Origin of the sequence: Sphingomonas sp. PP-F2F-A104-K0414, assembly GCF_004340945.1 — a bacterium.
Lineage (GTDB): Bacteria > Pseudomonadota > Alphaproteobacteria > Sphingomonadales > Sphingomonadaceae > Sphingomonas.
In genome coordinates, this window is sequence record NZ_SLYD01000004.1 from 55,224 (window position 1) to 285,909 (window position 230,686).

At 66.1% G+C, this 230,686-nt stretch carries 204 protein-coding genes, 5 tRNA genes and 2 pseudogenes (1 of these 211 running past the window's edge); 111 read left to right on the plus strand and 100 right to left on the minus strand.

What is annotated here, in order from left to right:
• Window positions 1–304: 304 nt before the first annotated feature.
• The 5 genes from C8J46_RS10235 to C8J46_RS10255 all read right to left on the minus strand — a co-directional run bounded on the left by C8J46_RS10235 (window position 305) and on the right by C8J46_RS10255 (window position 3,569).
• Window positions 305–1,105, minus strand: coding sequence for a pyrroline-5-carboxylate reductase dimerization domain-containing protein (locus C8J46_RS10235; protein ID WP_243643314.1), 801 nt, complete (start codon window positions 1,103–1,105; stop codon window positions 305–307).
• Entirely contained in the window at window positions 1,102–1,605 is a 504-nt protein-coding gene (locus tag C8J46_RS10240; protein ID WP_132738469.1) for a YbjN domain-containing protein, read from the minus strand. The genes C8J46_RS10235 and C8J46_RS10240 overlap by 4 nt, the downstream gene beginning before the upstream one ends.
• A gap of 100 nt (window positions 1,606–1,705) precedes the next feature.
• Window positions 1,706–2,005, minus strand: a complete 300-nt coding sequence (locus C8J46_RS10245; RefSeq protein WP_132738472.1) for an accessory factor UbiK family protein — start codon at window positions 2,003–2,005, stop codon at window positions 1,706–1,708.
• 28 nt (window positions 2,006–2,033) lie between these two features.
• The gene (locus tag C8J46_RS10250; RefSeq protein ID WP_243643315.1) at window positions 2,034–2,585 is read right to left on the minus strand and encodes a TspO/MBR family protein; all 552 of its coding nucleotides are present in this window, start codon (window positions 2,583–2,585) and stop codon (window positions 2,034–2,036) included.
• Window positions 2,586–2,795: 210 nt separating this feature from the next.
• The gene (locus C8J46_RS10255; protein WP_132738475.1) at window positions 2,796–3,569 is read right to left on the minus strand and encodes a TlyA family RNA methyltransferase; all 774 of its coding nucleotides are present in this window, start codon (window positions 3,567–3,569) and stop codon (window positions 2,796–2,798) included.
• 199 nt (window positions 3,570–3,768) lie between these two features.
• Here C8J46_RS10255 and C8J46_RS10260 point away from each other — a divergent pair, with 199 nt between their 5' ends.
• A complete protein-coding gene (locus C8J46_RS10260) occupies window positions 3,769–4,440 on the plus strand; it encodes an alpha/beta hydrolase (RefSeq protein ID WP_132738478.1) in 672 nt (223 codons plus the stop codon).
• Between the two features lie 145 nt (window positions 4,441–4,585).
• On the opposite strand, the gene C8J46_RS20820 is transcribed toward C8J46_RS10260, so the two are convergent.
• A complete protein-coding gene (locus C8J46_RS20820; protein ID WP_165886516.1) occupies window positions 4,586–4,753 on the minus strand; it encodes a hypothetical protein in 168 nt (55 codons plus the stop codon).
• On the minus strand, window positions 4,750–6,672 hold the full coding sequence (gene dxs, locus C8J46_RS10265; protein WP_132738481.1) for a 1-deoxy-D-xylulose-5-phosphate synthase: 1,923 nt from the start codon (window positions 6,670–6,672) through the stop codon (window positions 4,750–4,752). The genes C8J46_RS20820 and dxs overlap by 4 nt, the downstream gene beginning before the upstream one ends.
• Window positions 6,673–6,764: 92 nt before the next feature.
• On the opposite strand from dxs, the gene C8J46_RS10270 reads away from it, so the two are divergent.
• Window positions 6,765–7,301, plus strand: coding sequence for a GNAT family N-acetyltransferase (locus tag C8J46_RS10270; protein WP_132738484.1), 537 nt, complete (start codon window positions 6,765–6,767; stop codon window positions 7,299–7,301).
• A 36-nt stretch (window positions 7,302–7,337) separates the two neighbouring features.
• Here C8J46_RS10270 and C8J46_RS10275 read toward each other — a convergent pair whose 3' ends face one another.
• Together C8J46_RS10275 and C8J46_RS10280 are read right to left on the minus strand one after the other, a co-directional pair.
• Complete coding sequence (locus tag C8J46_RS10275; RefSeq protein WP_132738487.1) at window positions 7,338–7,805, minus strand: transcriptional repressor; 468 nt, start codon at window positions 7,803–7,805, stop codon at window positions 7,338–7,340.
• A 42-nt stretch (window positions 7,806–7,847) separates the two neighbouring features.
• Window positions 7,848–8,231, minus strand: a complete 384-nt coding sequence (locus C8J46_RS10280) for a MerC domain-containing protein (RefSeq protein WP_056047781.1) — start codon at window positions 8,229–8,231, stop codon at window positions 7,848–7,850.
• 314 nt (window positions 8,232–8,545) lie between these two features.
• On the opposite strand from C8J46_RS10280, the gene C8J46_RS10285 reads away from it, so the two are divergent.
• The 3 genes from C8J46_RS10285 to rpsI all read left to right on the plus strand — a co-directional run bounded on the left by C8J46_RS10285 (window position 8,546) and on the right by rpsI (window position 10,759).
• Complete coding sequence (locus C8J46_RS10285) at window positions 8,546–9,598, plus strand: COX15/CtaA family protein (RefSeq protein WP_132738490.1); 1,053 nt, start codon at window positions 8,546–8,548, stop codon at window positions 9,596–9,598.
• A 124-nt stretch (window positions 9,599–9,722) separates the two neighbouring features.
• A complete protein-coding gene (gene rplM, locus C8J46_RS10290; RefSeq protein ID WP_060524218.1) occupies window positions 9,723–10,202 on the plus strand; it encodes a 50S ribosomal protein L13 in 480 nt (159 codons plus the stop codon).
• Entirely contained in the window at window positions 10,202–10,759 is a 558-nt protein-coding gene (rpsI, locus tag C8J46_RS10295; protein ID WP_082441435.1) for a 30S ribosomal protein S9, read from the plus strand. The genes rplM and rpsI overlap by 1 nt, the downstream gene beginning before the upstream one ends.
• Window positions 10,760–11,034: 275 nt before the next feature.
• Here the strand turns inward: rpsI and C8J46_RS10300 are convergent, their stop codons facing one another.
• On the minus strand, window positions 11,035–12,018 hold the full coding sequence (locus C8J46_RS10300; RefSeq protein ID WP_132738493.1) for a polysaccharide deacetylase family protein: 984 nt from the start codon (window positions 12,016–12,018) through the stop codon (window positions 11,035–11,037).
• A complete protein-coding gene (locus C8J46_RS10305; protein WP_207894154.1) occupies window positions 12,015–13,997 on the minus strand; it encodes a HAMP domain-containing sensor histidine kinase in 1,983 nt (660 codons plus the stop codon). The genes C8J46_RS10300 and C8J46_RS10305 overlap by 4 nt, the downstream gene beginning before the upstream one ends.
• Window positions 13,998–14,164: 167 nt before the next feature.
• On the opposite strand from C8J46_RS10305, the gene C8J46_RS10310 reads away from it, so the two are divergent.
• Window positions 14,165–14,632, plus strand: a complete 468-nt coding sequence (locus C8J46_RS10310) for an Lrp/AsnC family transcriptional regulator (protein ID WP_055880606.1) — start codon at window positions 14,165–14,167, stop codon at window positions 14,630–14,632.
• A gap of 224 nt (window positions 14,633–14,856) precedes the next feature.
• On the opposite strand, the gene C8J46_RS10315 is transcribed toward C8J46_RS10310, so the two are convergent.
• Entirely contained in the window at window positions 14,857–16,149 is a 1,293-nt protein-coding gene (locus tag C8J46_RS10315; RefSeq protein WP_132738496.1) for a hypothetical protein, read from the minus strand.
• A gap of 163 nt (window positions 16,150–16,312) precedes the next feature.
• On the opposite strand from C8J46_RS10315, the gene yaaA reads away from it, so the two are divergent.
• The 5 genes from yaaA (at window position 16,313) to C8J46_RS10340 (ending at window position 21,530) form a co-directional block, all read left to right on the plus strand.
• Window positions 16,313–17,062 carry a peroxide stress protein YaaA gene (yaaA, locus tag C8J46_RS10320; RefSeq protein WP_132738499.1) on the plus strand — a complete coding sequence of 250 codons (750 nt, stop codon included), beginning with the start codon at window positions 16,313–16,315 and terminating at the stop codon, window positions 17,060–17,062.
• Window positions 17,059–17,745 carry an SDR family NAD(P)-dependent oxidoreductase gene (locus tag C8J46_RS10325; protein ID WP_132738502.1) on the plus strand — a complete coding sequence of 229 codons (687 nt, stop codon included), beginning with the start codon at window positions 17,059–17,061 and terminating at the stop codon, window positions 17,743–17,745. The genes yaaA and C8J46_RS10325 overlap by 4 nt, the downstream gene beginning before the upstream one ends.
• A 273-nt stretch (window positions 17,746–18,018) precedes the next feature.
• Window positions 18,019–18,297 (plus strand): hypothetical protein, encoded by a 279-nt coding sequence (locus C8J46_RS10330; RefSeq protein WP_132738505.1) that lies wholly within the window; start codon window positions 18,019–18,021, stop codon window positions 18,295–18,297.
• A gap of 120 nt (window positions 18,298–18,417) precedes the next feature.
• The gene (gene gyrA, locus C8J46_RS10335; RefSeq protein WP_132738508.1) at window positions 18,418–21,183 is read left to right on the plus strand and encodes a DNA gyrase subunit A; all 2,766 of its coding nucleotides are present in this window, start codon (window positions 18,418–18,420) and stop codon (window positions 21,181–21,183) included.
• Entirely contained in the window at window positions 21,180–21,530 is a 351-nt protein-coding gene (locus C8J46_RS10340; protein WP_132738511.1) for a DUF952 domain-containing protein, read from the plus strand. The genes gyrA and C8J46_RS10340 overlap by 4 nt, the downstream gene beginning before the upstream one ends.
• 237 nt (window positions 21,531–21,767) lie before the next feature.
• Here C8J46_RS10340 and C8J46_RS10345 read toward each other — a convergent pair whose 3' ends face one another.
• The 3 genes from C8J46_RS10345 to C8J46_RS10355 form a co-directional block, all read right to left on the minus strand.
• Window positions 21,768–22,718, minus strand: coding sequence for an alpha/beta hydrolase (locus tag C8J46_RS10345; RefSeq protein WP_243643316.1), 951 nt, complete (start codon window positions 22,716–22,718; stop codon window positions 21,768–21,770).
• A gap of 291 nt (window positions 22,719–23,009) precedes the next feature.
• Window positions 23,010–23,086: transfer RNA gene (locus C8J46_RS10350), tRNA-Arg, on the minus strand.
• A gap of 50 nt (window positions 23,087–23,136) precedes the next feature.
• Window positions 23,137–23,213, minus strand: a tRNA-Arg gene (locus C8J46_RS10355).
• A gap of 94 nt (window positions 23,214–23,307) precedes the next feature.
• Between C8J46_RS10355 and C8J46_RS10360 the strand changes: the two genes are divergently transcribed.
• Window positions 23,308–23,817, plus strand: a complete 510-nt coding sequence (locus tag C8J46_RS10360) for a hypothetical protein (RefSeq protein ID WP_132738517.1) — start codon at window positions 23,308–23,310, stop codon at window positions 23,815–23,817.
• Between the two features lie 144 nt (window positions 23,818–23,961).
• Here C8J46_RS10360 and C8J46_RS10365 read toward each other — a convergent pair whose 3' ends face one another.
• The 3 genes from C8J46_RS10365 to hemB are packed head-to-tail and all read right to left on the minus strand — an operon-like array spanning window position 23,962 to window position 27,705.
• Window positions 23,962–26,184, minus strand: coding sequence for a fused MFS/spermidine synthase (locus C8J46_RS10365; RefSeq protein WP_132738520.1), 2,223 nt, complete (start codon window positions 26,182–26,184; stop codon window positions 23,962–23,964).
• Window positions 26,177–26,716: a GNAT family N-acetyltransferase gene (locus C8J46_RS10370; RefSeq protein WP_132738523.1), complete on the minus strand. Its 540-nt coding sequence runs from the start codon at window positions 26,714–26,716 to the stop codon at window positions 26,177–26,179. Before C8J46_RS10370 ends, C8J46_RS10365 begins: the two co-directional genes overlap by 8 nt.
• A complete protein-coding gene (gene hemB, locus C8J46_RS10375; RefSeq protein WP_132738526.1) occupies window positions 26,713–27,705 on the minus strand; it encodes a porphobilinogen synthase in 993 nt (330 codons plus the stop codon). The genes C8J46_RS10370 and hemB overlap by 4 nt, the downstream gene beginning before the upstream one ends.
• Before the next feature lie 91 nt (window positions 27,706–27,796).
• Between hemB and C8J46_RS10380 the strand changes: the two genes are divergently transcribed.
• On the plus strand, window positions 27,797–28,681 hold the full coding sequence (locus tag C8J46_RS10380; protein ID WP_132738530.1) for a diacylglycerol kinase family protein: 885 nt from the start codon (window positions 27,797–27,799) through the stop codon (window positions 28,679–28,681).
• A gap of 195 nt (window positions 28,682–28,876) precedes the next feature.
• Here C8J46_RS10380 and C8J46_RS10385 read toward each other — a convergent pair whose 3' ends face one another.
• Window positions 28,877–30,070 carry a histidine kinase dimerization/phosphoacceptor domain -containing protein gene (locus C8J46_RS10385; protein WP_243643317.1) on the minus strand — a complete coding sequence of 398 codons (1,194 nt, stop codon included), beginning with the start codon at window positions 30,068–30,070 and terminating at the stop codon, window positions 28,877–28,879.
• Window positions 30,071–30,153: 83 nt separating this feature from the next.
• Between C8J46_RS10385 and C8J46_RS10390 the strand changes: the two genes are divergently transcribed.
• Window positions 30,154–30,726 carry a Uma2 family endonuclease gene (locus C8J46_RS10390; protein WP_132738536.1) on the plus strand — a complete coding sequence of 191 codons (573 nt, stop codon included), beginning with the start codon at window positions 30,154–30,156 and terminating at the stop codon, window positions 30,724–30,726.
• Here C8J46_RS10390 and C8J46_RS10395 read toward each other — a convergent pair whose 3' ends face one another.
• Complete coding sequence (locus C8J46_RS10395; RefSeq protein ID WP_207894155.1) at window positions 30,727–31,083, minus strand: hypothetical protein; 357 nt, start codon at window positions 31,081–31,083, stop codon at window positions 30,727–30,729.
• Window positions 31,084–31,196: 113 nt separating this feature from the next.
• Window positions 31,197–32,876, minus strand: coding sequence for an energy-dependent translational throttle protein EttA (gene ettA, locus C8J46_RS10400; protein WP_121884658.1), 1,680 nt, complete (start codon window positions 32,874–32,876; stop codon window positions 31,197–31,199).
• 122 nt (window positions 32,877–32,998) lie between these two features.
• Between ettA and C8J46_RS10405 the strand changes: the two genes are divergently transcribed.
• From C8J46_RS10405 to C8J46_RS10420, 4 genes are all read left to right on the plus strand, one after another.
• Entirely contained in the window at window positions 32,999–34,402 is a 1,404-nt protein-coding gene (locus C8J46_RS10405; protein WP_132738539.1) for a M20/M25/M40 family metallo-hydrolase, read from the plus strand.
• A 154-nt stretch (window positions 34,403–34,556) separates the two neighbouring features.
• Window positions 34,557–34,823 carry a hypothetical protein gene (locus tag C8J46_RS10410; protein WP_031393308.1) on the plus strand — a complete coding sequence of 89 codons (267 nt, stop codon included), beginning with the start codon at window positions 34,557–34,559 and terminating at the stop codon, window positions 34,821–34,823.
• A 135-nt stretch (window positions 34,824–34,958) separates the two neighbouring features.
• A tRNA-Ile gene (locus C8J46_RS10415) sits at window positions 34,959–35,034 on the plus strand.
• Between the two features lie 488 nt (window positions 35,035–35,522).
• On the plus strand, window positions 35,523–35,771 hold the full coding sequence (locus C8J46_RS10420; protein ID WP_132738542.1) for a hypothetical protein: 249 nt from the start codon (window positions 35,523–35,525) through the stop codon (window positions 35,769–35,771).
• A gap of 102 nt (window positions 35,772–35,873) precedes the next feature.
• On the opposite strand, the gene C8J46_RS10425 is transcribed toward C8J46_RS10420, so the two are convergent.
• From C8J46_RS10425 to C8J46_RS10435, 3 genes are all read right to left on the minus strand, one after another.
• Window positions 35,874–37,019, minus strand: coding sequence for a CaiB/BaiF CoA-transferase family protein (locus tag C8J46_RS10425; RefSeq protein WP_132739526.1), 1,146 nt, complete (start codon window positions 37,017–37,019; stop codon window positions 35,874–35,876).
• A gap of 111 nt (window positions 37,020–37,130) precedes the next feature.
• The gene (locus C8J46_RS10430; RefSeq protein WP_132738545.1) at window positions 37,131–38,909 is read right to left on the minus strand and encodes a DUF885 domain-containing protein; all 1,779 of its coding nucleotides are present in this window, start codon (window positions 38,907–38,909) and stop codon (window positions 37,131–37,133) included.
• 16 nt (window positions 38,910–38,925) lie between these two features.
• Complete coding sequence (locus tag C8J46_RS10435; protein ID WP_132738548.1) at window positions 38,926–41,031, minus strand: prolyl oligopeptidase family serine peptidase; 2,106 nt, start codon at window positions 41,029–41,031, stop codon at window positions 38,926–38,928.
• 98 nt (window positions 41,032–41,129) lie between these two features.
• Between C8J46_RS10435 and C8J46_RS10440 the strand changes: the two genes are divergently transcribed.
• The gene (locus C8J46_RS10440) at window positions 41,130–42,314 is read left to right on the plus strand and encodes an alpha-hydroxy-acid oxidizing protein (RefSeq protein WP_132738551.1); all 1,185 of its coding nucleotides are present in this window, start codon (window positions 41,130–41,132) and stop codon (window positions 42,312–42,314) included.
• 26 nt (window positions 42,315–42,340) lie between these two features.
• On the opposite strand, the gene C8J46_RS10445 is transcribed toward C8J46_RS10440, so the two are convergent.
• Entirely contained in the window at window positions 42,341–42,760 is a 420-nt protein-coding gene (locus C8J46_RS10445) for an SgcJ/EcaC family oxidoreductase (RefSeq protein WP_243643318.1), read from the minus strand.
• A gap of 8 nt (window positions 42,761–42,768) precedes the next feature.
• On the minus strand, window positions 42,769–44,442 hold the full coding sequence (locus C8J46_RS10450) for an EAL domain-containing protein (protein ID WP_347812379.1): 1,674 nt from the start codon (window positions 44,440–44,442) through the stop codon (window positions 42,769–42,771).
• 124 nt (window positions 44,443–44,566) lie between these two features.
• Here C8J46_RS10450 and moaA point away from each other — a divergent pair, with 124 nt between their 5' ends.
• The 3 genes from moaA (at window position 44,567) to C8J46_RS10465 (ending at window position 46,534) form a co-directional block, all read left to right on the plus strand.
• Window positions 44,567–45,595: a GTP 3',8-cyclase MoaA gene (gene moaA / locus C8J46_RS10455; RefSeq protein ID WP_132738560.1), complete on the plus strand. Its 1,029-nt coding sequence runs from the start codon at window positions 44,567–44,569 to the stop codon at window positions 45,593–45,595.
• Window positions 45,592–46,371 (plus strand): NAD kinase, encoded by a 780-nt coding sequence (locus C8J46_RS10460; RefSeq protein ID WP_132738563.1) that lies wholly within the window; start codon window positions 45,592–45,594, stop codon window positions 46,369–46,371. Before moaA ends, C8J46_RS10460 begins: the two co-directional genes overlap by 4 nt.
• A gap of 88 nt (window positions 46,372–46,459) precedes the next feature.
• Window positions 46,460–46,534: transfer RNA gene (locus C8J46_RS10465), tRNA-Asn, on the plus strand.
• A gap of 389 nt (window positions 46,535–46,923) precedes the next feature.
• On the opposite strand, the gene C8J46_RS10470 is transcribed toward C8J46_RS10465, so the two are convergent.
• A complete protein-coding gene (locus C8J46_RS10470) occupies window positions 46,924–47,355 on the minus strand; it encodes a hypothetical protein (protein ID WP_132738566.1) in 432 nt (143 codons plus the stop codon).
• Between C8J46_RS10470 and C8J46_RS10475 the strand changes: the two genes are divergently transcribed.
• Window positions 47,345–48,505: a hypothetical protein gene (locus C8J46_RS10475; protein WP_132738569.1), complete on the plus strand. Its 1,161-nt coding sequence runs from the start codon at window positions 47,345–47,347 to the stop codon at window positions 48,503–48,505. The two genes, C8J46_RS10470 and C8J46_RS10475, sit on opposite strands and share 11 nt — an antisense overlap.
• Window positions 48,506–48,947: 442 nt before the next feature.
• Here the strand turns inward: C8J46_RS10475 and C8J46_RS10480 are convergent, their stop codons facing one another.
• From C8J46_RS10480 to C8J46_RS10490, 3 genes are all read right to left on the minus strand, one after another.
• Entirely contained in the window at window positions 48,948–49,262 is a 315-nt protein-coding gene (locus C8J46_RS10480; protein WP_165886521.1) for a hypothetical protein, read from the minus strand.
• Window positions 49,263–49,764: 502 nt separating this feature from the next.
• Complete coding sequence (locus C8J46_RS10485) at window positions 49,765–51,306, minus strand: hypothetical protein (RefSeq protein ID WP_132738575.1); 1,542 nt, start codon at window positions 51,304–51,306, stop codon at window positions 49,765–49,767.
• A 338-nt stretch (window positions 51,307–51,644) separates the two neighbouring features.
• Window positions 51,645–52,964, minus strand: a complete 1,320-nt coding sequence (locus tag C8J46_RS10490) for a sugar MFS transporter (protein ID WP_132739529.1) — start codon at window positions 52,962–52,964, stop codon at window positions 51,645–51,647.
• Window positions 52,965–53,104: 140 nt separating this feature from the next.
• On the opposite strand from C8J46_RS10490, the gene C8J46_RS10495 reads away from it, so the two are divergent.
• From C8J46_RS10495 to C8J46_RS10520, 6 genes are all read left to right on the plus strand, one after another.
• Window positions 53,105–54,250 (plus strand): aldose epimerase family protein, encoded by a 1,146-nt coding sequence (locus C8J46_RS10495; RefSeq protein WP_132738577.1) that lies wholly within the window; start codon window positions 53,105–53,107, stop codon window positions 54,248–54,250.
• Between the two features lie 34 nt (window positions 54,251–54,284).
• Window positions 54,285–56,078 (plus strand): IlvD/Edd family dehydratase, encoded by a 1,794-nt coding sequence (locus C8J46_RS10500; protein WP_132739532.1) that lies wholly within the window; start codon window positions 54,285–54,287, stop codon window positions 56,076–56,078.
• Between the two features lie 42 nt (window positions 56,079–56,120).
• A complete protein-coding gene (locus C8J46_RS10505) occupies window positions 56,121–57,788 on the plus strand; it encodes a glycoside hydrolase family 43 protein (protein ID WP_132738580.1) in 1,668 nt (555 codons plus the stop codon).
• A gap of 11 nt (window positions 57,789–57,799) precedes the next feature.
• Window positions 57,800–59,359: a glycoside hydrolase 43 family protein gene (locus tag C8J46_RS10510; protein WP_132738583.1), complete on the plus strand. Its 1,560-nt coding sequence runs from the start codon at window positions 57,800–57,802 to the stop codon at window positions 59,357–59,359.
• A 448-nt stretch (window positions 59,360–59,807) separates the two neighbouring features.
• Window positions 59,808–60,386 carry an outer membrane beta-barrel protein gene (locus C8J46_RS10515; RefSeq protein WP_132738586.1) on the plus strand — a complete coding sequence of 193 codons (579 nt, stop codon included), beginning with the start codon at window positions 59,808–59,810 and terminating at the stop codon, window positions 60,384–60,386.
• 168 nt (window positions 60,387–60,554) lie between these two features.
• A complete protein-coding gene (locus C8J46_RS10520) occupies window positions 60,555–60,926 on the plus strand; it encodes a hypothetical protein (protein ID WP_132738590.1) in 372 nt (123 codons plus the stop codon).
• 160 nt (window positions 60,927–61,086) lie between these two features.
• Here the strand turns inward: C8J46_RS10520 and C8J46_RS10525 are convergent, their stop codons facing one another.
• Entirely contained in the window at window positions 61,087–63,036 is a 1,950-nt protein-coding gene (locus C8J46_RS10525; protein WP_132738593.1) for an NPCBM/NEW2 domain-containing protein, read from the minus strand.
• Between the two features lie 709 nt (window positions 63,037–63,745).
• Here C8J46_RS10525 and C8J46_RS10530 point away from each other — a divergent pair.
• From C8J46_RS10530 to C8J46_RS10555, 6 genes are all read left to right on the plus strand, one after another.
• Window positions 63,746–63,970, plus strand: coding sequence for a hypothetical protein (locus C8J46_RS10530; protein ID WP_132738596.1), 225 nt, complete (start codon window positions 63,746–63,748; stop codon window positions 63,968–63,970).
• The gene (locus C8J46_RS10535) at window positions 63,967–65,946 is read left to right on the plus strand and encodes a sialate O-acetylesterase (RefSeq protein ID WP_132738599.1); all 1,980 of its coding nucleotides are present in this window, start codon (window positions 63,967–63,969) and stop codon (window positions 65,944–65,946) included. The genes C8J46_RS10530 and C8J46_RS10535 overlap by 4 nt, the downstream gene beginning before the upstream one ends.
• Window positions 65,947–65,968: 22 nt before the next feature.
• Window positions 65,969–68,638 carry a glycoside hydrolase family 3 C-terminal domain-containing protein gene (locus C8J46_RS10540; RefSeq protein WP_132738602.1) on the plus strand — a complete coding sequence of 890 codons (2,670 nt, stop codon included), beginning with the start codon at window positions 65,969–65,971 and terminating at the stop codon, window positions 68,636–68,638.
• Window positions 68,639–68,883: 245 nt separating this feature from the next.
• Window positions 68,884–70,026: a fumarylacetoacetate hydrolase family protein gene (locus tag C8J46_RS10545; protein ID WP_132738604.1), complete on the plus strand. Its 1,143-nt coding sequence runs from the start codon at window positions 68,884–68,886 to the stop codon at window positions 70,024–70,026.
• Window positions 70,023–70,829, plus strand: coding sequence for an SDR family oxidoreductase (locus tag C8J46_RS10550; protein WP_132738607.1), 807 nt, complete (start codon window positions 70,023–70,025; stop codon window positions 70,827–70,829). Before C8J46_RS10545 ends, C8J46_RS10550 begins: the two co-directional genes overlap by 4 nt.
• Window positions 70,820–71,740 (plus strand): SMP-30/gluconolactonase/LRE family protein, encoded by a 921-nt coding sequence (locus C8J46_RS10555; RefSeq protein ID WP_132738610.1) that lies wholly within the window; start codon window positions 70,820–70,822, stop codon window positions 71,738–71,740. The genes C8J46_RS10550 and C8J46_RS10555 overlap by 10 nt, the downstream gene beginning before the upstream one ends.
• Here the strand turns inward: C8J46_RS10555 and C8J46_RS10560 are convergent.
• The 4 genes from C8J46_RS10560 to C8J46_RS10575 form a co-directional block, all read right to left on the minus strand.
• Window positions 71,737–72,033, minus strand: coding sequence for a hypothetical protein (locus C8J46_RS10560; protein ID WP_165886522.1), 297 nt, complete (start codon window positions 72,031–72,033; stop codon window positions 71,737–71,739). The genes C8J46_RS10555 and C8J46_RS10560 overlap by 4 nt on opposite strands.
• A gap of 47 nt (window positions 72,034–72,080) precedes the next feature.
• Window positions 72,081–73,514: a sugar porter family MFS transporter gene (locus C8J46_RS10565; RefSeq protein ID WP_132739535.1), complete on the minus strand. Its 1,434-nt coding sequence runs from the start codon at window positions 73,512–73,514 to the stop codon at window positions 72,081–72,083.
• Between the two features lie 76 nt (window positions 73,515–73,590).
• The gene (locus C8J46_RS10570; RefSeq protein ID WP_132738615.1) at window positions 73,591–75,369 is read right to left on the minus strand and encodes an IlvD/Edd family dehydratase; all 1,779 of its coding nucleotides are present in this window, start codon (window positions 75,367–75,369) and stop codon (window positions 73,591–73,593) included.
• A gap of 134 nt (window positions 75,370–75,503) precedes the next feature.
• Complete coding sequence (locus C8J46_RS10575; protein ID WP_132738618.1) at window positions 75,504–76,586, minus strand: LacI family DNA-binding transcriptional regulator; 1,083 nt, start codon at window positions 76,584–76,586, stop codon at window positions 75,504–75,506.
• 236 nt (window positions 76,587–76,822) lie between these two features.
• Here C8J46_RS10575 and C8J46_RS10580 point away from each other — a divergent pair, with 236 nt between their 5' ends.
• From C8J46_RS10580 to xylA, 3 genes are read left to right on the plus strand one after another with little or no spacing between them, the layout of a single operon-like run.
• Entirely contained in the window at window positions 76,823–77,950 is a 1,128-nt protein-coding gene (locus C8J46_RS10580) for a glycoside hydrolase family 43 protein (protein WP_132738621.1), read from the plus strand.
• The gene (gene xylB, locus C8J46_RS10585) at window positions 77,950–79,395 is read left to right on the plus strand and encodes a xylulokinase (RefSeq protein WP_132738624.1); all 1,446 of its coding nucleotides are present in this window, start codon (window positions 77,950–77,952) and stop codon (window positions 79,393–79,395) included. Before C8J46_RS10580 ends, xylB begins: the two co-directional genes overlap by 1 nt.
• Before the next feature lie 6 nt (window positions 79,396–79,401).
• Window positions 79,402–80,712: a xylose isomerase gene (xylA, locus tag C8J46_RS10590; protein WP_132738627.1), complete on the plus strand. Its 1,311-nt coding sequence runs from the start codon at window positions 79,402–79,404 to the stop codon at window positions 80,710–80,712.
• A gap of 30 nt (window positions 80,713–80,742) precedes the next feature.
• On the opposite strand, the gene C8J46_RS10595 is transcribed toward xylA, so the two are convergent.
• Together C8J46_RS10595 and C8J46_RS10600 are read right to left on the minus strand one after the other, a co-directional pair.
• Complete coding sequence (locus C8J46_RS10595; protein WP_132738630.1) at window positions 80,743–82,176, minus strand: sensor histidine kinase; 1,434 nt, start codon at window positions 82,174–82,176, stop codon at window positions 80,743–80,745.
• A complete protein-coding gene (locus C8J46_RS10600; RefSeq protein ID WP_207894156.1) occupies window positions 82,166–82,831 on the minus strand; it encodes a response regulator transcription factor in 666 nt (221 codons plus the stop codon). The genes C8J46_RS10595 and C8J46_RS10600 overlap by 11 nt, the downstream gene beginning before the upstream one ends.
• Window positions 82,832–82,922: 91 nt before the next feature.
• Between C8J46_RS10600 and C8J46_RS10605 the strand changes: the two genes are divergently transcribed.
• From C8J46_RS10605 to C8J46_RS10620, 4 genes are all read left to right on the plus strand, one after another.
• Entirely contained in the window at window positions 82,923–84,005 is a 1,083-nt protein-coding gene (locus tag C8J46_RS10605) for an ABC transporter substrate-binding protein (protein WP_243643323.1), read from the plus strand.
• Window positions 84,002–85,483 carry a porin gene (locus C8J46_RS10610; RefSeq protein WP_132738635.1) on the plus strand — a complete coding sequence of 494 codons (1,482 nt, stop codon included), beginning with the start codon at window positions 84,002–84,004 and terminating at the stop codon, window positions 85,481–85,483. Before C8J46_RS10605 ends, C8J46_RS10610 begins: the two co-directional genes overlap by 4 nt.
• A gap of 220 nt (window positions 85,484–85,703) precedes the next feature.
• A complete protein-coding gene (locus tag C8J46_RS10615) occupies window positions 85,704–87,005 on the plus strand; it encodes a CitMHS family transporter (RefSeq protein WP_056064457.1) in 1,302 nt (433 codons plus the stop codon).
• A gap of 40 nt (window positions 87,006–87,045) precedes the next feature.
• On the plus strand, window positions 87,046–87,705 hold the full coding sequence (locus C8J46_RS10620) for an alpha/beta fold hydrolase (RefSeq protein WP_132738638.1): 660 nt from the start codon (window positions 87,046–87,048) through the stop codon (window positions 87,703–87,705).
• A 9-nt stretch (window positions 87,706–87,714) separates the two neighbouring features.
• Here C8J46_RS10620 and C8J46_RS10625 read toward each other — a convergent pair whose 3' ends face one another.
• Genes C8J46_RS10625 through C8J46_RS21210 form a run of 3 tightly spaced genes read right to left on the minus strand, consistent with a single transcriptional unit; the run spans window position 87,715 to window position 90,201 of the window.
• On the minus strand, window positions 87,715–88,728 hold the full coding sequence (locus C8J46_RS10625) for an endonuclease/exonuclease/phosphatase family protein (RefSeq protein WP_132738641.1): 1,014 nt from the start codon (window positions 88,726–88,728) through the stop codon (window positions 87,715–87,717).
• 40 nt (window positions 88,729–88,768) lie between these two features.
• Window positions 88,769–89,275: a DUF2141 domain-containing protein gene (locus C8J46_RS21205; protein WP_243643324.1), complete on the minus strand. Its 507-nt coding sequence runs from the start codon at window positions 89,273–89,275 to the stop codon at window positions 88,769–88,771.
• Entirely contained in the window at window positions 89,272–90,201 is a 930-nt protein-coding gene (locus C8J46_RS21210; protein ID WP_243643325.1) for a hypothetical protein, read from the minus strand. The genes C8J46_RS21205 and C8J46_RS21210 overlap by 4 nt, the downstream gene beginning before the upstream one ends.
• Before the next feature lie 240 nt (window positions 90,202–90,441).
• Here C8J46_RS21210 and C8J46_RS10635 point away from each other — a divergent pair, with 240 nt between their 5' ends.
• Genes C8J46_RS10635 through C8J46_RS10645 form a run of 3 tightly spaced genes read left to right on the plus strand, consistent with a single transcriptional unit; the run spans window position 90,442 to window position 92,683 of the window.
• On the plus strand, window positions 90,442–91,254 hold the full coding sequence (locus C8J46_RS10635) for a polysaccharide deacetylase family protein (RefSeq protein WP_132739544.1): 813 nt from the start codon (window positions 90,442–90,444) through the stop codon (window positions 91,252–91,254).
• Complete coding sequence (locus C8J46_RS10640; RefSeq protein ID WP_132738644.1) at window positions 91,251–92,450, plus strand: glycosyltransferase; 1,200 nt, start codon at window positions 91,251–91,253, stop codon at window positions 92,448–92,450. Before C8J46_RS10635 ends, C8J46_RS10640 begins: the two co-directional genes overlap by 4 nt.
• The gene (locus C8J46_RS10645; protein ID WP_132738647.1) at window positions 92,447–92,683 is read left to right on the plus strand and encodes a hypothetical protein; all 237 of its coding nucleotides are present in this window, start codon (window positions 92,447–92,449) and stop codon (window positions 92,681–92,683) included. Before C8J46_RS10640 ends, C8J46_RS10645 begins: the two co-directional genes overlap by 4 nt.
• Here C8J46_RS10645 and C8J46_RS10650 read toward each other — a convergent pair.
• Window positions 92,661–93,425, minus strand: a complete 765-nt coding sequence (locus C8J46_RS10650; RefSeq protein ID WP_132738650.1) for a hypothetical protein — start codon at window positions 93,423–93,425, stop codon at window positions 92,661–92,663. The two genes, C8J46_RS10645 and C8J46_RS10650, sit on opposite strands and share 23 nt — an antisense overlap.
• A 242-nt stretch (window positions 93,426–93,667) precedes the next feature.
• Here C8J46_RS10650 and C8J46_RS10655 point away from each other — a divergent pair, with 242 nt between their 5' ends.
• The 5 genes from C8J46_RS10655 (at window position 93,668) to C8J46_RS10675 (ending at window position 99,506) form a co-directional block, all read left to right on the plus strand.
• Window positions 93,668–94,180 carry a sigma-70 family RNA polymerase sigma factor gene (locus C8J46_RS10655; RefSeq protein ID WP_243643356.1) on the plus strand — a complete coding sequence of 171 codons (513 nt, stop codon included), beginning with the start codon at window positions 93,668–93,670 and terminating at the stop codon, window positions 94,178–94,180.
• An 84-nt stretch (window positions 94,181–94,264) separates the two neighbouring features.
• A complete protein-coding gene (locus tag C8J46_RS10660) occupies window positions 94,265–95,245 on the plus strand; it encodes a FecR domain-containing protein (protein ID WP_132738656.1) in 981 nt (326 codons plus the stop codon).
• Complete coding sequence (locus tag C8J46_RS10665) at window positions 95,142–97,493, plus strand: TonB-dependent receptor (protein ID WP_132738660.1); 2,352 nt, start codon at window positions 95,142–95,144, stop codon at window positions 97,491–97,493. Before C8J46_RS10660 ends, C8J46_RS10665 begins: the two co-directional genes overlap by 104 nt.
• Window positions 97,494–97,581: 88 nt before the next feature.
• Window positions 97,582–98,409 carry a hypothetical protein gene (locus tag C8J46_RS10670; protein ID WP_132738663.1) on the plus strand — a complete coding sequence of 276 codons (828 nt, stop codon included), beginning with the start codon at window positions 97,582–97,584 and terminating at the stop codon, window positions 98,407–98,409.
• Window positions 98,406–99,506, plus strand: coding sequence for a glycosyltransferase (locus C8J46_RS10675; protein WP_132738666.1), 1,101 nt, complete (start codon window positions 98,406–98,408; stop codon window positions 99,504–99,506). The genes C8J46_RS10670 and C8J46_RS10675 overlap by 4 nt, the downstream gene beginning before the upstream one ends.
• A 279-nt stretch (window positions 99,507–99,785) precedes the next feature.
• Here C8J46_RS10675 and C8J46_RS10680 read toward each other — a convergent pair whose 3' ends face one another.
• Window positions 99,786–100,643 carry a galactosyltransferase-related protein gene (locus tag C8J46_RS10680; protein ID WP_132738669.1) on the minus strand — a complete coding sequence of 286 codons (858 nt, stop codon included), beginning with the start codon at window positions 100,641–100,643 and terminating at the stop codon, window positions 99,786–99,788.
• Window positions 100,640–102,742 carry an HAD-IIB family hydrolase gene (locus C8J46_RS10685; protein ID WP_132738672.1) on the minus strand — a complete coding sequence of 701 codons (2,103 nt, stop codon included), beginning with the start codon at window positions 102,740–102,742 and terminating at the stop codon, window positions 100,640–100,642. The genes C8J46_RS10680 and C8J46_RS10685 overlap by 4 nt, the downstream gene beginning before the upstream one ends.
• Window positions 102,743–102,883: 141 nt before the next feature.
• On the opposite strand from C8J46_RS10685, the gene C8J46_RS10690 reads away from it, so the two are divergent.
• Window positions 102,884–104,116, plus strand: a complete 1,233-nt coding sequence (locus C8J46_RS10690; protein ID WP_132738675.1) for a glycosyltransferase family 4 protein — start codon at window positions 102,884–102,886, stop codon at window positions 104,114–104,116.
• On the opposite strand, the gene C8J46_RS10695 is transcribed toward C8J46_RS10690, so the two are convergent.
• Complete coding sequence (locus C8J46_RS10695) at window positions 104,032–104,979, minus strand: hypothetical protein (RefSeq protein WP_132738678.1); 948 nt, start codon at window positions 104,977–104,979, stop codon at window positions 104,032–104,034. The two genes, C8J46_RS10690 and C8J46_RS10695, sit on opposite strands and share 85 nt — an antisense overlap.
• Window positions 104,980–105,121: 142 nt before the next feature.
• Window positions 105,122–106,753 (minus strand): inorganic phosphate transporter, encoded by a 1,632-nt coding sequence (locus tag C8J46_RS10700; RefSeq protein WP_132738681.1) that lies wholly within the window; start codon window positions 106,751–106,753, stop codon window positions 105,122–105,124.
• A 440-nt stretch (window positions 106,754–107,193) separates the two neighbouring features.
• Between C8J46_RS10700 and C8J46_RS10705 the strand changes: the two genes are divergently transcribed.
• Entirely contained in the window at window positions 107,194–107,730 is a 537-nt protein-coding gene (locus tag C8J46_RS10705) for a superoxide dismutase family protein (protein ID WP_132738683.1), read from the plus strand.
• Window positions 107,731–108,060: 330 nt separating this feature from the next.
• Here the strand turns inward: C8J46_RS10705 and C8J46_RS10710 are convergent, their stop codons facing one another.
• The 3 genes from C8J46_RS10710 to C8J46_RS10720 form a co-directional block, all read right to left on the minus strand.
• Window positions 108,061–109,629, minus strand: a complete 1,569-nt coding sequence (locus tag C8J46_RS10710; protein ID WP_132738686.1) for an MFS transporter — start codon at window positions 109,627–109,629, stop codon at window positions 108,061–108,063.
• 232 nt (window positions 109,630–109,861) lie between these two features.
• Complete coding sequence (locus tag C8J46_RS10715; RefSeq protein WP_132738688.1) at window positions 109,862–110,680, minus strand: hypothetical protein; 819 nt, start codon at window positions 110,678–110,680, stop codon at window positions 109,862–109,864.
• Window positions 110,677–111,888, minus strand: a complete 1,212-nt coding sequence (locus tag C8J46_RS10720; RefSeq protein ID WP_132738691.1) for a TIGR04063 family PEP-CTERM/XrtA system glycosyltransferase — start codon at window positions 111,886–111,888, stop codon at window positions 110,677–110,679. The genes C8J46_RS10715 and C8J46_RS10720 overlap by 4 nt, the downstream gene beginning before the upstream one ends.
• A gap of 98 nt (window positions 111,889–111,986) precedes the next feature.
• On the opposite strand from C8J46_RS10720, the gene C8J46_RS20825 reads away from it, so the two are divergent.
• From C8J46_RS20825 to C8J46_RS10730, 3 genes are read left to right on the plus strand one after another with little or no spacing between them, the layout of a single operon-like run.
• Entirely contained in the window at window positions 111,987–112,142 is a 156-nt protein-coding gene (locus C8J46_RS20825; RefSeq protein WP_165886523.1) for a hypothetical protein, read from the plus strand.
• Window positions 112,135–113,499 (plus strand): putative O-glycosylation ligase, exosortase A system-associated, encoded by a 1,365-nt coding sequence (locus C8J46_RS10725; RefSeq protein ID WP_132738695.1) that lies wholly within the window; start codon window positions 112,135–112,137, stop codon window positions 113,497–113,499. The genes C8J46_RS20825 and C8J46_RS10725 overlap by 8 nt, the downstream gene beginning before the upstream one ends.
• Window positions 113,496–114,587 carry an acyltransferase gene (locus tag C8J46_RS10730; protein ID WP_243643326.1) on the plus strand — a complete coding sequence of 364 codons (1,092 nt, stop codon included), beginning with the start codon at window positions 113,496–113,498 and terminating at the stop codon, window positions 114,585–114,587. The genes C8J46_RS10725 and C8J46_RS10730 overlap by 4 nt, the downstream gene beginning before the upstream one ends.
• Before the next feature lie 55 nt (window positions 114,588–114,642).
• Here the strand turns inward: C8J46_RS10730 and C8J46_RS10735 are convergent, their stop codons facing one another.
• On the minus strand, window positions 114,643–115,206 hold the full coding sequence (locus C8J46_RS10735) for a type 1 glutamine amidotransferase domain-containing protein (protein ID WP_132738698.1): 564 nt from the start codon (window positions 115,204–115,206) through the stop codon (window positions 114,643–114,645).
• A gap of 163 nt (window positions 115,207–115,369) precedes the next feature.
• Here C8J46_RS10735 and C8J46_RS10740 point away from each other — a divergent pair, with 163 nt between their 5' ends.
• From C8J46_RS10740 to C8J46_RS10760, 5 genes are all read left to right on the plus strand, one after another.
• On the plus strand, window positions 115,370–116,338 hold the full coding sequence (locus C8J46_RS10740; protein ID WP_132739549.1) for a DNA topoisomerase IB: 969 nt from the start codon (window positions 115,370–115,372) through the stop codon (window positions 116,336–116,338).
• Window positions 116,339–116,349: 11 nt separating this feature from the next.
• Entirely contained in the window at window positions 116,350–117,516 is a 1,167-nt protein-coding gene (locus tag C8J46_RS10745; RefSeq protein WP_132738701.1) for a mechanosensitive ion channel domain-containing protein, read from the plus strand.
• 130 nt (window positions 117,517–117,646) lie between these two features.
• The gene (locus C8J46_RS10750; RefSeq protein WP_132738704.1) at window positions 117,647–118,105 is read left to right on the plus strand and encodes a MaoC family dehydratase; all 459 of its coding nucleotides are present in this window, start codon (window positions 117,647–117,649) and stop codon (window positions 118,103–118,105) included.
• Window positions 118,106–118,244: 139 nt separating this feature from the next.
• Window positions 118,245–119,423, plus strand: a complete 1,179-nt coding sequence (locus C8J46_RS10755) for an acetyl-CoA C-acyltransferase (RefSeq protein WP_132738707.1) — start codon at window positions 118,245–118,247, stop codon at window positions 119,421–119,423.
• Between the two features lie 410 nt (window positions 119,424–119,833).
• Entirely contained in the window at window positions 119,834–120,331 is a 498-nt protein-coding gene (locus tag C8J46_RS10760; RefSeq protein ID WP_132738710.1) for a pyridoxamine 5'-phosphate oxidase family protein, read from the plus strand.
• Between the two features lie 152 nt (window positions 120,332–120,483).
• Here the strand turns inward: C8J46_RS10760 and phaZ are convergent, their stop codons facing one another.
• Entirely contained in the window at window positions 120,484–121,716 is a 1,233-nt protein-coding gene (gene phaZ / locus C8J46_RS10765; protein WP_132738713.1) for a polyhydroxyalkanoate depolymerase, read from the minus strand.
• A gap of 151 nt (window positions 121,717–121,867) precedes the next feature.
• On the opposite strand from phaZ, the gene C8J46_RS10770 reads away from it, so the two are divergent.
• Window positions 121,868–123,643 (plus strand): ABC transporter transmembrane domain-containing protein, encoded by a 1,776-nt coding sequence (locus C8J46_RS10770; RefSeq protein WP_132738716.1) that lies wholly within the window; start codon window positions 121,868–121,870, stop codon window positions 123,641–123,643.
• Window positions 123,644–123,866: 223 nt separating this feature from the next.
• Here the strand turns inward: C8J46_RS10770 and C8J46_RS10775 are convergent, their stop codons facing one another.
• Window positions 123,867–124,205 carry a TfoX/Sxy family protein gene (locus C8J46_RS10775; protein ID WP_132738719.1) on the minus strand — a complete coding sequence of 113 codons (339 nt, stop codon included), beginning with the start codon at window positions 124,203–124,205 and terminating at the stop codon, window positions 123,867–123,869.
• Window positions 124,206–124,313: 108 nt separating this feature from the next.
• Here C8J46_RS10775 and C8J46_RS10780 point away from each other — a divergent pair, with 108 nt between their 5' ends.
• Window positions 124,314–125,471, plus strand: coding sequence for a saccharopine dehydrogenase NADP-binding domain-containing protein (locus C8J46_RS10780; protein ID WP_132738722.1), 1,158 nt, complete (start codon window positions 124,314–124,316; stop codon window positions 125,469–125,471).
• Window positions 125,472–125,633: 162 nt separating this feature from the next.
• Here C8J46_RS10780 and C8J46_RS10785 read toward each other — a convergent pair whose 3' ends face one another.
• Both C8J46_RS10785 and C8J46_RS10790 read right to left on the minus strand, forming a co-directional pair.
• Window positions 125,634–125,930, minus strand: a complete 297-nt coding sequence (locus C8J46_RS10785; RefSeq protein WP_132738725.1) for a hypothetical protein — start codon at window positions 125,928–125,930, stop codon at window positions 125,634–125,636.
• 52 nt (window positions 125,931–125,982) lie between these two features.
• Complete coding sequence (locus C8J46_RS10790) at window positions 125,983–128,295, minus strand: RNB domain-containing ribonuclease (RefSeq protein WP_132738728.1); 2,313 nt, start codon at window positions 128,293–128,295, stop codon at window positions 125,983–125,985.
• A 53-nt stretch (window positions 128,296–128,348) separates the two neighbouring features.
• On the opposite strand from C8J46_RS10790, the gene glpD reads away from it, so the two are divergent.
• On the plus strand, window positions 128,349–129,824 hold the full coding sequence (gene glpD, locus C8J46_RS10795; RefSeq protein ID WP_132738731.1) for a glycerol-3-phosphate dehydrogenase: 1,476 nt from the start codon (window positions 128,349–128,351) through the stop codon (window positions 129,822–129,824).
• 65 nt (window positions 129,825–129,889) lie between these two features.
• The gene (locus C8J46_RS10800) at window positions 129,890–130,159 is read left to right on the plus strand and encodes a hypothetical protein (protein WP_132738734.1); all 270 of its coding nucleotides are present in this window, start codon (window positions 129,890–129,892) and stop codon (window positions 130,157–130,159) included.
• A 565-nt stretch (window positions 130,160–130,724) separates the two neighbouring features.
• Here C8J46_RS10800 and C8J46_RS10805 read toward each other — a convergent pair.
• From C8J46_RS10805 to C8J46_RS10820, 4 genes are all read right to left on the minus strand, one after another.
• Window positions 130,725–131,444: an SPOR domain-containing protein gene (locus C8J46_RS10805; RefSeq protein WP_132738737.1), complete on the minus strand. Its 720-nt coding sequence runs from the start codon at window positions 131,442–131,444 to the stop codon at window positions 130,725–130,727.
• Window positions 131,444–133,168, minus strand: a complete 1,725-nt coding sequence (gene argS, locus C8J46_RS10810; protein WP_132738740.1) for an arginine--tRNA ligase — start codon at window positions 133,166–133,168, stop codon at window positions 131,444–131,446. Before argS ends, C8J46_RS10805 begins: the two co-directional genes overlap by 1 nt.
• A gap of 249 nt (window positions 133,169–133,417) precedes the next feature.
• Window positions 133,418–134,572, minus strand: a complete 1,155-nt coding sequence (locus tag C8J46_RS10815; protein WP_132738743.1) for a DUF1501 domain-containing protein — start codon at window positions 134,570–134,572, stop codon at window positions 133,418–133,420.
• Between the two features lie 2 nt (window positions 134,573–134,574).
• Window positions 134,575–136,116 carry a DUF1800 domain-containing protein gene (locus tag C8J46_RS10820; protein WP_207894157.1) on the minus strand — a complete coding sequence of 514 codons (1,542 nt, stop codon included), beginning with the start codon at window positions 136,114–136,116 and terminating at the stop codon, window positions 134,575–134,577.
• 215 nt (window positions 136,117–136,331) lie between these two features.
• On the opposite strand from C8J46_RS10820, the gene C8J46_RS10825 reads away from it, so the two are divergent.
• Window positions 136,332–136,625, plus strand: coding sequence for a hypothetical protein (locus C8J46_RS10825; protein ID WP_132738749.1), 294 nt, complete (start codon window positions 136,332–136,334; stop codon window positions 136,623–136,625).
• 194 nt (window positions 136,626–136,819) lie between these two features.
• Here the strand turns inward: C8J46_RS10825 and C8J46_RS10830 are convergent, their stop codons facing one another.
• From C8J46_RS10830 to C8J46_RS10930, 20 genes are all read right to left on the minus strand, one after another.
• The gene (locus C8J46_RS10830; RefSeq protein WP_132738752.1) at window positions 136,820–137,986 is read right to left on the minus strand and encodes a deoxyguanosinetriphosphate triphosphohydrolase; all 1,167 of its coding nucleotides are present in this window, start codon (window positions 137,984–137,986) and stop codon (window positions 136,820–136,822) included.
• Window positions 137,983–140,145, minus strand: coding sequence for a tetratricopeptide repeat protein (locus C8J46_RS10835; protein ID WP_132738755.1), 2,163 nt, complete (start codon window positions 140,143–140,145; stop codon window positions 137,983–137,985). The genes C8J46_RS10830 and C8J46_RS10835 overlap by 4 nt, the downstream gene beginning before the upstream one ends.
• Before the next feature lie 351 nt (window positions 140,146–140,496).
• Window positions 140,497–142,086: a cell division protein FtsZ gene (ftsZ, locus tag C8J46_RS10840; RefSeq protein WP_132738758.1), complete on the minus strand. Its 1,590-nt coding sequence runs from the start codon at window positions 142,084–142,086 to the stop codon at window positions 140,497–140,499.
• A 113-nt stretch (window positions 142,087–142,199) separates the two neighbouring features.
• Window positions 142,200–143,462 carry a cell division protein FtsA gene (gene ftsA / locus C8J46_RS10845; RefSeq protein ID WP_132738761.1) on the minus strand — a complete coding sequence of 421 codons (1,263 nt, stop codon included), beginning with the start codon at window positions 143,460–143,462 and terminating at the stop codon, window positions 142,200–142,202.
• Window position 143,463: 1 nt separating this feature from the next.
• On the minus strand, window positions 143,464–144,429 hold the full coding sequence (locus tag C8J46_RS10850; protein ID WP_132738764.1) for a cell division protein FtsQ/DivIB: 966 nt from the start codon (window positions 144,427–144,429) through the stop codon (window positions 143,464–143,466).
• Window positions 144,426–145,379 carry a D-alanine--D-alanine ligase gene (locus C8J46_RS10855; protein ID WP_132738767.1) on the minus strand — a complete coding sequence of 318 codons (954 nt, stop codon included), beginning with the start codon at window positions 145,377–145,379 and terminating at the stop codon, window positions 144,426–144,428. The genes C8J46_RS10850 and C8J46_RS10855 overlap by 4 nt, the downstream gene beginning before the upstream one ends.
• Window positions 145,376–146,380 (minus strand): UDP-N-acetylmuramate dehydrogenase, encoded by a 1,005-nt coding sequence (murB, locus tag C8J46_RS10860; protein WP_132738770.1) that lies wholly within the window; start codon window positions 146,378–146,380, stop codon window positions 145,376–145,378. The genes C8J46_RS10855 and murB overlap by 4 nt, the downstream gene beginning before the upstream one ends.
• Window positions 146,381–146,463: 83 nt before the next feature.
• Complete coding sequence (gene murC, locus C8J46_RS10865) at window positions 146,464–147,882, minus strand: UDP-N-acetylmuramate--L-alanine ligase (protein ID WP_132738773.1); 1,419 nt, start codon at window positions 147,880–147,882, stop codon at window positions 146,464–146,466.
• On the minus strand, window positions 147,879–149,021 hold the full coding sequence (gene murG / locus C8J46_RS10870) for an undecaprenyldiphospho-muramoylpentapeptide beta-N-acetylglucosaminyltransferase (RefSeq protein WP_132738776.1): 1,143 nt from the start codon (window positions 149,019–149,021) through the stop codon (window positions 147,879–147,881). Before murG ends, murC begins: the two co-directional genes overlap by 4 nt.
• Window positions 149,018–150,259: a putative peptidoglycan glycosyltransferase FtsW gene (locus C8J46_RS10875; RefSeq protein WP_243643357.1), complete on the minus strand. Its 1,242-nt coding sequence runs from the start codon at window positions 150,257–150,259 to the stop codon at window positions 149,018–149,020. Before C8J46_RS10875 ends, murG begins: the two co-directional genes overlap by 4 nt.
• 5 nt (window positions 150,260–150,264) lie before the next feature.
• The gene (murD, locus tag C8J46_RS10880; protein WP_243643327.1) at window positions 150,265–151,665 is read right to left on the minus strand and encodes a UDP-N-acetylmuramoyl-L-alanine--D-glutamate ligase; all 1,401 of its coding nucleotides are present in this window, start codon (window positions 151,663–151,665) and stop codon (window positions 150,265–150,267) included.
• Window positions 151,662–152,732, minus strand: a complete 1,071-nt coding sequence (gene mraY / locus C8J46_RS10890; RefSeq protein WP_056486650.1) for a phospho-N-acetylmuramoyl-pentapeptide-transferase — start codon at window positions 152,730–152,732, stop codon at window positions 151,662–151,664. Before mraY ends, murD begins: the two co-directional genes overlap by 4 nt.
• Entirely contained in the window at window positions 152,733–154,124 is a 1,392-nt protein-coding gene (gene murF, locus C8J46_RS10895) for a UDP-N-acetylmuramoyl-tripeptide--D-alanyl-D-alanine ligase (protein WP_132738779.1), read from the minus strand.
• Window positions 154,125–154,257: 133 nt separating this feature from the next.
• A complete protein-coding gene (locus tag C8J46_RS10900) occupies window positions 154,258–155,673 on the minus strand; it encodes a UDP-N-acetylmuramoyl-L-alanyl-D-glutamate--2,6-diaminopimelate ligase (RefSeq protein WP_132738782.1) in 1,416 nt (471 codons plus the stop codon).
• Between the two features lie 10 nt (window positions 155,674–155,683).
• The gene (locus C8J46_RS10905) at window positions 155,684–157,402 is read right to left on the minus strand and encodes a penicillin-binding protein 2 (protein ID WP_060526690.1); all 1,719 of its coding nucleotides are present in this window, start codon (window positions 157,400–157,402) and stop codon (window positions 155,684–155,686) included.
• Entirely contained in the window at window positions 157,399–158,088 is a 690-nt protein-coding gene (locus tag C8J46_RS10910) for a hypothetical protein (RefSeq protein ID WP_132738785.1), read from the minus strand. Before C8J46_RS10910 ends, C8J46_RS10905 begins: the two co-directional genes overlap by 4 nt.
• The gene (rsmH, locus tag C8J46_RS10915; protein ID WP_132738788.1) at window positions 158,085–159,035 is read right to left on the minus strand and encodes a 16S rRNA (cytosine(1402)-N(4))-methyltransferase RsmH; all 951 of its coding nucleotides are present in this window, start codon (window positions 159,033–159,035) and stop codon (window positions 158,085–158,087) included. Before rsmH ends, C8J46_RS10910 begins: the two co-directional genes overlap by 4 nt.
• A complete protein-coding gene (locus C8J46_RS10920; protein WP_243643328.1) occupies window positions 159,032–159,559 on the minus strand; it encodes a division/cell wall cluster transcriptional repressor MraZ in 528 nt (175 codons plus the stop codon). Before C8J46_RS10920 ends, rsmH begins: the two co-directional genes overlap by 4 nt.
• Before the next feature lie 688 nt (window positions 159,560–160,247).
• Window positions 160,248–160,487: a hypothetical protein gene (locus tag C8J46_RS10925; RefSeq protein WP_132739559.1), complete on the minus strand. Its 240-nt coding sequence runs from the start codon at window positions 160,485–160,487 to the stop codon at window positions 160,248–160,250.
• Between the two features lie 89 nt (window positions 160,488–160,576).
• Complete coding sequence (locus C8J46_RS10930) at window positions 160,577–161,545, minus strand: cysteine synthase A (RefSeq protein WP_132738790.1); 969 nt, start codon at window positions 161,543–161,545, stop codon at window positions 160,577–160,579.
• A gap of 155 nt (window positions 161,546–161,700) precedes the next feature.
• Here C8J46_RS10930 and C8J46_RS20830 point away from each other — a divergent pair, with 155 nt between their 5' ends.
• The 4 genes from C8J46_RS20830 to aat all read left to right on the plus strand — a co-directional run bounded on the left by C8J46_RS20830 (window position 161,701) and on the right by aat (window position 163,924).
• Complete coding sequence (locus tag C8J46_RS20830) at window positions 161,701–161,871, plus strand: hypothetical protein (RefSeq protein ID WP_165886524.1); 171 nt, start codon at window positions 161,701–161,703, stop codon at window positions 161,869–161,871.
• 122 nt (window positions 161,872–161,993) lie between these two features.
• Window positions 161,994–162,377 (plus strand): hypothetical protein, encoded by a 384-nt coding sequence (locus C8J46_RS10935; RefSeq protein WP_132738792.1) that lies wholly within the window; start codon window positions 161,994–161,996, stop codon window positions 162,375–162,377.
• A gap of 108 nt (window positions 162,378–162,485) precedes the next feature.
• The gene (locus C8J46_RS10940) at window positions 162,486–163,196 is read left to right on the plus strand and encodes a ParA family protein (protein ID WP_132738793.1); all 711 of its coding nucleotides are present in this window, start codon (window positions 162,486–162,488) and stop codon (window positions 163,194–163,196) included.
• Complete coding sequence (gene aat, locus C8J46_RS10945) at window positions 163,193–163,924, plus strand: leucyl/phenylalanyl-tRNA--protein transferase (RefSeq protein ID WP_132738794.1); 732 nt, start codon at window positions 163,193–163,195, stop codon at window positions 163,922–163,924. Before C8J46_RS10940 ends, aat begins: the two co-directional genes overlap by 4 nt.
• Here aat and C8J46_RS10950 read toward each other — a convergent pair.
• From C8J46_RS10950 to C8J46_RS10970, 5 genes and pseudogenes are all read right to left on the minus strand, one after another.
• Window positions 163,813–164,388, minus strand: a pseudogene (locus C8J46_RS10950) (DUF2155 domain-containing protein); the annotation flags it as partial. The gene aat and the pseudogene C8J46_RS10950 sit on opposite strands and share 112 nt — an antisense overlap.
• Before the next feature lie 2 nt (window positions 164,389–164,390).
• Entirely contained in the window at window positions 164,391–164,783 is a 393-nt protein-coding gene (locus C8J46_RS10955) for an NADH:ubiquinone oxidoreductase subunit NDUFA12 (RefSeq protein ID WP_132738795.1), read from the minus strand.
• Between the two features lie 423 nt (window positions 164,784–165,206).
• Window positions 165,207–165,632 (minus strand): DUF192 domain-containing protein, encoded by a 426-nt coding sequence (locus tag C8J46_RS10960; protein ID WP_243643358.1) that lies wholly within the window; start codon window positions 165,630–165,632, stop codon window positions 165,207–165,209.
• A 68-nt stretch (window positions 165,633–165,700) separates the two neighbouring features.
• Window positions 165,701–166,354: a cold shock protein gene (locus tag C8J46_RS10965; RefSeq protein WP_243643329.1), complete on the minus strand. Its 654-nt coding sequence runs from the start codon at window positions 166,352–166,354 to the stop codon at window positions 165,701–165,703.
• A 93-nt stretch (window positions 166,355–166,447) separates the two neighbouring features.
• Window positions 166,448–167,140 (minus strand): RecX family transcriptional regulator, encoded by a 693-nt coding sequence (locus tag C8J46_RS10970; protein ID WP_347812380.1) that lies wholly within the window; start codon window positions 167,138–167,140, stop codon window positions 166,448–166,450.
• A gap of 96 nt (window positions 167,141–167,236) precedes the next feature.
• On the opposite strand from C8J46_RS10970, the gene C8J46_RS10975 reads away from it, so the two are divergent.
• Together C8J46_RS10975 and C8J46_RS10980 are read left to right on the plus strand one after the other, a co-directional pair.
• Window positions 167,237–169,000, plus strand: coding sequence for a fatty acyl-AMP ligase (locus tag C8J46_RS10975; protein WP_132738798.1), 1,764 nt, complete (start codon window positions 167,237–167,239; stop codon window positions 168,998–169,000).
• Window positions 169,001–169,120: 120 nt separating this feature from the next.
• Window positions 169,121–171,478 carry an EAL domain-containing protein gene (locus C8J46_RS10980; protein ID WP_132738800.1) on the plus strand — a complete coding sequence of 786 codons (2,358 nt, stop codon included), beginning with the start codon at window positions 169,121–169,123 and terminating at the stop codon, window positions 171,476–171,478.
• Window positions 171,479–171,545: 67 nt separating this feature from the next.
• On the opposite strand, the gene C8J46_RS10985 is transcribed toward C8J46_RS10980, so the two are convergent.
• On the minus strand, window positions 171,546–172,895 hold the full coding sequence (locus C8J46_RS10985; protein WP_132738802.1) for a M20/M25/M40 family metallo-hydrolase: 1,350 nt from the start codon (window positions 172,893–172,895) through the stop codon (window positions 171,546–171,548).
• Window positions 172,896–173,092: 197 nt separating this feature from the next.
• On the opposite strand from C8J46_RS10985, the gene C8J46_RS10990 reads away from it, so the two are divergent.
• Window positions 173,093–173,755 (plus strand): PAS domain-containing protein, encoded by a 663-nt coding sequence (locus C8J46_RS10990; protein ID WP_347812381.1) that lies wholly within the window; start codon window positions 173,093–173,095, stop codon window positions 173,753–173,755.
• Window positions 173,756–173,816: 61 nt separating this feature from the next.
• On the opposite strand, the gene C8J46_RS10995 is transcribed toward C8J46_RS10990, so the two are convergent.
• Window positions 173,817–174,272, minus strand: coding sequence for a universal stress protein (locus tag C8J46_RS10995; RefSeq protein ID WP_132738806.1), 456 nt, complete (start codon window positions 174,270–174,272; stop codon window positions 173,817–173,819).
• A 122-nt stretch (window positions 174,273–174,394) separates the two neighbouring features.
• Between C8J46_RS10995 and C8J46_RS11000 the strand changes: the two genes are divergently transcribed.
• The 12 genes from C8J46_RS11000 (at window position 174,395) to C8J46_RS11055 (ending at window position 185,942) form a co-directional block, all read left to right on the plus strand.
• Window positions 174,395–175,747, plus strand: a complete 1,353-nt coding sequence (locus C8J46_RS11000) for a pyruvate dehydrogenase complex dihydrolipoamide acetyltransferase (protein ID WP_132738809.1) — start codon at window positions 174,395–174,397, stop codon at window positions 175,745–175,747.
• Window positions 175,748–175,873: 126 nt separating this feature from the next.
• The gene (locus tag C8J46_RS11005; protein ID WP_132738812.1) at window positions 175,874–176,086 is read left to right on the plus strand and encodes a hypothetical protein; all 213 of its coding nucleotides are present in this window, start codon (window positions 175,874–175,876) and stop codon (window positions 176,084–176,086) included.
• 44 nt (window positions 176,087–176,130) lie between these two features.
• Complete coding sequence (locus C8J46_RS11010; RefSeq protein WP_056487075.1) at window positions 176,131–176,472, plus strand: acyl-CoA thioesterase; 342 nt, start codon at window positions 176,131–176,133, stop codon at window positions 176,470–176,472.
• Between the two features lie 16 nt (window positions 176,473–176,488).
• Window positions 176,489–177,883 (plus strand): dihydrolipoyl dehydrogenase, encoded by a 1,395-nt coding sequence (gene lpdA / locus C8J46_RS11015; protein ID WP_132738814.1) that lies wholly within the window; start codon window positions 176,489–176,491, stop codon window positions 177,881–177,883.
• Window positions 177,884–178,277: 394 nt separating this feature from the next.
• Window positions 178,278–179,726, plus strand: coding sequence for a hypothetical protein (locus C8J46_RS11020; protein WP_132738816.1), 1,449 nt, complete (start codon window positions 178,278–178,280; stop codon window positions 179,724–179,726).
• A gap of 152 nt (window positions 179,727–179,878) precedes the next feature.
• Window positions 179,879–180,070 carry a hypothetical protein gene (locus C8J46_RS11025; RefSeq protein ID WP_132738819.1) on the plus strand — a complete coding sequence of 64 codons (192 nt, stop codon included), beginning with the start codon at window positions 179,879–179,881 and terminating at the stop codon, window positions 180,068–180,070.
• 298 nt (window positions 180,071–180,368) lie between these two features.
• Window positions 180,369–181,553 carry a glycosyltransferase gene (locus C8J46_RS11030; RefSeq protein ID WP_132738821.1) on the plus strand — a complete coding sequence of 395 codons (1,185 nt, stop codon included), beginning with the start codon at window positions 180,369–180,371 and terminating at the stop codon, window positions 181,551–181,553.
• A complete protein-coding gene (locus C8J46_RS11035; protein WP_132738824.1) occupies window positions 181,550–182,545 on the plus strand; it encodes a glycosyltransferase family 2 protein in 996 nt (331 codons plus the stop codon). The genes C8J46_RS11030 and C8J46_RS11035 overlap by 4 nt, the downstream gene beginning before the upstream one ends.
• Window positions 182,542–183,576: a glycosyltransferase gene (locus C8J46_RS11040; protein ID WP_132738826.1), complete on the plus strand. Its 1,035-nt coding sequence runs from the start codon at window positions 182,542–182,544 to the stop codon at window positions 183,574–183,576. The genes C8J46_RS11035 and C8J46_RS11040 overlap by 4 nt, the downstream gene beginning before the upstream one ends.
• Window positions 183,573–184,673, plus strand: coding sequence for an acyl-CoA dehydrogenase family protein (locus C8J46_RS11045; RefSeq protein WP_132738829.1), 1,101 nt, complete (start codon window positions 183,573–183,575; stop codon window positions 184,671–184,673). Before C8J46_RS11040 ends, C8J46_RS11045 begins: the two co-directional genes overlap by 4 nt.
• Complete coding sequence (locus C8J46_RS11050; protein ID WP_243643330.1) at window positions 184,667–185,353, plus strand: PIG-L family deacetylase; 687 nt, start codon at window positions 184,667–184,669, stop codon at window positions 185,351–185,353. The genes C8J46_RS11045 and C8J46_RS11050 overlap by 7 nt, the downstream gene beginning before the upstream one ends.
• The gene (locus C8J46_RS11055; protein ID WP_132738831.1) at window positions 185,343–185,942 is read left to right on the plus strand and encodes an SAM-dependent methyltransferase; all 600 of its coding nucleotides are present in this window, start codon (window positions 185,343–185,345) and stop codon (window positions 185,940–185,942) included. The genes C8J46_RS11050 and C8J46_RS11055 overlap by 11 nt, the downstream gene beginning before the upstream one ends.
• A gap of 113 nt (window positions 185,943–186,055) precedes the next feature.
• On the opposite strand, the gene C8J46_RS11060 is transcribed toward C8J46_RS11055, so the two are convergent.
• Both C8J46_RS11060 and C8J46_RS11065 read right to left on the minus strand, forming a co-directional pair.
• Window positions 186,056–186,140 (minus strand) — tRNA-Leu (locus C8J46_RS11060).
• Between the two features lie 66 nt (window positions 186,141–186,206).
• A pseudogene (locus tag C8J46_RS11065) lies at window positions 186,207–187,715 on the minus strand (YifB family Mg chelatase-like AAA ATPase).
• 130 nt (window positions 187,716–187,845) lie between these two features.
• Between C8J46_RS11065 and C8J46_RS11070 the strand changes: the two are divergent.
• From C8J46_RS11070 to dapE, 9 genes are all read left to right on the plus strand, one after another.
• Window positions 187,846–188,148 carry a hypothetical protein gene (locus C8J46_RS11070; RefSeq protein ID WP_243643331.1) on the plus strand — a complete coding sequence of 101 codons (303 nt, stop codon included), beginning with the start codon at window positions 187,846–187,848 and terminating at the stop codon, window positions 188,146–188,148.
• An 87-nt stretch (window positions 188,149–188,235) separates the two neighbouring features.
• Window positions 188,236–188,370: a 50S ribosomal protein L34 gene (gene rpmH / locus C8J46_RS11075; protein WP_031393806.1), complete on the plus strand. Its 135-nt coding sequence runs from the start codon at window positions 188,236–188,238 to the stop codon at window positions 188,368–188,370.
• A 2-nt stretch (window positions 188,371–188,372) separates the two neighbouring features.
• The gene (rnpA, locus tag C8J46_RS11080) at window positions 188,373–188,765 is read left to right on the plus strand and encodes a ribonuclease P protein component (RefSeq protein ID WP_132739571.1); all 393 of its coding nucleotides are present in this window, start codon (window positions 188,373–188,375) and stop codon (window positions 188,763–188,765) included.
• A gap of 178 nt (window positions 188,766–188,943) precedes the next feature.
• Window positions 188,944–189,192 (plus strand): membrane protein insertion efficiency factor YidD, encoded by a 249-nt coding sequence (gene yidD / locus C8J46_RS11085; protein WP_132738837.1) that lies wholly within the window; start codon window positions 188,944–188,946, stop codon window positions 189,190–189,192.
• Window positions 189,189–190,895 (plus strand): membrane protein insertase YidC, encoded by a 1,707-nt coding sequence (yidC, locus tag C8J46_RS11090; RefSeq protein ID WP_132738839.1) that lies wholly within the window; start codon window positions 189,189–189,191, stop codon window positions 190,893–190,895. The genes yidD and yidC overlap by 4 nt, the downstream gene beginning before the upstream one ends.
• A 59-nt stretch (window positions 190,896–190,954) precedes the next feature.
• Window positions 190,955–191,572 (plus strand): ribosome biogenesis GTP-binding protein YihA/YsxC, encoded by a 618-nt coding sequence (gene yihA, locus C8J46_RS11095; protein WP_132739574.1) that lies wholly within the window; start codon window positions 190,955–190,957, stop codon window positions 191,570–191,572.
• 156 nt (window positions 191,573–191,728) lie between these two features.
• Window positions 191,729–193,156 (plus strand): S41 family peptidase, encoded by a 1,428-nt coding sequence (locus C8J46_RS11100; protein WP_243643333.1) that lies wholly within the window; start codon window positions 191,729–191,731, stop codon window positions 193,154–193,156.
• A 68-nt stretch (window positions 193,157–193,224) separates the two neighbouring features.
• Complete coding sequence (locus C8J46_RS11105) at window positions 193,225–193,896, plus strand: glutathione S-transferase (protein ID WP_132738842.1); 672 nt, start codon at window positions 193,225–193,227, stop codon at window positions 193,894–193,896.
• Window positions 193,897–193,909: 13 nt separating this feature from the next.
• Entirely contained in the window at window positions 193,910–195,025 is a 1,116-nt protein-coding gene (gene dapE, locus C8J46_RS11110; protein ID WP_132738845.1) for a succinyl-diaminopimelate desuccinylase, read from the plus strand.
• 182 nt (window positions 195,026–195,207) lie between these two features.
• On the opposite strand, the gene C8J46_RS11115 is transcribed toward dapE, so the two are convergent.
• From C8J46_RS11115 to C8J46_RS11125, 3 genes are read right to left on the minus strand one after another with little or no spacing between them, the layout of a single operon-like run.
• The gene (locus tag C8J46_RS11115) at window positions 195,208–195,858 is read right to left on the minus strand and encodes a Smr/MutS family protein (protein WP_165886525.1); all 651 of its coding nucleotides are present in this window, start codon (window positions 195,856–195,858) and stop codon (window positions 195,208–195,210) included.
• Window positions 195,833–197,212 (minus strand): murein transglycosylase A, encoded by a 1,380-nt coding sequence (locus C8J46_RS11120; protein WP_243643334.1) that lies wholly within the window; start codon window positions 197,210–197,212, stop codon window positions 195,833–195,835. The genes C8J46_RS11115 and C8J46_RS11120 overlap by 26 nt, the downstream gene beginning before the upstream one ends.
• Complete coding sequence (locus C8J46_RS11125) at window positions 197,209–197,853, minus strand: Tim44/TimA family putative adaptor protein (protein WP_132738848.1); 645 nt, start codon at window positions 197,851–197,853, stop codon at window positions 197,209–197,211. Before C8J46_RS11125 ends, C8J46_RS11120 begins: the two co-directional genes overlap by 4 nt.
• Before the next feature lie 164 nt (window positions 197,854–198,017).
• Here C8J46_RS11125 and secB point away from each other — a divergent pair, with 164 nt between their 5' ends.
• From secB to trpS, 3 genes are read left to right on the plus strand one after another with little or no spacing between them, the layout of a single operon-like run.
• Window positions 198,018–198,530, plus strand: coding sequence for a protein-export chaperone SecB (gene secB, locus C8J46_RS11130; protein ID WP_132738851.1), 513 nt, complete (start codon window positions 198,018–198,020; stop codon window positions 198,528–198,530).
• Window positions 198,531–198,555: 25 nt separating this feature from the next.
• Entirely contained in the window at window positions 198,556–200,121 is a 1,566-nt protein-coding gene (gene murJ, locus C8J46_RS11135; protein WP_132738854.1) for a murein biosynthesis integral membrane protein MurJ, read from the plus strand.
• A 9-nt stretch (window positions 200,122–200,130) separates the two neighbouring features.
• Complete coding sequence (gene trpS / locus C8J46_RS11140) at window positions 200,131–201,138, plus strand: tryptophan--tRNA ligase (protein WP_132738857.1); 1,008 nt, start codon at window positions 200,131–200,133, stop codon at window positions 201,136–201,138.
• A gap of 231 nt (window positions 201,139–201,369) precedes the next feature.
• On the opposite strand, the gene dnaA is transcribed toward trpS, so the two are convergent.
• The 3 genes from dnaA to mutM form a co-directional block, all read right to left on the minus strand.
• A complete protein-coding gene (gene dnaA, locus C8J46_RS11145; RefSeq protein WP_132738860.1) occupies window positions 201,370–202,863 on the minus strand; it encodes a chromosomal replication initiator protein DnaA in 1,494 nt (497 codons plus the stop codon).
• A 449-nt stretch (window positions 202,864–203,312) separates the two neighbouring features.
• On the minus strand, window positions 203,313–203,576 hold the full coding sequence (gene rpsT, locus C8J46_RS11150) for a 30S ribosomal protein S20 (protein ID WP_031394736.1): 264 nt from the start codon (window positions 203,574–203,576) through the stop codon (window positions 203,313–203,315).
• Between the two features lie 107 nt (window positions 203,577–203,683).
• Window positions 203,684–204,499, minus strand: coding sequence for a bifunctional DNA-formamidopyrimidine glycosylase/DNA-(apurinic or apyrimidinic site) lyase (gene mutM, locus C8J46_RS11155; RefSeq protein WP_132738863.1), 816 nt, complete (start codon window positions 204,497–204,499; stop codon window positions 203,684–203,686).
• Window positions 204,500–204,555: 56 nt separating this feature from the next.
• Here mutM and C8J46_RS11160 point away from each other — a divergent pair, with 56 nt between their 5' ends.
• The 9 genes from C8J46_RS11160 (at window position 204,556) to rplL (ending at window position 212,329) form a co-directional block, all read left to right on the plus strand.
• Entirely contained in the window at window positions 204,556–205,320 is a 765-nt protein-coding gene (locus C8J46_RS11160) for a class I SAM-dependent methyltransferase (RefSeq protein ID WP_132738866.1), read from the plus strand.
• Window positions 205,321–205,555: 235 nt separating this feature from the next.
• On the plus strand, window positions 205,556–207,091 hold the full coding sequence (ubiB, locus tag C8J46_RS11165) for a 2-polyprenylphenol 6-hydroxylase (protein WP_132738869.1): 1,536 nt from the start codon (window positions 205,556–205,558) through the stop codon (window positions 207,089–207,091).
• 22 nt (window positions 207,092–207,113) lie between these two features.
• Window positions 207,114–208,214, plus strand: a complete 1,101-nt coding sequence (locus C8J46_RS11170) for a hypothetical protein (protein WP_332755217.1) — start codon at window positions 207,114–207,116, stop codon at window positions 208,212–208,214.
• A gap of 10 nt (window positions 208,215–208,224) precedes the next feature.
• Entirely contained in the window at window positions 208,225–209,412 is a 1,188-nt protein-coding gene (gene coaBC, locus C8J46_RS11175; RefSeq protein WP_132738875.1) for a bifunctional phosphopantothenoylcysteine decarboxylase/phosphopantothenate--cysteine ligase CoaBC, read from the plus strand.
• On the plus strand, window positions 209,409–209,846 hold the full coding sequence (dut, locus tag C8J46_RS11180; protein WP_132738878.1) for a dUTP diphosphatase: 438 nt from the start codon (window positions 209,409–209,411) through the stop codon (window positions 209,844–209,846). Before coaBC ends, dut begins: the two co-directional genes overlap by 4 nt.
• Entirely contained in the window at window positions 209,843–210,295 is a 453-nt protein-coding gene (locus C8J46_RS11185) for a hypothetical protein (protein ID WP_132738881.1), read from the plus strand. Before dut ends, C8J46_RS11185 begins: the two co-directional genes overlap by 4 nt.
• A 5-nt stretch (window positions 210,296–210,300) precedes the next feature.
• Window positions 210,301–211,065 (plus strand): molybdopterin-synthase adenylyltransferase MoeB, encoded by a 765-nt coding sequence (moeB, locus tag C8J46_RS11190; RefSeq protein ID WP_132738884.1) that lies wholly within the window; start codon window positions 210,301–210,303, stop codon window positions 211,063–211,065.
• A gap of 309 nt (window positions 211,066–211,374) precedes the next feature.
• Window positions 211,375–211,890, plus strand: coding sequence for a 50S ribosomal protein L10 (gene rplJ, locus C8J46_RS11195; protein ID WP_132738887.1), 516 nt, complete (start codon window positions 211,375–211,377; stop codon window positions 211,888–211,890).
• Window positions 211,891–211,954: 64 nt separating this feature from the next.
• Window positions 211,955–212,329 carry a 50S ribosomal protein L7/L12 gene (gene rplL / locus C8J46_RS11200; RefSeq protein ID WP_056047577.1) on the plus strand — a complete coding sequence of 125 codons (375 nt, stop codon included), beginning with the start codon at window positions 211,955–211,957 and terminating at the stop codon, window positions 212,327–212,329.
• 352 nt (window positions 212,330–212,681) lie between these two features.
• Here rplL and C8J46_RS11205 read toward each other — a convergent pair whose 3' ends face one another.
• Window positions 212,682–213,488 carry a hypothetical protein gene (locus C8J46_RS11205; RefSeq protein ID WP_132738890.1) on the minus strand — a complete coding sequence of 269 codons (807 nt, stop codon included), beginning with the start codon at window positions 213,486–213,488 and terminating at the stop codon, window positions 212,682–212,684.
• A gap of 211 nt (window positions 213,489–213,699) precedes the next feature.
• On the opposite strand from C8J46_RS11205, the gene C8J46_RS11210 reads away from it, so the two are divergent.
• A complete protein-coding gene (locus C8J46_RS11210) occupies window positions 213,700–214,179 on the plus strand; it encodes a hypothetical protein (RefSeq protein ID WP_132738893.1) in 480 nt (159 codons plus the stop codon).
• A 36-nt stretch (window positions 214,180–214,215) separates the two neighbouring features.
• On the opposite strand, the gene C8J46_RS11215 is transcribed toward C8J46_RS11210, so the two are convergent.
• The gene (locus tag C8J46_RS11215) at window positions 214,216–215,490 is read right to left on the minus strand and encodes an amidohydrolase family protein (protein WP_132738896.1); all 1,275 of its coding nucleotides are present in this window, start codon (window positions 215,488–215,490) and stop codon (window positions 214,216–214,218) included.
• Window positions 215,491–215,755: 265 nt separating this feature from the next.
• Between C8J46_RS11215 and C8J46_RS11220 the strand changes: the two genes are divergently transcribed.
• Window positions 215,756–218,140, plus strand: a complete 2,385-nt coding sequence (locus C8J46_RS11220; protein ID WP_243643335.1) for a hypothetical protein — start codon at window positions 215,756–215,758, stop codon at window positions 218,138–218,140.
• A gap of 177 nt (window positions 218,141–218,317) precedes the next feature.
• On the opposite strand, the gene C8J46_RS11225 is transcribed toward C8J46_RS11220, so the two are convergent.
• Window positions 218,318–219,379 carry an SDR family oxidoreductase gene (locus tag C8J46_RS11225; protein ID WP_132738899.1) on the minus strand — a complete coding sequence of 354 codons (1,062 nt, stop codon included), beginning with the start codon at window positions 219,377–219,379 and terminating at the stop codon, window positions 218,318–218,320.
• A 119-nt stretch (window positions 219,380–219,498) separates the two neighbouring features.
• On the opposite strand from C8J46_RS11225, the gene C8J46_RS11230 reads away from it, so the two are divergent.
• Both C8J46_RS11230 and C8J46_RS11235 read left to right on the plus strand, forming a co-directional pair.
• Entirely contained in the window at window positions 219,499–219,729 is a 231-nt protein-coding gene (locus C8J46_RS11230; protein WP_132738902.1) for a hypothetical protein, read from the plus strand.
• 28 nt (window positions 219,730–219,757) lie between these two features.
• A complete protein-coding gene (locus C8J46_RS11235) occupies window positions 219,758–220,045 on the plus strand; it encodes a hypothetical protein (RefSeq protein ID WP_131585933.1) in 288 nt (95 codons plus the stop codon).
• A 132-nt stretch (window positions 220,046–220,177) separates the two neighbouring features.
• Here C8J46_RS11235 and zwf read toward each other — a convergent pair whose 3' ends face one another.
• From zwf to C8J46_RS11260, 5 genes are all read right to left on the minus strand, one after another.
• Window positions 220,178–221,677, minus strand: a complete 1,500-nt coding sequence (zwf, locus tag C8J46_RS11240) for a glucose-6-phosphate dehydrogenase (RefSeq protein ID WP_243643336.1) — start codon at window positions 221,675–221,677, stop codon at window positions 220,178–220,180.
• 124 nt (window positions 221,678–221,801) lie between these two features.
• Complete coding sequence (locus tag C8J46_RS11245) at window positions 221,802–223,349, minus strand: sodium:proton antiporter (protein WP_132738908.1); 1,548 nt, start codon at window positions 223,347–223,349, stop codon at window positions 221,802–221,804.
• Window positions 223,350–223,466: 117 nt separating this feature from the next.
• Complete coding sequence (locus tag C8J46_RS11250; protein WP_132738911.1) at window positions 223,467–225,050, minus strand: efflux transporter outer membrane subunit; 1,584 nt, start codon at window positions 225,048–225,050, stop codon at window positions 223,467–223,469.
• A 5-nt stretch (window positions 225,051–225,055) separates the two neighbouring features.
• The gene (locus tag C8J46_RS11255; protein WP_132738914.1) at window positions 225,056–228,280 is read right to left on the minus strand and encodes an efflux RND transporter permease subunit; all 3,225 of its coding nucleotides are present in this window, start codon (window positions 228,278–228,280) and stop codon (window positions 225,056–225,058) included.
• Window positions 228,281–228,286: 6 nt separating this feature from the next.
• The gene (locus tag C8J46_RS11260; protein WP_132738917.1) at window positions 228,287–229,504 is read right to left on the minus strand and encodes an efflux RND transporter periplasmic adaptor subunit; all 1,218 of its coding nucleotides are present in this window, start codon (window positions 229,502–229,504) and stop codon (window positions 228,287–228,289) included.
• A 141-nt stretch (window positions 229,505–229,645) separates the two neighbouring features.
• Between C8J46_RS11260 and C8J46_RS11265 the strand changes: the two genes are divergently transcribed.
• Both C8J46_RS11265 and C8J46_RS11270 read left to right on the plus strand, forming a co-directional pair.
• Window positions 229,646–230,209: a TetR/AcrR family transcriptional regulator gene (locus C8J46_RS11265; protein WP_333921895.1), complete on the plus strand. Its 564-nt coding sequence runs from the start codon at window positions 229,646–229,648 to the stop codon at window positions 230,207–230,209.
• Between the two features lie 84 nt (window positions 230,210–230,293).
• Window positions 230,294–230,686 carry the 5' portion of an SDR family NAD(P)-dependent oxidoreductase gene (locus tag C8J46_RS11270; RefSeq protein WP_132738923.1) on the plus strand. Its footprint extends 360 nt past the window's final position, so 393 of the gene's 753 nt are visible here — the first part of the coding sequence; the start codon lies at window positions 230,294–230,296; its stop codon lies off the right edge, out of view.

The window sequence follows — 230,686 nt, forward strand, 5'->3', positions numbered from 1 at the left end:
ACTTGCCCGACTGATGACTGCCTGACTGTCAGCTGCTGCCGCCGCCACTGCTCTTCACCCCGCATCCATTCTTGCCCACTCCTCCACCGTCATCCCAGCGAAAGCTGGGATCTCATGGTTTGGCAGATGTCGCGAGCCACGCTGGGATACCCCAGCTTTCGCTGGGGTGACGGGATAGGGGCGGAGTGACGGGTAAGGTTAGAATGACGCGGTTAGGTTAGAATGACGGGGTAAGGTTGGAATGGCACGGCAAGGTTCGGATAGCGACTGAAGCTGGAGTGACGACCCGCCTACCCTCCACGGCCTAGCGCGCGGCGGCCGCCATTTCAGCGTTGCGGCGTTCGGAGGCGGCTAGCGTTTCCTTGAGCAACGTTACCAGCGCATCGTTGCGGTCGAGGACGTTCAGACCTTCGCGGGTCGATCCGCCGGGGCTCGCCACGCGGTCCGCGAGCACGGCGGGCGACACGTCCGCATCGGCGGCCATGATCGCCGAGCCCTCTAGCGTGGCGATCGCCAAGCGTGCGGCTTGGTCCGCCGGCAGGCCGAGCGCAGCGCCCGCCTTGGCGAGTGCGTCGGCGAAGCGGAACACGAAGCCGGGGCCGCAGCCTGCGAGTGCCGTAACCGCATCGAAATGCGCTTCGTCGTCGATCCATTCGTAATGACCGAGCGGCGCGGCGAAGGCTTCTGCCGCCGCAATCGGTTCGCCGGGGGCGTAGAGCGACGTCACGCCCTTGCCGATCGCGACCGGGAGATTGGGCATCGCGCGGACTATCATGTCAGCCGCGAACCGCGCCGACAGTACGGCATGATCGACCCCGGCGAGGATCGACAGCAGCAGCGTCGGTGCGCCCTTCATCGGTGCCACCAACGCCTGCGCAGCCTCGATCTGCTGCGGCTTGAGCGCGAGCATCAGCGTGGCAGGCGCCTCCTCGTCGGGCAGCGTGGTCACCGAGCGGACACCCTCGGGGGCGCCCTTCCCGCTGCGCGTGATGACCGTCACCGTCGCCGGATCAAGCCCCGCGGCGATCCAGCGGCGCAGCATCGCGCCGCCCATGTTGCCGCAGCCGATCAGCCACAGCGGACCTTCGGGGAAACCCACGCTCACGCCTCGCCGTGCGTTTCGATCAGTGCTGCGGCGATTGCCTCCTTGGGGCTCTTGCCGCCCCACAGTACGAACTGGAACACGGGGTAGAAACGCTCGCATTCCTCTATCGCCGATTCGACCAGCAGTTCGGCGGCGTCCAGCGACATCGTTCCTTCATCGCCGCCGTCGACCATCGCCGCATGCCGGAACAGCAATATGCCACTCGACGACCATAGCTCGAAATGGCCGATCCAGAGCTGCTCGTTGACCAGCCCGATCGTCTCATAGACCGCCTGGCGCCGCTCGTCGGGCACCTTGATATCTGGAAAAGCGAGAAATTGCAGGACGCTATCGTCTTCGCGCCACAGCGCGCGGAGTTCGTACGTCGTCCAGCTACCCTTTACGGTCGCAACGATCTCATCCTCGTGACGCTCGTGCTCCCAGCCATGCGCGGCATAGTAGCTCTCGAGCATGTCGATCGGGGCGGCGTCTTCGTGGTCGTGGTCTACTTGGTCGAGCATCATAGGGTCCTGGCGGTCCTTATCGCACGACAAAGGGTGCCGAGGCCAAATCGCCACGGCAACCCCATCGAACCCGTTTCTGCGGAAAACTGTGGAAAAGTCAGTCGACCGCCGCCTCGTATGACGCCCCGGACGGCGCATTTACCGTGGATTGCGCGGCGAACTTGGCCTCGAGCGCATCGAGCCGTGCCTTGAGCACGTCGTTTTCGTCGCGGGCTGCGGCGGCCATTGTCTTGACCGCATCGAACTCTTCGCGGCTGACGAAGTCGAGACCGCCAAGCCATTCGCGGGCCCGCTCGCGCGCACCCGAACCGGCTTCGCGTCCGACGCCCGCAAGCGTACCGGCCGCACCGTTCAAGACTTTGACGATATCGTCGAACACGCGGTTTTCGGACTGCATTGCTTCAAATTCCCGTAAGATCAGTTCGTCACAGCATTTGGGACGTATGGCTGGCGGGTGCAAGTGTCTCGGCGCCGGGGTTCAACTGCCCGATGCTGAACGCGAGCACGCCGGCAAAGCTGATCCAGATCATATACGGCACCATCAGCCAAGCCGCGGCGGGCCGTATCCGCGCGAAGACGAAGGTCGCGGCGATCGACAAGGCGAGCATCGCGACGATCACCAGCACCGATGCGCCGATCCTGTGCGCGCCGAAGAACATCGGTGTCCAGGCGAGGTTGAACGCGAACTGCCCGACGAACAGCGCAACCGCGAGCCCACGCAACCGCGCCCCACGCGCGTTGAGGATCATCGCCAGCGCTAGCCCGATCAGGATGTAGAGCGTCGTCCAGACTACGGGGAAGACCCAGCCCGGCGGGTTCAGCGCGGGCTTGGCGAGCGCCATGTACCAGGCATTGTCACTACCGACGCTGACCGATCGGCCCGAGAGGAAACCAAGCAACAGGATCAGGGGCACGGTCACGACCGCCCAGCGGAGGAACGACATCCTCAACTGGCCCTTCGAAGCGATACCGCCCACACAAATCCTTCCGTCTCTACGCGCGCTCGTCCTGGCGCGCATTTTGCGATCGGTAAACCGTGCGTTGGCGAGAATCGTTCCGCTAGTGGTTCATTCCGGTACGGTGGGTGGCGGTTAGGCACGCATCAACACCGTCCTCCGTCATCCTGACGAAAGTCAGGACCCAGAGCCAAGCAGGATCGCCCTCGGTATCCTGGGTCCTGACTTTCGTCAGGATGACGGGAGAGTTTGGGTCTGCTCTGGAGATCCACCGCCGTGCAAGGCGGCAATCAGGAATTCGACGTTACCCTCAGGTCCCGTGATCGGGCTCTCGACCACACCGACTACGCTCCATCCCTGCCCGGTTAGCCACATTGCGACCTCTTCGCAGACGCGCTGGTGGATCGCGGAGTCGCGAACGACACCACCTTTCCCGACCTCCTCGCGGCCCGCCTCGAACTGCGGCTTCACCAGCGCCATCAGCCTCGCATCGGGCTTGGCGAAACTCATGGGGCGTTCCAGTACCTTGGCGAGCCCAATGAAGCTGGCGTCGCATACGATCAGGTCGATCGGTTCGGGAATATGGGCGGGCGTGAGGATACGCGCGTTGGTCTGTTCGTGGACGATCACGCGGTCGTCCTGGCGGAGCGACCAGGCGAGCTGGTTGGTGCCGCTGTCGACCGCGTACACGCGCGCCACGCCGCTCTTGAGCATGACGTCGGTGAAACCGCCCGTCGAAGAGCCGACGTCGATCGCGACCGCGCCGGTCACGTCCCAGCCAAAATGCGCGAGGCCGTGCGCGAGCTTGATCCCGCCGCGCGAGACCCAGGGATGATCGCGTCCGCGAACGTCGAGCAGCACGTCGTCGGGGAGCGTCTGGCCGGGCTTGTCGACCTTCTTGGTCCCCGCAAAAACGAGGCCCGCCATGATCAGCGCCTGGGCGCGCGTCCGCGACTCGACCAGCCCTCTATCGACCAGCATCTGGTCTGCCCGTAACTTTGCCATGCAACCGCCTATCGCCCTCCGATCCGATCGCCGCAAGCTGCCTTCCTTTCGCCGCAATGCTATTGCCTACCTATCAAGTAGGATTACGTTGAGGCTTGGGAAGCGTGATCAGCCGGCGTCCCCTAGAGCGTCCCCCGGTCACGCTTTCCACCCCGAAACGGGCCACCCCGAAACGGGGCCTTGGAGAAGGAGAAGCGCTGTGGGTAGTTTCGCACCGTATGATTCCGTCCAGCCGACCATCCTGACCGTGCCGGGTCTCGGCGGTTCGGGCCCCTCGCATTGGCAGACTTTATGGGAGGACGCGCGGCCCGACACGGTGCGTGTCGAACTCGGCATGTGGAACACGCCGCACCGCAACGCTTGGGTGACGCGCCTCGACGAGGCGATCCGCCGCGCGGACGCACCTGTGATCCTCGCCGCGCACAGCCTCGGCTGCCTCGCGGTGGCGTGGTGGGCCGAACTCAGCCCGCAGCCTTATGGCTGGCCGGTGGCGGGCGCGTTGCTGGTCGCGCCGGCGGATGTCGATCGTGGCGGCGCGCAGGCGGAGTTGAAGGGCTTCTCGCCGACGCCGCGCACGCCGCTGCCGTTCCCGTCGATCGTGGTGGCGAGCAGCGACGACCCTTGGGTCACGCCGCAGCGCGCGCACAGCATGGCGGCGGACTGGGGTAGCCATTTCGTCGACGCGGGGCCGCAGGGGCATCTGAACGCGGCAAGCGGGATCGGCTGGTGGCGCGAGGGGCAGGATCTGCTGGAGCGGGTGATCGCGGCGAGTGGCGATGGCCGGGGGCAGGCGCTGCCGCCGAGCAAGGCGCGGTCGATCCTTGCGGTGAGCGCAACGGACGCCGCGCAGACGCACTACCTAGGCGGCTAAACCAACTCGTCAAAAGATGCACCACCCCGGCGAAGGCCGGGGCCTAGTTGGGGGACGTTGCTAACTGAGCGCCATCCCCCGTTACTGCGACCTCTCCAACTGGGCCCCGGCCTTCGCCGGGGTGGTGCTTACCGCTAGGGTCAGCTCACGAAATCCGCGTACCGTCTTGATCGAACAGCTCGGGATTTGCGGCCTGCTCAGCCTTCGCCGCCGCCAGGCCATCGCGCATCCGCCGCCACATCGCAATGTTCAACGACACCATCACGACCACCGCCAGAACGATGATCACGAGGCTCTTGGTCGGCCCGGTCATGCGCGCGCTTCGGCGACTCCGCGCGAATTGTGGCGGAGCGCCTTGAGGACGGTGTCGACCAGCGCAGTCGCGTCGAGACCGGCTTCGGCATACTGGACTTCGGGCTTGTCCTGATCCTGATAGACGTCGGGAAGGCGCAGCGTGCGGAGCTTGAGGCCGCCGTCGATCAGCCCTTCGTCGGACGCCATCGTCAGGACGTGTGCACCGAAGCCGCCGACCGAATTCTCCTCAATCGTCACAGCAACTTCGTGCGTGGTCAGCAGCTTGCGGATCAGGTCGACATCGAGCGGCTTGGCAAAGCGCAGATCGGCGACGGTCGTCGACAGCCCCTTGGCCTCGAGAATTTCGGCGGCCTTCAAAGCCTCCTCGAGACGCGTGCCGAGCGACAGGATCGCGACGGTCTTGCCCTCGCGCACGACACGGCCCTTGCCGATTTCCAGCAACTGCGGCGTCTCGGGCAGCGCGACGCCGGTGCCGTTGCCGCGCGGATAACGGACCGCGATCGGGCCCGTGTCGTACTGCGCCGCGGTGTGCGTCATGTGAACGAGTTCGGCCTCGTCCGCCGCCGCCATCACGACGAAGTTCGGGAGCGTCGCGAGATATGTGACGTCGAACGAGCCGGCATGGGTCGCGCCGTCCGCGCCGACCAGACCCGCGCGGTCGATCGCGAAACGGACCGGCAAGTTCTGGATCGCCACGTCGTGCACGACCTGGTCGTATGCACGCTGAAGGAATGTCGAATAGATCGCGCAGAACGGACGCATCCCTTGCGCGGCAAGGCCGGCGGCGAAGGTGACGCCATGCTGCTCGGCGATGCCGACATCGAAGAACCGGTCGGGATAAGCCTTGGCGAACGCGTCGAGCCCGGTGCCCGACGGCATCGCCGCGGTGATCGCGCAGATCCGGTCGTCCTTCGCGGCCTCGGCGACGAGCTGCGCGCCGAACACGTTCTGGTATTGCGGCGGGCCGGGGGGCGCCTTGGTCTGGATGCCCGAGATCACGTCGAACTTCTGCACACCGTGATACTTGTCCGCGGCGGCCTCGGCGGGGGCGTAACCCTTGCCCTTCTTGGTGACGACGTGGACGAGGATCGGGCCCTCCTCGGCATCACGGACATTCTCGAGCACCGGGATAAGGTGTTCGAGATTATGGCCGTCGATCGGGCCGACATAATAGAAGCCGAGTTCCTCGAACAACGTGCCGCCCATCGTCATGCCGCGCGCGAACTCGTCGGTCTTGCGCATGCCGCTGGCGATCGGCCGTGGCAGGCGCTTGGCGAGTTTGCGCGCCAGCTCGCGGAAGCCGAGGAACTCGCGGCTGGAGACGATGCGGCTCAGATAGGCCGAGAGACCACCAACCGGAGGCGCGATCGACATGTCGTTGTCGTTGAGGATCACGACCAGGCGGTTACCCGCCTGCGCGGCGTTGTTCATCGCTTCGTACGCCATGCCCGCCGACATCGCGCCGTCGCCGATCACCGCGATGCCCTTGCCGGGGGTGCCGGCGATCTTGTTGGCGACCGCAAAGCCCAATGCGGCCGAGATCGAGGTCGAGGAATGCGCCGCGCCGAACGGGTCGTATTCACTCTCGCTGCGCTTGGTGAAGCCGCTTAGCCCGCCGCCCTGGCGCAGCGTCCGAATCCGGTCGCGACGCCCCGTAAGGATCTTGTGCGGATAGCATTGGTGACCAACGTCCCACACCAGCCGATCGCGCGGGGTATCGAACACGTAATGGATCGCGGTGGTCAGCTCGACCACGCCGAGACCCGAGCCGAGATGGCCGCCGGTGGTCCCGACCGCCGAAATCGTCTCGGTCCGCAGTTCGTCGGCGAGTTGGCGGAGCTGGTCCGGGCGCAACTTGCGGAGGTCGGCGGGTGTCGAAACGGTGTCGAGCAGCGGTGTCGCAGGAAGGTCGGCCATCGGACGGGCTTAATGCAGCGCGCGTATCGTGTCGATTGTTACCGTGTCTTGACGTAGCATTCGCGCTGAAATCGCTCGGGAAGTGCACAATTATGAACTTTACGCACCGTGTTGCCGTCGCGGCGGATATCCCGGCGATCTCGGCGCTGATGGCGCGGGCGATCGGCGCGTTGCAGCGGGATTTCCTCACGCCGGCGCAGGTCGAGGCAAGCCGTGCGGTGATGGGGCTCGATACGCAGCTGATCGCGGACGGGACGTATCTGTTGGTCGAGACGGAGGGGCGGCTAGCCGGGTGTGGCGGGTGGAGTCGGCGGGCGACTTTGTACGGTGGCGATCACAGTACGGCGTTGCGGGATGCGGCGCTGCTCGACCCGGCGCGCGACGCGGCACGGATACGCGCGATGTATACCGATCCAGATTTCGTGCGGCAGAGTGTCGGGCGGTTGGTGCTGTCGGTTTGCGAGACGGCGGCGCGCGAAGCGGGGTTTGCGCGGGCGGAGATGATGGCGACGCTCGCGGGAGAACCACTGTACCGGGCTTGCGGGTATCTGCCGATCGAGCGGATCGAGACGTCGGGAGATGTGCCGGTGCCGATGATCCGGATGGGGAAGGATTTGGGTAGAACCTGATCCTCCCCCTGGCGGGGGAGGATTGAGTGGTCGGGGTTACTTCGCCTCGCACTCCGCGCAGCGACCGCGGACTTCGATCACCGGGCGTACGGGAGAGAAGCCGGCCGCCTCAGCCGCGTTGCGGACGCCCTTGGTGATGGTGTCGTTATCGAGATGCGTCGTCTGGCCGCACGAGTCGCAGACCAGGAAGATGCAGTCGTGCAGGCAATCGGGATGCGCGTTGGCGACGTACGCGTTGGCGCTCTCGACACGCCGTGCGAGGTTCGCGCCGACGAACAGGTCTAGGATGCGATACACGCTATTCGCGGCGACGCGGCGGCCTTCGGATTTCGAGACGGCTTCGGCGATGTCGTAGGCAGACGCCGGCTTCTCGAAGCTGGCCAGCGCGGCGAACACGCTGGCGCGCATCGTGGTCCACTGTTCGCCAGCCTTTTCGAGTGTCGATTTTGCTGCGACGGTGAGGTCGGCGCCTTGCGGTTCGGTGTGGGTGTGAGCGTGCGCCATGCTGGATGAAGTAGGATGCCGGAGGGGTTCCAGCAACCCGACTTAACTCTCCGCGCGGCGGTTGAGATCGTGACCGAACGCGAGCAGACCGACGCCGACGATCGTCCACAACGTCTCGCCGCCACCGCTGTCGTGCGGCAGCGTCATCGCGCCGGCCATGATGCCGAGCCCGAGCGCGCCCATTGCGGCGGGCATCATATAGCCGTGGTTGAGAACGCCGCGTCCAAGCGCGAGCGCACCGAGGCCGATCGCGATCGTCAGGCCGACTTCGTGGAAGATCGGATCGAGCAGGAAACCGCCCGCCGTCGACATGAGCGCGACCAGTACGGAGGTCGCGAGGCAATGCACCATGCACAGGCCCGACAGCCCGATCGCATAGCGATCGAGGCCGGCGAAGCGGTGGGTATGCGTAGCCGAAGGCGTCATCGTCCGTCGGATATAGATGGGCAGTTGAAAGGATACAACATTACATTGCAGATTTTCTTGCGAGGAATTTTAGGTTCGTCAGGTCGGATCGCCGCCAGAGATCGCGTAGTGGCTATCCGTCGCCATCCTGACGAAAGTCAGGATCCAGAGCCTCAGGCGGCAGCGTGCGTAACTCTGAATCCTGACTTTCGTCAGGATGACGGGAGGAGCGGCAGGACGCTGCGCCCCCTGCACCTCCGCCAGTCCGGCAACATGAAGCAATGCCTCACCATGAAGGAATGGCGCCGGGCTGCGCAAAGGACTATCTCATCGCAATGCTTCAACCCAGTGCCGCCTTTCTCACCAAAGCCCGTCCTCGTGCGGTCGCCCTGTGGCTGTACACGGTCGCGGGCCTGATCGTCGCGATGGTCGTCATCGGCGGAATCACGCGGCTGACCGAATCGGGGCTGTCGATCACGCAGTGGAAGCCGATCAGCGGGATCATCCCGCCGCTCAACGACGCGCAGTGGCAGGCCGAGTTCGCCGCCTACAAGCGCATCCCCGAATATGCCGCGTTCAACGCTGACATGACCGTGTCCGGGTTCAAGGCGATCTTCTTCTGGGAATATCTGCACCGGCTGTGGGGCCGCGTGATCGGGCTGGTCTTCGCGGTGCCGCTGATCTGGTTCGCGGTGCGCAAGCGGATCCCCGTCGGCTATGGCTGGCGACTGTCGGCGCTGCTGGCGCTCGGTGCGTTCCAGGGCGCGATTGGCTGGTGGATGGTCGCCTCCGGCCTGTCGGTGCGAACCGACGTCAGCCACATTCGACTCGCCGTCCACCTGTTGACCGCGCTGACGATCCTCGCTGGGATCGTGTGGACCGCGCTCGACCTGATGGCGCTGAACCGCAACCCGCTCGCCGCCCCTGCCCGCATGCGGCCGGTGGCGATCCTCGCGCTGGCGTTGCTGTTCGTGCAACTCGTCTATGGCGCGTTCACCGCCGGGCTCGACGCGGGCTATGCCTTCGCAAGCTGGCCGCTAATGGGCGACGGGCTGTTCCCGGCCGACGTGCCGATGGTGAATCCCGCCTGGAGCAACGCGGTCGACAACCCGATCGTCGTGCAGTTCATCCACCGCTGGTTCGCGTTCGCCGCCGCCGCCGGCCTGATCTGGCTGGCGATCAAGGCAACCAAGACCGGCAGCAGCGCGGGGTTCTTCGTCGTCGGGCTGGTCACGCTACAGATCATGCTCGGCATCGCCACGCTGATGACCGGCGTGCAGATCGACGTCGCGGTCGCGCATCAAGGCAACGCCGCACTCCTCCTGATCGCCGCGATGTTCGCCGCCCACGCCGTAGGCACCGCACCCCGCCTGAAGCAGCGGGTATAATAATACCCGTCAGGAAACCGGCGGAAAGCTTGACTTGAAGCCCCCCTTTCAGCATTAGGCCGGCATTCGTGCTGCGGGGCCTCCCCTTGGTGCGCTTGCATTCAATCTGGAAGGTCTAACGCCCATGAAGGCGCTCATGAAGACCACCAAGTCGGCGAAGCCGGCTGAGGTGGAGAAGCAGTGGCATATCGTCGACGCGGAAGGTCTCGTCGTCGGTCGTGCCGCATCGATCATCGCCAACGTCCTGCGCGGCAAGCACAAGGTGTCGTTCACCCCGCATGTAGATTGCGGTGACAACGTCGTCGTGATCAACGCCGACAAGATCCGCTTCACCGGCAACAAGGCCGCGAAGAAGATCTATTACAAGCACACCGGTTATGCCGGCGGCATCAAGGGCATCACTGCCGCCAAGGTCCTCGACGGCCGCTTCCCGGAGCGCGTTCTCGAAAAGGCTGTCGAGCGCATGATCCCGCGCGGCCCGCTGGGTCGTGAGCAGATGCGCAACCTGCGTATCTTCAAGGGCACCGAGCATCCGCACGAGGCACAGAACCCTGCCGTGCTCGACATCGGCAGCATGAACCGCAAGAACAAGGTGGGCGCATAATGTCCGACAACCGCCAGTCGCTCGCCGATCTCGCGAGCCTGACCAACCAGCCCGCGCCGGCCGCCCCCGCCGAGCAGGCTCTGCCGACCAGCGAAGGCGATATCGCAGCGCCGGTCTCGAACGAGCCCGTCCGCGAGCCGATGCCGCTGCGTGAGCAGATCCTCGACAAGCAGGGCCGCGCCTATGCGACCGGCCGTCGCAAGGACGCCGTCGCACGCGTCTGGGTCAAGCCCGGCACCGGCAAGATCACGATCAACGGTCGTGACCAGGAAGTGTATTTCGCACGTCCGACGCTGCGTCTCGTCATCAACCAGGTGTTCGGGATCACCGAGCGCGAAGGTCAGTACGACGTCGTCTGCACCGTCAAGGGTGGTGGTCTTTCGGGCCAGGCCGGCGCGGTCAAGCACGGCATCAGCCAGGCCCTGACCCGCTTCGAGCCGGTGCTGCGCGCCTCGGTGAAGGCAGCAGGCTTCCTGACCCGCGACAGCCGCGTCGTCGAGCGCAAGAAGTACGGCAAGGCGAAGGCCCGTCGCAGCTTCCAGTTCTCGAAGCGCTAATTTCGCTTTCAGTATTGCGTATCAGAAGGGCGGTCCGGCAACGGGCCGCCCTTTTTTGTTTTGGGCATTGGTGCAGGACGACATCGTTCTCCCGCGCACAGGAGCCCAAGATAGAAAGCGGCATCTGCGGCGATCCTCCCCCGCCAGGGGGAGGTGGCTGGCTCTTGCCCGACGGAGGGGGAGGTAGGGAAAACGGCTGTTCCGTGCCCTCCCCCTCCGTCACCTGCGGCGCCACCCCCCCCTTTGCGGGGGAGGATCGTTCCGATACGCTCAGTTCATCCCAGCGCGGCGATAATCTCGGAGAGCGAGGCGTTGCGGATACCGCGGCGGTCGAATTCGTCGAGTATCGTCTTCCACCACGCGTGGAACTGCTTCAGGTCGGCAGCATCGCGAACATAGGGTGTGTTGCCCGGCGCCAAGGACGGCGAGTGGAACGACAGGTTGAACAGCTGCAACCCCTCGCCCGCCGCGACCGCAACGGCTTCCAATGCGGCAGCGATCGGCATGTCCTCGGGCGTCAACGCGATCCGCGACAACAGGCGCGCGCGCGCGAATATCCCCCTGCCCTTCGGCACGCGGCCTAGTGCAGTGTACAGCCTGCCGCCGCCCCTTCGCGCGCGGCCGGTGAAAACGGTGGTTAGCGGCAGTTCGACGATACCGCCTTCGCGATACGCACCGGCATCCGCCAGCGAGAAGTCCGGACCGCCATCGCCGCTATAATCGTAGCCGGGGCGGATCGAGCTATCGATCCGGTAGCCGAGCCCTGCCAGCAGTTCGAAACTGTTCGGGCCGATGCCATAGCGACCAGCGCGATACGCACGCGGGGCGGTGCCGAATGCGGTCTTGATCGCGGCCGTGAGCGTCTCAAGCTTGGCCGCCTCCAGCGTCCGCGGCAGGTTGCCCGCGTAGCTTGACGCCGATGTCGCCACCTCCTCGAACGGCGGATTGACCCAGGCGTGCAACTGCGTGCCGATCTCCGACCGCCCATCTTCGAGGACGCGCGACAGGACCGCTACCGAAGCGGGATCGGTGGCGATAGGGTGGTCGACCATGCAGTTGAGCGCGACACCGCGCTCCGCGAACCGACGGTGCGCGTCGGGAAACGCCGCCATCGCGGTCGTCGCGCGGTTGCGGCGATCGAGCGGCGCGCGCCAGTCGAACTCTTCCTCGACGTCCACGAAGACAGTGAAGCGGGTACCAAGATCCTCAGGCCAGATTACCCGCTGCGCGTCGGTTGGCCGCGGCGGGCGGTAGGTCACCGCTGATCGTCGGCGGTGCGCTCCGCTTCCGCGACATCGGCGGTCGGGCACTCCGCTTCCACGATATCGGCAGCGGGAAGTTGCAGCGTCAGGCGTTCCGCGCCGATCGTCAGGACGCCGCCGAGTTCTACCGCGAGATTCTGCGCGAGACGCAGCGCGAAGCCGGTGCCGAGTAGTGGTGCGCCGTCGTTCTCCTGTTCGGCGTCGATGCTGAGCAGCACGTCGGTCGCATGCGCAGCGAGCGCGGCGGGGCGATCGAACTCGATCGTGATCGTGTCGCCCACCGGCCGCACGACGATCCCGAGTTGCTCGCCCTGGCGCCCGGCCGACACCAGCGCGGCGAGCAGGCGACCGACCAGCCGCTCGACCGCGCGATCGTCGCCCAGGATAGCGCAGTCGCTCGCAGCCATCGCCACCGACAAGCTCGCCCCGCGCAATGCGGCGAGCGGCTGGAGGTCCGTGGTGACGCGGTCGAGCAACGCACGGACCGGCACCGTCGTCGGTCGCAGATCGAGCGCATGGCCTTCGATCCGCGCCGCGGTGTCGAGATCATCGATCGCGGCGAGCAGGTCGCCCGCCTGCGTCCGAATCGCTGTCGCGCGGTCGCGATACGTTGGCGAGACGGGGCCGAGCAACTGCGTCTCGATCAGTTCGGCGAACCCGGCGATGGCATTGGTCGGCGTGCGCAGTTCGTGGACCAGCTGGCGGAGCGAATCGGCGACCGGCGACGATGCGGGCTTTGCCGGCGCCGCGGTCTCGTCGCGACGTGGGCGGCGCGCGGTGCCGCGGAAACCGATGAAGCGGCCGGATGCATGTTCGAACGCAGGCACGCCCGACAGCCGCCACGATCCGAACGCGTCCGAAAGCCCGCCGACCTCGAGCCGCGCGTCGCTGAACCGTGAACGACGACGGAATGCGCCGGCCGCGACGCCATCGAGATGCGCCTCGCCCTGTTGCGCGGCATAGGCGAGCGACACGCCGATCAGCGCGGAGCGGGCGACGCCATCGACCATCCGGATGACGCCTTGCGCGTCGGTTTCGAAGCGGAAGCCCTCGATCTCGGCCGCCGCGGGTGTTGGCGTGGCGGCGTCGACGGTGCGGTCGCGATTGAACGCCTCGATCCGTGCGACGAGGTCAGATATTTCGAAGCGGTCTGCTGGCGCCGGTTCAGCCGGTTCAGCGACGGACGCTTCCGTCTCGGCGAGCTTGGCATGGCGAAACGCCTCGGCGACGAACGGCAGGCCGCGGGCGACCGCGCCGAGCGCCATGAACGGGGTTTCGCTAAGGGGGGTTTCGCTGGGAGGCGCGGAATAGAGCGACGGCTCGGGTGCCCTGGCGAAGGGCGTGTCGACCGGAGATGTGTCGAACACCTCGACAACCAGGTTTTCAGCTAAAGGCGGCTCTTCAGCTAACGGCGCCTCTTCAGCCACAGTCGGCTCTGCGATCGGCGCTGGCTCGATAGCGATCGGCTCTGCAACGACCCGCTCGGCTTCGACAGGCTCGGGCTCGGCCGGCACATCGGGTTGCGGCAGCACGAAGTCGGTCGGACCGAAGCTCTGCAAGCCACGTTGGACCGATGCGGGCAAGTCGCGGCGATGGCGCAGTACCGAACGGCTAGCCGGCGTCAGCCGCGGCAGAATCGCCAGCCATTCGTCGGGCTCCAGAGTCGCGGTCCGCAGCACCGGTGCGGCGATCGCCAGCGCGTCCTCGGCGAAGAACCCGACCAGGTTCGCATCGGGCCGGGCGAAAGCGAGCGCGCGGGCACTGGCGGCACGCACCTCGACCGGCACCGCCTGGCGCAACAGCCGCAACCGCGCGATCGCCGGTTCATCGACCGCCGTCCGCCCGCGGCCCATCAGGTCGACCAGTTGCCGCCACGCAGATTGCGCGCCGAAACCGGTGGCCATGTCGGCAGCGAGGATCGTCTTCAGGCTATCGTCGAACCGCACATCGTTCCCCGGCTTAGGTGGGCGTACCACGCTCTCCGTACCGATTCCTTAACGCCGCCGACTCATCGAAGGAACAATCCATTTTGGTGCGGATACGGGTTCGTCGCATAGTGGGACAATTGCGTTTCACCGCAACAATCTTATCGCTATGAGGAATGAATCGCTTGGTTTGCGATGCCTATCGGGAGTTGCGTGAAATGAGTTTTGACCGGATCGATCGGCAGATCCTGTCGCTGTTGCAGGCCGACGGTCGGATGACCAATGTCGACCTGGCCGACCAGGTGGGGCTTACCGCCCCGCCCTGCCTGCGCCGCGTCCGCGCGCTCGAAGAGGCAGGCGCGATCCGTGGCTATCACGCCGATCTCGATGCGAGCCGACTGGGCTTTCCGATCACGGTGTTCGCAATGGTGTCGCTGCGCAGCCAGGCCGAGCACGACCTCGCCGCGTTCGAGCATCATATCGCGGATATTCCTGAAATCCGGGAATGCCACATGCTCAATGGTGAGATCGACTTCATCCTGAAGATCGTCGCGGCGGATCTGAAGAGCTTCCAGGAAATCCTGACGACGCATCTGACGCCGGCGCCGAACGTAGCGAGCGTGAAGACGTCGCTGACGATCCGGACGGCGAAGGCGCTGTCGGGGATCCCGGTGGTGGTCGACTAAGGGACGACTTCGATCCTCCCCTTAAGGGGGAGGTGGCTGGCGCTTGCCAGACGGAGGGGGGACACCCTCTTGATGGCGCAACACCCCTTCCGTCAGTCCTGCGGACTGCCACCTCCCCTGACAAGGCCCTGACAGGGGAGGATCGAGCTTCGAAGCTCCCATCCTCGAACGAAAAACGGGGCGGCATCGCTGCCACCCCGTTCTCTAGCCAGAGACCGGACCGCTTACGCAGCCGGTGCGCCGAGCCAAGTCGTCCACAGGCTTGCGATGTCCGCCTTGGGCGATGCCTTCACCGCCGAGAATGCCGTCGCCGCGCCAGCCTTGTCGCCCGAGCGCGCAAGCGCGATGCCGAGATGCAGGTTCACGTCATCCGCGTCGATGCCGCCCTTGGTCAGCGCAAGGCGATACAACTCGATCGACTTCGCGTAGTTGTTCTGACCGAGATACGCATCTGCCGTACCCGCGGCGAGCTTGCCGTTCGGCGCCGTCGCAGCGCGCTTTTCGAGACCCGACAAGGGGCCGTCTGCGGCGATGTTCTTGGTCGCATCTGCGAGCAGACCCTTGGCCATCGTGTTCGACGCCGGGATTTTGCCCGAGGCGAGACCTTCCTTGATCACTGCCTGCGCTTCGCTCGGCAGGCCGCGACGGTTCACGCTGTCCGCATATTGCAGATAGTCGGTCTGATCGGCGAGCGAGTTGGTTGCGCGCATCAGACGGAAGATGTCGACCTTCTGCGGTTCGTCGAGCGTGATCAAAGCGTCCTTCTGGATACCCGACAGGATCAATACGTCACGCCAGTTCTTGGCCGACGGATACGCGGTGATCCACTTCTTCAGCCACGCCATCGTCTCTGGCTTGCGCTTGGCTGCGTACGACTTGGCGATCGCGTAGCGGTAATATTCCTCGGGCGCCTTCTGGCCCGACGCGGTCATCTGCGTGATCGCGGCATCGAGATCGGCAGTAGCGCCAGCGACGTCGCCGCTATCCATCTTCGCCTTGATGATCTGCAACGACAGGTTGGGATCGGTGTAGCCGAGTTCCTTCGCCTTCGAGAAATACTGAAGTGCGATCGGATACTGCTTGCCGTTGAACGCCAGCGCACCGCGGCGATAAGCATAGCGACCACGATCCGCGGCGGGCGTCGCCGGGTTGGCGATCAGCGCGTCGAGCGGCGTGGCGAGAGTCGTCTCGTTGATCGGCGCGTTAGGGTTGGCGGTCTGCGCAGCGACGAGCTTCTCCGACTCAAGCTGATACCGGAGCGCAGCACCGATATACTTCTCGTAATCGGTCTTCGCGGCGGCATCGATCTGGTCGATCGCGGTCTGCGCGGTCGGGTAATCCTTGGCCGCCAGCGCGGTCTGCGCGGCAAGGCCGGGCTTCTGGACTTCGGGGCTGAGCTTAACCGTCGGGGCGGCGTCAGCCTTCTTGTCCTTGGCGAAGGCGGGCGTGGTGATCGCCATGCTGCTTGCGCCGGTCGCGAACGCCGCAACCAGTGCAAGCTTGGAAATGGTCTTCATGCGGAAACTCTCCCTCTGCGTCGGCCCGCTTACGTAAGTGGCGCGCCGCGACGCTATATGGTCCGTGGTGCATACGTTCAAGCAAGCGGTCCGGATCCCCTGCCTGCAAATTAGCTGGTGAACGTCGATTGAACGCGCTTACGGCGGTCGCTAGATCGCGAGGATGATCGCTGTCCTTTCGCCCGCCAAGACGCTCGATTACGAGAGCGCACTGCCCAAGCTCGAGCCCACCACGCCGCGGTTTGCCGACGAGGCGAAAACGCTGGCACATGCTGCCGCGCATCTGACGCAGAAGAAGCTGTCGGAACTGATGCACATCTCGCCCGCGCTGGCGAAGCTGAACGCGGACCGGTATCGGGATTTCGACACGCTGCCCGAGCGGCCGGCGATGTTCGCGTTCGCGGGCGACGTCTATACCGGGTTGGAAGCGAAGACGCTTGACGAGGCGGCGGTGGATTACGCGCAGGATCACGTGCGAATGCTGTCTGGGCTCTACGGTCTGTTGCGGCCGCTCGATCTGATGCGGCCTTATCGACTGGAGATGGGCACGCGCTGGGCGCCGCGGAAGACGAAACTGACCGAATGGTGGGGCGATCGGATCGCCAAGCTGCTCGCGGACGACGTCGAGGCGGAGGGATCGGGGACGATCCTGAACCTCGCCAGCCAGGAATATTGGGCGGCGGCGGACGGCAAGCTGCCCTCCTCCATACGCGTCGTCGCGATCGACTTCCGCGAGGGCGAGGCGCAGAAGTTCGTTAGCTTCCATGCAAAGAAGGCACGCGGGATGGTGGCGCGGTGGCTGGTCGAGCACCGCGTCGACACGATCGAGGGGATCAAGGGGTTCGACAGCGACGGCTATGCCTATGACGCGGCGGGCAGCAGCGACGCGCAGTTCCGGTTCGTGCGCAAGTGAGCAGCGCGGTCGTCATCGGTGTGTCGGGCGGGATCGGCAAGGCGCTGGAGGAGGCGCTGATCGAGGAAGGGGCTTTCGACAAGGTCTACGGGTTCGCGCGGTCGGAGAGTGGCGATCGGCATCTCGACCTGGAGGACGAGGCGAGCATTGCGGCGGCGGCTTCGCGGGTCGGCTCGCCGACACTGGTGATCGTCGCGACCGGGTTGCTGCACGACGGCGACAAGGGGCCGGAGAAGGCGATGCGCGAGCTCGATCCGGTGTGGATGGCGCGCAACTTCGCGATCAATGCGATTGGGCCGGCATTGGTGGCGAAGCACTTCCTGCCGACGACGCCGAAGGCGGGGCGGATCGTGTTCGCGGTGCTGTCGGCTCGGGTTGGCAGCATCGGCGATAACAAGCTGGGCGGCTGGTACGGGTACCGTGCGTCGAAGGCGGCGTTGAACCAGTTGGTGAAGACGATCTCGATCGAGGACAAGCGGCGGAACTCGAGCGGGATCGTCGTGGGGTTGCATCCGGGGACAGTCGACACCGGTTTGTCGAAGCCGTTCCAGGGGAATGTGACGCCAGGCAACCTATTCAAGGCCGATCGCGCCGCGGTGCAGTTACTCGACGTGATCGACGGCCTGCGCGCCCCGGACAGCGGCAAGCTGTTCGCGTGGGATGGGGCGGAAGTTACCCCATAGCGCCCTCCCCCTTCACGTCATCCCAGCGGAAGCTGGGATATCATCGTGTGGCGAACGCCGCCCGCCAAACGGGGATACCCCAGCTTTCGCTGGGGTGACGAGTGGGCGATTCAGGGGCCGCCACCTAAATCCCTGCGGCGGACGTCCGGCGCTCTTCAGCTCCTCCACACCCTTAGCATGACGCGGATTTCACCTATCCGCCACAATCCGTTCAGGTCCCCCGGCGCACTCTCCGACCATCGTCCACCAAGGCCGAAACAGAGAGGATATCCCATGACCAAGTCTCTCCCCCTCGCGATCCTCGCCGGCGGCGCGCTCTTGTCCGGCACCGCCGCGATCGCCGCGACGCAGGCCAAGACCGTCCAGCCGAAGACCGTCGCGACGCACACCATCACGACCAAGACCACCACGCCGATGGGCAACACCAAGGTCGCCAAGCGCACCACCACGGTCAAGAAAGGCCGCATGGTCAGCGCCAAGCTCGCGAACGGCAAGACCGTGACGTACGATTGCTCGCTCGCCGGCAACAAGACCAAGACCGCCTGCAAATAAGCCCAAATTAACGATGAAACCTTGCTCCCTCGCGTGCGTACGCGTGCGCGGGGGTGGTAAGGTGTGCCCCCCTCGGCTAAGGTGTGTCACAACACCGCAACAAGCCGAAAGCGTTCAGATTTGACCGACGAGACCATACTCGCCGAACCCCAGGGCGGCGAGCCCGCCGGCATCGCCACCATCTCGATCGTCGACGAGATGAAGTCGAGCTACCTCGACTATGCGATGAGCGTCATCGTCGCGCGCGCGCTGCCCGACGTCCGCGATGGCCTGAAGCCCGTCCACCGCCGCATCCTGTACGGCGCGCACGAAAGCGGCTTCGTCGCCGGCAAGCCCTACCGCAAGTCCGCGCGTATCGTCGGCGACGTGATGGGTAAATACCATCCGCACGGCGACAGCTCGATCTACGACGCCTTGGCCCGCATGACCCAGGACTGGTCGATGCGCGTGCCGCTGATCGACGGCCAGGGCAACTTCGGCTCGATGGATCCCGATCCACCCGCGGCGATGCGCTACACCGAGGCCCGCCTCGGCAAGGTGGCGAACGCGCTGCTCGGCGATCTCGACAAGGACACGGTCGACTTCACGCCCAACTATGACGGCTCCGAGCGCGAGCCTTCGGTGCTGCCGGCACGGTTCCCCAACCTGCTGGTCAACGGCGCGGGCGGCATCGCCGTCGGCATGGCGACCAACATCCCGCCGCACAATCTCGGCGAAGTGATCGCCGCGTGCCTCGCGTACATGGACAATGGCGCGATCACGACCGAGGAACTGTTCGAGATCGTCCCCGGTCCCGACTTCCCGACGGGTGCGATCATCCTCGGCCGTGCGGGCGCCAAGTCCGCGTACGAGACCGGCCGCGGCTCGATCATCGTCCGCTCGCGCCACATCGTCGAGGAGGGCAAGGGCGACCGTCGCTCGATCGTCCTCACCGAGATCCCGTTCCAGACCGGCAAGAACGGCCTGGTCGAGAAGATCGCCGAAGCCGCCAAGGACAAGCGGATCGAGGGCGTCAGCGACATTCGCGACGAATCGAGCCGGATGGGCGTGCGCATCGTCATCGACCTGAAGCGCGACGCGACCGTCGACGTGGTGCTCAACCAGCTCTGGCGGCACACGCCTGCACAGTCGAGCTTCCCTGCCAACATGCTCGCGATCCGCGGCGGCCGTCCCGAACTGCTGAACCTGCGCGACATCATCGGTGCGTTCATCACCTTCCGCGAGCAGGTCATCACCCGCCGCTCGAAGTTCGAACTCGCCAAGGCCCGCGAGCGCGCGCATCTGTTGCTCGGTCTCGTCATCGCGGTCACCAACCTCGACGAAGTCGTCAAGATCATCCGCGGCTCGTCGAGCCCCGCCGAAGCACGCGGCAAGCTGCTGGCCCGCGAATGGCCGGTCGAGGAGATCGCGCCGTACATCGCGCTGGTCGAGGCGGTCGAGGACAAGCAGGCCGACGGCATCTACAAGCTGTCCGAGCCGCAGGTCCGCGCGATCCTCGATCTCCGCCTGCACCGCCTGACATTGCTCGGCCGCGACGAGATCGGCGACGAGCTGAAGGCGCTGGCCGCGACGATCGGCGAACTGCTTCACATCCTCGGCGACCGCGCGAAGCTGTACGAAGTGATGCGCGGCGAGCTGATTGCGATCCGCGACGAATTCGCCACGCCGCGCCGCTCCGAGATCGCCGCCGCCGCCAACGGCATCGACGACGAGGACCTGATCGAGCGCGAGGACATGGTCGTCACCGTGACCATGCAGGGCTATATCAAGCGCACCAGCCTCGACACGTTCCGCGCCCAGGCCCGCGGCGGCAAGGGTCGCGCCGGCATGTCGACCAAGGACGAGGACGTCGTCACCGAGCTGTTCGTCACCTCGACGCACACCCCGGTGCTGTTCTTCTCGAACCTCGGCAAGGTCTATCGCTACAAGGTCTGGCGCCTGCCCGAGGGCGGTCCCGCCACGCGTGGTCGGCCGATGATCAACCTGCTGCCGCTGGCGCCGGGCGAGACGATCTCGACCGTGCTCCCGCTGCCGGAGGATCTCAGCGAGTGGAGCCGCCTGCACGTGATGTTCGCGACGCAGCGCGGGCTCGTGCGCCGCAACGCGATGGATGCGTTCACCAACGTGCCGTCGAACGGCAAGATCGCGATGCGCTTCGAAGAGGGTTCGGAGGACAAGCTGATCGGCGTCGCGCTGCTCAGCGAGCATGACGACGTGCTGCTTGCGACCAAGCTCGGCAAGGCGATCCGGTTCGCCGGCGACGACGTCCGCGAGTTCCAGAGCCGGACGTCGACCGGCGTGCGCGGCGTCACGCTGAAGGGCGACGACGAGGTCATCTCGTTGTCGGTCCTCCACCGCGTCAGTGCCAATCCGGAAGAGCGCGAGACGTATCTGAAGTTCGCACCGTGGAAGGGTGAGCGCGAGGGCGAGCATGGTCTGGGCACCGACCGCTACAACGATCTCAAGGACCGCGAGCAGTTCATCCTGACGGTCTGCGAGAACGGCTATGGCAAGCTGTCGAGCGCCTATGACTATCGCCGCACCGGTCGCGGTGGTCAGGGCATCACCAACATCGACAACATCGCGCGCAACGGCCCCGTCGTGGCGAGCTTCGCCGCGGCGAAGGGCCATCAGCTGATGCTGGTGACCAACCAGGCAAAACTGATCCGCACGACGCTCGCGTCGCTCCGCGTCATCAGCCGTAACTCGGCGGGCGTGAAGCTGTTCGACGTCGCGAAGGGCGAGCATATCGTCTCCGCCGCACGGATCGAGGAAACCGAGGAAGACGCCGAGATCAACCTGGCGGATGCCGTGCCGGAGGTCGCGCCTGATACCGGCGCGACGATCGGCGAGGACGACGCAGCAGGCCCGGAGGACGGCGAATGAGCCGCGATCCGATCGCCTACAAGGTGCTGACGGGGGAGCAGCTGGCGACCCTGGAAAGCGAGAGCTTTGCGGGCGCGCCGGTGGATGTGGCTGACGGCTATATCCACCTGTCCACTGCCGAGCAGCTGACGGAGACGGTCGACAAGCACTTCGCCGGCCAGTCGGACCTGCACGTCGCGGCGATCGATCTCGAAGCGCTCGGCGACGACGTGAAGTGGGAAGAGTCGCGCGGGGGACAGCTGTTCCCGCACATCTACGGCGGGCCGTTGTTGCTGGAAGTCGTGCTGTCTTACGGTCCTCTGGAACGCGACGACGCGGGCAAGGTGAAGCTCCCCGTCGCGGGCTGAACCCAGCCCAGAGCGTGTTCTCCCGCGAAGGCGGGAGAACAAGGAGCTAGGTGCTGCCTTTGGGATGATGACTGTTCGATGCCGATTAAGTAGCCACCACCCCGGCGTAGGCCGGGGCCCAGGTGGGGATGGTAGCTAATCGAGCGCATCGCTCCATTACATCGACCTTTCCAACTGGGCCCCGGCCTTCGCCGGGATGGTACTATGTCGGTTAGGTTGGTCTGTTTGCCCTCGCCCTCACCCCGCCGCGAACGCAGCCCTCACAAACCGCGCACAAGCCTCCGGCGCCGTCACCGGGATCATGTGCCCGCCTTCGATCGTATCGATCTTCGCCCCCGGGATAGCCGCCGCCGTCCGGTGGCCGTTATACGCAGGATCGAGAATCGCATCCTGCCGCCCGAACAGGATCCGGGTCGGCACGCCAATCTCGCCATACCGCTCGACCATCGGCGTCAGATCGTCGTTCACGCCGCCCAGATCCGCCGCCGCCGCCGCGATCGCGATCGGCCGCTGCGACAGCGCACCACCGCCGCGAATCGCGAAATCCTCGGGCACCGCCTCGGGCGCGAAAATACCTTCGAGCGTCTTTGCAGAGGTCAGCCGGCTCAGCGGCGTCCCGATGATCTGTGCAAACCCGCGACGCGCCCCCGCCGGCACACGTGCGAGGCCACGGAAGCTCTCCGGCACCTCTTCCTGCGGTCGGGTCAGCGGCGCGATCAGCGCGAGCGCGCGGACCAGGTGCGGATGGTCCAGCCCTACAGCCAAGCCGATCGCGCCGCCAAGCGAATGCCCGACGAGCAACGGCCGATCGAGCCCGAGCTTCTGGATGAAGTCGGCGATGATCGCGCCCTGCGCGACGATCCCCGGCGTCGTGTTGCCGGTCGCGGTCGAATAGCCCGAGCCCGGCCGGTCGACGACGATCACGCGGTAGTCGTCCTTGAGCAGGTCGACGAGCGCATAACTGAAGTTCCGCAACTGCCCGCCAAGGCCGTGCACCATGACGATCGCTGGCCCGGATCCCATATCGATATAGTGCAACCGGGCGCCCGCGACATCGAGGAAGCGCCCCTCCGCAGGCACCAGTTCCTCGGCCCGCCGCGCGACCCGGCTAGAATAGAGCGACAGCGCGATCCCCGACACCGCCGCGAGCAGCGCGCCACCGATCAATCCCTTGCCCGTCCGCCTCATCACCATCTCCTTCACTTCGCTTGTGCCCCGAACGCGCAACCAAGTCCAAAGTCGCAACACATTCGAGGAGCTCGCCGCCCGCGTCGAACGCCCGACCCACGAAGGCGGTGCGCCCGCAGATAGACAAGCTCGCACGATACCGGCCACGACCGCCAGGCAAAGCCCGCGTTACGGTCGATCGACAGAAGGGCGGAATGATGCACGTGCTCGTAAAGATGGGCACTCGGCTCGACGCGACGCCGCAATTGCTAGATCGCATCGCCGCGTGGCCGAAAACTCGATGATGAAGAATGGTGCACCCAGAGCGATTCGAACGCCCGACCCTCAGATTCGTAGTCTGATGCTCTATCCAGCTGAGCTATGGGTGCATCGCCGTCCCGTGTCCGGTTCGACAAGCCCGCTATGAAGCGGAAAATCCTGGTGCACCCAGAGCGATTCGAACGCCCGACCCTCAGATTCGTAGTCTGATGCTCTATCCAGCTGAGCTATGGGTGCACTGGAGGGGCGCTGATAGCAGGCATTTTCGGGGGCGCAAGGGTTTGCCGCGAGAAAGTTGTGTACGAACGCTTGGCGGCATAGAGCGGCAGGCATGAAACACGCCTCTTCGCTCCGCTTCGCATCGTTCGCGCTGGTCCTCGCAACCGGCGCGTGCAGCGAGGATCCGAACACCTATCCGTCGCTCGGGAAGCGCCCGGTCGAGAAGCTGGGATTTGCCGAGCCCGAGGTGAAGGCGGCGGTGGCGGCCCCCGATCCCGCGCTCGACAAGGACATTGCGACGATCTCGGCCAAGCTCAATGCCATCACGACCGGTTTTGCGCGCGACGCGGCGAAGGCGGAGACGCTGGCACGATCGGCACGCGGTGCGGCGGTCGGCAGCGACGCATGGATTACCGCGCAGACCGCCCTGGCGGGTCTAGACGACTGGCGTGCGCAGGGCTCGTCGCTGGTGACCGATATCGAGGCGCTGGCGACCGACCGTGCGGCGAAGCTCCAGCCGGATTATCCGGCGCTAGCGGCGATCCGCGCGAAAGCGCAGGCGGAGAGCGATCGTCAGGGCGCTACGATCACCCGCATCCAGGCAAGCATGCCGTCCGCGTAAGCGCACCCTTCTAATCCTCCCCCGCCAGGGGGAGGTGGCGCGAAGCGACGGAGGGGGAGGACACGGAGCGGCGGTTGCACTGACCTCCCCCTCCGTCTGGCAAGCGCCAGCCACCTCCCCCCTGGCGGGGGAGGATCGAGAGGTTCAGAACCCCTTCAGCAGCGGCAGGATCGTCGAGTAATCGTCGGTCCACGCCGCAAAGCCTTTCCGCGGCGTCAACGGCGTCCAATCCAGATCCTTCGCCCGCAACGCCGCAATTCCCCGCGGGTCGCGCGACAGCGCCACCCAGTCCGACGCCGACGCCCGATCGACCAGCGAACTCGACGGCCGGTATTTCATCTCGACCGCGATCCAGCCGCCCTCCTGCGCCGCGGCGGCGATCACCGGTTCGAGATCGATGAACCGGTTCGAGATGTGCACGAGCAGCAGCCCGTCGCGTGCCAGCACTCGGCCATAGGTCGCGAACGCCTCGCGCGTCATCAGATGCATCGGCACCGAATCCGACGAGAACGCATCGAGCGCGAGCAAATCGAGGCTGTTCGACGCATCGTGCGCGAGCGCCACGCGGGCATCGCCCAACCGGATCTCCGGGTTTGGCAGGCACCGCGACAGATAGGTGAACTGGCCGGTATCGCGCGCGATGCGGACGACCGCCGGGTCAATCTCGTAAAACCGCCAACGTTGGCCCGGCCTGGCGTAACACGACAGCGTCCCCGTCCCGAGCCCGACGACGCCGATCCGCGCGGCCGGACCGTATAACGCCGGTGCGGCCTGCATAGCCTGCCCGACGCCCGAGCCGGCCGAGTAATAGGTGGTCGGCGTCCGCTCACGGTCGGTCGAGCCGCGCAACTGGATACCGTGGACGGTCGTGCCATGATCGAGCTCGCGCGTGCCGCCATTGGGTCCCGGCTCGTCACGCACGGTGTAGACACCAAAATAGCTGCGCACGCGCGCGCCCGATTCGATCGAGAGTTCGAGGCTGCGATACCCGCCGAACAGGACTAGAGCGCCCGCCAGAACGATCATGTACGGCACGCGCGCACCGATCGCGGCAAAGCCGAGCGCGGCGATGACCAAGAAATCGAGCCCCTGCCGGCTCTCGCCGAACACGCCGGTCGGATCGGTGATCCGCAACCCGGCGACGACCGCGATCACGATGATGATCGCCGCCAGCGCGATCCACTTGCTCGGCCCCTTGCCCATCCAGAGCGCACGAAACTGGCCGAACAGATACATCTGCGGCACCAGCGCGCCAGCCGCCAGGATCAGCAGCGGATACTCATAGGTCCAGTCGAACACCACCGGCGCCACGAGCGCGGCAAACACCCCGCCAAGCGCCCCACCCGCCGACATCGCCAGATAGAAGCCGGTCAGCCGATCGGGCGCAGGCCGCTTCCGGTACAGCGTGGTGTGCAGAGCGACCGAGATCATGAACAGCAGCACCAGCGCGATGCCCGCGCTGAAGAACGGGCGCTCGTTCACCCCGCCCATGATGATCCCGCCGAACAGCAATATCGTGATCGGCGCGATCCGGGTGAGCAGGTCGGCGAGCCAGCGATCGTTCGCAAACGCCACGCTGAAGCTCAACAAGTACAGCCCGAGCGGGATCACCCACAGCAGCGGCATCGCAACGATGTCGGTGGTGATGTACGTCGACGTTGCGAGCATCAGTCCCGACGGCACGAGTGCGAGCGCGATCCAGTGCGCGATCCGTTTGGTCCCCGGCGGCGGGCTGGTCGCGGCGACGTGATCGACCGCCGCAGTCTTAGGCAGCCGCGTGGCGCAGGCGAGCACCAGCACGATCAGCAGCAGATACCCGCCGCTCCAAAGCAGGCTCTGGCCGTGCACCGCCATCAGCGGCTCGACCAGCAGCGGGTACGCGATCAGCCCCGCAAAACTGCCAAGATTGGACGCAGCATACAGCGCATACGGATCACCACCGCCGCTCGCATCGCTGAACCAGCGCTGGATCAGCGGCGCCTGCGCGGAAACCGCGAAGAACAGCGGTCCGATCGACAGCCCGAGCAGCCAAGGCACCCACAGCGCCGGCTGCGCCTCCGCCGAAGGTGCCATCGCGACCAGCCCGATCGGCAACCACAACGCCGCAACGATCAGCACGCCGAGATGAATCGCCGCTTGCGCGCGGGGCCTGACCCGCCCGAGCCAGTGCGCGTACGCATAGCCCGCGAGCAGCAGCGCCTGATACACGAGCATCGCCGAGTTCCACACCGCCGGCGCGCCGCCGAGCCGCGGCAACGCCATCCGCGCCACCATCGGCTGGACCAAAAACAGCAGGAACGATCCGGTCAGGATCGTGGCGACGAACATCGTCCGGCACCAGCGCGCCATCAACGGGGTTTCAGACATAAGCGGGACGGTCGATCCGGTAGAGGATGTGGCGGCGGTGAGCGTCGTCTTCAGCCAGTTTGGGATGATCGAAATTGCCGTCGACCACGCGGTTCATGCCCAGCCGTTCCATAAGTGTGCGGCTGGCCGTGTTTGCAGGGACCGTGATTGCCCAGACCGTCGGGAGGTTCAGCACCCGCCAGCCCCAGGCGAGCGCCGCATCGGCTGCCTCACGCGCGTAACCCTGCCCCCAATGCTCGCGCACGAGGCTCCAGCCGATTTCCGGTTCAGCGTCGATCGGCGTCCCGACCGGGCCCGGCTTGATCCCGCACCAGCCGATGAACGCGCCGGTATCGCGTCGTTCGAGCGCCCAGAAGCACGCGCCATAGTCGGCGAGGATCGCGTTCTGGCGCATCACCCACGCGGCGGAATCGATCGGCGACGGTGCCGGCCCGAGATACGCCATCACCGCCGGATCGGCGCACATCGCGTGATGCGCGGCGGCATCGTCATCGCGCCAGCCAAGCAAAGTCAGCCGCTCGGTCGCGATCATCCGCCGAGCAATTTCGCCGCATGCGCCGCGTGGTACGTCAGCACGCCCGAGCAGCCAGCGCGCTTGAACGACATCAGCGCCTCCAGCACCATGACGTCGCGCTCCGCCGCGCCCGCCGCGACGGCATGCTCGATCATCGCATACTCGCCGGACACCTGGTACGCGAACACCGGTACCTCGAACGCCTGGCGAACGCGAACGATGATGTCGAGATACGGCAGGCCCGGCTTGACCATCACCGTGTCGGCTCCCTCCGCAAGGTCCATCGCGACCTCGCGGATGGCTTCCTCGGCGTTGGCATTGTCCATCTGGTACGTCTTTTTGTCGCCCTTGAGCAGCCCGCGCGAGCCGACCGCATCGCGGAACGGCCCGTAGAATGCGCTCGCATACTTGGCGGCGTAGGACATGATCTGGACGTTATGGTGCGACTCCGCTTCCAGCGCGTTGCGGATCATGCCGATCCGACCATCCATCATGTCCGACGGCGCGATGATGTCGGCGCCCGCATTCGCTTGGTTGAGCGCTTGCGCAACGAGCATCTCCGCGGTGGTGTCGTTGACGACATAGCCGGCGTCATCGACCAGCCCGTCATGGCCATGGCTGGTGTAGGGATCAAGCGCGACGTCGGTCAGCACGCCGACCTCGGGCACCGCGTCCTTCAGCGCGCGGATCGCCTGGCACATCAGATTGTCGGGGTTGAGCGCCTCACGACCATCCTCGGTTCGGCGCTCGACCTGCGTATACGGGAACAGCGCGATGCACGGGATGCCGAGATCGCGCGCCTCGCGACCGCGCGCGACGATCCCGTCGACCGACCAGCGCGACACGCCCGGCAGGCTGGCGATCGGTTGCTCGACGCCCTCTCCTTCGGCGACGAACAGCGGCCAAATCAAGTCGGCAGGCGTCAGCACGGTCTCAGCATGGAGGCGGCGGCTCCAGGCGGAGGCGCGGGTGCGACGGAGGCGAAGCGCGGGATAGCTTGCGGTCATGCGGCGAGCTTTGCGGGATGCGCGCGGACGGATCAAGCGTTACGCAAGAGCGTTACGGGTGCGAAACCGCATGCCGTGCGTTGGGGGCCTTATGTCGAACGATACGATCACGTCCGCGGCGCTCGTCGTCAACGCCAAGTCGCGCAAGGGCCAGAAGCTGTTCAAGCGCGCCTGTGCGGCGATGTCGGGGCTGCCCTATGAGGTCGATGCGCATGCGGTCGAGGATCCGAAGGACCTTGAGTCCACCGTCCTGCGCGCGCTGGCGAAGAAGCCCGACCTGCTGATCCTCGGCGGCGGGGACGGTACGGTCAGCGGCTTGGTCGACCTGATGGTCGACCACGACGTGATCCTTGGCGTTCTGCCGCTCGGCACCGCCAACAGTTTCGCACGCACGCTTGGCATTCCGCTGAGTATCGAGGGCGCGGTCGAAGTCATCCGCACCGGCAAGCCACGGCGGATCGATCTCGGCATGATCGACGGCGATTATTTCGCGAACTGCGCGGCGATGGGCATCAGCCCGAAGATCGCCGAGACCGTGCCGCACGGACTGAAAAAGGTCTTCGGCAAGGTCGGCTATCTGGCCTGGGCGACGTACCAATATATGCGCTTCCGCCCGTTCACGCTGATCGTCGGCGAGGGTCCGACCGCGGTGAAGATCCGCGTCGTCGAAGTGCGGATCTCGAACGGGCCGTATCACGGCGGCACCGAACTGGTGGATGCTGCAGCGGTCGATTCGGGTGAGATCGTCGTGCAGGCGGTGATGGGCCATGTGAAGCGCCGGCTGGTACAGAATTGGTTCTCCAGCGTGTTCCGTCTCGAATCGCGGCATGAGAAGGTGCGCGATTTCCGCGGCAAGAGCCTGAAGATCAACACGATCCCGCCGCTGCCGATCTCGATCGATGGCGAGGTCCTGGCGAAGACGCCGGTGACGGCGAAGGTGGCGGCCGGGATCATCCGCGTGATGGCGCCGGCCTAAGGGCGCGGTCGCAAGTAGCGTCACCTCTAACTTCCTTGTTTTCCCGCGAAGGCGGGAGCCCAGTCTGGCCCCCCGCCTTCGCGGGGAAACAATTACCGGGCAACATCGTCTGAGATCGCACCACCCCGGCGAAGGCCGGGGCCCAATTGGAAAGGTCGCAGTAGCGAAGCGCAGCGCTCAGTTTAGAGACGCTGCCTAAGCAGCCTCATCGGCCCGCGGATCGGGCACGTCGAGCGTCGCGCACGTCCCTACCGCAGCATTCTCGATCGTCACGGTCCCGCGCAGCTGGCGCGCAAGGCTGCCGATCATCCGCATTCCGAGACTCTTGCGCGACGCCGTCTTCAGGTCGAAGTCCACCGGCAATCCGCCGCCCTCGTCCGACACCGTCAGGACGATTCGCCCATCCGCGCTGCGCACGGTGATCAGGATCACGCCACCGTCGTCGCCATAGGCATATTTGATCGCATTGGTGACCAACTCGGTGACCAGTAGCCCCATCGGGATCGCCACGTCAGCGCTGATCAGGATGGGTTCGATATCGCAGTCGATCCGGTGGTTGAGCGATTGCTCGCCCAGCCCCGTCGCGATCCCGCAGACCAGATCGTTGAGCGCGACGATGCCGACCTGATCGCCGCGCCAAAGCTGGTCGTGCGTTTGCGCAATCGCGGTGATCCGCGCCTGCGCATCGCCGAGCAGACGCCGGATCCGCGGATCGTCGTCCTCCTGCATCTGCAGGTTGAGCATCGCCGACACCAGCGCGAGGCTGTTCTTGACGCGGTGGCTCGCCTCGCGGGTGAGCAGCTCCTGATGCTCCATCGCCTCGCTCAGCCGCTGTTCGGCCTGCTGCCGCTCGATCGCGACGCCGATGAGGTTGGCGAACCCTTGCATGAACGCGAAATCGGCGGGCTCGAACTGCCCTTCGTCGGGACTGTCGACCTCGAGCACACCGAAGCGCTTGCCCGATGTCTCGACGAGCACGTTGATCGCGCGCCGGATATTGTGCCTCGCCATGAACTCGGGGGTCCGGAACCGCTGTTCGTTCTCGAGATGGTTCGAGATCACCGGCAGCCCCGTCTCCAGCGCGAACCCAGCAGGCGAGCCGAGATCGGTGCGCATCTCGGTCGACCCGACCACCCCCGGCTCCCAGCCGATGCCCGCCCGCACCAGCAGCGTATCCTGTTCGGGACGATATTCGAGGAACTTGCAATATTTCGAGCGCATCCCCTCGCCGCACAATTCGGTGGCGCGCTGCAACATCGGCTGCAGATCGCGCGCGCGCAGAGCCTCGATCCCGAAATCGGCGAGGATCGACTGCTGGCGAAGGCGATACTGAAGCTCGCCCGCACCCGGAGCAGTATCCCCGCCGGGAGAGATTTCGACGATAGCCACGTTGAACTCCGCTATACTGGACGCGTCCGGGGGCGTGATCGGAACGCCTTGGGGACACTCGCAGATCATGGTAGATCACCCCCATGAACGAGATGGTGCCTCTTACCACCGTGCCGCTCCCCGTAAAACTTCGGGTCGAGGACTATCTGATGCTCGACGCCGCCGGCGCGTTCGAGGGCTATGGCAAGACCGAGCTGCTGGACGGGGAAATCGTCTACATGAACTCGCAGCACCGGCCGCACGCGCGGATCAAGTCACGGCTGTTCCGCCTGATCGCTGATGCGCTCGATAATCTGCCGATCAATCTGGAGGCGTTGGTCGAAGGATCGGTTTCGATGCCGCCCTACAACGTCCCGGAGCCCGATATCGCCGTGACCGCAGAGCCGGAGGGCGAGGGCCTGATCCCGCTTGCATCGCTCGCACTGGTGATCGAAGTTGCCGATACTACGCTGCGCAACGACCTCGGCCGCAAGCGCAAGATCTATGCGCGCGAAGGTATTGCTGAATATTGGGTAGTCAACGTCCGCGCCGGGATGATCCACCAGATGTGGGCGCCAGTCGGTGATCGCTTCACCCAGTCGCGTGATGTGCCCTTCGACACGGGAATCGAGTCGGCGACGATCCCGGACTTGAGGGTAAACACCACCGCGCTTTAGTCAGTGCATCGCCTGCCGGACGAAACTCTGTGCGCCTGCCGGATCGAGCAACGCCAACGTGCCGCCCTGAAAGTTCGGATCATACATGACCTCGGACCGGGTCCATTCGGGCACCTGCACCGCGTCCAGCGAGGCGGCATCCGACTGCTCGATTTCCGCGAGCTCAAGCCCGGGCAGCGCCGCGAACAGCGCGTATTCCTCAAGCGTCAGATACGTCGTCACCAGCGGCCGCGCGAGCGGATCAGGGACGTCGTATTTCTTCGACAACTTCAGGACCACGCGCCCGCCGACGCTGTCGGTCATCCGCCGCAGCCGGCACCGCGTATCCATAATGTAGAGATCCTCGATCAGGATCAATCGGCAGCCATCCAGCGACGGCCGCTTCAGAGGATCGACGAGGAACCGCCGCTCACGCTCGACATGCGAGTATTTGTGCCAGTTCCTCGTCGAGGCCTCTCAGCACGCCATGATCAGCGAGTCAGCTTCTTGTAGGACAGCGCGGTCGGACGATCCGCCGCATCGCCCAGACGGCGGCGCTTGTCCTCTTCGTAGGATTCGAAATTGCCTTCGAACCATTCGACATGGCTGTTGCCCTCGAACGCCAGGATGTGCGTGGCGAGACGATCCAGGAAAAAGCGATCGTGGCTGATCACCACCGCGCACCCTGCGAAATTCTCGATCGCTTCCTCGAGCGCGCCCAGGGTCTCGACATCGAGATCGTTGGTGGGCTCGTCGAGCAGCAGCACGTTGCCGCCGCGCTTCAACATCTTGGCGATGTTGACGCGGTTGCGCTCGCCGCCCGACAGCTTGCCGACGTTCTTCTGCTGGTCCTGGCCCTTGAAGTTGAACGCCCCGACATAGGCGCGCGTCGACTGGTCGAACCCGTTGACCTTCATCGAGTCGAGGCCGTCGGAAATCTCCTCCCAGACGTTCTTCTTATCGTCGAGATGATCGCGGCTCTGGTCGACATAGCCCAGCCGCACGGTCGAACCCTTGTCGATCGTGCCGCTGTCCGGTGTCTCCTGCCCGGTGATCAGCTTGAACAGCGTCGACTTGCCGGCGCCGTTCGGACCGATGACGCCGACGATGCCGCCTGCGGGCAGCGTGAACGAGAGGTTCTCGAACAGCAGCTTGTCGCCGTACGCCTTGGAGACGTTCTCCAGCTCGATCACCTTGCCGCCGAGGCGCTCGGGCACCTGGATGACGATCTGCGCCTTGCCGGGGCTGCGGTTTTCCTGCTGCGCGACGAGGCGTTCGAAGTTGGCGATACGCGCCTTAGACTTGGTCTGCCGCGCCTTGGCACCCTGACGAATCCATTCGAGCTCGTTCTTGATCGCGGTCTGACGACCGGATTCCTCGCGATCCTCCTGCTCGAGGCGCTTGGCCTTCTTTTCGAGATAGGTGGAGTAATTGCCCTCGTACGGGAAATACTTGCCACGATCGAGCTCCAGGACCCAGCCGACGACGTTGTCGAGGAAATAGCGGTCATGGGTGATCATCAGCACCGCGCCCGCATAATCCTTCAGGTGGTTCTCCAGCCACTGGACGCTTTCGGCGTCGAGATGGTTGGTGGGCTCGTCGAGCAGCAGGATGCCCGGCTTCTGGATCAGCAGGCGGGTCAGCGCGACGCGGCGCTTCTCACCACCCGACAGCTTGTCGACCGGCCAGTCGCCCGGCGGGCAGCGGAGCGCTTCCATCGCGACCTCGAGCTGGTTGTCCAGCGTCCAGCCGTCGACCGCGTCGATCTTTTCCTGGAGCGTGCCCATCTCTTCGAGCAGCGCGTCGAAGTCGGTGTCGTCCTGGGGATCGCCCATCTCGGCGGAAATTGCGTTGAAACGGTCGACCATGTCGGCGACGCCGCGCGCGCCGTCCTTGACGTTCTCCAGCACCGTCTTCGAGGCGTCGAGCTGCGGCTCCTGCTCGAGATAACCGACGGTGACGTTCTCGCCCGGCCATGCCTCGCCAGTATAGTCTTTGTCGATGCCGGCCATGATCTTGATCAGCGTCGACTTGCCCGCACCGTTGGGGCCGACGATGCCGATCTTGGCGCCATGATAGAACTGCAGGTTGATGTTCGACAGCACCGGCTTGGGCGCGCCGGGGAAGGTCTTCGTCATGTCCTTCATGACATAGGCGTATTGGCCGGCCACGTGGGTCTCCGTTCGGGTGTTCGTGAGGGCGGGATTGATCTGCGCATGTAAGGGCAGGCGCGAAGGTTGGCAACGCGCGCGCTCGGACCTAACGGTGGGTCGACTACCAAGGGGAATAGCCGATGACGCGTATCGCACCACTTCTGGCGGCCTGTGCCGTCATCACCGCCGTTCCCGTCGTGGCGCAGCGCACCGCCGCGCCGGCGACCGCCGGCGATGCGAAGGTCGCTGCACTCCGTGACAAGGCGCTGACCGACGACACCGCCTACAAGATCGTCGAGGGGATCACGACCGAGGTCGGTCCACGCATGACCGGCACCGAGGCGGCACCGCGGGCGCGCGCCTGGTCGGTCGCCAAGCTGAAGGCGCTCGGGTTCAAGAACGTGCGGATCGAACCATACCAGCTGCCGGTCTGGTCGCGCGGCACGGAGAGTGGCGAGTTGATCGCGCCCTATGCGCAGAAGCTGCATCTAATCGGCCTCGGCAATTCGGGCGCGACCCCGCCGGGCGGGCTGACGCTGCCGATCGTTTATTTCGCGACATACAATGACCTTGCGCTTGCCGCCGACGGCAGCCTGAAGGGCAAGATCGCCTTCGTGTCGAACGCGATGCAGCCGACCCAGGACGGGTCGAGCTATGGATCGCAGGGCACCGCGCGCTTCGTCGGACCGAACGTCGCCGCCAAGAAGGGCGCGGCGGCGATCGTGATCCGGTCGATCGGCACCGATCACGGCCGCGGGCCGCACGCGGGCAACACCAATTTCGACGCGGGCGTGACGCCGATCCCCGCCGCCGCGCTGTCGGTCGCGGACGCCGAGCATGTCGAGCGGCTGGTGAAGCTCGGCAAGCCGGTGACGCTGAAACTGGTGCTCGAAGACAAGCAGGCCGGGATGCAGGAATCGGGTAACGTCGTCGCCGAGGTTCCGGGCACCGATTCCAAGGCCGGCATCGTGCTGGTCGGCGGCCATCTCGACAGCTGGGATCTCGGCACCGGCGCGATCGACGACGGCGCGGGGATCGCAATCACTGCGGCTGCCGCCAAGATCGTCATGGACAGCGGCCAGCGCCCACGCCGCACCATCCGCGTCGTCTGGTTCGGCGACGAGGAGAGCGGCGGCTTCGGCGGAGCCGCCTACGCCAAGGCGCACGCCGGCGAACGCCATGCCACCGCCGCCGAATCGGATTTTGGTGCGGATCGCGTCTGGCGGTTCGAAAGCAGCCTGCCCGCCGAGGCCAAGCTCATCGAGGATCGCCTGGCCGTCGCGCTCACCCCGCTCGGGATCGTCCGTGGTGCCGACACCCCCCATGGTGGCACCGATGTCGGCCCGGTAATCGCCACGGGGGTAGCCGGAATCGACCTCAATCAATCGGGCCTGCGCTACTTCGATTACCATCATACGCCCGAGGATACGCTGGATCTGATCGACCCCGAACAGCTTCGCCAGAACGTCGCCGCATGGACCGCGATGATCGCGACGGTCGCCAACGCGCCTGAGGAAATCGGTTCAATCGTGCCCGGAAAGTGACCAGTCGCTGCAACCGAAACGTCATCGTTCTGCCGCAAACCTTGCGGACAGATGAATTTAGCGGATTGACCCCCCGCCGGGGTCCGCTATTTGACGTGACTTCGCGACGGCAATCGGGTCGGCCGCGAGTGAAACTATGCTTGGGAGCATTCGAATGAAGAAGATCGTTCTGATCGCTGCTGCCGCCGGCCTGATGTCCGTCGCAGCCTGCAGCAAGTCGCCAGAAGCCGCCGCCGTTGAGAACAACGCGGACATGCTGGCTGACAACATGGAAATGCAGGCTGACAACATGGACGCCATGGCGGACAACACCTCGAACGCAGTCGCTACCGACGTGCTCGAGAACGCTGCTGACAACATGAACGCAGCTGCCGACAACGTCCGTGACGCTGCCGACGAGAAGACCGACAACATGAACTAAAATCTGTCGGGCGTTTCTACGCTCGATAGGATTTAGTGTCGGAAAGGGCGTTCCTTCGGGAGCGCCCTTTTTCTTTGCGCATTTGCTTTGCGCCCTTTTGCCCGATGATCGCTTGCGCTAACGCAGGCGCCGGTGGGGCCTGTAGCTCAACGGTTAGAGCTGGCCGCTCATAACGGCTAGGTTGCGGGTTCGATTCCTGCCGGGCCCACCAGTCTCCTCGATCATCACTACCTTACCTCGTCAAGAAGCCGAAGAAATGCGTGGTTTGTGGGGGTCTTTCTTCTCACACGTTCCATATGGCGAACTGAGAGAGTGGTGCAGATGGGGGGATGTTTGGGGGTATCGCCTGAAACGGCGCCGACGATACCCCCAAGCAGTGCGATTCTGCCGGGCCCTCCAACTGCTCCGCATTTCGCGCGGCATATAATTTGCGCTGAGCCGCTGCCCCCTGATCCATCGAAAACCCCGGTTCGTTAAAAACCTAGTGGCGGTTCTCGTGACTTTAAGTTCGCCAATAACAACAGCTTGCCCGCCATATCTAGGCCGGGAACAGCTTGCGGTGAGTTGCGGCCGACATACTACCCACCACAACTTTATAAATATTAGAGTCCCGGTCTTTAACGTTTGTGAACAATCGACCCTGCATGTAGGTTTTTGGTGGCTACGGCGGTGTTCGCCGTGCTCTCGGGAGACTTTGTAATGTTTATCAAATCCTTCGCCATGGCGGCTGCTGGCCTCGCCCTCGTTGCCGCACCTGTCGCTGCAAGTGCTGCTCCGGCTGCCAGCCTGTCGGTCAGCAAGGCTGCTCGCTCGGGTTCGCAGACCGCAGACAAGAGCAAGGTCGGCGGCGATGGCGGCATCATCATCATCGCGCTCGCCGCGATCGCAGTTGGCGGTGGTCTGTATCTCGCCATCGACGGCGATAGCGACAACTCGGACAGCAACTAATCTACTGGGCCGGTGTGCAAGCACCGGCCCGCATTCTGTCTCGTGCCAGCTATCCGGTAACGGGGTGAACGTCACATCGCACCGAACCGCTGACCTCGAGCCTCAGGCGACGACCCCGCCGGTCTTCAACGCCGCGATAGCTGCGGTCGTATAGCCGATCTCCGCCAGCACGTTCTCCGTATCGGTCCGTTCGCCGGCCATTTGCGGTGTGGTGGTCGGTGTTGCCGAGTAACGCGGCGCAGGCGCTGGCTGGATCACACCACCCGCCTCGACGAACGTCCCCCGCACAGCATTGTGCGGATGCGCAGGCGCCTCGGCCAGCGACAGTACCGGCGCGAAACACGCATCGGTGTGTTCGAGGATCGCACACCAATCATCGCGAGTCCGGGTCGCGAACACCGCCGCCAGCTTTTCTTTCAGCGCAGGCCAGCCGCGCGGATCCATCTGGCGATCGAACGCGGGATCTGCCGCCAGCCCCGCCTTCTCGCGCAGCGCCGCGTAGAATTGCGGCTCGATCGCGCCGATCGAAACATATTTGCCGTCAGCGCAGGCATAGGTGTCGTAGAAATGCGCGCCGCTATCGAGCAGGTTCACGCCGCGCTCGTCGCGCCACAGGCCCTGCCCGTGAAAGCTCCAGATCATGCTCATCAGCAGCGCGGCACCATCGGTCATCGCACAGTCGATCACCTGCCCCTGCCCGGTCGTCCGCGCGTGGAGCAGCGCGCTGACCATGCCGAATGCGAGCATCATCGCACCCCCGCCGAAATCGCCGACCATGTTGATCGGCGGCGTCGGCTTCTCACCCGCACGCCCGAACGCGTGTAGGGCCCCGGCCAGCGCGACGTAATTAATGTCGTGGCCCGCAGCCTGCGCGTACGGTCCGTCCTGCCCCCAGCCGGTCATCCGGCCATATACGAGCCGCGGATTGCTCCCGAGCAGCACGTCCGGCCCGAGCCCCAATCGTTCGGTCACGCCAGGCCGGAACCCCTCGACGAAGCCATCCGCCGACGCGACCAGATCGCGGACGACACCGATTCCCGCGGCGGACTTGAGATCGACCGCAATCGTTTTCCGCGATCGCAGGAGGATGTCCTTGGCAGGATCGCCGCCCGGCCCGCCCCTTTTCGCGTCCGGGCGCTCGATCCGGATCACTTCCGCCCCGTGATCCGCGAGCATCATGCAGGCGAACGGCGCGGGGCCGATCCCGGCAAGCTCGACGATCCGGATCCCGGCAAGCGGGCCGCTCATCGCCGCACCCCCATACCGCGCCAAAGACGATATCCTGCCATAACGCCTCTCCGATGGCTTATTATCGGAGCAGGGTCACAGCATTCGCAGACCCGGTCAAGCGACCGACCCTTACCCGATCGGCAGGTCGAGCAGCAGCTCCCGGACATAGCGGACCGGCGGCGAACCATGCGCGAGCAGCGCATCGTTGTAGCGCTTCAGGTTGAACGCCGCGCCCTCACGCTTCCTGACCTCGTCCCGCAGCGCCATATGCTCCGAATAGCCGGTGAAATAGCTCAGCAGCTGCGTCGAGCCGAGCGACGCGCGGACCCATTTGCCCGCCGCCTCGCGCTCCTGCTGGAACGCGGTGTGCGTCATCAGCTGCATCGCCTGCTCGCGCGTCATGCCCTCGGTATGGATGCCGATGTCGAGCAGCGAGTTCGAGATCGAGCGCAGCCGCATTTTCAGCACGGTCAGCTTGAACAGCGGATCGCCGTTCAGATAGCCCTCGTCCGCCATCATCCCCTCGGCGTACACCGCCCAGCCCTCGACGAACGGCCCCGAGCCGAGCACCGCGCGCAGCGTCGACTGCGTGGCATTGGCGTGCGCGAGCTGGAGGAAATGCCCCGGCATCGCCTCGTGCACCGCCAGGTCGTGGATCATATAGTCGTTATATTCACTCAGGAACGACGTCGCCTGCGCCTCGGTCCAGTCGTCGGGGATCGGCGACACCGCGAAAAACGTGCCGAGATTCTTCTCCAGCGGGCCCGGTGAATCGCAATAGGCGACCGCGACGCCCTGCTGGAACTTGGGCATCGTGATGATCTTCACCGGACCGTCGGGCATCCCGACCAGCCCCTTGTCGCGGACGAAGGCAGTCGCCTGCGCCAGCGCCTTGGTCGAGGCGTCGATCATGCCGTCGCGTGCAGGCCGCTTGGCGTAGGTGAGTTCGAGCGCGAGCTGGATCCCCGCCTGTTGCTGCGCATCGGAGGGCTTTTCGGGGAGCAGGAGCGCGTCCTTCTTGGCACCGAAGATCTGCCGCGCGATCGCGTACATCTGCGCGCGAGTATCGACGATCGCGGCCTGCGCACGACGCTTGATCTCGGTACGGGTCAGATCCGACTGAAGCGCAAAGCGGAGCTTCTTGTCGTAGAGCGCCGCACCAAGGCGGAAGTCGCCCTTCGCACCGGGGACGAGCGTCTTGTCGAGCCAGACCTGATGCTCGGCGACCGCCACCTTGAGTTTCACGAGCGCGGCGTCGAACCGCTTGGCGTCCGCTGCCGACAACTCGCTCTTATGCGGCGCGAGCATGCTCTCGGCGATGTCGACGATGCCGCTGTTCTGCTTCGCCACCGTCGTCGCATAGATCGAGGGCACCCGCGCAACCACGATGTTCGCGCGCGCCTGCGCCAGCAGTGCGGGAAGCGCCTCCATCCGTGCCGTCGCTGCGTTCAGGCGCTGCGGCCATGGCGCGAAATCGCGCGCGGCGAGCGAGTAGAGCGAACTGCCGGCAATGTCGTTATAGACCTGCGGATCCCACGCCCAGCCGCCGAGCGTCTCGGTGTCCCAGATGTCGTAGCGCAGCGCATTGTCGAGCAACGCCGCATCGACCTGCTCCTCGCGCGACAGGGCTTTCCGGTCGATCCGCTGGAGGTCGGCGAGCATCGGCTTCGAGAACGCCTCGCGCTTGGCGCGCCCCGCAGCCGACATGTCGGTGATCTGCGCATCGAACCGGTGATCGCCGAGCGACGTCGCCGACGACGGATTGAGCCGGGCGAGGCCATCGACATAGCGCTTCGACAGCGACGCGAACGCAGGGTTCTCGGTTTGCGCGGCCAGCACGGGCGCAGGGATCGACAAAACGGGGAGCGCCAGGATCGCGGCGCCGAGTAGCAGACGGAAATTACGCATCATGAATTCCTGATGATCAGCGCTGCGGCGCGGTGACGAGTTGCGAGTTGAGATAGACGGTAACGAGCGCCGCACGCTTGGCGTCCTCGATCTTGTCGGCGCCCGCCGCATGGCCGCCCTCGGGGTTCTCGTGATAGAAGAACGGATCGCCATACGCCTCCAAGCGCGCCGCGAATTTCCGCGCGTGGCCTGGGTGGACGCGGTCATCCTCGGTCGAGGTGTAGATGAACGGCAGCGGGTATTTCACCCCGCGCGTGAGGTTCTGATACGGCGAGTATTTCGAGATGAACGCCCAGTCCGCCGGCTTGTCCGGGTCGCCATATTCACCCATCCACGACGCCCCCGCCGACAGATGCGAGTATTTCTGCATGTCGAGAAGCGGTGATCCCATCACGATCGCGCCATACAGGTCCGGCCGCTGCTCCATCGCGACGCCGACCAGCAGACCGCCGTTCGACCGCCCCGACACCGCGATCTTCCGTTTCGCGCTGACACCGGTGCGAACCAGATCGTCGCCGACCGCGTGGAGATCGTCATACGCCTTTTGCCGGTTCTCGCGCAGCGTCGCCTGATGCCAGCGCGGCCCGTATTCGCCGCCGCCACGGATGTTGGCGAGCACGAACGCGTTGCCCTCCTCGACCCAGAACAGCCCCGCCGGGCCCGACCGGTACGGCTGGTCGACCAGATAGGTCGGCGTCTGCGCATTGCGGAACCCGCCATAGGCATGGACGAGCGCAGGCACCGAGCCGGTCGTGCCCTTCTTGCGGACGAGGAAATACGGGATCTTCGTCCCGTCCTTCGAGGTTGCGAACCGCTGTTCGACCTGCATCGTCGAGGCATCGAACCGGGCGGGCAGCGTGTCGACCGCGACCGGCTTGGCGGCGGGGCGGATGGCGTAGAGCGCGGGCGGGCTGAGGAAACTCTCGACCATCGCGAACGCGAGATCGTCTTTCCCCGCGGTCGCATCGAGATGGATCGTCGAGGATGCAGGCAGTGCCGCGACCGATTGCGTCCAGCTGCCGTCCGCATCGCGCGCGAGCGACACCAGCCGCCCGGAAACGTCGTCGAGCATCTTCACCCACAGCACCGACTTGCTCGAATCGACCTGCTCCACCGCCTGCGTCGCGGTCGGCACCAGCACCCGCTCGATCGTCGGCGCACGGCCAGCCAGCACGTCGGCGATGCTGTAGGCGACGATCGCCCCCGCCGGCACCCCGCGCCAGTCGGAGGCGAGCGTCGCGATTAGCCGGCCGTCGAGCACAGTGTTGATCACCGCATCGTCGGGCAGCGGCGATGCCACGAGCCGTCCGTCGCTGGCGACATGGCTCCGCTTCGAATGGAAGAAATCGGTGTCGCGGACGACCAGCGGATAGCGCTGCTCGCCATCCGGAAACACGCTGACGTTGATCCCTACGTCGTCCTGCGTCGCACTGGCGATCTCGGTCGCGGCGGTCAGTGGCGTACCGCGGCGCCACAGCTTGGCGGTGCGCGGATAGCCCGACTTGGTCAGGCTGCCGGCGCCAAAGTCGGTTGCGACATACAGCGCGTCCGGCCCGGCCCAGCTCAGCCGCGTCTTGAAGATCGGCACGACGAAGCCGTCGGTCACGAACTTGCCCGAAGGAATATCGAACTCGCGCTCGACCACTGCATCGCCGCCGCCGTCCGACAGCGCGACCATGCAACGGTCATAAGACGGCGAACGACACGTCACGCCCTTCCACACCCAGCTCTTGCCCTCCGCCTTGCCCAGCGCATCGACGTCGATCAGCGTCCGCCAGACCGGCTTGCCGCCGGTGAACGACGCCAGCGACGCGACCCGCCACAGGCCCCGCACGTTGGTCTTGTCCTGCCACAGGTTGAGCACCTGGTCGCCGAGCTCGTCGTCGGGCGTCGCGATCTGGCGGTCGGCCTGCAACAGGTCGAGCGCGCGCTGGCGGTAGCGCGCAAAGCCCGGCTTCGCCTCCAGCGCAGCGAGCGACCGCGTGTTCCACTGCTTCACCGTCTCCAATGCACGCGCGCCGTGAATATCCTCGAGATACATGTTCGGATCGACGGCTGGCGTCTGGGCGATCACGCTCGTCGACAATGCGAGAAGAGCGAGAAGAGGCAGGCGGAGGGACATCGTCGGACTTTCTGTAATCGGTCGCGCATCCTTAGGCACAAGGAATGACTTCGTCACCGGTAGCGCCGTATAAGGTCCGCAAAACATAGGAGAGGATTATGGCCGTGGCCCCGAAGACTGCGCCGCATTTCGGCGATTACCAGAACGCGATTTACTTCGCCGGGCTGAACGGCGTGGTGCCGAGCGTGCCGGTCGATTTCGCGACGCTGGAGGCACGCGCGTCCGCGGCCTTGCCCCCCGCGACGCTTGCCTATCTCCAGGGCGGCTGCGGCGACGAGCATACCCAGCGTCACAATGCCGATGCCTTCGCACATTGGGGAATGACGCCGCGGATGATGGTCGACTGCACCCGCCGCGATCTGTCGATCGAGTTGTTCGGGATGACGCTGCCGACGCCGCTGTTCATGGCCCCGGTCGGGATCAACGGGATCTGCACGCAGGATGGCCATGGCGATATCGCCGCGGCACAGGCGGCGGCGATCACCGGCGTACCCTTGTGCCAGTCGACGCTGTCGAACGATCCGCTCGAAGACGTCGCCGCGCGGTTCGGCGACACCCCCGGGTTCTTCCAGCTCTACACACCGAAGAACGATGCGCTGACCGAAAGCTTAGTGCGCCGTGCCGAAGCCGCCGGGTACAAGGCGATCGTCGTGACGCTAGACACCTGGGTAACCGGCTGGCGCCCGCGCGACCTCAACACCGCGAACTTCCCGCAGCTCCGCGGCCAAGTGCTCGCCAATTATTTCAGCGACCCGGTATTCCGCGCGATGCTCGAGCGCCCGCCCGAGGAGGACGGCGCGGCAGCGGTCCGGCAATGGGCAGGCGTGTTCGGCAAGGTACTGACCTGGGCCGACATGCCCTGGCTGCGCTCGCTGACCAAATTGCCGCTGGTCTTGAAAGGCATCTGCCACCCCGACGATGCACGCCGCGCGATCGATGCGGGCGCCGACGCGATCTATTGCTCGAACCATGGCGGGCGGCAGGCGAATGGCGGGATCGCCGCGATCGACATGCTGCCTGAAATCGTAGCGGCGTCGGGCGCGACGCCGGTGCTGTTCGATTCCGGCGTGCGGTCGGGCACCGACATGGTGAAGGCGCTCGCGCTCGGTGCCACCGCGGTCGGGGTCGGCCGCCCCTATGCCTACGGCCTCGCGTTGGGCGGCGCGACAGGCGCGGCGCATGTGTTAAAATGCCTGCTAGCGGAGGCGGACCTGCTGATGGCGGTCAACGGCTACCCGACGATCGCCGACGTCCGCGCCGCCGGTGCCACACGCCAGCACTGACCGATCCTCCCCCGCCAAGCGGGGGATCAGCTACTGTGATCGGCAATGATCTGCCACGCTGTACCACGCCGCGCGAAGACCAACGTCGTCATGCCGCTTTCGGTCGTCGATGGCCCAGTCAGCGTCCAGCGCGCGAACAGCATCGCGTGACGCGGATCGATCCCGCGCATCTCCAGGAATGCGAACGACAGCGTGCCGCGCGCATTGCCGACGCCGCGAAAACTCGGTCGGTATTTTTCGGCGATCGCCGGCTTGCCACGCAGCAATCCCTTCGGCGTTACGAACACCGCATCATCGGCGTACACCGCCATGAACCGCGCGAGATCACCCGCATTCCACCCCGCCGCGCTTGCCTCCATCGCCTGGCGTATCGCGGTCTCGGCGGGCACGGGCGCCGCCGCCGTGGCCGTGGCCGTGGCAGCGATCAGCGCGAAGGGAACGATCAAGGCCTGCATCATTCCCTCGCCATCAGTTCGAGCAACCCCGCCTCGCCGACCGGTTCGGACAGCAGGAACCCCTGATACAAGCTGCACCCTCCCGCGGCGAGCAATTCGAGTTGCGACGGCGTCTCCACCCCTTCGGCGACCACCGCAAGCCCGAGTGAGCGCGCCATCGTGATCGCACCCGCCACCACCACGCGGTCACGCGCGCTGCCGTCGATATCGCGCACCAGCGACTTGTCGATCTTCACGTAATCGAGTGGCAGCGACTTCAGATAGGCGAGGCTCGAATAGCCCGTCCCGAAATCGTCGATCGCAACGCGACACCCTGCCCCCCGCAGTTCGGCAAGCAAGGCAGACGCCGCCGCCAGATCCTCGATCAGCCCCGTCTCGGTAATCTCGACGGTCAGCCGCCCCCGCGGAAACCCGCTCTCGTCGATCCGCGCGAGGAACAGCGCCGCAAACCCCGGTCGCGTGATATCCGCCGCAGTCAGGTTGAGCGACACGCGCAGCGTTCCCAGAGCCTCCGGCCACGCCACCGCACGCGCGAGCACCAGTCGCTGGATATGATCCGACAACGCGATGCCGAGGTCCGCGCGATCGGCGGCATCGAACAGTGTATCCGCCCCGAGCGGCCCCAAGGTCCGGTGGTTCCACCGTGCCAGCGCCTCGACCCCGGTGATCCTGCCGCTCGCAATCTCGACCTGCGGCTGCCAGCGCAGATCGATCTCGTCGCGTTCGATCGCGTGGTGCAGGTCGATCGCGAGCGCATCGATCGGCGCGACGCCATCTGGCAGCGCGACGTGGAGCACCGACCCGTCGCTCGCCTTCGCCTCCGCCAGCGCCTCGCTCGCCCGCCGCAGCAGCGCCGCCGCATCGTCGCCCGGCTGGCGCTGTGCCACGCCAAACCGGCAGCCGAGCACCGCACGCGTATCCGCCACCCGGAACGGCCGTGCGAGCGCCGCATCGAGCGCGGTGATCGCCGCGGTCACCGCAGCCCCCGACGCCTCGATCGCCAGCGCGAATTCGGACCCGCCAAGCCGCGCGACGATCGAATCGACACCGATCGCAGCATGAGCGATCGTCTCGGTCCGGCGCACCGCCGCCTCGATCAGCGCATCGACCGCGGGCCGGCCATGCGCGGCATTGACGATATCGAGCCGCGACAGCGACACCAGCACCACCGCAACGGGTAGGTCGGCGGCGATACGCCCGACGATCCAGCGGCGGACATCACCGGTCTCGCGGTCGTACAACGACACGCCGGGGATCCTGCGCCGATCGATCGCGCTGCCTGCGGTGCGCACCGCATGGCGGCCGGCAAACCGCAACGCCTGGACGAGTTCGCCGTCACTCGCCGGGCTCGTGAGGAACTGCGTCGCGCCCGCATCGAAGAACTCGCCGACCGCGCCGACGTCGCCGCGCGACACCAGCACCAGCAGCGCGGCGCCATTGGTCGCGATCAGCCCGCCCAGCGCCAGCGTCGCCGCCAGCCCCTCTTCGAACGCGCCACGTGCGTCGATCAGCGCGACCACCGCACCGCTCGCCATAAAGCGGCTTTCGATCGCTTCGGCATCGCTCACGACCTGCGCATGCCAGTCCGCGCTGACCCCTGCGCATGCCAAAATCTCTGCGATTTCACCGCGTTGACGGAACGATACCGCGAACAGCGTCGTTGCCGTCTGCATGTCTTCCATATCCGTCGCACCCTGCTCCATCGGTGCGAGCCTAGCTGGCGTATCGCCCCCCGCCAATCCATTACCAGCCGATCCGGCCTTGTTCCCGGGACAGTCCGGTCCTAGCTCTGAAGGCATGACGCTCGCGCCCGCCCTCAACCAGAAGCCGTTGCGCGACACGCATGGTCGTACGATCAAGTATCTGCGGATTTCGGTCACCGATCGCTGTGACCTGCGCTGCCGCTACTGCATGTCGGAGAAGATGACGTTCCTGCCGCGATCGAAGCTGTTGAGCCTCGAAGAGATCGCGATCATCGCCGAGCGCTTCATTGCGCGTGGCGTAACCAAGATCCGTCTTTCCGGCGGTGAACCCCTCGTGCGGCGCGATGTCGCCGAACTGGTCCAGCGGCTTGGCCACAACATCGGCGCCAATGGACAAGGGGGGGGTCTCGAAGAGCTGACGATGACCACCAACGGCACGCGCCTCGCGCAGCATGCCGAAGCGATGGTCGATGCGGGCATCCGCCGCGTGAACGTCAGCATGGACAGCCGCGACCCTGAGCGCTTCCGCTACATCACCCGCCACGGTGACGTGTCGCAGGTGATCGGCGGCATCTACGCGGCGCGTGATGCAGGGCTGGCGATCAAGATCAACATGGTCGCGCTGAAGGGCTTCAACGAGGACGAGATCGCGCCGATGCTGGCCTGGTGCCGCGACGAAGGCTTCGACCTGTCGCTGATCGAGACGATGCCGCTCGGCGCGATCGATGAGGATCGCACCGACCGCTTCCTGCCGCTGACCAAGGTGTTCGAAGACCTCGGGCAGCAGTTCACGCTCGCCCGCGACGCGCACAAGACGGGCGGCCCGGCACGCTACTGGAATGTCGACGGCACGCGCACGCGCCTCGGGTTGATCTCGCCGCTGACCGCCAATTTCTGCGACGGCTGCAACCGCGTCCGCCTGACCACCGAAGGCAAGCTGTACATGTGCCTAGGCCATGACGATCAGGTCGATCTCAAGGCCGCGCTGCGCGAAGGCGGCACCGCTGGCCTCGACGAGGCGATCGACGCCGGCCTGTTCGCCAAGCCGAAAGCGCACGACTTCCGCATTGGCCAGGGCGAAGGCCCCGCAGTCGCGCGCCACATGAGCGTCACCGGCGGATGAGCCGATACGAGCGGCGGGCGCTGGTCGCGTCCAACACCCCGCCCGCTCGTGCCGCTGAGGCCCAGCTCGCCGACATGGCCGACTGGGTGCCTGTCGAAGACGCCGACGTGATCATCGCGCTCGGCGGCGACGGCTTCATGCTCCAAACGCTTCACGCGATGCTGGAGCGCCGCAAGCCGCCTGTGCCGGTATTCGGAATGAACCTCGGCACGGTCGGCTTCCTGATGAACGAATGGCGCCACCACGGCCTTACGGACCGTCTCGAGCGCGCGAAACCGTTCAAGGTCGTCCCGCTCAGCATGACCGCGCTCGGCGTCGACGGGCGCACGCACACGCTTCCCGCGATCAACGAGGTATCGTTCCTGCGCGAAACCCGCCAGACCGCGAACCTCGAAGTGACGGTGAACGACCGCATCGTCCTGCCCGAACTCGCCTGTGACGGCATCCTCGTCGCCACCCCCGCGGGTTCGACCGCGTACAACCTCTCCGCGCATGGTCCGATCCTGCCGCTCGGTTCGGGGATGATCGCGCTGACCCCGATCAGCCCGTTCCGCCCGCGGCGCTGGCGCGGCGCGATCCTGCCCGACAAGGCGCGCATCGGCATCCGCGTGCTCGATCCCGGCAAGCGCCCCGTCTCCGCGGTCGCCGACCAGCGCGAGATCCGCGACGTCGCGCAGGTCGACATCTGCATGGATCGCGCGCGCGAACTGACGCTGCTGTTCGATCCCGAGCACGCGCTCGACGATCGGATCACGATGGAACAGTTCGTCTCCTGACCGTGATTTATCGCGGACTTTGCATTTTTGCGGAGAAACCTGCTTGCATCGTCCGACTGGCCGTTTATAGAGCCGCCTCCGGCAACGTTCCCTGATAGCTCAGCGGTAGAGCTCTCGACTGTTAATCGAGTGGCCGTAGGTTCGAATCCTACTCAGGGAGCCATTTTTTGCCAGGAAATCCTCGGCTTTTGCTGAGATTGGCCGGTGGCAACGCCCCGCCGTTATTACACACATTATGACATTCGCGGTTCGTTCTCACGCGTTGATACGGCCGGTCTGTTGTCACCGCACGATCAGATTGTCATCCGCCCCGCCGTACTCTGCGCCCAAGGAATTAGCGCCAGCATGACCGTCGCTAGCGACAACTCGCGCGGCCCGCTCTTCGCAAAACACTTGCCAGCGTCCAAGACTGAAGCCGGATCTCTCGGCTATTGCATTTATTTACCGAGGGTTAACCCGCCAGCACCTACCCGAAGCCTACGGGCCATTCACGTCGTCCGCGAGAAATCCAGGCCTCTGGCAAGAGAAGGTTCGTTTCATGATCGGTGTGGATCACGACAAAGTTTTTGACGATTCGGGCACCGCAGCAAATCTGCCCGATGTGGACCGCAGACTCATACTTGCCTTTCTCTCCAGCGTCCCCGCTCTTGCATGGGCGGCCGGTAGCGGCAGCGGTAGCGACGCAACGCCTGCAACGGGCGCAGCCTCCGCAACGGACGGCATAACGGTCGTGACCGGTTCGCCCGCCACACAGAACGCGGTGTCGGCAACGGCGGCAAAGACAGTGGCAGCGTCCACGACCTCGAAGACGAGCACAACGCCCAGTTTGTTTTCTGCGCAATCGCCGTGGAACTCGACGCCGATCAAACCCCGGCTCGGCAACAACACCCTGCCGACCGCGAAGCAGGTTCCCTGGATCGAAGAGAGCGCATACTCGTCCAAGATCTTCCGCGCCGCGGCAAACGATAGCCCGATGACCGTCATTGCGGACGACATCGCCAACCAGCTTCAGGCCGGTGCGGTGACGATCCCGCGGTTTCCCGCAGCGACCATGCCGGCGACCGGTCAGGATGGCCATTGCGAGATCCTGGACCCGGTCGACGGTACGCTGCACAGCTTTTACCAACTGCGTCGGACCGCGGGGACATGGCGCGCGGGGAAATATGCCCGTACGTCCGCGCAGGGAAGTGGCTGGGGCACGGTGGCCAATCCAGACAATGTGCGCGCGGCTGGCTGCTCGACGGCCGGCGGCCTTCTGCTCGCGTCCGAGCTGGGACTGGATATCGTGCCGCACGCCTTGGCGATCGGCATGGATAAAAACGCGTTCCTGTCGGGGCCGGTCTGGCCGGCAACGCTCCAGGACTATACCGGCGCGACCACGTACAAGGGCGTGCCGGGGCAACGCTTCCCGATGGGCCGGCTGTTGATGCTGCCCGCTAGTTTCGACGTCGACAAACTCGGCCTGCCGGAATCGAGGGCGATCGCCCGCACGCTGAAAAAATACGGCGGGTATATCGTCGACGCGACGGTCGGTTCGCTCAACTTCTACGCGGAGATCGGCAGCGGTTGGAACAAGAGCTACGTCAACGGCAAGTACACGGCTGCGTTCAGTCCCGACATGCAGGCGATCAAGGCGGGATTGCGCCAGCTATTGGCGCAAGACGGTTTCCTCGATCGCGACGGCAAGCCCTACACGCCCACGCCGTTCCGCTCGATGAACCTCTTGTCGATGCGCGGGCCGTGGCAGAGCTATAACGGGTCGAAGTCGTTCGGTAAGTATGATGCGGCGACCGATCTCTTCCAGGCCGAGGCGACCGCCGAGCCGCGCACCGTCCGCCAGTTGTTGAACACGCATGATGAGGCCGACCGGTTCGGGTACAAGAAACAAAGCTGGAACCTCAACCCCGAACCCGGCGTGCGGTATCTCGTGAAAGCGATCGGCGCGGGCGACATGACGGCCACTCTCGCGGTGAACAGCAAGAGTTTCAAACGATATGCGGCGACCACCAAGCTTGCGCCCGGTGGTTCCGTAGCGTTCACCTGGCCGACCGATCCGGCGACCGTGACCGAAATCTTCGTCGACAAGCCCGCCGGTGCGGCGGCAAGCATCCGGTTGGAACTGGTCAAGGCCTAGCTCAAGAGGCCAGGGACGACGCAGCGACCGGACGAGTCAATAAGGGTGACACCGCAGCGGGGAGGCGTCTTGGGAAAGCTCAACCCGCTGCGATTGGTGTGATTTGCCACTGCCCCATGCGGTAATCAATCCCCCGCGGGTCCCATTTTGACGCATTGTCGCGGCGAACACGTGTGACGAGCACGATTGAAAATAGTTCGCCGCGACCTGCACGGCATATCCCGTTCCGGCTTGGCAGGGCACCCTGAATTGACCCGAGCGAGATTAGTGCCACGGCGTCTCTCACTGACGTGGCGGTGATGCGGCGTCGGCACCGAACTGTATCAGATGTACTGGCCGCACTTTGATGCGCCAATCTCACGCGGACGCGGGTCTGCAGACCTTGGCCAGTTTCCACTGGCCTCCCGACATTCGAACAGTCTGCGATCCTCAACTGGACCGACTATTCCTGGTAATAGTTTGCATACCGCGCGACGCGATAGCGACCCCGGGTCCGGTATGCCCAGCCCGACAAGGCGAGCCCGAACAGCGGAAATACCACTGACAGGACGCTGGTCGCCGTCAGATGCGACGCGATTGCGAGAACGGACGAAACGCCACCCCCGACGGCGAAGACCAGACACGCGTTCATCACGCGGGTCCGCCGTGGGCGTGTATTTGCGACGAAGGGTACGACCGCGAGCAGGGCAGCAACGCCGACCATCAGCGGGACCAGCGTCCAGATCGAAACGCCGCTGCTGTACAGCCGGTAGCCCACCAACGCGGATATGATAATCGCTATCGAACAGATAGCACGCAACAGACCCATCCGTGATTCCTCGTGGTAGTAAATTGTCCCAAAGAAGGCACCGTCGTCAGGTTACGTGCCGCCGGGTCGTGCTTCCATGCACGCCGCCGGGTTAACGGCACCATACCGACTCCGCTCTGAAACGGCTTCTTCAGCCTATGTAACACATATCAAACTTTTTTCTCGGCTTCACAGCGCAACTTACCAGGATGACGACGACGCCGAAGCCCGCTTGGCCAGTCTCGTTCGCCACCCATCCCCTCCGCGAACGCTACGAAGAAAGCGATGCCTTGCGTCACCCCGACGTCACGGATGCAGACGACTTAGACGTCCGCCCAAGTGGTCCGAAATCTGGAAGGGCTGGAAACCCTGGCGATTCCCGTTCCCGGAAAGTGAAGCGGCGGGCGCGGCTACGCTGCAACCGTCAGGCGCTGGATGTCACCGCCCTCCCCTGCAGCCTGCTGGACTTCGCTCAGGCTTTGACCAATTCGAGCCGGATGTTGGCCGCGGCGCCGGCGGGCTTGTCGAGATAGATTTCGGTAACGGTGCCCGAATCGGTAGGCCATGTGAACGTCGCCGACTGTCCGGGTGCCAGCTTTCCGGTCGTGCCGTAATTGGCTTTGTAGTCGCTCTTCTTCACGCTCAGCGTCGCCATGATGTCACCGTCACCGATCGCGCGAACGGTGTATTTCACACCCGGCTCTGGGTTGAGGTTCCAACTCTGCTTCTTCCATTTGAAGCGGTCGGGATCGTTGTCGTCGTGCGTGTAGAGAATCTGTCGAATGGTGCGGGCGTCGGTGGTCGCCTCGGCTTGGAAGAGGTCGGCCGCCGCATCGTACCGGCCGAACACCTTCGAACCATTATAGCTCTGCCAAAGGCCGCGCATCGACAGCAGATTCATCGCGCGGAACGGGGTCGGCGTGAACGGCGTGCCATCCCGGTCCAGATAGCCGCTCTGCGACACGACCTGACGAATCGCGGCCTTGATCGCCTGCATGTCGGGACTGAACGCGGCGGTGTATTTGCCGTCGACCATGCTCTTGTTCCAGCCGCTGCCGGTCTCGGCGTAGATGTTCATCGACCCGACCGTCGCGTCGACGATATACCCGCCATATTTCTTCAACGTCCGCGCGATCGCCCTCGATTCCGCGAGGCCCAGCTTGTCGACGTCGAAACTGGCTGGCAGCATGAGAAGCGCCCCCATCGGGAAACGCTGCCCCGCCACACCCTTATAGGTGGTTGCCCCGGTATAATCCTCGAGGGTCGCCGGCCAGATCGGTCCTGGCATGAAGGCGTTCTTGTCCATCCCGATCGCAAGCGCGTGCGGCACGATGTCGAGACCAAGTTCGGACGCGAGCAACAGGCCACCGGCCGTCGAGCAACCAGCCGCGCGCACATTGTCCGGATTGGCGACCGTGCCCCAGCCGCTGCCCTGCCACGATGACCGCGCGTACTTGCCCGCGTGCCAACTACCGGCTGTCTTACGCAATTGGTAAAAGCTGTGAAGCGTACCGTCGATCGTGTCCAGGATCTCACAATGGCCATCCTGCCCCGTCGCCGGCATGGTCGCTGCGGGAAACCGGGGGATCGTCACGGTGCCCGCTTCGAGCTGGTTGGCGATATCGTCCGTGGTGACGGTCATCGGACTGTCGCTGGCCACTGCACGGAAGATCTTGGAGGAGTATGCGCCTTCCTCGACCCACGGGGTCTGATTGGCGCTCGGCAGGGTATCACTGCCGAGGACAGGATTGACCGGCGTCGCGTTCCAGGCCGACTGCGCGGAAAACAGGCTGGACGATGAACTCGCTGGAGTCGCTGATGGGGCCGGTGTCACCACCGCTACCGGGGTCGCGACCGGCGCAGCGGCGGAAGCAGGCACGACCGTCACGCTATCTGTGGCCGGTGCTGCGCCGCTCCCGCCACCACAGCCCCCCAATGCCAGAATGGGCGCGCTGGAGAGAAACGCGAGGAGTTGCCTGCGATCGAAATCGGGCAGCTCCACAGCTGTACCCAAATTTCCAAAATTTTCCTGGTGATCCAAGGCGATCATGCAACAAACCTTCTCATGCCATGGACCCAGATTACCCGCCGGTTAAGGATGGCCCACGACCTGAGAAGTAGGGCCGCGGGGTAAACCGTTGGTAAATTTTCGCTGAGAGTTCATCCAGGATAAGGCACCTGACAAACACCAGGATCATGCCGCGCAGATACGACAGCCGAAAAATCGCCACCACGAAGCCTCGCGCGGAACCGTCGACGTACGGCTCCGCGGGGTGCGGTTAGAACGATTACTCGGAGCATCCGGAGACACGGCGATCACGCATCGAAGCGTTCGCCGCATCCCCTGGTAGATCAGTGAACGGTGACGGGATCGGGCAGCGCGTCGGTGACGCGTGAGCCCCACACCGCGTAAAACAGGATGTAGAGTTCGCACGCCGCGGTGAGCAGGAACGAGATCTGCAACCCGTACGTGTCGGCGAGCCAGCCCTGAACGATCACCAGCGCGCCGCCCGCGATCGCCATGATCAGCAGCCCCGACCCTTCCTCGGTCAGCGGCCCCAGGCCGCGGATGCCGAGCGTGAAGATCGTCGGGAACATGATCGAGTGGAACAGGCCGACCGAGATCAGCGCCCACATCGCGACGTGGCCGGTGGTGAAGGTCGCGATCAGCATGACGACGAACGCGCCGATGCTCGCCACCGCCAGCACGCGCTCGGCGGGGATCGTCCGCATCACGACGCTGCCGACCAGCCGGCCGACCATCATCCCGCCCCACAGGATGAACAGATAGTGCGAGGCCTGCTCGTGCGTCAGATTACCGATCTGCGGCTGGCTGACGAAGTTGATGAACAGATTGGCGACCCCAATCTCGGCGATCAGGTAGATGAAGATCGCCGGGATGCCGAGCACCAGGTTGCGGTGCGACCAGAGCGACAGGCCCTTGCGGTCGGCCTTCGCCGAGCGCTGCGTCGCAGTACCCATCGCCGGCAGCGGGAATCGCGCGATCACGATCGCGAGCACCACCAGCACGCCCGCGACGATCAGATACGGCAACACCACCGACTGTGCGTCGGCAAGCCGCTCGGCCGGAGTCAGCACCGCGGTCGATCCGGCAACCGCGGTCCCCGAGGTCGAGCGACCGAGGATCAGATAGCCGCCGAACAACGGCGCCAGCGTCGCGCCGGCCGAGTTGAACGCCTGCACGAGATTGAGTCGCGACGACGCGGTCTCGGGCGGACCGACGACCGCGACATACGGGTTGGCAGCGACCTGAAGCAACGTGATGCCACTGGCGATCACGAACAGCGCGACCAGCGTGACGCCGTAGCTTGGCAGCCGTGCGGCGGGCACCATCATCAGCGCGCCGACCGCCATCAGCCCCAGCCCGAACACCATCGCGCGCTGATAGCCGACCCGCTCGATCAGCTTGGCGGACGGGATCGACGCAAAGAAATAGGCGATGAACCAGACGCTCTCGATCAGCGTGGTCTGCGTATAGCTGAGGTCGAACACGCTGCGCAGGTGCGGCAGCAACGTGTTGTTGATGACGGTGATGAAGCCCCACATGAAGAACAGGCTGGCGAGCAGGGTCAGCGCAGAGCGATAACTGGGGCTACCCGTCGCGGTGACGGGTGCAGCGCCGGTCTGCGTCTGTGTCGGCTGTATCGGCATGGCCATATTCGTTCATCCTCCGCGCCATGTCGGTGACTGGAACAGTCTTTTCCCGCACGGCTTGCCCAGAAATATATTGTCTGACTATATAGCCGAACAAGGCGCGTCAACGGCGTCGGCGATCAGGGATGGGAACCGGAATGCGTGCAATCAGGAAGACGGGGATCATCGTGGCAACCTTGCTGGCAGCGCTTTCGGCGCACGCAGCCGACGCGGCAGAGGCGAAGCGCACGCTCGCCGGAACGCTGAAGGACGGCACCGCGATCGAGGCGGTGACGCTTAGCAATGCGCACGGCGTTTCCGCGAAGATCCTGTCCTATGGCGCGACGCTCCAATCGTTGATGGGGCCCGACCGTGCCGGCAAGATCGCCGATGTCGTGCTCGGCTACGATGACCTCGCCTCCTATGTCGACCATCCCAATTTCTTCGGCGTGACGGTCGGGCGTTACGCCAACCGCATCGCCGGTGGCCGCTTCACGCTCGACGGCAAGGCCTATCAGTTACCGCTCAACGACAAGGTCAACTCGCTGCATGGCGGCGGCGAGGGCTTCGACAAGGTCGCCTGGACGGTCGTGTCGGTGAAGAGCGGACCGACCGCGACGCTCGTGCTCGGTCATCGCAGCCCCGACGGCGAGTCGGGCTATCCGGGCAACCTCGACGTCACCGTCACCTACACGCTCGACGAAGCCGGCAACCTCGGCATTGCGTATGACGCGAAGACCGACGCGCCGACGATCGTCAACATGACCAACCACGCGATCTTCGATCTCGGCGGCGAGGGCTCGGCGATGGGCGCGAACGGCCACCGGCTGACGATCCCCGCCAAGGCGATCACACCCGTCGACGATAAACTGATTCCGACAGGCGCGCTGCAACCCGTCCAAGGCACGGTATTCGACTTCCGCAGCGGCCGGATCGTCGGCGAGGGTATTCGCGACGGCCGGGACCAGCAGATCCGCTACGGCCATGGCTACGACCACAATTTCGCGCTCGACAAGGGCCTGACCGCCAAACCCGAACTGGCCGCACGGCTGCAGGATCCCGTGTCCGGAAGAGTCCTCGACGTGCTCACGACCGAACCCGGCGTGCAGTTCTATACCGGCAATTTCCTCGACGGCACGTTCGTCGGCAAGAAGGGCCATCTGTACCGCATGGGAGACGGCATCGCACTCGAACCACAGAAATTCCCGGATGCGCCGAACAAGCCCAGTTTCATTTCCGCCCGCGTCGACCCAGGCAAACCCTATCACCATGCGATGATCTACCGCCTCTCCGTCGCGCGCTGATAGTCGATCTCCAGAAAGCTCTCCGATGACTGACATGCCTAAGCTTCCCCAGCCGCTCCGAAGCCGCGCGTGGTTCGACAACCCCGAGAATATCGACATGACCGCGCTCTATCTCGAGCGCTATCTGAACTTCGGGCTGAGCCTGGAGGAACTGCGCTCGGGCAAGCCGATCATCGGCATCGCGCAGACCGGCAGCGACCTGTCCCCCTGCAACCGCCACCACCTCGTGCTCGCCGAACGCCTGCGCGAAGGCATCCGTGAAGCCGGCGGCATCGCGCTCGAATTCCCGGTCCATCCGATCCAGGAAACCGGCAAGCGCCCGACCGCCGGGCTCGACCGCAACCTCGCCTATCTGGCGCTGGTCGAGGTGCTCTACGGCTATCCGCTCGACGGCGTCGTGCTGACGATCGGCTGCGACAAGACCACGCCGGCCTGCCTGATGGCCGCGGCGACCGTCAACATCCCGGCGATCGCGCTGTCGGTGGGCCCGATGCTCAACGGCTGGCACAAGGGCGAGCGCACCGGCTCGGGGACGATCGTGTGGAAGGCGCGCGAGCTGCTCGCGACCGGCGCGATCGACGACGAGGGCTTCATCAAGCTCGTCGCGTCGTCGGCGCCGTCGACCGGTTACTGCAACACGATGGGCACCGCGACGACGATGAATTCGCTCGCCGAGGCGCTCGGCATGCAGCTGCCCGGCTCGGCCGCAATCCCCGCGCCGTACCGCGACCGCCAGGAGGTCGCGTACAAGACCGGCAAGCGGATCGTCGACATGGTTGCGGAGGATCTCAAGCCCTCTGACATCCTCACCAAAGAGGCGTTCCACAACGCGATCGTCGTCAATTCGGCGATCGGCGGCTCGACCAACGCACCGATCCACCTGGCCGCGATCGCGCGTCACATCGGCGTCGACCTGCCGATCGACGACTGGCAGATTCACGGCCACAAGGTGCCGCTGATGGTCAACCTCCAGCCCGCCGGGGAATATCTCGGCGAGGATTACTACCATGCCGGCGGCGTCCCCGCTGTCGTATCCGAGTTGATGAAGCAGGGCCTGATCCACGAGGACGCGATGACCGCGAACGGCAAGTCGATCGGCGACAATTGCCGGACCGCGACGATCGAGGACGAGCGCGTCATCCGCCCGTTCGCGACGCCGTTGCTGGAAGATGCCGGCTTCATCGTGCTGCGCGGCAATTTGTTCGACTCGGCGATCATGAAGACCAGCGTGATCTCGCCGGAGTTCCGCGAACGGTATTTGTCGAACCCCGCCGATCCAGAAGCCTTCGAAGGCCCCGCGGTCGTATTCGACGGCCCGGAGGATTACCATCACCGGATCGACGATCCCTCGCTCGGCATCACGACCGACACGTTGCTGTTCATGCGTGGCGCCGGCCCGATCGGCTATCCAGGCGCGGCCGAGGTCGTGAACATGCGGCCGCCCGCCTATCTGATCCGCGAAGGCGTCCATGCCCTCCCCTGCATCGGCGACGGCCGCCAGTCCGGCACGTCGGGCTCCCCCTCGATCCTCAACGCCAGCCCCGAAGCCGCAGCAATGGGCGGCCTCGCGCTGATCCGGACCGGTGACCGGGTTCGCATCGACCTCGCCAAGGGATCGGCTAACGTCCTGATCTCCGACGAGGACCTCGCCGAGCGTCGCCGCGCACTCACCGAAGCCGGCGGCTATGCGTATCCCCGATCGCAGACGCCCTGGCAGGAAATCCAGCGGGCTACCGTGGGCCAGATGGAGACCGGCGCGATTCTCGAAGGCGCCGAGAAGTATCAGCGCATCGCACAGACCATGGGCCTGCCGCGCGACAATCACTGAGGTCACCCGCGCGGTACGGATCCGTTCAGACCAGGAGTTCCTATGACTCGATCCATACCGCGCCTCGTGACGACGCTATCCGCACTGGTTGTGGCCCAGGCGGCAGCCGGGCAAACTGCGCGCTTCGACCGGTTCAGCTATGACGGCCGGTCGCAGGAGCGCGTCGTGGTGGCCCCGAACGCGTACCGCAATCCTATCCTGTCGGGCTATTACCCCGACCCTTCCGTGACGCGCGTCGGCGACGACTATTACCTCGTCAATTCGAGCTTCGCACATTTTCCGGGCCTGCCGATCTTTCACTCGAAGGATCTGGTCAGCTGGGTCCAGATCGGCAACGCGATCTCCCGCCCGAGCCAGCTCGATTTCACCGGGCGCGCCGTGTCGCAAGGCGTCTTCGCGCCCGACATCTCCTGGCACGCGGGCGTCTTCTACATCGTCAACACCTGCGTAGAATGTAAAGGCAATTTCGTGATTACCGCGAAGGACCCGGCGGGGCCGTGGTCCGATCCGATCTGGCTGCCGTTCGAGGGGATCGACCCGTCGCTCTACTGGGAAGGCGACAAGGCCTATATCGTCAACAATCGCGCGCCGAACGAGCCGCCGCGCTATGACGGGCACCGCGCGATCTGGGTGCAGGAATATGACTGGCGCGCGGGCAAGATGGTCGGGCCGAGCACGCAGATCGTCAATGGCGGCGTCGATCTCGCGACCAAGCCGGTCTGGATCGAAGGCCCCCACCTCATCAAGCACGACGGCTTCTACTATCTGATCGCGGCCGAAGGTGGCACCGGCGACAATCATTCCGAGGTCGTGTTCCGGTCGAAAAGCCTGACCGGACCGTTCGCCCCCTATGTCGGCAACCCGATCCTGACGCAGCGCGGGCTCGCCGCCGATCGACCGAACCCGGTGACGTCGGCCGGGCACGCCAAGTTCGTCCAGACGCAGAATGGCGACTGGTGGGCGACGTTCCTCGCGACGCGTCCTTATGCGGCCGAGCGCTATGCGATCGGGCGCGAGACGTTCCTGTTGCCCGTCACCTGGTCCAATGGCTGGCCGCATATTCTCGCGCCGAAGACCCCGATCCCGTTCGCCGCCGCCAAGCCGAACCTGCCCGTACAGCCACGACCGACGACGCCCGTCACCGGCGATTTTGGCTATAGCGATATGTTCCGCGGCAAGAGCCTGGCGATGCAATGGATCGGCATCCGCACGCCCGCCACGCCATTCTATACGCTTGGTACTGGCGGACTGACGCTGCACTCGCGGGCCGCGCTGGGCGATCGGCAAGGCGTGCCGGCGTTTCTCGGGCGGCGGCAACAGCATCACGTCGCGACGATCACGACGCGCGTGACGTTCGTGCCGGGGACCGATGGTGCACGCGCCGGGCTTGCCGCGGTGCAGAACGACGAGTCGTTCCTGTTCTTCGGCCTGACGCGGATTGCCGGCAAACCCGTCGTCGCGCTGTATGCCCGCGACAAAGCACAATCCGATACGCTCGTCGCCGCTGCACCGGTGGATCTGTCGGGACCGGTCACGTTGACGATCCGTGCCGATGCCGGTGAGATGACGTTCGATTACCAGACCCGGGCTGGTCGCCGCACGCTGAAGTCGAAGTTCGATGCGAACCTGCTGACCACCGCGCGCGCGGGTGGGTTCGTCGGAACGATCGTCGGCCCTTATGTCTATGACCCCGCCGCCGGGACGCGGTGAAGATGCGCGGCATGGGTATCGGCCTGCTCGCGATCGCGTTGCTCGGATCGGCCTCGGTGGTGGCAGCGCAGGCGTGGCAATCCGACCGCGGCGACGGCACTTACGCCAACCCGCCGCTGAACGCCGACTATCCCGACCCTGACATTATCCGCGTCGGCGGCGATTTCTATTTCATCACCAGCACCTTCGCCGATGTGCCGGGGCTGACGATCCTGACGTCGAAGGATCTCGTCAATTGGCGGTTCGCGTCGCACGTCGTCGCAACGCTGACCGGGCGCCCGGAATATGATCTGAAGACTGGTGGCGCCTATCGCCACGGCATCTTCGCGCCGAGCCTGCGCCACCACGATGGTGTGTTCTACGTTGCGGTAACGCCGGTCGGCGAGCCGACGCGGATCTACCGCGCTAAAGACGTCGCTGGTCCATGGACGATGAACCGGCTGAGCGAGTCCGCCTTCGATCCGGGGTTGTTCTTCGATGCTGACGGGACGGCCTATATCGCGACCGCAAGCAGTGCCGACGGGACCGAGACGCTCCTGAGCCTCGACCCGACGCTGCGAAGGATCACCGCCCGACGCGTGATCCACTACATCAAGGGCGCCGAGGGATCGAAGCTCGTCCGACGCGGCAATCATTACTACCTGTTCAATGCGATACCGCACCGGCTCGGGTTGACGGTTTCGCGCGCCACGGCGCTGGCGGGACCATGGGAGACACGCAACCAGATCGACGACACGACCGGCGGGCATCAGGGCGCGATCGTCGATTTGCCCGACGGCAGCGACTATGGCTTCGTCATGATCGACGCGGGCGCGGTCGGACGCACCACCAGCATCAGCCCGATCCACTGGCGCGATGGCTGGCCGATCTGGGGAACCCCCGCGGCGCCGAACCGCGTGCCCGCGATCGCCCGCAAGCCGATCCAGGGCATGCCCGTCGAAACCCCCGCCGCCTCCGACGATTTCGCGCAGCCGACGCTCGGCCTGCAATGGCAATGGAACCACAACCCGCTCCCCGATCGATGGTCGCTGACCGATCGCCCCGGCTTCCTGCGCTTGCACGCCGCCCCCGGCAGTTCGATCTGGACAGCACGCAACACGCTTCTTCAGAAGGGACAGGCGCCGTCGAGCCGGGCGACGATCACGATCGACGCTACGCACATCGCGCGCGGCGATCGATGCGGAGCGGGTGTCTTCGGCAAATATAGCGGCGGCATCGCCCTGGGCCGCGATGCGAATGATCGCCTGACGCTGTCGATGCAGATCATCGAGGATCGGGCCGGCCCGGCGAAGACGACGATCCAGCACGCCATTCGCGAGAGCCCGGCCATCACGATCGACACGACGCATCTGACGCTACGAACCGAGATGGATCTCGTCCGCAACACCGGCATGGTGGCGTACAGCATCGATGGCACGACCTTCACGCCGCTCGGCACGCCCTTCCCGCTTGCGTTCGACTGGCGCACGGGCACGTTCCAGGGCCAGCAATTCAGCCTGTTCTGCTACAATCTTGCCGGCCGTGGCGGCTATCTCGACATCGACGCTTTCGCGCTCGATGGCCGTCGATGACGGGCCGGCGCCGAGCGCTCGTCTAGCACCCCATCTTGCGGGCGGCGTGGAAACAGTCCCACCGCCCGGTAACGCTGCCTATTCGCCGGGGCGCATGCAGCAATGCTGCGATCGACAGCGTGAACAGGTTTCCGGAGAACCGGATTGCAGCGTCATGCAAGCGCGCTCCATGAAGCATCCGCGCTGAACATTGCAGCATGCCGCATCGCACAGTCGTCCAGTGATACCACCGACAAAGCACAAACCGGCGCACAGGGCTATCATAACCCCGAACTAGTACAGTCCACTCCTATCATGGCGAAAACGAATACAACAGTCATAAAAATGGTACATTACATTCACTATGAATATACGTTAGCAATCTCGTCGAAACTAATCCCGAATCATCATATCTTCATTTCAAAAGGAATGATTTTATCCGATTCGTCACAATATTAAGGACGACTTGATGCGCAAATACACAGTATATTTAGGTGCTATCGCACTGATTATGTGCGGGTCTTCGGCCTATGCTCAGTCCACGACGTTTCGCGGCTTTCGCATTGAAGCGAAAGCTGGGGTCGATCGACTTCAAGCTCATGGCAATCACGACGACCGCTTCGTCTACGGCGGCGCTGCTGGCTGGGATGGGATCATCGGCGACAAGATCGTCATCGGGCCCGAGGCCAGCTATCTGGATACGCAGGGTAAAAGCTGCGCGGCCGGCGTCCTGGGAGGGGAAGTCTGCACACGTTCGCGACGCGAAGTCGGCGCAGCGGTCCGGGCGGGGTATCTGGCAACGCCGGCTTTGCTGATCTTCGGCAAGGCCGGGTACGTCAGCGACAGCCAGCGCAAGACGTTCACCGGGGATCCGGCTGGCGGGACGGCCTTCAAAACTCGCCACGGCACGGACGGGTATCAGGTTGGCGGCGGTATCGAATATTCACTGGTCCGCAATTTCTACGTTAGCGCAGAGTATAAATACGCAAACTTCCATAATCATACCTCGCGTCAGAATGTTCTGGGCGGTGTAGGCGTTCGCTTCTAGCCAAACCGGCGCGTACCCCGCGGTGCGCGCCCGCCTTCCCCGACGATTTGACCATCGGCAGCCCCTGCCGTTCCCGTCATAATCACAGCGGGATGATTACGCCTGCCGAGCAACCAAGCCTTTACCGCTCACGCGTTATCCCGCGGCGTCGATCGATCGGGCGCAGCTATGAACAAGGCGTATGTAGGAGCAACGCTGCTCGGCTTGGCGGGCTGTACGGCTGCTGGGGCTTCGGCGATCAATCCATCCGATGATCTACACTGCGCCATCATGATCCGGACTTTGGAGCAAAATGCCGACGATCTTGGCGCCACCCCTGTCGCCAAAAAAGGGCTTTACGTGCTTCAGACGTGGTATTTTTCGAAGATAAAACGGGAGCGTCTCGCTCAGGCTCAAGATGTCGTCGAAGCGATGAAAGAGAATCCCGGACAAATATCGTCTGCGAGTCAGAATTGCTCGAACCGAGCGTTCGGCGATCCCGGTTTTGCCCGCTGGAAGTCGATCGCTTCCGACGAATACGACCAAAAGGCTATGCGCTAGATCGCTGCCGCTCGAACCAGCACTCCCGGAACAGCTTGATTGGCACGACCGCGGTTATCCAAGCCGGCGGTTGCAGAGCGACCGCACCGCCTCCTCCCGCTACCGAAATCCGTCGCGTCCCCCGCTGGGAAGGCGACGATCGGCGACAATCATCATCCGGTCATCGTAGCAGCCTTGCATTCGCCCAGACCGCCGGACGCGGTGGCAGGGCGTCGCCCGGCCCGCTCGATCGCGTGACGAGTTCGACGATCTTCACGCCGGAAACGTCGGCCTCCAGCACGGTTGCCGGATCGCCAAAGTCGATCGGCGGCGAGGTCGCGAGCAGCTTGCCGTCACCATAGACCGCGAAGCGCATCGGCCCGCCTGCCGCCAGCCCGGCATCGTCGATACCGACCTCGGCGGCAAACCGGCGGAACCCGGCGTTGCGCACCTCCAACCGTGACCCCGCGAGCACCCCCAACCCCGTGTCATAGTCCTTCCCGGCGACACGCAACACTTGGCCGTATACCGCCCGGTCCGCCCGCGAGCCGCCCCAACCGCCATATTGGACATGCTCGCCCGGCCCCTTCGTGCCCGACCATACGGTGACCGAATGATGGATCGTCGGGTCCGCTCGCGGCGTATCGACGCCGTCGACCGCAGGATTCACGCGACCGGGCTGCTCGGACACATACATCCCCCCACCAAGCCGCCGCGCACCCTGCGCGCGAAACACCAGCGTCTGGTGCGGCGCCAGCGTGAAGCGCTGCTCGCCGGTGAACCTTGTGGTCGTCTTGCTCCACAGGTCGACCAGCGTCACCGGCACGTCGTCGCGAAACTTCAGCTGCCCGGCATGCAGGACGACGTCGACCGGGGCTGCGTCGCGGTTGAACAGCGCGACGCCCTTGCTGCCGTCGGCGAGCGTCTTCACGAGAAACGGCACGTCGTCGCTGTCATAGGCGATCACCGCCTGGTTGCCCGCCGGATCCTGGTTCAGCGCGATGATGTCGCGGTTTCCGAATATCGCGAGCAGGGACGGCGTGAGCCTACGCAGGTCGTAGCCGATCACGAGCGGCGAATTGATCATCGCCCACAGCGCAAAATGCGATGTCGCTTCGGTCATGTGCTGCGCATCGAACTCGCCGGTGCCCACGAACAGCATATCGGCATCGTTCCACGATCCCGGATGTGCATAGAGTTCGCGCTTGGCCGCGGTATCGAAGTTGGTCAGCATCCGCGTCCAGTGCGGCGTGATGTCGTCGCTGGTTCGCGAGATATTGCCGAGATCCTTGCCCCATGCGCGAACATCGGCAGATCCCCAGAGACACAGCGAGAGCAAATAGTCGCCCCGCGGACGTTCGCGGTGGAGCGCCGCGCCAACCGATGTGTAGAGCGCGCGGACTGCGACGACGTTGGTCCGGCCGAGCGATTGCATGTCGATGATCGGTGGAAACGCGCGGTACAGTCCCGACCGGACGCGCGGGTGATCCGCGGGCAACCCGCGTACGCCGCAGCCATCGACCTTGATCAGATCGAACCCCCAGTCGGTGAAGAAGAGGCGGATGTCCTGGTCGACGTGGCCGTAAAGCCCGACCTCCCGTTCGGCGACGGTTCCAACCGGCTGGTTGTCGAACTGCGCGGTGTAGATCTGACCGCAACTGTTGCGCCCGATGTCCGAATAGATCCCGGCTTTCAGACCCAGGGCATGGAGCCGGTCGGTCAGCGGGCGAAAACTGGTAGTGTCCGCGCCCTGTCCCGATGTGGCCGACGCGCGTGCCGACGGGAATTGCGCAGTCCGGATGACCATGCGTCCGTCCGAGGCGCGCCGCTTGAGCCACCAGCCATCATCGATATTGACGTAGCGATACCCCATCGCCGACAGCCCGGTATCGACCAGCGCCTGTGCGGACGCCAGGATCTTCTCCTCGTCGATCCCGCTGTTGAACGCGTTCCAGCTGTTCCAGCCCATCGGCGGCACCGCGGCCTGCCCCTGTTCATTCGCGCTCCAGCGACCGGTCGGGGCGAGCGGGTCGGCCGTTGCAGAACCTGCTACCAGCGTCGATGCCAACAGCATGCCGAGCGCAGATGTCCAGCGGCGGGGCGACGTGTCGGACTTGGCACAGTTCGGCATTACAGGTCTCCCGAAGGAATGATTGCGACGGCGGGGTGGAACGCGGTCGTGCGTGCGTTGGTCAATAAGTCCCGCCATAGTGTCGGACGGCAGTTGAAGCCGGGCGCATCGCGGCGCGACGTGATGGCATCAGACCTCTGTCCCGAGTGGGCCAAGATGCTGATACCGCTAACAGACGCGAAGCCTTCGCGGACTGGCTTCGCTGCTCCTCGCAAAGGCACCTGCCACCCGAAATCGGCGGGCAATATCCCGCCACTGATCTCACACGCTCGATATGCAACGAAGCCGCCCGATCGGGTCAGCCGCAGGTTGGCTTGCATGGCTGCAGTCAATCATTCCCATGCTTCACGCCCCCTCTCCCGACACCCGCATTCGCAGCATTATCTGCCGTCGTTCGCAGCACTTGGCACCGATCCCCGGCAGTCGCGCTGACCGCTCGTATGGGATCTGGACGGTGCACAGGATGGCAGGTTCGCGGATACAAGAAAAGAGTTGCTGCCGATCTTTGTCCGCGTGTAAATCGACGTGTGAGCGATACCATACGGTGATGTCGGGCGATGCCCGATGTGACGTAAAAAAAATGGACCGCTTCACGCTCTCTGCCTGATCGACAGTCGCAGCGGAGAGGCGTCACGAACGCAGGGAGAGGGTGAAGACAGTGGCTTACCGATTAGCAATCACAGCTGCGTCGGCTAACGATATCGATAGCGTGGTCGATGCCGCCGAGATCGCGAACACACCGTTCGTCGATTGCACCGGCATGGCGACCCGTCCGATCGGGATGGCTCTCGGTGTGCCGTTCAAAAACTCCGCAAAAATATACGGTCCGAGTGCGATCTCCGGCCGGCTGCGCGGGCTCGTGGCGCTAAGCCAGCAGCCTGCGCCGTGCAGCATGCCCGATCCCGTTCCTCGCAGCGAAGTAGCACACGTATGAAGATTCGTCCGTCGAACGCCCTGCCTGCTGCCTTGCTCGGGATCGCCGTACCGCTCGGCGCAACGCAACTCGGCGCGGCGGCGATGGCGGAAGAGACGCAGATCGCCCCTAGCCTCGATGGACTGATCGGCGACCACGCCGTTATCCAGCGGGACCAGCCGATCGTGCTGCGTGGCACGAGTGAACCGGGCACATCGGTCACGGCCCGGCTTGCGGGGCGCACCTCGACGGTGAAGGCGGATCGCGATGGCCGGTTCGAGCTGCGCCTGAAATCGCTGCCCGCAGGCGGTCCCTATGATCTGAAGGTTGCCGGTAGCACGGGCAGCACGACGGTGCGTGACCTGCTGATCGGCGACGTGTTCCTGTGTTCGGGGCAGAGCAACATGGAGCTGCCGGTCAACGCCGCGCAGGACCTGATCCCCGATGCGCATCCGCCGCTCGACGATAAGTTGCGCCTCGTGACGATCGCCAAGGCGAGCAGCGAGACACCGCTTACGCGGTTTGCGGCGAGGCCGAAGTGGACAGCAGCGGGCGCCGATACCGTTCCAGGCTTCTCGGCAGCGTGCTTCTACATGGTACAGGCCTTGCGGCGCAGCGAAGCCGTGCCGATCGGGGCGATCCATTCCAGCTGGGGCGGATCGCGGATCAGCGCGTGGATGGGCGACGCCGCCCTGCGGTCCGCCGGGATGGCGCGCGAGGCGGACTTGCTCGCGCTGCACGCCAAGGATCCAGTGGCAGCGGAGCGCGGCGCGTCGACGATCTGGGAGGATTGGTGGCGACGCGGTACCGGCGATGCGCCGGGTCGCGAACCGTGGCAGCCCGATGCCGCACTCGACTGGAAGCCGGTGCCGAAGATCGGCAATTTCGAGCAATGGGGCGTGCCCGCGCTCGCCGACTATAACGGCATGGTCTGGTATCAGCGCGTCGTGACGCTGACCGAGGCGCAGGCACGCGGTGCAGCGACGCTGGCGATCGGCATGGTCGACGATGCGGACCGCACCTGGGTCAACGGGATCGGCGTCGGCGGCAACAGCAACGCGGCGCGCGCGCGCGTCTACACGCTGCCGGCGGGCGCGCTGAAGCCGGGACGCAACGTCATCACCGTCAACGACGACGACGTCTATGCCTATGGCGGGATGACCGGTCCGGCGGACACGATGATGCTGACGCTGGCCGACGGCACCCACGTGCCGATCGGCGACGGCTGGCGCTATGCGATCGCCAAGCGCGTGCCGGGCAACGCGCCACGCTCGCCCTGGGACGACATCAACGGCGCGGGGACGCTGTACAACGGCATGATCGCGCCGCTCGAGCCGACCGCGCTCGCCGGGATTGCCTGGTACCAGGGCGAATCCGACACCGGCCTGCCCGGATACGAGACGCGGCTCGCGGCGATGACCCGTGGCTGGCGACAGCAGTTCGGCAAGCCGACGATCCCGCTGGCGATCGCGCAGCTCGCCAATTACGGCACGCCGCCGATCGCGCCGGGCGAGAGCGGCTGGGCCGACGTCCGCGAGGCACAGCGGCTGATGGCCGCGCGCGACGGTCATGCCGGCGTCGCGGTGACGATCGATCTCGGCGATCCGCTCGACATCCATCCAGGCGAGAAGCACGCGGTCGGCCAGCGACTCGCGCGCGTCCTCCGTCCCTTGGTCTATGCCGGACGCGATCCAGTGGGCCCGGGCATCGCCACCGCCGGCCGTACCGCCGATGGCGGCGTGACACTGCGCTTCGCCGGGGTAACGGGATCTCTTCACGCGCAAGCATCGCTCACCGCGATCGGCTTCGAACTCTGCGGACCAACCGCGGGCAGTTGCCGCTATGCGGATGGCCTCGCCCAGGGCGACCGCGTGACGCTAGCGTCAGACGGCAAGCCTGTGGCCCGCGTCCGCTACGCCTGGGCGGACAGCCCGGTCGTCAATCTCGCCGACGACGCGCAACTACCGGTCGGACCGTTCGAAATCCCGCTTCCCTGACGTGACACGAAAGAGAACCGCCATGCGTGCATATCCAATTTTGTGGCGCGGTGGCGTGGCTCTCGCGGCGATCCTGGCAGCGACCGGGCCGATCGGCGCACAGGCCCCTGCCCCTGCGGTCGCGTCGGACGCCGTGGAAGCCGATGCGGACCGGGCCGCGGTGGCGCTGGTCGCCCGACTGACGATCGACGAGAAGATCGCGCAGTTGCTCAACGTCGCGCCGGCGATCCCGCGGCTCGGCATCCCGGCGTATAACTGGTGGACGGAGTCGCTGCACGGCGCGCTAGGGCCCATGCCGACCACCAATTTCCCCGAGCCGATCGGTCTCGCCGCAAGCTTCGATGCGCCGTTGCTGAAATCCGTCGCAGCCGCGATCAGCACCGAGGTGCGTGCGCTGCATACGCTCGGCCGCGCGACCGGGCGGCTGGGGAAGATCGGCACCGGGCTCGATACCTGGTCGCCCAACATCAACATCTTCCGCGATCCGCGCTGGGGCCGCGGGCAGGAAACCTATGGCGAGGATCCTTATCTGACCGCCACGCTTGGCGTTGCGTTTATCGAGGGCATGCAGGGGCCGAACCCGGCTTTGCCCGACGTGATCGGCACGCCAAAGCATTTCGCGGTGCATAGCGGCCCCGAATCGACCCGCCACAGCGCCAACGTGATCGTCTCGCCGCACGACCTCGAGGACACCTATCTGCCCGCGTTCCGCGCCGCGATCGTCGAAGGCAAAGCGGGCTCGATCATGTGCGCGTACAACCGCGTCGACGGCCAGCCGGCGTGCGGCAGCGACCTGCTGCTCAAGGACCATCTACGCGGCGCATGGGGGTTTCGCGGCTATGTCGTGTCCGATTGCGATGCGGTCGTCGACATCTCCGAGCATCACAAATACGCCGCGGATCCGGCGGCAGGCGTCGCAGTCGCGCTGAAAGCAGGCGTCGACAACGAGTGCAACGGCGCGACTCTGTCGGGGACACCGAACCTAGGCGCGCGCTACCAGGAGGCACTGTTCCGCGGGCTGATCGCGCAGGCCGACATCGATCGCGCGCTCGTCCGACTGTTTTCCGCGCGCTATCGCAACGGCGATCTCGCGCATGGGGCTTTGGCGCGCACGCCGACCCCGGTCGCGGCGATCGACACCGCGGAGCACCGCGCGCTGGCGCAGCGTATCGCGGCCGAGAGCCTCGTGCTGCTCAAGAACGACGGCATCCTGCCGCTCAAGCCCGGCGCGCGGATCGCCCTGATCGGTCCGCTCGCGGATGCGACGCGCGTGCTGCGCGGCAATTACTCGTCGTCGCAGAGCGCCCCGCCGATCTCGATCGATGCGGGCTTGCGACAGGTGATGCCGGTGGGACAGGTGACCCTGGTCCCCTTCACCGCGTCGATCACCGATGGCGACCCGGTCCCCGACACCGCCTTCGTCACACCCGATGGCCAGCCGGGCCTGCGGGCCGACTATTTCAACGCGCGCGCGTCGGCGGGCAGCGATCCGGCCAAGGCAACCTACGACACCAAGGCGATCGAGACCCGCACGGAGCGCAACGTCCGGTCCGAAGCCGGGCAATTGAGCACCGTCGGCGAGCGCCACAAGATCGTCTGGACGGGCGCGCTGGTCGCCCCCGAAACCGGCACGTACCGGATCGCGCTGACCGGCGTGACGGGCGCGATCACGCTCGGCAATGATCGCAGCATCGCCGCCACCACCGCATCGCGCTGGGCCGAACCGCTCCACCTGAGCGACGTGGATCTGATCAAGGGCGAGCGCTATCCGCTGCGGCTCGAAGCCGAGTCGAGCGGATCGGGTATCCCCGGCTTGGTCTGGAAGCGCATCACCCGGACACCCGACCGCGATCTGGCCGCGGGGATCGCCGACGCCGACGTGGTGATCGCGGTGGTCGGATTGACCTCCGATCTCGAAGGCGAGGAGATGCCCGTCAAGGTCGACGGGTTCGCAGGCGGGGATCGCACCTCACTGTCGCTGCCCGCCGACCAGATCGCGCTGCTCGAACAGGCGAAGCGCACCGGCAAGCCGCTGATCGTCGTCGCGATGAACGGCAGCGCGATCGACCTGCGTTGGGCGAAAGCCAACGCGTCGGCGATCGTCGAGGCCTGGTATCCGGGACAGTCGGGCGGACGCGCGGTCGCCGAGACGCTGGTCGGCACGACCAATCCCGCCGGGCGCCTCCCCGTCACCTTCTACGGCGACGTTGCCGCGCTGCCCGCGTTCGACGATTACGCGATGACTGGGCGCACCTATCGCTATTATGCGGGCACGCCGGTCTATCCGTTCGGCCACGGGCTTAGCTACACGGCGTTCGGCTATGCACCGCTCCGCCTGGTCCCCGCGCCTGGCGGTGCCGAGCATGGGCTGCGCGTCACGACCGCCGTCCGCAACACCGGCAAGCGGGCGGGCGACGAGGTCGTCCAGCTGTATCTGAATTTCCCCGACACCCCCGGCGTGCCGCGGATCGCACTACGAGGGTATCGCCGTATCACGCTCGCGCCGGGCGAGAGTAAAACCGTGACGTTCGACCTGTCGCCCCGCGACCTGAGCAGCGTCACGCCCGATGGTGTCCGCAAGGTCGCAGCAGGGCGATATCGGGTGAGCGTCGGCGGGGGCCAGCCCGACACCGGCGTCCCCACGCGCTCGGCGAATTTCACCACCGCATCGACGATCGCGCTTCCCCGTTGACCCCCGCGTACACCGCGGCCGAACGCACGTGAAAATGCCGGTCTCACACGCTGCCAGCTTGCAAACGCGGCCAGGATGTCGCTAATGTTACCGCTACCGTTTTCGAACCGCGGAGGAGAGGATGTGTCGACGCCGATGATGCGTTCGTTGGCCGTTGCCCGCGGGTCGACGAGAAGCCCGACCTGATCCTATTCCTGCCCTCCCCCTGCCCCCTTCACCGATACAGACTCGCCGGAGACGTTGCCGTGACATTCGCTTTCGATACCCTCGACGCCCTTGGACCCGATTGGCGCGAGGGGCGCTGGATCGGTCGGATCGACCGCGGCGAAGGACCCAGCCCGGTCATCGTCGCAGGCGGAATCGTGTTCGACATGAGCAAGGTCGCACCGACGGTGGCAGAACTCGTCGGGCGCGACCTGCTCGACGCGAGCGCGGGCGAGGCGATCGGCGATCTCGATACACTGGGGCTGTCCGCCGAGACCCTGCCGCGGTTGCTCAGCCCGATCGACGTCCAGTGCGTCAAGGCGGCGGGCGTTACCTTCGCGGTGTCGGCGCTCGAACGCGTGATCGAGGAACAGGCGCGCGGCGATGCCGGTGCCGCGACCGCGGTGCGTGCGCGTCTCGAGGAGCGGATCGGTGGCGGGCTCGCGCGCGTCGTCCCCGGCACGCCCGAGGCAGCAGCGCTGAAGACCGCGCTGATCGAGGAAGGCCTGTGGTCGCAATATCTCGAGGTCGCGATCGGCCCCGATGCGGAGATCTTCACCAAGGCACCGTCGTTGTCGACGGTCGGCTGGGGCACGCAGATCGGCGTGCGCTCGGATTCGACCTGGAACAATCCCGAGCCCGAGATCGTGTTGCTGGTCGCCCCCGACGGCCGTGCGGTCGGCGCAACGATCGGCAACGACGTCAACCTGCGCGATTTCGAGGGACGCTCGGCGCTGCTGCTCGGCAAGGCAAAGGACAATAACGCGTCCTGCTCGCTCGGCGCGTTCATCCGCTTGTTCGACGAGAGCTTCACGATGGATCACGTCCGCACCGCCGAAGTCGCGCTGCGGATCGAGGGCACCGACGGCTATGTCCTCGACGGCGCGAGCTCGATGAGCCAGATCAGTCGCGATCCTCAGGAACTGGTGCGCCAGGCGCTCAGCGAGCATCAATATCCCGACGGCTTCGTGCTGTTCCTCGGCACGTTGTTTGCACCGACCAAGGATCGCGACGATGCCGGTCGCGGCTTCACGCACAAGCCGGGCGATACCGTTTCGATCGCCACGCCAGGCCTCGGGCGCCTCATCAATACCGTTACCACCTCGAAGGCCGCACCGCCCTGGGAGTTCGGGCTGGTCGCGCTGATGCGCAACCTCGCCGCGCGCGGGCTGTTGTCGGCATGACCTATTCGGAGAACGACGTGCTGCAGAAAACCGCCGGCCGCCACGAAGGCGCCGTCTACCCCTCGCTTCGCAACAAGCGAGTCATCATCACCGGCGGCGGATCGGGCATCGGCGCAGGGCTCGTCGAGGCGTTCGTCGCGCAGGGTGCCAAGGTCGCGTTCGTCGACGTCGCACAGGACGACAGCCGCGCATTGGTCGAGCGACTGACCGACGGTGCGGAGCACGCGCCGAGCTTCCACCCGCTCGACCTGACCGATCTGGATGCGTTGAACACGACGTTCACGGCGATGATCGACGAGCTCGGCGGCGTCGACATCCTGCTCAACAATGCCGCCAATGACGATCGCCACACCGTCGGCGAAGTCACCGCGGATTATTGGGACCAGCGGATGAACGTCAACCTGCGCCACGTGTTCTTCGCGGCACAGGCTGTCGTGCCGTCGATGAAGGCTGCGGGTGGCGGCGCGATCGTCAATTTCGGGTCGATCAGCTGGCATCTCGCGCTCAAGGAACTGATCCTCTACCAGACCGCCAAGGCCGCGATCGAGGGCATGACCCGCAGCCTCGCGCGCGATCTCGGCCGCGACAATATCCGCGTCAACGCGATCGTGCCGGGCAACGTCCAGACCCCGCGTCAGGAGAAATGGTACACCCCCGAGGGCGAGGCGGAGATCGTCGAGGCGCAGTGTCTCGATGGCCGCATCCAGCCGTCCGATATCGCCGCGATGGCGCTGTTTCTTGCGTCGGACGATGCGCGTATGTGCACCGGACATAATTATTGGGTGGATGCAGGATGGCGGTAAACGGCGGTACGAGCGACGGCCTGGGCAGCGGCGTGGAACGCGTCCTGGGTGTCGGTGCGACGCTCGGCGAAGGGCCGTTGTGGCTCGACGATGCGCTGTGGTTCGTCGACATCAAACAGCACAAGGTACACCGCTTCGACCCTGCGACCGGCGATCACCGGACATGGACCGCCCCCGCGCAGGTCGGCTGGGTTCAGCCGATGGCGGATGGCGGCATGCTGGCCGGTTTGCAGACCGGGCTCCACCGGTTCGATCCGGCTGACGGCAGCTTTACGCATCTCCACGCGGTCGAGCCTGACGCGCCGGGCAACCGCCTGAACGATTCGACCGTCGATGCCGCGGGACGGCTCTGGTTCGGGTCGATGGACGATGGCGAGAGTACTGCGTCGGGACTGATCTACCGCGCGGATGCGGACGGTGTCGCGCCGGTGGTCGACGGGATCGTCATCACCAACGGCCCTGCTGTCTCGCCCGACGGGACGACGCTGTATCACTGCGACACGCTGGCCGGCACGATCCACGCCTGCACGATCGGCGACGACGGCAGCCTGCGCGACACGCGCGTCTTCGCAGCGGTCGACGTCGCGACACAGGGGTATCCCGACGGCCCGATCGTCGATGCCGAGGGGCATGTGTGGGTGTCGTTCTACGGCGGCTGGTGCGTGCGGCGCTATGCCCCCGACGGAACCCAGGTCGCCGAGGTCCGGTTGCCGGTCTCGAACGTCACCAAGATCGCGATCGGCGGCGCCGATGGTCGCACCGCCTATGTCACGACCGCGTCCAAGGGATTGAGCGACGAAGATCGCGCGCGACAGCCGCTCGCGGGCGATGTGTTTACGTTCGATGCGGGTGTGGCGGGGCAACCTGCCTATGAGATTACGTCATCGGCGTTTCGACCGCTCGACGCCTAACGTCGCACCGCCAGCATCGCGCCGACCATGCCGCCGATCCAGGCAGATGCGGCGAGTGCGCCACCCACTATGGAAAATGCCGCAAAGGCCATAGCCCCGGCGTCCGTCTCATGCGGCCCCGGCGGCTTTGACACGAAGTAGAACGCGGTCGTCCAGAACACCGCGAGAATCACGACGGCGAGCAGCGACCCGCCGACACCGATCGCTAGTCCCCGCGACCAACCCAGGCGGCGCAGGCCAGACGCCGTGCGTCCGCCTGCAAACCATCCGATGGCGAGAACGAGCAGGAGCATGACGGTGCCAATCATCGCGATAACGCCCTACACGCTCCTTCTCTCGATCAGCCGGTCATATCCTCGAGTTCGCGACCACGCGTCTCGTTGACCAGCGCCTTCACGAAGAAGAACGAGACCGCGGCGAAGAACGCGTAGCCCGCATAGGTCACCGCAAGGCCAGGCGACACCGCTAGCGCGGGGAAGCTGACCGAGATCGCCGCGTTGGCGATCCACTGCGCGAAGCCCGACACCGCCAGACCCGATCCGCGGATCTGGTTCGGGAACATCTCGCCGAGCATCACCCACATCACCGGGCCCCAGCTTGCGTTGAAGAAGATTACGTACAGATTGGCCGCGATCAGCGCGATCATGCCGTTGTGGCCGGGCAGCGATACCGCGCCGTCCGCGCCGGTCACCGCGGTCGAGAACGCATAGGCGACCACCGCCAGCGTCACCGCCATGCCGGCCGAGCCGACCAGCAACAGCGGCTTGCGACCGATCTTGTCGACCGTCGCGATCGTGAACAGGCAGGCCGCGATCGACAGCACGCCAGACAGGATGTTGATCTGCAGCGCGTTGTCCTCGGTGAAGCCGACCGCTTCCCATAGCACTGCGCCGTAATAGAACACGACGTTGATGCCGACGAGCTGCTGGAACACGGCCAGGCCGATGCCCGCCCACAGGATCGGGCGGATCTTGCCGGTGGTCTTGTCGACCAGATCGCTCAGCTTGGGCTTGTGATGATCGGCAGCGAGCGAGCCCCGGATCTCGACGACCTTGCGGTCCGCTTCTTCGCTGCCGAACAGCCGCGTGAGGACGACGTGCGCCTCGGCTTCGCGACCCTTGGCGACCAGGAAGCGCGGGCTTTCCGGGATCACGAGCAGGGCGAAGAAATAGATCGCGGCGGGGATCGCCTGCAGCCAGAACATCCAGCGCCAGGCGGGATAGCCGAGCCAGAAATCCGCGGTCGAGCCGCCGGCATAGCGGGCGAGCGCGAAGTTCGCGACGAACGCGCCGGTCAGGCCGGAGATGATCATGACCTGCTGCACGCTCGACAGGCGGCCGCGGATCGAGGCTGGCGTGACTTCGGAAATGTAGACCGGCGAGATGACACTGGCCGCACCGACGCCAAGACCGCCGATGATCCGCGCGAAGATGAAGATCCCCGATCCGGTCGCGGCACCGGCCAGCAGCGCGCTGAACAGGAACAGGCCGGCGGCGAGCATCATGACGTTGCGACGACCGATCGCGTCGGCCATCCGCCCGGCGCCGAACGCGCCGACCGCCGAGCCGACCAGGATCGCCCCGACATTGACGCCGATCCCCAGCCGACCGAGACCGAACGCCGCCTCCAGGCCCTTTTGCGTGCCGTTGATGACACCCGAATCATAGCCGAACATGAAGCCACCGATCGTCGCCACCGCGACGATCGCGGCGATGAAGCCATGATTGACCGCGGCGCTCCCCTGTAGTCCGGCTCCCGGATCTCCGCTGTGCATATTCGCCATGATGTTCCTCTCCTGTGCGCCGACCGTTGCGGCCTGGTGTCGTCTTTGGGTTTATTCGTCGAACCGGTCAGTGATTATGCCGCGGCGTCCGCGCCGCGATACCGCGGTACTTGACCGCGAAGTCGAGCACCGCGCCATCGGCAAGCTGCCCCGTCTTCTCGCGGTACAGCTCCTCCCACGGCGTGTTGCTCGCTGGCACCGGTGGTGCTGGCTCGCCACGCCGCCGCGCGATCTCGTCATCGTCGACCAGCGCGTCGCACCGCCCTGCTTTCAGGTCGATGCGGATGATGTCGCCGGTCCGCAGCCACGAAAGCCCGCCGCCAACCGCGCTTTCGGGGCTAGCGTTCAGGATCGACGGACTGTCCGACGTCCCCGACTGGCGCCCGTCGCCCAGCGTCGGCAGCGTCATGATGCCGCGCTGGATCAAATGATCGGGCGGCTGCATGTTGACGACCTCGGCCGAGCCCGGCCAGCCGATCGGCCCGGCGCCGCGGATCACGAGGATGCAGTCCTCGTCGATGTCGAGCGCGGGATCGTTGATCCGGTGGTGATAATCGTCCGAGCCCTCGAACACGATCGCGCGCGATTCGAACACGTCCTCGGCGCCCGATCGCTCGAGATAGCGCGCACGAAAGGCGGGCGAGATCACGCTGGTCTTCATGATCGCGACGTCGAACAGATTGCCCGACAGTACCAGGAACCCGGCCTGTTCCTTCAACGGCGTGTCATAGGCGCGGATCACCTCGCGGTCGGTGGCGACGCGGCCGGTGATGTTCTCCGCCAGCGTGCGGCCAGTCACGGTCAGGCAGTCGCCATCGAGCTTGCCCGCCGCCAGCAGTTCGCTCAGCACCGCGGGCACGCCGCCCGCGCGGTGAAAGCGTTCGCCGAGGAAGCGCCCGGCGGGCTGCACATCGACCAGCAGCGGCAGGTCATAGCCATGATCGGACCAGTCGGCGGCGGTGATCTCGATCCCGGCATGCTTCGCCATCGCATGGATGTGCGGCTGCGCGTTCGACGATCCGCCGATCGCGGTCACGACGCGGATCGCGTTGAGGAAACTCTCGCGGCTGAGGATTTGCGACGGCCGCAGATCCTCATACGCCATGTCGACGATCCGCCGCCCGGTCTCGTACGCGAACTGGCCGCGCTCGCGGTAGGGCGCGGGGATCGCCGCGCAGCCGGTCAGCGACAGGCCGAGCGCCTCGGCGACCGCGTTCATCGTCGAGGCGGTGCCCATCGTGTTGCAATGCCCGGCCGACGGCGCACTGTCGGTCGCGCGCTGGAGGAACTCCTCCTCGTCGATCTCGCCCGCCGCCAGCTTGCGCCGCGAGCGCCAGATGACGGTGCCCGATCCAACCAGCTCGCCTTCGTGCCAGCCGTCGAGCATCGGCCCACCCGACAGCACGATCGCGGGGATATCGACGGTCGACGCCGCCATGATCCCCGACGGCGTGGTCTTGTCGCACCCGGTGGTGAGAACGACCGCGTCGATCGGATAGCCGTAGAGCGTCTCGACCAGCCCGAGATAGGCGAGGTTGCGATCGAGCGCCGCGGTCGGCCGGCGACAATTCTCGAAGATCGGATGGACCGGGAATTCCATCGCGATCCCACCCGCGTCGCGGATGCCGTCGCGAACGCGGCGCGCGAGATCGAGATGGATGCGATTGCACGGCGACAGGTCGCTGCCGGTCTGCGCGATGCCGATGATCGGCCGCCCGGAGCGCAACTCCGCAGGCGTCAGGCCATAGTTCATGAATCGTTCGAGATAGAGCGCGGTCATGTCCGAGCGCGCGGGGTCCGCGAACCAGTCACGCGATCGGAAGGGCCGAACCGGTTGCCGTTGCACGCAAAACTCTCCTGTCGAACGATTACCGATCCGTCGGCGTCCATTTATGCTGGTATCGCTACCATCTCCTGTGCCGACGTCAAGCGTGCTCCGCCGACGTCGACACTGCGAATTTCCGTCTTACACCGCGTGGCTCATGCCACGTCCGCGCGCGGACGCCGCCGTGGCGCGGCATCCGACTGGCGACGGATCAGCGTATAATCGAGCAGCCGGTGGCGATCCGCGGGGACGATACCGCTGGGGCGACGAATCGCCGCGACCAGCATCTCGACCGCGATTCGCGCCATGTCCGCGATCGGCTGGTAGATCGTCGTCAACTCGGGCCAGATCGCGGTCGACATGATCGTGTCGTCGAACCCGCACACCGTCAGATCGCCCGGCACATCGAGCCCGCGGCGATGCGCGACCGCGACGGTGGCGGCGGCCATGTCGTCGTTGGACGAGAAGATCGCGGTCGGTGGTTCGGGCAGCGCGAGCAGCGCCTCGGCAGCATCGAGCCCCGACCGATAGGTATAGAGCCCGGACTGGATCAGCGTCTCGTCGACCGCGATCCCGGCCTCCTGCAATGCGGCGCCATAGCCTTCGAGACGGCGCGCGCTCGCCGAGAGATTGGGGTTGCCGGTAATGAAGCCGATCCGGCGATGGCCCAGCGCCATGATGTGCCGCGTCATCGTCAGCGCGGCCTCACGGTCGTCGATCCGCACCGCAAGGACGTCGTCGGACGGACGGCCGCTGGCGACCGACACCGTCGGAATCCGCGCCTCGGCGAGCAATTCGAGGATCGCCTCGGCTTCGCACAGCGGTGGCGGCAGGACGATGCCGTCGATCCCACCCGCGATCAGATGCCGCGTAACCTCGAGCTCATGCTCGCCCAGGTCGCATTTCTCGACGATGATCTGGACGTCGCTGCGCGCCGCCTGGTCGAGACTGCCCAGCAGGAACTCGCTGAGGAAGCCCGCGCTCGGGTTGCTGTAGAGCAGGCCGATCCGCGTCTGCCCTGCCCCGGCCAGGCTGCGCGCCGCAGGGTTGGGCGCATAGTTCAGCGCGGTGATCGCGGCATTGACCGCCTCGCGCGTCACCGGGCGGACGTTGCTCTCGCCGTTGATGACGCGCGAGACGGTCATCGGCGAGACACCGGCGCGGCGGGCGACGTCGCTGATCGTCGGTGCACCGCCGGCGCGGCGTGATGGCTTGGCTGTGGGAAGCGGAGTGGTCATTTGTCCTATCGTTAGCGCAACCGCTCGCCGCATGAAATGGCCGACGACTTTGGACCTTGGTCGTGGTGCCCTGTGCAGCATCGCCCGCGTCCAAGCCGCGGTCGACGCACGGCAACATACTCGGCACAAGTCCCCTTGCCCGCCCCGTACAGACTGTTATGGTAGCGCTATTTCCGCAAATCGACGGAAGTCAGATCTCGTAGAAGATCGCTTGAATTAGGAAGGATCGACTGGCCATGCCACTGCGTATACCCACCCTTGCCGCGAGCCTGTCGCTTGCGCTCGTCGGCAGCGTCGCGCTGGCCCAGACCGCACCAGCGCCTACACCGAAGACGGCCAAGGCCGAACCGCGGAGTCCCGAGGGGAAGCGCTATCTCTCGCAGCCGCTGGTGACGTCGATCTACACTGCCGATCCCTCGGCGCACGTGTTCAACAGCAAGATCTACGTCTATCCGAGCCATGACATCGATGCGGCGATCGGCGACGACGATCTCGGCAATCAATATGCGATGCGCGACTACCGCGTGCTGTCGATGGATCGGATCGGCGGCCCGGTGAAGGTCAACGGTGTCGCGCTCGACGTGAAGGACGTGCCCTGGGCGTCGAAGCAGATGTGGGCACCCGACGCAGCCTACAAGAACGGCACCTATTTCCTCTACTTCCCGGTCCGCGACAAACAGCTCGACAAGAACGGCCTCGGCACGTTCCGGATCGGTGTCGCCACATCGAAGAGCCCGGTCGGACCGTTCAAGGCCGATTCCAAGCCGATCGCCGGCAGCTTCTCGATGGACCCCGCAGTGTTCACCGACGCGAACGGCGCGAGCTACATGTATTTCGGCGGCATCTGGGGTGGCCAGCTCCAACGCTGGAAGGACGGCAAGTTCGACGCCAACGGCTCGGATACCGATCTCGGCAAGGACGACCAGCCCGCGCTGTCGGGCAAGATCGCCAAGCTCAACCCAGACATGAAGAGTTTCGCCGAAACCCCGCGCGACGTCCAGATCCTCGACGAGGCCGGCAAGCCTGTGCTCGGCGGCGACCATGAGCGCCGCTTTTTCGAGGCGTCCTGGGTCTTCACGCGCGGCGGCAAATATTACTACACCTACTCGACCGGCGACACGCACTTCCTGAACTACGCGACCGGCGACAACCCCTATGGTCCGTTCACCTACCGCGGCCATATCCTGAAGCCGGTACAGGGCTGGACCAGCCACCATTCGATCATCGAATGGAACAAGAAATGGTGGCTGTTCTATGCGGACACGCAGCTGAGCAACAAGAACCACCTGCGCAACGTCAAGGTGACCGAACTGAAGTTCGCGCCCGATGGCTCGATCCCGACCATCGATCCGTTTGTCAACTGATGTTCCTTGGAATCGATATCGGCACCTCGGGTGTCAAGGCCGTGGTGCTCGACGAGCATGGCAGCGTGGTGGGTCAGGGCACCGCCGCGCTGACCGTGCAGCGACCGCATCCGCTCTGGTCCGAACAGGATCCGGATGCGTGGTGGAAAGCTACCATCGCCGCCGTCCAGGCGATCGACCCGAGCGTCCGCCGTTCGGTTCGCTGCGTCGGGCTCGCCGGCCAGATGCACGGCGCGACCTTGCTCGATGCCGACGACAAGCCGCTCCGCCCCGCGATCCTGTGGAACGACGGCCGTTGCTTCGCCGAGTGCGAGGCACTGGAGCGCGCCGTTCCCAACCTGTGCCAAATCTCGGGCAACATCGCGATGCCCGGCTTCACCGCGCCGAAGCTGCTCTGGGTCCGCGAGCATGAGCCGGAAGTCTTCGCGAAGATCGCCACGGTGTTGCTGCCCAAGGACTATGTCCGGCTGCTGATGACCGGCGACAAGGCGTCGGACCTGTCCGACAGCGCCGGCACCTTGTGGCTTGACGTCGGCGGCCGCTGCTGGAGCGACGAGATCCTCGCCGCCTGCGGGCTGACGCAGGCGCAGATGCCGGCGCTGCACGAGGGCACGGAAATTACCGGCACGCTCACCGCCGAGGTCGCCGAACTCTGGGGCATGCCGCAGGTGCCGGTCGCGGCAGGCGGCAGCGACAATGCGGCGGGCGCGGTCGGCGTCGGCGTCGTCAAGGACGGCGATGCGCTGCTGTCGCTCGGCACGTCGGGCGTGATCTTCGTCGCGACCAACGACTTCCGCCCCAATCCGGCGCGCGCGGTCCACGCCTTCTGTCATGCGCTACCCGGCATGTGGCATCAGATGTCGGTCCACCTTTCGGCGGCGTCGTGCATCGACTGGGTCGCGCGGATCACCGGTGCGGCCGGTGCCGCCGATCTGTTCGCGCGTGCCGAGGCGGCTGGTCCCGCCAGTGGCCCCGAGATCTTCCTACCCTACCTCTCGGGTGAACGCACGCCGCATAACGACCCCGAGGTGCGCGGCGCGTTCCTCCGCCTCGACAACGACACCGATGCAGGTCGCCTGTCGCAGGCGGTGCTCGAAGGCGTGGCGTTCGCACTCGCCGACGGTCTCGACGTGTTGCGTGAGGCCGGCACGACGGTCGAGCGCCTCGCGGTGATCGGCGGCGGTGCCCGCTCGCGCTATTGGGGCCAAGTGATCGCCGCGGCGATGGAGGTGGAACTCGTCTATCTCCAGGGCGGCGAGGTCGGCCCCGCACTCGGTGCCGCACGGCTCGCCCAACTCGGCGTCGACGGCGGCGACCCCGCCACAATCTGCGTCGCGCCTCCCGTCTCGCACACCATCGTCCCCGACCCTGCCCTCGTCTCGGCGCTCGCCGAGAAGAAGGCCGCGTTCCGCCAAGCCTATTCCCGCATCACCCCAAAATCGTAGGAAGCTTTGATGTCCGACTTCTTCGCCGATATTCCCCAGATCAAATATGAGGGCCCCGATAGCACCAACGAGCTAGCCTACCGCTTCTACGACAAGGACAAGTTGGTCCTCGGCAAGCGCATGGAGGATCACCTCCGCTTCGCCGCATGCTTCTGGCACACCTTCTGCTGGCCCGGCTCCGACGTGTTCGGCGGCGGCACGTTCGATCGCCCGTGGCACCGCGGCGCCAACGACAGCGCCGCCGCGGCAATGAAGCGCGAGGTCGCGTTCGAGTTCTTCAAGACGCTCGACGTGCCCTATTACTGCTTCCACGACGTCGACGTGATGGCGGACGCAGCCAACATCACCGAGCACCGCAAGTTCTTCGCCGAGGCGGTCGATCATCTCGAACAGCTCCAGGCCGCAACGGGCCGCAAGCTCCTCTGGGGCACCGCCAATTTGTTCAGCCACCCGCGCTTCGCCGCTGGCGGCGCGACCAACCCCGATCCGGAAGTGTTCGCGTTCGGCGCGATGCAGGTCCGCGATGCGCTCGAGGCGACGCACCGCCTCGGTGGTCAGAACTACGTGCTGTGGGGCGGTCGCGAGGGCTACGAGACGCTGCTCAACACCGACATGAAGCGCGAGCTCGACAATTTCGGCCGCTTCCTGAGCCTGGTCGTCGAGCACAAGCACAAGATCGGCTTCACCGGCACGATCCTGATCGAGCCGAAGCCGTTCGAGCCGACCAAGCACCAGTACGACTTCGACACCGCGACGGTGTATGGCTTCCTCAAGCGCTATGGCCTCGAGAACGAGGTCAAGGTCAACATCGAGGCGAACCACGCGACGCTCGCCAGCCACACGTTCGAACATGAGATCGCGACCGCCGCGGCGCTCGGCATCTTCGGCTCGATCGACGCCAACCGCGGCGATCCGCAGAACGGCTGGGATACCGATCAATTCCCGAACTCGGTCGAGGAACTGACGCTTGCCAATCTCGAGATCATCCGCGCGGGCGGGTTCACCACCGGCGGCTTCAACTTCGACGCCAAGGTGCGGCGCCAGAGCATGGACCCGGCCGACCTGTTCTACGGTCATGTCGGCGCGATCGACGTCGTCGCGAAAGGCCTTCTCAATGCCGCCAAGCTGATCGAAGACGGTCGTATCGATGCGATCAAGACCAAGCGCTACGCCGGCTGGGACGGCGAGTTCGGCGGCGCAATCGGCGGGCTCGACCTTGCTGGCATCGCGGATCTGGCCGTCGAGCGCGGCATCGATCCCAAGCCGGTCTCCGGCCAGCAGGAGCGGATCGAAAACCTGATCAACCGCGTCCTCTAAGCGAACGCTAAACCGCACCCGTCGGGGGCGTCATGCGTTGCCCGGCGGGACCTGAACCGTACCGTCCGATGGCGCGAATTGCAGGATGATCGCCGTCCCGCGGTCCGCGTCGACGAACCCGACGGTAGCGTTGAGACGCGCCGCGGCCGACTTTACGATCGCCAGACCCAGGCCTGTGCCCTCGGGATTGCCGACAGCCCCGGTCGCGGCACCGAAGCGGACGAAGCGGCCAAAGGCTTTTTCCCGGTGCTCGGGCGCAATCCCCGGCCCATCGTCGGCGACGACGATCGCCAGTCCGTCCAGTGTGTCACGCAGCGCGATCCACACCGTCCCGCCCTCGCGATTGTAGCGGATACCGTTGTCGATCAGGTTCGAGACGATTTCGAATACCAGGGTCCGATGGCCCGCCACGACGTAGCGGCGATCGTCGTCGCTCTCGAGCACGAGGTCGACGCCCGCACGGATCGCTGTATTGATCTGGCGAGCGATGACCGCGCTCGCGACTTCACGCAGGTCGACCGCCTCGAGCGGGGCGGACACGCCAGCCTCCTCCGCACGCGCTAGCGCGAGCAGCTGCGTCACCAGACGTTCGAGACGGATTGCGACATCGGCGATCTCGTCCAACGCCTCGCGGCGTTCAACATCGGAGCCGCGGCGGGCAAGCGCGACCTGGACCTTCAGCACCGACAGCGGCGTGCGCATCTGGTGCGAGGCGTCGGCGGTGAAGCGGCGGACGCCGACGGTCGCGGTGTCGAGCTGCGCCAGGAGACGGTCGAACGCGCTGGCGAGCGGGCGGAGTTCGCTTGGCAACGGACCGGTGTCGAGCGGCGAGAAATCCGGACGCGCGCGTTCGTCGCGCGCTTCGACGGCACCGCGAAGGCGCGCGAGTGGTCGCAGCGACCACCCCAATGCAGGACGGAGCAATAGCGCCGCCGCACCGACCAGGACGCATTCGCCGATCAGCAGCGCCAGCATCAGGCGGCGGGTCAATGCGCCACGGTTGTCGAGCGTCTCGGCAATCTGGACGATCACGGGCTTGTCGATGCGTGGGAGCGCGCGGCGGACTTCGGCGATGCGGATCTGCTGGTCGCGGTAGCGGGCGAAGCGATAGCGCGGCACGTCGATCGCGAGCGTCGCGGGATCGGGCGCGGGCAAGTCCGCATAGCCCGTGAGCAGGTCGGTCCCTACGGCGACGCGGTAATAGACGTTGTCGCGCTCGGTGTTCTCCAGCATCCCGAACGCGGCGGCGGGCAGATCAAGCGTCACCTCGCCGCGCTCGACCTGCACCGTCTCCGCGATCGCGCCGAGCGCACCGCCGAGCACGCGGTCGTTCGTGCGGCGGACCACGTCGGCGATCAGCGTCGCGCCGACCACGCCGATCAAGATCGCTGCCGCCAGCAACGGGCCAAGCACCGCTACCAGCAACCGCGTCCTGAGCGCCGGAGTGCGGGGTTTAGCCGGCATCGAGCATGTAGCCGACGCCGCGCACGGTGCGGATGCCGGGGCCGTCGGGCGCAAGCTTGGTGCGCAGGCGGGTGACGTGGACTTCGATCGCGTTGCCGCCGACCGGCTCGTCAAACCCGAACACCTCGCCGATCAGCAATTCGCGCGGGACGACGCGACCGGCACGTGTCGCGAGTGCCTCCAGCACCGCGCGTTCGCGGCGGCGCAGGTCCAGTGCTCGACCGGCGATGTCGGCGTCGCCGGTCGAGCGGTTGATCGTCAGCGTACCGACGCTGAGCACCGGCAGCGGATCGCCGCCGCGTCGCCGGCCGAGCGCGCGGACGCGGGCCTCGAGTTCCTCGGGCTCGAACGGTTTACGGAGGTAATCGTCAGCGCCGAGATCGAGCCCGCGAACCCGGTCGTCGAGCGCGTCGCGGGCGGTGAGCATCAATACCGGAACACGCTCGCCACGACGCCGCAAGGTTTCCAGCACGGTGAAACCATCGATGCCGGGCAGGCCGACGTCGAGGATCACCAGCGCATAGGGCTCGCCTGCGACCACCGACAATGCGTCCTCGCCGGTCACCACGTGATCGACCGCATTGCCACCCGCGCGCAGCAACGCGCCGATGCTCCGCGCAAGCGCCGCGTCGTCCTCGATCAGCAGGATGCGCATGAAAAACCATGAAAGGTTGGTGACAGGTTCGGTTCGTACTCCACCGATGCAGTCTATCCGAACACAGAGACGGAAGGCGAGGAGAGTGATGATGGCCCAAATTTTTCTGAAGATTGCACTGCTGGCTACGAGTTTCACCGCGACCGCCGTCGTGGCGCAGCGCCCTGCCAACTATCCGCGCTCCTACGACCAGCTCATCTCCGACGCGCGCGCCGAGCGGCAGGTGCGGATCTACGGCAATGCCGATCGCGCAGAATTGCTGCCGGTCGTTGCAGCGTTCCGGAAGCGGTATCCGGGCATCACCGTGCTGTATGCGGACATCGGCTCGACCGAGATGTACCGGCGCTTCGTCACCGAGACGCGCGCGCGCCGCATGTCCGCCGATCTCGTCTGGTCGTCGGCAATGGACCTTCAGGTGAAGCTGATCAACGACGGCTTTGCGCAAGGCTATGCGAGCCCCGAAAAGCCCGCGCTGCCGCCGGTGTCGGTGTGGAAGAACATGGGCTTCGGCGTCACCGCGGAGCCGATCGGGATCGTCTACAACAAGCGCCTCGTGCCTGCCGCCGAAGTGCCGCGCACCCATGCCGCGCTGGAGACATGGCTGCGGCAGAATGCCCGCACGTTAACTGGCCGCGTCACGACATTCGACCCGGCACGCTCCAACGTCGGCTATCTGTACCTGTCCGAGGACATGGCGATCACCCGCGATACGCGGTCGCTGCTGGAGGCGATCGCCGCGACCAAGCCTGTCCTCGCGCAGACCAGCGAGCCGATGCTGCGCGACGTCGCCGAGGGGCGGCAGGCGCTCGCGTACAACGTCATCGGCTCCTACGCGCTGGAACGCGCGCGGACCGATCCCCGCATCGGCGTCGCGTTCCTCCAGGACTATACGATCGTCACCTCGCGGATCGCGTTCATCGCGCGCGAGGCCGCGCACCCGGCGGCGGCGAAGCTCTTCCTTGATTTCCTGCTGTCGCGCGAGGGCCAGTCGCTGCTCGCCAAGCGCAGCCTGTGGCCGGTCCGCACCGACGTTTCCGCTCGCCGCCTTCCATCAGCCCAAGCGCGACCGATCCGCGTGGGCCCACAACTTCTCGTCAACCTCGACCGCGTCAAGCGCCAGCGTTTCCTGCGCGACTGGACCGCGATTCTCGCCACCGGAGCCAAAGCCCAATGACCCTCTTCCGTACCGGGTGCGCCGCACTCGCCTTGATTGCAGCAACCCCGGCACTCGCGCAGGCTCCGAGCGACGCAGACCTTGCCGCGCTGGTGCGTGCGCAGGCGGCTGAGATCGCCGCGCTGAAATCGCGGCTCGACCGGCTGGAGAATGTTGCGGCGGTGGCGCAGGCGTCCGCGCCCGTACCGCCGGTACAGATCGCACCGCAGGTCGTCGCACAGAACACCGAGCCGCGCCGCACGGTGCCGTTTGCGCCGCAGCTGGCGCCTCCCGGCCCGGCCGATCGCAGCGTCGCGCAGGCGGTTGCCGCACGCGACAATCCGTCGGGCGTGACCACCGAATGGGGCGCCGGCCTGCCCGTCTTCCACTCCGCGGACGGCGTCTACACGTTCAAGCCGCGCGGCCGCATCCTGACCGACGTCAGCTCCAGCTTCGGCTCTAAATATGACGGCCGCAACATCACGACGACCGGCATGCGCGCGCTCCGCCTCGGACTCGAGGGCGGCGTCGGCACGCATTTCTTCTACCAGTTCGAGAGCGACTTTTCGGAGAACGAGGTCGACGTCGTCACCGCGTTCGTCGGCTGGCGCAACAAGATCAAGCCGGGCCTCGACTACGACGTCCGCGCCGGTCACCTGTTCAACGATCGCGGCTTCGAAGGCTCGACCGGCTCGGACTCGACCCCGTTCCTGGAGCGCACCACGGTCTCGACCGCGATCATCCCCCAGCGCGGTTTCTACGGCGTAGGGATCATGCCGCGCATCTTCTGGAAGACCGGCCACGCCTCGGTCACCGTCACCGGCGACCGGATCGACGGCACGCAGACGGTCGGCGACAGCCGCACGGTGCTCGGCCGCGCCCACTGGAACCCGATCAAGTCCGACACCGGCGTACTGCACATCGGCGCGTGGGGCTTCGACGAGTCGCTGTCGTCGGTCGCGGGCACGCTGACGCGCAACACGGTGATCGGCGGGCGCTTCAACGGCGCGTTGCGCGTGTCGACCGGGCCGCTGATCGGCGGTACCGGCACGACCGGCTACGGCGTCGAGCTCGGCGGCTATCGCGGGCCGTTGTGGGTGATGGGCGAAGCGGGCCGCCGCAACGCGCGGCTCGACGGCGGGCGTCCCGATTTCGTCAGCAAGGCGTGGAGCGTTTCGGGCGGTCTGTTCCTGACCGGCGACCTGCCGCCGTACAACCCGCGCCTCGGCAGCTTCGGCCAGCCCAAGGTGTTGAAGCCGACATTCGACGGCGGAGTCGGCGCGATCGAGCTGACCGCACGCTACGAGAGCCTCGATTTCGACAATCTGCTGACCGGCGGCGACGGCTGGGCGGCGACCGTCGGCGTCAACTGGTACCTGAACAGCTTCACCCGTTTCCAGGTGAACGCGATCCAGTGGAACACCGACAACCGCGCCGGCGACTATGTCGGCAACGACAGCGGCCAAACCCTCAGCGCCCGCGTCGGGGTTACGTTCTGATGCTGGCTGCTGGTCCTGTTTTTAGCGCTGCAAGCAGTATCCCGCCTCCCGTCATCCTGACGAAAGTCAGGACCCAGGGTTACAGGGCGCAGCGCTGCGTGGCTCTGGGTCCTGACTTTCGTCAGGATGACGGAGTGTTCGTGGCGGCCCCCGCGACAGTAACTGCGACGACGTCTGCCACCCCCACCCCCCTATTCACGCCCTTTCCTAGGACGATGCGATGAACCTTGCCCTGCTCGGCTTCCTGATGGTCGCCACGTTCATGACGTTGATCATGACCAAGAAGATGACGCCGCTGGTCGCGCTCATCGTGATTCCGTCGATCTTCGGCGTGTTCGCGGGTGAGGCCGCGGGCCTCGGCCCGATGATGATCGACGGCATCAAGAACCTCGCGCCGACCGGCGTCATGCTGTTGTTCGCGATCCTGTTCTTCTCGACGATGACCGACACGGGCCTGTTCGATCCGCTGGTCGGGCGGCTGATCCGGATGGTCCATGGCGATCCGATGCGGATCTTGATCGGCACCGTGGTGCTGTGCGCGCTCGTCAGCCTCGATGGTGATGGGTCGACCACCTACATCATCACGATCGCCGCGCTGCTGCCGCTCTACAAGCGCTTCAACATGAACCGGCTGTACCTGGTCTGCCTGTTGATGACGACGAGCGGGATCATGAACCTGACGCCGTGGGGCGGGCCGACCGCGCGCGCCGCCAGCGCACTGAAGCTCGATCCCGCGACGCTGTTCCTGCCGCTGATCCCCGGCATGATCGCCGGCCTCGCCTTCCTGATCGGTCTCGCGGTGTATTTCGGCCGCAAGGAGCGCGTCCGGATGGGTGAAGCGGGGATCACCGCGGACACAGAGTTCACCGGCATGGCCGTCTCGCAATATCCCGAGGCACGCCGTCCCAAGCTGATCTGGTTCAACGCCGCGCTCGTCATCACGCTGCTGACGTTGCTGGTCTGGGGCATTCTCCCGCTGTCGGTGCTAATGATGCTGGCGTTCGCGATCGCGATGATCGTCAACTATCCCGGCGTCGCCGACCAGAAGGAGCGCATTTCCGCGCACGCCGGCAACGTGCTGGCGGTGGTGTCGTTGATCTTTGCGGCGGGGATCTTCACCGGGATCCTTGGCGGCACCGGCATGGTCGAGGCGATGAGCAAGGCGGTGGTCGGCGTGATCCCGCCCGCGCTCGGGCCGTACATGGCACCGATCACCGCGGTGCTGAGCATGCCGTTCACCTTCTTCATCTCGAACGACGCGTTCTATTTCGGGATGCTGCCGATCCTCGCCGAGGCCGGCGCGCATTACGGCGTCGCGCCCGAGGCGATTGCCCGCGCGTCGCTGATGGGCCAGCCGGTCCACCTGCTCAGCCCGCTGGTGCCGTCGACCTACCTGCTGGTCAGCCTGGTCGGGATCGACCTCGCCGATCACCAGCGCTTCACGCTCGTGCCCGCGATCGCGGTCTGTGTGGTGATGACGATCGTCGGCATGATCGCGCTCGCCTTCCCGTTCGTCGCCTGAGGTGAGCATCCCCGCAACCCGCCGCTACCGGAGATTTCGCATGGTCCGACCGCGTACACCGCTGATGCTGCTCCCCGCGATGGGCTGCGACGGGCAATTATGGGCCCGCCAGATCGTAGATCTCGCCGGAATCGCACAAGTCGAGTTCGGCGACCTTTCCCGGGACGATACACTGTCCGAAATGGCCGCGCGTGTTCTCGCCAGCGCACCGCCACGGTTCGCTGTCGCGGGCGTCAGCCTCGGCGGCTACGTCGCGATGGAGATGGTCCGCCAGGCGCCCGATCGGATCGAGCGAATCGCGCTGTTCGGCACGCGCGCATCGATGGACGTCCGGCCCCGCACCGTCGCGGGACAGGGCATGCTCGCCACCGCCCCGCACGCCGATCCGCTGCTGAGCACGATCGTCAGTGGCCCCGCGCAGGCGATGGCGGACCGCGTCGGCCCGGTGGTGTTCGAACGCCAGCAGCGTGCGCTGCTCGCTCGGCCGGACATCAGCGAGGCGATCGCTGCGATCCATGTCCCGACCCTGGTCGCGGTCGGCGATCGTGACCGGATCTGCTCACCCGACGACGCGCTGTCGCTCTCGCTGCAAATTCCCGAGGCGCGATTCCATCTGTTGCGTGCCTGCGGCCACCTTGCGCCGCTCGAACGCCCGGGCGAGGTCACCGCCGTACTGCGCCAGTGGCTCAGGGCCGGCTGAACCCCCGGCCTAGCGGCTCGCGGTGGTCATTACCGTGGCCTGCGGCACCAAGCGCCGTTCGATCCGGTATTGCGCGACGATGCCGATGTGATCCGACAGCATCGAGCCATCCGCGCGACGGCCGAACGGGGCTGCCAAGGCGATCGGCGTGATCCCGACGGTTGGCGACGAGCGGTACATCAGCCAGTCCTTCGCCCGGCCGAGCGACTCCGCCATCGCCAGCGGCTCGGCAATTGGACACGCAGGCGCGGTTCGGCATGTCACGGCAGCCGCCTGGAGGAAGTCGTTCCCCCCGAACATTCGCAGATCGAAATGCGCGCGCCGCGCCAGATCGCGCCCAACGTTGAAATCCCCCGCCACGAGCACCGGCCGATCGCCCGCGCCCATCGAGGCGATGAAGCGCGAGAGTAGGTCGAGCTGCCGGCGATAGGCGTAGATCGCCCTCGCGTTGGGGGCGCCCGATGCGCCGTTCGAATTCAGATGCGTGTCGACCACCAGGATCGGCGTGGCAATGCCGGGCACCGCGATCAGCGCCGCCAGCGCGCCCTTGTTGGCGAGGCAGTCGTAACCGGCACATACCGGGTAGGCCATCCGGCGGACCGCGAGGATCGGATAGTCGGAGAAGATCGCCAGTCCGCTGTCGACATGCTTGCCGAGACGCTCGCCGACCAATCTGCTGCCATCCGCGACGAAGCCGTCGTCGCCGGGGGCGCGTGCGCCGTCCGCATCCTCGGCGGGACCGAACGCGACGTAGCGATAGCCCGCGGTCCGGCCGATCGCCTTGGCCTCGGGCACGAAAGCCTCCTGCACCGCGACGATGCTAGGCTGGACATGCCGCTCGCGCATGACCTTCAATTGGTCGCCGATCGCCTGCAATTCGGTCGAGCGGTCCTCGACGATCGGCCAGGGCAGACCGTGCACGTTATAGGTCATCAACGTGATGTCGTGCGCCGCCGGGATGGCGGCGGCGGGAGCGATGGTCAGCGTTACGGCGGCAGCGGCCACCATCAGATATCGAAGCATGATATCGTCCTCTTGAAGACAGGTAGAAAAAGCGGCGCGGCTAGCGCTTGAGCGGCGCGAACGAGAACAGCCCGCTGCGATAGTTCATCACGACATGCGTGGTGGTCAGGCCGTCATGGACGACGACCGTCGCCTGATCGGCATGCGGCTTCGAATGGCCGAGCCGGGGGTTGCTCGCAAAACCGATGCCGTCGTGCAGCAGGCTGAACCCGTGCCCGCCGTCGCGCGCATGAACGACGCTCAGCGCATACGCGCCCGGCGTGGGCACGCGCAGGCACAGCGACACGGTTCCTGCGGCAGGCACGGTGAGCACCGCGCGGCGGAATACCTTGCCCTGTCCGATCAGCACATTGTCGTCGGCGAGAAAATCGCCGTCCTTCGCGGGGTAGAGTTCGGCACGCAGCACGCCGACGCGATCCTTGAGACCATCGACGTCGACGATCAGCGCCGGCCCTTGCTCATGCGGGCGACAACGCGCTTCGGCAGTGCCCAGCGCCGGGGTCGAGGGCGGCGTCGCGGTTAGGGCCAGCAGGGCAAGCAGGATCACTTGGTACGCTCCATGGTCACGAGTTCGACGGCGGTCAGCGCGGCGCCGAGCAGCAGATGGGTGATGAGCCAGAGGCCGGCGATCATCGTCAGCACCGCGGTCACGTCCGACGTCCGCCCGACGGTGAACGCGACCAGCCCGGCGAACACGATGTCCTTGCTGGGCAGCAGCGGCAGCCGCGACACGAGCAGGCGCAGCGTCGCGAGCGCCAGCCACCAGGCGAGCGGCGCGGCCGGCATCACCGCCGCCCACAGCAATGCGGCGAACAGCGTGGTCGCGACGATCCGAAGGAAATGGATGACCGCGATCCGGCTCAGTTCGGGGCGCGGCAGGGTCAGCAGCTTCTTGCGCAGGACGAGCGTGACGAGCGACGGAATCGCCATGCTGGCCGCCGATATCGTCATCACCTTGGCATCGGTGCCAAGATGCAGCGCGCCGAGCGCCTGCCAACTGACCACGGCCAACGCCAAGGTGCAGACGTTGGCGACCACCGCGGACAGGATCGAGACGTCCTTGATCGCGCCGAACGGCGTGCCGACCATCGTCGCGTGTTTCCGCGCCCAGCCGTAGAAATACAGCTCGCCCGAATAGCCGAGCACGATCTCGTTGCTGATCCGCTTGCGTAGCAGCGCGAGGATTCCGCTGGGCGGGAGCTGCCAGAGGCGACGATAGATCACCCATTCGCTGAACGGCGTCACCAGATAGCCGAGCGCGAAGATCGTCCAGAACAGTGGCGAGTGCGGCACCATCCGCAGCATCTCGCGAACGTCGATCCCGCGCAGCTGCCACAAGGCGGCGATCAGGATCGCGGCGGACAATAACGGCGCGAGCCAGCGGCCGAGGAAATTCTTGCGGACGGTCGTCGGCGTCAACTGCGGCAGTTGCACGCGCGTCAACGGTGTCATCGTCAGCGGCATGTCGTTCATGCAGCGCTCCTTCGAACGATACGGGGTCTGGGAAGTCTCGCGGATCGCGCATCGGCGGGACGGGAGACGGGCATGCAAACCGTGATCATGGCCCAACGACGCCGCCGTTCGCGGCCCCCCGCAGCCCTGGCTGTCGCTGCGGTGAAATAAATTTTTGCCACACACGGCGTGAGGACTGCGGACGCAGATCCGCGGTGCCGTCCCGTCAACAGCGATGCCATGACGAACGAGAGCTATACGATGGTACAGACCGAATTCGCCGATCCGGCCCCGTTGCGGGCGCCCCCTCCCGACAAGCGCCTGGTCGTGTCGATTCATGACGTCTCGCCGACTTTCGCGCTGCCGATCGCGATGCTCGCCGAGCGGATCGAGGCGATCCTGGGCGGGCCGCGGTTTGCGATGCTGGTGGTGCCCGATCACTGGGGCAGCGCGCGGATCGACCAGTCGCCGGCGTTCGTCCGCCGGCTGCGCGACTGGGCGGATGCGGGCGTCGAGATGTTCCTCCACGGCTGGTTCCACCGCGATACGAGCGCACACCGGGTCGGCGCCAGCGCGTTGAAGGCGCGCTACATGACCGCGGGCGAAGGCGAATTTCTCGGGCTCGATGCGGTCGAGGCGGAACTCCGGATGCGCGCCGGCCGCGATATGGTCGAACAGGCGATCGGCCGCCCGGTCGCCGGGTTCATCGCCCCCGCCTGGCTCTATGGTCCGGGCGCGCATGCTGCCCTGAAAGCCTGCGACTTCGCGCTTGCCGAGGATCATTTCCGTGTCTGGCAGCCGCGGACGGGGGAAATCGTCGCGCGCGGCCCTGTGGTGACTTGGGCCAGCCGCTCGCCGGCGCGTACCGCCAGTTCGCTCGCGGTCGCTGCGATCGCGCGCACGATGCCCGACTGGATGCCGACGATGCGTGTCGCGGTCCATCCCGGCGACGTCACCAAGGAGTCGTTGCTGACCAGCATCGACCGCACGCTCCGCACGCTCGCCGAACGCCGCACGGTGTCGCGCTATGCCGATCTGGTCGCCGAGCCAGTCCCGTTGGCGATGGCGGCATGAAGATCGTCGACGTCTGCGCGTTCTACACCCCGACCGGCGGCGGAGTGCGGACCTATATCGACCGGAAACTGGTCGCGCTCGCCGACCGCGGTCACGAGATCGTCGTGATCGCGCCCGGCGAAGAGGATCGCGAGGAGCAGCGTGGCCCCAATGCGCGGGTCCGCTGGCTGCGCTCGCCGCGCTTTCCGCTCGACCGCTCCTATCGCTATTTCGCCGATCGCGAGGCGCTGCACGCGATGCTCGACGAAGAGGATGCAGATGTCGTCGAAGTGTCGTCGCCGTGGCGCAGCGCCTCGATGGTCGCGGACTGGCGGACGCGGTCGGGATCGCACGCGCGGCTGTCGCTGATCGCGCATGCCGACCCGCTATCCGCCTATGCCTATCGCTGGTTCGGCAACGTCGCCTCGACGCAGGCGATCGATCGCGCGTTCGACTGGTATTGGCGGCATCTGCGGCGGCTCGATGCGCAGTTCGATCATATCGTCAGCGCGAGCGAAAGCCTGACGCAACGCCTGCGCGACGGCGGTCTGCGCAAAGTCACGACCGATCCGATGGGCGTCGAGCCGGGCCAGTTCTCGCCGCTGCTGCGCGATCCCGAGCTGCGCCGCGAGATGCTCGCGCTGTGCGGACTCGGCGAGGATGCGCTGCTGCTGATCGGCGTCGGTCGCCATGCCCCCGAAAAGCGCTGGGACATGGTCGCGCAGGCCGCTGCTATCGCCGGGACGCAGGCGCCGGTCGGGCTGCTGATCATCGGCGGCGGTGCGCGGCAACGCCGGGTGATCGACGCGATCGGCGACAATCCGCACGTCCGCCTGCTCGAACCGGTCCGCGATCGCGGCGCGCTCGCCCGCCTGATGGCGAGCGCCGACGCGCTGATCCATGGCTGCGAGGCGGAGACGTTCTGCTTCGTCGCGGCGGAGGCGATCGCGTCGGGGCTGACGCTGATCGCCCCCGACCGCGGCGGGGCGGCCGATCTCGCCTGCGCGAACGACGGCGCCCTGTACCGCTCGGGCGATGCGCAGGATGCCGCCGAGGCGATCCTAGCGGTCGCCGGCACGATCGAGACCTCGCCACAGCGCCGCCGCCCGGTCCGGACGATGGACGATCATTTCGACGCACTGCTCGCGCTCTACGGGGCAGGCAACGACACCGCGATCGATCACACACGACGGTATCAGCAAGGATCAGGACGATGACCGCGATTGCGCCACCTGCCTTCATCATCAACGACACGTCCCGTTTCGTCACACCGACCACGCGACCGACGCGGATCGAGCAGGACCGCGGGCTCGACACGCCGCAGACCGTCGCGACGTCCCCGTGGCGCGCGCCGCTCTTCTATCTGTCGTTCGTGGCTGCGGCGTTGCTGCTGGTCGCGGTCGCGATCATCCTGGCGTGGCGGATGATCAGCGGGTTGCGCCGAGGCTGATACGCGTACGCTGCGACGGCAGTGCGAGCACCAGTACGACGATCGCCACCGCCAGGCCCGCCGACGCCAGCGGCCGGCTGAACGCGAGCCCGCCATGATCGACCGGCTTGTCGAGGAAATCGCCGACCGCCGCGCCCAGTGGGCGTGTCAGGATGAAGGCGCTCCAGAACAGCAGGACACGGTCGACCGCGGTCCATGCGTACAGCGCCGCGATCCCCACCAGCATCGCGCCGAAGATCACCGCCGCGCCACCATAGCCCAGCCCGCCGGTATCCGCGGTCCAGTCGCCCAGCGCGGTGCCGAGCGTCTGCGAAAAGGTGATCGTAATCCAGTAGAACAGTTCCGCGCGCGGTTCGTGGACGGTCTCGACCGCGACCGATCCCAGCACCGACCGCCACACCGCCAGCGCCGCGACCACGCAGGCGAACAGCAGCGCAGACCCACCCGCATAACCGATCCCGAGCGAGCGCGTCGCGAAGTCCGCCATCGTCGTGCCCGCGGTGGTCGAGGCGATGATCGTCACCCAGTATAGCAGCGGGTAATAGCGGTGCGCGGCGATCTGTCGCCAGACCAGCACGATCAGGATCGCGAGGAAGATCGCGGTGCCGATCAGATAGCCGAGGTTCATCGACATGCTGACGGTATCGCCCGCGGTCTCGCCGAACGTGGTGGCGAGGATCTTGACGATCCAGAACCCCAGCGTCACCGCGGGCACCTTCGCCAGCGCGTCCCTGTGCGTCATGTCCTGCTCCTCTTTGAGCCGGGGTATAGTGTTTTTTGCCGGGTATCGCATGACTTTACGGTGCCGCAGTCTGACGCCCCGCCCCTTTCCGGGGAAGACGGTTCGGTGCCGACCCCTGCGTCACCCACCATTTCAAACGCGACTTCCGATCCGGCAAGGCGCTAGAGAGCAACCATGTTCGAACGGGGCATGACATTCGGAGCGACGTCGTAGCCGACTCGGATCCTCTTCAGCCTGCCGGTCTGTCGGCGGTACTTGCGGCGCATCGCCCGCAGCTCGTCCGGTTCTTCACCGGGCGGACGGGTAGCATCGCCGAAGCCGAGGACGTCGTGCAGGAAATCTGGCTGCATATCGCTCAGCCAATAACGGGGCCAATCGCCAATCCGCTCGCTTATCTCCACCGGATCGGCATGAACATCGTCCTCGACCGCGTGCGGGCGAACGGTCGGCGAGCGCGGCGCGACAGTGGCTATGTGGAGTCGACAACGACGGTTACCGAGGGGCTGGTCGCAGGCGCTGAGGCGATCGACGACGCGCCCTCGGCGTTCGACGCGGTCGCCGGACGCCAGCGAATAGCGCAACTCGCCACCGCGCTCGCGGGTCCGCCCGAGGGCGCGATGCGCGTGTTTCGCCGCCACAAGATCGACGGTCTGTCGCATGCCGAAGTCGCCGCCGAATTCGGGATCAGCCGCAGCGCGGTCGAAAAGCATATCGCGGTCGCGCTCCGCCATCTCAGAAAGGCGCTAAATGATTGATTTTCGCGCCGGACTGCGGTGGCTTGCGCCTGGTGGCGTCTATGATGCGAGCGGGGGGCATCCGCTCGGAACGAGGGTGCCGTGATGGATGCAACGACCCAGGATCCGATCGACGCAGCGGCCACCTGGCACGCGCGGATCGATGCGCCCGACATGGACTGGGCGGGCTTCGGCGACTGGCTCGACGCCGATCCGTCGCACCGCGCCGCCTATGATTCGATCGCGCTGCTCGATGCCGAGATCGCCGCCGCGGCCCCCGCGATCGCCGCGTTGCTGCCGGCGAACGACGACGGCGTTTCCGATCATGCCCCGCCAGCGCGCTCGACCCGCTGGCGGTGGATGGCGACCGGTACCGGCGGCGCGCTTGCCGCAGGTCTGGCGTTGCTGCTGATCGGGCCGACGCTCAGCGGCTCCGATGCCAGCGTGCAGACCTATGCGACCGACGCCGGTAACACCCGCGCAGTCACGCTCGCCGATGGCAGCGCGATGCGGCTCGATCGTGGGTCGCGGGTGTCGGTGTCGGGGGGCACGACCCCGCTGATCGAGATCGCGGACGGCGCGGCAAGCTTTTCCGTGCGCCACGATCCATCGCGGACGTTGATCGTCCGCGCGGGCGGTTATGACATCCGCGACGTCGGCACGCGCTTTGCGGTCGTCAATGCGCAGGGACGGATCTCGGTCGCGGTCGCCGAGGGCAGCGTCAGCGTCGCGCCGCATGTCGATGATGGCAGCACGTCGACCACATTGACCGCCGGCCAGCGGCTCGACATCGATCCTGCCACCGGGATCGCCGCACGCCGGACGGTCGCACCGACGTCGGTCGCGGACTGGACCGATGGGCGGCTGGACTATGACGGCGCGCCGTTGCCGCTGGTTGTCGCCGATATATCGCGGTATGCACGGACCCCGCTGGTGGTCGATCCGTCCGCCGCCGGGCTCGTTTTTTCCGGGGTTTTGACGATTGGCGACGGCTCGCGGCTTCTCGATCAGCTTCGCGCGGTGCTGCCGCTACGCCTGCACCGCGCTGATGGTGTCGTCCATATCGAGCGCACCGGCCCACGCTGACCCCGCGCGCACGATCGTCATCCCCGCCGGATCGCTGAAGACCGCGCTCGATTCGCTCGCCCGCCAGACCGGCATCTCGATCGGCATGGCCGGCGAGCTGCCCGATGCGCCGGCCCGCAAGATCACGCGCGCCAACGACGTCGCGCAGGCGCTGAAAAGACTGCTCGCGGGAACGCGCCTGCGCGCGGTCCGCGTCGATGCCATGACGTGGCGGATCGAGCCCCTGCCTCCGCGCAAGCCCGGCGTTCGACCGGTCGCACCGCCGATCGTCGAGGGCGGCGACATCATCGTCACCGCCAGCAAGCGCGACGAACGCCTGTCCGACCTGCCCGCGTCGATCACCATCCTCGGCGGCCCCGCGCTCGACCGGCTCGCCGGCAAGCGCGGTCTGGTCGATCTGCTCGCGACCACCGATGGTGCCTTCTCGACCAATCTCGGCCCCGGCCGCGACCGCGTGTTCCTGCGCGGAGTCGCCGACAGTGCGTTCAACGGCACCAGCCAGTCGCTGGTCAGCCTGTATCTCGACGATGCGCGGATCGGCTATTCCTCGCCCGATCCCGACCTCCGGATGGTCGATATCGACCACATCGAGATTTTACGAGGACCGCAGGGCACGCTCTACGGCACCGGTGCGCTAGGCGGCGTGATCCGGATCGTCACGACCGCACCCGATCTCGACGAGGTCTCGGGCAACGTCGCGGGCGAGGCGACAGGTATCAACAATGGCGCATTCGGTGGTGCGCTCGACGCCACGCTCAACCTGCCGATCGTGACTGGGACGTTGGCGTTGCGTGCGTCGGGCTGGACCGAGACCATGCCCGGCTGGATCGACGACACCGGCCGCAACACGCGCAACGTCAACCGCACCGCGCGCAGCGGGGGCCGCGCAGCGCTGCGGTGGGCGATCGGCGATGGTTGGACTGCGACCATGAGCGGCATCGGCCAGCGGATCGATGCGCGCGACAGCCAATATGCGACCAGCGGGCTATCGCGCGCGACGGCGATCGCCGAGCCGCAGGACAATGATTTCCTGTCCGGGTCGCTCGATATCCACGGCCCGATCGGCAGCCTCGACGCGCAATCGACCACCTCGATCGTGTCGCATGAATTCGGCAGCACCTATGATGCGAGCGTCATGGCCGCTGCGCTCGGCACGACCGCACCGGTTGCCTATGTCGAGGACCGCGCGATCCGGCTGGTGACGCAGGAGGTCCGGTTGAGCGATCCGACCGCACGCCACCCATGGATCGTCGGCGCGTCGATCCTGCATGCGACCACCCGCCTGAAAGGCCGCTTCGAATCCGACGCCAACTCCGTGATCGCGCGCGACGACAAGGAGGCGGTGTTCGAAGCGGCGGTGTTCGCCGAGGGCACGCAACGTCTGTCGTCGACGCTCGACCTGAAGATCGGTCTGCGCGGCTTCGTGACGGTGAACGACATCGAACAGCAAGGTCCCGACGACCAGAGCACCACCAAGCTGGGCGTCACGCCGAGCGGCACACTCAGCTGGCACCGCGACGACGTCGGACTGATCTGGCTACGTTACGCCAGCGCGATCCGTCCCGCCGGTGTCACCCGGGCATCGATCAGCACCGAGCAACGCATCCCCGGCGATGAGTTGCAGAGCATCGAGATGGGGTGGCGCATCCACGGCCTCGACGATCGGCTCAGCCTCAGCGGCGCGATCTTCGGATCGTTCTGGGAGCATCTTCGCAGCGACGTCGTCGGATCTGACGGGTTGTTCGGCACGGTCGATGCGGGGAATGCCACAAACTACGGCGTCGAGTTCGGCGGACGGTTCGACGCACGGCCCTACACGATCGACTTCGGCACCACGATCCAGCGCGCGCGACTGACGTCACCCGCCAACGATCGCGCCTATGATCGCGCCGGGCAGGACGATCGTCGCCTGCCGGTCGTACCCGATTATTCCGCGCGGCTGGGGATCACGCGACGGTTCTCGCTGATCGGGATGCCGGCGAGCGGATATGTCACGGCGCGGTATATCGGCCAGACGCGGTTGAGCTTCGATCCCCTGCTCGATCGGCCGGCGGGCGATTATGCCACGATCGGCGCGGGCGCGACGCTCGACGACGGACCACGACACTGGTCGATCGCGATCGACAATCTCCTCGATGGACGCGGCAACAGCTTCGGGTTCGGCAATCCCTTCACGCTGGCGACGACCACGCAGACCGTTCCGATCCGACCGCGGGCGATCACGCTGAGACTCGCGATCGGGCTTTAGCCACGGCGCCCCCGCGCGATGCATTCGCGCGCGGCGACTAAACGATGTCATTGTACGTTACCCGACGCGGGGCTAGCGGCATGCTGCCATGTCGATATCGCCCCCATCGCCCGCCAAGTCCTTGAACTGGTTGCAGCCCTTGCCGGGCCTGCGAATCCTGCGGCGTGGCGACGTACCGATCACGCGCGTCCAGATCTATGGCCAGCGGTGCAGCGGGACCAACCTCGTCACGCGCGCGATCGAGGCGAACATGCCCGGCGTCGAGATCACCGAGGCGTTCGGGTTCAAGCATTGGTTCGTACCGCCGCAGACGCTGTTCGTGAAGGATACGCTGGTGCTGGTCGTGGCGCGCGATGCGTATGATTGGGCGCGCAGTCTCCACCGCCAGCCTTGGCATGCGCACCCCGAGCTGAAGGCCAAGCCCTTCGACGCGTTCATCCGCAGCGACTGGCATAGTTATTGGGACGATCATTTCGGGCATATCGAGCCCGGCCATCCGATGCATGGCGACGAGATGCTGCACGAACGCGATCCCGAGACCGGCGAACGCTTTGCCAATTGCATTGCCAAGCGGACCGCCAAGCTGCGCCATTGGTCGTCGCTGACCAACCGCGCGCACAACGTCGCGCTGCTCGGCTATGACGCGTTCGCGCGCGATCCGGCGGCATTCGTGAGCGCGTTGGCGGCGGCAGCAGGCTTGGCGCACCATCCACAGTTCGTGCCGATCACCAGCTACAAGGGACAAGGCTACGCGCCCTATGTGCCGACAGCCTATCCCGATCTCGCAGCAGCGGATGCGGCGCATATCGCCACCTGGCTCGATCCCGAGATCGAGGCGGCGTTCGGCTTGAGCGCCGACTATGCTGATCGACATCAATCGCCTTCGCGCGTGGCTCCGGTACAGCAATCGGCATGAGCCAGCCGATCACGTTCTTCATCCATCACCAGGGCCGCGGCCATGCGAACCGCGCGATGGCGATCATCCGCGAACTGCCGCCCGAGCGCGCAGTGACGATCCTGACCGCCAAGCCGTCGCTGTTCGACGGGTTCGAGCGGCCGATCGCGATCGCGGCGCTGCCCGACATGATCGGCGCGCCCGTGCCGACCCCGGGGCTGTTCGCACAGGCCACGCCCGAGGTGATGCACTGCGTCCCGCTCGGGGTGGCGAAGACGCGGGCCACGATGCGGACGATCATCGACCATCTCGACGACGTCGATCCGGCGCTGTTCGTGGTCGACGTCTCCGCAGAGATCGCGTTGCTTGCGCGGATCGCCAGCGTCCCGGCGATCAGCATCCGGATGCACGGCGACCGGCTCGATCCCGGGCATCTCGGCGCCTATCAGGCGAGTGTCGGCCTGCTCGCGCCGTTCGGCGAAGCGCTCGAGCAGGGCGACACGCCCGACTGGGTTCGCGCGAAGACGTGTTACGCGGGCGGCCTATGCACGACCGTCGATCCGGTCCCGACCAAGGCCGAAGCGCGTGCGAAACTCGGCCTTGATCCAAACCAGGAGATTATCGTCGTACTCACCGGCGGCGGCGGCGCGGGCACACCCTATGCGCCGCTGACGATGGCGGCGCGGGCGGTGCCGGATGCGCTGTGGCTGGTGCTGGGGCCGGTCCACCGCGAGGGACACGAAACCGATTTCGGCAATCTCGTCGAGCTCGGCTGGGTACCGGGCGTGACCGACCACATCGCCGCGGCGGACGTGGTGATCGCGTCGGCGGGCGACAACACGGTGCACGAGATCGCGCGCGTTGGGCGGCCTTATGTTTGCGCGCCCGAATGGCGGTATTTCGGTGAGCAGACGCGCAAGGCAGAGCGACTTGCGGAACTGGGTGCGGCGGTTGCGCTTCCGGCGTGGCCAGGCGCGCTGGCACCATGGCGCGGGATCCTCGATGCGGCCAAGGCACTCGATCCGGCGGCACTAGCCGAACTTTACGACGACGACGCGGCGAAAGTGGCGGCTGAGTATCTGGAAGGGCTGGCGGTTTCTTTGTGGGCCGCGGGGTAAGCACGTTCCAGCCCCGCCCCCGGCGGGGGAGGATCGAAAGTGAGACGCCTTCTAGCCCTCGCTCCACGCGTCATCCCAGCGAAAGCTGGGATCTCATCATGGGGCTCCCGCCGGCCGTCTCACGGGCGACTCCATCTCTCGCTGGGGTAACGAAATTGGGGACATGCCGGAAAGCGGAAGATGCGTAGCGGGAACAGGACAGGCAGAGGCAGCATAGGCTGATGTCGGCAAAGAGAGTATTCACGACCTACACGCGTAAAGTCGGGTAGGCACCCGGCCTCAGCTGAACAGCGTCTCCGGTGGCATCTTCGACGCAATCATTTCCGCCTCGGTCGGCTGGCGCAAGACCGTGATCGCATCCGCATCCCACGCGATCAGACCATTCTCCGCGAACTGCCCGAGCCAATATTGCATGCACCACCGCCCCCATGTCGCCCGAAACAACCGCGCATTGCGGATGATCGCGTCGAAATGCTGATAGGCCGGCGTGTGGACGATGTGGTGCTGATGATACGCGCGCGCGCCTCCAACCCACCACATTGCGACGCCCGCGCGCTCCAGTCGTGCGGCGAAGTCCGTCTCCTCCCCGCCATAGCCGACATAGCGTTCGTCCATCCCCCCGGCTCGCGTCCAGTCCGCGGCGGAAATCCCAAACGACAAGCCCCAGAGTTCGCCATGCGTGGGTGTCGGACGGATCTCGTCGAGAGCGATCGGCGGCTTGTCGGGGTGGCGCTTGCCGATCCGGTCAAGCGCAACGAAATCGATACTGTCCGTGATCGCGCCAGCGGGAAGATACAGAACCTCTCCCAACCGAATGCCGCCTGGCTCCGATCCCGTCTCGACATAGCGTTCGACCAAGGTCGGTGACGGCACGCAATCGACGTCGAGGAAGATAAGTTGCTTGCCTGATGCCGCCGCCGCCGCACGATTGCGCGCCGCGGCAAGCGGCATCGCGTCGCCTGATACGAACACCTCCCGGATCGGAAAGCCGGTCGAGGGTAGATCGATATGCGCCGCTGGCTGCATATAGGCGATCACCAGTTCGTCGGGCTTGCGCCGCGACGCGTTCAACCCGGCAATCAGGTTCGCCAAATGCGCGCGACGCCCGCGGACGAGCGTGAGGACGCTGACGCTCACGAGGCCTGCTTCCGTGCCGCGGTGAGCGACTCCGACTGTTCGGCCGCGGCGCGGAAATACGCCACGCCTTCGATCACCCCGCGCGCATGATGGCCGACCGCGACATAGCCATGCGCGAGGTCGGCACGCGTGCCGAGGCCATCCGAATAATTGCCGACGATGATCGCGTGGCGCGACGAGCGCAGCATCTCGATATCGTTGCCGCTGTCGCCCGCGACGATCACCTGACGCGGTTCGAGGCCGAGGCGGCGGCGGACATGCTCGACCGCCGTCCCCTTCGATGCCGCGTGCGGTAGGACGTCGAGATAGCGGCCGTGGCTCTGGATGATCGAGCAGCTATGGCCGTGTTCCGCCAGTAGCGCGCGCACGCGTTCGGCCGCCGCCACGTCGCCGTCAGCGAAATAGCTGAGCTTGAACCGGCGTTGTTCGAGCGGGCTTTGCGGAGTCAGTCCGGCGTGTTGGCCGATCAGCGCGGCAACCGCGTCGCGATCCCATCCAGCAGCGATGATCCCGTCCCATTCGGTGTCACGGTCGTATACCGCACCGCGCACCGTCCGGTAATAGATCTCCGAGCCGACCGACGTAATCAGGATCTCGGGGCGTGGCGCGTCGTGCTGGCCGAGCACCGCCATCGCGCTGTGAAAGCTGCGCCCGGTGGCGATCGCGAACGCAACTTCAGTCTGCGCCGCATGCCACGCTGCGAAATCGCCGACGCCTTGCGCGCAACCGATCAGCGTCCCGTCGATGTCCGAAACCAGCAACAACGCCGGGTCGCGCTCAGCGAGCGGAACCGCGGAGGCGCCGACGACCTCCTCGAGCAGGCCCACGTAAAGCTGTACGTGGCGGTCCCAGTCATACGCCCGGATCGCGACCGACCCCGCCGCTGAATAGCGCGACCAGAGTGCGGGATCGTCGAGGATCTTGACGATCGCATCGGTAATCGCGGTCGAGGAGCGCGGGTCGACGAGGATACCGTTGCCGCAGGTCTCGACGATGTCGTTGGGACCACCGCTATCGGTCGCAACCACCGGCAGCCCGCTGGCCGCCGCTTCGAGCAAGGTGAGCCCGAACGGTTCGTTGAGCGCCGGATTGACGAAGATGCCGCGTCGGGTACGGGCATGCGCATACACCGCAGCGATATCGTCGGGGCGGTGGTGCTTGGGATAGGCGACCTTGCCGTACAGGTCGTAGCGATCGATCAGCTGGAGCAGTTCGGCGATGTTGTCGCGGATCTCGGGCTCGAGCGTCGCGCTGTCGTCGCGCGTCCCGGCCAGGATCACGAGGTTCGCCGCAGCCTGCAACGCAGGCGACCGGCCATAAGCGTGAACGAGCGCGGCGAGGTTCTTCTTGGTGACAGGCCGCGCGATCGCGAGAATAACCGGCTTGGAAGGGTCGTCGAGGAACCGGTCGATCAACGCGTCGACGCGTGCGTCGGTGCGGCAGTTGGCAAACTGTTTCAGGTCGCTGCCGGGCGCGAATACGCGAATCCGACCGGGATCATAGGCAGCATAATCGGCGTACTGGACCTCGGCCTCGTCGCGCGAGGAGGCAATGATCGCGGCGGCGCCGGCGATCGTCTCTTCCTCGATCGCGATACGGCGATCGAGCCCTGCAGTCTCCGCACAGTCGCGATCGAACGCGGCCAGCTTTACCCGACCCAGCGAGTGCGCGGTGAACACGTACGGAATGCCGGTCCGCGCCGAGACACGCGCCGCGACCAACCCTGCATCGGCGTAGTGCGCGTGCATGACGTCGGGTGTGCGGTCGAGCGTGGCGATATGCGCGACCAGGGCCTCGACCAGGCTGTCATGCTCGGTCCACAGGTCTTCCTTGACCAGATACGCATCCGATGCGGTCGGCAGGCGGACGATCCGCGTGGTGCCGTCGATCGTCTCGATCGGTTCGGCATAGCATTCGGCATAGGCGATATGGTGGAAGGCGCGGGTCACGATTTCCATGCGGTCGATCACCGGATTGCGACCGCTGGCGGAGACCAGATCGAGCAAATAGCGGATATGCCCCCCGGTATCCGCGGTGAGTCCGTATTCGACGTCGGTTGCGCGTAAACACCCCTGTAACGCGATATGTAGTACGAACACCCTTCCCCCGTTCATCTGGAATTCACACAAGGAACCCCCCGCGGGGTTGCCGAGTTCCGGGCAGATGAAACGCGAAACCCTTGAATTGACGCAGATTAATACATTCTGTTTGGTACGCCGGTCGCCGTGCGACAACGCATCGTGAGGATTGCTCTACTTACCTGGGCGTATCCCCCTGAAAAGAGCGGACTTACGCGCGCCGCGCGGGAGATTGCGCAGTCGCTCGCAGAAGCGGGTCATGACGTCACAGTATTTGCGATGGATAGGCGCGAAGACAGCCGCGACGGCCGGGTTTCGGTGTTCGGCTGCGGTTTGCGCGAAGGGTCCCTGCCCGCGCGCCTGCGCAAGATCGCCGGGATCGGGCATCTCGTGGCGCCTTTCATATTCCGCCGGGCGGTTGCGCGCGAGCACCGCCGCGCACCGTTCGACATCGTCGAGGCGACCAACTGGTACGCGCCCGGTCTGGCGATCGCGCTTACCGGCCCCGCACCTCTGGTGACGCGCAACTCCACCCCGGCGGCAACTTCGGCGGAAACCGTCACGAGCCTGCGCGACCGGTTCGATCGGCGCGCGGCGATGCTGGCGGAACGCATCGCCGCGCGCTTCAGCAAGGCGCTGATCTCGAACACGCAGCTTCACGGCGACAAGATCGCGGCTCTGTACGGCGTCGCGGCCCCCGGCGAAGGCGCGCGGCACGCGGTGATCGGCCTCAGCCTGCCGCCCGAGATCGTCGCGCGCGGCTCTGCGGCGACCTACCCGCTCGGCGAACCGATCGACCTGCTGTTCGTCGGCCGCGACGAGCACCGCAAGGGGTTCGACGCGCTGATCATGGCGTTGCGTATCCTGTCGCGCCGCGCGGATGCCGGGATGGGCGACTTCCGGCTGACGATCGTCGGCGTACGCGCGGAGGACGTCGGTGCGATCCCGGCGTCGGCGCGTGCGCGGTTGACCTGCCACCACCGCGTTGACGAGGCCATGTTGCACGACCTGATGGAGGCGGCGCACGTGATCGTCGCGCCGTCGCGGTACGAGAGTTTCGGGCTGGTCTATCAGGAGGCGATGATGTTCGGGCGCCCGGTCGTCGCCTGTGCGGAGGATCCTAGCGCGCGGCTGTTCATTGGCAAGAGCGGTGCCGGATTGCTCGCGAAGACCTGCACCGGGGACGATCTCGCGACGCAGATCCAGCGGCTGGTCGAAGACCCGGTGTTGCGCGCGCATTATGCCTCTGCGAGCCGCAGGGCCGCAGGGATGTTTACGCGCGACACGCTCGCCGCGCAGACGATCGCGGTCTACCGCACCGCTACGGGATCGAAGGGGGCGAGCAGCAACGCCTCGTCCTCGGGCCTGCCCGCGCCGGTCGACATCGCTTCGTAGATCCGCGTCCGCTCGCGCACCCGCTCGCCGTCGAGCCGGTGGTCGAGCGCGCCGGCCAACGCCAGCGAACTCTCGACGAACGGTACGACCGGGCGTTCGTGGACCCGGCCGGCAAAACGGATGTCGCTGCGATTGAGGCGGTACTGGATGTCCGGATAGGATGCAGACTGCACACCGTCGACGAGGTTGCGGCGTGGTAGTCCCAGCGAACGCAGCCCATCGCGATCCGCCGCCGCGACCAGCCAGCCGAGCGCATCGAGCAAGGCGGCGTCGGGGCGTTCGTCGGTGTCGATCTGCAATACCCAGCAGGTCTGCATCATGTCCTGGAGCCGATTGCGCTGGGCAGCAAAATCGCCGTCGAGTGGGCGGTGGGCGACCTCGATCCACGGAAGCCGTGCAGCAAGTTCGCGCGCAGCGTCTGCCGTAGCGTCGAGGAGGACGACGATCCGGGCAAACGCGCTGCGATAGTATGTTGCGATGTCGACGAGATCGGCGGTGTCGGCGGCACGCGCAATGATGCCGAGGCCAACGGCGTGCGGCACGGTCTGCGCGGGGACCGCCTCCGCCTGGGCAGGCCGGTAGTCGTGCGGGAAGCGGATCGCGTTTGGCGCGTCGGCGGTCGGTTCGACCTCGAACCCGAACCGCCAGGCCGCGTTGCGCAATCCTGCCGGGTCGAGCGTCCAACGCTCGGCAGGCTCGCGCTCCAGATCGACGACACCGCTTTCGAGCCTGGCGACGATGTCGCGGGCCACTTCGCCGACCTCACTCACGTCGCGCACCATCAGGCGGCAGTGGCTACATTCGGACCAGTCCTCACGCGGGAGCCAGTCCCAGTTGCCGCAGATCGAGCATCGTAATCGCATGGTCCCGGCAACCCGTAGGGCGGGCTGGGGGTTCCCGTCCCAACTTACCGCCGTCATCCTGACGAAAATCAGGATCCAGGGTAACGGGCGCTGCCTTGCTTGGCTCTGGATCCTGACTTTCGTCAGGATGACGGGAGTAGTTTCAATACCCCAGCGTATGCGCCAGCATCAACAGCAACCAGTACAGCCCGCCCGACAACAGCATTGCCACCGGCAGCGTCATTACCCACGCCAGCGCCATGTTCATCACCGTGCGCCGCTGCAGCCCGGCGCCATTGGCAACGCTCGCACCCGCAACGCCCGACGACAGGATGTGCGTGGTCGACACCGGCATCCCGAAGTTCACCGCCAGCAGGATGGTCGACGCCGCGACCAGCTCGGCCGATGCGCCCATGCCATAGGTCAGATGCGTCTTGCCGATCCGCTCGCCCACCGTGACGACGATCCGCTTCCACCCGACCATCGTGCCCAGGCCCAGCGCCAGCGCGACGGTGACTTTCACCCAGGTCGGGATATAGCGCGTGCCCTGCTCGAGCCCGCTATCATAGCTCTTGAGCGTGGTGATCTCCTGCGCGGTAAACCGACCCTGCGCGGCCTTGTCGGCGGCGATCAGCTTGGTCGTGTCGAGCACCAGATACATGTCGTTGCGCAGGTTCGGCGTCGCCGCGGCGGGCACCTTGCCGAGCGAGCCATAGCCCGCGATCCGGCTCGACACGTCGTCCGACAACGTCGCCAGCGCGCCATAAACGACCGGGTCCGCGACATGCTTGCTCTTCAGCGCCTGCGTGACCTGCGCGCGCGCCGCGCCGACGTCGGTCGGTGCGCCATCGGCATGCGCGCGGTACGCCGCCGACGCAGCCTGCGCGGTCTGGACGAACGCCGGAGTCGCGCTCTCGGGCATCGTCCGGTTGAGCGCATAGGCGGTCGGCGCGCAGCCGATCAGGATGAGCATGATCAGCCCCATCCCCTTCTGCCCGTCGTTGCTGCCATGCGCGAAACTGACCGCGGTGCACGTGCCGATCAGCAGCGCGCGGATGCCGCGCGGCGGCGGCGTCTGGCCCTCGGGGGCCTCGTACAGCGCCTTGTCGCGGAGGAAGCGCTTCATCACGAGCAGCAGCAACAGCGCGCCGACGAACCCGACGATCGGGCTGAACGCGAGCGCGGAAAGAACCTTCCAGACCTGTGCCATATCGACGCCGGATGTGCCGTCCGCGCCGCCGTTCATGAGCTGGTTGGCGAGACCGACACCGAGGATCGAGCCGATCAGCGCATGGCTCGACGAATTGGGCAGCCCGACAGCCCAGGTCGCGAGGTTCCACACGATCGCCGCGAGCAGCAACGCGAAGATCATTGCGAACCCGCCGACGCTGCCGACGTTGAGAATGAGGTCGACCGGCAACAATGTGACGATCGAATACGCCACCGCGCCCGACGACAGCATCACGCCGAGGAAGTTGAAGAACCCCGACCACACGACCGCAAGCGGCGCAGGCATCGAATGCGTGTAGATGACGGTGGCGACCGCGTTCGCGGTATCGTGGAAGCCGTTCACGAACTCGAACCCGAGCGCGATCAGCAGCGCGAGCGCGAGGAACGCGAACGCCCCGCCCGCCAGGCTCTCGCCGACCTGGGCTGTATCGAACGCGATGCTGAACCCGGCATAGGCAAGCCCGCCGATCAAGACGGCCAGAAAGATCCACCGCCCCGCCGGGTGCAGCGAATGATCAAGCTTGGGACCAGTGCGCGGCGCCGATGGAGCGCTCGAATCAGCCATCAGCGTGTCGGGTGCGAATGTGGAGGTAGCCATGGGGGTGCAGTCGGCCCTTACGATGACAATCTTATGACAGATGTAGATCAAGCGACGGCGGGGCCTGATTTGGGACGGATCGGCGCGGGTATATCCCGCAGGGGAGGTCGCTGCATTCGCCTGGCGGAGTAAGAGGTTAGCGACGTTCAGCTACGGGCCATTCCGCCCGAACCGCGCGGCTGCCTGCTACACATCCCAATCGGCCGGGGTCGGCTTTGCGATGGTGCTGCCCGTGCCGCACTCTCGAGCGCGCCCTTCCCGTCATGCGTTCTCATGCTGTACGAAGACCATCCCGGTCACGCCGGCGCGACGTACCAACCCGTCGCGCGCGCGCGGCGCTCGATACCCGGGGGTGGAACCTGAGCGACAGCGAAGGGTTCGCCAAGAGATCAACAGGGAGAGACAACATGCGGACTGCGACACTGGCACTGCTCGGCGCGGCGACGATGGGCCTGAGCGCCTGCGATAAGAGCGGCATGGACACCGGCACGCCGGTTGCGGGCGGCCAGCGCGCCACCGCCATGCTCCAGACCGCGACCGGCACCGACGTCGGCCGCGCCACCGCCACCGAAGTCGCGGGTGGCCTCCGCTTCACGCTCGACGCCAAGGCGATGCCCCCCGGCACGCACGGCGCGCACATCCACATGGTCGGCCGCTGCGACGCCCCCGACTTCACGACCGCGGGCGGCCACTGGAACCCGACCGGCATGAAGCACGGCAGCATGAACCCACAGGGGCCTCACGAAGGTGATTTGCCCAATTTGATCATCGGCACCGACGGTCGCGGCACGATCGGGATCACGATCCCGGGCGCGACGATGGCGGGCTTGATGGACACGGACGGCTCAGCGTTCGTGGTCCATGCGGGGCCGGACGATCTGATGACCGATCCGGCCGGCAACAGCGGCGGGCGGATCGCCTGCGGGGTGCTCCAGGCGGGGTAACACCCTTCCCGTTCTTGCCGAGTAGCGACCGAGTAGCTTCGCAGAAGCGTATCGAGGGCGCGTATCGAAGCACAGGTCCCGCGCACCAACCTGTCCCCTCCCCGTTCGCCCTGAGCGAAGTCGAAGGGCCAGCCCCGCGCGCAGGTGCTGCGACTTCGCTCAGCACGAACGGAAAGCCACGGACCACCAAACCGCTCGATCCTCCCCCGCCAGGGGGAGGTGGCGCCGCAGGTGACGGAGGGGGAGGACACGCAACAGAGGTTTCTCTTTCCTCCCCCTCCGTCTGGCAAGGGCCAGCCACCTCCCCCTGGCGGGGGAGGATCGCAAAGCTCAGACCACCTCCCCAGCCGCCCTCGCGCGATCCTCCCGTGTAGCCTCCGCCCGAGGCGCCAACCGGTACGCCGCAACCGCACACGCCAACGTCACCGGCGTCACCAGCAGCAACGACAGCATCCCGATCGACAGGCTCCCGGTTAGCGTCGACACCCGCCCCGCCATATACGGCCCGAGCGCCAGCCCGATCAGCGTCGTCCCGATGAAGAACGTCGCCGTCGCCGTCCCTCGCATACGCGGCAACACCATATCCTGCGTCGTCGCCGCCGCCGCCCCCAGCGCGCACGACGCGGTCAACTGCGCCAGGAAGATCCCGGTATAGAACGCGGTCGGCGACGACGCGGTGAAGGCGAGCACCAGGAACGGCACCGGCACTACCGCGCCGAAGATCACCACCCAAAGCCGCCCCGCCGGATTGCCCCGCCGCAACCGATCCGACACCACCCCACCGATCGTCAGCCCGAGAAACCCCGCAGTCGCGCCGAGGCTGCCGATCATGAACCCCGCCGACGACGGCGTCGCGCCAAGCTCACGCAACGCATAGGGCGCCGCCCAGAAACTCGCCGCATAACTCAGGAACGCGTTCAGCCCATACGCGACCACCGTGCACAGGAATGCCGGCGTCCCGACGATCAGCGCGAAGGTCGGCGGATCGCGGCGCTTTAATGCCGACGCCCACGAGAACACCGCATACACGCCGATCCCGATCGCCACCCATTGCGGCCACGGCTCGCCCGCCGCGACCAGCCCCGACACCGCCGCGACCACCACGGCGAGCGCCAGCAGATTATAGCCAAGCGCCTTCGCCCCGCCCATCGCCGCACCGATCAGCGTTAGCGGCGGCACGATCGTCACCAGCTCCGCCCCGAACGCCCGGAACGGCGCGGGATGCTTCTCAGGCTCGGGCAGCCCCTCGACGAGCCCCCGGATCGGCTCCTTCAAGGTCGCGATCCAGACCGCGAGCAACAGCCCCGGCACGCCGACCGCCATGAACGCCGCCTGCCAGCCGACCAGGCCGAGCGGTCCGCCACCGGGATAGGCCTTGTTCCAGCCCTGCACGATCAGCCCGCCGATGAACAACGAACAGCCGCCGCCGACATAAAGCCCCGCCGAATAGATCGACAACGCGGTCGCGCGCAGCCGCTTCGGGAAATAGTCGGAGATGATCGAATAGGCGGACGGGCTGGCGGTCGCCTCGCCGATCCCGACCCCGATCCGCGCCGCCGCGAGGTGCCCGCCGGTCTTCGAAAAACCCGACAGCGCGGTCATCACCGACCACAGCGACAACCCGATCGTCATCAATCGCACGCGGTGCCAATTGTCGGCGAGCCGCCCGAGCGGGATGCCGAACAGCGAATAGAACACGCCGAACGCAGTGCCGTACAGGAAGCCGAGGTCCTGGTCCTTCAGTCCCAGATCGCGCTTGATGTCCTCCGCCAGGATCGAGATGATCTGCCGGTCGACGAAGTTCAGCACATAGACGAGAAACAGGATCGACAGCACGTACCAGGCGTAGCGCGACGCGCCTTTTTCCGGCTCATCCACGATGGTTTGCGCACCCGCCATGATCCCTCCTCGATGTTTTTCGAGCTATGGGTATCAGAGGGATTGAGAGAGAAACAGCGGTTTCGATTGGGTCGGGTACGGCAGCGCCCCAACAATCCTCCCCCGCCAGGGGGAGGTGGCTGGCTCCTGCCAGACGGAGGGGGAGGCAAGCGAAACATCTGCTCCGTACCCTCCCCCTCCGTCACCTTCGGCGACACCTCCCCCTGGCGGGGGAGGATTGGACGGTCACACCCTAGTGCGAGCCGATACGCCCCCGCTTCAGCGCGCCCTGTTCGAGCCGCAGGAGCAGTGCCTCGATCGTCGGCGGCGTGGCCGGCTCGGCGGGCGGGCGACTGGGTCGCGCAATCGGGGTCGGCGCGATCATCTCGGGCGTAGGGTCGGGCATGGTTTCGGGCACCGGCTCGGGAGCATCCTCCTCCAACGCAACTTCGATCGGCCGCTCGACCGGCTTGCGCGCAGGCGCGGTCACGAACGTCGCCGGTTCCGCCGAGCGCGGCATCTCCACCACCGGCGCGATCATCGGCTGTGCGAGCGGGGCGACCGGGCGCACCGGCTCCATCGGCACCGGCAGGATCGCCTTCGGATCGAACGCGGCGAGCGGCAGGTCGAGATCGGCCGGTATCGTCCGCTCGTCACGCGCGCGGTTGGTACCGATCCCCAGTTCCATCATCGGCGTGCCCAGATCCGCTGCCGACATGGGTTTACGCGGTGGTGCATCCGGATGCGCATCGGCGCGGCGCACCACCGGCACGCCATCTTCGCGCGGCGCACGGCGGACGAGAAACCCGCCCGGCCCGAACAGCAGGAACAACGACGACCACAGCAACGCGCCCACCAGCAGCCCGCTGCCGAGCGCCAGAAGGACGCGCGCAATCATCCCCAGCGGCGGCGCGGCGGCCGGCACCAGTGCGGCCACGCCGGTGGTCCACACCAGAGTCTCCAGCGTGTCGCTCGAGATCACCAGCACGCCGATGGCGGCGAGCAGCCCACCGGCCACCGCGCCATAAAGCGGCAGCGCGCGGATCAGGGGTTGGCGGCCAAGCGCGATCATCGTTTTTCCCGTGCGGCGGCCGCGATCAGCCGTCCATAAAGAGGATCATAGCGCCGAATGTTTGACGACCAGTTACGTTCATCCTTAACGAACGCGCGACCCCGCGCCCGCCGCTCGTCCCAACCCGACCGATCCGCGAACATGCCCGCCAGCGCGGTCGCGATCGCCTGCGGATCGTCGGGCGGAAACAGCGTTCCCGTCTCTCCGTCGCGGATCAGTTCGCGGTGCCCGCCGACATCCGATGCCGCCACCAGCCGGCCCTGCGCCATCGCTTCAAGCGGCTTCAACGGCGTGACCAGATCGGTCAGCCGCATGCGTTTGCGCGGATAAGCGAGGATGTCGACCAGCCCGTAGTAGCGCTCGACCTCCTGATGCGGCACGCGCCCGATGAAGCGGATCGCATCGGCCACCGGCGATGCCGCCGCTTGCGCGCGCAACGCCGCCTCCATCGGCCCGCCACCGACCATCAACAGCCGCGCCTTGGGCAACTTGGCTACCAAAGCCGGCATCGCCGCGATCAGGTCGTCGAGCCCTTCGTAATCGTAAAAGCTGCCGATGAACCCGACGACATCCGCGCCATCGAGCCCCAACTCAGCCTCCAGCGCATCGTCGCGCGGCGGCGCCGTCCCGAACAGGTCGAGATCGACGCCATTGGGCGACACCGTGATCTTGTCCGCCGCGATCCCCCGCGCGACCAGATCGCTGCGCAGGCCTTCGCAGATCACCGCCACCGCGTCCGCGCGCCTGACGGCCCAGGTCTCCAGCGCCCGCGTCGCGCGGTATCGCAGCGACGTCGCCGTCCCCGTCCCGTTGCCGACCGCAGCATCCTCCCAGAACGCGCGGATCTCGTACACCAAGGGCAGCTTCCGCTTGCGCGCGACGATCAGCGCGGCGAGCGCATCGATCACCGGCGAATGCGCGTGGAGGATGTCGGGCTTAAAGGCATCGACCGCCGCCTCGATCCGCTTTGCGAACGCCGCGATCCCGACGACCTCGCCGACCGGACCCGGCTTCACCCCCGCCGCGGTGCGGTGAAAGGTCAGCCCGTCGACCGACTCCACCGACGCTGGTGCCACGCCGTGCCGCGGGCCGGTAACGGCTGCGACGGTCCACCCCAGCCCCTCCTGCGCCTTGAGGATCGCCCGGGTGCGGAACGTGTAGCCACTTTGCAGCGGCAGGCCATGATCGAGGATATGAAGGATACGCATCGTCGACGTCGTCTGCCACAGATCGCTTAACGGCGCGTCAACCGACTATGGCTACGCACGAATCTGATGAAGCGCTCAGAGGAAAGGAGGCCGAACCCATGATCGACAATCTCGCGCTCGGCCTCAGCCACGGGCTGATGATGCTTGCCGCATTCCTGCTGCTCAAGCGACCCGACCTCGATCGCGAGCCGAGCCCGCACGACGCGCCCGACAAGACGCGCGCGCCGATAGAGAAACCCCGCCGCGATGCGTGATCTCGCGTTCATCGCCTTTCTGCTCGCGTTCTTCGGAATGGGCTTCAAGCGGCCGTTCCTGCTCGTGCTCGTCTATGTCTATATCGACATCGTCTCGCCACAGCGGCTGACCTATCTGCTGCTCAACTCGGTGCCGATTTCGCTGATCGCGGTCGCGCTGGCGGTCGGCGGCTGGATCCTCGCCGACGACAAGCGCGACACGCGGGTCGGCGGCCGGCAGGTGCTGATCGTGCTGCTGCTGCTCTATTGCTGGGGCACGACGATCGCCGCCGACTTCCCCGCCGAGGCCAAGGAGAAATGGGACTGGGTGTGGAAGGCGCTCGCCTTTGCCGCCTTCCTCCCCCTAACCTTGCGGACGCGCGTCCGGATCGAGGCGCTGCTGCTGTTCATGATCCTCGCCGCATCGTCGATCATCGTCGTCGGCGGCATCAAGACGATCGCGAGCGGCGGCGGCGGGTACGGTCAACTCAACCTAATGGTCGACAATAATAGCGGGCTCTACGAAGGCAGCACGATCAGCGCGGTGGCGATCGCGATCATTCCGATCATCATCTGGTTCATGAGCCACGGGACGATCTTCAAACCCGACTGGCGCGTGAAAAGCTACTGCCTCGCGCTGGTCTTCGCGTGCCTGCTGATCCCGGTCGGCACCTCGACGCGCACCGGTTTGCTCTGCATCGGCTTGCTCGCGCTGCTCTCGATCCGCAACGTGAAGCGCAAGGTCGCGTATCTGGCGATGCTCGGCGTGCTGGGGGTGGCGGCGATCCCGTTCCTGCCGTCGACCTTTACCAGCCGGATGAACACCATCAAGACCTATGACGCCGACGAATCCGCCTCGACGCGGCTCGCGGTGTGGCAATGGACGATCGAATACGCGAAGACGCATCCGTTCGGCGGTGGCTTCAACGCCTATCTGGGCAACCGCATCCGCTACGATCTGAAGACCGCACCCGGCGCGACCGGGCCCGCCTCCGCCGCCCCGGCAACGCCCAAGGTCGAGGTCGACAAGGCGCGCGCCTATCACAGCGCGTATTTCGAGATGCTCGGCGAACAGGGCTATCCCGGCCTCGCCTTGTGGCTCGCGATCAACCTGATCGGCATCGTCCGCATGGAGATCGTGCGCCGCCGCTACCGTGATCCGGACGGTGAGTTTGCCTGGGCCGGACCGCTCGCCGCAGCACTCCAGAGCGGTCACATCGTCTACCTGCTCGGTGCGGCCTTCATCGCGATCGCGTTCCAGCCGTTCATCTACATGCTGATCGGCGCCCAGATCGGGCTCGACACGTATCTGTCGCGCAAGCGGAGCGAACAGTCGTTCCGGCCGATGCGCCGCAGTGCCGCGCCATCTCCGGCGTGACGGATCGCGCTCCGGTGCACGAACTCCGCGCGCTGACCGGCGTGCGCGGAATCGCGGCGTGGTTCGTCGTGTTCTACCACATCCGCCTGTCGATCGCGGGTTTGCCGATCGGTCTGCGCGACGTCTTTGCGAAGGGCTATCTCGCCGTCGACTTCTTCTTCCTGCTGTCCGGGTTCGTGATCTGGCTGACATGGTCCGGCCGTATCCGTACCGGCGGCATGAATGGAGATGGGACGAGCATCCCCCGCTTCCTGCATAAGCGCATCGCCCGAATCTGGCCGCTGCATCTGGTAACGCTCGGCGGCGCGGTCGCTTTGGCACTCGTGTTGCGCGCAACCGGCCGCAACGATCCGCAATTCGTGTTCCCCGAACTGCCGCTGCACATCCTGCTGCTGCAGAACTGGGGCTTCACCCGGCATCTCGCCTGGAACGACCCCGCCTGGTCGATCAGTGCGGAACTGGGAGCGTATCTGCTGTTTCCGGCGCTGGTGATAGCGGTGGACTGGCGACGGCTGCCGAGTCTCGCACTGCTGGCGATCGCGGTTGCGCTATTGATCGGCCTGCATCTGGCGATGGGCGCCCCGACGCTGGGCACCGACATCCCACGCTACGGCTTGCTGCGCTGCCTGATCGAGTTCACCACCGGCAGTATCGTCTGTGCGTTATGGCTGCGGTGGAGGGGTACGCGGGCACCGTTATACGGCGCGGTAGCGATCTTGGTGCTGGTCTCGCTTTGGCGCATCGGCGCACCGGAAACGCTGGTCGTCCCTGCGCTCTTCGCCGTCGCACTCCTGCTACTCGCACTGACTGCTGGGCGGGATCACAATCCGTTCGAGACGGGCTTGGTCCATTATTTCGGCGAGATCAGCTACGCGACCTATCTCAGCCACTTCATCCTGTGGAAAGCGTTCAAGCTCGCCTTCGTCAACGACGCGACCGCCGTGTCGCTCGCGAAGATAGCGCTGTACCTCGCGATGGTCCTGCTGGCCTCGATAGCGCTCTATCACCTGATAGAACGCCCCGCCCAACGCTGGCTCAACAGGCTCCCCTCCCGCTTGCGGGAGGGGTTGGGGGAGGGGCGGCCGTAAAGGTCAGCGCCCGTTCCCCTCCCCTAGCCCCTCCCGCAAGCGGGAGGGGAACAGCTCAATCGACCGGTTCGTCGGCCAGCTCTTCCTCGAGCGCGGCGATGATCGCCTTGTTGAACGCGGGGATATCGTCCGGCTTGCGGCTGGTGATCAAATTGCCGTCGACCACGACCTCCTCGTCCACCACATCCGCGCCCGCATTCTCCAGGTCCGTCCGGATCGAGGGGAAGCTTGTCACGCGACGACCGTCGATCACGTCCGCCTCGGCCAGAAGCCACGGCGCATGGCAGATCGCGGCGATGATCTTGCCGTCCTCCATGAACTCGGTGATGATCTCGATGGCGCGCTCTTCCTGGCGCATCGTGTCGGGATTGGCGACGCCGCCCGGCAGCACCAGCGCATCGTAATCGTCGGTATCGACCTCATCGAGCGTCAGGTCGGGCGTCGCCGTCTCGGCCTTGTTGATGTCGCCCTTCATGCCCTGGATCGGGTCGGTCTTGATCGACGCGAGCGTAACCTTCGCGCCTGCCGCCTCCAGCGCTTTACGCGGTTCGAACAGTTCGACGGTCTCGAAACCATCGGCGGCGAGCATCAATACGCGAGCTTGGGAAAGATCGGTCATGTCATGTCTCCAGTGAAATTCCGTGCCCCCTCAACCCCGCGCCGCGTGGGTCGTTCCGGAACGATGCGTCCTCCCGAACATTTCCAGACGAGAAGGACCCCCCGCATTGCCCATCAAGATCGTGTATTCCGACGACTCCAAGCCCGGCATCACCCGCAAGAAGATGCGGAACGGCTGGGGCTATTGGGATGCCAAGGGCGAGCGCATCACCGACCGTGACGAAATCGACCGACTGAACGCGATCGCGTTGCCCCCCGCCTATCGCGACGCTTGGTTCTGCCCCAAGCCCAACGGCCATATCCAGGCGGTCGGCTGGGATGAAAAGGGGCGGAAACAATACCGCTATCACCTCGGCTTCCGCGAAGCGCAGGAGGCCGCGAAATACGAGCGCTGCGCCGATTTCGGCCACGCCCTCCCCAAGATTCGCAAGGCAGTCGAAGCCGACCTCCGCAAACGCTCGCTTTCCCGCGAACGCGCGGTAGCGGCGGTGATCCGATTACTCGACGGCGGCCATATCCGCATCGGCAACGAAGCCTATGCCGAGGCGAACGAGAGCTTCGGCGCGACCACGCTGCGCAAGCGCCACGGTGAAGTGAAGGGCTCGACCCTGAAACTCCAGTATAGGGGCAAGTCCGGCAAGATGCGGACGCTCAAGATCACTGATCGTTCGCTCAGCAGCTTCGTCAAGAAATGCCAGGACCTCGACGAACAGCATCTGTTCGCCTGGCTCGACGACGCGGGTGTGGCGCACCCGGTCACCTCGACCGACGTCAACTGCTACATCCGCGACGTCACCGGCACCGACTTCACCGCCAAGAACTTCCGCACCTGGGCCGCCAGCGTCGCCGCGTTCGAGGCGCTCGCATCAGCCGAACGCGACCTCAGCCTCAAGGCGATGCTCGAACCCGTCGTCGCCCGCCTTGGCAACACCCACGCGATCGCTCGAAAGAGTTATGTTCACCCATCGTTGATCGCGCTCGTGAAGACCGGTCAGTCGACCTTCCGCAAGGCACTCCGCCTCCCTCGCGCCAAGCGCCATCTCAGCCGGGAGGAATGCGGCCTGATCGCGTTCCTCGAGGCCGGCACGCCCGCGACCGCCACTATCGCATCCCCACGCGCCAAAGCGGCTTGACGAGTATTTCCATGTCCAATTCCACTGCCGCCGCCAAACAGCCGATCTTCGACGCGAGCGATGTCGGCGATCACGCCCAGGGCTTCGTCACCGCCAGCTTCGCCTGGATCCAGGCCTATTGGCTCCAGATCCTGATCGCGTTCGGGATCGGTGCGGTCATTGTCATCGTGCTCCACACCGCACGCCGCTTCGGCAGCAAGCTCTGCGAACGGCCGCGCGCGCTCAACGGTTGGGGCATCGTCGTCGGCAAGGCGATCGCGCGCACCGGCAACTTTTTCATCGTCATGCTCGCGGCGAAACTGGTGTCGGGCTATTCCGCCGCGCCCGGCGAGGTATCAAAGACGATCGACTTCCTCTTCACCGTTGCCGCGGTGTTCCAGGCCGCCGTCTGGGTGCGCGAGATCATCTTGGGCGCCATCGAGCACCGGACGCAGTCCGAACATTATTCGGGTGAAGCGCTGCTCTCGGCGATGGGCCTGATCCGCCTGCTCGTCACCTTCGTGGTGTTCGCGGTCGCGCTGGTGGTGGTCCTCGATAACCTCGGCGTGAACGTCACCGGCCTCGTCGCGGGTTTGGGCGTCGGCGGCATCGCGATCGGCTTGGCGGCACAGGGCATCTTCGCCGACCTGTTCGCCGCGCTCGCGATCATCTTCGACCGCCCGTTCCGCCGCGGCGACTCGATCAGCTACGACACCGCCTCGGGCAGCGTCGAGGCGATCGGCCTCAAATCGACCCGCATCCGCGGGATCGACGGCGAGGAGCGCGTGATCTCGAACAAGAACCTCCTCAACAAGGAGATCCTCAACAACACGCAGCGCAATCACCGCCGCGCGAAGTTCGTCATTGGCGTCACCTACTCCACGCCCCCCGAAGTCTGCTCGCGCATCCCCGCGATGCTGAAGGAGATTGTCGAAGCCAACGACAAGATCTTCACCCGCGCCGGCTTCACCGGCTTCGGCGCATCGAGCCTCGACTTCGAGGTCCAGTTCGACAGCAAGGGCCCCGATTATGCGAGCTTCTACGACGGCCGCACGGCGGTAGGCATCGCGATCCTGAAGCGCTTCAACGACGAAAAGATCGAGATCGCTTTCCCGACCCAGGTCAATATGATGGCCGCGCCGGATGGCTCGGTCGTCATGCCGTATCCCGAAGGTAGGCCAGCGCGCGCTGAAGTTTAGAATGTCGGGTTCGCACCCGCGCCTTAGCAAATACGGGTTTTTCCACTTTTAGGTTGGTCGAGGCTTGCAGGAGCCTTGCTGACGCGCTTAGAGACGCAGTAGCGTTCAGCGCCAACCAGAGAGGAACCCCGTGGCAACGATCACCACCGCCCAGATGCAGGCCCGTATCGGCACGGAAACCGTCTCCGACTGGGTCGAGGTGACGCAGGCCATGATTGACAAGTTCGCCGACGCGACCGGCGACCACCAGTTCATCCACATCGATCCGGTCCGCGCGGCGGAAACCCCGTTCGGCGGCACGATCGCGCACGGCTTCCTGACGCTGTCGCTCATGCCGCTGCTTTCGTCGAAGGTGCCCGATGCGCCGACCATCGAGGGTGCCAAGATGGGCGTCAATTACGGCGGCAACTCGGTTCGCTTCCTGACCCCCGTCCGCTCCGGCTCGAAAGTCCGCGGCCGCTTCAAGCTGCTCTCGTTCGACGAGAAGCGACCCGGCCAATGGCAACAGACCAACGCCTTCTCGGTCGAAATCGAAGGCCAGGAAAAGCCTGCTCTGATCGCCGAATGGATCAGCCAGGTCTTCGTCTAAACATTAGCAACCAGCCCTCATCAACCAAAGTCGTCATACCAGCGCACGCTGGTATCTCCCGGTTGGAGCCACAACGCTCACCAACTGGAAGACCCCAGCTTTCGCTGGGGTGACGCGCAGAATCCTTAGGAGCCACTTCATGCGTTCAGCCGTCATCGTCTCCACCGCCCGCACGCCCATCGGCCGCGCCTATCGCGGCGGCTTCAACAACACCCCCGCCCCCACTTTGGCGGCGCATTCGATCAAGGCCGCGGTCGAGCGCGCCGGCATCGACGGCGCCGAAGTCGACGACGTCGTCTTCGGCTGCGCGCTCCAGCAAGGCCATCAGGCCGGCAACATCGCCCGCACCTCGCTGCTCCGCGCCGGGCTGCCCGTCACCGTCTCGGGCATGTCGGTCGACCGCCAGTGCGCCTCGGGCCTGATGGCGATCGCCACCGCCGCCAAGCATATCATCATCGACAACATGGACATCACGATCGGCGGCGGCGTCGAGAGCATCAGCCTCGTCCAGACCCCACAGATGCGCGTCGCCCCCGATCCCCAGCTGATCGCGATGCACAAGGACGTCTACATGCCGATGCTGCAGACCGCCGAAGTCGTCGCCAAGCGCTACGGCATCAGCCGCGACGCGATGGACGCCTATGCGCTCCAGTCGCAGCAGCGCACCGCCGCCGCGCAGGCCGCCGGCTATTTCGATGCCGAGATCATTCCCGTCGACGCCAACATGGCCATCGTCGACAAGGCGACCAAGGAAGTCACGTACAAGGACGTGACGATCACCAAGGACGAGGGCAACCGCGCCGACACCACGCTGGAAGGTCTCCAGTCGCTGAAGCCGGTGATGGGCCCCGACTTCACGATCACCGCGGGCAACGCATCGCAGCTGTCGGACGGCTCGTCATCATCGGTACTGATGGAGGAAAAGATCGCCTCGCAGCGCGGTCTCCAGCCGCTCGGCCGCTATGTCGGCATGGCGGTCGGCGGCACCGAGCCCGACGAGATGGGCATCGGCCCCGTGGTGGCGATCCCCAAGCTGCTCAAGCGCTTCGGCCTAAAGATGGACGATATCGGCCTGTGGGAGCTGAACGAGGCGTTCGCGGTGCAGGTGCTATACTGCCGCGACCATCTCGGCATCCCCGACGAGCTGCTCAACGTCAGCGGTGGCGCGATCTCGATCGGTCACCCCTACGGCATGACCGGCGCCCGCGCGACCGGCCACGCGCTGATCGAAGGCAAGCGTCGCGGCGCGAAGTATGTCGTGGTCACGATGTGCGTCGGCGGCGGCATGGGCGCAGCCGGGTTGTTCGAAGTGCTGTGAACTTGAAATCCACGCCGGTGTAGCGCATGTACTATATCGGCGTTGCATACACCGCCTTTCTTGTTTGAGCCTCGGTCGTGTCAGCGGCCGGGGCTCAATACGTTTGGGACTTGGGTGTCAGCCCAAGCCCCTCCCGTGCACCTAGCCTTTGCGTGACACTTCGATGATCTTCACGACTAATGTCGCGAAGGCGAAGAGCATGCCGAGGATCAAGCACAGATCGGCAAGTTGCATACACCTTACCTTTCTTGTTCGGCAGCAAATGCGCTGCCATTGCCATCATGACGCGCCCGAAACGATTATGCCAAGCATCATCGACCCGCGAACCGTCGGTATGATCGCCCAGGCATCGCAACCAACGTCCGCCCCACCCGTTCTCCCAGGCAATCCAAGCCACTAGGAGAATGACGATGGCCGACAAGGATACCCCGCAGGAAGTCGCAGCGAAGTTCATCGACAAGCTGAAGGCGAGCCCGTTCGTGATGATCGGCCTGCACGACGGCCAGCATTCGGGGAGCCAGCATTCCGAGCCGATGACCGCACAGATCGACGACGATCAGCCCAACACGCTGTTCTTCTTCGCCGGCCGCGACAACCGTATCGCCAAGGGCGGCGCGGCGATGGCGCAGTTCGTCGGCAAGGGTCATGATTTCTTCGCGTGCATGTCGGGCGACGTCTCGACGTCGAACGACCGCACGCAGATCGACAAGCTCTGGAACAACCAGGTCGAGGCATGGTTTCCGGGTGGCAAGGAAGACCCGAACCTGACGCTGTTGCGCTTTGACATCGACAGCGCCGAGCTGTGGGAAACCGACATCTCGATCGGCGGGCGTCTTAAGATGCTGTTCGGCGGTACGATCCAGTCGGACGAGTCGAGCAGCCACGCCGTGGTCAATTCGATCGCGTAATACTGGCGGGGAGGGGGCGAGAAACTACCGCCCCCTCCCTCCTCCGTCATCCCAGCGAAAGCTGGGATCTCCCGGTTTGAGACTCAACGCAAATCAACGAGGAGACCCCAGCTTTCGCTGGGGTGACGGACTATTGAAGCGAACTAAAAGCCTTATCCGTTCGCGGTGATGAACTCTTCAACCACCGGCGCGATCTTATCCCGCCAACGCGATCCATTGAAGATCCCGTAGTGACCGGCGCCCTCAGCCATCAGATAGCGCTTCTTCTCGTCAGGTAGTGCGGTCGCCAGCGTCAGCGCAGCCTTCGTCTGCCCCAACCCCGAAATATCATCACGCTCCCCCTCGACCGCGAGCAGACCGATGTCGGTAATCGCCGCCGGATCAACCAACCGGCCACGATGCGTCATGATCCCCCGCGGCAGCGCGTGGTTCTGGAACACGACGTCGATCGTCTGGAGATAGAATTCCGCAGTCATGTCGCAGACCGAGCGGTATTCCTCGTAGAAATCCTGGCTTTGCGACGCGCTCGCGCCGTCGCCCTGGACGAGATGCTTATACATCTCCCAATGCGAGACCATGTGGTTGCCAAGGTTCATCGACATGAACCCGGCAAGTTGCAGGAACCCTGGGTACACCTTCCGCCCCGCACCCGGATAATTGCCCGGCACCGTCGCAATCACGTTCTGCTCGAACCACGCATGCGGCCGCTCGGTCGCCAGCGTGTTGACCGCAGTCGGCGCCTCGCGCGTATCCACCGGACCGCCCATCATCGTCAGCGTCTTCGGTCGACACGGATTCTCGTCCGCGCTCATAAGAGCCGCGGCGGCGTAGCACGGCACTGAAGGCTGGCAGACCGCGAGCATGTGCGTACCGCCCTGCCCTTCGTTCGAGCCGATCTGCTCGAGGAACGCGATCAGATAATCGATATAGTCGTCGAGATCGAACCGCCCCGCCGACACCGGCACGCTGCGCGCATCACGCCAGTCGGTGATGTAGACGTCCGCGAACGGCAGCATCCGCTCGACCGTGCCGCGCAGCAACGTCGCGTAATGCCCCGACATCGGTGCCACGATCAGCAGCTTCGGACCGCCCTCGACATCCTCCCGCACGAAGCGCTTCAGCTGGCCGAAATCCTTCCGCAGCACGATCTCCTCGCGGACCGCGACCTCGCGGCCGTCGATCGTCGTCGAGTCGAGCCCGAAGGCAGGTTTTCCGCGAGTCGCATTCGCGTGTGCGAACACCTCCAACGCCGATCCGATGACCGCACCGCCGCCCAAATAGGAGAACGGGTTTGCCGGATGACTGAGCATTTCCGCACCGAAACTCGCCATTTTGCTGGCGCCCGACAACATCGATCGTTGGAATTCGTAAGCATCGTAGAGCATGCGGTATCCTTTGCCCTAATATGGGCTCCCGAAGTGGTAACGCAAATCCGCTGCGGCGCAATGCGGCATTCCAACCACATGCTCGGCGGGTCTCACGCACGATCGCCCGGTTGTCGTTGAGCGCCACCCCCGCCACTGCTAGGCCCCGCGCATGGCCAAGCCGATACCCGAAGAAAAGACGTCCCGCCGGATCGGCGATCTCGCGATGGTGTGGCGTCACGCCGCGAATTATCCACGCCAGATCGCCTTCGCCGGGCTCGCATTGCTGACGACGTCCGCGGCGACGATCGGCATCCCGTACGGGTTCAAGCGCGTGATCGATCGCGGCTTTGGTCCCGGCGAAGGCGGATCGGTCGCCAACTCGTTCCATTATCTGCTGATGATCGTCGTCGTGCTCGCCCTCGCGACCGCGGTGCGCTTCTATTACGTGTCGTGGCTCGGCGAGCGCGTCGTCGCGGATATCCGCACCAATGTGCAGCGCCACCTGCTCCGCCTGACGCCGCGGTTCTTCGAGGAGAACCGCCCATCCGAGATCGCCTCGCGCCTGACCTCGGATACGGCGCTGATCGAGCAGGTCGTCGGCAGCACGGTGTCGATCGCACTGCGCAACACCTTCACCGGGATCGGCGGGCTGATCTACCTGTTCGCGATCTCGCCCAAGCTCGCAGGCATGCTGATGATCGGCATCCCGCTGATCATCCTGCCGATCGCGCTGCTCGGCAAGCGCGTCCGCAACTACTCGCGCACGTCGCAGGACCGCGTCGCCGACGTCGGTTCGATCGCTACGGAAACGCTCGGCGCGATGAAGGTCGTGCAGGCGTTCGGCCAGGAAGACCGCGAGGCGATCCGCTTCTCCGACGCGGTCAGCGCGACCTTCGCTGCCGCCCGCGCGCGGATCATGCTCCGTGCGGTGATGACCGCGATCGTAATCGGCCTCGTGTTCGGTTCGATCACATTGGTCCTGTGGGAAGGCGCGATCGACGTCGCCGCGGGCCGCATCAGCGGCGGCGCAATCGCCGCGTTCGTGCTGACGGGCGGGATCGTCGCAGGCGCATTCGGCGCGCTGACCGAAGTCTATGGCGACCTGCTGCGCGGAGCCGGTGCCGCCGGGCGGCTGTCCGAGCTGCTCCGCGAAAAGCCCGAAATCGCCGCACCCGCCAACCCGGTCGCATTGCCGCAGCCGCCGCGTGGCGCGCTCGCGTTCGAAAACGTGCAGTTCCACTACCCAACGCGCCGCGACGTCGCCGCACTCAACGGCTTCTCGCTCGACGTGAAGCCAGGCGAGACGGTCGCGGTCGTCGGCCCCTCGGGTGCGGGCAAGACCACCCTCTTCCAGCTGGTCCAGCGCTTCTACGACCCCGACGCCGGCCGCGTGACGCTCGACGGGATCGACCTGCGCGACGCCGACCCGGCGGAAGTCCGCGCGCGCATCGCGATGGTCCCGCAGGAGACGATCATCTTCGGCGCCTCGGCGCGCGACAACCTACGTTACGGCGACTGGTCCGCAACCGACGACCAGCTCTGGGCCGCTGCCGAAGCCGCAAACGCCGCCGAGTTCCTGCGCAAACTGCCCGACGGCCTCGACACGTTCCTCGGCGAAGGCGGCGCGCGGCTGTCGGGTGGACAACGCCAGCGCGTGACGATCGCCCGCGCGCTGCTCCGCGATGCGCCGATCCTGTTGCTCGACGAGGCGACCAGTGCGCTGGATGCCGAGAGCGAGCGGCTAGTCCAGGAGGCGCTCGAGCGACTGATGGCAAACCGCACCACGCTGGTCATCGCGCACCGCCTCGCCACCGTGCGCGCGGCGGAACGGATCATCGTGATGAACGACGGGCAGATCGTCGAGGAAGGCTCGCACGGGACGCTGATGACCAACAGCGGGCTGTATGCCCGGCTGGCGAGTTTGCAGTTCAACGAGGCGGCGTAGAACCGATCGCCGGCAGGCCGTTTTAGGTCGCGATAGTCCCCAAGCTCTCCGTCTCCCCGGACTGGGTAGGTAATCTTACCTGACCGACAATCACCTCCCTGGCGGAGGCCGGGGTCCAGTTGGGAAACGTCGATGACGACGGCTACGCTCCGTTACCGCGACCTCACCAACTGGGCCCCGGCCTCCGCCGGGGAGGTGCACGCGTTTAAAAAGAAGCGGCGTCCTAGCCCTTCTTGGCCTTGGCCTTCTTCGGTTTCGGCACAGGCAATTCCGCGGTCGATATACGGACGAGGTCTGCTAGCCACTCTGCATCGTCCCAGCGATCAGCATCGACCAGCAAACACGGTTTCGCGCCCGGATACGGCGCACCCTCGTCGATCGCCCCCGCAAACGCGCGGCCTCCTAGGGTCGGCTTCACGAACAGCTGGTCGTCGCAGATCAGGCCGACCATTTTGCCATCGCAATATAGCCCATATTCGCCGAACATCGGCTTTGCGGAAACCTCCCCCGCCGCGGCGAGCTGGTCGACGATGAACGCGACGGTTTTTCGATCGGATGCCATCTGCCGATGCTGGCAGATCGGCGCGCCGATGGCGAGCTACTCCGACGATGGTGTATAGCTTGCGACGCCGCGTCCACGCGCGCAAACTCGGCGAAACAGGAGATGGACATGCGCGACTTCGACATCATCGTGTACGGCGCTACCGGGTTCACCGGGCGGCTGGTTGCCGAATATCTCGTCCAGACCTACCCGACCGGCGTCCGCTGGGCGATGGCAGGCCGCTCTCTGGCGAAGCTCCAGCAAGTCCGCGACCTGATCGGTGCGCCCGCCGATACAGCGCTCATCACCGCCGACTCGGACGATTCCGCCAGCCTTCGCGCGATGGCGGAGCGCGGCACTGTCGTCATCTCGACGGTCGGCCCGTACCAGCTTTACGGCTCGGACCTCGTCGCCGCCTGCGCCGCGACCGGCACCGGCTATGTTGACCTCTGCGGTGAACCCGCCTGGATGCGCCACATGATCGACGCGCATGAGGACGAAGCCACGCGAACCGGCGCGCGGATCGTGTTCTCGTGCGGGTTCGACAGCATCCCGTTCGATCTCGGCGTGCTGACGTTGCAGGACGCCGCGAAGGCGAAATACGGCATCCCCGCACCCCGTGTGAAAGGTCGCGTGCGGAAAATGCAGGGGACGTTCTCGGGCGGCACCGCGGCGAGCCTAAAGGCGACGCTCGCCGCCGCCGCGCGCGATCCCGGCATCGTCAAGTTGCTCACGAGCCCGTTCGCGCTCACCCCCGGCTTCAGCGGCCCGCACCAGCCAACCGGGCTGATCCCCGAATACGACACGACCATTTCTGCGTGGGTAGCACCCTTCGTGATGGCGCCGATCAACACCAAGAACGTCCACCGCACCAACTTCCTGCTCGGCGAGGCCTATGGCGCGGACTTCGTCTATGACGAAATGATGGTCGCGGGACTGGGGGATCTCGGCAAGGTCGCGGCGGAGGCGATCGCGAAGTTCAATCCGTTCTCGAGCGACAAGGGGCCGAAGCCCGGCGAAGGGCCATCGAAGGAGGAACGCGACGCCGGGCACTACGACCTGTTGTTCGTGGGCATCATGCCCGATGGGGAGCGGATCGACGCGGTCGTCGCGGGCGATCGCGACCCGGGGTATGGCTCGACCAGCAAGATGATCGCGGAGGCGGCGCTGTGCCTCGTGCAGGACGTGCAGGGCGATGGCGGCATCTGGACGCCGGGCGCGTTGATGGGGGCAAAACTGCGCGATCGGCTGGTGGCAAAGGCGGGTCTGAGCTTCACGGTCGGATGATGTGAAGCGGGATCATTGGTCCCGCGAAAATACCCGCCTGCTTGTTCTCCCGCGAAGACGGGAGCCCAGTCTGGGTCCCCGCCTTCGCGGGGAAACACTCTTGTGGTTGCGCGTGATCGTCGGGCGCTGCCCGTATCGGACTATCGGCTTAAATTGCCGGCCTCACTCGGCCAGCGCGAACACCGTCGCCGCAGCGGCCGCACTCGCAACGACTCCCGACGTCGCAGCAATCGCCGCAGCCCGCCGGCGCACCGCACCGCGAAACGCGCCGAGCCTGCCGGCATCGAGATGATAGCGGCCCGCGCCGTCGTCGACGATCGCGCCATAGCCGCACAATCGCCGAAACGTCCCGGCGTCTTTAGCCTCATAGGCGATCGCACGGTCCGCCACGGTCGCCTTCGCCGCGACGAAATCGTTGACGATCCGTCGCCGCGATCGGCCTAGACCCAATCCGAACATGCCAGTCTCCCCCCGCATGGGTGTCGCATACCGCGAGGGGTTTGCGCAAATCCTAACGCCGCTTGCCCTGATGGCGGATGTTCGCCGGGCGCCCCCGCCGCTTGATCTCACGCACCGGCTTCCGCCCGCCGCGCAGGGGGGGAGCAGCCCCCTTCCCCTCGGGCATCTCGAAGCGCAGCGCGCCCGACACCGGGTTCGCCTCCGCCAACCGCAGTTCCAGCGTCTGGCCCTGCGCGAAGACGTCGCCGCTATGTTCGCCGGTCAGCGTCCGCGCACCCTCGTCGAAGCGGAAATACTCGCCGCCCAGATCGCGCACCGGCATCAGCCCGTCGCCGCCGATCCCCTCGACCGTCGCGAAGAAGCCGAAATTGGTCACGCCGGTGATCCGTACGTCCATCACCTGGCCGACGCGCTCTGAGAGGAACGCCGCGACATAGCGATCCGTGGTGTCGCGCTCCGCCTCCATTGCGCGGCGTTCGAGCCGACTGATGATCTCGCCGACCGACTCCATGTTGGCCGCGTCGTCCGCGGGCAACCCGCCCTCGCCGAGGCCGTATGCCGAGACCAGCGAGCGGTGGACGAGCAGATCGGCATACCGCCGGATCGGCGAGGTGAAGTGCGCGTAACTGCCGAGGCTGAGCCCGAAATGCCCGTGATTGCCGGGCGCGTAATAGGCCTGGGTCTGCGTACGGAGGATCTGCTCCATGACCTGAGGCCGGAAGTCCGCATCGCCGATCCGCTCGATGATATGGTTGAACGTTGCTGGCCGCACGACCTGCCCGAGCGCGAACGGCACGTCGAACGTCTCGAGATATTCCTTCAGCGCCGCCAACTTCTCGCGGCTCGGCGGCTCGTGGATGCGGTACATCACCGGCGCCTTCTTCGCCTCCAGCGCCTTGGCGGCGGCGACGTTGGCAGCGATCATGTAATCCTCGATCAACCGGTGCGCATCGAGCCGTTCACGCGGCGACACCGACATGATCCGCCCCTGCTCGTCGAGTACGACGCGACGCTCGGGAAGATCGAGATCGAGCGGTGCGCGGGCGTCACGCGCTTTGGCGAGCGCGTGCCAGCAGGCCCAGAGTGGCTGCAACACGGCGAGCATATCTCCCCTCCCGTTTACGGGAGGGGTCGGGGGAGGGGCTTCCTGACTCACGGTCGGATCGAGCACGGCACTGCCCTCCCCCGACCCCTCCCGCAAGGCGGGAGGGGAGGACGAGTCGATAATCGCCTGCGCCTCTTCATACGCCAGGTTCGCCGCGATCCGCACCACCGCGCGCGTAAAGCGCCACGACTTCAGCGAGCCATCCTTGCCGATCCGCAAATGGCACGCGAGCGCGGCGCGATCCGCGCCTTCCTTCAGCGAACACACCTCTGCCGACAGGATCTCGGGCAACATTGGCACCACGCGATCAGGGAAATACACCGAGTTCCCACGCCGCCGCGCCTCGCGGTCGACCTCGGACTTGGGCCGCACGTAGAAGCTGACATCGGCGATCGCGACGATCGCCTTCCACCCGCCCGCATTCGAAGGGTCGTCGTCCGCCTCCGCCCAGACCGCATCGTCGTGATCGCGCGCATCCTCAGGGTCGATCGCGACGATCGGCAGGTCGCGCAAATCCTCGCGGCCCTCTCCAAGCGGCAGTTTCGACACGCGCTCAGCCTCGTCGAGCGCCTCCTGCGAAAACACGTCCGGGATGCCGAGCTTGTGGATCGCGATCAGCGAGAAGCTGCGCGCCGCAAACGGATCCCCCAGCTTCGACACGACGCGCGCGGCAATCTTCGGCGGCTTGCCCGCGAGTTCGGCCAGCACCAGGTCTCCCGGCGCCGCGCCACCCGCATCCGCCACCGCAAACTCGCGCCGCTCGCGTTTGTCGACACCGGTCAGCCAGAGGCGCCCCGCCTCCTCGCGCAACACGCCCAGCACCTGCTCCGAGGCGGGCGCAAGCACCTTCATCGGATGCGCGATCCAGCCGTTTCCAGCCTCCTCGGTCCGCGCAAGGATGCGTTCGCCGACGCCAAGCGCACCGCGTTTCCGCTCGCGCACCCGCAACCGCGGCGGTGGGACGCCCTCCGCTTCCCACCGCTCGGGCACCGCCCAGACGTTGCCACCGTCATCGACATCCGCGATCCGCAGCACCGTCACCTTGGGGATACCGCCCATCTTGTGGAACGCGCGACCGGGGGCGCTGTCGATCAGCCCCTCGTCGGCCATGTCCTTGAGCAGTGCTTTCAGCCCGATCTTGTCCTGCGCGCTGAGCCCGAAGCCCTTGGCGATCTCGCGTTTGCCCGCGGGCACGTCGGAAGTGGCGATGAAGTCGAGGATCTGCTCGCGCGTCGGAAGACCGGCTTTTGGTTTGTACATGGGACAGAGATAGTCGGTAGGCCCAGCATTACCAAACGGCTAAAGCTCTGCACATGACGCAAAGTTACGACATTCTCATCGTCGGCGGTGGCATCAACGGTGCCGCGATCGCCCGCGAGGCGGCGCTCAACGGGCTCTCGGTCCTGCTCGTCGAAAAGGGCGACCTCGCGGGTGCGACCTCGTCCGCCTCGACCAAGCTGATCCACGGCGGCCTGCGCTATCTCGAATATTACGACTTCAAGCTGGTCGCCGAAGCGTTGCGCGAACGCGAACGCCTGGTGAAGGCCGCGCCTCACATCATCCGCCCGATGCGCTTCGTCCTGCCGCACGAGAACGCGGTGCGCCCGTGGTGGATGGTCCGGCTTGGCCTGTACCTCTACGATTGGCTTGGCGGCCGGATGACGCTGAAGCGGTCCCGCGGCCTGCGCAAGAGCGACATCGCCTATACCGCCCCGCTCAAGAACGGCGCGCGCGGCTTCGTCTATTCCGATGCGTTCGTCGACGATTCCCGCCTCACCGTGCTGAATGCGATCGACGCGCAGGACAATGGCGCCGAAATCGCAGTCCGCACCGAACTCGTCACCGCCCGCCGCGACGGCGCATTGTGGCGCGCGACGCTGTCCGACGGACGCGACGTCACTGCACGCGCGCTCGTCAATGCCGCCGGCCCGTGGGTCGCAGAGTTGCTCGGTCGGCTCGGCATCAACGCCAGCGCCGGCGTCCGACTGGTCAAGGGCAGCCACATCGTCGTGCCTAAGCTCTACGAGGGCGACCACGCTTATATCCTGCAACTGGCCGACCGCCGCATCGTCTTCGCGATCCCCTATCAGGGCCAGACCGAGATCGGCACCACCGACATCCCCGTCGACCGCCCCGAAGATGCGGTGATCGATGCGGGCGAGATCGCGTATCTCTGCGACGCTGCGAACCAGCATTTCACGCGCCAGATTACACCCGCCGACGTCACCTCGACCTGGTCCGGCGTCCGCCCGCTCTACGACGACGGCGCCAGCGAGGCGAAGGCGGTGACGCGCGACTATGTCCTCGAACTCGACACGCTTGGGGATGCCGGCGGCGCACCCTTGCTGTCGGTGTTCGGCGGCAAGATCACGACGGCACGCCATCTCGCCGAGGAAGCGCTAGACAAGATCGCCCCCGCGCTCGGTGAGACCGTCCACCCGATGACCCGCACCCGTGCCTTTCCCGGCGGCGCTATCCCTCCGTTCGCGACCTATCTCGCGCAGGTTCGCGCGCGCTGGCCCTTCCTGGGCAATGCGCGCAGCGAACGGATGGCGCATGCTTACGGCGCATTGCTCGACGAGATGCTTGCAGGGGTGAACGACGCAGCGGGTCTCGGCGCAGACCTTGGCGGTGGCCTGACGGAGATCGAAGCCCGCTGGATGCACGACCGGGAATGGGCAAGGATACCCGAAGATGCAATAATGCGTCGCAGCAAGATCGGGCTTGGCCTGAATGCGGAACAAACCGCCGCGTTCGAGGCATGGTGGGCCGACGCCTACCCCGCGTAAATCTTACACCTTGCTTGTTGCGACATTCGGCATATCCTCTTTTCGATCAAGAGAGGAAAACCCTGATGGCAACGTACCCGGACCTCCAAACCGATCCCGAAGACAAGAATCTCGTGATCCTGCAAAGCCTGATCTGCTTGCTTCGCGAAAAGAATGTGCTGTCGCGCGCCGACATCGAAGAGCTCTGTGACACGGTCAAGCGACGCGCGAACGACCATGCCAGCGATCCGCTTCCCTGCCAGATAAGCGGTGCCAAAGCCGCCGCCACCGAAGTGGCGCAGATCGGCGACTATATCGGCCGCAAATACGGCGGAAAGCACCGTCGCTCGATCTGAGTGCCGGGCACGACGCGAGCAACACGGCTTGGTGGTGCGTTGCGGATCGCGCTACTCGTCTGCATGATCGCAATGCGCGAACCTATCGCCTTTGCGGACCCGAGGGAGCACCGATGCGCTAGCGTAGCGCCCGCGAGGTCCGCGTACCTGCGGTGCTCGCAACCATAACCTTGTACGGGCTGGATATAGCGACCGACCGACTGAGGCGCGGCGACAGACGCATGCTACCGAGCGCGCAGTAACCCGTGGTCTTGGACATTCGAACAAGGCACGTCCCGCGCGCGCGATCGCGAGACGCTGAATTATCGGCATCGCGCGACCGTACTCCGGACGAAGGCTGCCCCCACCTTCTCCTCAAGGTCGGTTGGGCGTCTCGCTAGATGCGCACCTGCCGCCGACAAACGCGGGGGCGTTAGCGAGGCACGACGCTTAGAATCTACAGCGTCCCATCGGCTTTGGGACATAGCAGTACCCGGAACCGTTCCCCGCGAACGCCAGCCATAGCTCCAGCCGACGCCCCGAACAGGCGATTGCAGGGCGATGCCCCCCCGATCGTGCCGCGCGATCAGCTTGCGACGAAGCAGGTTTCGCCAGCGACACGCAACCGGCCGCAGATGTCCGCCGCCTGGTTCGCGCTGCCCGCATTGACGCGCAGACGGTACAGCGTGCGACCGCCCGTCGCGACCGGCTGGACCGACTTACCCAGCGCACCGATATAGGCGAACCGCTTGGAGAAGGTCGTCCAGGCCGCGTTGGCAACCGCCTCGCTCGGATACGCGCCCAGCTGGACCAGCGAACCACCGGAGGCCGTTCCGGCACCGTTCGGCTTCGACGGCGCCAGGGGGGTTGCGGCGACCAGGCGACCGCCCGATGCGGGCACCTGCGCGACGGCGTTGCGACCGGCCACGTCGGACGTCTTGGTCGCGACTGCCCGCTTGCCGTCGACAGGCGCTTCCGGCACGCCGCGCAGGTCGATCGCGCCGTTGCCCGATTTGCCCGCGCTGGTCGCGATCGCCGAGTCGCCCTCGCCCTTGACCTTCAGGCCGCCGGCGTCGTCAGGCTTGACCTTGTAGTCGCCCTCCTGCGCGGCGATCATCTGGCCATCGCCCGTGGGTGCGCGCTGCTGCAGCTTGTAGATACCGAAGATGATCGCGGCGAGCACCGCCAGTCCGAGCACGACCAGCGCGATGACGCGGCCGATGCCGACCGTATCCTGCTCGTCCGGCTCGACGGTTTCGAGCCAGGGGAGCCGGTCTTCCTCACGCAGATCCATGTCTTCGGCCATCACTTCATCTCCGAAACCGCTTCGACACCCATGATGGCGAGGCCGTTATGAATAATCTGCCCTATAGCGGACGCCAAGAAAAGCCGTGCCGCAGTCGCCTGCGGATCCTCGATCACTAGGAAACGGCGATCGGGACGGTCGTTGCCGACGTTCCACAGCGCATGAAACGCGGCGGCCAAGTCATAGAGATAAAACGCGATTCTATGCGGTTCGCGCGCCGTCGAGGCGATCTCGACCAGCCGCGGGAACTGCGCCGCGAGCTGCACGAGTGCCAATTCGTCCGTATCAAGCCGGGACAAATCGGCAGAAATAGGCGTAATTCCCGCCTCTTCCGCGCGCCGATGCAGCGATGCGATCCGCGCATGGGCGTATTGGACGTAGAAAACCGGGTTGTCCTTCGACGCCTCGACGACCTTGGCGAAGTCGAAATCCATCTGCGCATCCGACCGCCGCGTCAGCATCGTGAAGCGCACGACGTCCTTGCCGACCTCGCGCACGACGTCCGCCAGCGTGACGAAATTGCCCGAGCGCTTCGACATCTTGACCGGCTCGCCATTGCGCAACAGCCGGACCATCTGGACCAGCTTCACGTCGAACCGCGTCTTGCCGCCGGTCAGCGCCGCGACCGCCGCGACGATCCGCTTGACGGTGCCACCATGATCCGCGCCCCAGATGTCGATCAGCTGATCGGCGCTCTGGCTCTTCTGGAAATGATAGGCGAGATCGGCACCGAAATAGGTCCACGACCCGTTCGACTTCTTGATCGGGCGATCCTGGTCGTCGCCGAACTGCGACGAGCGGAACAGCGGCAGCTCGACCGGCTCCCAATCGTCCGGCGTCTCGCCCTTCGGCGCTTCGAGCACGCCGTCATAGACGAGATCGCGCGACCGCAGTTCCGCCTCGGCCGCCTCAGGCTTCTTTGCAGCCTGCAGTTCGGCCTCGGACGCGAACACCTCATGCTCGATCCCAAGCAGCGCCAGATCGGCACGGATCATCACCATCATCGCGGCAACCGCCTGCGTGCGAAAGACGACCAGCCATTCGCTCTCGGGCGCGCCGACGTAGCGGTCGCCGAACTCCTTCGCGAGCGACTGCCCGACGGGGACGAGATAGTCGCCGGGGTACAGGCCCTCGGGGATCTCGACGGTCTCGCCGAGCGCCTCGCGGTACCGCAGGTGGACCGAACGCGCGAGCACGTCGACCTGACCGCCGGCATCGTTGACGTAATATTCGCGGATCACCTTGTGGCCAGCGAACTCAAGCAGGCTGGCGAGTGCGTCGCCCACGACTGCACCGCGGCAATGGCCCATGTGCATCGGGCCAGTCGGGTTTGCCGAGACATACTCGATGTTTACGGTGATCCCGTCGCCCTGCTTCGAGCGGCCGTAATCCGCGCCGGCCTCGGGAATTGCAGCCAGTTCGGCGCGCCAGGCGTCGTCGGTCAGCTTCAGGTTGATGAAGCCGGGTCCTGCTACGCTCGCCGAGGCGACGTCCTCGAGCTTCGACAGTTCGACGACCAGCGCATCGGCCAGCACGCGCGGATTGGTCTTGGCGGGCTTGGCGAGCACCATCGCGGCGTTGGTCGCGAGATCGCCGTGGCTGGTGTCGCGCGGCGGCTCGACCGTGACGTTCTTGCGATCGAGACCGGCCGGCAGCGTCCCCGCCGCGGTCAGCGTGTCGAGCGCCGCATCGATATGCGCGGCGAAACGGGTGTAGAGCGTCATGGCAGTCCCGGTACGTCAAGGAAGCGCGCGCTCTAGACCATCGCGGCGCGGCGCTCAATTTTAATCCCGTCGGAGGGGCCGCCGTCAGCGCCCCCCGGCCCGATCCACCCCATTGGAAAGCCAGCCCCGTTCCCCCGCGGACGCGGGGGCCCAGCTGTGCCACATGCACCGCCCGAGATCCTGGGCCCCCGCGTTCGCGAGGGAACAGAAGTGTATTGAGACGAGAACCTTGGGAAACGGAGGCGAACCTCAAACCCGAACCAGCCCCTCGATCGCCACCGTCTTCGCGCTAGCAGGAAACAGCGCAGCCATCGCCCGTTCCGGCTCGACGCCAAAATGCGACGAGACCGCACCGCCGATAAACGCATCAAGCTGCATCGTCGGCTTCAGATCGCGTGCCTCGTACAGCGCAGCAGGGGCGAGGCCGGGCCAGTCGGACACCACCCTGCCCCCCTTCAAGGCACCGCCAAACAGCATCGCAGACGTGCCCGTGCCATGATCCGTCCCCCCGGTGCCATTGACCGCGACGGTCCGTCCGAACTCGGTCGCGACCAGCACCATCGTGTCTGCCCATAATGGCCCGAGCCCCGCCTGAAGCGACGCGACCATCGCGTCGAGGCCCTTCAACTGCGCGGTCAGTCGGCTGCGCTGGCCAGTGTGCGTATCCCAGCCGCCGGTCTCGATCATCGCGATCCGCGCGCCAGTGTCGGGCTTGAGCAACCGCGCGGCGAGCGCGCCGGTCGCAGCCGCATTGCGCCCGCCGTCCTGCGCGAGATCGCTGGTGAGTTGCCGCGTCGCCATCGCCTCGCTCCACAGGCCGTGCAGTTGCTGGTCGCCGTCGTACAGCATCGCCACGCGTTGCAGCAGGTCGTCGGACGCGTCCGGCAGGCTCGACGGCGCATAAGACGCCACCTCGCGCCGCCCCCGCAGCGCCATCGGCACGGTCGCCGCCACCGCGATCGCGCGCGCCTCCTCCGCAGGCAGTACGCCGAGCAGCCGGTTCAGCCAGCCGTCGCGGACCTGGTACGCGCTCGCGCCCCCCGTCTCGAGTACGTTCTGCCCATCGAAATGCGATCGGTCGCGGTAGGGCGACGCGATCGCGTGCGCGAACAGCGCTTGGCCTTGCTTGTAGAGGCCGGCACTCGCGGTCATCGCGGGGTGGAGCGTGAACATGCCGTCGAGCTTGGCGCCCGTCGCGAAGTCCGCCGCAAGATCGCCGCGTACGCCGGCAAAGGCCGGATCGCCGACCGCCCCGATCGTCCCGAGACCATCGGCCGCGCCGCGCTGGATGATGAACACGAAGCGCTTGTCGGTAGCGGCGCGCGCAAACGCGATGCGCGGCGCGAACGCGGACGCCAGCACGCCGAGCGTACCGGTCGAGAGGAAGGAACGTCGGTCGAGCATGACTATCTCCGCAGCGATTCTGGAGCGACGAGCAACAGCGCGAGCGCCAGTGCCGGGCTTTCCGCGCGCGACAGACCCTGCGCGGTAGTGGGGCTGAGCGAGGCGGGGAACAGAATCGGCGCCAACGCCCGCGCATCGACCGGTCCGGCGCGCGCCGCGAACCGCTCCGCCGCCTCGACACGCCGCATGATCGCATCGGGCCCGGCCCAGGCTGCGGCGATATCGTCATACCCGATCGGCTGCCCCGGCTGCCAGATCGGCTGGCCAAGCTGGTTCATCATCCCCACCGTCACGCCGGGCTGGACCGTCGACGTACCGAGCGCACGCTGGGTCGAGACATACCATTCCCAGGGCGACTTGAACTTCACCGGCCGGGTCACCCAAGCCTCGGGCGACGCAACCAGCGCGCGGTACACCGTCGGCAGGTCACCGCCCGACTTCAGGAACGCCGTCTTCAACCGCGCGACCATCGCCGGCGGTGGCGTATCGCCGGCAAAATGCCGCGCGAGCTTGGTCGCGATGTGCGTCGCGGTGGCCGGGTGGACGGCCAGGTCGGAGAGCACCGCCTGCGCCTGCGCCTCCCCCGCCGCGGGATAAAGCTTGCCCATCACGGTGCGATCGCCGGGCTGATGAACGTCGTCGAGGAACAGGAACGCGCCCGCGCGCGAATCGTCCTGCATGCGCGCGCCGGGACCACGACCGATCCCCGCGACCGTCCAGCCGGTCATCGCCCGCGCGAACTCGGTGACGTCGGCCTGGCTGTAGCCGCTGCGGACGCCGAGCGTGTGCAACTCCATGATCTCGCGCGCGAGGTTCTCGTTCAGCCCGGTGCGACGCCTGGTCTTCCGGACCGCGAATGGACTGTCCGGGCCGATCGACACCGCCTGGTCGAGATACAGCAGCATCGCCGGATGCCGCTCGACCGCGTTCAGCATGTCGGCGAACGTGCCGAGCACATGCGGGCGGATCGCCTCGAACTCCATCGGCCCGCCGAGCGCCATCACCTCGAACTTCTCGGTCGAGACCGCGAAATGATTCGCCCAGAAATGCACGAGACGCTCGACGAACGGTGCCTCGCCGGTCAGCGCGGCCATCGTCCGCGCCGCGACCGCCGTGCCGTAATCGTTGCGACTCTGCTTGCCGATGAGCTGGCGCGCATCCTGCCGTGCGGCCGTCCCCGGATCGATCGCACCCGGCATAACGGTGGATTGCGCCATCTCTGAAGGCGCAACGGCTGGGGACAGGGGGGCAGGACTCACCGTGCCCGACATCGTGGCAGCCGAGACTGCGGACTTTTCGTCCGTGCCGAGAACGGCCTTCGGCATGCGCGGCCCGAACTGCGCGCGGATCGCCTTCTCCTGCGCATAATAGGCGGCGAGCCCTACCGAAATTCCGGCGGTCGAGGGCGCGCTCGCCACCACCGCCGGCCGTGGCTCGAACCGGTCGCACTGTGCCATCACCCACGTCGCCGGATCGCCGGCAACGACATCCCCCGGTCTTGCGCCAAGGCCGAACCGATTGAGCGCGATACTGGAAGCAGACACAACACTCTCCTTCGACCTCGGAGGTACGCGCCAAATGTCGTGGAAGTATGTCGCCTCCGCGGCTCGTCGCATCGGCGGCGCTGTCCGTCGTTGCGCGCCGTGCAATCGCGATGGATAGGTTTGCAATTGCAACCCATGCTGCACTGCAATATTTCACTGACTCGAGAGTTGGGTGAAGACCTGATCCGGCTCGACGCACTTCGGGAGATACGATCATGCGCACGACCATCAAGATCATCGCAGCAGCAGCGGCCGCCCTCACCTCGACGATCGGCATGGCCGCCGAAGCAAAGCAGAGCTTCGTCCATGAGGGCAGCACGTACGTCTATACCTCGACGCAGGACGGTGGCCGCCAGGTCATCGACGGCCATCGCTATCCGTCGGGCCAGAAGTTCCACCTGATCGTCCGCGGCGACCGCGTATCGGGTGTGTCGGGCGGCGTCCCGGTCGCGTTCAAGACCGCCGAAGCCAATGGCGCTGCCGGCGGGATCGCCTCGGTCACGCGCTGAGCCGACTGGGTTTTAGTGATTGCAGCGGCGGTCGGACTTCGGTCTGGCCGCCGTTTTTGAGTTTGGCTTCGACCTACCACAACACGTCCGTCATCCTGACGAAAGTCAGGATCCAGAGCCACTGAGGACGTCGTTCGTTACCCCGGGTCCTGACTTTCGTCAGGATGACGGAGGGGGAGCCGGCTACGTCTCCCTTAAAACCCTTCGGGCAAGTCGATCGGGCCGACCAGTTCGCGGTAGCGCGATACCGCGTACCGATCGGTCATCCCCGCGATGAAATCCGCGATATGCCGGCTGCGGTCGGGATCGTCGGTCGGCAGCCGCTCGCGCCATTCCTCGGGGATCGTCGCCGGATCATCGCGGTACACCGCGAACAGCCCCGACACGATGCCATGCGCCGCATCCGCCGCCGCCAGCTGGCGTGGATGATGATAGAGATTGGCGTACATGAAGCGCTTCAGGTCGCGCTCCGCCTCGCGCATTTCGGGCGAGAAGCCGACCAGGCACTGCCCCGCATCGCGGACGTCGTCGACGCTTGCGACGCCGCTCGCCGCGATCCGCTGGCGCGTCTCGGCGATCAGGTCGTTGACCATCGTCCCGATCTGCGTGCGGACGAGTTCCCCGACCAGCCGCTTCGGCTCGATGTCGGGAAAGCGGCGGCGCACATCGTCCCAGCCGCGCGCCACCAGCGGCACGGCCAGCATCTGGTCTAGCGTCAGCAGTCCAGCGCGCAGGCCATCGTCGATATCGTGATTGTCGTAGGCGATATCGTCCGCGATCGCCGCGACCTGTGCCTCCAGCGACGAAAAGCTCATGAGCGCGAGACCGAACTCGGCATCCGCGGCGGCGAGCGCCCAGCCCGGATGCCGCACCGGTCCATTATGCTTGGCCAGCCCTTCGAGCGTTTCCCATGTCAGGTTCAGCCCGTTCCACAACGGATACGGCCGCTCGATCGTGACGAGCGTGCGCAGCGTATGGCCGTTGTGATCGAAGCCGCCCTGCCCGGTCAGCGCCGCCTTCAGCGCATCCTCGCCGGCATGGCCGAACGGCGGGTGGCCGATGTCGTGTGCAAGACAGAGCGCTTCGGTCAGGTCCTCGTTCAGCGCGAGGGTGCGCGCGATCGTCCGGCCAATCTGCGCGACCTCGAGGCTGTGCGTCAGGCGAACGCGGAAATGATCGCCGTCGGGCGCCATGAACACCTGCGTCTTGTGACGCAGGCGACGGAAGCTGATCGAGTGGATGATCCGGTCGCGGTCGCGCTGGAAAGCATCGCGGGGCCCACGAACGGACCCGTTCTGTTCCTCGTGAAGCCGTCCTTTGCTGCGCGCCGGGTCCGATGCCCAGGGCGCGCGGTAACTCACTTCGCGGGGAGCTTCGTGATGATCTCGCCCGGATCGCTGGTGAAGGTGAACGTCGAGACGCCTTCCTTGGCGAGCTGATTGACGAAGGTGCGTGCCTCGGCATCGGTCTTGAACGGGCCGGCGAGCACGCGGTTGGTCGCCTTCCACGGCGCGGTCCAGCCGCCGCGAGCGCCGAACACGGTCGGCGCCTTGGCCTTTGCCTTCTTCCACGCCTTGGGCAGATCGCCCTCGGTTGCGCCGGTCGACACCTGCACCCAAGTCCGCGCCGGATTGGCACGCGCGATCCGCTTCTCCTCCGCCGCAGCCTTGTCGGCGGCAAGCTTCTCGGCGGCGGCGGCCTTCTTCTCGGCGAGCGCCTTCTTGTCGGCGATCGCCTTTTTCGCGGCGGCCTTTTTGTCGAGCGCCGCCTTCTTGTCGGCAGCGAGCTTATCCGCGGCCAGCGTCTTCGCGGCTATCGCCTTGGCGGCTGCATCGCGCTCGGTCTTGGCTTTCGCCTCGGCAAGCACGCGCTCCGCGTCGTCGGTGACCGGAATGGCAGCGGGCGTCACGACGGGCGCGGGATGCATCGGCGGGACGTCGAGTTCGGACGCGGGGATCGACAGGCCCGCGACGATCCGCGCGAGGATCGAGTCCTCGCTCGCCGCGACCGCGTGGGGCCGCGGCGATGCGGTGGCGGCCGCTGCGGTCGAGGCTGGCGCGGGCGTGGACGAACTGGAGAACCCAGGCGTTGGCGTTGCGGCGCTGGCACTCTGGATGGGCGCGTACTGCTGCGGCGGAACCTGCAGCGGCGGCTGCTGTACCGATGTCGGCTGCGTCGAAACCGAGGGCGACGCCGACGCCGCGAGTGCGTTGGCCGCGCGGGTGGGATCGACCCGCGCCTGGGTCACCGGGATCGCCGCCATCTGCGTAGCTACGCTCTGGGGAAGCGTTCCCGCCGTCGAGGGCGCGGGTAGAACGCGCGCGACCGAGGTTGCCGGTATCGACGCTGCGCTCGGCGGGATAGTCGCCGCAACCACGGAATTCGTCTCCGCAGCCGGCGTGGTGCGGGCGCTCTGGACCGCGACGGTCGGTGCGGAATAGCTCGGCTGCGGTGTAGGCTGGACCGTGCGAGCCGGAAGCGGCTGGACCATCTGCATCGGCGCGGCGGCGAGCTGGACCGGCGCAGCATAAGGGGCGGGAGCGGCAGTGACCGTACGTGGCGCGGTAGTGGTCGGCACGGGCGTGCGCGTTGCCGCGGCCATCTGGACTCGGTCGGGCTTGGCGCGTCGGTCGCGCTTGTCCTTCTTGCCGGTGGCCGCGGCAACCGTCGGCTGCGGCGTTACGGCTGCCATCATCACAGGCGCGGTCGGGTCTGCGGCGAGGATGCCGAGAGGCGGCGCCATCCGTGCGTCCGCGAGACGCGCGGGCGTGGCGTGGACTTCGCCAAAGTGTACTGCGAACGCGCGGTCGCTGGCCGGCAGGGTCGGCAGGCGCTGGAAGAAGGGTTGCAGGCCTTGCGCGGTCCCGCGCGGCATCATCGTGGTCGCGATCTTCTCGGCGCCAGCGACGTCGCCGTTCATCGCGATAATGAACGCGCGCGAGCGCCACGCACCGCGATCGCTCTTGAGCAGTAGCGGGTTGAGCTGCTGGATCGCGAGGTCGGGCTTGCCCGAGATGCCGAGCGACAGGGCGTAGCGCCGGATGGTCTCGTCATCGGGCGCATCGCGAAGAGCAACGCGGTAATCGCGCTGCGCTCGATCCTGCTGGCCGATCAGGTCGTAGGCGAGGCCGCGGTCGGCGGCGAAATTGCGCGGGTCGAGGCCGAGGGCCTCGGCCTGCGCATAATAGCGTAGCGCTTCGCCCGGACGCTCCGACCTTACGAGGATCGAGGCCATTCCCGCTTTTGCCCGACCATCGCGCGGGTTCACCTTTTCGGCGCGCGCGAACAGGGCTGCGGCACCGCTGAGATCGCCGAGCCCCATCGACAGGTCGCCGGCCTTGATCAGCGCGTCGATGTTTCGGGGGTTGCTCGCGAGCTGACGCATCACGTCGCCGAGCTTGTCCGCATCGGTCGTGCCCGGGATCGCCTGGACGACGGCCTGCGCGGATGCGGCGCAGGGCACGGCCGCGAGGACGAGTGCCAGCGTGGCGGTCAGGAGATGATGGGACGAGCGGGTCATGAGGATCATCTGTCTAGACGCCAGCGCGACCGAACCGGCAATGTCTCGCACGCATGCGCGCGGCGAACTGGGCTGGGGCGGCGACGAGTGAAGCGCCGAGGAGTGAGTAACGGGTGAGGGCTACGATCTGCGGAGACGACATCTGTGATCTTGAAAAGCGTTCGTTCCGAAACGCCGCCTCCCCGGCGGAGGCCGGGGTCCAGTTGGGAGACGGAGTTAACGATGGAAAGCGCTCCGTTACATCAACCTTGCCAACTGGGCCCCGGCCTCCGCCGGGAAAGTGAAGGTGTTGGAGACCAATCCATCTCGTACCGCCGTTCTCCCGCCAAACCGAGAGAACGGCGCCCAGACTTACTGGTTGTTCTGCCGATGCAGGAAGCGCGGGATATCGAGCGGATCCTGGGGAGCCGCCTCGCCGTCTTCCTTCGCCGCGCCGCGTGCCGCGTTGGACATGCGTTCGAACAGCGTACCACCCAGCTTCACGCGCGGTGCGGCCGGAACCGCCTCGGGCGCAGCCTCGGCACCGGGAGCGAGCCAGCGGCGACGTGCACCGCCCTCGTCCGCAGCCGGGGTCGGTACCGGAATAGCCGGCGCGATCGGCGCACGCGCCGGCGGCACGGACGATGCCGAGGCCGGACGCGCGATCGGACCGCGACCATAGGGCTCGTCGCCATAGGTGCGCGGCGCCTGTGCCGCATAGGTCGGAGAGGTGTGCGTCTGCGGCGCAGGCGCCGGTGCCGGAGCAGCCTGTGGAACGATCGTCTCGGCGCCGAGCACGAGTTCGTCATCGGACTTCGACGGCTCAACTTCCGACGACGCGTTCAGGTCGAGCGGTTCTTCCTCAACCGACGCAGCAGCGGGCGCGGCCGACGAAGCGGCAGGCTCGCTCGGGCGGAACGAGGTGTTCTCGTCGGTTTTGCGCGCACCGAAGCTGAACGAGCGTGTCGGCTCGGGTGCAACTTCCGGAGGGCGCGCATCGGCGTCGATCCCGGTCGCGACGACCGAGACGCGGATCTTGCCTTCGAGCTCCTGGTTGAACGCCGAGCCCCAGATGATGTTCGCATCGGGATCGACCAGGTCGCGGATGTGATTCGCGGCTTCGTCGACTTCGAGCAGGCGCATGTCGTCGCCGCCGGTGATCGAGATGATGACGCCCTTCGCGCCGCGCATGCTGACGCCTTCGAGCAACGGGTTCGAGATCGCCTTCTGTGCAGCTTCGAGCGCACGGTTGTCGCCGCTTGCCTCGCCGGTGCCCATCATCGCCTTGCCCATCTCCTGCATCACCGAGCGGACGTCGGCGAAATCGAGGTTGATGAGACCCGGCATCACCATCAGGTCGGTGATGCTGCGGACGCCCTGCTGGAGCACCTCGTCCGCCATCGTGAACGCTTCCTTGAAGGTCGTGTTCGCGTTGGCGATGAGGAACAGGTTCTGGTTCGGGATGACGATCAGCGTGTCGACATACTTCTGCAGCTCGTCGATGCCGCCCTCGGCCGACTTGGCGCGACGGTTGCCCTCGAACGCGAACGGCTTTGTCACGACGCCCACCGTGAGAATGCCCATGTCGCGCGCCGCCTTGGCGATGACCGGCGCTGCGCCCGTGCCCGTACCGCCGCCCATGCCGGCGGTGATGAAGCACATGTGTGCGCCTTCGAGCATCTTGGCGAGCTGGTCGATCGTCTCTTCGGCGGCTGCGCGGCCGATCTCGGGACGCGAACCGGCGCCGAGACCTTGCGTGATCTTGGTACCGAGCTGGATCCGCTGCGGCGCGGTCGACTGCTTCAACGCCTGCGCGTCGGTGTTCGCCACGAGGAAGTCGACGCCCTGGACGTCGGCCCGCATCATGTTGGCGATCGCGTTGCCGCCCGCGCCGCCGACGCCGATCACCGCGATGCGGGGGGCCAGATCGTCCACTTCGGGACTAAGGAATTCGATGCTCATCGCCGTTCTCCGCACAACCCGGTAGATACGCTACGGCCGGGCCCCTGATTAATCTGTGTGCACCAACGTCACGGCCTGTTCCAGCCGAAATAACGCCAGACGCTTCGAAACTCTTAATAATTCGCGCGCGCCGCCTGAATCAACTTGCGCATCATGCCCATACCCTTTGGCCGATGCACCGTCGTCCGCTGCGGCGCGAGCCCGCGAAGGTCGATCGGGTTGGTCGCCGCATAGAAGGCCAACCCCGCTAGCGTCGCGAACGCCGGTCCGCCATGCGCTTCCGGCAGCGCGGTCAGGCCACGCGGTCGACCGATCCGCACCGATCGCCCGAGCGCCTGTTGCGCATAGTCGGCAATGCCCTTCAGCTCGGCACCACCGCCGGTCAGCACAACCTGACGCCCGACCGGCCCCTCGAACTTCAGCTTGGTGAGCGCGTTGCGCACTTCGCCCATCTGATGCTCGAGCCGCTGGCGGATCACGCCGATCAGCTGCGCCTTCGTGATCTGCGCGCCCTCGCCCGCGCCGTCCTCGGCGGAGATCGGCATGACCGGGATCATATCGTGATTGTCGCGGGGCGATGCGTTGGCCGAGCCGTGGAAGCACTTCATCCGCTCGGCATTCTGCCGCCGCGTGCCGAAGGCGCTGGCGATATCATCCGTAATGTCCGCCGCGCCCATCGGGATCGACGTCAGCCCCACCAGCATGCCGCCCGCGAACAACGAGACATTGGTGATTCCCGCGCCCATCTCGACCAACGCGACGCCAAGCTCGCGCTCCTCCTCGCTGAGGCATGCGAGCCCGGTCGCGACCGGCGAAGCGATGATCGACTTCACCTCCAGATGCGCCGACCGCACGCAGAGATCGAGGTTGCGGACCGGCGAACCATCCGCCGCAACGACATGGATGTGCACCCCGAGCCGATCCGCATGCAGACCGAGCGGCGTCTTCACCCCCGTCAGGCCGTCGAGCGTATAGAGCGCCGGCTGCGCGTGCAGCACCATGCGACCCTGCGGATCGATCGAGTTGCGCCCCGCGGCGAGCAGCGCGTCGATATCCTGCTGCTCGACGCGGTGGCCGCCCAGCTCGAACTCGACCTCGGCGACGTCGGACACGAGCCCGCCGGCCGAAAAGCCGACCCAGACGTTCTCGATGTTGATCCCCGCGATCCGTTCGGCCTGTTCGACCGCCTCGCGCACCGCCGCCTCGGTCGTCGCCATGTCGGCGATATAGCCGCGCTTGACGCCGCGACTCTCGCGCTGGCCGGTGCCGAGCACGATCAACTCGCCCCCATCCCCCTTCTGCGCGATCATCGCCGATACCTTCGACGACCCGATATCGAGCGCCGTGATCAGCCCTTCCGGTGCCACCTTCGCCATGTCATCCCTCCCCGCCCGTTACGTTCGCGCCCGCCGTTTGCGACGGATTAGTCGTCTCTGTAGTGCCCGTTACCGGCACGCTCGCAGGCGCCGGCACGTCGACGCTGTGCGCCAGGCTCGCGCCCGGCTTGCGCGCGACCAGCTTGGTCGGATCGCGCATGTCGAACCGGATCCAGCCGCGCCCGAGCAGCGGCCTCGCGCCATCCAGCTCGGCGAACTTTACCAGCGCGCGCGGCGCGCCGTCTTCGGGCAGCGCCAACGTCTCGCCGCTCTCGAACGTCAGGTCCCAGCGCCGATTGCCGACCCAGGTCGCCGCCTTCACGCGCGGCTTCAGTGCAGGCGCGGCGGCGAGCAGCGTCTGGTACGAAGCCTCCTGCCGATCCGCACCCGGCCCGATCACCAGCGGCAGGTTCGGGATCGCATCCGGCTGGACCGGCTCGAGCAGCACGCCCGACGAATCGATCAGCGTCAACTGCCCATTGTCCTGCCACACCGCGGCGGGAGTCCGCTCGACGATATCGACCAGCATCGTGTTGGGCAGCCGCCGCGACACATGCGCGTCCGCGATCCAGCCATAACGCAGCAGCTTCTGCCGCACCGCCTCCAGGTCGACCGACAGCATCGACGTCTGGTTCTGCTTGTCCTCCAGCGCGACCGCATAGACCGACATCCGGTCCATCCGCTTGAGGCCCGTCACCTCGATCTGCTCGACCTTGAAGCCAGCGCGCCCGGCGCCCTCGGCCACCGCCGCGCCGATCATGCCGGGAATGCCGACCCACGTCGCCGCAGCGATCGCCACCGCACCGCCTGCGCCGAGGATCGACCAGGTCGCGATTTTCCGGAGCGTATCCTCGCTGACCGGGAGCATCCCGACCAGCCGGTCCATCACCGACACCTTCTTGACCGCGACCTTCCGCCGCGGGGCGGGCCGCTTGGGGGGCGGACCGCGCTTGATCGTGCGGCTCATGGCGCCCCGCTTTGCGCCAGCGGATGATCCGCCAGCGCCTCATCGACGATCGCCTGGACCAGCTCGGCATAGCTCATGCCGATATGCCGTGCCTGCTCGGGGACGAGGCTCAGCGGAGTCATCCCCGGCTGCGTGTTCACCTCGAGCAGGAACAGGCCGTCGACGCCGCGCTCGTCATCCCAACGGAAGTCCGACCGCGACGCGCCCTTGCAGCCGAGCAACCGGTGCGCTTCGAGCGCAAGGCTCTTGCACGCGTCGGTGATCTCGTCGGGGATCTCCGCGGGGCAGACGTGGACCGTCATCCCATCGGTGTATTTCGCGTCGTAATCGTACCAGCCGCTCTTGGGCTTCAACTCGGTCACACCGAGTGCCTTGCCGCCAAGCACCGCGGTCGTCAACTCGCGCCCACGGATATACGGCTCGGCGAGCAGTTCCTCGAATTCGCCCCACGGGCCCACGCTATCGCGCGCGATCGGATTTCCGTAATTGCCGCTGTCCGTGACGATCGCCACGCCGACCGAGGAACCCTCGTTGACCGGCTTCAGCACATAAGGCCGCGCCATCGGATCGCTTTCGAACAGGTCGGCGGACTTGACGATCCGCCCGCCTGGCATCGGGATACCGGCGGGGACGAGGAGCAGCTTAGTGAGAACCTTGTCGATCGCGATGACCGACGTCGCCAGCCCAGAATGCGTGTAGCGCAGGCCCATCAGGTCGAGCAGCCCCTGCACGGAGCCGTCCTCACCGGGGGTGCCGTGGAGGGCGTTGAACACGAGGTCGGGCTCGGCCTCGGCGAGCTTGGCGGCAACATCCCGCCCCATATCGATCCGCGTAACCCGGTGCCCGAGCGACTCCAGCGCATCCGCACAGCCGTTACCCGACATCAGCGAAACCTCACGCTCCGCCGACCAGCCGCCCATGAGCACCGCGATGTGAAGGGGCGCGCTCACTGCTCCCCTCCCGCCTGCGGGAGGGGTCGGGGGAGGGGTTGATGCAAGATGCCGGTATCTGGACCGCCCTCCCCCGCCCCATCCCGCAAGCGGGCGGGGAGGTATTCACCAACCCGCTGGATTTCCCACTCCAACGTCACCCCCGAATGCGCCCTCACTCTATCCCGTACCTCTTCACCCAGCGCCTCGATCTCCGCGCTCGACGCGGCCCCGAGGTTCAGCAGGAAATTGCAATGCTTCTCACTGACCTGCGCATCGCCGCGAGTCAGCCCCCGACACCCGGCCGCGTCGATCAACGCCCACGCCTTGTGGCCATCAGGATTCTTGAACGTCGAGCCACCCGTGCGCGACCGCAAAGGCTGCGATGCCTCGCGCTCTGCCGCGATCCGGTCCATCTCCGCACCGATCACGGCAGGCTCGCCGGGCGTGCCGGAGAACACGGCTTCGACCACGACGGCTCCCGCAGGCAGGTCCGAATGACGGTAGGTGAAGCCTAGCTTCTCGGCAGGCCAAATCTCCACCGAACCCTCCCGCGTGACCACGGTAGCCTCGACCAGAATTTCGCTGACGTCGCGAGCATAAGCACCCGCGTTCATCCGCACTGCGCCGCCAACAGTCCCCGGAATACCACGCAAGAACTCAAGCCCGGCAATCCCAGCATCCCGCGCGGCACTGGCAACGGTAATCCCCATCGCCCCCGCGCCCGCACGAACGCGACCGTCCTGCACCGAAACCTTAGCCATAGCTTTAGGAAGCCGCACTACGACCCCCGGCACGCCACCGTCCCGCACGATCAAGTTCGAGCCGACGCCAACCGGCAGCACGGGCGTCGAAGGATGAAGATCGCGCAAAAATGCAGCCAGATCGTTCGCCGTATCGGGTCGCACCAGGGTCTCCGCTGGCCCACCAGTCCGAAACCATATGAAAGCCGCCAGCGAAGCCCCTGCCTCGACCTTGATTCCCCTCCCGCTTGCGGGAGGGGTTAGGGGAGGGACTGACATAGCCGCGCCCGTGCCGTCGTAGGAGGCCGAAGCCCCTCCCCCGACCCCTCCCGCAAGCGGAAGGGGAGCAGAAGCGCGAGCGTTCACGCCAGCACCTTCGCGCGTTTGGCAGCGATCGCATCGGCGAGACCGGCAGCCCATTTCGTAATGTCACCAGCGCCGAGACAGACAACCATGTCGTCCGCCTCGATCGTCGCCGCCAGTTCCACCGCCAAAGCATCCGCGTCCGCGACCACACCCGCGAACCGGTGCCCGCGCCGCTTCAACCCCTCGACCAGAGCCGCCGCGTCGACGCCCTCCACAGGCGCCTCGCCGGCCGCGTAAACCGGCGTCACCAGCACGCGATCCGCGTCGTTGAACGCAGTCTGGAAATCCTCCATCAGATTGCCAAGCCGCGAATAGCGATGCGGCTGCACCACCGCGATCACGCGACCCTTCACGCCCTCGCGAGCCGCCGCCAGCACCGCCCGGATCTCGACCGGGTGGTGGCCATAGTCATCGATGATCGTGACACCGGCCACTTCGCCGACCTTGGTGAAGCGCCGCTTCACACCGCCGAACTTGGCGAACCCCTGCTGGATCGTCGCATCCGCGATCCCCAGCTCCAGCGCCACCCCGATCGCCGCCAGCGCATTCTGGACGTTGTGCCGCCCCGGCATCGGCATCTCGATACCCGCGATCGTCCGCGTCGCGCCATCACGCTCGCGCACCACGCAATCGAAGCGATTGCCGCCCGGGATCGGCGTGACCTCCACCCCGCGCACGTCAGCCTGCGCCGAGAAACCGTACGTCACCACGCGACGATCACGCACCCGCGGCAGGATCCCCTGCACCTCCGGATGATCAAGACACAGCAACGCCGCACCGTAGAACGGCACGTTCTCGACGAACTCGACGAACGCATCCTTCACCGCGTCGAACGAGCCGTAATGGTCGAGATGCTCGGGATCGATGTTCGTCACCACCGCGATCGTCCCGTCGAGCCGCAGGAAGCTGCCGTCGCTCTCGTCCGCCTCGACCACCATCCAGTCGCTCGCGCCCAGCCGCGCGTTCGAGCCGTACGAATTGATGATCCCGCCATTGATGACCGTCGGATCGACCCCGCCCGCATCGAGCAAAGCCGCCACCATCGACGTCGTCGTGGTCTTCCCATGCGTGCCGGCGACCGCGACGGTCGACTTCAACCGCATCAGTTCGGCGAGCATCTCAGCGCGCCGCACCACCGGGACGCGGGCGTTCAACGCCGCCTCGACCTCGGGGTTCGACCGCACGATCGCGGTCGACACGACCACCACGGCCGCATCGCCGATGTTCGACGCGGCATGGCCGATCGCCACCGGAATGCCCTTGTCGCGCAACCCCTGCACGACATAGCCCTCGGCCACGTCCGAGCCCTGCACGCGGTAGCCGAGGTTCTTCATCACCTCGGCGATGCCCGACATGCCGATCCCGCCGATCCCGACGAAGTGGATCGTACCGATATCCGTTGCGACGCCCCTCATGCGAACTGCGCCTTGGGCTTGGAGGGCGCACCGACCGGAATACGCGACACCGGCGCATCCAGGCTCTCGACCAGATCGGCCAGATCGCTTGCCGCATTCGGCCGCCCGCAACTGCGCGCACGCCCCGCCGCATTCTGCAACGCCGCCGGATCGAGCCCGAGTTTCTGCATCTGCTTGGCCAGTTCCACTGCGGTAAAGTCTCCCTGCGCGATCGTCCGCGCGCCGCCCGCCCGCGTGATCTCGCGCGCGTTCACCGTCTGGTGATCGTCGGTCGCACCCGGCAGCGGCACGAGGATCGCCGGCCGCCCCGCCGCGGTCAGTTCCGAAATGGTGGAAGCCCCCGCGCGGGCGATCACCAGATGCGCCCACGCCAGTTGCTCGGGCATATCGGGTAGATACGTCGCCAGTTCGGCCGGAATATGATGCTCGGCGTACTTGGCGCGCACCGCATCGATATCCTCGATCCGCGCCTGATGAGTCACCTGCAACCGCCGCCGGAAGGTCACCGGCAGCATCGCCAGACCGTCGGGCACGACCTGCGACAGGATGCTCGCCCCCTGACTCCCGCCGGTCACGAGCACACGGAAGATGCCGTCTTCTTCCAGCAGCGGATAAGGCCGCGAGCGCAGCGCCAGCACCGCCTCGCGCACCGGGTTGCCGACCAGATGCGCCTTGCCCAGCAGCTTCGGCGCGAGGCGCTCGGTCGGCTCGGACGAGGTCGCGATCGCGTCCACGCGCCCCGCGACGAAGCGGTTCACGCGTCCCAGCACTGCGTTCTGCTCATGCACAGCCGTCGGGATCTTGTCCGCAAACGCCGCCAGCAACGCCGGCAGCGCAGGGTATCCGCCAAAGCCGATCACAGCAGCGGGCTTGAAAGTCCGATACAGTTCGCGCGCCATCGCCCGCCCGCGCCACATCTCCCGCGTGGCCCGAGCCCAACCAAGCGGCCCGCCGGTAAAGCGCCCAGCCGGCAGGACATGCGTCTGGATGTCCTCGAACAGCCCCGGAAAGCGCACGCCGCGCGCGTCGCTGACCAACGCGACGCGGTGGCCGCGCTTCGTCAGTTCGGCCGCGAGCGCCGCTGCCGGGACCATGTGTCCCCCGGTCCCACCGGCTGCGAGGACGTAATGCTTACTCATTCACCACTCCAGCGGACGACATAGGGGCTCCGCGTGAGAAACGGATTGCGCCGGGTAAACGCCAGCAGCAACCCCATGCCGACCGACAACGCAATCATCGACGACCCGCCATAGCTGATGAACGGCAGCGTCATACCCTTAGAGGGCGCGAGGCCGGTGTTCACCGCCATGCTGACCAGCGCCTGCGCGCCGAACTGCGTGGCGAGGCCCGCGGACGCCAGAAGCTTAAATTCATCTTGCTCGTCCAACAGCTTGACGAACACGCGCACCACGATCGCGAGGAAGATCACGGCGATTACCGAACACGCGATCAGCCCGAATTCCTCGCCGATCACCGAGAAGATATAGTCGGTATGCGCCTCGGGCAGTCCAAACTTCGCCGCACCCGCGCCCGGCCCCGTCCCGGTCCAGCCGCCCGCGGTCAGCGTATTATGCGCGGCATTCGTCTGGAAATGGTCGCCCGCGCCCTCGCCCTCGACCCCGGGAAACAGGAACGCATCGATCCGCGATCGCGCCACGCCGTAGAAGATATAAGCCGCGACCAGCCCGGCCGGCGCCATCGCCATCAGCCCGAACAGCACCTTGGCCGGCGTCCCCGCGATCATCAGCAGCGTCATCCACACCGTGCAGAAGATGATCGTCTGGCCGAAATCGGGCTGCAGCATCAGCAGCACCGCGACGCCCGCGGTCATCGCGCCGGTGATCAGCACGGTCGGAAGTTCGGCATCCTTCGCACGCAACGACAACAGCCACGCGACGGTAACGATGAACAGCGGCTTCAGGAACTCGGAAGGCTGGAACTGCGCAAAGCCGACGCCGAGCCAGCGGCGTGCGCCGTTCGCCTCGACCCCGATGAACGGCGTCACCATCAGCATCAGCACGAACAGCGCGCACCCGCCGATCGCCATCCGCCGCGCCATCGACACCGGCATCATCGACACGCCGAACAGCACGGGGAGCGACACGCCGACCCACATCAACTGCCGCCAGAAATAATAAAGTGGCGCAATCTTGTGATGCTCGCCCGAATAGCGGACCGCACTCGCCGGCGACGCCGCCGCGACCGCGATCAGCCCGATCGCGATCAGGAACAGCGTCAGCAGCAGCAGCATCCGGTCGATGTCCCAGAACCACGTGCCGAGCGGCGACTGGTCGCCCCGCCCGCCGCGCCGCTTCATCTTCGCGACGATCCCGTTCTTCTGTCCGGACACACCCATATCCATGGTCCCAGCGCGCATATCGGTCATGCCAGCGACTCCACCGCAGCGCGGAACGCCGCCCCGCGTGCTTCGTAATCGCGAAACTGGTCGAAGCTAGCACAAGCGGGGGATAACAACACCGTGTCGCCAGGACGCGCGTTGGCGGCGGCGCTGCGGACGGCCGCGTCGAGCGTGCCGACATTCTCGACGGGCATGAAATCTTTCAAAATCTCGGCGAACCTCGGCCCTGCCTCGCCGATCGTGTAGGCGCGGACGACGTGACCGAACGCTGGCTTGCACGCGTCGAGGTCGTCGCCCTTAGCGCGACCGCCGACGATCCAGTGGACCCGGTCGAACGCGGCGAGCGCCGGCGCGGTGCTCTCGGGGTTGGTCGCCTTGCTGTCGTCGACATAGGCGACGCCGCCATAAGACGCGATCTGCTGCATGCGGTGCGGCAGGCCGGTGAAACTGGTGAGGCCACGATCGATATCGACCTCGCTCACGCCCAGCGCCTTCACGACGGCAATCGCGGCGAGCGCGTTCTGCGCGTTGTGCGGCCCCTGGAGCGCGGGCCAATTGCCTTGGAACAGGCATACGCCCGGCGCGATCTTGGTGAGATGCTCGCTCTTCGCCGACAGCCCGCGCGCGATCAGCGCGGACGGCGCATCGCCGATGCCGATGACCGCCTCATGCTCGGCCGACTGCATCGCGAACAGCCGCGCCTTGGAGGCGGCATAGCCTTCGAACCCGTCATAGCGGTCGAGATGATCCGGCGTGATGTTGAGCAGCACCGCGACGTCGCAATCGAGCGTCTGGGTCAGGTCGATCTGGTAGCTCGACAGTTCGAGCACATAGACGCCGCCCTCGGGGAGCGGTTGCTGTTCGAGGATCGGCAGGCCGATGTTGCCGCCCATCAACGTGGGAATGCCGGCGGTCTTGAGGATGTGGTGGACGAGTGCGGTGGTGGTGGACTTGCCGTTGGTGCCGGTGATGCCGACGACCTTGTGCGGGGGGAGGTCGGCTCGGGCCTGCGCGAAGAGTTCGATGTCGCCGATTACGGGGACGCCTGCCGCGCGCGCCGCGGCGGCAAGCGGATGCGTGTTGAGGGGCACACCCGGCGAAACGACGAGCGCGTCGAACTCCGATAGATCCTCCAACGGCGCAACGATCAAATCCTCCCCGGCACGGGGAGGGGGACCGCCAGCCGCAGGCTGGGGGTGGAGGGGGCCATCCGCAAGCGTAACGCCCGGAACAGTCCCCCCCCCACCAGCAGAACTGGTCCCCCTCCCCGTACCGGGGAGGATTGCGTCACGCCGAGCCTCATCCGAATCCCAAGCAACAACGCTCGCCCCACCAGCAACAAGCGCCCGCACCGTCGCAGCTCCCGACCGCGCCAGCCCCAGCACCGCGTAGCGTTTCCCGCGCCAGGCCTTCGCAATAATCACCGCAACTTCAACGTCGAGAGGCCGACCAGCGCCAGCACCAGCGCGATGATCCAGAACCGGATTACCACCGTAGCCTCGGCCCAACCAAGCTGCTCGAAATGGTGATGAATCGGCGCCATCCGGAACACGCGCTTGCCGGTCCGCTTGTAGAAGAACACCTGGATGATCACCGACAGCGCCTCGATCACGAACAGCCCGCCGATGATCCCCAGGACGATCTCGTGATGCGCGACGACCGCGATCGTCCCCAGCGCACCGCCGAGCGCGAGGCTCCCGGTATCGCCCATGAACACCGCCGCCGGCGGCGCATTGAACCACAGGAACGCGAGCCCCGCGCCGACGATCGCCCCGCAGAAAATCGCAAGCTCACCTGCACGCGGCACATGCGGAATGCCGAGGTAATCCGCGAACTTCACGTTCCCGACCAGGTACACGATCACCATGAACGCAACGCTGGCGATGATCACCGGCATCGTCGCCAGCCCGTCGAGCCCATCGGTCAGGTTCACCGCATTGCCGAACGACACGATCGTGAAAGCGGCAAAGACCGGGAAGAACCAGCCCAGATCGAGGTACATGCGCGACGTGAACGGCAGATACAGATGCGGCCCGTTCTGCGACATGATGATCGTCGCGGCGATCCCGGCGATCGCGAACTCGAGCAGCAGCCGCGTCCGCCCGCTGATCCCCGCGGTGCTCGCCTTTCGCACCTTGTCATAGTCGTCGAGGAACCCGATCGTCCCGAAGCCCAGCGTCACGAACACGCACGCCCAGACATACGGATTGCTCAGGTCCATCCACAGGAAGATGGCGAGGCACATCGAGGTCAGGATCATCAGCCCGCCCATCGTCGGCGTCCCGCGCTTCGACAGATGCGACTGCGGGCCGTCGGCGCGGATCGGCTGGCCCTTGCCCTGGCGGACGCGCAGCCAGCCGATGAACTTCGGCCCGATGATCAGGCCGATGATCAAGGCGGTCGCCACCGCGCCGCCGGTCCGCACCGTCTGATACCGGATGAGGTTCAGCAGGCCGGGAAACCCCAGATGCTCGGCGAGCCAGTACAACATTCAGTTAATCCCGCCTTTGAGGCCAGCTTGAAGACCAGCCACGACGCGGGCGAGGCCCACCCCGTTCGATCCCTTGACGAGCACGACATCGCCCGGCGCCAGGATCGTCCGTAACGACGCGAGCGCGGCCGCAGCGTCGCCCACATGGACGGTTTCGATCTGTCCCTCAAGCACCTGCGCTAGCGGCGCCATCGCTTCACCGACAAGCAGCGCCATTTCGACGCGCGCGGCGAGGATGGGTTCGGCGAGGCCGGCGTGATAGTCGTCGGAGCCCTCGCCCAGCTCGCGCATCTCGCCGAGCACCGCGATGTGCCGGCCCGGCTCGTAAGCTAGGACGCTGAGCGTCGCGCGCATCGACGATGGGTTGGCGTTGTAGCTCTCGTCGATCACCAGCGCCTTGCCTTCGCCGACGGTCACTAGCGACCGCGCGCCGCGACCTTGCAGCCCGCCGAGTTCGGCCAGTGCAAGCCCGGCGAGTCCGAGATCGCTCCCGGCCGCCTGCACGCATGCCAGTACGCCGAGCGCATTCGACACCCAGTGCGCGCCGGGCTGCGCGATCGTGAAGCTCAGCTCATGCTCAGCCCCCTGCCCCATCCGCGCAGTGACGAACGTCCCGCCCGTCGGCAGCCGCATCGCCTCGATCGCGCGGACATCGGCACCCTTTTCGCTGCCGAACGTGACGACGTGCGCGGCATGCGGCGCGGCGTGTCCGAGCAGCCGATCGCGATGCGGGCTGTCATAGGGCACGATCGCAGTCCCGTCCGGTTCGAGCCCGGCAAAGATCTCCCCTTTGGCATCGGCAATCGCGCTTTCGTCGGGAAAGAACGCGGTATGCGCAGGCGCGATCGCCGTGATCATCGCAATGTGCGGGCGAACGAGTTGGGTCAGCTCGGCGAGTTCACCGGCATGATTCATCCCCATCTCGAACACCCCGAACTTCGCGTCGCGCGGCATCCGGGCGAGGCTGAGCGGGACGCCGGTGTGGTTGTTGTAGCTCTTGACCGAGCGATGCACCTCGCCGGGCGCCGCGCGGTCGAGGCAGGCGAACAGCGCTTCCTTCGCACTGGTCTTGCCCACGGAGCCGGTGACCCCGATGATCTTCGCACCGCTCCGAGCCCGGCTCGCCCGCCCAAGCGCCTGCAACGCGACAAAACTGTCCGCGACGAGCACGTGCGGGTGGTCGCAGGGTTCGGAGACGATCGCGCCCGCCGCGCCTTGTGCGAAGGCCTGATCGAGGAACAGGTGTCCGTCGCTGGCCTCGCCCTTCATCGCCACGAACAAGTCGCCGGGGCCGACTTCGCGCGAGTCGAACGCGACGCCGCTGACGGAAAAGTCACAAGACCCTACGCCGCCCGTAGCGGCTGCGATCTCGGCCGAAGTCCACAGACTCACTGCCCCCCCTCCCGCGAGCGGGAGGGGGTCGGGGGGTGGGCGCGCGCTGTCGACGAAGCGCAGCGCCTGCCGAACCCGCGAGCCCACCCCCGGCCCCTCCCGCTTGCGGGAGGGGGGAAGAAGATAGCCGCCCTCACGCCGCGCACTCCCGCGCGACGGTTACGTCGTCGAACGGCAGGACCATGTCGCCGACGATCTGGCCTTGCTCGTGGCCCTTGCCGGCGATCAGCACGATGTCCTCCGGCCCAGCCTCCCGCACCGCAGCCGCGATCGCCGCACGCCGATCACCGATTTCCTCAGCCCCGCGCGCGCCCTTCAGGACATCGCAGCGGATCGCCCGCGCGTCCTCGGTCCGGGGGTTGTCGTCGGTGACGATGACGCGGTCGGCGTGCTGCACCGCGACCTGCCCCATAGTCTCGCGCTTGCCCGTGTCGCGGTCGCCGCCGGCACCGAACACGACGATCAGCTTTCCGCCAGCGTGCGGTTTGAGCGCGGCGATTGCTGCTTCGAGGGCGTCGGGGGTGTGCGCGTAGTCGACGTAGACCGGCGCACCCGACTTCGCGATCACCGCGCGTTCGAGCCGCCCACGCACCGGCTGCAACCGCGCGAGATTGGCGATCGTCGCGGCCACGTCGCCGCCGGTGGCGATCACCAGTCCGGCCGATACCAGCGCGTTCGCCGCCTGGTAGGCGCCGATCAGCGGCAACGTGACCTTGTAGGTCTGGCCCTCGGCCTCGATCGTCAGCCCCTGCCCCAGCAGCGTGGGATCGCGGCCCACGAGTCGCAAAGTCTCGCCCTGCGTCCCGACCGTGATCAGCCGGTTGCCGCGTTCTCGGGCTAGATCGATCACGCGTGCCGACTGAGGATCGTCGGCCCAGACCACCGCGGCACCGTCGGTCGAAAGCACTTCGGAGAACAGCCGGATCTTGGCGGTGAAATACGCGGCCATGTCGCCATGATAGTCGAGATGATCGCGGCTGAGATTGGTGAACGCCGCGGCGGTCACCTTCAGACCCTCGGTCCGATACTGCGTCAGCCCGTGGCTCGACGCTTCGAACGCCAGGTGCGTGACGCCTTCGCGCGCGAGCCCCGCCACGTTCGACAGGAACGTCACCACGTCCGGCGTCGTCAGTCCGGTCGTCACCCGCTCGTCGGCGGTGGTCACTCCCAGCGTCCCGATCGAGGCGGCATGAAACCCGGCCATCCGCCACAGCTGGCGCGTCATCTCGACACACGACGTCTTCCCGTTCGTCCCCGTAATCGCCACCGACGTCTCGGGAAACGGCGCGAAGAACTTCGCGGCCAGTTGCGCGAACCGCTCGCGCGGGTTGTCGTCGGCGATGTAGGTGGCGCCCTCGACCGTCAGCCCAGGCCGAGCCACCACCGCGATCGCGCCCGAGCGGATCGCGTCCTCGATATAATCCTCGCCGTTGACGCGCGCGCCTTCGAACGCGCCGAACACCGTGCCCGGCGCGACCTTGCGGTGATCGATCGCGAACCCCGTCACCTGCGCCTCTTCCGTCCCGTCGGTCAGCGCTGCGAGTTTCATGCAATAGTCCTCATTGCCCGGTCGGCTGTGTACGCGACGGGTCCTGCCACAAAGTCGGCAGGATGTCAGACTCGTCGATGTCGCGGTGCGCGTCGGGCACCACGCCCAGGATCGCACCGACGCGCGAGATCGTGCGGCCGACTACCGGCGCGGTATTCCACGCCGCGGTCTTCCACCCGGCGGTTTCCTTCGTGCCGAGCGGCGAATCGAGCATCGCCAGCACGACATAGCGCGGCGCGTCCATCGGGAACGCCGCGGCAAAGGTCGCGACGTTGCGCGAATGATCGTAGCCGCCCGACACGGCCGCCTCGGCCGTCCCGGTCTTGCCACCGACGCGGTAGCCCGGTGCATCGCCCTTGCGACCCGTCCCGCGCTGCACGATCAGCCGCAGCATCTGCCGCATCCGCGCACTCGTCTGCTCGCTGATGACGCGACGACCGGCAACCGCATGCCCCGGCGCGACCTTCAACAACGTCGCCGGCCGCCAGATCCCGCCATTGACCAAAGCCGCATACGCGCTCGCCAGATGCAGCGGGGTCACCGCGATACCGTGCCCGTAGGCGGTGGTCATCGTCGTCGTGCGCGCCCAGTATTTCGGCCACAACGGACGGCCCTTCTCGCGCAGTTCGATATCGGGCTTGGTATCGAAGCCGAGCTTCTTGAACATCGCCTGCATCTTCGCGGGCCCGACCTCGTCGGCCACACGTGCGGTGGCGATGTTCGACGAGTAGATCAGCGTCTCGGCCATATTGAGCCACCGCTTCGGATCGCCGCGCTCGTCATGGATCGTGAAGCGCCCGACCTGGAGCGGGTGCGTCGCGTCGAAGCGCCGCGCGAACGATGTGACGACACCCGTGTCCATCGCGGTCGCCATCGTGATCGGCTTGAACGTCGAGCCAAGCTCGAACACGCTCTGCGTCGTGATGTTGCGGAGCTGTTCGCTGCCCGACATGCCGACGCGATTGGGGTTGAAGGTCGGCAGCGAGACCATCGCGATCACCTCGCCGGTCGCCACATCGAGGACGATACCGCCAGCCCCTCGCGCGGAGAACGTGGTCATCGCGCGGCCGAGTTCGCTCTCCATCGCCGCCTGGACGCGGTTGTCGAGCGACAGCGCAACCGGCGTGCCGTTCAGCGCAGGATTGGTCAGCCGCTCGTCGAGCACGCGCTCCATCCCGCTCATGCCGTGGCCCGCCGTCGACAGAAAGCCCAGCGCATGCGCCGCCATCGTCGATTGCGGGTACAGTCGCTGCGTATCGCGGTCGAACACGATCGCCGGCTCGCCAATCGCATTGACCTGCTCGACCAGCGCCGGCGACGCGCGCCGCTGGAGATAGATGAAGCTCTTGCCCGACGTCAGCAGCGCATAGTAATGCGCCTGGTCGCCCGCCTCGGGCATCAGCGCGGCTAGCTTGCTGGCGATCTCGGTCGGATCGCCGATCAGCTTTTTCGGGTGCACCGCGATCGTCCACGCATCGATCGTCCGCGCGAGCGGCGCGCCGTTACGATCGACGATGTCGCCCCGCGCCGCGATCGCCGCCGAGCGCGCCTGCGGATCGGCGAGCGACGCCTGCACCGCCAGCATCCCGAGCCGCCCGACCACCACCAGCACCGCTGCTCCGAACAGGAACATCAGCATCATCAGGCGCGTGTGCGCCGTCGCCACCAGTGCATGACGCTGGTTGGCGCTACGTTGCTGCGAGACGGGCCGGGCGACCAAGGCGGTCACCGCCGCTTACGGCTCTCGGAGCGGGCGCCGCTCATGATGTCACCCAGCGTCGTGTCGGACAGCAGCTTCCGGTCGAGCATCGCCACTGCCTGCGGCCGGACCTTGGCCACTGCTGCGAGGCGTTCGGTCTTGGCAGCGCGGACGAGTGCGGCCTCGGCGGAGCGCGGCGTCGACACCGACGCGCGGATCACGACCGGCTTCAGCGCAGTCTTCGACGCAGCCTGGATCGCGACGTTCATCGCGCGCGGTGCGCTAACCTGCGCCATCTGCACCGGAGCAAGCTTCACCACGGCAGGAGCAGCGGTAACCGGGACGATCGACGTGGAGACGACCGACCCCGCCCCCGACGGCACGAGCAGCGCGGCGGTCTGGATCCCGTCCGCGCGCAGGCTGTTGACGTCTAGCGCCGCGAGCGCGGCCTCGCTCACGACGAACTGGCCCGCGGTCGGTGCCGACAGCGCCAGCGTGTCGCCGTTCCAGCGCTCGAGCTGGGCCAGATTGCCCCGCGTGTCGAACTCGGTTTCTAGCGCGCGGATATCGCGCTGCGCGGAGCGGATCTGACCATTGACCGCCTCCAGCTTCTTGCGCTCGGCGGCGACCTGCAGCGACACAAGGTAGAAACCGAGCACGACGGCCACGCAGCCCCCGAACCAGCCCACACCCTTCATCCGATACGCCGCCGTCATGTCGTCACCTCTTCCGTCCAGGGTTGCGCGGAGGTCCGCCGCGCCGTCCGTAATGTCGCCGAGCGCGCGCGCGGGTTGCGTGCGACCTCGGACTCGCCGGCGCGGACACCGCGGCCGACATGAGAAAAACTAGGTTCCGCAACGGCTTTCACCTGCGGAAGATGACGAGAACCTGAAGGCGAGCCACCGGAACGGGTGCGCAGGAAGCGCTTCACCATCCGGTCCTCGAGGCTGTGGAACGTCACGATCGCAAGCCGACCACCGGGCTTCAGCACGCGTTCTGCCGCGAGCAATCCGTCGGCCAGCTCGCCCAGTTCACGGTTCACGTGGATCCGGATCGCCTGGAACGCGCGCGTCGCGGGGTCCTTCTTGTCGTGCGCCTTGTAGCCGAGCGCGCGGCGGACGATGTGCGCCAGCTCGCCGGTCCGCGTCAGCGGGCGCGCCGCGACGATCGCGCGCGCGACACGCCGCGACTTGGGCTCGTCGCCATATTGATACAGCACGTCGGCGATCTCGTTCTCGTCCGCCTCGTTGACGAAATCCGCCGCCGACATGCCGGCCTGCGCCATCCGCATGTCGAGCGGGCCGTCCGACTGGAACGAGAAGCCGCGCTTGGCCTGGTCGAGCTGCATCGACGACACGCCGATATCGAGCGTGACGCCGTCCACCGGCGCGAGGCCACGCGATTCGAGTTCGGACGCCATCGCCGAAAAATCCGCAGCGATCAGCGTAAGACCTTCTTCGGCTTCTTCCATCGCGCGACCATTGGCGATCGCGTCTGGATCGCGATCGAACGCGACGATCCGCGCGCCCGACTTGAGCAACGCCAGCGTGTAGCCGCCCGCACCGAACGTGCCGTCGACCATCGTCTCGCCGGGCTCCGGGGAAAGCGCGGCCAGGACTTCGTCGAGCAGGACGGGGATATGCGGAGCGTCAGGCGAGCTCATAACTGAACCCCCTTTTCGGCCATGTAGAAGCGCGCCATCTCCTTGACGACGGGGGGCATTCCGTCGGTGGCGATCAGCGTCGCGGGGTCCCAGATCTCGATGTAATCGAGCACGCCGTAGAAGAACGCATGCCCCTTGATGCCCGCATAGAAGCGCGGGAACGCGGGCATGATGAAGCGCCCGGAGCCGTCGAACGGCACCGCTTCGCCGGACGCGGCGGCGCGCTTGATGTTGTAGTCGTACTCGCCGTTCTCGGACGTGTTCTCGGATTCGCGGCGATCGAGGCGCTCGGCGAGAATGTCGACGTAACCGGGATCATACGCGACCAGGCAGCGATTCTTCTGATGCGCGCCGATGATGATGGTCCCGCCGTCCTTGCCGTTCGCCTTTGGTGCATTTGCCGAGAGCATCGTGCGGAGTGCCGAGGGGATGGCTACCCGGCCCTTGTCGTCGACAAGGCCGATACCGTCTCCTTGATAGCGACCCCGTACCGACACGCCAAAACCCTTCGAACTGGCGCGCACGCTTCACCGCTTCGAAAGACAGCCATCGCTACCTTTCGACCGCGTTTTCAGCGAACGATGAAAATGCCCCTGTATTAACCTCCATCTACCATAGCGCTTCGGGGACGCAACGGGATTTTTGGGGATTGTAGGGATTTGCGACGAGTTTCGCGCGTCGCTTTGGAGGGAATTCTGCGCAGATCGGATTCCATCGGCGTGGTGGTGGCGATCTGAGCGGGGGATTTTCGGGGATAGGGCTATATCTGTGCGTGCAAGCCAGCGTATCCCGCCACCCAGGCCCGCCCTCACCCAGCCACCATCACCCAAAAATCCGTCACCCCAGCGAAAGCTGGGGTCTCCTCGCAAGGCGTGCGTCATCTGCCCCGCGGGAGACCCCAGCTTTCGCTGGGGTAACGAGCTAGGCCTAGGTGACGAGCCGGGCTGCGACGTCACCTGGCCATCACTTACTTAGCCAGGTCTCACCCAGCCATGGCCTCACCCATCCATCCGTCACCCAACCACCCGTCACCCCAGCGAAAGCTGGGGTCTCATCGTAAGGCGTGCGTCATCTGCCCCACGGGAGACCCCAGCTTTCGCTGGGGTGACGAGCTAGGTCGAGGTGACGAGCCGAGCCAGGTCGAGGCGACGGGCCAAATCGATCGCGAAGCCCGTCAAACCGAAGTTGCGGTCACAAAACCAAGGCCAAACCCTATGGCGCAGGCGCCTGTGCGTTCGCGCTCGGGGCCACGCCCATCTCGGCCAGTGGCTCCCCCGCGCTCTTCGTGTCGATCACGTTCGAGACCGCCATGTTGGCGACCACGTCCGCTTGCGCCGTCCCGGCGGTCGCGACCGGACGCTCGCGACTGGCCGATCCGATGATCGCACTCGCAAGGCCGATCAACAGCACGACCGCGGCGAGGCCGATCATCCCGACCTTGATGCGCTGCATGCTCTGCGAGGGTTCATGGTTTAGCTTCATCTTGCCGCGCCAGGATACCCGACCACCGCGCCGCTGTCGATTCCCGCGCGTGCCGTCGCTCATCCGAGCCCCTTCGCTTCACGCCACGCCGGGTCGTACAAGGTCGACAGGTAGCGGAATCCGGTGTCGCACAGAATCGTCGCGATCCGCTTGCCTGGTCCCAGATGCCGCGCCAGCGCCACCGCGCCCGCGACGTTGATCCCCGACGACAGCCCGAGGCACAGCCCCTCCTCGTCGAGCAGACGGCGGACCCAGGCATAGCCCTCCTGATCCGAAATCCGGAACTGCGTGTCGATCGGCGCGCCCTCGAGATTGGCGGTGATACGCCCCTGCCCGATTCCTTCGGCGACCGACGATCCCTCGGACTTCAGTTCGCCGTGCGCATAATAGTTATAGAGCGCCGCGCCGTGCGGGTCGGTCAGCGCAATGCAGACATTCTCGTCCTTCGCCTTCAACCCGAGCCCGACCCCGGCGATCGTCCCGCCGGTTCCTGCGGCGCAGGTGAAGCCGTCGACCCGGCCCTCCATCTGTGCCCAGATTTCCTCCGCGGTGCCGACGATATGCGCGCGGCGATTGGCGGTGTTGTCGAACTGGTTCGCCCACACCGCACCCGGCGTCTCCTCGGCGATCCGCCGCGAGGTGTGGACGAAATGGCACGGCGAGGAGAAGGCCGCGGCCGGGACCAGCACGAGTTCGGCGTTCAACGCGCGCAACGTGTCCATCTTCTCGCGGCTCTGCGTCTCGGGCATGACGATGATCGTCTTGTAGCCCTTCGCATTGGCGACCAGCGCGAGGCCGATCCCGGTATTGCCCGCCGTCCCCTCGACGATCGTGCCGCCGGGCTGGAGCAAGCCGCGCTGCTCGGCGTCCTCGACGATGAACAGCGCCGCGCGATCCTTCACCGACGCGCCGGGATTGGCGTATTCGCACTTGCCGAAGATGTCGCAGCCGGTGGCGTCGCTGGGTCCCTTCAGCCGGACGAGCGGGGTGTTGCCGATAAGGGCGAGTGTGTCGGGTGTCGTTTGCATGGAGCATATGTGGCGCCCCCAGCGACACCGGGCAAGCGAGCGAAACTTTGTCGTATCAAACCGCCAACCGCATGAACCCATCGACCGCCGAATTTAGGTCTCCCGCTTGATCTATGTTACATCGACGACTCATCTCTGGGCGGAGGCAAAGCATCGTGGAACCGTATTTGAACGTCCGCGCGCTTCTCGACGAAGCGCTGCGCCTCCTCGACGGACTTGGCGAGACGTTGATTGCCGCGCATCTGATGACGCCGATCGCGGTGCTCGACGACCGGATCGATTCGCTTGGCGACACGCCGGATTTCGTGCCGCCCCATATCCGGTGACGCCGCCGTCGCGAAAACGCCACGGCTCGTCGTCAGGCAAAATCGGCGCGGCGAACGTCTGGGCGAACGAAAGGCCATAAGCCTTGACGCTCCATGCTGCATGCGCGAAGCGAGGTTCCGCTATGAAAATCCTTCCCCTCTCCGCCGTCGCCGCGCTGCTCGTGCTGGCCGCCTGCAACTCCAAGCCCGCTACGCCCGAGGTGCTGGACAGCAATCCCGATCCGATGGCCAACACGCTCGCCAACGCCGCACCGGTCGAGCTGCCGCCAGCGATCAAGTCCGAGGCGACGCTGCGCTGCAAGGACAACAGCCTGCTCTACGTGACGTTCTTCCAGGGCGACAAGCAGGCGGTGGTGCGCACCAAGAAGGACGGCACCCCGACGACGCTGAAGTCGGATGTCGCCGGTGCGCCGAAGACCGCCGAGGGCGGCTGGTCGATGACCGGCACCGAGACCAACGTCACGCTGACCGCGCCGGGCAAGTCGGCTCAGATCTGCCACGCGTAAGTCTTTGGCGTTTGTTCGTTCTGAAACGGCCGGCGGATCATCCGCCGGCCGTTTTTCTTTGTGCCGCGCACTCTTGCCCTCGTCGCCGCGGACCGGCACGCTGCCACGATGGCAACAGTTGCGATCTACAGCCTCAAGGGTGGCGTCGGGAAGACGACGCTTTCGGTGAACCTGGCGTGGTGCGCCGCGACCTTGTCCGCACGCCGCACGCTGCTGTGGGACCTCGACCCGCAGGCCGCCTCGACCTGGGTGCTCGGCGGTGCGGGCAAAGTCGATCAGGCGCAGGCGATGTTCTCGAAGGACGTGCCGGTCGCCAAACAGGCGCGGCCGACCGCCTACCGCCACCTCGACCTGATCGCCGCGGACGCGTCGCTACGCGGGCTCGACCAGTTGTTCCACGATCTCGACAAGAAGAAGCGGCTCGCGAAGTTGCTCGCCGACCTGAAGACCTATGACCGCGTGATCCTCGACTGCCCGCCCGGCCTGACCGAGACCGCGGACCAGGTGATGCGCGCCGCCGACCTGATCGTCATCCCGGTGATCCCGTCCCCGCTCTCGACCCGCGCCTATGAGGCGGTGGTCGACCATCTCGGCGGCCGGACGGCGTTGCTCCCGGTCCACGTCATGGTCGACAAGCGCCGCGCACTGCATGCCGAGGCGCTCGACCGCCATTCCGACTGGCCGGTCATCCCGATGGCGAGCGGGATCGAGTCGATGGCGGTCAAACGTGCGCCGGTCGGCGTCTTCGCCCCGAAGTCGGCCGCGGCGCAGGCGTTTGCGGATCTCTGGCGCCGGATCGAACACCGGCTGAGCGCATGAGCGACGTTTTAGACCCACAGCTCGTCCTCGGCGCCTATTCGGTCGGCGTATTCCCGATGGCGGACAGCCGCGACGCCGCCAGCGTCTACTGGGTCGAGCCCCGCCGCCGCGCCGTCCTCCCGCTCGACGGCTTCCAGCTCTCGCGCTCGCTTAAGAAAACGATCGTCGCCGACCGTTTCCAGGTCACCGTCGACACCGCCTTCGAGCGCGTCGTGCAACTGTGCGCCGAGAGCGTCGAGGGCCGTCCCGAGACGTGGATCAACGACGGCATCGAACGCGTCTTCCAGACGCTGCACGCGATGGGGTTCGCGCATTCGGTCGAATGCTGGGACGGCGGCAAGCTGGTCGGTGGGCTCTACGGCCTGTCGCTCGGTCGCGCATTCTTCGGCGAAAGCATGGTCAGCCGCGCGACCGACGCGTCGAAAGTCGCGCTCGCACACCTCGTCGCCCGGTTACGCGCGGGCGGGTTCACGCTGCTCGATTGCCAGTTCCAGACCTCGCATCTCGCCTCGCTCGGCGCGATCGAGATCGACCGCGCGGATTACGTGGCGTTGCTGGGCGTGGCGCTCGACGGTGCGCTCAAGCCGTCGTCCGCCGCCGGGGTCTCGGCGGCTGCGGGCGATTTCCGCGCGCTCGATCGCTTGGCGGGCAAGGCTTCGGCAGGCGGCGCGGTATCGGGGCCGGTCGCCGGGAAGGTCATCGCACAGCTCTTGGTCCAGACGTCGTAGATCGGATGCTGCACCGCGTTCAGCGCGGGGCGTTCCTTGTACAGCCAACCCGAGAACGTCCTACGCCAATGTGCGTCGACGCCGCGCACTAGTACCTGGACGAACGCGCCGGTCAGCTGCTCCTGCTCCCACGGCGCGGTCTGCTCGCACGCGCGGAGCCGCAGCACGACATCGCCCATCCGAGTCGCCTGCCCGGGCCTCAGCGTCACTTCGCGGGTTTCGCCGTTACGCTTGTTGAGCAGGCCGAGCACCGCGACCCGCTGCGCCATCGGCGTGCCGCCATTGGCGATCGCGGCGGCGCCGGTATCGATAGTCTCGATCGAGGAATTGCCGGCATCATCGGGGCCGGGCAGGTCCTGCTGGACCGCGACAACAGGGGTCGCAGGCTTGGTTAGCGCGCGGTATCCGAACCAGCCGCCCACCGCCAACGCCACGACCAACACGGCCGCGGCGAGCCAGCGCATGATCACCCTTCGGGCGTCCAGGCTTCGTAATCGCCCGTCGCGGCGGCACGCTTGCCGCCCTTTTCAAGCGCACCCGATGGCCGATAGGCAAGCGCGGTGCCGGTCATGTTCGGCACGGCCGGCTTCTGCCAGGCGCGGATCGGCGGCAGCGCGCGATCGGGCACATCGTCGACCTGGTGATGCAGCCAGCTGAACCACGCCGGCGGCACGCGGCTCGCGTCGGTCGCGCCCTGATAGATCACCCAGCGACGCGGGTTGCCCGCGGTGTCCTTGCCGCCCTGGTAATAGACGTTGCCAAGCGCGTCCTCACCCATCTTCGCCATGCTGCGCAGGCCGAATTTGGTGCCGAGGGTGGCGCCGTTCCACCACGTGAATGTCGATGCGAGAAAGCCCATGACGGGCGCTTAACCCGAGTGGGGGCGGGCTTCAACCTCGATCGTTGAGAGAAGGCGTCGCGACGACCCGCCCCCCCCCTGCCAGGAGGATGATGGAGGTTCACCATTGTGATCAGCCGCCTTGCCGACAGCGGTTTCCACTTCTTGTTCTCCCGCGAAGGCGGGAGCCCAGTCTGGGTCCCCGCCTTCGCGGGGAAACAGTCTCTTTTACTTGGACCCGCAACTTTTACAGGACGCTTCAAGCAAGGCCGCCACCCCGGCGGAGGCCGGGGCCCAGGTGGAAAGGTTGCGGTAACGGAGCGTATCGTCAGTTGGCGACGTCCCCCAACTGGACCCCGGCCTTCGCCGGGGCGGTGTAATTGCTTCGACGATATCGCGTGGTGAGACGAGATTGTTAGGGCACGTACGACACACAATGCGCGCCTACTTCGCCTTGTCCCACGTCACCAGATCCCCCTCGGCGATCCCCAGTTCCGCAGCCCGGCCGCCCATCAATTCCAGCACCGCCCCGACCGGCTCTCCCGACGGAATCGGCGTTTCCGAGAACGGCACCGTATTCTCGGCGATCCGCGCGATCGTGCCGTCGGCGCGGATGTAGATGATATCCAGCGAACTCGGCGTATTCTTCATCCAGAAGTTCGCGACCACAGGCGCGCCACCGGCCGGCGGATAGGGCCAGAACAGCATGCCGCCGTTGGGCTTCAGGTCGGTACGGAACATCAGCCCCCGCGCCTGCGCGTCGAGCGTCTTCGCGCTCTCGACCGTGAACGCATGCGTCCCGTTCGTGCTCTTGATCGTGAGCGCGAGCGTGCCGTCCTTGGTCACCTCGGTATCAGCGCCACTATTCATATACGCGACACCCCCGGCGCCGGCGCCCAGCGTCAGCACCGCCGCCAACGCGGCCTTGGCAACGAAACTCATCCCAGATCCTTTTCGACCGCAACGGCCAGCGGCCCCTTGCGCCCGTCGACGACGCGCGCGCGCAGCGGTTGATCGGGTTCGACCGATTCGATTCCCGCGCGGCGCAGCGTTTCCATATGCACGAAGATATCGCTGCCATCGGCGCCGCGTATCAGAAAACCATAGCCCTTCAAACGGTTGAACCATTTGACGGAGGCCGCTTCAAACGGTCCGGCGGCGTCGATCATCGCGATCGGATCGATCCGGTCGGGTGACGACGGCGCACGGACCGACTCCTCGACCGCGTTGGTCATGTCGATCGAGACGATTTCGCGCGCCTGGAACCCGCGTCCGCGTTGCACCGACAATGTCTCGACTCGCGCGCCTTCGGGAAGGCTGCGGCGGCCATGCGGTTGCAGGACGGAGAAATGCACCAGAATATCGCCGACGGTCTCGTCGTCCGCGACCGCGAACCCGAAGCCGCGAGTCACGTCGAACCATTTGATGACCCCGCCGATGGCACGGGCCTCCGGCACGACACCGCCGACGATCACGGCACTCACGCGCTCCCCGCCCCCCACGAGGCCGCCGCCCACAAGACCACCGGTCGCGAGCCCACCGCCCGCAAGCGTCGTCGTTCCCGCCTCCACTGGCCCCATTTCTACCGGCATGTCAGCACCTGCTGCGTGTCGTTACGCATTGTTACACCCCTGAGCGCCTTGCTAGCACGGTTCGTCGCAGCCGCAATGAATCCGTTGTGGTGTTCACTCGAAATCGAGCAACTCGGGGGTGTCGGACGGCGGTGCAGCAACAATTTTGCGTGCGAGATCGAACCTGTGCCCCGCGCGTAGCATACCCGCGAGCTGCTTTTCGTGCAGCTTCCGGTCGCCCTCGCCGCTGCCATACGGTCCGATTCGTTTGCGCCGTGCATAAGCCAATGCCGATTCGACTGCGCGGTCCGCGATCGCCGGCGCCACCGACTCCGCGTCGCCTTCGTCGATGCCGGCCTCGCGGAATGCGCCCGCAACCCGCCGTGCTCCCAAGCCACGACGCTGCATCGCAGCAGCCCGTTGTTCGGCGAAGGCGCGGTCATCGACATAGCCGAGATCGGCCATCCGCTGTGCAAGGTCGCCAGGCTCCGCAAGTGCCGCACCGTCGCCCCCGTCCCAACCGCGCTCGCGGATTTTCCGCATCAGGTAATCGGTGAGCCGCCCCCGCGTCGTCGCGAATCGCTCGACATAGCGCAGCGCCATCTGTTCGAGCGCCGCCGCATCGAGCGGTTTCGGCGCGGGACGCTCGCGGGATCGCTCCTTGCTGCCGCCTTTCCCGCCTTTGCCCCAGCTCTTGGCGCCACGCCGCTTCGTGCCGCCGCCATCGCCGAATGCGTCGTTTTCCCGGTCGCCGGCATCCAGCGACGAGGGAAACGCGTTGCTTTCGCTGTGGCTATCATCGGTCACGCCATCATTGTGCCACACTGGCACCCGAAGTTGAACGGCTAGACTGAAGATAGGTGTGGTGTGCGAGCACCGCGACCAACCAAGGCAGGAACTGCGATGACGACCGACACGGCCAACAAGGGCGGCACGACCGTAGCGACGATCGTTGCGACGCCGACCCAAGACGCCCTGCCGCGCCGCTTCGCCGATTTCGGCACGTTGGGCGAAGCACTCGATTACGCGGCAAGCGGTAACCGCGGGCTTAATTTTCACGACGCACGCGGGACATTGTCGCAGCCCTACCCGTATTCGCAACTTCGTACCGATGCCCTCGCGATGGCCGATCGCCTGATCGCCGCCGGCGTCGCCCCCGCCGACCGTATCGCGCTCGTCGCCGAGACCGGCCCCGAGTTCGCCGCGCTGTTCTTCGGCGTCGTCTATGCCGGCGCATGGCCCGTGCCGCTGCCGCTGCCGACCTCGTTCGGCGGGCGTGATTCGTACATCGAGCAGCTTCGCGTCCAGCTTGCGAGCTGCGATCCGAAGATGCTGATCTTCCCGCCCGAACTGGCGCAGATGGCCGGCGAGGCCGCGCGCCTGTCGGGTACCGTCGGGATCGACTGGTCCGAGTTCGCCGTGCGCGAGGCACCGGTCGCGACGCTGCCCGAGGCCAAGCCCGACGACATCGCCTATCTGCAATATTCGAGCGGCTCGACGCGCTTCCCGCACGGCGTTGTCATCACGCACGCCGCGCTGCTCAACAACCTCGCCGCGCATAGCCACGGCATGGAAGTCTGCGACACCGATCGCTGCGTTTCCTGGCTGCCCTGGTATCACGACATGGGGCTGGTCGGTTGCTTCCTGTCGCCGATCGCCAACCAGGTCTCGACCGACTATCTCAAGACCGAGGATTTCGCGCGCCGCCCGCTCGCCTGGCTCGATCTCATCAGCCGCAACGAAGGCACGACGCTCAGCTATTCGCCGACCTTCGGCTACGATATCTGCGCGCGCCGCATGTCGTCGCAGACCAAGGCGAGCGAGCGCTTCGACCTGTCGCGCTGGCGTGTTGCGGGCAATGGCGCCGACATGATCCGTCCCGACGTGATGCAGTCGTTCGTCGACGCGTTCGCCGATGCAGGCTTCAAGGCGAATGCGTTCCTGCCGAGCTATGGTCTCGCCGAGGCGACGCTCGCGGTGTCGTTGATGCCGCCGGGCGAAGGCATCCGCGTCGAACTGGTCGAGGAAACGCAGCTCTCCGGCGGCTCGCGCGGCGGTGATCGTCCTCAGCGCTACCGCGCGATCGTCAACTGCGGCAAGCCGGTCCGCGACATGAAAATCGAGATCCGCGAGGAGGACGGCACGCCGCTCCCCGATCGCGCGATCGGCAAGGTGTGGTGCAGCGGCAAGTCGGTGATGGTCGGCTATTTCCGCGACGACGCCGCGACCGAGGCGTGCATGGCGGATGGTTGGCTCGATACCGGCGACATGGGCTATATGTCGGACGGCTACATCTACATCGTCGGCCGCGCCAAGGACATGATCATCGTCAACGGCAAGAACCACTGGCCGCAGGATATCGAATGGGCGGTGGAACAGCTTCCCGGCTTCAAGGCCGGCGACATCGCCGCATTCGCGATCACGACGCCCGGCGGCGAGGAAACGCCCGCGGTGCTGGTGCAATGCCGCAGCTCGGACGAGGCTGAACGCCTGCGCCTGCGCGACGAGATCCGCGAGCGCGTCCGCTCGGTGACGGGCATGAACTGCCTGATAGAACTGATCCCGCCACGTACTTTGCCGCGCACGTCGTCGGGCAAGCTCAGCCGTGCCAAGGCGCGCAACCTGTATCTCAGCGGTGATATCAAACCGTATGATATTGCCGCCTGACAGGCCGACCGCGCTAAAAATGATCGTGTTCTGGTTAGATTTGACCAAAACGACAGCAATTAGATCCAGTTTGGTGTGATGCATACGTTCCGCTAACTAACGCGTGGGTATGCCATTGGCGTGACCAAGACCCCGCCTTCCGCGTCGAGCCGCATCGTCGTCGACCTCGCCACGCTATTGGCGATCCGCGAAGGCGGCGATCCGGTCGTCTGGGGCCGGATCCGCGCGGCGCAATTGTTCGCCGGGCGGCGCGTGGCGCTGTTCCTGCTCACCAGCAACATCGTCGCGATGCTGGCGATCGCGTTCCTGCTGCGAGGCGTCGTGCCGCATTGGCAGATCGCGGCGTGGGCGGCGCTGGTCGCCGCTGCGGCGGTGTGGGTGGGGTTTCGCCGGCTCGCCACCGATCATCGCGGCGACGGCTATGCGAGCCTGCGCCAGCTTCGTCACACGATCTGGGACGGCTTCGTTCTTGCGCTCGTCTGGTCTGCGGTGCCGGTCTTCTTCTGTACGCATGCACCGACCGGGACGACCGCGGGGCTGGGTCTCACGCTTGCGGTGCTGATGGCGGCGGCGGCCCTGGCGATGGCGCCGCTCGCACCCGCGACGCTCGTATTCCTGGGTTATCTTGGTGTGGCAATGGCCATCCAACTCGCCTTCGCCAGCAGTTTCGCCGCCGCGCTCGGCCTATTGCTGTTCACCGGGTTGCTGATGGTGGCGTGCATCCATCGCGCGCGCGCGCTGATCATGCTCCGCGCGAGCGAGATCGTTCTAGACGATCGCAACGAGACGGTCAGTCTGTTGCTCGGCGAGTTCGACGGCACCGGCGCCGACTGGCTCTGGGAAACCGACGCGACCCGCCGCGTCGTCAAGGCCAGCCCGCGGTTCGCCTTTGCGTGCGGCCTTGATCCGGCCACTATCAATGGCCTGCCGCTATTGCAGCTGCTGGCCGGCCCGAGCTGGGAAACCGGCGAGTTCGATACTGCATTGCGCATTCTGGCTGAGCGGCTGAAACGGCGGGAAAGCTTCCGCGATGTGCGCCTTCCCGTCCAGATTGGCGGGGAGGATCGCTGGTGGAGCATGGCCGCGTCGCCACGTTTCGACGATCACGGCGAGTTCTACGGCTTTCGCGGCGTGGGCTCCGATGTGACCGAACAGCGTGCGTCGGCGGACAAGATCAACCGGATGGCGCGCTTCGACACCCTGACCGGCCTGCCGAATCGACTGATGGTGAATGAGACGCTCGTGAAGGCGATGGCGGATGCCGATCGATGGGGCGGGCGCTACGCGTTCATGATGCTCGATCTCGATCGCTTCAAAGCGGTCAACGATACGCTTGGCCACCCGATCGGCGATCGACTGCTTGGCCGTGTGTCGGAGCGGATCCACGCGCTGATGGGCGTCAACGAGACCTGCGGACGCCTGGGCGGGGACGAATTCGCGGTGGTGGTCCGCGACGCGAGCGACGCCGCCGCGGTCGAGCGGCTTGCCGAGCGGATCATCGCCTCGCTGTCGCGTCCCTATGAGATCGACGCCCATACACTCCATATCGGTGCCAGCATCGGCCTTGCGATAGGTCCGCGTGACGGCCGCACTGCCGACATGCTGATCCGTTCGGCCGACCTCGCACTCTATCGCGCCAAGGACGCCGGACGCGGCGTGTTCCGCCGGTACGAACCGGAACTCCACGTTCAGGCGGAAGAGCGGCGGATACTCGAAATGGCTTTGCGCGACGCCATCGAGAAGGGCGAGATGCACCTGGTCTACCAGCCGATCGTCGAGACCGACAGCGCGCTGCCCTGCGGTTTCGAGGCGTTGCTGCGCTGGACCAGCGCCGAATTCGGCTGCGTATCGCCGGCCAAGTTCATTCCACTTGCCGAGGAAACCCGGCTGATCGGTCCAATCGGCGCCTGGGTAGTCAGGACCGCCTGCGAAGAAGCCGCGCTCTGGCCTTCGGACATGCGGATCGCGGTCAACGTGTCTGCAGACCAACTCCGCAATCCGAGTTTCGTGACCACGATCGCGTCGGCGCTCGCGAGCACGGGCGTATCACCCGAACGGCTCGAGCTCGAAGTGACCGAAGGCGTCTTCATGCATGAAGGCCTTGGTGCGACGCAGATTCTCGATCGTGTGGCCGAACTCGGTGTTCGCCTCAGCCTCGACGATTTCGGCACAGGTCATTCCTCGCTCGGCTATCTCAGCCGCACGCGCTTTTCCTCGCTCAAGATCGATCGCAATTTCGTTCGCGACGCGGCTTGCGGCGTGCGCGAGGCCGTGGCGATCGTCCGCGCCGGGATCGCCCTTGCGACGAGCCTCGGCATGGCCACCACGGCCGAGGGTATCGAGACCGAAGCCGAACTCAGAGCCCTACGCGATCTCGGCTGTAGCAATGCGCAAGGGTTCTACTTCGGGCGGCCGATGTCCGCCGAGGACGCTCGCTCGCTCGCCAACCGCGGTTGGAAAGACGCGGTCGCCGCCTGATCGCTACCTGGCTAGCGGACGATAGCAGGCCCGGCGTGCGCCAGGCCCACCTGCTGGATACACGCGATCAGCGGCGGCGTTCGCGTCCCGCAAAACTTACCAGGCTTTCCGCGCCATCGGCCGAAACCGCCGAGATGCCAACGAAATTGTCGTCGACCGGCACCTGCGACAGCATTGTCTGCGGATTTGGTCCGGTCGCTGCCACCTCGCGCACATCGGTCCAGTCCTGGACATCGTTGCGACGCCAGCGAACCCTGTACTTCACCGCGCCCGGCACTGCGTTCCACTTGATCGTCGTGTCGCGCGACAATGCTCCGGCCATCGATACGTCTTCGGGAGCCGCGGGTGCCGCCGCGATCCGAGCCAAGGTCGCGACGTTGATCGCCGTCACCTTGGCCAGATACGGAAAGTCCATGCCCTCGATCGTGTCGCCGTAGACGACGCCCTTTTCGGTGCGGAGGTCCTGGTGCTGGCGGTCCCAATTCTCGGCGGCGACCGAGAAGCGCACGGCGGGATAGCCGAGTTTCAGAAATGGCTCGTGATCGCCGCCGCGCCCGAACCGGTCCGGGCGGCGATCGAGCATCACGTCGAGCCCGCCCGGCACATCGCCTGCGACTCCGTCGATCATCTTGGCCAGCGACCGACTGGGGCCATCATCCTCGCCGCCGTCCGCACGACGCCCCTGTTGCGCGGCCAGATCCTCCGAGGCGCGGATACCTTCGGAAAAGACCCGGACCTTGTCGGCAACGCGGACGCCGCCCTGCCCGACGGTGTTGCCGACGATATCGTTGTTCAGCATCGCCGAGACCGACCAGCCACGCGCCTTGGCAGTGTCGGCGAGCAATTCGGCACCCCAAAGGCCCTGTTCCTCGCCTGAGAACACCGCGTAGACGATGGTCGCGTCGAACTGCCGTTGCGACAGCAACCGTGCCGCCTCCAGCACCAGCGCGACGCCGGACGCGTTGTCATTGGCGCCGGGCGCGTCGGAGGTGGCGTTCATCACGTCGGTCACGCGGCTATCGATATGCGCGCCGACGATCACCACGCGGTTCGGGTTGCGGCCCTTCTGGATCCCCAGCACATCCTCGACCACGACGCCGGCCGGTGCACGCGGCCCGGTGAACGAGCGGGCGATCCGGTCGACGACGATACATCCGCCACACGATGCGCCGATCTGCGTGAATCGCTCTGCGGCCCAGGTCCGAGCCGCGCCGATCCCCCGCCTCGGATCGGTCGTCGTCGACGCGGTATGCCGGGTACCGAAACCGACCATCGTCGTGACGTCCGCCTGCAACCGTTTCACAGACGGTGCGGGCAGTGGCGTTGGAGCAGGAAGCGGGGCAGCGGCAGCGGCGGCAGCGGCGGCAGCGGCAGCGGCAGCGGCGGCAAGCAGCGACGGGAGAGCGTATATCGACATTGGCAGACCGTGCCGCGATCGGCACCGCTGCTCAAGCCAATAGTAAGGCACCGGTCGATCAGCGATAGCGGCAGGCTTACCAAGCTCCGCTTTGATGTCAGAACCTTACAAAAACTCGAATTGGTCGAAAACTGATCGAAGTATGATAAATTTTTCATATTTATGCTAAACATATGATTGTCTTGAGAGGGCGATCGATGATCATCGGGCATTCAGTATCGAACAGTGACGGTGTCATACAGGCGATCGACGGCCCCGTCGCAACACTGCTGCAGCGCGAGCGAGATCAACTTATCGGTATTTCGTATATGTCGATCACACATCCCGACGATCTTGCGCTAAACTTGGCGAAGGTCTCCGCACTCCAGGCCAACGGACAATCCGCAAAAATCCGCAAACGCTATATCGGTGGCAGGGGAGACATCATCGCGGTGGACGTTCAGGTTTCCCGGGTGATGGGATCCGATGGTGGCCATCTGGTCGGAACCTTGTCGACGATCGACAACATCCTCGATCAAGACCCCGCACCCTATCGACTGTGGCGTCGCGCTCGGGAACTCCTCGATATCATGCGCGCGCGTGACGACATCCTTGGGGCGGACCTGTTCGCCGATCACGCCTGGACGATTCTGCTGCTGACCTATGTCGCCGAAGCCGAGGGCCGGATCGCATCGATCGCGACGGTCGCCAACCATATCCCGCTATCGCAGACCACGATCGTGCGTTGGCTGCGCGTGCTGCAGTCCAAGGCACTCTTCGAACCGACGCTTCCCGGCATCGATGCGCTACAACTGACGCAGACCGGTATCGACAAGGTGGAAATGTTGCTGGATCAGAAGGTCGCCGTACCCGTCGGCTGATCGATCTTCTTAGCGGCATCAACGACACTGGCCGCTATCGCCAACGGCCCGCCCCGGGCGCTCAGCTTAGCCGATCGATCGCCTCGCGCGTCAGCGAGCCCGGGATGATCATCACCGGCACCGGCAGCGCGCCCGCATCGGCGCCGGTGAAATGCGCGATCAGTTCGCCCGGCGCGCCGGTCGCCGCGGCGCCCAGCACCAGCGCCGCGATCTCCGGGTTTGCCTCGATCATCTCGCGGATGATCTTCGGCCCCTCGCCTTCGCGCACCGTGATCGACGGACGCAGACCCGATTCCTCGAGCAACGTCCCCGCCGCGCCGGCGACCAGCCCTTGTGCGTGAAGGTGCGCCTCCTCCTCGATCGTCGCCTGGACGCCACCGAACGCGATGAACTCCTGGGGCGGGATCACGGTGAGGATCTCGACGCCGCCGCCGGTCTTCACCGCACGCCGCGCGGCAAAGCGCAGCGCGATGCCCGCTTCCGGACTGTCGTCGATCACCACCAGATAAATGCGCATTTTCGCCCCCGTTATTGCCGGTAATTGGGCCGCAGCGGGTCGATACGCAAGTCCGCCGGGGTTGACCCGAGCGGACGAGGGCGCGAGTAGGCATGCCGTTACGTCACGCCCTGGGGAAATCCATGTCGATCGAGATCAAGATGCCTGCGCTGTCCCCAACCATGGAGGAGGGCACCCTCGCCAAATGGCTGATCAAGGAAGGCGACGTCGTCAAATCCGGCGACCTGATGGCCGAGATCGAAACCGACAAGGCGACGATGGAATTCGAAGCCGTTGATGAAGGCACCGTGGTCAAGATCCTCGTCGCCGAGGGTACCGACAACGTGAAGGTCGGCACCGTCATCGCGATCATCGCCGAAGAGGGCGAGGATGCGTCGTCCGTGTCGTCGGCTCCCACCAAGAGCGAGACGCCCGAGCCGGCCGCGAAGGAATCGGAAGCCAAGCCCGATCCGACGGACCCGAACAAGACTGGGACCGAGGCCAAGCCGATCGAGCGGACTGAAGCGTCGGCCGAAGATCATGGCCGTCCCGACGACGCTGGTGCCGCCAAGCCCACCGCCAGTGGTGACCGCGTGAAGGCCAGCCCGCTCGCGCGCCGTCTCGCCGCCGACAAGGGTATCGATCTCGGCGCCGTGTCGGGTTCGGGGCCGAAGGGTCGTATCGTAAAGGCCGACGTCGAGAGCGCGAAGCCGGGTGCGGCGCCTGTGGCTGCGAAGACCGACACTGCTGCGCCGACGGCTGCCGCTACTCCGGCCCCTGCCGCAAAGCCTGCGACCGTGCCGGACATCCCGCACGAGGCGACGAAGCTCAGCAATGTGCGCAAGACGATTGCTCGCCGCCTGACCGAGTCGAAGCAGACCGTTCCGCACATCTACCTGACGGTGAACATCCGCCTCGACGCGCTGCTCAAGCTGCGCGGCGAGCTGAACAAGAGCCTCGAATCACGCGGCGTGAAACTGTCGGTCAACGACCTGCTGATCAAGGCGCAGGCCGTGGCCCTGATGCAGGTGCCGACCTGCAACGTGATGTTCACGCCCGACCAGCTGATCACGTTCCAGCGTGCCGACATCTCGGTCGCCGTGAGCACGCCGTCGGGTCTGATCACGCCGATCATCGTCGGCGCGGACACCGCGTCGCTGTCGTCGATCTCGACGCAGATGAAGGACCTCGCCGCCCGCGCCCGCGACGGCAAGCTCAAGCCCGAGGAATATCAGGGCGGCACCGCCTCGATCAGCAACATGGGCATGTTCGGCATCACACAGTTCGACGCGGTCATCAACCCGCCCCAGGCGATGATCCTCGCGGTCGGCGCGGGCGAGAAGCGTCCGTACGTCGTCGGCGACGAACTCACCGTGGCGACCGTCATGTCGGCGACCGGCAGCTTCGACCACCGTGCGATCGACGGTGCCGACGGCGCGCAGTTCATGAAGGCGTTCAAGCACCTCGTCGAGAACCCGCTGGGCATGCTGGCGTAAGCGCGAAAGCATGACCGCCGCACCCCGCACCCCCACCCCGTTCGTGCTGAGCGAAGTCGAAGCAGGTGAGTCTGACACCCTTCGACTTCGCTCAGGGCGAACGGGGGTGTGCGGTTCTGTTTCGACATGAAGAACACGACCATCGAGATCCTGCACATACTCGCGGGGCTCGCCGTTGCCGTCGCGATCACCTGGGCGGCGGCATGGTCCTATCCGCTCGGGCAGGACGTGATCTGGGCGTGCGGGGCCGCGGCGATGGTCGCGACCGTGCTGATGGGCGTGGGGCCATTGCGCCGCGCGCGTCGTCTCGACGGAACTACCCGCAGGAGTGAAGCGTGACCGAATTGCCGCCTGAAAAGGCTCCGACGATCCGCGTCACCGCGATGCCCGCCGACGCGAACCCGTACGGCGACATCTTCGGCGGCTGGCTGATGGGTCAGATGGATCTTGCCGCCGGCTCGGTCGCGTCCAGGCGTAGCGGCGGTCGCGCCGTTACGATCGCGGCGGACGCGATGAAGTTCCACATGCCGGTCGTCGTCGGTGACGAGGTGTCGGTCTACGCCGAACTGATCGCGGTCGGCCGCACCTCGATGACGATCGAGGTCGAGGCGTGGCGCCGCGCGCGCCACAGCAACGACAGCTGCAAGGTGACCCAGGCGCGTTTCATCTTCGTGGCGGTCGGCGACGATCGCAAACCGCGGCCCGTGCCGCCCGAAACCAATTAATTCAAAGGACTCTACCGTGGCTGATACCTATGATCTCGTCATCCTCGGCTCGGGCCCCGGCGGTTACGTCGCCGCGATCCGCGCGTCGCAGCTCGGCCTGAAGGTCGCGATCGTCGAGCGCGAGCGCTTGGGCGGCATCTGCCTCAACTGGGGCTGCATCCCGACCAAGGCGCTGCTCCGCACCTCGGAAATCTATCACTATATGCAGAACGCCGAGAGCTACGGCCTCAAGGCGGACAATGTCGGGTTCGATCTCGCCAAGATCGTCGACCGGTCGCGCAAGGTTGCGGGCCAGCTGAACGCGGGCGTCAAGGGCCTGATGAAGAAGAACAAGGTGACCGTCGTCGAGGGCGTCGGCACCGTGACCGCGAAGGGCAAGCTGTCCGTCAAGCAAGGCGACAAGACCGTCGATCTCGAAGCCAAGAACATCATCGTCGCGACCGGCGCCCGCGCGCGCGACCTGCCGTTCGCCAAGGCCGACGGCGAGCGGATCTGGACCTATCGTCATGCGATGGTGCCGACGGAGATGCCGACCAAGCTGCTGGTCATCGGATCGGGCGCGATCGGCGTCGAGTTCGCCAGCTTCTACAACGACATGGGCGCCGACGTGACGATCGTCGAGATGCTGCCACGGATCCTGCCGGTCGAGGACGAGGAAGTCTCCGCGTTCATGGACAAGGCGCTGTCGAAGCAGGGCATCAAGCTGCTGACCCAGACCGGTCTGGAAGGGCTGACCCCGTCGGCGAACGGCGTCACGGCGAAGATCAAGGCGAAGGACGGCAAGGTTTCGGAAGAGACTTTCAGCCACGCAATCATCGCGATCGGCATCGTGCCGAACACCGAGAATATCGGGCTGGAGGCGCTCGGCGTCGAGACCGACCGCGGCCACATCAAGACCGACGGATACGGTCGCACCAACGTCGACGGCATCTGGGCGATCGGCGACGTCACCGGCGCGCCGTGGCTCGCGCACAAGGCCAGCCATGAGGGCATCATCGCGGTCGAGAAGATCGCCGGTGGATCGCCGCACCAGATGGACAAGGCCAATATCCCCGGCTGCACCTATTCGCGCCCGCAAGTCGCAAGCGTCGGCATGACCGAGGCGAAGGCGAAGGAAGCCGGCTACGAGCTGAAGGTCGGCAAGTTCCCCTTCATCGGCAACGGCAAGGCCATTGCTTTGGGTGAGGCCGAGGGCTTCGTGAAGACGGTGTTCGACGCGAAGACCGGCGAGTTGCTCGGCGCGCACATGGTCGGCGCGGAAGTGACCGAGCTGATCCAGGGCTATGTCGTCGCGCGCCAGCTCGAGACCACCGAGGCCGAGCTGATGGAAACGGTGTTCGCGCATCCGACACTGTCCGAGATGATGCACGAGAGCGTCCTCGCCGCCTATGGCCGCGCGATCCACTACTAATGCCGGTATCCTCCCCCGCCAGGGGGGGTGGCAGGCGCTTGCCTGACGGAGGGGGCGGAAAGGGAAACCTCCGTTCCGCATCCTCCCCCTCCGTCGCCTTCGGCGCCACCTCCCCCTGGCGGGGGAGGATCAGAGTTCGAGCATGCCCCCTCCCCGTCATCCCGACGAAAGTGGGGGCCCAGGGGTACCACCCGCAACGCTTTTGGCTCCGACCCCTGACGATCGTCAGGATCACGTTGCGTGATACCCAACCAACCGACCAGACCGGGCAAGCCATCCCGTTTCGGCCCTAACTCTCTTGACCCCCGCGCACGAGCCTCCGAAAGGTCGCCCTGCCCCGACATCCGGTTCTCAGGATTTCGCGGCGCATGAGCCACCGGTGCAGGACCCGCGAATGTCGATCGACCCTGCCTCCCGCCTCACCCCGCGCCACATCGCGCTCGTTGCGACGGCGCTGTGCGTGGCCTCGCTCGCGCTGTTCTGGCCGGGGGTCGCGATGTACGACACCGTCGCGCAATATAAGCAGGTCCTGTCGGGGGTGTACGACGACTGGCATCCGCCGGCGATGGCGCGCGCCTGGGCGCTGCTTGCACCGCTCGGGTCGGCTGCGACGCCGATGCTGGTGCTGCAGCTCGGCACCTACTGGCTCGGCCTCGGCCTGATCGCCGCCGCGCTGGCGCGAGCGGGGCGCAGCCGCAGCGCGGTGGCGATCATCGTCATCGGCCTGTTGCCACCGTTTCTCGGGTGGCAGGGCGTCGTCCTCAAAGACGCGCAACTGACCGGCGCGCTGCTCGGGGCATGCGGGATCATCGGCTGGTACAGGCTCGCACACCGCGCCATGCCGCGCGCGCTCTGGATCCCGACCGCATTGCTGCTGGCCTATGCGGTCCTCGTCCGCGCAAACGCCGTCTTCATCGTCCTGCCATTGGTGGTGACGCTCGCTCCCCGCCCCGCCGGAACCGTCGCCAAGATCATCACCGGCCTGATTGCGGTAGTCGTCGTCCTAGCCGTAGCGCCGGTCGTCAATCACCAGATCCTGTGCGCGCAACGTAGCGGCGTGGAATCGACGCAGGCGTTGTTCGATCTGGCCGGCATCGCCGCGCGCGTACCCGACGGGACCGCGATCGGCCTGACCCGCGCCGAAGCGGAAACCGTGGTCGCGCGCCACTGCGCCTCGCCGTTCTTCTGGGATCCGCTCGGCGACGACGCGCATTGCGGAACGACGATGGCGCGCCTCCGGGCGCTACCCGTCGGTACGCTCTACCTGACGCTCGCCGGATCGGCGCTGCATCACCCGATCGCCTATGCGGCGCACCGCTTCGCGCATCTGAACTCGACCGATCGCTGGCTGGTCCCGTTGCACTGGCCGAGCGCAGCCCCCCCGACCCTGTCGGAGCCCAACACGGTCGGTCTCACCAGCCCGAACGCCGCCGCCCGGCACTGGGAAAGCCTGACCGCCATGATCGTCGAGACGCCGCTGGGCTGGCCGATAAGCTGGATCGTGATCGCGATCACCGCGCTGGCGACAGGCCTGTCGCGTCCCCTCGATCCGGCCCGCGATCCGGCCCGCGATCCAGTCCGCGATCTTGCCACGGCGCTGCTCGTCTCCGCGCTCGCCCTGGAAGCGAGCTTCGCGGTCCTCAGCATCGCGTCGGACCTGCGCTATCACCTATGGCCGATGATCGCGACCGCGGTGGCGGTGGTTTTGCTGGCCGATCGCGCGCCGCCGCGACGCATTGCCCGCGCCGGTATCGTCGTACTTCTGCTGGTACTGGCTAGCGGCGGCGCCGCGCGGGTTCTGTCGCCGCCGCCGCCGCAGACCTATGCGGGTATGCTGGGTTGATTGCCGGTGCCCAAGAGAGGCGCGTGACGCTGTACGTCAGGGCGATCGGCATGGCGTCGTGCGAGCGAGAACACACCGTGCCGTCGCATCCAAACCGGACGAAACACGCCGCTTTCGCTTGCCTCCTCAAACCAGCCATCCTAACTTAGATCATGCTAACACGTTCTCAAACCGCTGTTTCGCTGATGAAGATGGCGCTGGCGTTGCTCGACCGTGACCGGGCCGATCTCGCCGCCTGTCATCTTCACCGTGCGATCGAAGTCGCCGAGGACGATGTCGAGATAGGCAGCATTGCCACCAGGGATGCCGCCGCAACGGAGCCGGTCGACAAGTTGCTCCGCTGACCCGTCCCAAATGTGCGATCCCGTTACCGCATCCCTGACACCCAGACCAACAGGTCCGCTTCGGCCATGCGGTGATCATCGCATCCTCGAATGACTGTTCGCCCGAACATGGATTTAGCGCGAACAAGCGGTATAGTTTTCATGACGCGTTGCGCGTATTCGAGCCCGCTAGCCGACGCGCTATAGTATACCGAGTCTATTGATCCCCATCAGCACGATTCACAATCTGTATATGGGTCTTATATCGATGCACGCTCGTTACGACGCTGAACCATAAAGGGGACGCTCGAGCTCGATCATGCGTATCGCGATTATCTCTCACCTGAAGCATGCGATCGTCGAGCCGTTTGCCGGTGGACTCGAGATGCACACGCATCTTCTTGCCACCCGGCTTCGCGCACGTGGCCATGATGTCGTGCTGTTCGCGTCGACGCGGTCCGATCCCGCCACCGGGCTGACCGCGATCTGCGATGAGACCGCGCTGATGGCGACCGGTGTCGCGGAAGCGACCGACATCGCGTTCTTCCGCGAACATCACGCCTATCTGCGGTTGATGTCCGAACTGCGTCGCGGTGGCTTCGATATCGTCCACAACAATTCACTGCATTATCTACCGGTTGCGATGGCGGATACGTTGCCGATGCCGATGGTCACGACGCTGCATACCCCGCCATTTTGCTGGCTCGAGAGCGGCATTCGGTTGTGCCGCGCCGAAGCGACGCGGTTCGTCGCCGTATCGGAGGCGATCCGCACGATGTGGTCGCCGATCGTCCCGATCGACCGGGTCGTCGGCAACGGTATCGATCTCGACCGCTTCCCCTATCGGGCCGTCCCCGACGCCGATCCCTATCTGGTCTGGTATGGTCGCATTGTCCCCGAAAAGGGCCTTCATCTGGCGATCGCGGCGGCCCAAAAGGTCGGGCTGCCTCTGCGTATTGCCGGTCCGATCTCCGATCCGGACTATTACGCCGAGGAGGTGGCCCCGCATCTCGGCGATGCCGTGCGCTATGTCGGCCATCTCGATCACGCCGCGCTATCGTTGCTGATCGGAGGTGCCCGGGTATTCCTGTGCACGCCGTGCTGGGACGAACCGTACGGGCTGGTCGTTGCCGAGGCACTGGCGTGCGGCACACCGGTCGCGGCATTCGCGCGCGGTGCGATCCCGACCTTGCTCGATGACGGTAGTGGCGTGCTGGCGACGCCCGACGATGTCGACTCGCTTGCCACCGCAGCCGTACGGGCGATGCACCTCGCCCGATCGGACAGCCGCGCGCGCGCCGTTGCGATCTGCGATGCCGAAACGATGATCGACGGTTACGAGGCGTTGTATGCCGAGATGTGCGCGGAAATGCGCGCGAAGACGGCTGCTCCGCCCATGCCCCTGCCCATATCCGGGCCGATCCCGGAACCGCTCGCGTCGGCGATGTGGCCTGCCCTGGCCGCCAGCAGACCCGCGCCTGCTAACCGCGCGCTGCGCGGATGAGGCCGTTCTGCGTCTGCGTACCTGCGCGCAACGAAAGCCTGCGCCTGCCGATATTGTTCGAGGCGCTTGCCGCGCAGACGATCGACGGGCGTATCCCGATTGCGCTGTGTATCAATAATAGCGACGACGACAGCGTCGGCGTCATGCGCACTGTCGCGATACGGTACTCCGGTCGGCTGGACATCGTGGTCGAGTCTCGCACCTTTGAACCCGCGTTAGCACATGCCGGGAGCGCGCGTGGCCACGCCATGGAGATGGGATATCGCCATGTCGTTGACGGTGGGATTGGCGGCGGCGGCGGTATCGGCGGCGACGACCGCGGCGGCGTGCTGATTTCCACGGACGCGGATTGTCGTCCTCCCGCTGGCTGGCTCGCGGCCAACCTCGCCGCGATCAACGCAGGTGGGGATATCGTTGGTGGACGGATCGTCCTCGACGACGCGGAGCCGATCGATGCGGCGATCACCGCGATGCGCGAACGGTTCGATCGATATTGGGCCGCGGTCCGCGCGATCGAGGACGCGGTCGACCCATCCCCGCACGATCCGCCGCCGCGTCACGGCGACCACACCGGGGCAAGCATCGCGATCGACGCAGCCTTGTACCGCATGATCGGCGGGGTCCCGCCAATCGCATCGGGCGAGGATCGATCGATGGTCATCGACGCGGTCGCAGCGGGCGGGCGGCTGGTCCATCCGCCTTCGGTCTGGACCCGCGTGTCGGCGCGCACCGAGGGGCGTGCCGCGGGGGGCATGGCGCTCGCGATGGCCGAACTCGCAGCAACGCTCGATCGGGGCGCGGATCCCTGGGTACCTGCGTTCGAGCATTGGCGGACCCGTGCCAATTGGCGGCGTGCAACCCGCAACGCACACGGCGTCGCGGCGATGCTGGCACGCGAGGCGGACCTGCCGCCAATGCCCGGCGACATGCCCCTGCCCCAATATCCCGGCGCGATCTCGATCGAGCCCGTCACGTCCTTGCTTGCTTCATGAGCCGACGTCCGATCGGCTATTACGTCCATCACCACGGCGCCGGACACCGCATGCGAGCGTCGGCGATCGCGGATCATGCCGACGGGCGAATCACTTTAATCGGCACGAACATCGCCGGGCGGAGCGGTGCCCACCGCTATGTCGACATTCCGGACGACCGGCTTGCTTGCGGGTTCGACGGTCGCGACGATGCCGCGGATCGCCCCGCGGCGCTGCACTATGCGCCGCTTGATCATGACGGAATACGTCGCCGGGTCGCGGCGATCACGCACTGGATCGCCGAACAGCAACCCGCGCTGATGATCGTCGACGTGTCGTGCGAGATCGCGATGCTGGCGCGGCTGGCGTCGGTACCGACCGTGTACGTCAGGCTAGGCGGCCGGCGTGACGACGCCCCGCATCACGAGGCGTTTCGCGCCGCGACCACGATCGTCGCGCCATTTGCCGAAGCACTCGACGATCCGGCCACCCCCGATTGGGTCCGACGAAAGACCGTCTATGCCCCCGGCCTGGTCGACCGTGTCGGGACGACATCGATCGAACCCCGATCGATCCTTGTCGTTAGCGGCAGGGGCGGCTCGGCAATCGATGCCGCGGTCTGGGTCCGCGCGGCGCGTGCCACGCCCGACCGTATGTGGCGAATCATCGGCGATTGCCCGCCACTTGTCGACGCGCCAACCAATCTCGAGCAATCAGGCTGGGTCGACGACGCCGCGGCGTGGATCGCACGCGCCGCGATCGTCATCGGTAGCGCAGGGGACGGCGTGGTCGGTGCGGTGCTGGCGGCACGCCGACCCTTTATTTGCCTGCCGGAGGATCGACCGTTCGACGAACAGCGATCGAAGGCCGAGCGACTGGTCGCGGTGGGTGCGGCGTTGATGTGCGACGATGCCGCCGCAGCGGACTGGCCGATGCTGCTGACGCATGCGGAACGGCTCGATTCCGCCGCGCAGGTGGCGCTCGACGACCCGGATGGTGCAGCCCGTCTGGCAGCGTATGTGATGGCCCTGGCCGATGGAGAGCGCGGATGAGCGAACGAATGACGACGGTGCTCGACGATCCGCTGGTCGCTGCGCTCGCCAGGCTGGGCGAACGCTATGACGCAGAGCGCGCGCATCCCGCCGACAGCATCGCGCTGCTCGCGGAGGCGGGTTTGCTACGCCGGTTCGCCCCGGTCGAATCGGGTGGCGAGACGTTTGCCGACGCCGACGTCCGCCATCGCGCAATGTTCGACGCACTGCGTCGGGTCGGTCGCGGCGACCTGAGTGTCGGCCGGTTGTTCGAAGGTCATATCAACGCGATGGAGCTGTTCGGCTGGTATGCGACCGCCAGCCAGAAGGACTGGCTGCGCCGCGTGCTCGATCATGGCGCCGCGTTCGGCGTATGGGCGACCGAGCCGGCGCCGGGGGTCGCGTTGATCGAGAATTTGGGCGGGCGAACATTGCAGGGCGCGAAGAGCTTCGCCAGTGGCGCAGGCGGGATCGGCTATGCGATCGTCACGATCCAGCCCGATAGCGGCGACCGCCGACTGGCCATCGTCGGCGCCGACGATCCCGACCGGACCGATGCCAGCGGCTGGCGTGTCCGGGGCATGCGCGCGAGCATGAGCGGCGCCTATGACCTGACCGGCTATCCGATCGACGAGGATGCACTGCTGGGCCAGCCCGGCGACTATGATCGCGAACCGCGTTTCACCGCGGGTGCGTGGCGGTTCACCGCGGTCCAGCTCGGCGGGATCGAGGCGCTGTTGGCGGAGACCCGCGCGGCGCTCTCGGGGGCGGCACGCGCAGACCCGCTGGCGCGCGCGGCATTCGGGCACGCGGTCGTCGCAACCCGTACCGCCGGGCTGTGGGTGCGCGAGGCGGCGGTGCGCGCGGCGCGCGAGGATGCCGACGCGGCGGCGTTCGCACGGATGACCCGCGGCGTCGTCGAGCGCGCCGGGCTCGACGTGATGGAGCATGCGGCACGGCTTGTTGGCACCCGCAGCACATTCGAGGGGCAGCGCATCGACAAGATCATCCGCGATCTCAGCCTGTACCTGCGTCAGGCAGGGCCCGACCAGGTCCGCGACGCCGCCGTGCGCGACTGGATCGATCATGATTGCTGGGGCGAGGATCGCCTGTGGTAGGCATTGCCCGCCCGCTCGCGACGAGCAGGTTCGCACGCGCGCGCTGGCTGGTGCTGGCGCCGCATGCCGATGACGAGACGCTGGGCGCAGGCGCGCTGGTTGCCGAGGCGGCGGCGGTACGTCGCCTTGCAGGGGTCGTCTACCTGACCGATGGCGCCGGATCGCACGACGCGGGCGGCGCCTGGCTGGCACGGGTGCGGCGGCGTGAGGCGGCGTTGGCGGTCCGGCGGCTGGCCGGACGCGATACGGCGTTGCCCGTGTTCCTCGACTGGCCCGACGCGCATCCCCATCGCCCCGACAGCGCGGCATGGCGCGCGACGGTCCGGCGGCTTGCAGCACTGATCCGCTTACGTGGCGTCGATGCGATCGCGGTCACCGGCGCCGACGAACCGCATTGCGATCATACCGCGTTCCGGACGATCGCGCTCGCCGCAATCCGTGCCGCCCGGCGCACGGTGACGATATTCGACTACCGCGTATGGACCGATTCTGCCGTGCCCCCTGCGCGTACGACATTCCGCACGCGCCCGATGTCGGTCGGCCAGCGTCGCCGGGCACTGCTGGCGCATCGCAGCCAGACGGGTGCAGCCTATGGCGCGGGCTTTCGCCTCGCGCGGACTGCCTGGCGGATGCCGGCGGAGGACGTCCTTCATCTGAACGGAATTGCCGATGCCCGATAAGCCGCCCCACAGCGGGGGCAGCCTGACTGCCGCCTATTTCGAGGATATTTTTGCCGGCGACGACGATCCGTGGTCGCTCGCCAGCAGCCCGTATGAAGCCGCCAAATTCGCGCGGACCATCGCCGTGCTGGACGATCGTCGCTACGCCGCCGCGCTCGAGATCGGCTGTGCTCACGGGGTGCTGACCAGGCAATTGGCGCCTTTATGCGACGATCTCCTCGCCATCGACATTGCCGCGCAGGCGATCGATTATGCACGCAAGCGGTGCGAAGCCCTGCCGCAGGTTCACTTCGAGAAGGTCGTTTTCCCCGATCAGGTTCCCGCGACCAACGCCCTCGATCTCGTCCTACTCTCCGAGGTCGTGTATTATTGGAGCGATGACGACATCACCACCGCCGGGGCGTGGTTACGGGCGCATGTCGTCCCCGGCGGACGGATATTGCTGGTGCACTGGATCGGCGACACCGACTATCCGCAGACCGGAGACGCAGCCGTCGACAAGATATCCGCGGCGCTCGGCGACGCCATCACGCTCGAGCGGGCGGAGCGGACGACATCGTACCGACTGGATCTGTGGACCCGGCGATAGGGAAGCCAACCGGGTATGGTCGACAGCGATCGGTCACATCGCCGCGTGGAATGTGCGAGCCGACGCGGATGGTAGATCCGCCTCGCCTTGCACAAATGCGCGGCGATTTGCGGTGGTGCCCCTGGCCGGAATCGAACCAGCATGCCTTGCGGCAACCGATTTTGAGTCGGTCGCGTCTACCAATTTCGCCACAGGGGCATCGGCGGGTTGGCTAGACGAAGCTTTCGTTTGCCGCAAGCTGTCTTGATCGGAAAACGTATCGGTTCAGTTTCTCGGCGGTTGGCGACGATAGCTGAGCGCTTCGGCGATGTGGATGCGGCCGACGGTGTCGCTGCCGGCGAGATCGGCGATCGTGCGACCGACGCGGAGGATGCGGGTGTAGCCGCGCGCGGTCAGGCGCATCGCCTCGGCCGCTTGGGCGAGCAGTTTCCGGCCGGCTTCGTCGGGCGTGGCGACCGCATCGAGCAATGCCCCATCCGCCTCGGCATTCGTGCGCACCGGGTGATCGCGGTAGCGGTCGGACTGGATCGCGCGGGCGGCAGCGACGCGGACGGAAACCTCTGCCGAGCCTTCGGTTGGTGGCGGTAGGATCAGGTCTGCGGCACTGACCGCCTGGACGTCGATGTGGAGGTCGATCCGATCGAGTAGCGGTCCCGAGACCTTCGCCTGATAGTCTGCTGCGCATTTCGGGGCTCTCGCGCAGGCCAGGCTCGCATCGCCAAGGTGCCCGCACCGACACGGGTTCATTGCGGCGATCAGTTGCACGCGGACCGGGAAGGTTACGTGTGCGTTGGCGCGCGCAACGCTGACCGTGCCGGTCTCCAGCGGCTGTCGAAGCGAATCGAGGACGGCGCGCTGGAACTCCGGAAGTTCGTCCAGGAACAGCACGCCGAGATGCGCGAGGCTGACCTCGCCCGGCTTCACCTTCAGACCACCGCCGGTGAGCGCCGCCATCGATGCGGAATGATGCGGGGCGCGGAAAGGGCGCGTGCGGGTCAGGCGACCACCGGAGAGCGTGCCCGCAACCGACTGGACCATCGACACTTCGAGCGCCTCGGTAGGGTCGAGCGGTGGTAGGATACCGGGAAGGCAGGAGGCCATCAGGGACTTTCCGGAACCGGGCGGGCCTACCATCAATAAATTATGTGATCCCGCAGCGGCGATCTCCAGCGCACGCTTGGCCGTCTCCTGCCCTTTGACCTGCCGCAAGTCCGGGCCGTGGTCGGCCTGGTCGGCGATGCCGGGCTTGGGTGGGCTGAGCAGACCGTGGCCTTTGAAGTGATTTAGCAGCGACAGCAGGTCGGGCGCGGCGATCACTTCGATCTCTCCAGCCCAAGCCGCCTCCGAACCCTGGGCTGCGGGGCACACGAGCCCCTTCCCCACTTCCGACGCATGCAGCGCGGCTAGCAGCACGCCGGGCGACGCTGTGATCCGCGCGTCGAGGCCGAGTTCGCCGACGATCACGTAATCCGCCAGTGCCTCGGCATCGACCACGCCCATCGCAGCCAGCAACGCGAGCGCGATGGGTAGATCGAAATGCGATCCTTATTTCGGCAGATCGGCGGGCGACAGGTTCACCGCGATGCGTTTCGGCGGCAGCGACAGCCCCATGCCTGCGATCGCACCACGCACGCGTTCGCGGCTTTCGCCGACCGCCTTGTCCGCAAGACCGACGACGTTGAACGCAGGAAGTCCTGGAATCAGTTGGACTTGCACCTCGACGGCACGCGCTTCGAGTCCCAGATACGCCACCGTCGCCACGATCGCCGCCATGCCCGCTCCCCCGCGACACGACGTCACGCCTTATTCATACCCGATTTGCCATGTCTGCAAGGACACGCGGCCCATCGCCGTCGATCCGCGCCGTCTTGCCATCCTAATACACCGGACCCACATGCCTTCCGTGAAAGCAGTCCGCTCCCCCGTCCTCCGCTTCGGCCAGTTGGTGCTCGGGATGCTGTTGATCGTCGCAGCGCCGCTCCTTGCGCCGTTGCCAGGACCGGCGGGCATCTTCCTGTTTGCGGGCGGGATGGTTCTAGTCCTGCGCAATTCGCGCTGGGCGCGGTTGAAATGGGCGCGGCTCAAGCGGCGCTGGCCGCGGACCGGGCATTTCGTCGACCGGATGATGCGGCGACAGAGCGCGATGCGGCGCCACGAGCGAGCGAAGGCGTCGAAAAGCGCTGCTGCCAAGGCCGGTGCGAATTGACTTACCCGCCCCGTTTCCGTAAGCGCCCAGCCATCAAGGCCGTCCCTGTGGCGGCCGTTTTCTATTTGATGACCTAGGGAATGACCAATGAAGCGGACCTTTCAGCCGAGCAACCTGGTACGCGCACGCCGTCACGGCTTCCGCGCACGGATGGCGACGGTCGGCGGCCGGGCAGTGATCCACGCACGCCGCGCCCGCGGTCGCAAGAAGCTGTCGGCCTAACTATTCTCGACAAACGCCGCGATTTTCTCGCGGCGAATGCGGGGAAGCGCGCACCGATGCCGGGATTCGTCCTGCTCATGCGCCCCCGCGATGACGGTGACGAGACGATGCGAATCGGCTTCACCGTCACTAAGAAGATCGGCAACGCCGTCGTCCGGAACCGCATGAAACGGCGGTTGCGGGCGCTGGCGCGCGAGCTGTTGGCGGAACGCGGCGTTGCCGGGGCCGATCATGTGTTGATCGGGCGTAACGGCGGGGTCGAGCGGGATTTCGCCTTGTTGCGAAGCGAGTTGGGTAAGGCTTTCCGGAAGGTTACGCCGCAGGCCACTGATACCGCATCGGCGCAAGCCACCACCCCGGCGAAGGCCGGGGCCCAGGTGGGAAAGCGGCCGTGATTCAGCACCGCCATTCGTTAGCGACGTCCCCCAGCGGGGCCCCGGCCTTCGCCGGGGTGGAAATGCCTCACTCGAAGCGGTCCTATTGGCCCTTGTTCTCCCGCGAAGGCGGGAGCCCAGTCTGGGTCCCCGCCTTCGCGGGGAAACAATCTTGGGGCGTGCTGGCCTTGGCTGCACCATGCTAGCCCGCCTCCTCATCCTCATCGCCCGCGGCTGGCAACTCGGCCCTTCGCTCGTCCTGCCGTCGAGTTGCCGCTACGATCCTTCCTGTTCAGCCTATGCAATAGAGGCCGTTGGGCGCTATGGCGCGCTCAAGGGGGGCTGGTTGGCGGCGAAGCGTATTGCGCGGTGCCATCCGTGGGGCGGGTACGGCCCCGATCCGGTCCCAGAGCTGAAGCCTAAAAAATTGAAAGACGCCGCCCTGTGAAAGACGACAAGCAGAATTTCGTGCTGTTCGCGGTGATCGCGGCGCTGATCCTGTTCGGATGGCCGCTGATCCAGGGCAAGTTCTTCCCGACCGCGAATCCGCCGGTCACAAAGATCGAGGGTGGCAAGACTAAAGCGATCGCCAACCCCGCCGCCGATCCGGCCGCGGACGGCGCCGCCGCGATCGGCGACCGTAACGCCGTGATCGCCAGCACCCCGCGTATCCGCATCGAGACGCCGCGCGTGTCCGGCTCGATCAACCTCAAGGGCGCGCGGATCGACGATCTCGTGCTCAAGGGCTATGACGAGACCGTCGCGAAGAACTCGCCGCCGATCCGCCTGCTGTCGCCCGCCGGCGCGCCCGACGCGTATTTCGCAAGCTTCGGCTGGCGCGCGCAGGGCCTGACCCCGCCTGCTGCCGATGCCGTCTGGACGTCGTCGGGCGCGACCACGCTGACCCCGACCACGCCGGTCACGCTCGACGCGACCAACGCCACCGGCCAGCGCTTCCGAATCCAGATCGCGGTCGACCAGGATTACATGTTCACGGTCCGCCAGACCGTCCTGAACGCGGGCACCGCGCCCGTCCCCGTCGCCACCTATGGCCTCGTCAACCGTGTCGGCATCTCGAAGGATCCGTCGTCGATGACGATCCATGTCGGGCCGATGTCGGTCGACAATGGCGGCGCGCATTACCGTCCGAACTACAAGGACATCGACGAGGCTACGCAGAAGTTCACGACCACCGGCGGCTGGCTCGGCTTCACCGACAAATACTGGCTGACCGCGATCATCCCCGACCAAGGTCAGGCGTTCGACGGCCAGTTCCGCGCCGGCGCCAACAAGGCCTATCAGGCCGATTACGCGCTCCAGCCCAAGCAAGTCGCACCGGGCCAGGCGATCACGCAGACCTCGCGCTTCTTCGCGGGCGCGAAAGAAGTCCGCCTGCTCGATCGCTACACCGATCAGCAGGGCGTCGCGAAACTCGATTACGCGATCGACTGGGGCTGGTTCCGGATCGTCGAGAAGCCGATCTTTTACTATCTCGACTGGCTGTTCCGGATGATCGGCAATTTCGGTGTCGCGATCATTCTGCTGACCGTGACGATCCGCGGCCTGCTGTTCCCGATCGCACAGCGTCAGTTCAAGTCGATGGCCGCGATGCGCGCCGTGCAGCCGAAGATGAAGCTGCTGCAGGAGAAGTATAAGGACGACAAGGTCCGCATGCAGCAGGAAGTGATGGCGCTGTACAAGACCGAGGGCGTCAATCCGCTCGCCGGTTGCGCGCCGACGCTGTTGCAGATCCCGATCATGTACGCGCTGTACAAGGTGCTGATGCTGACGATCGAGATGCGTCACCAGCCATTCGTCGCGTGGATCAAGGATCTGTCGGCGCCCGATCCGCTGACGCCGCTCAACCTGTTCGGCCTGCTGCCGTTCACGCCGCCGCACATGATCGCGATCGGTGTCGTGCCGATCATCCTGGGCATCAGCATGTACTTCCAGTTCAAGCTGAACCCGACGCCGATGGACGACACGCAGAAGCAGGTCTTCAAGCTGCTGCCATGGGTGCTGATGTTCGTGATGGCACCCTTCGCGGTCGGCCTCCAGGTGTACTGGATCACGTCGAACTGCCTGACCATCATCCAGCAGAAGCTGCTGTACGCCCGCCATCCGGGCCTGAAAGTGCCGGTGACCAAGTGAACGACGTCCCTAACTTAGGTCCCGACCTCGAACAGACCGACGCGCCGTTCACGCCCGAGATGCTCGAGCATGCGCGGAAGCTATTCGCGGGGCATGTCGGCTTCCTGAAGTCCGCGCCGACGCTCGAATTCCTGCCCGATGCGTTGGTGCCGGAAGTGGCGTTCGCCGGCCGCTCGAACGTCGGCAAATCGTCGCTGTTGAACGCGCTCACCGGGCGCAACTCGATGGCACGCACGTCGAACACGCCGGGCCGTACGCAGGAGCTGAACTTCTTCGACGTGGGCGCGCCGCTCGCATTCCGCCTCGTCGACATGCCGGGCTATGGGTTTGCCAAGGCACCCAAGGACGTCGTCAAGAAATGGCGCTTCCTGATCAACGACTTCCTGCGCGGGCGTGATGTTCTCAAGCGTGCGCTCGTGCTGATCGACTCGCGCCACGGAATCAAGGACGTCGACCGCGAGATCCTCGAGATGCTCGACAAGGCCGCGGTCAGCTACCGCATGGTCTTGACCAAGGCGGACAAGATCAAGGCGTCCGAGCTCGTCGAGGTCACCGAGCGCACCGCGATCGAGGCGCGCAAGCGTCCGGCCGCGCATCCCGACATCCTCGTCACGTCGAGCGAATACGGCATGGGCATTCCCGAACTGCGTGCGGCGGTCGTCGAAGCGGTCAGCTAAGCGATTCGGTCCTCATCGATCCTCCTCCGCGAGCGGGAGGATCGAAGGTCGGCATGACCGGCGCACCGAGAAAGAACCGACTTTCGATCAATCTGATATTTCCGCCTGACACGGTCCGTCAAACTTCGTAGCCTCTCGTCAAAGGGGATCGTGGGTATGCGTAGGACATTGGTGGGGCTGTTGGCGATGACGGCGATGCTGTCGGGCTGTGGCGGCAGCGATAACGGTTCGATCTCGACGGGCGGCAGCACGCCTTCGCCAACGCCTACAAGTACCGCGGGCTGTTCGCTCCGCGAACGCCAGGACTGGGCCGCGGCACAGCTTCGCGAATGGTATCTGTTCCCCGATACGCTGCCCGCCAGCCTCAGCCCGGCAGCGTACACGACGGTCGACGACTATATCGACGCGCTGACCGCCACCGCGCGAGCGCAGCGCAAGGATCGGTATTTCACCTATCTGACGTCGATCAAGGAAGAGACCGCCTATTATAACTCTGGGTCCAGCGCCGGGTTTGGATTCCGACTCGCACTGGATCAAACCGGCCAACGCCTGTTCTCGGCGGAGTCGTTCGAGGGCGCGCCCGCTCTTGCCGCCGGGATCGATCGCGGGACGGAGATTTTGGCGATCGGGACGACGGCTGCCAATCTGCGCACCGTCAGTGCGATCGTCGCCGCGGAGGGTACCGCCGGACTGACCGCCGCGCTTGGCCCCGATACCGTCGGAACCTCGCGGGTCCTCCAGATCAACGACGCCGCGGGTACGCGTACCGTCACCGTCGCCAAGGCGGACTTCTCACTGTTGCCGGTGTCGACTCGCTATGGTGCGAAAGTCATCCAGGATGGTGGGCAGAGCGTCGGCTACATCAATCTTCGCACGTTCATCAAAACCGCGGAGCCCGCGCTGAAGACGGCATTTGCCGATTTCCGCGCGAAGGGCGTGACCAAGGTCATCATCGATCTGCGCTACAATGGCGGCGGCCTGATCGAGACGGCGGAGTATCTGGGGGATCTGCTCGGCGGTGCGCGATCGACATCGGAGGTCTTCGATTACGTCACGTTCCGTACCGAAAAGGCCTCGAACAACACGACGCGGTTCTTCGCACCGCAGCCCGAATCGATCGCGCCAACGCGGATCGCGTTCATCGGCACCGGCGGAACGGCGTCGGCGAGCGAGCTCGTGATCAACGCGTTCACGCCGTATCTGCACACCAACGCCGGGCTGATCGGCACCAACACCTATGGCAAGCCGGTCGGACAGATCGCGCTCGACAAGGAAGCGTGCGACGATCGCCTGCGCGTGGTGGCACTGGCGACGCAGAATGCCGCGCGCACCGGTGATTACTATGATGGGCTCGCCACCAAGGTCGAGGCGTCCTGTCAGGCCTCGGACGATATCGGCTATCAACTCGGCGATCCGCTCGAATCGTCGACGCGTCAGGCGCTGAACTTCCTGGCGGGCCGCAGCTGCACGCCGATCACCGGCGACGCGAGCGCACGGTCGTTGCGCACGTCGGAGCCACGGCGCGACCTGCTGATGCCGGATCGGCCCGGCACCGCGCAGCGTGAGGTTCCGGGCCTGTTCTGACCGCTGGAGCCAAGAGGGGGGCGGCGAGCGAGTTGCCTCTCGCCGCCCCCTCGCCTAGCACCGCGCGCATGAAACTGATCATCGGCAACAAGGCCTATTCCTCCTGGTCGCTTCGCGGCTGGCTCGCCTGCAAGCAATCCGGTCTTCCGTTCGAGGAGGTGGTCGTGCCGATGTACGACGCCGACTGGGAAAAGCGCCGCTCGGGCGACGAGTTCGCGCCGTCGTCGGGCAAGGTGCCGATCCTGTGGGACGGCGACGCGGTGGTGTGGGACAGCCTGGCGATCGTCGACTATCTCGCCGACAAGGTCGGGCGCGACCGCTTCTGGCCAGAGGACAATGCCGCACGCGCGATGGCACGGTCGATGGCCGCCGAGATGCATTCGAGCTTCGCCGCGCTGCGTCGCAAGCACAGCATGAACGTGCGCCAGGTGTTCCCCGCGCAGCAACCCGACGATGACGTCCTGATCGAGTTGCAGCGAATCATGGAATTATGGGCCCAGGCGCGCGCGCGCTTCGGTGGCGGGGGCGATTTCCTGTTCGGCCAGTTCGGCGCGGCGGACATCATGTTCGCGCCGCTCGTCACCCGGATCGTCACCTATCAGCTGCCGATCGCCGGTTTTGCAGCAGGCTATATGCAGGCGATGTTCGAACATCCCTTCATGCAGGACTGGATCGCCGCCGCGCAGGAAGAGGAATGGGTCCTCGAACAATTCGAACAGCCGGTGGCGACGCCCGCTTGATCGGGAGGACAAGATGATCGACCCCGTCCAACTGACCCAGGCGCTGTTGCGCGCGGATAGCGTAACGCCCGCGCGGGGAACCGTGTTCGACGTGCTGGAGGCGGCGCTCGTGCCAATCGGCTTCGCGGTCGACCGGTTCGTCGTCGGTAAAGCGCCTGACGGCCCGGTAGAGAATTTGCTCGCCACACGCGGCGCGGGGCCGCGTCATCTGGCGTTTGCCGGGCATGTCGACGTTGTTCCGCCCGGTGAGGGCTGGACCGGATCGCCCTGGTCCGGCGAGGTCCGCGGCGGACTGCTGTACGGACGCGGTGCGGTCGACATGAAGGGCGCGGTCGCCGCATTCGCCGCCGCCGCCAGCCGCAGCGATGCGGGAACGCTGTCGCTGATCATTACCGGCGACGAAGAGGGCCCTGCGACCTATGGCACCGTCGCGCTAATGGAGCGGATGGCCGCGCGCGGGATCGTCCCCGACCTGTGCCTCGTTGGCGAACCGACCTCGACCGCACGGCTTGGCGACATGGTGAAGATCGGGCGGCGCGGCTCGGTGAACATCTGGATCGACGTCCCGGGGCGCCAAGGCCATGTCGCCTATCCGCATCTCGCCGACAACCCGATCCCGCGGCTGATCGCGATCCTCGCGGAGATTGACGCCGTGGTGCTCGACCAGGGTACCGACTGGTTCCAACCATCGAACATCGAAGTCACCGACATCACCGTCGGCAACCCAGCGCACAACGTCATCCCGGCCAAGGCGATGGCGCGGCTGAGCATCCGGTTCAACGACCGCCACCGTGGCGCGGATCTGATCGACCGCATCCGCGCAATCGCCGAGCGTCATGCGCCGGGTACGGTCGTGACAGGCAAGGTATCCGGCGAGGCGTTCCTGACCGAGCCGGGTGCGTTCTCGACGCTGCTGTCGGATGCGATTGCGGATGCCACCGGCATCACACCAGAGCTGTCGACAACCGGGGGCACCTCCGACGCGCGCTTTTTGTCGAAGCTGTGCCCGGTGGTCGAGTTCGGCTTGGTCAACGCGACGATGCACAAGGTCGACGAAGCGGTCGCGGTCGAGGATCTGCGGACGCTGACGGATATCTATGCAGGTGTGATCACACGGGCGCTGCGGTAGCGCGCCGACGCAGGTCCCTATCGCCTAACGACCCCGCCGTTCCCTAGAACCGATCACTCCCCGCGAATACCGTCACCCCAGCGAAAGCTGGGGTATCCCCGTTTGACGGGCGACGCGGGCGACGGTGAAATATCCCAGCTTCCGCTGGGATGACGGAATTGGAAAGGTCGAGAAACCTCCGCCTACTCGTCCCCCCGCCCGCGGCGCAGGACGATATACAACGCCCCCTGCCCGCCGTGTCGCGGATGCGCGCCGCGGACCGCAGCGATCGAGTCCGCGTGGCGCGACCCTGCCAGCCAGTCCGCCACCGCCGACCGGATCGCGCCACGCGCGTGCGGGCGTTCGCTTTCGGGGCGCGGTGGCTTGCCGGTCACCAGCAGCAGCACACGGTCGCCCCGCGCGATCGCCCGGCCCAGCCCGACGTCGAGCATCGCATGCGCCGACGCTAGCGTATGCCCGTGCAGATCGATCGAACTGTCGGGACTGACCACGCCGCGCGTCAGCCTCTTGTCCCAGCCGCCATCGAGCGTGTTCGCGGTGATCGGCTTCGCAACCGGCCGCGGTGCCGCCACCGGCTTCGCACCCGGTCGGCTAGCGAACGGCGTGACGACGGTGCGGACGAGCGGCTTTACCCGCCCCATCGGCGCGGGCGGCGGCGGCACGACTTTGCCATTGGGGCCAATCACCGGTTTCGGTGGAGGCGGCAGCGGCGGGGCGCGCTCTGGAATGCGGATTGCGACCGTGCGCATCGGCCGGACGCTCGCCATCACGCGCGCCCAGAGCTGCGCCTCCTCCGGGGTGAGGGGGTCAGGGTTGAGGGGTCGACCCGCCATCTTGCGCCCCATTCGCTAGACCGTTGAACCGCTGGCTGTTGAGACGTTGTACGGTACCGATGGGCAGCAATAGATACGCGGTGCCACGCCCCGCCATCCCACCCGCGGTCGACTCCGCCGCTGGGCCAGCGCCCCAGAACGTGTCGAAGCGATTGCTCCCCTTGATCGCGCCGCCGGTGTCCTGTGCGACCCACAAACCACTCGCATCCTGCCGATCGAGCGACAGGAACACCGGTGCGCCCAGCGGCACGAACTTGACGTCCGCCGCCGCGCTCACCTGACCGGTGACCGGCAATCCAAGCGCCCCCAAAGGCGCGCCCTCCAACTCGCGGAAGAACACGAAGCTCTTGTTCTCGCGCATGATCGCCTGCCCCTCGGCCGGATGCGCGTGCAACCAAGCGACGATCCCCTGCATCGAGGTCTGTCCCGGTTGCAGAAGCCCGCGCGACTTCATCAGCGCACCGATGCCGGTGTAATCGCGGCCATTCTGCGTCGCGTAGCCGATCCGCAGGATCTCGCCATCGGTCAGCCGAAGCCGCCCCGACCCCTGGATCTGGAGGAAGAACAACTCCACCGGATCGCGCGCCCAGGCGAGGATCGGTGCACGCCCGGAGATAGCGCCCTGCTCGATCGCGGTGCGGTCGTAATAGGGCACCAGATTGCTGCGATCGACACGACCGCGAATCTTCTTGCCCTTCAAGCTTGTCGAGAACGCGCCGAGATCGACATCGACCAGATCGTTCGGCCGCCCGTAGATCGGCGCATACCCATCGCGACGCTCGAGCGAGCCGGCAATCTCGGGCTCGTAATAGCCCGTCGCGAACGCCTTGCCGTCGCCGACCTGGACCGCCTCGAACCACTGCGTGAAGAAATTCCGCGCGCCACCGCGGGGGACGGACGCCGCCGCCGCACAGGCCGGCTGCCAATCGGCACCGCGCGTCAGCCCCGACGCATCGTTGCGGCGCATCAGCGACGGGCAACTCGTGACGAAAGCCGCGAGCGCGGACTGCGCCTGCGTATCGTCGATCGGCAGGCTCGCGATCGCCGGACCAGCGGTGACGCCGGCGGTCGCCGCGTTGACGGGGGCCGCGGGTGCAAGGACGGGAGCCGGTAACAGCGGCACCGCGCCCACGATCCGCGCGGGCATCTGAATGCCACGGATATTAGGCGATGCACCGGTATCGCGCGACGGGTGGACGCGGACCGGCTCGCGCGAAGGCTCTCGGTCGGAATTGCCGCCGCGATCGACCGGCGCGGGGCCTGCGCGCGGTGGCTCGACGCCGCCGACGCACGCGCTAAGCGCCAAAGCTAGACCCAGTGCGCTAAGCCCCGCCCCCCTGAAACGCACGGTCACGCCTCGTCGGTGTCGGCAAGCTTCCAGTTCGGATCACTGCTCTTCAGCGTCCGTGCGAAGGTCCAGACGTCGTGCGTCTCGACCGCGTCGGTCAGCGAGCCGGCCAGGACATTGCCCTCGCCATCACGCGTGACGGCGGCAATATCCGCATCGAACCGCACCGTGATCCGAGCATCGCGACCCGACACGCTCGCATCCGAAATTACCGCACGCTCGATCGAGACAAGACGGTTGTCGAGCACTTCGCCCGCCGCAATCCGTGCGGCGATCGCCTCGGCAAAGGCCGTCCGGACATCGTCTTCGGCCAGATAGCCAAGCTCGTCCTCGTCGCCCTTCCAGAACGCTTCGAGCACCATGCGGTACGCAGCCTGTGCGCCTTCGAGGAACTGGTTGACGTCAAACCCGGGTTCGGCGGCGACGATCGAACGCAGGCCAGCTTCGGCACGCGGCTCGATGTTGCGGCTGACCATCTCGCGCGGCTCAGGCGTCGCATCGACCGTTCGCGGAACTGCGGCAAGCGCAGGCCGGTCTTCGGCTGCGCGCGGCAAGGGCTGTTCATGCCCTGTCCGCTTACCGAGCACGCTGTACAGTCGCATCGCCAAGAAGCCTGCAACCATCGCGAGAAGTACTACGTAAAACAACCGTGCCTCCGATCTTCGGGCTAACATAGGCCAAAGCTGCGCTTATTCAAACCCGCGCCCGTTGAAACGCCCCTCGGGCACTGCTAATCGCACCGCTTCGACCCAATGGAACGCACGAGCATTCCGCTTCGGTCCCATCTTTGCGCATTTCAAGGACATGACGAATGGACGATCAGGACAACGGCATCACCATGCCGGACCAGGCTATCGCGAATGGCGAGGACACGATCCCAGCCGCCGGGCTGATCTCGCAGTACGTCAAGGATCTGTCGTTCGAGAACCCGAACGCTCCCGCGGTCTACCAGAACCAGACCCCGCCGGCGATCGATGTGCAGTTCAACATCGGCGCGGCGCAGGTCGGCGACGAGGTGCATGAGGTCGTGCTGAAGATCGACGTCCGCGCGGAGACCGACGGGCAGGTCGCGTTCATCGTCGACCTTTCGTACGCAGGGCTGTTCGGACTCCGCAACATCCCGGCCGAGCATGTCCAGCCGTTCCTGCTGGGCGAGGCTCCGCGCCTGCTGTTCCCGTTCGCGCGCCGCGTGTTGTCGGATGCGGTGCGTGACGGTGGTTTCCCGCCGCTGCTGCTCGAGCCCATCGACTTTGGCCAGCTGTACCTGACGCAGTCGGAGCAGCAGGGCATCCAGCCGAACGTCGGCGATTTCGGCCAAGCCTGATCGAACGGAGGCGGAGCGGTATTAGATGAACCTGACCAAGGCGCTGGGATCGGTCGGCGGGCTGACGCTCGCCAGCCGTGTCCTGGGGCTCGTGCGCGACTCGCTGTTCGCGCGGTTCGTCGGCGCCGGCTTCGCGTCGGACGCGTTCCTGATCGCGTTCCGCCTCCCCAACATGTTCCGCGCGCTGTTCGCGGAGGGCGCGTTCTCGGCCGCGTTCATTCCGATGTTCAATCGGAAGGTCGGCGACAAGGATGGCCGCGGGCTGCCCGACGGGATCGCGTTCGCCGAGGACGCGCTGTCGGTGCTGCTGCCGACGCTGATCCTGATGACGGTGCTGTTCGAACTCGCGGCGTGGCCGATGACGTGGCTGCTGACCTTCGGGTTCAATGGCGCGAGCGCTGAGCGGTTCGACTATGTCGTCCACCTGTCGCGGATCATGTTGCCCTACCTACCGCTGATCAGCCTTGTCTCGCTGCTTGGCGGCATCCTCAATTCGCTGCACAAATTCTGGATCAACGCGGCCGCGCCAATCCTGCTTAACGCGACGCTGATCGCCGCGCTGTTGCTGTTCCACGAGCACCAGCCACTGCTGACCGCGCGCAACCAGGCGATCGCGGTGACGATATCGGGCGCGTTGCAGCTCGGATGGCTGATCTACGCGTGCCGGGCGTCGGGCGTGAAGCTCCGGCTGAAGCGTCCGCAGCTTAACCCCGACGTGAAGAAGCTCATGTCGCTGATCTGGCCTGCCGCGGCGGGTGCCGGTGCGGTGCAGATCAACCTCGTCGTCTCGACCGCTCTGGCCGCCGCCCTGCTGCCGGCGGGATCGGTCTCGTACATCTATTTCGCCGACCGCCTGAACCAGCTTCCGTTAGGCCTGATCGGCATCGGTCTTGGCACCGTCCTGCTCCCCACCATCTCGCGCCAACTCGGCCGCGGCGAGGATGCGGAGGCGATGGCGACGCAGAACCGCGGCATGGAGCTGGCGCTGTTCCTCACGCTGCCCGCGACGGTCGCGCTGATCGTCTGCGGCGTGCCGATCGTCGGCGCGCTGTTCCAGCACGGCAAGTTCGCGCTCGACGACAGCGTGCTGACCGCGCAGGCGCTCGCCGCGTTCTCGATCGGACTGCCGTCGTATATCCTCGTGAAGGTCCTCACGCCGGGCTATTACGCGCGCTCCGACACGCGCACCCCAGTTCGCTATGCGACGATGTCGATGGTCGTGAACCTCGTCCTCAACCTCGCCTTCATCAAGCCGCTCGGCCACATGGGCCCGCCGCTCGCCACCGCGATCGCCAGCACGGTCAACGTCGCGATGCTGTACCGGACGCTGGTCCGTCGCGGGCACTTCACGCCCGACGCGCGGCTGCGCCGGCGGACGTGGCGGCTGCTGGTCGCCGCGCTGATCATGGGCGTCGTGATGTATTTCCTCAACGACCTGTTCCAGCCGTTCGTAACGGGCATCAGCATCCAGCGCTGGGGGGCGATGCTCGTGCTGGTGACGACCGGCGGTGTCGTCTATGCGATCGCGACCCTGCTCACCGGCGCGTTCCGGCTGGGCGACATCTCCACGCTTCTGCGTCGTTCCAAGTAAGGTTTTTCCATGCGCGTCCTGTCCGGCATCAAGCCCACCGGTAATCTCCATCTCGGCAATTACCTGGGGGCGGTGAAGCAGTGGGTGACGCTGCAGGACGACGTCGCGGCGCAGGGCGGCGAGTCGATGTTCTTCATCGCCGATCTCCACGCGCCGACTGAGTGGATCGCGCCCGCCGAGCTCTCGTCGCACACGATCGAGGTCGCCGCGACGATGATCGCGGCGGGAATCGATCCGGCGAAGTCGATCCTGTTCAACCAGGCACGCGTGCCCGCGCATAGCGAGATGGCATGGCTGCTCAACACCGTCGCGCGCGTCGGCTGGCTGAACCGCATGACGCAGTTCAAGGACAAGGCGGGCAAGAACCGCGAGGGCGCGAGCGTCGGACTGTACGACTACCCAGTGCTGATGGCCGCCGACGTGCTGCTCTACAACGCGACGCACGTCCCGGTCGGCGAGGACCAGAAACAGCATCTCGAACTCGCGCGCGACATCGCCACCAAATTTAACGGTGATTACAAGGTGGACCTGTTCACGCTCCCCGCCCCGCTGATCAGCAAGGCCGCGCCGCGGATCATGTCGTTGCGCGATGCGTCGGCGAAGATGTCGAAATCGAACCCGTCCGAGCAGTCGGTCGTCAAGCTGATCGACAGCGACGACACCATCGCCGACAAGTTCCGCAAGGCGAAGACCGATCCCGACGTGCTGCCGGCGACGGTCGAGGAACTCGGCGACCGCGCCGAGGCGCGCAACCTGCTGACGATCTACGCGGCGCTGGCGGACAGCGATGTGGCGACCGTACTCGGCGAGTTCGGCGGTAAGGGCTTTGGCGCGTTCAAGCCGGCGCTCGCGGATCTGGCGGTGGCGAAGCTCGGGCCGATCCGTGACGAGATGGTGCGGTTGCTCGATGATCGCAGCGCGGTAACGGCGGTGTTGCAGGCGGGGGCGGAGAAGGCGCGCGCGCTGGCGGCACCGGTGTTGAAGCGAACGCAGGATGCGATGGGGTTGCAGGTCTAAACCCTGCCCGCGACCTAAGCCCTGCCCGTCACCTAGGAATATGATCGTCACCCCAGCGAAAGCTGGGGTCTCCCTCGTTGCACGCTACCCCTGCCAAACGGGAAGATCCCAGCTTTCGCTGGGATGACGGACGAGGGGTGGGATTCAGCTAGGATCAGATAGAAAGCTTGTTCCCCCGCGAAGGCGGGGGTCCAGACTGGGCTCCCGCCTTCGCGGGGGAACAAGGAGGGGCTAGCCCTCCAGCTCGCGCATCAGCACGCGCACGGCGGCATCGATATCGCGGTCCGAGTCGCGCAGTTCCTCGATCTTCCGCACCGCATGGATCACCGTCGAGTGATCACGCCCACCGAACTTCCGTCCGATCTCCGGCAGTGACCGAGTCGTGAGCCGCTTGGCCAGATACATCGCGATCTGCCGCGGCCGCGCCACCGCCCGCGCACGCCGCGCGGAAATCAGGTCGAGCGGCTTCAGTTCGAAATGCGCGGACACGAGCTTCTGGATCTCGTCGATCGTCACGCGCTTCTGCGCCCCGCGGAGCACCTCTCCGAGCGTCGCAACCGCAAAGTCGAGGTCGATCGTGTCCCCGGTCAGCTGCGCATACGCAACGACGCGGTTGAGGGCGCCCTCGAGCTCGCGAATGTTCGCATGGATACGGCTCGCGAGTAGATCGAGCACGTCGGTCGGCACGCGCATGTCGGGCAGGTCGACCAGCTTCCGATCGAGGATCGTCCGGCGCAGCACCAGATCGGGCGCCTTGATGTCGGCGACCAGCCCGACCGACATCCGGCTGACGATCCGCGCCTCGACGCCTTCCAAGGCCTGCGGACAGCGGTCGGCGGAGATCACGAGCCGCTTGCCGGCCGCCATGATCTCGTTGACCGTGTGGAAGAATTCTTCCTGCGTCGCATCCTTGCCGGCGATGAACTGGAGATCGTCGATCAGCAGCAGGTCGGCACCGCGCAACCGCTGCTTGAAGGCATGCGTATCGCGCGCGCGCATCGACGCGACGAAGTCGTACATGAACCGCTCGGCGGACATGCACAGCACGATCGCGTTCGGATTATGCTCGAGGAACGCGTGACCGATCGCGTGCATGAGATGGGTCTTGCCCTGCCCCGTGCCGCTGTGGAGGAACAACGGGCTGAACCGGACCGGGCCTGGCTCGGCGAGCACCTTGGCCGCGTTGAACGCGACCTTGTTCGACGGATCGACGACGAATCGCGCAAACGTGTAGCGCGGATCGAGCGGCGGGCGTTCGGCCGGCACGCCGACCGGCGCGGAGGCCACGACAGGCGCCGGCGCAGGCTTCAGCGACGGATCGACGCCGAACTTCATCGAAACCTGCGCAGGCTCGGCGACGGGCTTGGAAGCCGGCTTGGCCTCGACCGGCACCGGATCGGCAACGGGCTTGGCTGGAATGGCGTCGGCGACCGGCTCGATCGCGAGCACGACGGGCGCGCGACCCGGCGCCCGGGTCTCGATCTGGACGGTGCGGACGTGGGGCAGGATCTGCTTGAATTCGAGCACGAGTCGGTCGGCATAGTGATTGCGGACCCAGTTCGTCATGAACGCCGACGGCAGCGCGAGGCGGATCGTGTCGCGATCGTCACCCGGAACGAGTTCGATCGGTTTCAGCCACTGCTCGAACAGGCGGGCCCCCGCCGACTCGCGCAAGGATGCACGCACGCGGGCCCAGGCCTTCTCGGCCTCGGTCGCGTGCGTCATTGATCCTTGCCACTTCGTCACGCGCACGCTTCTCCGACCCCGCGAGATTGCTCGCGCGGGTGATATAGTCCCGACAGAAAATGGTCCCCCGACGACCCCAAGGGTCATCCGGCATCTTCGCCCTGTGTGTTTGATGCAGCGGTGGAAACCACCGTCGCTGTGAGCCCCGTTATGAAGCGATCGGCGATCCGGGCAAGACCCCGACGCGTCACATTTTCGAAATAAAGCGGGTTGACTTGATCAAGCCGCGGAAATGCGTCGATATTTTTATAAGTGGCTGTGTTTACGTATTTTTTGCGAATTCAATCATTCCATGACTTGACTTCGGACCACTCGAATCGCGGGGAATCCGTGGGTTACGCACCGTCGCACTTGGTTCCCTTCGCAGACGCAAAAAACCCGCCGGGAATGTCCCGACGGGTGATCCGCTTTCGACAGTGATCGGTCGCTTAGGCGAGCCCGGTCACGGCCTTGGTCAGACGCGCGAACTTGCGGCTCGCGGTGTTCTTGTGCAGCACGCCCTTGGCGACGCCACGCTGCAGCTCAGGCTGTGCGGCCGCGAGTGCGGTGGTCGCTGCGCCCTTGTCGCCCGAAGCCAGTGCGGCCTCGACCTTCTTGATGAAGGTACGGATACGGCCGACGCGGTTGCCGTTCACTTCCGCGCGACGGTCGTTGCGACGGATACGCTTTTTCGCCTGCGGCGTGTTCGCCATGAAGCCCTCTGGATGTTCGAATGAATAAAAAGGGGCGCCGGATTGCTCCTACGCCCTCTCGAAGCCGCGGCCCTACCCACTTTGTCCTGGCCCGTCAACTGATAGGCTCAACCGCGTTGGCACTTCGGACACCAGAACGTCGAGCGCCCGCCCTCCGTCCGCCGCTTCACGGTAGCACCACATTCGCACGGCTCGCCTTCACGCCCATAGACGCGCCATTGCTTGGAGAAATAGCCGAGCTCGCCGTCCGGCCGCACGTAATCACGCAGCGACGAACCGCCGGCCAGAATCGCGGCGGTCAGCACCGTCCGAATCGCCTCGACGAGTCGCTCGAGTCGAAACAGCGATATCCGCCCCGCCGCGCGAGACGGCGCGATCTTCGCCATGTGCAGCGCCTCGCACACATAGATATTGCCGAGCCCCGCAACGATTCGCTGATCGAGCAGCATCGCCTTGATCGACGCCCCGCGCCCTTCGAGCGCGTCCAGCAGATACGCGGCGGTCAGGTCCGGCCCGAGCGGCTCCGGCCCCATGCTGAGGAACGGCGGGTAATGGGCGATGTCCTCGGTCGCCCACAGATCGAGAAAGCCGAATCGCCGCGGATCGTTGAGCGCGACCGTCCGCCCCGCAGCGGTGCCGATCAGCAGGTGATCGTGCGCGAGCAGTTCGCTCGGATCGACTCGCCAGCGACCCGACATGCCGAGATGGAAGACGAGCGTATCGCCGCGATCGGTATCGATCAGCCCGTATTTCGCGCGCCGTCCCAAGTGCGTCACGGTCGCGCCCGTCATCCGCTGGCGCAGGTCGACCGGGATCGCCTTGCGCAGGTCGGCACGGCGCGGCTCGACCGAGGTGAGGCGCTGGCCCTTCAGCACGGGCTCCAGCCCGCGCACGGTGGTTTCGACTTCTGGTAATTCTGGCACGGTTTGCAGCTAGGTTGCGTTTGCTCGCGCCACAAGGCGCGGCTAGAGCGCAGGATATGAACGACTTGATCGCGCCCGCGCCCGCACTCACGCCCGATACCGTCTCCTTCGGCTACGAAGACATCCCCGCCACCGAGAAGACCGCCCGCGTCGGCGGCGTCTTCTCGAACGTCGCAGGCAAATACGACCTGATGAACGATGCGATGTCGGGCGGCATGCACCGCCTGTGGAAGGACCGCTTCGTCCGCCGCGTAAAGCCGCGCGAAGGCGAGCAGATCCTCGATATGGCCGGCGGCACGGGCGACATCGCGTTCCGCATGGAGCCGTCGGGCGCATCGATCACGGTCGCCGACATCAACCCGCAGATGCTCGAAGTCGGCATGGAACGCGCCCAGAAGCGCGGCATCGACGGCCTCGTCTGGACCGAAGCCAATGCGGAAACGCTGACCTTCCCCGACAAGTTCTTCGACGCGTACACGATCGCGTTCGGCATTCGTAACGTCACCGACATCCCCAAGGCCTTGCGCGAAGCCCACCGCGTCCTGCGCCGCGGCGGACGCTTCTACTGCCTCGAATTCTCGACGACGGTGTGGCCCGGGTTCGCCGAGGTGTACGACGCCTATTCACACAAGATGGTCCCGAAGCTTGGCCAATTGCTCGCGCAGGACGCCGACAGCTACCGCTACCTGATCGAATCGATCCGCCGCTTCCCCGACATGCCCAAGTTCAAGGGCATGATCGCGGACGCGGGCTTCGTGCAGACCAAGGTGGAACCGCTGCTGGGTGGGCTGGTCGCGATCCACAGCGGCTGGAAGATCTAGTGATCACGCGAAGGCGCGAAGGCGCGAAGGGGTTTTCGCGCAGAGGCGCAGAGGACGCAGAGATGGCGCGCACGCGGCAGCTTTCACTTCATCAACCACCAGTGATGAAAAGCCGCAGCCGCGGCGAAACGCAACACCTCCGCGTCTCCGCGCCTCTGCGCGAACCATTTCTACCTTCTCTTCGCGCCTTAGCGCCTTCGCGTGAACCAACCTTGTCTTACGGCACCAACCCCAAGTGACCGCCTCCACCACTCACGTCTGGCGCCTCCTCAAATGGGGCCGCATCCTCGCTCGTCACGGTGCGTTGCGCGGGATCGAGCGTGACCCGAACACGCCCGCCCCCGTCCGCCGCCTCGCAAGGATCGCGCGGCTCGGCGCGCGCGTGCCCGAGGTACCGCGCTATGCCGATGCGTTCCAGGCGATCGGTCCCGCGGCGATCAAGCTCGGGCAGACGCTCGCTACCCGCCCCGATCTCGTCGGTGAGGACGCTGCGCACGATCTGTTGCGCCTCCAGGACCAGCTCTCCCCCGTCCCCTACGCAACGATCGAGGCGGCGATGCTGGCGAGCTTCGGCAAGCCGCTGGAAACGCTCTTCTCGCGCATCGAACCGATCCCCGTCGGCGCCGCGTCGATCGCGCAGGTCCACCGCGCCGTCACCACCGATGGCCGACAGGTCGCGGTGAAAGTCCTCCGCCCCGGCGTCGAGGACGATTTCGCGCGCGCGATCGACACGTACAGTTGGGCCGCAGCGCAACTTGAGGCGCTCAGCCCCGAAGCGATGCGCCTGCGTCCGCGCCTCACGATCGAGACGTTCAAGCGCTGGACGCTGCGCGAACTGAACTTCCGTCGCGAGGCCGCCTCGGCCTCCGAACTCGCGGAGGGCATGACCGCCGAGCCCGATTTCGTCATCCCCGCGATCGATTGGGCGCGCTCGACCAATAAGGTCATGACGATCGAGTGGATCGACGGCATCAAGCTGTCCGACCGCCCCGCACTGGTCGCCGCCGGCTACGACCTTCCCGGCCTCGCCAACACGCTCGTTCGCGCATTCCTGCGCCAGGCGATCGCCGACGGGTTCTTCCACGCCGACATGCACCAGGGAAACCTGTTTGCGCTTCCCGGCAACCGCATCGCCGCGATCGATTTTGGCATCATGGGCCGGATCGACCGCCGCGCCCGCGTCTGGCTAGCCGAAATCCTCTACGGCCTGATCACCGGCAACTACAAACGCGTCGCCGAGATCCATTTCGAGGCGGGCTATGTCCCCGCCTATCACGACGTCGCCGAGTTCGCGACCGCGCTGAGGGCGGTCGGCGAGCCGATGCGCGGGTTGCCGGTCAAGGACATGTCGATCGGGATGATGCTCGACAGCCTGTTCTCGATCACGCGCGATTTCGACATGGTCACGCAGCCGCACCTGCTGCTGCTCCAGAAGACGATGGTGATGGTCGAGGGCGTCGCGACCAGCCTCAACCCCGACATCAATTTGTGGGAAGCGGCCGAGCCGTTCGTCCGCGACTGGATCCGCGGCGAACTCGGCCCCGAGGCGATGATCGCCGACCGGCTGATCGCGGACTTCCAGACGCTCACACGGCTGCCTGAGCTGGTCCGCCGGATCGAGGCGCATTACCCCGCGCCCGGTGGCGCGCCGCCGACGATGCCGCTGCGCGAGATCGAAGTGATCCGGATCGGCGGCGGCTGGCGCTACATGGCGGTGGCGCTCGCAACCGCGCTGACCAGCGTGGGTGCGACCTGGCTCTTGCTGCGGTGATATCAGCCTGCCGGACCGGATGATGCGCCGTCCCGTAGCGCCTTTGTGGCTGACGAGACCGTCGCGGTTTGCGGCGATGTCGCAGTCGGGTGCACGCGCGACGCTGGCGGTGTTCGTCATCGCGATCATGGCGACTTGGCTTGCCCTTTCGGTACCGACCGCGCCCCGCGCAACCGGTGCCGATCACGGCACGGACATGGCGCTCTACGCGGGGATCGTCGACGGTGTTCGGCACGGCGGCCCCTATTATGCGGTCGCTGCCGATGCGATGCGCGCGGGCAACTATCCGATGAAGCCGTTCGTCACGATGCGCCTACCGACCCTCGCGGTCGTGGCCGCAGCGTTGCCCGCCTTCGCGGTTGTCGCCATGCTGTACGCACTGGCGACCGCGACGTTGATCGCCTGGTGTCGCCGCCTGCGTCCCGCGTTGAGCCAGCCGGCGCTCGCCATCGCGATGATCCTGCTGCTCGGCGGAATGCTAGCGTTCTTCCAGGCGGGCCTGGTGCTGTTCCACGAGATCTGGGCAGGATTGCTGATCGCGCTGTCGCTCGCGCTGCGTCGTCCAGGCTATTGGGTCGAAGCGGTCGCATTAGGCCTTGCCGCCGCGCTTATCCGCGAGACCGCCGCGCCGTATCTCGTGTTGATGGCGGTCTTCGCACTCGTAGAAGGAAGCCGCCGTGAGGTCGCCGCCTGGATCGGATCGCTCGCCATCGTCGCGATCGTCCTGGTGCTCCACGCGCATGCCGTGTCGCTCGTCGTGCATCCGCTGGATCCGTCGTCGCCGGGCTGGGCCGGCATGCTCGGGGTCGGCTTCGTCGTCCGCGCGATCGTCGATGCCTCTGCGCTCAGCCTGTTTCCGCTCGTGGTTGCCGCGCCGATAGTCGGTATCGCGGCGTTCGGCTGGACCGCCTGGCACGATCCGCTCGCCGGGCGGATGGCCGCGCTGCTCGCCGGCTATGGCCTGATGCTCGGCCTGTTCGGGCGGATCGACACATTTTACTGGGCCTTGCTGATCGCGCCGGCCTCACTCGTGGGGATAGTCTTCGCAGCCGACGGACTGCGCGATCTGGTACGAGCCGCGAGCGACGGGCGACGCATTACGGTCCGCCGCGTAATACGCTAAGACGCGGTCCATGACGCGTATTCTCCTGATCGTCGGCGGCGGGATCGCCGCCTACAAGGCCGCCGAGCTGATCCGCCTGCTCAAACGCGAGGGCCACGCGGTACGCTGCGTGATGACCGAGGCAGCGCATCATTTCGTCACGCCGATGACGCTCGCCGCGCTCAGCGAGGACAAGGTCTACACGACGCTGTGGGACCTCAAGGACGAGGCTGAGATGGGCCATATCCAGCTCAGCCGGCAGGCCGACCTGATCATCGTCGCGCCCGCTACCGCCGACCTGATGGCCCGCATGGCCGCCGGCCTCGCGAACGATCTCGCGACGACGCTGCTGCTCGCCACCGACAAGCCGGTGCTCGTCGCGCCGGCAATGAACGTCCGCATGTGGGGCCATGCCGCGACCGTCCGCAACGTGGCGCAGCTTCGCGCGGATGGCGTCACGGTGATGATGCCCGACGAAGGCGCGATGGCGTGCGGCGAATACGGTCCCGGCCGCCTGCCCGAGCCGCCCGCGATCGTCGCCGCGATCGAGGCCTTGCTCTCGCCTGCACTGCCTAAGCGCCTTGCGGGCCGCCACGTACTCGTCACCGCCGGACCGACTCACGAGCCGATCGATCCGGTGCGCTACATCGCCAACCGCTCGTCGGGCAAACAGGGCTTTGCGATCGCCGCAGCGCTGGCACGGCTCGGCGCACGCGTGACGCTGGTCGCGGGCCCGGTGACGCTGCCGACTCCACACGGCGTCGACCGGATCGACGTCGAGACCGCGCGCGAGATGGCGCACGCGGTGGACCGCGCGCTGCCCGCCGATGCCGCGGTCATGGTGGCTGCCGTGGCGGACTGGCACGTCGAGTCCTTCCGGCAGAAGATCAAGAAGGGCGATGCCACGCCGACGCTGACGCTCGCGGAAAATCCCGATATTCTCGCGACTTTGGCGCGCAGCCCCCACCGCCCTCGCCTGCTGATCGGGTTCGCCGCCGAGACCGAGCGCGTCATCGAACACGCCGTCGCCAAGCGTATCCGCAAGACCGCAGACTGGATCGTCGCCAACGACGTCTCGGGCGACGTGATGGGCGGCGCCGACAACAGCGTGCACCTCGTCACCGCCGCGGGCGTCGAGAGCTGGAAGCGCATGCCCAAGGACGCGGTTGCCGCACGACTGGCGGACCGCATCGCCGATGCGCTAGAAGCCGCATCATGATCCGTATCGAACTGAAGCGCCTGCCGCACGGCGAGGGCCTGCCTTTGCCCGCCTATGCGACCGAGGGTGCCGCCGGGATGGACGTCGTTGCCGCCGAGACGTTGACGCTCGCCCCCGGCGACCGAGCCGCGGTCGCGACTGGTTTCGCGATCGCCATTCCCGCAGGCCATGAGGTGCAGGTCCGCCCCCGCTCCGGCCTCGCGCTGAAGCACGGCGTCACCTGCCTCAACACCCCCGGCACGATCGACAGCGACTATCGCGGCGAAGTGAAGGTGATCCTCGCCAATCTCGGCCAAGCCCCATTCGAGATCGCACGCGGCGACCGCATCGCGCAACTGGTCCCCGCGGTCGTCCTCCGCGCGACGCTCGCCGAAGTCGATACGCTCGACGACACCACCCGCGGCGCAGGCGGCTTCGGATCGACCGGGCGATGATCGCCGCGTTTCTCCTGCTGCTTCAGGCCGTCGCCCCGCCAGGCGTCGCCACGCAGGTCGCGCCGGCCGCACCATCTGCCGCCACGCCGACCGCCAGCGTTCCCCTGCCGCCGCAGGATTGGAGCGGGCTGCCCATTCTTCCGATCCGCCGGTCCGCGACGATCCAGGCGAACACCTCGATGTACGTCCACGGCGAGGTGATGGCGGGACGCTGTGCGAAGGCGGTGCGGACCGCGCAGGGCTGGACGCTCACGCTCGACCTCGCCGTCCTCGCGACGCCGCAGGGCCGGTTTCGCCGCGTGACGCCGCGCGCGATCGATTGCCCGACGGTCGAGCAATATGCCGCCGGCGTGCTTGTCGGTACGCCGCGCGACGCGATCGACCTCGACGATACCCAGACCGACACCTGGTATCGCACTAGCATGACCTTCACCTGGGCGGGCAGCTGAACCGCATGACGCTCTCCGACGACGAACTCGTCCGCTACGCCCGACACATCGTCCTGAAGGAATTTGGCGGTACCGGTCAGGCGAAACTGAAGACGGCCACAGTTGCGGTCGTCGGCGCCGGCGGGATCGGCTCACCTGCGATCCAGTATCTGGCCGCGGCGGGCGTCGGCCAGCTGATCCTGATCGACGACGATAGCGTCGAGCCCTCCAACCTCCAGCGCCAGACGATCTTCACGACCGCCGACACCGGCGTCGCCAAGGTCGACGCCGCCGCCGCCGCCGCGCGCCGGATCAACCCGCATGTCGAGATCGCCGCGCATTGCATCCGGATCGACCCGACCAACGTCGCGGACCTGCTGACCGGGGCGGACGTCGTGCTCGACGGCTGCGACAATTTCGTCACCCGGTTCTGCGTCGCCGATGCCGCATACGCGCTGCGCCTCCCGCTGGTCTCCGCGGCGGTCGGTCAGTTCGAAGGCCAGCTCGCTACCTATCGCGGGTGGGAAGCCGACAAGCCGTGCTATCGCTGCTTCGTTGGCGAAGATCCCGAGCGGGCGGAGACGAGTTGCACGGAGGACGGGGTGCTCGGCCCCGTCACTGGCGTCCTCGGCAGCCTAGCCGCGCTCGAGGTGCTACGGACGATCGCCCCGTTCGGCGACGACCAGGCGGGCAAGTTGCTGCTGGTCGACCTGCTGGCACTACGGTTCCGCACGATCAGGTTGCCGAAAGACCCCGGCTGCCAACGGTGCGCGCCCTGGCCAATCATCTGAGCGATACACCGGCGCCTAGACCGGCCGCGACGTCCATCGCCGATTGACTCCCCCGCCAATTCCGCTAAGGCGCGGGTTCGTTCGGCGGGCTTGCTCGTCGAACTCCGTCCGAGACAGTGGGTGCAGCGGGTTTGCCGGTGCTTAATCTCCCACCTAGACGGGGAATGAGATTTTGTCGGCCCATTTGCGCGCCGCCCCTCTCCCATGCCCCATCGACGAGACACCCCGGAAGCGCGGGTTTGTCTGCGCCTCCGGTTAGTAACCGGGTCCACTGCGCAATCGGTGAGCTCGTAAAACGTGGAGAATGGCATGGATCGTGATCAAAAGACCGCGGCCGTAGCCGAGCTGAACCGCACCTTTTCCGAGGTCGGCGTCGTCGTTGTGACGCGCAACCTCGGCCTGACCGTCGCACAGTCCACTGTGCTGCGGAATAAGATGCGCGACGCCGGCGCGACCTACAAGGTCTCGAAGAACAAGCTTGCCAAGATCGCAATGGACGGCACCGACTACAGCTCGCTGGGCGACATGCTCACGGGTCCGGTCGGTCTGGCCAGCTCCATCGATCCCGTCGCGGCCGCCAAGGTGGCCGTGGAATTCGCGAAGACGAACGACAAGTTCGAAATCGTGGGTGGGGCGATGGGCGCGACGACCCTCGACGTCGACGGTGTGAAGGCGCTCGCAACGCTGCCCTCGCTGGACGAACTGCGTGCCAAGATCGTTGGCCTCATCGTGGCACCCGCCACGAAGCTGGCAACGATCACGCAGGCTCCGGCAGCGCAGCTCGCGCGCGTGCTTTCCGCCTACGCGGAGAAGGAAGCCGCCTGATCTTGCAGGCCTTTCGTTACCTTTTTGAACTGATGGGGCAGATGCCCCGAGATGGAGATTTATCATGGCAGACCTGAACGCGCTCGTAGAGAGCCTGAGCGAACTGACCGTTCTCGAAGCAGCTGAGCTTTCGAAGCTGCTCGAAGAGAAGTGGGGCGTTTCGGCCGCAGCAGCGGTCGCAGCACCGGCAGCAGGCGGCGGCGCCGCTGCTCCTGCAGCAGAAGAGCAGACCGAATTCGACGTCATCCTGACCGGCGACGGTGGCAAGAAGATCAACGTCATCAAGGAAGTCCGTGCGATCACCGCGCTCGGCCTGACCGAAGCCAAGACGCTGGTCGAGTCGGCTCCCAAGGCCGTCAAGGAAGGCGTGTCGAAGGACGAGGCAGCCAAGATCAAGGCTCAGCTCGAAGCAGCTGGCGCGACCGTCGAGGTCAAGTAAGCCGCAAGCGGAGAGACGGGCCATACTGGCTCGCACTCTCGCAAGGCCGGCCGGCGGCATTCATGCCGACCGACGAAGCAGGGGCTTTGCCCCTGCTGGCCGCAGCTAAAAAAGGGCGGCCTCAGCAATGGGGTCGCCCTTTTTCGTGTCTGGTGATGGTGGGTCGTCCTGCGTACGCGGGCGTAGCGCGCGGAACCTGTGCTTCGATACGAGCCCTCGATACGCTTCTGCGAAGCTACTCGGTCTCTACTCAGCACGAACGGGTAGGGAGAGGCGTCCAGAGTCTGGCACCCCGGGGGTAACGGTTGGAAGCCAACGCCCACCTGTCCCCAACCTCCCGGATGCAGGCGTGCTACCGCTCGAACGTCGCCGCATGCGGCCGGGCGGCGACCGTCGTGAACATCTTTGCGGGTGCGTCCAGCCAGAACGGTGCGAGCTTGGCGGAATCCACGCGTTCGATACCGACGACCCAGGCACGGGCGGTCTGCGCGTCGTCACCGTCGGTCGCGTAGAGGATGTTGGTGGCGACGACGGGTACGAACATCGGGCGATTGGCGGCGGTCATGGTCTGGATCGCCTCGCGCGCGATCGCAACGACGGTGCGGATCGTGCGGGACTCGCCGGGTGCGAGCGCGAATGGTGGCGTCGCCGGGCGACCGATCGGGGCAGCGTTGAACTGGGCGAGGTCGGTGTCCTGACCAGCATGCGCGGTCAGCAGCGCGACGCCAGCGCGGATCGCTTCGGCGGCCACGGTGCCGGTGTTGGTTACGACGAGTTCGCACTCGACCGTCGCGCTCAGCAGGTTGAGACCGGCGCGCAAGGGACGGAGGTCGCAGGTTACGCGAGCCCGCGGAACGGCAAGCGGCGGCGGTGGCGTTTTTGCACGCGGTTCGAGGAATTTCGGCGCGGCCGCCGCGGCCACGGGGATTGCTACGGACGTAGCGGGCGCAACCGGGGCCGCTATAGGCTCGATCGATGTGGCGGAGGCGACGGCGGGTTCCGGCGCAGCGGTGGGCTCGGGCGCGAACGGCTCCGGTGTTGGCTGGACGACGGTCTCGACCTCTACGCGGTCCTGCCTACGGCTGCGGGGTTTGCGGCGGAGCAGCCAGAGCGCGCCGAGGACTACGATGACGACCGCAAGTGAAAGCCAGAGCGGCATCGCCCTGCCCGTCTCGGGCGCGGTGACCGTCGATTGTGTCGTTGCGTCGGGCGTGGGAGTAGATTGCGGGACTGTGGATTGCGGGACTGTGGGTTGCGGGACTGTGGGTTGCGGGGCAGCGACTTGCGGGCCGGACTTCGTCGATTCAGCTTCCGACGGCGGCGGGGCCGATGCCGGCTGGGGCGTAGGAGTCGCTATCGGCGCGGGTTCGGTGGAGCCCGATGAACGTGTCGGCTCGGTCGAGGTACGGGCTTGCGACGGTTCGGATTCGTTGCGCGCGGCGGGCCGTGTAACGACGGCTTTTTCCGCAGCAGCTGGTTCCGCAGCGCGGGGACGCGATGCGCGGCGGGGCTCGGGCGTCTCGCTCGGCAGGACGATCGTCGGCGCGTCAGGGATCGGGACCGCGGTGCTGGTCTGCGGCGCTGGGTTCGCCAAGCCCTCCAGGCCACGGACCGGCGCGGTCTGCTCGGTCTGGGCCACTGCCGGACTGGCCGATGCGAGCATCGTCATGGTGGCGAGCAGGGCGGCCAGCGCCCCGCGATCGGTCGTCATCGTCGAAAATCCCCTGCGCGCGGTCGTCGCGGCGTTGTGGGCGGGGGAGGCTGAACACGGCCCAACGGCAACCCGCGTTGCGACGAGTTGCGCCTTGGTAGCGGTGAAACGCGGCTGGCGTAACGACGTCAAATATTAATCCTCCCCCGCCAGGGGGAGGACTCGGAAGGCGAGTTTACTTTGGTGCGATGACCACTGCCCCGCCCTTCATGACGAAGCTGGGATGCTCTAGCTCGCGGACATCGGCGAGCGGATCGCCATCGACCGCGACCAAGTCGCCGAAGCGGCCGGGCTGGATCACGCCGACGTCTGCCGTCCTGCCGAGCGCCTGCGCCGCGCTGGAGGTGGCCGCCTGGATCGCCTCGATCGGGGTCATGCCCCATTCGACCATCTTGGCGAACTGGAGCGCGTTGTTGCCGTTGGGGTAGACCCCGCCATCGGTGCCGAACAGCATCTTCACCCCGGCGGCGTGCGCGGCGCGGAAGGTCTGGCGCTGCTTCAGGCCGACTTGGCGCTCCTTCTCGAGGCTTTCGGCGAAGACACCGTTCTTGGCACCCTCGGCGAGGATATAGTCGTCGTCGTAGATATCCATGTCGAACCATGCGCCGCTGGCCTTCGCGAGCTTGAACGATTCCGCGTCGGCCAAGCTGGCGTGTTCGATCGTGTCGACGCCTGCGCTGAGTGCGTCGTTGATGCCCTCGACGCCGTGCGCGTGGACCGCGACCTTCATGCCGAGCATGTGCGCTTCCTCGACGATCGCCTTGATCTCTGGGAGGCTGATCTGCTGCGCACCGACGCTGTCGGTCTTCGAGAGGACGCCGCCGGTCATGCAGACCTTGACCACCTCGGCGCCGTATTTGCGAATCGTCCGCACGGCACCTCGAAACTCGTCGGGCGTGTTGGCGATCTGCGGATGCGGAACCTGGATCGAGGGCGGGAATTCGGTCGCGTCGCAGTGCCCGCCGGTCGCGCCGAGTGCGTAGGTGGCGGGGACGATGCGCGGGCCGGGGACGTAGCTCCGATCGATCCCTTGCTTGATCGCGACGTCATCATAATTGGCGGAGCCGACGTTGCGCACCGTGGTAAACCCTGCGTCGAGCGTCTTCCGCGCATTGGCGACGCCGACGACGGTCCAGAAATTGTCGGTGAACTCGAGCGTACGGTACCCGCTGAGCGTCGGATCGCTGGTGAGGTGGACATGCATGTCGATCAGGCCGGGAAGCAGCGTTCGCGTGCCGAGGTCGACGCGTTCGGCACCGGCGGGAACCGCATCGCCTTTGCGCCCGACTGCGGTGATCCGGCCGTCGACGATCGTCACCTGCGGGTTGCCGATCCGTTTGCCGGCGAGGACGTCGACCATGTGCGCGGCGGTGACGACCACCGTCTTTGCTTCTGCGGTGGTGGCGGTGGTTGCGAGCAGCGTGGTGGTTAGAATCGTAGCGATCTTCATGAAGTTGTCCCCTTCCCCGAGTTGGGCTTCGTGTGCGTCACCAAGCGTGATCGGACAAGAGCGGGACCGATCCTCCCCTGCCGGGGAGGTGTAGCCGAAGGTGACGGAAGGGGAGGACACGCAACCCACGTGGCCGCTTACCTCCCCCTCCGTCTGGCGAGTGCCCCCCTGGCGGGGAAGGATCGTGCGGTGGCTGGCCTTGCCCTATTCTCGACACCGGTACAGGCCATCGGAGATGCTCCAGACGACGAGGTCGCCCCTGATGATGCTTCGCTTTCTTCCGTTCTGCGCACTGGCAGCCGCGCTCGTGCCGGCAACCGCGAACGCCGATCCCGCGCCGTTCGACCTGACCGGCCCGAGTCTGCGCGTCGGGGTGACGCACGGCACGACGACCTTGCCGATCGCGCAGGTTCCGAGGCTGGCGACGGGCGACCGCGTGACGATCGCGGCGGATTTACCGACCGGCAAGAGGGACGACGGCGAACGCTATCTGCTGGTGGCGGGGTTCCTGCGCGGCGCGACCGAGCCGCCGCCGAGGTCGTGGTTCTTCAAGGCGGAAACGTGGAAGGCTAAGAAAGCCACGATCGCGTTGAAGGTGCCGGAAGGGGCGCGCCAGCTGGTGGTGTTCCTGGTGCCCGACAGCGGCGGGTTCGATGCGGTGGTGTCGGCGGTGCGCAAACAGCCTGGTGCGTTTGTGCGTGCGGTACAGGATCTGGATCAGGCGTCGCTCGATCGCGCGCGACTCGATGCGTTTCTCGACGGGATCCATGCGCTCGAACGTACTCGGCCGGAGCGGATCGAGGCGGTATCGCCGCTGCTGTCGCGCAGCCTTGCGGTCAAGCTGAAGGCGGAGTGCCTCGATCTCACGGCCGATCTGCAAGCGTCGTGCCTGACGCAGAGCCGCGAGTCGCTGCTGCTCGCGGATGGCCAGAGTTCGACGCTGGCCGATACGCTCGTCGGCGCGCCGACCGATCTGGCGTTGCAACTCAGCGCGACGCCGGCCGGCGGGCTCGGCTATTACAGTCCATATATCGGCGTGGTCCGCGATCTGGCGAAGATCTTCGGTGCGTTCCAGTCGACGCAGTTCCGCTACATCCCGGCGCTGGCGCGGGTCCGCGAAGACCGGATGGCGTTGCTGCTGAACGCGGCGCCGTCGTTCGCGAGCCCGAAATCGGTAATGGTCGTCGCGATGCCGGTGATCGAGACGGGCACGCCGCAGACGCCGACGCTGCGGCGCGCGGAGGCGGATCGGCTGGTCTGCGCGGCGAAGCCCGATCTCGTGCTGCCGGTCGAGGGTGCGCCGTTGATCTATGCGACGAAGTTCGCGCACGACATGAGCTTGCGCGTGACGACGCCCCAGGGGGGCGTGGTCGAGCTGCCGGTGCAGGCCAATGCCGAGCGTAGTGGCTATGTGCTCGATCAGGTCGGCATGCGGACGACCGGGCTGAGCGCGGTGACCGACGCGACGCTGCATGGACGCTGGGGCTTCACGCCATTCGACGGCCCGCGGTTCCGCTTGCAGGTGCCGAGCGCCGGTGGCTGGCAGATGGTCGATACCGACCCTGAGAATTTGGTGGTGGGGCGCGACAACCCGGTGGCGCTGGCGGGGCCGACGCCGAGTTGCGTCGAGGCCGTGACGCTGGTTGGAGCCTCGGGCGAGGCGCCGCTGGCGTGGACGACGAACGGCGACCGGATCGGACTGACACTGCCGCTCGGGAAGACAGCGCCGGGGAAATTGACGCTGCTAGTCAAGCAATACGGGATCGAGACGTCAGAGAAGATCGCCCTGACCGCGTTGGCCGAGGCGGGGCGGATCGATGGCCTGACGCTATACGCGGGCGATACGGCGGGGACGCTCGCGGGGACGCGGCTCGACCTGGTCGCGTCGATGGCGGTCGACGGGGTCGCGTTCAAGCCGGGCGAAGTGATGCGCGCGGACAAGGGCGATCTGCTGGGGCTCACCGCGGATGCGGCGCCGAATTTCGCGGCAGGTCAGACCAAGACCGCGCTCGTCACGCTGACCGATGGGCGCAAGCGGTCGGTGAAGGTCACCGTCGCCGCGGCACGACCCAAGGCGACTCTGATCGCCAAGAGTGTGATTGCACCGCCCTCCCCCGGCCTCGCAGTGACCTTGGCGGGCGTCACCGCAATCGCGCAGGATGCCCGGATCACCTTCTCGCTGCGCGCCGAAGGGACCACGCGATTTGCGGCGGGGGACAGCGTCGAGATCGGGGCGGTCGCTGGTGGACCGACGATGACCGTCGCGTCGGGTCGCGGGCTGACCGTACAGGACGAGCGGATCGCGGTGATCTCGGTCGAGCCGGGCAAGGCACTAGGCGTGTCCGCGCATGGGCCGCTGCGGTGGCGGCTGGTGCAGAACGGCGTCGCCGGCGACTGGGTACCGTTGACGAGCCTGGTGCGGATACCTGCGCTGGCCGGGTTGAATTGTGCGGAGGCTTGTACGCTGGCGGGGGCGGACCTGTTTTTGATCGAGTCGGTGGCAGCGAATGCGGGGTTTGCGGAGGCGGCTCGGGTGCCGGAGGGGTTTACCGGGAGTTCGTTTGCGGTGCCGAAACCGGTTGGGGGAATGCTGTATCTGAAGCTTCGGGATGATCCGGGGGTTACGGCTACGGTGGCGGTGAAGGGCTAGCGTCCGCCCCTGCGATCCTCCCCCGCCAGGGGGAGGTGGCGCCGAAGGTGACGGAGGGGGAGGACACGGAACATCCGTTTGCGCTTACTTCCCCCTCCGTCTGGCAAGGGCCAGCCACCTCCCCCTGGCGGGGGAGGATCGCGAAGCCTGCGTATTCTTACATCCCGCCACCGACGCTTACGGGATCAACCGATCAGCCCGAAGTTGGTCGAACAGATCGAAGAACGCGTCGTCGGTGGGCTGATATTCTTTGAACCCCAGGCGGCGGCTCTTGCCCATGTCCGTCACCACCTCGATCGGGCGGCCGAGATCGGCGTCGGTGTGCCAGGGCGATGCGAGCTGCGACAGGTCAGCCTCGGCCAAACCTTCGCGCGCCGCGATCTCGCGCCAGATGCCCGCGTCATCCTTCATCTGGTCTTCGAGCGTCAGGATCTTGCCGTCGAACGGGGCGGCCTCGATCCCGAACCATTCGGCGATGCGGCCCCACATCCAGCTCCAGCGGAAGACGTCGCCATTGACGACGTTGAACGCCTCGTTGCGCGCCTCCGGCGTGGTCGCGGCCCAGATCAGGTGGTCCGCGAGCAACGTCGCGCTGGTCATATCGGTGAGACCGTTCCACTGCGCCGCCGAGCCTGGAAAGCGGAACGGGCGGCCGGTCTCGTGGCACAGAGTCGCGTAGACCGCGAGCGTGGTGCCCATGTTCATCGCGTTGCCAACCGCCTTGCCGATAATCGTGTGCGGGCGGTGGATGCTCCAGCCGAAGCCGTCCCGCTCCGCCGCCTCGAACACGGCGTCTTCCTGCGCATAGTAGAAGTTCTCAACGTCGAGGCGGCCCTGCTCCTCGCGGAACGGGGTCTGCGGGAGTGCGCCCTTGCCGTACGCCTCGAACGGCCCAAGGTAATGCTTCAGGCCCGTCACCAGTGCAACGTGGTCGACGCTACCCGCTGGCGAGAGCGCGCCGAGCAGGTTGCGGACCATGCCGCCGTTGACCCGGATGTTCTCCGCCTCGCTGTCTTGACGCGACCAGGTGGCGATGAAGACCGCATCGGGTTTGAGGCCAGTGAGTGCTTTTTCGAGGCTAGCGGGATCCTGGAGATCAGCCGCGACCGGCTGCACGCCGTCCTGTTCGGTTGGGCGCCGCGCGAGTCCGTGGACAGTCCAGCCCGACTCCACCAACGCCGCGGCGGTCGCGCTGCCGACGATTCCGCTCGTTCCCACTACCAATGCCGTCCTGGCCATGTGCAATTCCCGTTATTCCTACGATCTGTTCCGATCCCAAACGCGCCGTAATTTGGAAGGGATCCACCTTACGCCATTTGCGGTGGCGGCGGCCGGGCGATTGTCGCTATGGGGCGCGGATGACCGCATCGGATCTCCAGAGCCTGTTCGTCACCAACCTCGTCCGATACAATAGCGGCGATCGGCGGCGGTGGCGGCTGATCGTCGGCGACGTGAAGGTCTACAGCCTCGCCACGCATGCGCATTGCAACTGGGCGGTGACGCCGTCGGGCAGCGCGAGCGAGGTCGACGCGGTCGAGCGGCTGGCAGACCTACTCCGTGAAGATCACCCCATCATTACCGCCGGCTGACGGCTATTCCATTCCTGAGGAGCGACACATGGCGAAGCAATATTGGGCGCAGATCATCGAACTCGATGAGGAAATGACCGCCGCGACGATCCCCGGCGCGACCGATCACGAGGATGCGGCGGATTCGCTGGTGGCGGATTTCGTCGGCGCGATGGGCGGCGAGATCACCGAGGGCGCGGTCCGCGTCTGGGTGCAGGGCGGGGTCGAGAAGGTCTATGACTGGAAGGCCGACTTCACGATGCCCGACATGGACGAGATGGGCGACGAGGACGAGATGGAGGTCGAGGGCGAGATCGAGCTGACCGAGCGGGTTTGATTTCGAGCGGCGGCTAAATACACGCGCCACCCCGGCGAAGGTCGGGGCCCAATTGGCAAGGTCGGCGGAACCGAGCGCCGCCGTTCATTAGCGACGTCGCCCAATTGGGCCCCGGCCTTCGCCGGGGTGGAGTTAAGGGACGGTCTGGCCTGCTGGGGCGAGTTCGTGCCAGGTGTAGCCATCGTGTGCGAGCAGCGCATCGGCTGCGGCCGGGCCGAGCGTGCCGGCTTCGTAGGGCTCAGGCGCGCTGGCATCGTGTGCCCAGAGGTCGAGGAACGGTTGCACCGCGGCCCAGCCTGCCTCGATCGCATCCGCCCTCTGGAACAGGGTTTGGTCACCCACGAAAAGGTCGTAAATTAGCGACTCGTAGCCGGTCAGATGACCGATATCGAACGCGTCGGCGTAGCGGAAATCTAGCGCGATCGGCGCGGTTGCGACTTCGAGGCCGGGGCGTTTGATGTTGATGTCCATGCTCAGCCCCTCGTCGGGCTGGATCTGGATGATCAGGCGGTTGGGCGGCAGCATGTCCGCCGCCGCGCCGGGGAACGAGGCGAACGGCACCGGCTTGAAGGTGATCGCGATCTCGGTGTCCCGGCACGTCATCGCCTTGCCGGTACGCAGGTAAAACGGCACGCCAGCCCAGCGCCACGTATCGACCATCAGCTTCAGCGCAACATAGGTCTCCGCCCTGCTGTCGGGCGCCACGTCGGGCGAGGCGGTGTAGGCGGGGACGTCGACACCCTTCACCTTGCCCGCGGTATATTGCCCGCGGACGCCGTTGCGCTTCGCCTTGCCGGGCGAATAGACGCGGACGGCTTTGAGCACCTTGCCCTTCTCGTTGCGGATCGCCTCGGCATCGAAGCTCGCCGGCGGCTCCATCGCGACCATCGACAGCAACTGGAACAGGTGGTTCGGCACCATGTCACGGAGTGCGCCGGTGCCGTCGTAGAACTTGCCGCGCGTACCGACGTCGACCGTCTCGGCGGCGGTGATCTGGACGTGCGCGATGCAGTCCGAATTCCAAACGCGCTCGATCATCATGTTGGCAAACCGCGCAGTCATAATGTTCTGGACGGTTTCCTTGCCGAGGAAATGGTCGATCCGGTAGACCTGCGCCTCCGACACGCGCGCGAGGATGCGCGCGTTGAGATCGCGGGCGGAGGCGAGGTCGTGGCCGAACGGCTTCTCGATCGCGATCCGGCGGAATCCGTGCGACGTCTCGGCCATCAGGCCGTGGTCGGCAAGCTTGTCGACGATCGTCCCGAAGAACTTGGCCGGCACCGCGAAATAGAAGGCAACGTTGCCGTTCACCCGCGCCTTGAGCTGCTCGTAGACGTCGTCCTTGGTGAAATCGCCCTGGAGATAGCCGACGCGGTCCTTGAGCCGCGCCCATGCGTCGCCCTTTTCGCTATCGCCCTCGCCGCCCTTCGCATCGAAGCTGCCGAGTGCGTCGCGGAGCGACTGGTCGTTACCCTCGTCGATACCGACGCCGAGCACATGGAACTCGTTACCGACCAGCCCCAGGCGGGTCATGTTGATCAGCGCCGGCATCAACAGACGGCGGGTCAGATCACCAAAGGCGCCGAAAATCACGAGCGTCGTCGGCGGTGCGGGCTTCACGGACTTGCTCACGAATTCGCCTCGGACATGCATCGACCCTTTCTTCGGTGGTTCCTTCAAACAGCGTAGCGGGCGCCGATGTTCCCGACACCCATTTCAGAGTGGCATTTCCAGGGTGGCATTTCAGAGCGGCATTTCAGGTGGCGGTCAGGATGTTGTCCCCGAAGGCGCGCGCGTCGACCTCCGCCCAGTCGAGTTCCTCCTGCAGGCGGCGATACACGTCTTCGGCCACCTCGCCCTTGTCGCGCATCTGGTGCAGTACGACCCGCTGGCAGGCGATCATCTCGAGGTGGAGTTCGTCGAATTCGGAGGTCGCCTGCGGATCGTCGGCCTCGGCGGTGACCTTGCTGGCCGCGCCGTAGCGAAAGCGCAACGCGTCCGCCGCCTCGCCCGCACGCGCCGGTAGCACGGCAAGCCCGGCGTCGATCAGTCGCTTGCGTGCGGGTGCGATCTCGTCGGCAAGCCCGGTGTCCTCGCCGAGATCAAGGCGGCGGATCAGCGGGCCCAGCGTCAGTCCCTGCAATACGAGCGTGCCGATCACTACGCCGAACGCGGCCAGCACGATCAGGTCACGGCCCGGCACCGACCGTGGCAGCGCGAAGGCGGTGGCCAGCGTCAGCAGGCCACGCATTCCTGACCAGGACAGGATCACCGACGCGTTCCACGGCGGCGGCTTGGGCAACCAGGACGGCGCATAGCGATTGGCGATACCGCCCTCGACGAAGCGGACGAGAAACACCCAGGCGATCCGCGTCACCAGCACGGTGGCCAGGACCGCGGCCGCAAAGCCGATCGCGGGCCAACGCTCCGCGCTCGGCAGCCGGATCAGGATGTCGCGCGATTGCAGCCCCATCAGGGCGAAGGCGATGATGTTGAGGACGAGGACCGCTGCCGACCAGACCGCGGCGCTCTGCAACCGGTCGCGGGCGGGCTGTTTAATCGGGCGGCGCTGCGACACAATCATGCCAAAGGTGACGACGCCGAGTACCGGCGAAATGTGGAGACGCTCGGCCATCAGCCAGATCCCGAACGTCACGGCGAAATCGGCGAGGCTTGCCCCCAGTGTTCGTGCGAACAGCGGCGTGACGCGAAGATACGCCCATGCCGCCAGCGCACCGAAGACGATCCCGCCCGGCACCGCAGCGGCCAGCGCGAGCGGCGTGACGGGCGTATCCGAATGCGTCGCGAACGCACTGGCGAGCCCGAACAACAGCAGCGCGGTGGCGTCGTTGAGCAGGCTTTCCCCCTGCAGCAGCAGCAGGCCGCGACGGGGAATGCCGACCTCGCCCAGTACCGCTTCGGACGCGGCCGCATCGGGTGGCGCGACGATCGCCCCCAGTGCGAACGCGGCCGCGAGCGGTAGCCCACCGAGCGTCACGCCGACCAGCGCGACCGTCGCCGTGGTGACGAGCACCGCGAACACCGCCAGCGACAGAAGTGGGAACCAGAACCGCCGCAACGCGCGCGGACTAGTGTTGTAGGAGGCGTGAAGCAGCGCCGGGGCGATGAACAGCGCGAGCGCCAGATGCGGTTCGACCGCGATCTTCGGCGCGAACGGCAGCATCGCAAAGCCGAGTCCCGCCACGGCGAGCAACGTCGGATACGGGACGTTCAGCTTGCGCGCGAGGACCAGCAGGACCAGCGCGGCGAGCAGGATGATGTCGAGGGATTCGAAGAGTTGCACCGGGGTGCAACGGTCGGCGCCGCGCTATGGGCCCGATCGGTAGCCTGGCGACAAGGTCTGAGGCCAACCGCCGTTCGGCACTTGCGATCCTCCCCCGCTAGGGGGAGGATCATTGGGTTAGTTTTGCGGGCGCGGGTCTGGGGACTGGGTCGTCGTTACCCCGCCGCCGAGGGCGCGGTAGAGTTCGACCGAGTTGCTGTCGCGGGTCAGGCGCGCGGCAAGCAGGCTTTGCTGCGCGGTGTAGAGCGAGCGCTGCGAGTCGAGCGTGTTGAGGAACGTGTCGATCCCCGCACGGAACCGCAGTTCCGACAGCTTGAACGCACCTGCCGCATTGTCGCGGAGCGAGGTCTGCGCCTGCAACTGCGCGCCGATCGTGCCGCGGCGGGCAAGCGCATCGGCGACTTCGCGGAAGCCGGTCTGGATGCTCTTTTCGTATGTCGCGACGGCGGCGTCGCGCGTCGCCTGGGCGTAGCGGAGATTGCCCTTGTTGCGGCCGAAGTCGAACAGCGTCTGGCTGACCGATGGCGCGACCGACCAGTTCTGCGATCCGTTGCCGAACAGGTTCGACAGCCCGAGGCTGATCGTGCCGAACGCTGCGGTCAACGAGATGTTCGGGAAGAAGGCCGCACGCGCTGCGCCGATATTGGCGTTGGCGGCGATCAGCTGATGCTCGGCCGACGCGATGTCGGGACGGCGTAGCAGCACCTGCGACGGCAGATTGGCGGGCAGGTTCTCCAGCGTCGGGCTGGTCGTATCGAGCCGGGCCGGCAGCATGTCGGCGGTCAGGGTCGTGCCCGCGAGCAGGTTCAACGCGTTCTGGTCCTGCGCGATCAGCGTGGTCGCGTCGGCGATGTCCGAGCGGGCCTGATCGTAGCTGGTGCTCGCCTGGCGCACTTCGAGTTCGGATGCGATGCCGATCCGGAAGCGATCCTGCGTCAACTTGACGGTCTGGCCGAACGCACGTTCCGTATCGCGCGCGATCTTTAGGCGATCCTGGTCGGCGGCCATCGTCAGCCACTGCGTCGCGATCTCGGCGATCAGCGACACCTGGGCGGCGTTACGGTTTTCCTCCGCCGCGAAATACTGTTCCTGCTGCGCCTGGGTCAGGTTGCGGACGCGACCGAACAGGTCGATCTGCCACGCCGATATCCCGACATTCGCCGAATAGATGTCGGCACGACCGCTCGAGACGACGCTGGACCCGGTCCCGCCAGTCCCGCCGCCGGTGCCGCCTGTGCCGGTACCGCCCGTGCCGGTTCCGCCGGTACCAGTACCGCCCGTTCCGGTGCCGCCGGTACCCGTACCGCCCGCAAGCCCGCCGCCAACCGCGCCGAACGGCGACTTCTGGTAGGTCGCGCTACCGCTCGCCGCGAGCGTCGGGAACAGGTTCGAGCGCTGGACGGTGTATTGCGCGCGCGCCTGCGCCACGTTGGCAACCGCGACGCGGAGATCGCGGTTGTTCTCCAGCGCGGTCCGGATCACGCGGCGCAAGCGATCGTCGGTGAAGAAAACCTCCCACGACGTATCCGCGGGCATGATCGCCCCCGCCGCGTCGGTCGCTGCATACGCAGGACCGGTGGGCGTTGCCGCGGGCACCGACAATTCGGGGCGGACGTATTTCGGGGCGAGGTTACACCCGGCGAGCGTCAGCCCGGCGCCGAACATGAGCGCTGTCTTGCGCGTAAGCATGGGAGCAAACATCTGGATCAGGCCTCCTGCGGCCGCTGGTCGTGGGGCGGATGACGGTTACCGTCATGGCCATCGTCACGGTTGTCGTCACGGTTGCCGTCGTGGTCGGGCACCTGGTCGCGGTCCTGTCCCGAGCCTGCCTTGTCCTGCTTGAAGACGCGCTTCACGAGTAGGAAGAACAGCGGCACGAAGAAGATCGCGAGGACGGTCGCGGACAGCATGCCGCCGACCACTGCCCAGCCGATCGCATTCTGGCCGCCGGCGCCGGCACCGCTCGACAATGCGAGCGGCAACACGCCGAAGATGAATGCGAACGACGTCATCAGGATCGGGCGAAGGCGAAGCTTCGCCGCCTCGACCGCGGCATCGGCCGCGTTCATCCCGTCGCCCATCTTCTCCTCGGCGAACTCGACGATCAGGATCGCGTTCTTCGCCGCCACGCCGATCGTCGTGATCAGCCCGACCTGGAGGTAGATGTCGTTGTTCAGCCCGAAGATCATCGCTGCACCGACCGCGCCGAGGACGCCGAGCGGCACCACCAGCAGGACGGCGATCGGGATCGACCAGCTCTCGTACAGCGCCGCGAGGCAGAGGAACACGATCAGCAGCGACAGCGCATAGACCGTGGTCGACTGGCCGCCCGACAGGTTTTCCTCGTAGCTGAGGCCGGTCCACTCATAGCCGATGCCGGGGGGTAGCTTGGCCGCCATCTCCTCCATCGCCTTGATCGCGGTGCCGCTGCTGACGCCCGGCGCCGGCGAACCCATGATCTCGAACGAGGCTACGCCGTTATACCGTTCGAGTCGTGAGGGACCGTAGTTCCAGCTCGTCGTCGAGAAGGACGAGAACGGCGCCATCGCGTTGCTGGTCGTGCCACGGACGTAGAAGTTGCCGAGATCGGCGGGCGTCGTGCGGAACGGTGCGTCGGCCTGCACGAACACCTTCTTCACGCGACCGCGGTCGATGAAGTCGTTGATGTACGCGCCGCCGAACGCGGTGCTGACGGTGGTGTTGATGTCCTGCTGGCTGAGGCCGAGTGCCCCCGCCTGCGCCTGGTCGACGTTCAGTTTCAGCTGAGGCGCATCCTCCAGGCCGTTCGGGCGGACCTGCATCAGGCGCTTGTCCTGGCTGGCCATGCCGAGCAGCATGTTGCGCGCCTCGAGCAGTTTTTCGTGACCGACGCCGGCATTGTCCTTCAACATGAAGTCGAAGCCGTTGGCGTTACCGAGTTCCTGCACGGCGGGCGGCACGAAGCCGATCACCATGCCGGCACGGATCCCCGCGAGCGCCTGGTTGGCGCGTGCCGCGACCGCGGCAACGCCGTTCTCGGCGCCCGAGCGATCTTCCCACGGCTTCAGCTGGATGAAGGCGATGCCGACATTCTGGCCCTGGCCGACGAAGCCGAAGCCGCTGATCGTGAAGATACCCGCGGTGTTCGCCTTCTCGTCGATCATGAAGTGATCGCGGACCTTGTCCATCGTCCGGGCGGTCTCTTCCATCGGCGTACCCGACGGCATCGAGACCTGCGCGAACATCACGCCCTGGTCTTCCTCGGGGAGGAAGCCCGAGGGCAGGCGGACGAAGATGAAGGCCATCGCGACGACGATCACGGCATAGACCAGCATTGTGCGGACCCAGCCCTTCTCGACGCGGCGCAGGCCGTTGCCGTACTTGCCGACGCCCTTGTCGAAAGTGCGGTTGAACCAGCCGAAGAAGCCCTTCTTCTCGCCATGACCTTCCTTGGCGGGCTTCAGGATCGTCGCGCAGAGCGCGGGCGTCAGGATCAATGCGACCAGCACCGAGAGCGCCATCGACGAGACGATGGTGATCGAGAACTGGCGGAAGATCACGCCGGTCGAGCCGCTGAAGAACGCCATCGGCAGGAACACCGCCGACAGCACGAGGCCGATGCCGACCAGCGCGCCGCTGATCTCGTCCATCGACTTCTTGGCGGCTTCCTTCGGGGAGAGCCCTTCCTCCTGGATCAGTCGCTCGACGTTCTCGACGACGACGATCGCGTCATCGACGAGCAGGCCGATCGCCAGCACCATGCCGAACAAGGTCAGCGTGTTGATCGTGAACCCCGCGACCTGGAGCACGGCAAGCGAGCCGAGCAGCACGACCGGGACCGCGATCGTCGGGATCAGCGTGGCGCGGAAATTCTGGAGGAACAGGAACATCACGAGGAAGACGAGGACGATCGCCTCGATCAGCGTGTGGATGACCTGCTCGACCGACAGCCGCACGAACGTCGAATTGTCGATCGGGAACGCGACCTTGACGTCGGGCGGGAACTGCTTGGCGATCCGGTTGACCTCGGCCTTGACCAGCTTGACGGTATCGAGCGCGTTGGCACCCGGTGCCAGCTTCACGCCGAAGCCTGCCGCCTGCTTGCCGTTGTAGCGCGCCTGGAAGCTGTAATTCTCCGAGCCCATCTCGACACGGGCGACGTCCGACAGGCGCACGGTCGCGCCGCTGGTTGCCGAGCGGACGATGATCGCGCGGAACTGCTCCGGCGTCTGGAGGCGCGACTGCGCGGTCACGGTGGCGTTGAGCGACTGGCCCTTCACCGCGGGCAGACTGCCGACTTGCCCCGCCGAAACCTGTGCGTTCTGCGCGGTCAGTGCGGAGGTGATGTCGGTGACGGTGACGCCGAGGTTCGACATCTTGAACGGGTCGACCCAGATCCGCATCGAATATTGCGCGCCGAACACCTGCGTGTCGCCGACGCCCTTGATGCGGCTGAGTGGATCCTGGAGCTTCGAGGCGATCATGTCGCCGAGATCGACCTGGTCGTGGTCGCCATTCTCGGAATAGGCGGCGATGATGAGCAGGAAGTTGGCGGTCGCCTTGGTCACGCGCAGACCGGCCTGCTGCACTTCCTGCGGCAGGAGCGGCGTCGCCTGTTGCAGCTTGTTCTGCACCTGGACCTGCGCGATGTCGGGATCGGTGCCCTGCTCGAAGGTGAGCGTGATCGCGAGGTTGCCAGAGCCGTCCGAGGTCGAGGCGAAGTAGCGAAGGTTGTCGATGCCCTTCATCTGCTGCTCGATGATCTGCGTCGTCGTGTTCTCGAGCGTCTGTGCGTCGGCGCCCGGATAGGACGTCGCGACCGTCACCTTGGGGGCGGCGATCTCAGGGAACTGCGCGATCGGCAGCGACCGGATCGCGAGGATACCGGCCAGCATCAGGATGATGGCGATGACCCACGCGAAGATGGGTCGATCGATGAAATAGCGTGACATGGGCGGTTACTTCCCCTGCGCGGCGGGATTGGCCTGCGCGGACGTGTTGCCGGCTGCGGGATCCCCGCCTCCGGGCGAACCGCCCGCTGGCTTGGCGACCTGCTGCGGGGCAGCGGGCTTGACGGTCGCGCCGGGGCGCAGGTTGAGCAGTCCCTCGACGATCAGCTTGTCGCCGGGCTTCAGGCCGCTGGTGACGATCCACTTGTCGCCGATCACGCGGTCGGTGGTGACATTACGCTGTTCGACCTTGTTCTGCGCGTTGACGACCAAGGCAGTCGCACCGCCGCGCGGATCGCGCGTGATGCCTGCGGTCGGCGCCATGATCGCCTGGCGACGAGTCCCTTCGACCAGCTTGGCACGGACGTACATGCCCGGCAGCAACAGGCCGTTGGGATTGGGGAACGTTGCACGCAGCGTCACCGCGCCGGTGGTCTGGTCGACGGTGACTTCGGCGAACTGGAGGCGACCCTCGATCGGATAGGTCGTGCCGTTGGGGAGGATCAGCTGGACGCGCGCGCTGCCATCGCCGCGGGTCACGCCGCCGCTCGCCATCGCCTGCTTGAGATCGAGCAGCTGCGCCGCCGACTGGACGACGTCGACATACACCGTATTGGTGCGCTGAATGGTTGCGAGCGGATCGGTCTGGCCGGTCTGGACGAGCGCGCCGACGGTCACGAGCGACCGGCCGATGCGACCCGAGATCGGTGCCTTGATCCGCGTGAAGCCGAGGTTGACGCGCGCCGACTGGACCGCAGCCTGCTGCGCTGCAACATTGGCGCGGGCCTGTTGTGCGGATGCATTTGCGTTGTCCGCTTCCTGCTTGCTGACTGCGTTCAGCTGCACAAGCTGCCCGTAGCGCTGCGCCTGAAGGCGGGTCGCGTTGATCTGCGACTGGGCCGCGCCGAGCTGGCCCTGCGCGCTGGCGAGCGCCGCGCGGTAGGGGGCGTCCTCGATTGCGTAGAGGACCTGCCCCTTGCTTACCATCGCGCCCTCGGTGAACAGGCGATCGCGGACCACGCCGCTGACCTGCGGACGGACCTCGGAGGTCTCGACCGCAGCGATACGACCGGGAAGCTCGGAGGTGAGTACGACCGCTTCCTCGCCGACGGTAACGACGCCGACGGTCGGTGTGGGCGGGGGCGGCGGAGCCTGCTCCTTGCCGCAAGCCGACAACAGGGCGAGCGCGAAGAGCGCCACCGATCCCTTGAGGTTCAATTGCTGCATGTTAAGCATCCCGACGTCCGTGCAGATTAGGTTCACCGGAATGAACGTTCATTCCGCTTGCTTGCCCGCTAGGATTGTGCGAGCGGCCGGTCAACCAAAAAACGCGTCGGGAATATAGTTTTGAGTGCAGTGCAGCATGAGATGGGAAGCCGGGAGCGCATCGTCGCCGCAGCTCGTCATCTGTTTGCGACCCAAGGGTTTCACCAGACGCCGATGTCCGAACTGGCCGTTGCGGCGGGTGTGTCGGTCGGTCAGATCTATCGCCTGTTTACCGGCAAGAACGCCGTGATCCAGGCGATCGTGATGGAAGATGCGGCGGCGAAGATGGCCGAATTGCAGACGATGAACGACTCGGTCAAATCGGAACGATTCTCGATCGAGGAAGGGTTCGTCGAACTGGCACGGCGTGCCTTGTCCAAGGGTGACGAGGCGCTGTCGTTCGAGATTATGGCGGAGGCGCATCGCAACGCCGATGTCGCCGACACGATCGCCGACCTGTGCCGCGATTTCCGCCGGATGATCCGCGAACTCGCCTGCGTCGCCAATCCGGATTTGCAGGAGAATGAACTGGAAGGCGCCGAGGAGCTGATCCTCGCCTTCATGTTTGGGCTCGGCCACCGGACCCTGTCGCGCCCGCGGCTGTCCGAGGACCAGACGGCGCGGCTGACGGGACGGATGATCCTGGCCGCGGTGCGCGCTCTATAGGTGCGACGTTTGCGAGCACGATGATCGCACCTACATAGCCCCTGTCCCCGACCGATGCGGGGCGGACCACGGCTAGGAAGCGACATGACCAGAACCGTCCTCATCACCGGCGCGACCTCGGGAATCGGCGAGGCCGCCGCGCACGCGTTCGCGAAGGCTGGATGGCGCGTGATCGCGACCGGGCGTCGTGCCGAGCGGCTCGATGCGCTGGTCGCCGCCCTCGGCGCGGACAAGGTCCATCCGGCGGTCTTCGACGTGTGCGACGAGCGCGCGCGTGATGCCGCACTCGATGCGCTGCCCGAGGCGTTTCGCGACGTCGATCTGCTCATCAACAATGCCGGACTGGCGCTGGGGACGAAGCCCGCGGACCAGGCGGACGTCGATCAGTGGAAGACGATGATCGCAACCAACGTCACTGCGCTCGTATCGGTCACGCACAAGATCCTGCCGGGGCTGATCGCGCGGAAGGGCGCGGTG

Bases quoted from the DNA above. Each gene is read 5' to 3' on its own strand.
- C8J46_RS10240 (WP_132738469.1), bottom strand. From the start codon at position 1,605: ATGCTCGACCAAGTAGACCACGACCACGAAGACGCCGCCCCGATCGAC.
- C8J46_RS10245 (WP_132738472.1), bottom strand. From the start codon at position 2,005: ATGCAGTCCGAAAACCGCGTGTTCGACGATATCGTCAAAGTCTTGAAC.
- C8J46_RS10255 (WP_132738475.1), bottom strand. From the start codon at position 3,569: ATGGCAAAGTTACGGGCAGACCAGATGCTGGTCGATAGAGGGCTGGTC.
- C8J46_RS20820 (WP_165886516.1), bottom strand. From the start codon at position 4,753: ATGACCGGGCCGACCAAGAGCCTCGTGATCATCGTTCTGGCGGTGGTC.
- dxs (WP_132738481.1), bottom strand. From the start codon at position 6,672: ATGGCCGACCTTCCTGCGACACCGCTGCTCGACACCGTTTCGACACCC.
- C8J46_RS10270 (WP_132738484.1), top strand. From the start codon at position 6,765: ATGAACTTTACGCACCGTGTTGCCGTCGCGGCGGATATCCCGGCGATC.
- C8J46_RS10275 (WP_132738487.1), bottom strand. From the start codon at position 7,805: ATGGCGCACGCTCACACCCACACCGAACCGCAAGGCGCCGACCTCACC.
- C8J46_RS10280 (WP_056047781.1), bottom strand. From the start codon at position 8,231: ATGACGCCTTCGGCTACGCATACCCACCGCTTCGCCGGCCTCGATCGC.
- C8J46_RS10285 (WP_132738490.1), top strand. From the start codon at position 8,546: ATGCTTCAACCCAGTGCCGCCTTTCTCACCAAAGCCCGTCCTCGTGCG.
- rplM (WP_060524218.1), top strand. From the start codon at position 9,723: ATGAAGGCGCTCATGAAGACCACCAAGTCGGCGAAGCCGGCTGAGGTG.
- rpsI (WP_082441435.1), top strand. From the start codon at position 10,202: ATGTCCGACAACCGCCAGTCGCTCGCCGATCTCGCGAGCCTGACCAAC.
- C8J46_RS10310 (WP_055880606.1), top strand. From the start codon at position 14,165: ATGAGTTTTGACCGGATCGATCGGCAGATCCTGTCGCTGTTGCAGGCC.
- C8J46_RS10315 (WP_132738496.1), bottom strand. From the start codon at position 16,149: ATGAAGACCATTTCCAAGCTTGCACTGGTTGCGGCGTTCGCGACCGGC.
- yaaA (WP_132738499.1), top strand. From the start codon at position 16,313: ATGATCGCTGTCCTTTCGCCCGCCAAGACGCTCGATTACGAGAGCGCA.
- C8J46_RS10330 (WP_132738505.1), top strand. From the start codon at position 18,019: ATGACCAAGTCTCTCCCCCTCGCGATCCTCGCCGGCGGCGCGCTCTTG.
- C8J46_RS10340 (WP_132738511.1), top strand. From the start codon at position 21,180: ATGAGCCGCGATCCGATCGCCTACAAGGTGCTGACGGGGGAGCAGCTG.
- C8J46_RS10345 (WP_243643316.1), bottom strand. From the start codon at position 22,718: ATGAGGCGGACGGGCAAGGGATTGATCGGTGGCGCGCTGCTCGCGGCG.
- C8J46_RS10360 (WP_132738517.1), top strand. From the start codon at position 23,308: ATGAAACACGCCTCTTCGCTCCGCTTCGCATCGTTCGCGCTGGTCCTC.
- C8J46_RS10365 (WP_132738520.1), bottom strand. From the start codon at position 26,184: ATGTCTGAAACCCCGTTGATGGCGCGCTGGTGCCGGACGATGTTCGTC.
- C8J46_RS10370 (WP_132738523.1), bottom strand. From the start codon at position 26,716: ATGATCGCGACCGAGCGGCTGACTTTGCTTGGCTGGCGCGATGACGAT.
- hemB (WP_132738526.1), bottom strand. From the start codon at position 27,705: ATGACCGCAAGCTATCCCGCGCTTCGCCTCCGTCGCACCCGCGCCTCC.
- C8J46_RS10380 (WP_132738530.1), top strand. From the start codon at position 27,797: ATGTCGAACGATACGATCACGTCCGCGGCGCTCGTCGTCAACGCCAAG.
- C8J46_RS10390 (WP_132738536.1), top strand. From the start codon at position 30,154: ATGAACGAGATGGTGCCTCTTACCACCGTGCCGCTCCCCGTAAAACTT.
- C8J46_RS10405 (WP_132738539.1), top strand. From the start codon at position 32,999: ATGACGCGTATCGCACCACTTCTGGCGGCCTGTGCCGTCATCACCGCC.
- C8J46_RS10410 (WP_031393308.1), top strand. From the start codon at position 34,557: ATGAAGAAGATCGTTCTGATCGCTGCTGCCGCCGGCCTGATGTCCGTC.
- C8J46_RS10420 (WP_132738542.1), top strand. From the start codon at position 35,523: ATGTTTATCAAATCCTTCGCCATGGCGGCTGCTGGCCTCGCCCTCGTT.
- C8J46_RS10425 (WP_132739526.1), bottom strand. From the start codon at position 37,019: ATGAGCGGCCCGCTTGCCGGGATCCGGATCGTCGAGCTTGCCGGGATC.
- C8J46_RS10430 (WP_132738545.1), bottom strand. From the start codon at position 38,909: ATGCGTAATTTCCGTCTGCTACTCGGCGCCGCGATCCTGGCGCTCCCC.
- C8J46_RS10435 (WP_132738548.1), bottom strand. From the start codon at position 41,031: ATGTCCCTCCGCCTGCCTCTTCTCGCTCTTCTCGCATTGTCGACGAGC.
- C8J46_RS10440 (WP_132738551.1), top strand. From the start codon at position 41,130: ATGGCCGTGGCCCCGAAGACTGCGCCGCATTTCGGCGATTACCAGAAC.
- C8J46_RS10450 (WP_347812379.1), bottom strand. From the start codon at position 44,442: ATGCAGACGGCAACGACGCTGTTCGCGGTATCGTTCCGTCAACGCGGT.
- moaA (WP_132738560.1), top strand. From the start codon at position 44,567: ATGACGCTCGCGCCCGCCCTCAACCAGAAGCCGTTGCGCGACACGCAT.
- C8J46_RS10460 (WP_132738563.1), top strand. From the start codon at position 45,592: ATGAGCCGATACGAGCGGCGGGCGCTGGTCGCGTCCAACACCCCGCCC.
- C8J46_RS10475 (WP_132738569.1), top strand. From the start codon at position 47,345: ATGACCGTCATTGCGGACGACATCGCCAACCAGCTTCAGGCCGGTGCG.
- C8J46_RS10470 (WP_132738566.1), bottom strand. From the start codon at position 47,355: ATGACGGTCATCGGGCTATCGTTTGCCGCGGCGCGGAAGATCTTGGAC.
- C8J46_RS10490 (WP_132739529.1), bottom strand. From the start codon at position 52,964: ATGCCGATACAGCCGACACAGACGCAGACCGGCGCTGCACCCGTCACC.
- C8J46_RS10495 (WP_132738577.1), top strand. From the start codon at position 53,105: ATGCGTGCAATCAGGAAGACGGGGATCATCGTGGCAACCTTGCTGGCA.
- C8J46_RS10500 (WP_132739532.1), top strand. From the start codon at position 54,285: ATGCCTAAGCTTCCCCAGCCGCTCCGAAGCCGCGCGTGGTTCGACAAC.
- C8J46_RS10505 (WP_132738580.1), top strand. From the start codon at position 56,121: ATGACTCGATCCATACCGCGCCTCGTGACGACGCTATCCGCACTGGTT.
- C8J46_RS10510 (WP_132738583.1), top strand. From the start codon at position 57,800: ATGGGTATCGGCCTGCTCGCGATCGCGTTGCTCGGATCGGCCTCGGTG.
- C8J46_RS10515 (WP_132738586.1), top strand. From the start codon at position 59,808: ATGCGCAAATACACAGTATATTTAGGTGCTATCGCACTGATTATGTGC.
- C8J46_RS10520 (WP_132738590.1), top strand. From the start codon at position 60,555: ATGAACAAGGCGTATGTAGGAGCAACGCTGCTCGGCTTGGCGGGCTGT.
- C8J46_RS10525 (WP_132738593.1), bottom strand. From the start codon at position 63,036: ATGCCGAACTGTGCCAAGTCCGACACGTCGCCCCGCCGCTGGACATCT.
- C8J46_RS10535 (WP_132738599.1), top strand. From the start codon at position 63,967: ATGAAGATTCGTCCGTCGAACGCCCTGCCTGCTGCCTTGCTCGGGATC.
- C8J46_RS10540 (WP_132738602.1), top strand. From the start codon at position 65,969: ATGCGTGCATATCCAATTTTGTGGCGCGGTGGCGTGGCTCTCGCGGCG.
- C8J46_RS10550 (WP_132738607.1), top strand. From the start codon at position 70,023: ATGACCTATTCGGAGAACGACGTGCTGCAGAAAACCGCCGGCCGCCAC.
- C8J46_RS10555 (WP_132738610.1), top strand. From the start codon at position 70,820: ATGGCGGTAAACGGCGGTACGAGCGACGGCCTGGGCAGCGGCGTGGAA.
- C8J46_RS10560 (WP_165886522.1), bottom strand. From the start codon at position 72,033: ATGCTCCTGCTCGTTCTCGCCATCGGATGGTTTGCAGGCGGACGCACG.
- C8J46_RS10565 (WP_132739535.1), bottom strand. From the start codon at position 73,514: ATGCACAGCGGAGATCCGGGAGCCGGACTACAGGGGAGCGCCGCGGTC.
- C8J46_RS10575 (WP_132738618.1), bottom strand. From the start codon at position 76,586: ATGACCACTCCGCTTCCCACAGCCAAGCCATCACGCCGCGCCGGCGGT.
- C8J46_RS10580 (WP_132738621.1), top strand. From the start codon at position 76,823: ATGCCACTGCGTATACCCACCCTTGCCGCGAGCCTGTCGCTTGCGCTC.
- xylB (WP_132738624.1), top strand. From the start codon at position 77,950: ATGTTCCTTGGAATCGATATCGGCACCTCGGGTGTCAAGGCCGTGGTG.
- C8J46_RS10595 (WP_132738630.1), bottom strand. From the start codon at position 82,176: ATGCCGGCTAAACCCCGCACTCCGGCGCTCAGGACGCGGTTGCTGGTA.
- C8J46_RS10600 (WP_207894156.1), bottom strand. From the start codon at position 82,831: ATGCGCATCCTGCTGATCGAGGACGACGCGGCGCTTGCGCGGAGCATC.
- C8J46_RS10605 (WP_243643323.1), top strand. From the start codon at position 82,923: ATGGCCCAAATTTTTCTGAAGATTGCACTGCTGGCTACGAGTTTCACC.
- C8J46_RS10610 (WP_132738635.1), top strand. From the start codon at position 84,002: ATGACCCTCTTCCGTACCGGGTGCGCCGCACTCGCCTTGATTGCAGCA.
- C8J46_RS10615 (WP_056064457.1), top strand. From the start codon at position 85,704: ATGAACCTTGCCCTGCTCGGCTTCCTGATGGTCGCCACGTTCATGACG.
- C8J46_RS10620 (WP_132738638.1), top strand. From the start codon at position 87,046: ATGGTCCGACCGCGTACACCGCTGATGCTGCTCCCCGCGATGGGCTGC.
- C8J46_RS10625 (WP_132738641.1), bottom strand. From the start codon at position 88,728: ATGCTTCGATATCTGATGGTGGCCGCTGCCGCCGTAACGCTGACCATC.
- C8J46_RS21210 (WP_243643325.1), bottom strand. From the start codon at position 90,201: ATGAACGACATGCCGCTGACGATGACACCGTTGACGCGCGTGCAACTG.
- C8J46_RS10635 (WP_132739544.1), top strand. From the start codon at position 90,442: ATGGTACAGACCGAATTCGCCGATCCGGCCCCGTTGCGGGCGCCCCCT.
- C8J46_RS10640 (WP_132738644.1), top strand. From the start codon at position 91,251: ATGAAGATCGTCGACGTCTGCGCGTTCTACACCCCGACCGGCGGCGGA.
- C8J46_RS10645 (WP_132738647.1), top strand. From the start codon at position 92,447: ATGACCGCGATTGCGCCACCTGCCTTCATCATCAACGACACGTCCCGT.
- C8J46_RS10650 (WP_132738650.1), bottom strand. From the start codon at position 93,425: ATGACGCACAGGGACGCGCTGGCGAAGGTGCCCGCGGTGACGCTGGGG.
- C8J46_RS10660 (WP_132738656.1), top strand. From the start codon at position 94,265: ATGGATGCAACGACCCAGGATCCGATCGACGCAGCGGCCACCTGGCAC.
- C8J46_RS10670 (WP_132738663.1), top strand. From the start codon at position 97,582: ATGTCGATATCGCCCCCATCGCCCGCCAAGTCCTTGAACTGGTTGCAG.
- C8J46_RS10675 (WP_132738666.1), top strand. From the start codon at position 98,406: ATGAGCCAGCCGATCACGTTCTTCATCCATCACCAGGGCCGCGGCCAT.
- C8J46_RS10695 (WP_132738678.1), bottom strand. From the start codon at position 104,979: ATGCGATTACGATGCTCGATCTGCGGCAACTGGGACTGGCTCCCGCGT.
- C8J46_RS10700 (WP_132738681.1), bottom strand. From the start codon at position 106,753: ATGGCTGATTCGAGCGCTCCATCGGCGCCGCGCACTGGTCCCAAGCTT.
- C8J46_RS10705 (WP_132738683.1), top strand. From the start codon at position 107,194: ATGCGGACTGCGACACTGGCACTGCTCGGCGCGGCGACGATGGGCCTG.
- C8J46_RS10710 (WP_132738686.1), bottom strand. From the start codon at position 109,629: ATGGCGGGTGCGCAAACCATCGTGGATGAGCCGGAAAAAGGCGCGTCG.
- C8J46_RS10715 (WP_132738688.1), bottom strand. From the start codon at position 110,680: ATGATCGCGCTTGGCCGCCAACCCCTGATCCGCGCGCTGCCGCTTTAT.
- C8J46_RS10720 (WP_132738691.1), bottom strand. From the start codon at position 111,888: ATGCGTATCCTTCATATCCTCGATCATGGCCTGCCGCTGCAAAGTGGC.
- C8J46_RS20825 (WP_165886523.1), top strand. From the start codon at position 111,987: ATGATCGACAATCTCGCGCTCGGCCTCAGCCACGGGCTGATGATGCTT.
- C8J46_RS10725 (WP_132738695.1), top strand. From the start codon at position 112,135: ATGCGTGATCTCGCGTTCATCGCCTTTCTGCTCGCGTTCTTCGGAATG.
- C8J46_RS10735 (WP_132738698.1), bottom strand. From the start codon at position 115,206: ATGACCGATCTTTCCCAAGCTCGCGTATTGATGCTCGCCGCCGATGGT.
- C8J46_RS10740 (WP_132739549.1), top strand. From the start codon at position 115,370: ATGCGGAACGGCTGGGGCTATTGGGATGCCAAGGGCGAGCGCATCACC.
- C8J46_RS10745 (WP_132738701.1), top strand. From the start codon at position 116,350: ATGTCCAATTCCACTGCCGCCGCCAAACAGCCGATCTTCGACGCGAGC.
- C8J46_RS10755 (WP_132738707.1), top strand. From the start codon at position 118,245: ATGCGTTCAGCCGTCATCGTCTCCACCGCCCGCACGCCCATCGGCCGC.
- C8J46_RS10760 (WP_132738710.1), top strand. From the start codon at position 119,834: ATGGCCGACAAGGATACCCCGCAGGAAGTCGCAGCGAAGTTCATCGAC.
- phaZ (WP_132738713.1), bottom strand. From the start codon at position 121,716: ATGCTCTACGATGCTTACGAATTCCAACGATCGATGTTGTCGGGCGCC.
- C8J46_RS10770 (WP_132738716.1), top strand. From the start codon at position 121,868: ATGGCCAAGCCGATACCCGAAGAAAAGACGTCCCGCCGGATCGGCGAT.
- C8J46_RS10775 (WP_132738719.1), bottom strand. From the start codon at position 124,205: ATGGCATCCGATCGAAAAACCGTCGCGTTCATCGTCGACCAGCTCGCC.
- C8J46_RS10780 (WP_132738722.1), top strand. From the start codon at position 124,314: ATGCGCGACTTCGACATCATCGTGTACGGCGCTACCGGGTTCACCGGG.
- C8J46_RS10785 (WP_132738725.1), bottom strand. From the start codon at position 125,930: ATGTTCGGATTGGGTCTAGGCCGATCGCGGCGACGGATCGTCAACGAT.
- C8J46_RS10790 (WP_132738728.1), bottom strand. From the start codon at position 128,295: ATGTACAAACCAAAAGCCGGTCTTCCGACGCGCGAGCAGATCCTCGAC.
- glpD (WP_132738731.1), top strand. From the start codon at position 128,349: ATGACGCAAAGTTACGACATTCTCATCGTCGGCGGTGGCATCAACGGT.
- C8J46_RS10800 (WP_132738734.1), top strand. From the start codon at position 129,890: ATGGCAACGTACCCGGACCTCCAAACCGATCCCGAAGACAAGAATCTC.
- C8J46_RS10805 (WP_132738737.1), bottom strand. From the start codon at position 131,444: ATGGCCGAAGACATGGATCTGCGTGAGGAAGACCGGCTCCCCTGGCTC.
- argS (WP_132738740.1), bottom strand. From the start codon at position 133,168: ATGACGCTCTACACCCGTTTCGCCGCGCATATCGATGCGGCGCTCGAC.
- C8J46_RS10815 (WP_132738743.1), bottom strand. From the start codon at position 134,572: ATGCTCGACCGACGTTCCTTCCTCTCGACCGGTACGCTCGGCGTGCTG.
- C8J46_RS10825 (WP_132738749.1), top strand. From the start codon at position 136,332: ATGCGCACGACCATCAAGATCATCGCAGCAGCAGCGGCCGCCCTCACC.
- C8J46_RS10835 (WP_132738755.1), bottom strand. From the start codon at position 140,145: ATGACCCGCTCGTCCCATCATCTCCTGACCGCCACGCTGGCACTCGTC.
- ftsZ (WP_132738758.1), bottom strand. From the start codon at position 142,086: ATGAGCATCGAATTCCTTAGTCCCGAAGTGGACGATCTGGCCCCCCGC.
- ftsA (WP_132738761.1), bottom strand. From the start codon at position 143,462: ATGGCGAAGGTGGCACCGGAAGGGCTGATCACGGCGCTCGATATCGGG.
- C8J46_RS10850 (WP_132738764.1), bottom strand. From the start codon at position 144,429: ATGAGCCGCACGATCAAGCGCGGTCCGCCCCCCAAGCGGCCCGCCCCG.
- murB (WP_132738770.1), bottom strand. From the start codon at position 146,380: ATGTCAGTCCCTCCCCTAACCCCTCCCGCAAGCGGGAGGGGAATCAAG.
- murC (WP_132738773.1), bottom strand. From the start codon at position 147,882: ATGAGGGGCGTCGCAACGGATATCGGTACGATCCACTTCGTCGGGATC.
- murG (WP_132738776.1), bottom strand. From the start codon at position 149,021: ATGAGTAAGCATTACGTCCTCGCAGCCGGTGGGACCGGGGGACACATG.
- C8J46_RS10875 (WP_243643357.1), bottom strand. From the start codon at position 150,259: ATGCGCGCTGGGACCATGGATATGGGTGTGTCCGGACAGAAGAACGGG.
- mraY (WP_056486650.1), bottom strand. From the start codon at position 152,732: ATGTTGTACTGGCTCGCCGAGCATCTGGGGTTTCCCGGCCTGCTGAAC.
- C8J46_RS10900 (WP_132738782.1), bottom strand. From the start codon at position 155,673: ATGAAACTCGCAGCGCTGACCGACGGGACGGAAGAGGCGCAGGTGACG.
- C8J46_RS10910 (WP_132738785.1), bottom strand. From the start codon at position 158,088: ATGACGGCGGCGTATCGGATGAAGGGTGTGGGCTGGTTCGGGGGCTGC.
- rsmH (WP_132738788.1), bottom strand. From the start codon at position 159,035: ATGAGCTCGCCTGACGCTCCGCATATCCCCGTCCTGCTCGACGAAGTC.
- C8J46_RS10925 (WP_132739559.1), bottom strand. From the start codon at position 160,487: ATGCAGCGCATCAAGGTCGGGATGATCGGCCTCGCCGCGGTCGTGCTG.
- C8J46_RS10930 (WP_132738790.1), bottom strand. From the start codon at position 161,545: ATGCAAACGACACCCGACACACTCGCCCTTATCGGCAACACCCCGCTC.
- C8J46_RS10935 (WP_132738792.1), top strand. From the start codon at position 161,994: ATGAAAATCCTTCCCCTCTCCGCCGTCGCCGCGCTGCTCGTGCTGGCC.
- C8J46_RS10940 (WP_132738793.1), top strand. From the start codon at position 162,486: ATGGCAACAGTTGCGATCTACAGCCTCAAGGGTGGCGTCGGGAAGACG.
- aat (WP_132738794.1), top strand. From the start codon at position 163,193: ATGAGCGACGTTTTAGACCCACAGCTCGTCCTCGGCGCCTATTCGGTC.
- C8J46_RS10955 (WP_132738795.1), bottom strand. From the start codon at position 164,783: ATGGGCTTTCTCGCATCGACATTCACGTGGTGGAACGGCGCCACCCTC.
- C8J46_RS10960 (WP_243643358.1), bottom strand. From the start codon at position 165,632: ATGAATAGTGGCGCTGATACCGAGGTGACCAAGGACGGCACGCTCGCG.
- C8J46_RS10965 (WP_243643329.1), bottom strand. From the start codon at position 166,354: ATGCCGGTAGAAATGGGGCCAGTGGAGGCGGGAACGACGACGCTTGCG.
- C8J46_RS10975 (WP_132738798.1), top strand. From the start codon at position 167,237: ATGACGACCGACACGGCCAACAAGGGCGGCACGACCGTAGCGACGATC.
- C8J46_RS10985 (WP_132738802.1), bottom strand. From the start codon at position 172,895: ATGTCGATATACGCTCTCCCGTCGCTGCTTGCCGCCGCTGCCGCTGCC.
- C8J46_RS10990 (WP_347812381.1), top strand. From the start codon at position 173,093: ATGATCATCGGGCATTCAGTATCGAACAGTGACGGTGTCATACAGGCG.
- C8J46_RS10995 (WP_132738806.1), bottom strand. From the start codon at position 174,272: ATGCGCATTTATCTGGTGGTGATCGACGACAGTCCGGAAGCGGGCATC.
- C8J46_RS11000 (WP_132738809.1), top strand. From the start codon at position 174,395: ATGTCGATCGAGATCAAGATGCCTGCGCTGTCCCCAACCATGGAGGAG.
- C8J46_RS11005 (WP_132738812.1), top strand. From the start codon at position 175,874: ATGAAGAACACGACCATCGAGATCCTGCACATACTCGCGGGGCTCGCC.
- C8J46_RS11010 (WP_056487075.1), top strand. From the start codon at position 176,131: ATGCCCGCCGACGCGAACCCGTACGGCGACATCTTCGGCGGCTGGCTG.
- C8J46_RS11020 (WP_132738816.1), top strand. From the start codon at position 178,278: ATGTCGATCGACCCTGCCTCCCGCCTCACCCCGCGCCACATCGCGCTC.
- C8J46_RS11025 (WP_132738819.1), top strand. From the start codon at position 179,879: ATGCTAACACGTTCTCAAACCGCTGTTTCGCTGATGAAGATGGCGCTG.
- C8J46_RS11030 (WP_132738821.1), top strand. From the start codon at position 180,369: ATGCGTATCGCGATTATCTCTCACCTGAAGCATGCGATCGTCGAGCCG.
- C8J46_RS11035 (WP_132738824.1), top strand. From the start codon at position 181,550: ATGAGGCCGTTCTGCGTCTGCGTACCTGCGCGCAACGAAAGCCTGCGC.
- C8J46_RS11040 (WP_132738826.1), top strand. From the start codon at position 182,542: ATGAGCCGACGTCCGATCGGCTATTACGTCCATCACCACGGCGCCGGA.
- C8J46_RS11045 (WP_132738829.1), top strand. From the start codon at position 183,573: ATGAGCGAACGAATGACGACGGTGCTCGACGATCCGCTGGTCGCTGCG.
- C8J46_RS11055 (WP_132738831.1), top strand. From the start codon at position 185,343: ATGCCCGATAAGCCGCCCCACAGCGGGGGCAGCCTGACTGCCGCCTAT.
- rpmH (WP_031393806.1), top strand. From the start codon at position 188,236: ATGAAGCGGACCTTTCAGCCGAGCAACCTGGTACGCGCACGCCGTCAC.
- yidD (WP_132738837.1), top strand. From the start codon at position 188,944: ATGCTAGCCCGCCTCCTCATCCTCATCGCCCGCGGCTGGCAACTCGGC.
- yihA (WP_132739574.1), top strand. From the start codon at position 190,955: ATGCTCGAGCATGCGCGGAAGCTATTCGCGGGGCATGTCGGCTTCCTG.
- C8J46_RS11100 (WP_243643333.1), top strand. From the start codon at position 191,729: ATGCGTAGGACATTGGTGGGGCTGTTGGCGATGACGGCGATGCTGTCG.
- C8J46_RS11105 (WP_132738842.1), top strand. From the start codon at position 193,225: ATGAAACTGATCATCGGCAACAAGGCCTATTCCTCCTGGTCGCTTCGC.
- dapE (WP_132738845.1), top strand. From the start codon at position 193,910: ATGATCGACCCCGTCCAACTGACCCAGGCGCTGTTGCGCGCGGATAGC.
- C8J46_RS11115 (WP_165886525.1), bottom strand. From the start codon at position 195,858: ATGGCGGGTCGACCCCTCAACCCTGACCCCCTCACCCCGGAGGAGGCG.
- secB (WP_132738851.1), top strand. From the start codon at position 198,018: ATGGACGATCAGGACAACGGCATCACCATGCCGGACCAGGCTATCGCG.
- murJ (WP_132738854.1), top strand. From the start codon at position 198,556: ATGAACCTGACCAAGGCGCTGGGATCGGTCGGCGGGCTGACGCTCGCC.
- trpS (WP_132738857.1), top strand. From the start codon at position 200,131: ATGCGCGTCCTGTCCGGCATCAAGCCCACCGGTAATCTCCATCTCGGC.
- dnaA (WP_132738860.1), bottom strand. From the start codon at position 202,863: ATGACGCACGCGACCGAGGCCGAGAAGGCCTGGGCCCGCGTGCGTGCA.
- rpsT (WP_031394736.1), bottom strand. From the start codon at position 203,576: ATGGCGAACACGCCGCAGGCGAAAAAGCGTATCCGTCGCAACGACCGT.
- C8J46_RS11160 (WP_132738866.1), top strand. From the start codon at position 204,556: ATGAACGACTTGATCGCGCCCGCGCCCGCACTCACGCCCGATACCGTC.
- C8J46_RS11170 (WP_332755217.1), top strand. From the start codon at position 207,114: ATGCGCCGTCCCGTAGCGCCTTTGTGGCTGACGAGACCGTCGCGGTTT.
- coaBC (WP_132738875.1), top strand. From the start codon at position 208,225: ATGACGCGTATTCTCCTGATCGTCGGCGGCGGGATCGCCGCCTACAAG.
- dut (WP_132738878.1), top strand. From the start codon at position 209,409: ATGATCCGTATCGAACTGAAGCGCCTGCCGCACGGCGAGGGCCTGCCT.
- C8J46_RS11185 (WP_132738881.1), top strand. From the start codon at position 209,843: ATGATCGCCGCGTTTCTCCTGCTGCTTCAGGCCGTCGCCCCGCCAGGC.
- moeB (WP_132738884.1), top strand. From the start codon at position 210,301: ATGACGCTCTCCGACGACGAACTCGTCCGCTACGCCCGACACATCGTC.
- rplJ (WP_132738887.1), top strand. From the start codon at position 211,375: ATGGATCGTGATCAAAAGACCGCGGCCGTAGCCGAGCTGAACCGCACC.
- rplL (WP_056047577.1), top strand. From the start codon at position 211,955: ATGGCAGACCTGAACGCGCTCGTAGAGAGCCTGAGCGAACTGACCGTT.
- C8J46_RS11205 (WP_132738890.1), bottom strand. From the start codon at position 213,488: ATGCCGCTCTGGCTTTCACTTGCGGTCGTCATCGTAGTCCTCGGCGCG.
- C8J46_RS11215 (WP_132738896.1), bottom strand. From the start codon at position 215,490: ATGAAGATCGCTACGATTCTAACCACCACGCTGCTCGCAACCACCGCC.
- C8J46_RS11220 (WP_243643335.1), top strand. From the start codon at position 215,756: ATGCTTCGCTTTCTTCCGTTCTGCGCACTGGCAGCCGCGCTCGTGCCG.
- C8J46_RS11225 (WP_132738899.1), bottom strand. From the start codon at position 219,379: ATGGCCAGGACGGCATTGGTAGTGGGAACGAGCGGAATCGTCGGCAGC.
- C8J46_RS11230 (WP_132738902.1), top strand. From the start codon at position 219,499: ATGACCGCATCGGATCTCCAGAGCCTGTTCGTCACCAACCTCGTCCGA.
- C8J46_RS11235 (WP_131585933.1), top strand. From the start codon at position 219,758: ATGGCGAAGCAATATTGGGCGCAGATCATCGAACTCGATGAGGAAATG.
- C8J46_RS11250 (WP_132738911.1), bottom strand. From the start codon at position 225,050: ATGTTTGCTCCCATGCTTACGCGCAAGACAGCGCTCATGTTCGGCGCC.
- C8J46_RS11255 (WP_132738914.1), bottom strand. From the start codon at position 228,280: ATGTCACGCTATTTCATCGATCGACCCATCTTCGCGTGGGTCATCGCC.
- C8J46_RS11260 (WP_132738917.1), bottom strand. From the start codon at position 229,504: ATGCAGCAATTGAACCTCAAGGGATCGGTGGCGCTCTTCGCGCTCGCC.
- C8J46_RS11265 (WP_333921895.1), top strand. From the start codon at position 229,646: ATGGGAAGCCGGGAGCGCATCGTCGCCGCAGCTCGTCATCTGTTTGCG.